At 58.8% G+C, this 230,686-nt stretch carries 204 protein-coding genes, 2 tRNA genes and 2 pseudogenes (1 of these 208 running past the window's edge); 147 read left to right on the forward strand and 61 right to left on the reverse strand.

Features of this window, described 5'->3' with window-relative positions:
- Window positions 1-499 carry the 3' portion of a formate/nitrite transporter family protein gene (locus ADA16_RS07730; RefSeq protein WP_048760660.1) on the forward strand. Its footprint begins 284 nt before the window's first position, so only the last 499 of its 783 coding nucleotides appear in the window; the start codon falls outside the window, past its left edge; its stop codon occupies window positions 497-499.
- Between the two features lie 32 nt (window positions 500-531).
- Here the strand turns inward: ADA16_RS07730 and ADA16_RS07735 are convergent, their stop codons facing one another.
- Window positions 532-1,248 (reverse strand): VIT1/CCC1 transporter family protein, encoded by a 717-nt coding sequence (locus ADA16_RS07735; RefSeq protein ID WP_048760662.1) that lies wholly within the window; start codon window positions 1,246-1,248, stop codon window positions 532-534.
- Window positions 1,249-1,378: 130 nt separating this feature from the next.
- A complete protein-coding gene (locus ADA16_RS07740; protein ID WP_239659397.1) occupies window positions 1,379-2,620 on the reverse strand; it encodes a multidrug effflux MFS transporter in 1,242 nt (413 codons plus the stop codon).
- A 262-nt stretch (window positions 2,621-2,882) separates the two neighbouring features.
- On the opposite strand from ADA16_RS07740, the gene rplN reads away from it, so the two are divergent.
- The 10 genes from rplN (at window position 2,883) to rplO (ending at window position 8,436) form a co-directional block, all read left to right on the forward strand.
- Complete coding sequence (gene rplN / locus ADA16_RS07745; protein ID WP_048760664.1) at window positions 2,883-3,251, forward strand: 50S ribosomal protein L14; 369 nt, start codon at window positions 2,883-2,885, stop codon at window positions 3,249-3,251.
- Window positions 3,252-3,566 carry a 50S ribosomal protein L24 gene (gene rplX / locus ADA16_RS07750; protein WP_005509963.1) on the forward strand — a complete coding sequence of 105 codons (315 nt, stop codon included), beginning with the start codon at window positions 3,252-3,254 and terminating at the stop codon, window positions 3,564-3,566.
- Window positions 3,567-3,568: 2 nt separating this feature from the next.
- Window positions 3,569-4,123: a 50S ribosomal protein L5 gene (gene rplE, locus ADA16_RS07755; protein WP_005509901.1), complete on the forward strand. Its 555-nt coding sequence runs from the start codon at window positions 3,569-3,571 to the stop codon at window positions 4,121-4,123.
- A 369-nt stretch (window positions 4,124-4,492) separates the two neighbouring features.
- Entirely contained in the window at window positions 4,493-5,389 is an 897-nt protein-coding gene (locus tag ADA16_RS07760; protein WP_048760666.1) for a GDSL-type esterase/lipase family protein, read from the forward strand.
- A gap of 401 nt (window positions 5,390-5,790) precedes the next feature.
- Window positions 5,791-6,189, forward strand: a complete 399-nt coding sequence (rpsH, locus tag ADA16_RS07765) for a 30S ribosomal protein S8 (protein WP_005509822.1) — start codon at window positions 5,791-5,793, stop codon at window positions 6,187-6,189.
- A gap of 15 nt (window positions 6,190-6,204) precedes the next feature.
- Window positions 6,205-6,741, forward strand: a complete 537-nt coding sequence (rplF, locus tag ADA16_RS07770; RefSeq protein WP_048760667.1) for a 50S ribosomal protein L6 — start codon at window positions 6,205-6,207, stop codon at window positions 6,739-6,741.
- Window positions 6,741-7,139: a 50S ribosomal protein L18 gene (rplR, locus tag ADA16_RS07775; RefSeq protein WP_048760670.1), complete on the forward strand. Its 399-nt coding sequence runs from the start codon at window positions 6,741-6,743 to the stop codon at window positions 7,137-7,139. The genes rplF and rplR overlap by 1 nt, the downstream gene beginning before the upstream one ends.
- 34 nt (window positions 7,140-7,173) lie before the next feature.
- Window positions 7,174-7,791, forward strand: a complete 618-nt coding sequence (gene rpsE, locus ADA16_RS07780) for a 30S ribosomal protein S5 (protein ID WP_005510059.1) — start codon at window positions 7,174-7,176, stop codon at window positions 7,789-7,791.
- Window positions 7,792-7,796: 5 nt separating this feature from the next.
- A complete protein-coding gene (rpmD, locus tag ADA16_RS07785) occupies window positions 7,797-7,982 on the forward strand; it encodes a 50S ribosomal protein L30 (protein WP_048760958.1) in 186 nt (61 codons plus the stop codon).
- 7 nt (window positions 7,983-7,989) lie between these two features.
- On the forward strand, window positions 7,990-8,436 hold the full coding sequence (gene rplO, locus ADA16_RS07790) for a 50S ribosomal protein L15 (protein WP_048760672.1): 447 nt from the start codon (window positions 7,990-7,992) through the stop codon (window positions 8,434-8,436).
- Window positions 8,437-8,520: 84 nt separating this feature from the next.
- On the opposite strand, the gene ADA16_RS11510 is transcribed toward rplO, so the two are convergent.
- The gene (locus tag ADA16_RS11510) at window positions 8,521-9,642 is read right to left on the reverse strand and encodes an aminotransferase class I/II-fold pyridoxal phosphate-dependent enzyme (RefSeq protein ID WP_414629657.1); all 1,122 of its coding nucleotides are present in this window, start codon (window positions 9,640-9,642) and stop codon (window positions 8,521-8,523) included.
- Window positions 9,643-9,765: 123 nt separating this feature from the next.
- Window positions 9,766-10,425: pseudogene (locus ADA16_RS11515) on the reverse strand (6-carboxyhexanoate--CoA ligase); the annotation flags it as partial.
- A gap of 349 nt (window positions 10,426-10,774) precedes the next feature.
- Here ADA16_RS11515 and secY point away from each other — a divergent pair.
- The 3 genes from secY to ADA16_RS07810 all read left to right on the forward strand — a co-directional run bounded on the left by secY (window position 10,775) and on the right by ADA16_RS07810 (window position 14,552).
- Entirely contained in the window at window positions 10,775-12,112 is a 1,338-nt protein-coding gene (gene secY / locus ADA16_RS07800; protein WP_048760674.1) for a preprotein translocase subunit SecY, read from the forward strand.
- A complete protein-coding gene (locus ADA16_RS07805) occupies window positions 12,112-12,663 on the forward strand; it encodes an adenylate kinase (protein ID WP_048760676.1) in 552 nt (183 codons plus the stop codon). The genes secY and ADA16_RS07805 overlap by 1 nt, the downstream gene beginning before the upstream one ends.
- 464 nt (window positions 12,664-13,127) lie before the next feature.
- Entirely contained in the window at window positions 13,128-14,552 is a 1,425-nt protein-coding gene (locus ADA16_RS07810) for an HNH endonuclease signature motif containing protein (protein ID WP_239659399.1), read from the forward strand.
- Between the two features lie 146 nt (window positions 14,553-14,698).
- Here the strand turns inward: ADA16_RS07810 and ADA16_RS07815 are convergent, their stop codons facing one another.
- Window positions 14,699-15,280: a hypothetical protein gene (locus ADA16_RS07815; protein ID WP_048760677.1), complete on the reverse strand. Its 582-nt coding sequence runs from the start codon at window positions 15,278-15,280 to the stop codon at window positions 14,699-14,701.
- Window positions 15,281-15,561: 281 nt separating this feature from the next.
- Here ADA16_RS07815 and map point away from each other — a divergent pair, with 281 nt between their 5' ends.
- Window positions 15,562-16,362, forward strand: coding sequence for a type I methionyl aminopeptidase (gene map, locus ADA16_RS07820; RefSeq protein WP_048760679.1), 801 nt, complete (start codon window positions 15,562-15,564; stop codon window positions 16,360-16,362).
- 40 nt (window positions 16,363-16,402) lie between these two features.
- Here the strand turns inward: map and ADA16_RS07825 are convergent, their stop codons facing one another.
- Window positions 16,403-17,797 carry a purple acid phosphatase family protein gene (locus tag ADA16_RS07825; RefSeq protein WP_048760681.1) on the reverse strand — a complete coding sequence of 465 codons (1,395 nt, stop codon included), beginning with the start codon at window positions 17,795-17,797 and terminating at the stop codon, window positions 16,403-16,405.
- A gap of 342 nt (window positions 17,798-18,139) precedes the next feature.
- Between ADA16_RS07825 and infA the strand changes: the two genes are divergently transcribed.
- The 8 genes from infA to ADA16_RS07865 all read left to right on the forward strand — a co-directional run bounded on the left by infA (window position 18,140) and on the right by ADA16_RS07865 (window position 25,054).
- Complete coding sequence (gene infA, locus ADA16_RS07830) at window positions 18,140-18,361, forward strand: translation initiation factor IF-1 (protein WP_016422077.1); 222 nt, start codon at window positions 18,140-18,142, stop codon at window positions 18,359-18,361.
- Between the two features lie 296 nt (window positions 18,362-18,657).
- Window positions 18,658-19,026: a 30S ribosomal protein S13 gene (rpsM, locus tag ADA16_RS07835; RefSeq protein ID WP_005509836.1), complete on the forward strand. Its 369-nt coding sequence runs from the start codon at window positions 18,658-18,660 to the stop codon at window positions 19,024-19,026.
- 3 nt (window positions 19,027-19,029) lie between these two features.
- Entirely contained in the window at window positions 19,030-19,434 is a 405-nt protein-coding gene (gene rpsK, locus ADA16_RS07840) for a 30S ribosomal protein S11 (RefSeq protein ID WP_016422078.1), read from the forward strand.
- Window positions 19,435-19,458: 24 nt separating this feature from the next.
- Entirely contained in the window at window positions 19,459-20,064 is a 606-nt protein-coding gene (gene rpsD / locus ADA16_RS07845) for a 30S ribosomal protein S4 (protein ID WP_005509964.1), read from the forward strand.
- A gap of 73 nt (window positions 20,065-20,137) precedes the next feature.
- Complete coding sequence (locus ADA16_RS07850) at window positions 20,138-21,163, forward strand: DNA-directed RNA polymerase subunit alpha (RefSeq protein ID WP_048760682.1); 1,026 nt, start codon at window positions 20,138-20,140, stop codon at window positions 21,161-21,163.
- Between the two features lie 37 nt (window positions 21,164-21,200).
- The gene (gene rplQ, locus ADA16_RS07855) at window positions 21,201-21,671 is read left to right on the forward strand and encodes a 50S ribosomal protein L17 (protein ID WP_048760684.1); all 471 of its coding nucleotides are present in this window, start codon (window positions 21,201-21,203) and stop codon (window positions 21,669-21,671) included.
- Window positions 21,672-21,983: 312 nt separating this feature from the next.
- Window positions 21,984-22,853, forward strand: a complete 870-nt coding sequence (locus ADA16_RS07860; protein WP_048760965.1) for a tRNA pseudouridine synthase A — start codon at window positions 21,984-21,986, stop codon at window positions 22,851-22,853.
- 59 nt (window positions 22,854-22,912) lie between these two features.
- Window positions 22,913-25,054: a DUF6541 family protein gene (locus ADA16_RS07865; RefSeq protein ID WP_048760686.1), complete on the forward strand. Its 2,142-nt coding sequence runs from the start codon at window positions 22,913-22,915 to the stop codon at window positions 25,052-25,054.
- A gap of 589 nt (window positions 25,055-25,643) precedes the next feature.
- On the opposite strand, the gene ADA16_RS11020 is transcribed toward ADA16_RS07865, so the two are convergent.
- Entirely contained in the window at window positions 25,644-26,798 is a 1,155-nt protein-coding gene (locus ADA16_RS11020) for a hypothetical protein (RefSeq protein ID WP_082150683.1), read from the reverse strand.
- Between the two features lie 116 nt (window positions 26,799-26,914).
- On the opposite strand from ADA16_RS11020, the gene eccB reads away from it, so the two are divergent.
- Window positions 26,915-28,357, forward strand: a complete 1,443-nt coding sequence (gene eccB, locus ADA16_RS07875) for a type VII secretion protein EccB (RefSeq protein WP_048760689.1) — start codon at window positions 26,915-26,917, stop codon at window positions 28,355-28,357.
- On the opposite strand, the gene mycP is transcribed toward eccB, so the two are convergent.
- Both mycP and eccD read right to left on the reverse strand, forming a co-directional pair.
- Window positions 28,316-29,572, reverse strand: a complete 1,257-nt coding sequence (gene mycP, locus ADA16_RS07880; RefSeq protein WP_048760690.1) for a type VII secretion-associated serine protease mycosin — start codon at window positions 29,570-29,572, stop codon at window positions 28,316-28,318. The genes eccB and mycP overlap by 42 nt on opposite strands.
- On the reverse strand, window positions 29,569-30,960 hold the full coding sequence (gene eccD, locus ADA16_RS07885; protein WP_048760692.1) for a type VII secretion integral membrane protein EccD: 1,392 nt from the start codon (window positions 30,958-30,960) through the stop codon (window positions 29,569-29,571). Before eccD ends, mycP begins: the two co-directional genes overlap by 4 nt.
- 234 nt (window positions 30,961-31,194) lie before the next feature.
- Here eccD and eccCa point away from each other — a divergent pair, with 234 nt between their 5' ends.
- The 17 genes from eccCa to ADA16_RS07970 all read left to right on the forward strand — a co-directional run bounded on the left by eccCa (window position 31,195) and on the right by ADA16_RS07970 (window position 51,926).
- The gene (gene eccCa, locus ADA16_RS07890) at window positions 31,195-35,010 is read left to right on the forward strand and encodes a type VII secretion protein EccCa (protein WP_152680745.1); all 3,816 of its coding nucleotides are present in this window, start codon (window positions 31,195-31,197) and stop codon (window positions 35,008-35,010) included.
- A gap of 11 nt (window positions 35,011-35,021) precedes the next feature.
- Window positions 35,022-36,407 carry a type VII secretion-associated protein gene (locus ADA16_RS07895; protein WP_048760695.1) on the forward strand — a complete coding sequence of 462 codons (1,386 nt, stop codon included), beginning with the start codon at window positions 35,022-35,024 and terminating at the stop codon, window positions 36,405-36,407.
- Window positions 36,408-36,612: 205 nt separating this feature from the next.
- Window positions 36,613-36,939 (forward strand): WXG100 family type VII secretion target, encoded by a 327-nt coding sequence (locus ADA16_RS07900; RefSeq protein WP_005510029.1) that lies wholly within the window; start codon window positions 36,613-36,615, stop codon window positions 36,937-36,939.
- Between the two features lie 73 nt (window positions 36,940-37,012).
- The gene (locus ADA16_RS07905) at window positions 37,013-37,300 is read left to right on the forward strand and encodes a WXG100 family type VII secretion target (RefSeq protein WP_048760697.1); all 288 of its coding nucleotides are present in this window, start codon (window positions 37,013-37,015) and stop codon (window positions 37,298-37,300) included.
- Window positions 37,301-37,610: 310 nt separating this feature from the next.
- Complete coding sequence (gene rplM / locus ADA16_RS07910) at window positions 37,611-38,054, forward strand: 50S ribosomal protein L13 (protein WP_048760967.1); 444 nt, start codon at window positions 37,611-37,613, stop codon at window positions 38,052-38,054.
- Window positions 38,051-38,611, forward strand: coding sequence for a 30S ribosomal protein S9 (gene rpsI / locus ADA16_RS07915; protein WP_053084307.1), 561 nt, complete (start codon window positions 38,051-38,053; stop codon window positions 38,609-38,611). Before rplM ends, rpsI begins: the two co-directional genes overlap by 4 nt.
- A gap of 196 nt (window positions 38,612-38,807) precedes the next feature.
- Window positions 38,808-40,730, forward strand: a complete 1,923-nt coding sequence (locus tag ADA16_RS07920; protein WP_048760699.1) for an acyltransferase family protein — start codon at window positions 38,808-38,810, stop codon at window positions 40,728-40,730.
- 42 nt (window positions 40,731-40,772) lie between these two features.
- A complete protein-coding gene (locus tag ADA16_RS07925) occupies window positions 40,773-42,461 on the forward strand; it encodes a VanW family protein (RefSeq protein WP_048760700.1) in 1,689 nt (562 codons plus the stop codon).
- 111 nt (window positions 42,462-42,572) lie between these two features.
- Window positions 42,573-43,916 carry a phosphoglucosamine mutase gene (gene glmM / locus ADA16_RS07930; protein WP_048760701.1) on the forward strand — a complete coding sequence of 448 codons (1,344 nt, stop codon included), beginning with the start codon at window positions 42,573-42,575 and terminating at the stop codon, window positions 43,914-43,916.
- 16 nt (window positions 43,917-43,932) lie between these two features.
- Window positions 43,933-44,589: an isopentenyl-diphosphate Delta-isomerase gene (gene idi / locus ADA16_RS07935; protein ID WP_048760704.1), complete on the forward strand. Its 657-nt coding sequence runs from the start codon at window positions 43,933-43,935 to the stop codon at window positions 44,587-44,589.
- Window positions 44,590-44,593: 4 nt separating this feature from the next.
- Window positions 44,594-45,619: a mevalonate kinase gene (mvk, locus tag ADA16_RS07940; RefSeq protein ID WP_239659400.1), complete on the forward strand. Its 1,026-nt coding sequence runs from the start codon at window positions 44,594-44,596 to the stop codon at window positions 45,617-45,619.
- Window positions 45,616-46,593 (forward strand): diphosphomevalonate decarboxylase, encoded by a 978-nt coding sequence (mvaD, locus tag ADA16_RS07945; RefSeq protein ID WP_048760707.1) that lies wholly within the window; start codon window positions 45,616-45,618, stop codon window positions 46,591-46,593. The genes mvk and mvaD overlap by 4 nt, the downstream gene beginning before the upstream one ends.
- 12 nt (window positions 46,594-46,605) lie before the next feature.
- Complete coding sequence (locus ADA16_RS07950; protein ID WP_048760709.1) at window positions 46,606-47,691, forward strand: phosphomevalonate kinase; 1,086 nt, start codon at window positions 46,606-46,608, stop codon at window positions 47,689-47,691.
- Window positions 47,692-47,784: 93 nt separating this feature from the next.
- Window positions 47,785-48,840, forward strand: a complete 1,056-nt coding sequence (locus ADA16_RS07955) for a hydroxymethylglutaryl-CoA reductase (protein ID WP_048760711.1) — start codon at window positions 47,785-47,787, stop codon at window positions 48,838-48,840.
- 208 nt (window positions 48,841-49,048) lie between these two features.
- Window positions 49,049-50,239, forward strand: a complete 1,191-nt coding sequence (locus ADA16_RS07960) for a hydroxymethylglutaryl-CoA synthase (protein ID WP_048760713.1) — start codon at window positions 49,049-49,051, stop codon at window positions 50,237-50,239.
- A gap of 98 nt (window positions 50,240-50,337) precedes the next feature.
- Window positions 50,338-50,688, forward strand: a complete 351-nt coding sequence (locus ADA16_RS07965) for a hypothetical protein (protein WP_239659401.1) — start codon at window positions 50,338-50,340, stop codon at window positions 50,686-50,688.
- Window positions 50,688-51,926, forward strand: coding sequence for a hypothetical protein (locus tag ADA16_RS07970; RefSeq protein ID WP_048760714.1), 1,239 nt, complete (start codon window positions 50,688-50,690; stop codon window positions 51,924-51,926). Before ADA16_RS07965 ends, ADA16_RS07970 begins: the two co-directional genes overlap by 1 nt.
- A gap of 296 nt (window positions 51,927-52,222) precedes the next feature.
- On the opposite strand, the gene ADA16_RS07980 is transcribed toward ADA16_RS07970, so the two are convergent.
- Window positions 52,223-53,074: a dienelactone hydrolase family protein gene (locus tag ADA16_RS07980; protein ID WP_239659402.1), complete on the reverse strand. Its 852-nt coding sequence runs from the start codon at window positions 53,072-53,074 to the stop codon at window positions 52,223-52,225.
- A gap of 111 nt (window positions 53,075-53,185) precedes the next feature.
- On the opposite strand from ADA16_RS07980, the gene glmS reads away from it, so the two are divergent.
- Entirely contained in the window at window positions 53,186-55,060 is a 1,875-nt protein-coding gene (glmS, locus tag ADA16_RS07985) for a glutamine--fructose-6-phosphate transaminase (isomerizing) (protein WP_048760720.1), read from the forward strand.
- On the opposite strand, the gene ADA16_RS07990 is transcribed toward glmS, so the two are convergent.
- Together ADA16_RS07990 and ADA16_RS07995 are read right to left on the reverse strand one after the other, a co-directional pair.
- Window positions 55,043-56,395 carry an HNH endonuclease signature motif containing protein gene (locus ADA16_RS07990; protein WP_048760723.1) on the reverse strand — a complete coding sequence of 451 codons (1,353 nt, stop codon included), beginning with the start codon at window positions 56,393-56,395 and terminating at the stop codon, window positions 55,043-55,045. The genes glmS and ADA16_RS07990 overlap by 18 nt on opposite strands.
- A 217-nt stretch (window positions 56,396-56,612) precedes the next feature.
- Complete coding sequence (locus ADA16_RS07995; protein WP_048760724.1) at window positions 56,613-57,701, reverse strand: esterase/lipase family protein; 1,089 nt, start codon at window positions 57,699-57,701, stop codon at window positions 56,613-56,615.
- Window positions 57,702-57,725: 24 nt separating this feature from the next.
- Here ADA16_RS07995 and ADA16_RS08000 point away from each other — a divergent pair, with 24 nt between their 5' ends.
- The 11 genes from ADA16_RS08000 (at window position 57,726) to groL (ending at window position 69,351) form a co-directional block, all read left to right on the forward strand.
- Complete coding sequence (locus ADA16_RS08000; RefSeq protein WP_048760726.1) at window positions 57,726-59,396, forward strand: NAD(P)H-hydrate dehydratase; 1,671 nt, start codon at window positions 57,726-57,728, stop codon at window positions 59,394-59,396.
- Window positions 59,393-61,006 (forward strand): bifunctional alanine racemase/tRNA (adenosine(37)-N6)-threonylcarbamoyltransferase complex ATPase subunit type 1 TsaE, encoded by a 1,614-nt coding sequence (locus tag ADA16_RS08005; RefSeq protein WP_048760727.1) that lies wholly within the window; start codon window positions 59,393-59,395, stop codon window positions 61,004-61,006. Before ADA16_RS08000 ends, ADA16_RS08005 begins: the two co-directional genes overlap by 4 nt.
- Before the next feature lie 30 nt (window positions 61,007-61,036).
- A complete protein-coding gene (gene tsaB / locus ADA16_RS08010) occupies window positions 61,037-61,696 on the forward strand; it encodes a tRNA (adenosine(37)-N6)-threonylcarbamoyltransferase complex dimerization subunit type 1 TsaB (protein WP_048760729.1) in 660 nt (219 codons plus the stop codon).
- Window positions 61,693-62,181, forward strand: a complete 489-nt coding sequence (gene rimI, locus ADA16_RS08015) for a ribosomal protein S18-alanine N-acetyltransferase (RefSeq protein ID WP_048760730.1) — start codon at window positions 61,693-61,695, stop codon at window positions 62,179-62,181. The genes tsaB and rimI overlap by 4 nt, the downstream gene beginning before the upstream one ends.
- 38 nt (window positions 62,182-62,219) lie before the next feature.
- Complete coding sequence (locus ADA16_RS08020) at window positions 62,220-63,956, forward strand: pyruvate dehydrogenase (RefSeq protein WP_048760732.1); 1,737 nt, start codon at window positions 62,220-62,222, stop codon at window positions 63,954-63,956.
- A gap of 55 nt (window positions 63,957-64,011) precedes the next feature.
- Window positions 64,012-64,440: a hypothetical protein gene (locus tag ADA16_RS08025; RefSeq protein WP_048760734.1), complete on the forward strand. Its 429-nt coding sequence runs from the start codon at window positions 64,012-64,014 to the stop codon at window positions 64,438-64,440.
- Window positions 64,441-64,498: 58 nt separating this feature from the next.
- Window positions 64,499-65,584 (forward strand): tRNA (adenosine(37)-N6)-threonylcarbamoyltransferase complex transferase subunit TsaD, encoded by a 1,086-nt coding sequence (gene tsaD / locus ADA16_RS08030; protein WP_048760975.1) that lies wholly within the window; start codon window positions 64,499-64,501, stop codon window positions 65,582-65,584.
- On the forward strand, window positions 65,581-66,273 hold the full coding sequence (locus tag ADA16_RS08035) for a hypothetical protein (RefSeq protein ID WP_048760736.1): 693 nt from the start codon (window positions 65,581-65,583) through the stop codon (window positions 66,271-66,273). The genes tsaD and ADA16_RS08035 overlap by 4 nt, the downstream gene beginning before the upstream one ends.
- Window positions 66,274-66,347: 74 nt before the next feature.
- Window positions 66,348-67,271 carry a hypothetical protein gene (locus ADA16_RS11410; RefSeq protein WP_239659403.1) on the forward strand — a complete coding sequence of 308 codons (924 nt, stop codon included), beginning with the start codon at window positions 66,348-66,350 and terminating at the stop codon, window positions 67,269-67,271.
- Between the two features lie 156 nt (window positions 67,272-67,427).
- Window positions 67,428-67,727 carry a co-chaperone GroES gene (groES, locus tag ADA16_RS08050; RefSeq protein ID WP_005510054.1) on the forward strand — a complete coding sequence of 100 codons (300 nt, stop codon included), beginning with the start codon at window positions 67,428-67,430 and terminating at the stop codon, window positions 67,725-67,727.
- 19 nt (window positions 67,728-67,746) lie between these two features.
- The gene (gene groL / locus ADA16_RS08055) at window positions 67,747-69,351 is read left to right on the forward strand and encodes a chaperonin GroEL (RefSeq protein WP_048760737.1); all 1,605 of its coding nucleotides are present in this window, start codon (window positions 67,747-67,749) and stop codon (window positions 69,349-69,351) included.
- Window positions 69,352-69,470: 119 nt separating this feature from the next.
- Here groL and ADA16_RS08060 read toward each other — a convergent pair whose 3' ends face one another.
- Window positions 69,471-69,794 carry a WhiB family transcriptional regulator gene (locus tag ADA16_RS08060; RefSeq protein WP_016422117.1) on the reverse strand — a complete coding sequence of 108 codons (324 nt, stop codon included), beginning with the start codon at window positions 69,792-69,794 and terminating at the stop codon, window positions 69,471-69,473.
- 137 nt (window positions 69,795-69,931) lie between these two features.
- A complete protein-coding gene (locus ADA16_RS08065) occupies window positions 69,932-70,300 on the reverse strand; it encodes a DUF5319 domain-containing protein (RefSeq protein ID WP_048760980.1) in 369 nt (122 codons plus the stop codon).
- Window positions 70,301-70,563: 263 nt separating this feature from the next.
- On the opposite strand from ADA16_RS08065, the gene guaB reads away from it, so the two are divergent.
- The 4 genes from guaB (at window position 70,564) to guaA (ending at window position 76,748) form a co-directional block, all read left to right on the forward strand.
- Window positions 70,564-72,093, forward strand: coding sequence for an IMP dehydrogenase (gene guaB, locus ADA16_RS08070; RefSeq protein WP_048760988.1), 1,530 nt, complete (start codon window positions 70,564-70,566; stop codon window positions 72,091-72,093).
- A gap of 50 nt (window positions 72,094-72,143) precedes the next feature.
- Complete coding sequence (locus ADA16_RS08075; RefSeq protein ID WP_048760740.1) at window positions 72,144-73,292, forward strand: GuaB3 family IMP dehydrogenase-related protein; 1,149 nt, start codon at window positions 72,144-72,146, stop codon at window positions 73,290-73,292.
- A gap of 119 nt (window positions 73,293-73,411) precedes the next feature.
- Window positions 73,412-75,160 carry an FAD-dependent oxidoreductase gene (locus tag ADA16_RS08080; protein WP_048760741.1) on the forward strand — a complete coding sequence of 583 codons (1,749 nt, stop codon included), beginning with the start codon at window positions 73,412-73,414 and terminating at the stop codon, window positions 75,158-75,160.
- A gap of 13 nt (window positions 75,161-75,173) precedes the next feature.
- The gene (guaA, locus tag ADA16_RS08085; RefSeq protein WP_048760743.1) at window positions 75,174-76,748 is read left to right on the forward strand and encodes a glutamine-hydrolyzing GMP synthase; all 1,575 of its coding nucleotides are present in this window, start codon (window positions 75,174-75,176) and stop codon (window positions 76,746-76,748) included.
- A 4-nt stretch (window positions 76,749-76,752) separates the two neighbouring features.
- On the opposite strand, the gene ADA16_RS08090 is transcribed toward guaA, so the two are convergent.
- Window positions 76,753-77,514, reverse strand: a complete 762-nt coding sequence (locus ADA16_RS08090; protein ID WP_048760745.1) for a hypothetical protein — start codon at window positions 77,512-77,514, stop codon at window positions 76,753-76,755.
- A 65-nt stretch (window positions 77,515-77,579) separates the two neighbouring features.
- Here ADA16_RS08090 and ADA16_RS08095 point away from each other — a divergent pair, with 65 nt between their 5' ends.
- The 3 genes from ADA16_RS08095 to ADA16_RS08105 all read left to right on the forward strand — a co-directional run bounded on the left by ADA16_RS08095 (window position 77,580) and on the right by ADA16_RS08105 (window position 80,439).
- Window positions 77,580-77,885: an antibiotic biosynthesis monooxygenase family protein gene (locus ADA16_RS08095; protein ID WP_048760991.1), complete on the forward strand. Its 306-nt coding sequence runs from the start codon at window positions 77,580-77,582 to the stop codon at window positions 77,883-77,885.
- Window positions 77,886-78,079: 194 nt separating this feature from the next.
- Window positions 78,080-78,775, forward strand: coding sequence for a hypothetical protein (locus tag ADA16_RS08100; protein WP_048760747.1), 696 nt, complete (start codon window positions 78,080-78,082; stop codon window positions 78,773-78,775).
- Complete coding sequence (locus tag ADA16_RS08105) at window positions 78,775-80,439, forward strand: Y-family DNA polymerase (RefSeq protein ID WP_048760749.1); 1,665 nt, start codon at window positions 78,775-78,777, stop codon at window positions 80,437-80,439. The genes ADA16_RS08100 and ADA16_RS08105 overlap by 1 nt, the downstream gene beginning before the upstream one ends.
- Window positions 80,440-80,478: 39 nt before the next feature.
- Here ADA16_RS08105 and ADA16_RS08110 read toward each other — a convergent pair whose 3' ends face one another.
- The gene (locus ADA16_RS08110) at window positions 80,479-81,159 is read right to left on the reverse strand and encodes an AMIN-like domain-containing (lipo)protein (RefSeq protein ID WP_048760751.1); all 681 of its coding nucleotides are present in this window, start codon (window positions 81,157-81,159) and stop codon (window positions 80,479-80,481) included.
- 163 nt (window positions 81,160-81,322) lie between these two features.
- Between ADA16_RS08110 and ADA16_RS08115 the strand changes: the two genes are divergently transcribed.
- A complete protein-coding gene (locus tag ADA16_RS08115) occupies window positions 81,323-82,234 on the forward strand; it encodes a sucrase ferredoxin (RefSeq protein ID WP_048760752.1) in 912 nt (303 codons plus the stop codon).
- Window positions 82,235-82,258: 24 nt separating this feature from the next.
- Here the strand turns inward: ADA16_RS08115 and ADA16_RS08120 are convergent, their stop codons facing one another.
- From ADA16_RS08120 to ADA16_RS08130, 3 genes are all read right to left on the reverse strand, one after another.
- Window positions 82,259-82,891: a methionine ABC transporter permease gene (locus ADA16_RS08120; protein WP_239659413.1), complete on the reverse strand. Its 633-nt coding sequence runs from the start codon at window positions 82,889-82,891 to the stop codon at window positions 82,259-82,261.
- A 65-nt stretch (window positions 82,892-82,956) separates the two neighbouring features.
- Window positions 82,957-84,006 carry a methionine ABC transporter ATP-binding protein gene (locus tag ADA16_RS08125; protein ID WP_048760759.1) on the reverse strand — a complete coding sequence of 350 codons (1,050 nt, stop codon included), beginning with the start codon at window positions 84,004-84,006 and terminating at the stop codon, window positions 82,957-82,959.
- Window positions 84,007-84,070: 64 nt separating this feature from the next.
- Window positions 84,071-84,937, reverse strand: coding sequence for a MetQ/NlpA family ABC transporter substrate-binding protein (locus ADA16_RS08130; protein ID WP_048760761.1), 867 nt, complete (start codon window positions 84,935-84,937; stop codon window positions 84,071-84,073).
- A gap of 247 nt (window positions 84,938-85,184) precedes the next feature.
- On the opposite strand from ADA16_RS08130, the gene ADA16_RS08135 reads away from it, so the two are divergent.
- The 5 genes from ADA16_RS08135 (at window position 85,185) to ADA16_RS08155 (ending at window position 92,313) form a co-directional block, all read left to right on the forward strand.
- On the forward strand, window positions 85,185-88,424 hold the full coding sequence (locus tag ADA16_RS08135) for an error-prone DNA polymerase (RefSeq protein ID WP_048760762.1): 3,240 nt from the start codon (window positions 85,185-85,187) through the stop codon (window positions 88,422-88,424).
- Between the two features lie 18 nt (window positions 88,425-88,442).
- Complete coding sequence (locus ADA16_RS08140) at window positions 88,443-90,407, forward strand: alpha/beta hydrolase family protein (RefSeq protein WP_048760763.1); 1,965 nt, start codon at window positions 88,443-88,445, stop codon at window positions 90,405-90,407.
- 107 nt (window positions 90,408-90,514) lie between these two features.
- Window positions 90,515-90,997, forward strand: coding sequence for a tRNA (cytidine(34)-2'-O)-methyltransferase (locus tag ADA16_RS08145; protein WP_048760994.1), 483 nt, complete (start codon window positions 90,515-90,517; stop codon window positions 90,995-90,997).
- A gap of 69 nt (window positions 90,998-91,066) precedes the next feature.
- Window positions 91,067-91,924: a bifunctional methylenetetrahydrofolate dehydrogenase/methenyltetrahydrofolate cyclohydrolase gene (locus ADA16_RS08150; protein WP_048760764.1), complete on the forward strand. Its 858-nt coding sequence runs from the start codon at window positions 91,067-91,069 to the stop codon at window positions 91,922-91,924.
- Window positions 91,925-91,944: 20 nt separating this feature from the next.
- The gene (locus tag ADA16_RS08155) at window positions 91,945-92,313 is read left to right on the forward strand and encodes a DUF3017 domain-containing protein (RefSeq protein ID WP_048760766.1); all 369 of its coding nucleotides are present in this window, start codon (window positions 91,945-91,947) and stop codon (window positions 92,311-92,313) included.
- Between the two features lie 6 nt (window positions 92,314-92,319).
- Here the strand turns inward: ADA16_RS08155 and metX are convergent, their stop codons facing one another.
- From metX to ADA16_RS08175, 4 genes are all read right to left on the reverse strand, one after another.
- Window positions 92,320-93,456 (reverse strand): homoserine O-acetyltransferase MetX, encoded by a 1,137-nt coding sequence (gene metX, locus ADA16_RS08160; protein WP_048760768.1) that lies wholly within the window; start codon window positions 93,454-93,456, stop codon window positions 92,320-92,322.
- 45 nt (window positions 93,457-93,501) lie between these two features.
- The gene (locus ADA16_RS08165; protein WP_048760769.1) at window positions 93,502-94,824 is read right to left on the reverse strand and encodes an O-acetylhomoserine/O-acetylserine sulfhydrylase; all 1,323 of its coding nucleotides are present in this window, start codon (window positions 94,822-94,824) and stop codon (window positions 93,502-93,504) included.
- Between the two features lie 393 nt (window positions 94,825-95,217).
- The gene (locus tag ADA16_RS08170; protein ID WP_048760771.1) at window positions 95,218-97,440 is read right to left on the reverse strand and encodes an NADP-dependent isocitrate dehydrogenase; all 2,223 of its coding nucleotides are present in this window, start codon (window positions 97,438-97,440) and stop codon (window positions 95,218-95,220) included.
- A 273-nt stretch (window positions 97,441-97,713) separates the two neighbouring features.
- A complete protein-coding gene (locus ADA16_RS08175; protein ID WP_048760772.1) occupies window positions 97,714-98,769 on the reverse strand; it encodes a hypothetical protein in 1,056 nt (351 codons plus the stop codon).
- A 396-nt stretch (window positions 98,770-99,165) separates the two neighbouring features.
- Here ADA16_RS08175 and ADA16_RS08180 point away from each other — a divergent pair, with 396 nt between their 5' ends.
- A complete protein-coding gene (locus ADA16_RS08180) occupies window positions 99,166-100,473 on the forward strand; it encodes an MFS transporter (RefSeq protein ID WP_053084308.1) in 1,308 nt (435 codons plus the stop codon).
- Between the two features lie 43 nt (window positions 100,474-100,516).
- Window positions 100,517-101,473: an exodeoxyribonuclease III gene (locus tag ADA16_RS08185; protein WP_048760773.1), complete on the forward strand. Its 957-nt coding sequence runs from the start codon at window positions 100,517-100,519 to the stop codon at window positions 101,471-101,473.
- A 25-nt stretch (window positions 101,474-101,498) separates the two neighbouring features.
- On the opposite strand, the gene ADA16_RS08190 is transcribed toward ADA16_RS08185, so the two are convergent.
- On the reverse strand, window positions 101,499-104,186 hold the full coding sequence (locus tag ADA16_RS08190) for a DUF6541 family protein (protein WP_048760775.1): 2,688 nt from the start codon (window positions 104,184-104,186) through the stop codon (window positions 101,499-101,501).
- Window positions 104,187-104,412: 226 nt separating this feature from the next.
- On the opposite strand from ADA16_RS08190, the gene ADA16_RS08195 reads away from it, so the two are divergent.
- The 3 genes from ADA16_RS08195 to ADA16_RS08205 all read left to right on the forward strand — a co-directional run bounded on the left by ADA16_RS08195 (window position 104,413) and on the right by ADA16_RS08205 (window position 107,096).
- Window positions 104,413-104,808: a hypothetical protein gene (locus tag ADA16_RS08195; protein WP_152680747.1), complete on the forward strand. Its 396-nt coding sequence runs from the start codon at window positions 104,413-104,415 to the stop codon at window positions 104,806-104,808.
- A gap of 144 nt (window positions 104,809-104,952) precedes the next feature.
- On the forward strand, window positions 104,953-106,008 hold the full coding sequence (trpS, locus tag ADA16_RS08200) for a tryptophan--tRNA ligase (protein WP_048760778.1): 1,056 nt from the start codon (window positions 104,953-104,955) through the stop codon (window positions 106,006-106,008).
- 62 nt (window positions 106,009-106,070) lie between these two features.
- On the forward strand, window positions 106,071-107,096 hold the full coding sequence (locus ADA16_RS08205; RefSeq protein WP_048760780.1) for a YhjD/YihY/BrkB family envelope integrity protein: 1,026 nt from the start codon (window positions 106,071-106,073) through the stop codon (window positions 107,094-107,096).
- On the opposite strand, the gene ADA16_RS08210 is transcribed toward ADA16_RS08205, so the two are convergent.
- Window positions 107,097-108,347: a D-alanyl-D-alanine carboxypeptidase family protein gene (locus ADA16_RS08210; protein ID WP_193387496.1), complete on the reverse strand. Its 1,251-nt coding sequence runs from the start codon at window positions 108,345-108,347 to the stop codon at window positions 107,097-107,099.
- Between the two features lie 156 nt (window positions 108,348-108,503).
- Between ADA16_RS08210 and ADA16_RS08215 the strand changes: the two genes are divergently transcribed.
- Complete coding sequence (locus ADA16_RS08215; RefSeq protein WP_048760782.1) at window positions 108,504-109,733, forward strand: adenosine deaminase; 1,230 nt, start codon at window positions 108,504-108,506, stop codon at window positions 109,731-109,733.
- Window positions 109,734-109,767: 34 nt separating this feature from the next.
- Here the strand turns inward: ADA16_RS08215 and ADA16_RS08220 are convergent, their stop codons facing one another.
- From ADA16_RS08220 to ADA16_RS08230, 3 genes are all read right to left on the reverse strand, one after another.
- On the reverse strand, window positions 109,768-111,009 hold the full coding sequence (locus tag ADA16_RS08220; protein WP_048760783.1) for a hypothetical protein: 1,242 nt from the start codon (window positions 111,007-111,009) through the stop codon (window positions 109,768-109,770).
- Window positions 111,010-111,141: 132 nt separating this feature from the next.
- Window positions 111,142-112,173: a C40 family peptidase gene (locus ADA16_RS08225; protein ID WP_048760785.1), complete on the reverse strand. Its 1,032-nt coding sequence runs from the start codon at window positions 112,171-112,173 to the stop codon at window positions 111,142-111,144.
- On the reverse strand, window positions 112,173-112,577 hold the full coding sequence (locus ADA16_RS08230) for a hypothetical protein (protein WP_161797593.1): 405 nt from the start codon (window positions 112,575-112,577) through the stop codon (window positions 112,173-112,175). Before ADA16_RS08230 ends, ADA16_RS08225 begins: the two co-directional genes overlap by 1 nt.
- Window positions 112,578-112,840: 263 nt before the next feature.
- Between ADA16_RS08230 and upp the strand changes: the two genes are divergently transcribed.
- Complete coding sequence (gene upp / locus ADA16_RS08235; RefSeq protein ID WP_048760788.1) at window positions 112,841-113,476, forward strand: uracil phosphoribosyltransferase; 636 nt, start codon at window positions 112,841-112,843, stop codon at window positions 113,474-113,476.
- Window positions 113,477-113,485: 9 nt separating this feature from the next.
- Here the strand turns inward: upp and ADA16_RS11150 are convergent, their stop codons facing one another.
- Window positions 113,486-114,178 (reverse strand): hypothetical protein, encoded by a 693-nt coding sequence (locus tag ADA16_RS11150; RefSeq protein ID WP_152680748.1) that lies wholly within the window; start codon window positions 114,176-114,178, stop codon window positions 113,486-113,488.
- Window positions 114,179-114,374: 196 nt separating this feature from the next.
- Here ADA16_RS11150 and ADA16_RS08245 point away from each other — a divergent pair, with 196 nt between their 5' ends.
- Both ADA16_RS08245 and ADA16_RS08250 read left to right on the forward strand, forming a co-directional pair.
- Window positions 114,375-115,601, forward strand: a complete 1,227-nt coding sequence (locus ADA16_RS08245; RefSeq protein WP_048760792.1) for a M20 family metallopeptidase — start codon at window positions 114,375-114,377, stop codon at window positions 115,599-115,601.
- A 74-nt stretch (window positions 115,602-115,675) separates the two neighbouring features.
- On the forward strand, window positions 115,676-117,085 hold the full coding sequence (locus ADA16_RS08250) for an NAD(P)H-quinone dehydrogenase (RefSeq protein ID WP_048760794.1): 1,410 nt from the start codon (window positions 115,676-115,678) through the stop codon (window positions 117,083-117,085).
- Between the two features lie 100 nt (window positions 117,086-117,185).
- Here the strand turns inward: ADA16_RS08250 and ADA16_RS08255 are convergent, their stop codons facing one another.
- The 4 genes from ADA16_RS08255 to ADA16_RS08270 form a co-directional block, all read right to left on the reverse strand.
- Entirely contained in the window at window positions 117,186-117,464 is a 279-nt protein-coding gene (locus ADA16_RS08255) for a mycoredoxin (protein WP_048760796.1), read from the reverse strand.
- 123 nt (window positions 117,465-117,587) lie between these two features.
- On the reverse strand, window positions 117,588-118,118 hold the full coding sequence (locus ADA16_RS08260) for a dihydrofolate reductase (protein WP_048760798.1): 531 nt from the start codon (window positions 118,116-118,118) through the stop codon (window positions 117,588-117,590).
- 23 nt (window positions 118,119-118,141) lie between these two features.
- Window positions 118,142-118,978: a thymidylate synthase gene (locus tag ADA16_RS08265; RefSeq protein ID WP_048760800.1), complete on the reverse strand. Its 837-nt coding sequence runs from the start codon at window positions 118,976-118,978 to the stop codon at window positions 118,142-118,144.
- A 16-nt stretch (window positions 118,979-118,994) separates the two neighbouring features.
- Entirely contained in the window at window positions 118,995-119,750 is a 756-nt protein-coding gene (locus tag ADA16_RS08270) for a 3'(2'),5'-bisphosphate nucleotidase CysQ (RefSeq protein WP_048760801.1), read from the reverse strand.
- Between the two features lie 157 nt (window positions 119,751-119,907).
- On the opposite strand from ADA16_RS08270, the gene ADA16_RS08275 reads away from it, so the two are divergent.
- Entirely contained in the window at window positions 119,908-120,321 is a 414-nt protein-coding gene (locus ADA16_RS08275; protein ID WP_048760802.1) for a YccF domain-containing protein, read from the forward strand.
- 83 nt (window positions 120,322-120,404) lie between these two features.
- On the opposite strand, the gene pgi is transcribed toward ADA16_RS08275, so the two are convergent.
- Window positions 120,405-122,042: a glucose-6-phosphate isomerase gene (gene pgi, locus ADA16_RS08280; RefSeq protein ID WP_048760804.1), complete on the reverse strand. Its 1,638-nt coding sequence runs from the start codon at window positions 122,040-122,042 to the stop codon at window positions 120,405-120,407.
- 202 nt (window positions 122,043-122,244) lie between these two features.
- Here pgi and ADA16_RS08285 point away from each other — a divergent pair, with 202 nt between their 5' ends.
- Window positions 122,245-123,726, forward strand: coding sequence for an NAD-dependent succinate-semialdehyde dehydrogenase (locus ADA16_RS08285; protein WP_048760805.1), 1,482 nt, complete (start codon window positions 122,245-122,247; stop codon window positions 123,724-123,726).
- 22 nt (window positions 123,727-123,748) lie between these two features.
- On the opposite strand, the gene ADA16_RS08290 is transcribed toward ADA16_RS08285, so the two are convergent.
- On the reverse strand, window positions 123,749-124,123 hold the full coding sequence (locus ADA16_RS08290; protein WP_048760807.1) for a chorismate mutase: 375 nt from the start codon (window positions 124,121-124,123) through the stop codon (window positions 123,749-123,751).
- A gap of 86 nt (window positions 124,124-124,209) precedes the next feature.
- Between ADA16_RS08290 and ADA16_RS08295 the strand changes: the two genes are divergently transcribed.
- Window positions 124,210-126,891 carry a UvrD-helicase domain-containing protein gene (locus ADA16_RS08295; protein WP_414629658.1) on the forward strand — a complete coding sequence of 894 codons (2,682 nt, stop codon included), beginning with the start codon at window positions 124,210-124,212 and terminating at the stop codon, window positions 126,889-126,891.
- Window positions 126,892-126,963: 72 nt separating this feature from the next.
- On the opposite strand, the gene ADA16_RS08300 is transcribed toward ADA16_RS08295, so the two are convergent.
- On the reverse strand, window positions 126,964-127,455 hold the full coding sequence (locus tag ADA16_RS08300) for a hotdog fold domain-containing protein (protein ID WP_048760811.1): 492 nt from the start codon (window positions 127,453-127,455) through the stop codon (window positions 126,964-126,966).
- Between the two features lie 162 nt (window positions 127,456-127,617).
- Window positions 127,618-128,325 carry a M23 family metallopeptidase gene (locus ADA16_RS08305; RefSeq protein WP_048760812.1) on the reverse strand — a complete coding sequence of 236 codons (708 nt, stop codon included), beginning with the start codon at window positions 128,323-128,325 and terminating at the stop codon, window positions 127,618-127,620.
- A gap of 533 nt (window positions 128,326-128,858) precedes the next feature.
- On the opposite strand from ADA16_RS08305, the gene ADA16_RS08310 reads away from it, so the two are divergent.
- From ADA16_RS08310 to ADA16_RS08375, 14 genes are all read left to right on the forward strand, one after another.
- On the forward strand, window positions 128,859-130,670 hold the full coding sequence (locus ADA16_RS08310; RefSeq protein ID WP_048761000.1) for a DUF6350 family protein: 1,812 nt from the start codon (window positions 128,859-128,861) through the stop codon (window positions 130,668-130,670).
- A 57-nt stretch (window positions 130,671-130,727) separates the two neighbouring features.
- Complete coding sequence (gene purN, locus ADA16_RS08315) at window positions 130,728-131,381, forward strand: phosphoribosylglycinamide formyltransferase (RefSeq protein ID WP_048760815.1); 654 nt, start codon at window positions 130,728-130,730, stop codon at window positions 131,379-131,381.
- Window positions 131,378-132,925, forward strand: a complete 1,548-nt coding sequence (purH, locus tag ADA16_RS08320) for a bifunctional phosphoribosylaminoimidazolecarboxamide formyltransferase/IMP cyclohydrolase (RefSeq protein WP_048760816.1) — start codon at window positions 131,378-131,380, stop codon at window positions 132,923-132,925. The genes purN and purH overlap by 4 nt, the downstream gene beginning before the upstream one ends.
- 202 nt (window positions 132,926-133,127) lie before the next feature.
- Entirely contained in the window at window positions 133,128-133,721 is a 594-nt protein-coding gene (locus ADA16_RS08325) for a TetR/AcrR family transcriptional regulator (protein WP_048760819.1), read from the forward strand.
- Between the two features lie 307 nt (window positions 133,722-134,028).
- Window positions 134,029-135,609, forward strand: a complete 1,581-nt coding sequence (locus ADA16_RS08330; RefSeq protein WP_048760821.1) for a carboxyl transferase domain-containing protein — start codon at window positions 134,029-134,031, stop codon at window positions 135,607-135,609.
- Between the two features lie 55 nt (window positions 135,610-135,664).
- Window positions 135,665-137,758 carry an acetyl-CoA carboxylase biotin carboxylase subunit gene (locus tag ADA16_RS08335; RefSeq protein WP_048760822.1) on the forward strand — a complete coding sequence of 698 codons (2,094 nt, stop codon included), beginning with the start codon at window positions 135,665-135,667 and terminating at the stop codon, window positions 137,756-137,758.
- A gap of 124 nt (window positions 137,759-137,882) precedes the next feature.
- Window positions 137,883-139,052: an acyl-CoA dehydrogenase family protein gene (locus tag ADA16_RS08340; RefSeq protein WP_048760824.1), complete on the forward strand. Its 1,170-nt coding sequence runs from the start codon at window positions 137,883-137,885 to the stop codon at window positions 139,050-139,052.
- A 2-nt stretch (window positions 139,053-139,054) separates the two neighbouring features.
- On the forward strand, window positions 139,055-139,597 hold the full coding sequence (locus ADA16_RS08345) for a MaoC family dehydratase (protein WP_048760826.1): 543 nt from the start codon (window positions 139,055-139,057) through the stop codon (window positions 139,595-139,597).
- A 6-nt stretch (window positions 139,598-139,603) separates the two neighbouring features.
- A complete protein-coding gene (locus ADA16_RS08350) occupies window positions 139,604-140,482 on the forward strand; it encodes an HpcH/HpaI aldolase/citrate lyase family protein (protein WP_048761002.1) in 879 nt (292 codons plus the stop codon).
- A gap of 106 nt (window positions 140,483-140,588) precedes the next feature.
- Window positions 140,589-142,343: an AMP-binding protein gene (locus ADA16_RS08355; protein WP_048760828.1), complete on the forward strand. Its 1,755-nt coding sequence runs from the start codon at window positions 140,589-140,591 to the stop codon at window positions 142,341-142,343.
- A 4-nt stretch (window positions 142,344-142,347) separates the two neighbouring features.
- Complete coding sequence (locus tag ADA16_RS08360) at window positions 142,348-143,100, forward strand: CoA transferase subunit A (RefSeq protein ID WP_048760830.1); 753 nt, start codon at window positions 142,348-142,350, stop codon at window positions 143,098-143,100.
- Complete coding sequence (locus ADA16_RS08365) at window positions 143,101-143,769, forward strand: CoA transferase subunit B (RefSeq protein ID WP_048760832.1); 669 nt, start codon at window positions 143,101-143,103, stop codon at window positions 143,767-143,769. It begins immediately after the preceding gene.
- 69 nt (window positions 143,770-143,838) lie between these two features.
- Window positions 143,839-145,047 carry an acetyl-CoA C-acetyltransferase gene (locus tag ADA16_RS08370; protein WP_048760834.1) on the forward strand — a complete coding sequence of 403 codons (1,209 nt, stop codon included), beginning with the start codon at window positions 143,839-143,841 and terminating at the stop codon, window positions 145,045-145,047.
- Between the two features lie 132 nt (window positions 145,048-145,179).
- Complete coding sequence (locus ADA16_RS08375; protein WP_048760836.1) at window positions 145,180-146,043, forward strand: HpcH/HpaI aldolase/citrate lyase family protein; 864 nt, start codon at window positions 145,180-145,182, stop codon at window positions 146,041-146,043.
- On the opposite strand, the gene hypD is transcribed toward ADA16_RS08375, so the two are convergent.
- Both hypD and ADA16_RS08385 read right to left on the reverse strand, forming a co-directional pair.
- Window positions 146,044-147,195 carry a hydrogenase formation protein HypD gene (gene hypD / locus ADA16_RS08380; protein ID WP_048760838.1) on the reverse strand — a complete coding sequence of 384 codons (1,152 nt, stop codon included), beginning with the start codon at window positions 147,193-147,195 and terminating at the stop codon, window positions 146,044-146,046.
- 15 nt (window positions 147,196-147,210) lie between these two features.
- Window positions 147,211-147,480 carry a HypC/HybG/HupF family hydrogenase formation chaperone gene (locus ADA16_RS08385; protein WP_048761003.1) on the reverse strand — a complete coding sequence of 90 codons (270 nt, stop codon included), beginning with the start codon at window positions 147,478-147,480 and terminating at the stop codon, window positions 147,211-147,213.
- Window positions 147,481-147,604: 124 nt separating this feature from the next.
- On the opposite strand from ADA16_RS08385, the gene hypE reads away from it, so the two are divergent.
- Window positions 147,605-148,747, forward strand: coding sequence for a hydrogenase expression/formation protein HypE (hypE, locus tag ADA16_RS08390; RefSeq protein WP_048760840.1), 1,143 nt, complete (start codon window positions 147,605-147,607; stop codon window positions 148,745-148,747).
- 9 nt (window positions 148,748-148,756) lie between these two features.
- Here the strand turns inward: hypE and hypF are convergent, their stop codons facing one another.
- Window positions 148,757-151,147: a carbamoyltransferase HypF gene (hypF, locus tag ADA16_RS08395; RefSeq protein WP_048760842.1), complete on the reverse strand. Its 2,391-nt coding sequence runs from the start codon at window positions 151,145-151,147 to the stop codon at window positions 148,757-148,759.
- Window positions 151,148-151,224: 77 nt separating this feature from the next.
- Here hypF and ADA16_RS08400 point away from each other — a divergent pair, with 77 nt between their 5' ends.
- The 6 genes from ADA16_RS08400 to ADA16_RS08425 all read left to right on the forward strand — a co-directional run bounded on the left by ADA16_RS08400 (window position 151,225) and on the right by ADA16_RS08425 (window position 157,558).
- A complete protein-coding gene (locus ADA16_RS08400) occupies window positions 151,225-151,542 on the forward strand; it encodes a hydrogenase maturation nickel metallochaperone HypA (RefSeq protein WP_048761004.1) in 318 nt (105 codons plus the stop codon).
- Between the two features lie 16 nt (window positions 151,543-151,558).
- Window positions 151,559-152,368 carry a hydrogenase nickel incorporation protein HypB gene (gene hypB / locus ADA16_RS08405; RefSeq protein ID WP_048760844.1) on the forward strand — a complete coding sequence of 270 codons (810 nt, stop codon included), beginning with the start codon at window positions 151,559-151,561 and terminating at the stop codon, window positions 152,366-152,368.
- A gap of 265 nt (window positions 152,369-152,633) precedes the next feature.
- Window positions 152,634-153,872 carry a hydrogenase small subunit gene (locus ADA16_RS08410; RefSeq protein WP_048760845.1) on the forward strand — a complete coding sequence of 413 codons (1,239 nt, stop codon included), beginning with the start codon at window positions 152,634-152,636 and terminating at the stop codon, window positions 153,870-153,872.
- An 11-nt stretch (window positions 153,873-153,883) separates the two neighbouring features.
- Window positions 153,884-155,632, forward strand: a complete 1,749-nt coding sequence (locus ADA16_RS08415) for a nickel-dependent hydrogenase large subunit (protein WP_048760847.1) — start codon at window positions 153,884-153,886, stop codon at window positions 155,630-155,632.
- Window positions 155,629-156,912: a Ni/Fe-hydrogenase, b-type cytochrome subunit gene (cybH, locus tag ADA16_RS08420; protein WP_239659404.1), complete on the forward strand. Its 1,284-nt coding sequence runs from the start codon at window positions 155,629-155,631 to the stop codon at window positions 156,910-156,912. The genes ADA16_RS08415 and cybH overlap by 4 nt, the downstream gene beginning before the upstream one ends.
- Window positions 156,913-156,973: 61 nt before the next feature.
- Window positions 156,974-157,558, forward strand: a complete 585-nt coding sequence (locus ADA16_RS08425; RefSeq protein WP_048761007.1) for a hydrogenase maturation protease — start codon at window positions 156,974-156,976, stop codon at window positions 157,556-157,558.
- Here ADA16_RS08425 and ADA16_RS08430 read toward each other — a convergent pair.
- Entirely contained in the window at window positions 157,555-157,914 is a 360-nt protein-coding gene (locus ADA16_RS08430) for a hydrogenase maturation nickel metallochaperone HypA (RefSeq protein ID WP_193387497.1), read from the reverse strand. The genes ADA16_RS08425 and ADA16_RS08430 overlap by 4 nt on opposite strands.
- 41 nt (window positions 157,915-157,955) lie before the next feature.
- On the opposite strand from ADA16_RS08430, the gene ADA16_RS08435 reads away from it, so the two are divergent.
- Together ADA16_RS08435 and ADA16_RS08440 are read left to right on the forward strand one after the other, a co-directional pair.
- Window positions 157,956-159,311, forward strand: a complete 1,356-nt coding sequence (locus tag ADA16_RS08435; protein WP_048760849.1) for a nickel-dependent hydrogenase large subunit — start codon at window positions 157,956-157,958, stop codon at window positions 159,309-159,311.
- A 4-nt stretch (window positions 159,312-159,315) separates the two neighbouring features.
- Window positions 159,316-159,576: a HypC/HybG/HupF family hydrogenase formation chaperone gene (locus ADA16_RS08440; RefSeq protein ID WP_048760851.1), complete on the forward strand. Its 261-nt coding sequence runs from the start codon at window positions 159,316-159,318 to the stop codon at window positions 159,574-159,576.
- Here ADA16_RS08440 and ADA16_RS08445 read toward each other — a convergent pair.
- A complete protein-coding gene (locus ADA16_RS08445) occupies window positions 159,573-161,159 on the reverse strand; it encodes an LCP family protein (RefSeq protein ID WP_048760853.1) in 1,587 nt (528 codons plus the stop codon). The genes ADA16_RS08440 and ADA16_RS08445 overlap by 4 nt on opposite strands.
- Before the next feature lie 215 nt (window positions 161,160-161,374).
- Here ADA16_RS08445 and rfbD point away from each other — a divergent pair, with 215 nt between their 5' ends.
- The 4 genes from rfbD (at window position 161,375) to ADA16_RS08465 (ending at window position 165,172) form a co-directional block, all read left to right on the forward strand.
- Window positions 161,375-162,349 carry a dTDP-4-dehydrorhamnose reductase gene (gene rfbD, locus ADA16_RS08450; RefSeq protein ID WP_048760855.1) on the forward strand — a complete coding sequence of 325 codons (975 nt, stop codon included), beginning with the start codon at window positions 161,375-161,377 and terminating at the stop codon, window positions 162,347-162,349.
- 11 nt (window positions 162,350-162,360) lie between these two features.
- Complete coding sequence (locus tag ADA16_RS08455; protein WP_048760856.1) at window positions 162,361-163,284, forward strand: glycosyltransferase family 2 protein; 924 nt, start codon at window positions 162,361-162,363, stop codon at window positions 163,282-163,284.
- A gap of 41 nt (window positions 163,285-163,325) precedes the next feature.
- Window positions 163,326-164,483 carry a sugar phosphate nucleotidyltransferase gene (locus tag ADA16_RS08460; protein WP_082150685.1) on the forward strand — a complete coding sequence of 386 codons (1,158 nt, stop codon included), beginning with the start codon at window positions 163,326-163,328 and terminating at the stop codon, window positions 164,481-164,483.
- Window positions 164,484-164,803: 320 nt separating this feature from the next.
- Window positions 164,804-165,172, forward strand: a complete 369-nt coding sequence (locus ADA16_RS08465) for a WhiB family transcriptional regulator (protein ID WP_048760858.1) — start codon at window positions 164,804-164,806, stop codon at window positions 165,170-165,172.
- A 368-nt stretch (window positions 165,173-165,540) separates the two neighbouring features.
- Here the strand turns inward: ADA16_RS08465 and ADA16_RS08470 are convergent, their stop codons facing one another.
- On the reverse strand, window positions 165,541-166,023 hold the full coding sequence (locus tag ADA16_RS08470) for a metallopeptidase family protein (protein WP_048760860.1): 483 nt from the start codon (window positions 166,021-166,023) through the stop codon (window positions 165,541-165,543).
- Window positions 166,024-166,191: 168 nt separating this feature from the next.
- Here ADA16_RS08470 and ADA16_RS08475 point away from each other — a divergent pair, with 168 nt between their 5' ends.
- The 4 genes from ADA16_RS08475 to manA all read left to right on the forward strand — a co-directional run bounded on the left by ADA16_RS08475 (window position 166,192) and on the right by manA (window position 170,440).
- Window positions 166,192-166,599, forward strand: coding sequence for a DUF3499 domain-containing protein (locus ADA16_RS08475; RefSeq protein ID WP_005509890.1), 408 nt, complete (start codon window positions 166,192-166,194; stop codon window positions 166,597-166,599).
- 116 nt (window positions 166,600-166,715) lie between these two features.
- Complete coding sequence (locus ADA16_RS08480) at window positions 166,716-168,095, forward strand: phosphomannomutase/phosphoglucomutase (RefSeq protein WP_082150686.1); 1,380 nt, start codon at window positions 166,716-166,718, stop codon at window positions 168,093-168,095.
- Between the two features lie 38 nt (window positions 168,096-168,133).
- Window positions 168,134-169,150 (forward strand): hypothetical protein, encoded by a 1,017-nt coding sequence (locus ADA16_RS08485; RefSeq protein WP_048760862.1) that lies wholly within the window; start codon window positions 168,134-168,136, stop codon window positions 169,148-169,150.
- A gap of 87 nt (window positions 169,151-169,237) precedes the next feature.
- The gene (manA, locus tag ADA16_RS08490; protein ID WP_048760864.1) at window positions 169,238-170,440 is read left to right on the forward strand and encodes a mannose-6-phosphate isomerase, class I; all 1,203 of its coding nucleotides are present in this window, start codon (window positions 169,238-169,240) and stop codon (window positions 170,438-170,440) included.
- Here the strand turns inward: manA and ADA16_RS08495 are convergent.
- Window positions 170,437-171,186, reverse strand: coding sequence for a hypothetical protein (locus ADA16_RS08495; protein ID WP_152680749.1), 750 nt, complete (start codon window positions 171,184-171,186; stop codon window positions 170,437-170,439). The genes manA and ADA16_RS08495 overlap by 4 nt on opposite strands.
- 360 nt (window positions 171,187-171,546) lie before the next feature.
- Here ADA16_RS08495 and ADA16_RS08500 point away from each other — a divergent pair, with 360 nt between their 5' ends.
- The 9 genes from ADA16_RS08500 (at window position 171,547) to secA (ending at window position 182,927) form a co-directional block, all read left to right on the forward strand.
- Window positions 171,547-171,921: a DUF4259 domain-containing protein gene (locus ADA16_RS08500; RefSeq protein WP_048760867.1), complete on the forward strand. Its 375-nt coding sequence runs from the start codon at window positions 171,547-171,549 to the stop codon at window positions 171,919-171,921.
- Window positions 171,922-171,988: 67 nt separating this feature from the next.
- Window positions 171,989-173,443 (forward strand): adenosylhomocysteinase, encoded by a 1,455-nt coding sequence (gene ahcY / locus ADA16_RS08505; RefSeq protein ID WP_048760869.1) that lies wholly within the window; start codon window positions 171,989-171,991, stop codon window positions 173,441-173,443.
- Window positions 173,444-173,548: 105 nt separating this feature from the next.
- Window positions 173,549-174,178, forward strand: coding sequence for a dTMP kinase (locus ADA16_RS08510; RefSeq protein ID WP_048760870.1), 630 nt, complete (start codon window positions 173,549-173,551; stop codon window positions 174,176-174,178).
- Window positions 174,179-174,232: 54 nt separating this feature from the next.
- The gene (mtrA, locus tag ADA16_RS08515) at window positions 174,233-174,907 is read left to right on the forward strand and encodes an MtrAB system response regulator MtrA (RefSeq protein ID WP_048760872.1); all 675 of its coding nucleotides are present in this window, start codon (window positions 174,233-174,235) and stop codon (window positions 174,905-174,907) included.
- 78 nt (window positions 174,908-174,985) lie between these two features.
- On the forward strand, window positions 174,986-176,659 hold the full coding sequence (gene mtrB / locus ADA16_RS08520; protein WP_048760874.1) for an MtrAB system histidine kinase MtrB: 1,674 nt from the start codon (window positions 174,986-174,988) through the stop codon (window positions 176,657-176,659).
- A complete protein-coding gene (locus ADA16_RS08525; protein WP_048760875.1) occupies window positions 176,660-178,489 on the forward strand; it encodes an LpqB family beta-propeller domain-containing protein in 1,830 nt (609 codons plus the stop codon).
- Window positions 178,490-178,843: 354 nt separating this feature from the next.
- Entirely contained in the window at window positions 178,844-179,242 is a 399-nt protein-coding gene (locus ADA16_RS11155) for a ComF family protein (RefSeq protein WP_152680750.1), read from the forward strand.
- A 161-nt stretch (window positions 179,243-179,403) separates the two neighbouring features.
- Entirely contained in the window at window positions 179,404-180,063 is a 660-nt protein-coding gene (gene hpf / locus ADA16_RS08535) for a ribosome hibernation-promoting factor, HPF/YfiA family (RefSeq protein ID WP_048760878.1), read from the forward strand.
- Between the two features lie 161 nt (window positions 180,064-180,224).
- Window positions 180,225-182,927, forward strand: coding sequence for a preprotein translocase subunit SecA (gene secA / locus ADA16_RS08540; RefSeq protein ID WP_048760880.1), 2,703 nt, complete (start codon window positions 180,225-180,227; stop codon window positions 182,925-182,927).
- 3 nt (window positions 182,928-182,930) lie between these two features.
- Here the strand turns inward: secA and ADA16_RS08545 are convergent, their stop codons facing one another.
- On the reverse strand, window positions 182,931-183,620 hold the full coding sequence (locus tag ADA16_RS08545; RefSeq protein WP_048760882.1) for a hypothetical protein: 690 nt from the start codon (window positions 183,618-183,620) through the stop codon (window positions 182,931-182,933).
- Window positions 183,621-183,932: 312 nt separating this feature from the next.
- Between ADA16_RS08545 and ADA16_RS08550 the strand changes: the two genes are divergently transcribed.
- From ADA16_RS08550 to ADA16_RS08565, 4 genes are all read left to right on the forward strand, one after another.
- On the forward strand, window positions 183,933-184,343 hold the full coding sequence (locus ADA16_RS08550) for an HAD-IA family hydrolase (protein ID WP_048760884.1): 411 nt from the start codon (window positions 183,933-183,935) through the stop codon (window positions 184,341-184,343).
- Window positions 184,343-184,834 (forward strand): DUF6912 family protein, encoded by a 492-nt coding sequence (locus tag ADA16_RS08555; protein ID WP_048760886.1) that lies wholly within the window; start codon window positions 184,343-184,345, stop codon window positions 184,832-184,834. The genes ADA16_RS08550 and ADA16_RS08555 overlap by 1 nt, the downstream gene beginning before the upstream one ends.
- 882 nt (window positions 184,835-185,716) lie before the next feature.
- The gene (locus ADA16_RS08560; protein ID WP_048760888.1) at window positions 185,717-186,781 is read left to right on the forward strand and encodes a flavin reductase family protein; all 1,065 of its coding nucleotides are present in this window, start codon (window positions 185,717-185,719) and stop codon (window positions 186,779-186,781) included.
- 68 nt (window positions 186,782-186,849) lie between these two features.
- Window positions 186,850-188,190, forward strand: coding sequence for a fatty acid desaturase family protein (locus ADA16_RS08565; RefSeq protein WP_048760889.1), 1,341 nt, complete (start codon window positions 186,850-186,852; stop codon window positions 188,188-188,190).
- Here ADA16_RS08565 and ADA16_RS08570 read toward each other — a convergent pair.
- Genes ADA16_RS08570 through aroA form a run of 3 tightly spaced genes read right to left on the reverse strand, consistent with a single transcriptional unit; the run spans window position 188,187 to window position 192,086 of the window.
- Entirely contained in the window at window positions 188,187-189,572 is a 1,386-nt protein-coding gene (locus ADA16_RS08570) for a chloride channel protein (protein ID WP_048760891.1), read from the reverse strand. The two genes, ADA16_RS08565 and ADA16_RS08570, sit on opposite strands and share 4 nt — an antisense overlap.
- Entirely contained in the window at window positions 189,559-190,605 is a 1,047-nt protein-coding gene (gene rsgA, locus ADA16_RS08575; protein ID WP_048760893.1) for a ribosome small subunit-dependent GTPase A, read from the reverse strand. The genes ADA16_RS08570 and rsgA overlap by 14 nt, the downstream gene beginning before the upstream one ends.
- A 2-nt stretch (window positions 190,606-190,607) precedes the next feature.
- Window positions 190,608-192,086, reverse strand: a complete 1,479-nt coding sequence (aroA, locus tag ADA16_RS08580) for a 3-phosphoshikimate 1-carboxyvinyltransferase (RefSeq protein ID WP_082150687.1) — start codon at window positions 192,084-192,086, stop codon at window positions 190,608-190,610.
- Window positions 192,087-192,156: 70 nt separating this feature from the next.
- Here aroA and ADA16_RS08585 point away from each other — a divergent pair, with 70 nt between their 5' ends.
- Window positions 192,157-192,852, forward strand: a complete 696-nt coding sequence (locus ADA16_RS08585; protein ID WP_048760894.1) for an SOS response-associated peptidase — start codon at window positions 192,157-192,159, stop codon at window positions 192,850-192,852.
- Between the two features lie 87 nt (window positions 192,853-192,939).
- On the opposite strand, the gene ybaK is transcribed toward ADA16_RS08585, so the two are convergent.
- Window positions 192,940-193,452, reverse strand: coding sequence for a Cys-tRNA(Pro) deacylase (gene ybaK, locus ADA16_RS08590; protein WP_048760895.1), 513 nt, complete (start codon window positions 193,450-193,452; stop codon window positions 192,940-192,942).
- A 98-nt stretch (window positions 193,453-193,550) separates the two neighbouring features.
- Between ybaK and ADA16_RS08595 the strand changes: the two genes are divergently transcribed.
- Both ADA16_RS08595 and rsrA read left to right on the forward strand, forming a co-directional pair.
- Window positions 193,551-194,180 carry a sigma-70 family RNA polymerase sigma factor gene (locus ADA16_RS08595; protein ID WP_048760897.1) on the forward strand — a complete coding sequence of 210 codons (630 nt, stop codon included), beginning with the start codon at window positions 193,551-193,553 and terminating at the stop codon, window positions 194,178-194,180.
- Window positions 194,177-194,485, forward strand: a complete 309-nt coding sequence (gene rsrA, locus ADA16_RS08600; protein WP_048760898.1) for a mycothiol system anti-sigma-R factor — start codon at window positions 194,177-194,179, stop codon at window positions 194,483-194,485. The genes ADA16_RS08595 and rsrA overlap by 4 nt, the downstream gene beginning before the upstream one ends.
- A gap of 122 nt (window positions 194,486-194,607) precedes the next feature.
- Here rsrA and ADA16_RS08605 read toward each other — a convergent pair.
- From ADA16_RS08605 to ADA16_RS08615, 4 genes are all read right to left on the reverse strand, one after another.
- Window positions 194,608-194,680, reverse strand: a tRNA-Ala gene (locus ADA16_RS08605).
- Between the two features lie 377 nt (window positions 194,681-195,057).
- Window positions 195,058-195,132: a 50S ribosomal protein bL37 gene (locus ADA16_RS11520; protein ID WP_014300525.1), complete on the reverse strand. Its 75-nt coding sequence runs from the start codon at window positions 195,130-195,132 to the stop codon at window positions 195,058-195,060.
- Between the two features lie 89 nt (window positions 195,133-195,221).
- Window positions 195,222-195,491, reverse strand: a complete 270-nt coding sequence (locus tag ADA16_RS08610; protein WP_005511107.1) for a WhiB family transcriptional regulator — start codon at window positions 195,489-195,491, stop codon at window positions 195,222-195,224.
- 485 nt (window positions 195,492-195,976) lie between these two features.
- Window positions 195,977-197,083, reverse strand: a complete 1,107-nt coding sequence (locus ADA16_RS08615) for a diacylglycerol/lipid kinase family protein (protein ID WP_239659406.1) — start codon at window positions 197,081-197,083, stop codon at window positions 195,977-195,979.
- A 100-nt stretch (window positions 197,084-197,183) separates the two neighbouring features.
- On the opposite strand from ADA16_RS08615, the gene ADA16_RS08620 reads away from it, so the two are divergent.
- Window positions 197,184-197,642: a hypothetical protein gene (locus tag ADA16_RS08620; protein WP_239659407.1), complete on the forward strand. Its 459-nt coding sequence runs from the start codon at window positions 197,184-197,186 to the stop codon at window positions 197,640-197,642.
- On the opposite strand, the gene ADA16_RS08625 is transcribed toward ADA16_RS08620, so the two are convergent.
- Window positions 197,639-198,970, reverse strand: a complete 1,332-nt coding sequence (locus tag ADA16_RS08625; protein ID WP_048760905.1) for a PQQ-binding-like beta-propeller repeat protein — start codon at window positions 198,968-198,970, stop codon at window positions 197,639-197,641. The two genes, ADA16_RS08620 and ADA16_RS08625, sit on opposite strands and share 4 nt — an antisense overlap.
- A gap of 65 nt (window positions 198,971-199,035) precedes the next feature.
- On the reverse strand, window positions 199,036-200,400 hold the full coding sequence (locus ADA16_RS08630) for a DEAD/DEAH box helicase (protein ID WP_048760907.1): 1,365 nt from the start codon (window positions 200,398-200,400) through the stop codon (window positions 199,036-199,038).
- A gap of 94 nt (window positions 200,401-200,494) precedes the next feature.
- Between ADA16_RS08630 and ADA16_RS08635 the strand changes: the two genes are divergently transcribed.
- The 8 genes and pseudogenes from ADA16_RS08635 to ADA16_RS08665 all read left to right on the forward strand — a co-directional run bounded on the left by ADA16_RS08635 (window position 200,495) and on the right by ADA16_RS08665 (window position 212,809).
- Window positions 200,495-200,719, forward strand: a complete 225-nt coding sequence (locus tag ADA16_RS08635) for a DUF3107 domain-containing protein (protein WP_239659408.1) — start codon at window positions 200,495-200,497, stop codon at window positions 200,717-200,719.
- Window positions 200,719-201,627 (forward strand): DUF3152 domain-containing protein, encoded by a 909-nt coding sequence (locus tag ADA16_RS08640; protein ID WP_048760909.1) that lies wholly within the window; start codon window positions 200,719-200,721, stop codon window positions 201,625-201,627. The genes ADA16_RS08635 and ADA16_RS08640 overlap by 1 nt, the downstream gene beginning before the upstream one ends.
- 9 nt (window positions 201,628-201,636) lie before the next feature.
- Entirely contained in the window at window positions 201,637-202,488 is an 852-nt protein-coding gene (locus ADA16_RS08645; protein WP_048760910.1) for a TIGR02569 family protein, read from the forward strand.
- A gap of 117 nt (window positions 202,489-202,605) precedes the next feature.
- A pseudogene (locus tag ADA16_RS11525) lies at window positions 202,606-204,771 on the forward strand (UvrD-helicase domain-containing protein); the annotation flags it as partial.
- A gap of 417 nt (window positions 204,772-205,188) precedes the next feature.
- Window positions 205,189-205,941 carry a RecB family exonuclease gene (locus ADA16_RS11530; protein WP_414629659.1) on the forward strand — a complete coding sequence of 251 codons (753 nt, stop codon included), beginning with the start codon at window positions 205,189-205,191 and terminating at the stop codon, window positions 205,939-205,941.
- Between the two features lie 2 nt (window positions 205,942-205,943).
- Window positions 205,944-209,438, forward strand: coding sequence for an ATP-dependent helicase (locus tag ADA16_RS08655; protein WP_048760915.1), 3,495 nt, complete (start codon window positions 205,944-205,946; stop codon window positions 209,436-209,438).
- Between the two features lie 115 nt (window positions 209,439-209,553).
- On the forward strand, window positions 209,554-210,621 hold the full coding sequence (locus ADA16_RS08660) for a potassium channel family protein (RefSeq protein WP_048760916.1): 1,068 nt from the start codon (window positions 209,554-209,556) through the stop codon (window positions 210,619-210,621).
- A gap of 64 nt (window positions 210,622-210,685) precedes the next feature.
- Window positions 210,686-212,809: an ATP-dependent DNA helicase UvrD2 gene (locus ADA16_RS08665; RefSeq protein ID WP_161797596.1), complete on the forward strand. Its 2,124-nt coding sequence runs from the start codon at window positions 210,686-210,688 to the stop codon at window positions 212,807-212,809.
- Window positions 212,810-212,835: 26 nt separating this feature from the next.
- Here ADA16_RS08665 and ADA16_RS08670 read toward each other — a convergent pair whose 3' ends face one another.
- Window positions 212,836-213,771: a TOMM precursor leader peptide-binding protein gene (locus ADA16_RS08670; protein WP_239659410.1), complete on the reverse strand. Its 936-nt coding sequence runs from the start codon at window positions 213,769-213,771 to the stop codon at window positions 212,836-212,838.
- Between the two features lie 68 nt (window positions 213,772-213,839).
- Between ADA16_RS08670 and ADA16_RS08675 the strand changes: the two genes are divergently transcribed.
- Window positions 213,840-214,370, forward strand: a complete 531-nt coding sequence (locus ADA16_RS08675; protein WP_048760919.1) for a YgjP-like metallopeptidase domain-containing protein — start codon at window positions 213,840-213,842, stop codon at window positions 214,368-214,370.
- A gap of 4 nt (window positions 214,371-214,374) precedes the next feature.
- Here ADA16_RS08675 and ADA16_RS08680 read toward each other — a convergent pair whose 3' ends face one another.
- The gene (locus tag ADA16_RS08680) at window positions 214,375-215,910 is read right to left on the reverse strand and encodes a zinc-dependent metalloprotease (protein WP_048760921.1); all 1,536 of its coding nucleotides are present in this window, start codon (window positions 215,908-215,910) and stop codon (window positions 214,375-214,377) included.
- A gap of 162 nt (window positions 215,911-216,072) precedes the next feature.
- Here ADA16_RS08680 and ADA16_RS08685 point away from each other — a divergent pair, with 162 nt between their 5' ends.
- Window positions 216,073-217,146, forward strand: coding sequence for a YlbL family protein (locus tag ADA16_RS08685; RefSeq protein WP_048760923.1), 1,074 nt, complete (start codon window positions 216,073-216,075; stop codon window positions 217,144-217,146).
- 38 nt (window positions 217,147-217,184) lie between these two features.
- On the opposite strand, the gene ADA16_RS08690 is transcribed toward ADA16_RS08685, so the two are convergent.
- From ADA16_RS08690 to ADA16_RS08700, 3 genes are all read right to left on the reverse strand, one after another.
- The gene (locus ADA16_RS08690) at window positions 217,185-218,612 is read right to left on the reverse strand and encodes an alanine/glycine:cation symporter family protein (RefSeq protein ID WP_048760925.1); all 1,428 of its coding nucleotides are present in this window, start codon (window positions 218,610-218,612) and stop codon (window positions 217,185-217,187) included.
- 69 nt (window positions 218,613-218,681) lie between these two features.
- A complete protein-coding gene (locus tag ADA16_RS08695; RefSeq protein WP_048760926.1) occupies window positions 218,682-219,107 on the reverse strand; it encodes a fluoride efflux transporter FluC in 426 nt (141 codons plus the stop codon).
- A complete protein-coding gene (locus tag ADA16_RS08700) occupies window positions 219,104-219,523 on the reverse strand; it encodes a CrcB family protein (RefSeq protein ID WP_239659411.1) in 420 nt (139 codons plus the stop codon). Before ADA16_RS08700 ends, ADA16_RS08695 begins: the two co-directional genes overlap by 4 nt.
- 287 nt (window positions 219,524-219,810) lie before the next feature.
- Here ADA16_RS08700 and pgm point away from each other — a divergent pair, with 287 nt between their 5' ends.
- The 11 genes from pgm to ADA16_RS11190 all read left to right on the forward strand — a co-directional run bounded on the left by pgm (window position 219,811) and on the right by ADA16_RS11190 (window position 229,501).
- Entirely contained in the window at window positions 219,811-221,466 is a 1,656-nt protein-coding gene (gene pgm / locus ADA16_RS08705; protein WP_048760929.1) for a phosphoglucomutase (alpha-D-glucose-1,6-bisphosphate-dependent), read from the forward strand.
- A 54-nt stretch (window positions 221,467-221,520) separates the two neighbouring features.
- Window positions 221,521-221,961, forward strand: a complete 441-nt coding sequence (locus tag ADA16_RS08710) for a MauE/DoxX family redox-associated membrane protein (RefSeq protein WP_048760930.1) — start codon at window positions 221,521-221,523, stop codon at window positions 221,959-221,961.
- 121 nt (window positions 221,962-222,082) lie between these two features.
- The gene (locus ADA16_RS08715; protein WP_048760932.1) at window positions 222,083-222,814 is read left to right on the forward strand and encodes a DsbA family protein; all 732 of its coding nucleotides are present in this window, start codon (window positions 222,083-222,085) and stop codon (window positions 222,812-222,814) included.
- A gap of 177 nt (window positions 222,815-222,991) precedes the next feature.
- Window positions 222,992-223,067, forward strand: a tRNA-Ala gene (locus tag ADA16_RS08720).
- A 179-nt stretch (window positions 223,068-223,246) separates the two neighbouring features.
- Complete coding sequence (locus tag ADA16_RS08725) at window positions 223,247-224,500, forward strand: tyrosine-type recombinase/integrase (protein ID WP_048760934.1); 1,254 nt, start codon at window positions 223,247-223,249, stop codon at window positions 224,498-224,500.
- Window positions 224,501-225,144: 644 nt separating this feature from the next.
- On the forward strand, window positions 225,145-225,399 hold the full coding sequence (locus ADA16_RS08735) for a helix-turn-helix domain-containing protein (RefSeq protein WP_048760938.1): 255 nt from the start codon (window positions 225,145-225,147) through the stop codon (window positions 225,397-225,399).
- Between the two features lie 2 nt (window positions 225,400-225,401).
- A complete protein-coding gene (locus tag ADA16_RS08740) occupies window positions 225,402-225,767 on the forward strand; it encodes a hypothetical protein (RefSeq protein ID WP_048760941.1) in 366 nt (121 codons plus the stop codon).
- A gap of 3 nt (window positions 225,768-225,770) precedes the next feature.
- Complete coding sequence (locus ADA16_RS08745; protein WP_048760942.1) at window positions 225,771-226,397, forward strand: hypothetical protein; 627 nt, start codon at window positions 225,771-225,773, stop codon at window positions 226,395-226,397.
- Window positions 226,397-227,740 carry a hypothetical protein gene (locus ADA16_RS08750; protein WP_048760944.1) on the forward strand — a complete coding sequence of 448 codons (1,344 nt, stop codon included), beginning with the start codon at window positions 226,397-226,399 and terminating at the stop codon, window positions 227,738-227,740. The genes ADA16_RS08745 and ADA16_RS08750 overlap by 1 nt, the downstream gene beginning before the upstream one ends.
- A 580-nt stretch (window positions 227,741-228,320) precedes the next feature.
- Window positions 228,321-228,956, forward strand: coding sequence for a helix-turn-helix domain-containing protein (locus ADA16_RS08755; RefSeq protein WP_048760945.1), 636 nt, complete (start codon window positions 228,321-228,323; stop codon window positions 228,954-228,956).
- A gap of 374 nt (window positions 228,957-229,330) precedes the next feature.
- Window positions 229,331-229,501 carry a hypothetical protein gene (locus tag ADA16_RS11190; RefSeq protein WP_161797594.1) on the forward strand — a complete coding sequence of 57 codons (171 nt, stop codon included), beginning with the start codon at window positions 229,331-229,333 and terminating at the stop codon, window positions 229,499-229,501.
- 872 nt (window positions 229,502-230,373) lie between these two features.
- Here ADA16_RS11190 and ADA16_RS08760 read toward each other — a convergent pair.
- A complete protein-coding gene (locus tag ADA16_RS08760) occupies window positions 230,374-230,619 on the reverse strand; it encodes a hypothetical protein (RefSeq protein WP_048760947.1) in 246 nt (81 codons plus the stop codon).
- Between the last annotated feature and the right edge of the window lie 67 nt (window positions 230,620-230,686).

Below are 230,686 nucleotides of genomic sequence, written 5' to 3' on the forward strand. Positions count from 1 at the left end.
GCGCATGCCGTGGGGAGTGGCCCTTCGGATGGTGGCCGTCGCCACGTTCTACAATTTCATCGGTGCCGCGATTGTGGCGCTAGTGCTAAGTCAGAGCGCCAAACTCGGTGGGATTGATGACACACATCTGATTGCCACCTTGACCGAGGGGAAGCTGGCCAAGCCGTTCTTCGGCGCTTTCGTAGAGGCGATGGGCGCGAACTTCGTGGTCAATATGGCTGTCTTAGGCGCGCTGAAAGCCAAGGAAATCATTTCGAAGTTCGCTGTGATTCTGCCGATTATTGCAGTGTTCGTCGGGCTCGGACTTGAGCACGTGATTGCGAACTTCTCACTGTTTTCCTTGGCCTTTTTCGCCAATCCGCATCCTGCAGGATTCGATGGTCTGCACATCACCGGCAACTGGGTAGCCGTATGGCTGGGCAACTTTGTAGGCGGTGGTTTGGGAATCGGTGCGGTCTACGCCTGGTTGAACCAGACGAAGACCAGCTATGTTGATTAGCTTTTGATTCTCGCCGGAGCTTAACCGACCGTCTAACCGACGGCCTGGCCGAAGAGCAGACCGACGAAGTAGGACACAATCAAACCGAGCGCGCCACCGATAACCAGGCGTAGTGCAGCCTTGCCGGAGTGAGTGGAGCTGAGCTTAGCGCTGATGTAGCCGGTCAGAGCCAGAGTCACGATGGTGACAACGGTGACTGCGATTGCGCCAGAAGCCGGGCCGGTGAAAAGCAGTGCCGCAATCATCGGCAGGATGGCGCCGAGTAGGAATGACAGCGCTGAAGAACCAGCAGCGGCCCAAGGATTGGTCAGCTCCTCGCCGTCAATGCCCAATTCCAGCTTCAGGTGAGCTGCTAACGGGTCATTCTGAGCGATGCCGTGGGCGGCATCTTCGGCGATCTGTTCTGGGATGCCATAGCCAGAGAGAATCCCCACGAGCTCTTTATGCTCTTCATCTGGAAAGTCCTTAAGCTCTGCCTTTTCTTTGGCAATCAGCGCTCGTTCAGTATCGCGCTGGGTTGAAACCGAGACGTATTCACCCAGAGCCATCGAGATAGCGCCCGCGATAACGGCCGCAGCACCAGCAGTCAGAATGGCCTCGCGAGAGGAACCTGCTGCAATCACGCTGAGCAAGATCAGAGCAGTGGAGACGATACCGTCGTTGGCTCCGAGGACACCAGCGCGAAGCCAGTTGAGTTTCGAAGTTTCGGAGGCCTTGTGTGGCTCATGCGGATGTGCGTGCGTGGTCATGGCAGGCCCTTTCTCCTATGTCAGCCTCACGCCTACAGGTGGTACGAGGCATCACCATCGATTTAATGCCGATTCGGGCATAGTCTCAAACGTTGTAGTGAAGTAGGGGGCACTCTCGTGTGTGTAGCTCCTACGTCAGTCGGTGAGGCTTTCCACGGAGGCTCTCGCGTGTCAATGTCAAGACCGCAAACAGTGCGATAAGCGCACAGGTCAACATTGAAATCGCCATCGACAGCGGTAGATTGGCACCAAGTCCCACCAACGGGGAGACCGTAGCGGCGGCAAGGAATTGCGCGAAGCCCATGAGTCCAGAACCCGCACCAATTCCGATATCGCGGACCTCCTCAATTCCAAGTGCAGTCGCATTGGCGAAAATCAGTGCCATCATCGGCACGGTAATAAACAGCAGCAGCCAGGTAATAAAAAAGGTAATTCCGACGAGAGCGTTAAAAATCAGGCCTATCGACGTCATGAGCATGACCGTAAGACCAATCAAGATGCCATTTCGGGGATTAAACCGGTTGATCATCTTGCCGTTGAGTATCGACACCATTGTCAGCATGGCTGCATTAGATGCGAACACAAGAGAGAACTGAGTAGGTGTCAGCCCCAGTAGGTCCTGGAAAATAAAGGGCGAAGCCGCGATGTAGGAGAACATTACTGCGAATCCACCGGCGAAAGCCAACATGTACCCGACATATACGGGACGCCGCAGAAGTCGGCCGATATTTGGCAGCAAATTCCGAAGTGCGCCTGTGGAGCGCTTCTCGGGAGGTAAAGTTTCCGGCACCATAAAAACCACAATCGCAACCATTACGACGTTGACGGCCGCGAGAAACCAGAACACACTACGCCAGCCAAGGGCAGGGCCGAGAACGCCGCCTACAAGGGGAGCGACTGCCGGGGCGATAGAAGAAATGCCCATCAGTGTGGAGAAAGCCTTCGCAGATGCCTTGCCGGTCAAGAGATCGGGAACCACAGAACGAGCCAGGACGATAGTCGAGCCGCCCGCTAACCCCTGAAACAGACGCATTGCAATCAGGGTGCCAATATTCGGCGCCACGGCGCAGAGGATTGACGAGCTTAAGAAGACCAAAGTCGCAATGAGGAGTAGCTTCTTGCGGCCCAAACTATCGGAGAGAGCCCCGATGACAAGCTGCCCAGAGGCCATGCCGATCATGAAGGTGGTCAGCGTGAGCTGAACCATTGACTCGGTCGTGGAGAACTCACTTGCGATTTCCACGAAGGATGCCAGATATGTGTCGGCTCCAAACGGGCCGGCGGCAGATAACAATGCCAAACCGGCAAGAAGTGATACCGGTAGTGTTTGTGCCAGCTGTGGCTGAGTGTTCTCGGAATGTTGATTTGTCACTGTTTTAGTATAGGGTCGCTGCTGAAGGCATAAATCGAGGGATTTTGTTGTCCCGCAGGAACGTGCCATAATACACAGGTTGCGCGAAGTGGCTGCGTGCTGCCCTCAAAGGCTTAGGGCCGTAGGTGGTGCGAGGTCAAAGCGACATGAAAGATGCCTCTAGCAGGTACTTTCGTCGTAAAGCGTAAACGCAAGACATAAAGACCGCGTGCGTTTAGGACGGAAATCTGACGCACAATGCAACCAGGTCAGGAGAAACGCAGTGATTCAGAAGGAATCCCGTCTGCGCGTTGCCGACAACACTGGTGCACGTGAAATCCAGTGCATCCGCGTTCTCGGCGGCTCGACCCGACGCTTCGCTGGCATTGGCGACACCATCGTCGCTACTGTCAAGGAAGCTGCTCCGGGCGGAAACGTCAAGGCAGGCGAAATCGTTAAGGCAGTTATCGTCCGTGCGAAGAAGGAGACCCGTCGTCCGGACGGTTCCTACATCTCGTTCGACGAGAATGCAGCTGTCATCATCAAGGCCGACGGCGAGCCGAAGGGCACCCGTATTTTCGGCCCGGTCGCGCGTGAGCTGCGTGACAAGAAGTTCATGAAGATTGTCTCGCTCGCACCGGAGGTGATTTAAGTGAAGATCCGTAAGGGCGATACCGTGCTGGTTATCTCCGGTCCGGACAAGGGTGCTCAGGGCAAGGTCATCGAGGCCTACCCGAAGCGCGACAAGGTCCTGGTCGAGGGCGTTAACCGTATCAAGAAGCACGTTGCAAACTCCGCTGCGGAACGCGGCGCATCCTCGGGTGGCATTGTCACTCAGGAGGCTCCGATTCACGTGTCGAACGTCATGCTGGTCGACGAAGATGGTACCCCGACTCGCGTCGGCTACCGCTTCGATGAGGACGGCAAGAAGGTTCGCATCTCCCGCCGTACCGGGAAGGACATCTAAGCATGAGCGAAAACTACACCCCTCGTCTGAAGGCCCGTTACCGCGATGAAATTCGTGGCAAGATGCAGGAAGAGTTCTCCTACGAGAACGTCATGCAGATTCCGGGCGTCACCAAGGTCGTCGTCAACATGGGCGTCGGTGCTGCTGCTCAGGACAAGAAGCAGATCAACGGTGCAATCAACGACCTGACTCTGATCACCGGTCAGAAGCCGGAGACCCGTCGTGCCCGCAAGTCGATCGCTAACTTCAAGCTGCGTGAAGGCGACGCCATCGGCGCTCGCGTCACCCTGCGTGGTGACCGCATGTGGGAGTTCCTGGACCGCCTGCTGACCGTGGCTCTGCCACGAATCCGCGACTTCCGCGGCCTGTCTGATCAGCAGTTCGATGGTCACGGTAACTACACCTTCGGCCTTTCCGAGCAGACCATGTTCTACGAGATCGACGTTGACAAGATCGACCGCCCGCGCGGTATGGACATCACCGTCGTGACCACCGCTACTAACAATGAGGAAGGCCGCGCGCTGCTGCGCGAACTGGGCTTCCCGTTCAAGAAGTAGTCTCTACTTCTAAGGTAGCTTTTGCCTGAAGCCCTGGATGCCTCTTGGTATCCGGGGCTTTTTGCTGTTTTGTTAACTGTTTATGCGCTGGGGCAGTGCGGTCTACGTGAAAGCTACCAGTGTTGCAGGTGTGAAAAGTGACCCTTTTTGGGGGTTGAAAATTAGTAAAGTCGCAAACTTTCTCAGCTGAAAGTTAGACGTTCGTGATGATTTCGTTGTAAACTCCCATTCGTCATAGTGACGGCCGCCAAAAATGCATCGTGGTCGTTATCAATTTGGGCAAGACTTAAGAACTTCAGCACCGCAGTGGTTGAACCAGTGACTACATACGGGGCTGGGCTTAAATCAAAACGCAAAGGGATTAACTACATGAAGAACTTCTCCGTGGCCGTCCGCTCGGCTGCTATCGCAACTGTTGCGGCTCTGGGTCTGAGCTTGGGTGCAGGAGCTGCCAGCGCACAGCCGGCAATGCCAGAACTGCCGAACATTCCGATCCCGGGTATCGGCGACACCGGCCCGAAGGGCGTCAAGCAGATTGTCACCTTCGGTGACTCCTTTACCGCTAATGCTGGTAAGGGTGGCCCGCGTGGCCTGGCTCCGGGGCAGAACTTACTGGTCGCTAACTGTGCTACCGACATGGAAAACTGGCCGAAGATCGCAGCTTCGAAGCTGAACAAGTCCCTGGGCGACTGGTCCTGTAACGGCCTTGGTGGCGCCCCGGGCCAGCTTCTGGCATACCTCGAGGTTGCTATCCAGTACGGCGACATCGGACCGGGCACTGAGAAGGTTGTCCTGATGTACGGCGGTATGGACTGGGTTCAGTGGGTTGACGTCGCAGGTGAGCTCGTCGCAAAGCCGGACCCCAAGGCTCCTTCGCTGTTCAAGCAGACGCTGCGTCAGTTCAGCGACCGCGTCCACCAGGTTGCACCGGGCGCTCAGGTCGTCCTGGCTTCCTACCCTGAGTACGCTACGAATGACCAGCTGTGCTTGGTGAACACCTCGAACCAGACCTTCCCGATTCCGGCGCCGGGTGCCAGCGAGATTCAGGGCGCTTTCCGTGACAGCATTCGTTCTGCATCTCAGCACGTAGGCGCTGGCTTCATTGATGTCTACGAGGCAACCCTCGGCCACGGCACCTGTAACCCGAATAAGGACGAGCGTTTCGTCGTCGGTTTCGCGGACCCGGCTATGGGCCCGATGACCAACCACCCGACGGTGGCTGGTGAGAAGGCAATGGGCAATATCATTGCCGACCAGCTCTACTAATTTCATCCTGCCGGCACTACGTCGGCTGGGGAATTAAGCGCCACCGTTAATTGGTTATGCTTTCGCCGCGAGCGGACTAACGTCCGGCCGCGGCGTTTTTGCATTTCGGCAGGGGTTTGTTAGTATCACCAGGTCTGCCCTCTATATGAGGTGCGACAGTAAATGTAAGAACTTTGCTGTAGGCCCCTCGCCTCGCATCGTCTCTGGCGTCACTTGGGTGGCGAGCTGACTCGGCTACTGAACCGAGTTGGCGAACAGTAGCCCTTAAATCGCCGGAATCACGATATTGGCAATAGCTCCAACCCAAGCTTTCGCCGTGTGACAGTTGCTGTTTCCACGGTCATCGGAGCTGGCCACGAGGTGAGAAGGAACCGCAGCGAGAAAGGATACGGTCACTAATCATGACCATGACTGACCCAATCGCCGACATGCTGTCGCGCGTGCGCAACGCTAACAACGCGTACCACGACTCTGTCTCGATGCCGTCGTCCAAGCTGAAGGCCAACATCGCCGAGATCCTCAAGTCTGAGGGTTACATCGCGGACTACGCTGTCGAGGACGCCAAGGTTGGCAAGACCCTGACCCTGAACCTGAAGTACGGTCCGTCCCGCGAGCGTTCCATCGCTGGCGTGCGTCGCGTCTCCAAGCCGGGTCTGCGCGTTTACGCAAAGTCCACTAATCTGCCAAAGGTCCTCGGTGGCCTGGGCGTGGCTATCATCTCCACGTCTCAGGGCCTGCTGACTGACCGTCAGGCTTACGAGAAGAAGGTTGGCGGGGAAGTCCTCGCTTACGTCTGGTAAAGGGGGAACTACACAATGTCTCGTATTGGTAAGAACCCTGTCGTTGTCCCGGCAAACGTTACTGCTGAGGTCAACGGCCAGGACGTTTCCGTCAAGGGCCCGAAGGGCGAGCTGTCTGTCTCTATCCCGGCTCCGATCACCGTTGAGCTGAAGGACAATGAGATTGTTGTCAACCGTCCGGATGACCACCGCAAGAACCGCTCCCTGCACGGCCTGTCCCGTTCGCTGATCAACAACATGGTTGTCGGTGTTACCGAGGGCTACACCATCAAGATGGAAATCTTCGGTGTCGGTTACCGTGTCGCCAAGAAGGGCAAGGACCTCGAGTTCTCCCTGGGCTACTCGCACCCAGTCCTGATCGAAGCACCGGAAGGTATCACCTTCGACGTCGACGGCACTACCAAGCTGTCGATCACAGGTATTGATAAGCAGAAGGTCGGACAGCTCGCAGCTAACATCCGTCGTCTGCGTAAGGATGATCCTTACAAGGGCAAGGGTATTCGTTACGATGGCGAGCAGATCCGTCGCAAGATCGGAAAGACGGGTAAGTAATGAGCAACACCAACGAAAAGCGCCTCCCGGTAGGCAAGGACATCTCGACTCGTCGTCGTGTCGCCCGTGCCCGCCGTCACGCACGCCTGCGCAAGAACGTCCGCGGCACCTCCGAGGCACCGCGCCTCGTCGTACACCGCTCTTCCCGCCACATCACCGCTCAGGTTATCGACGACTCCATCGGTCGTACCCTGGCTGCTGCTTCCACTCTGGACGCAGATTTCCGCGGCTTCGAGGGCGACAAGAAGGCCAAGAGCGCCAAGGTCGGCGAGTTGATTGCTGCTCGCGCCAAGGATGCTGGCATCGAGAAGGTCGTTTTCGACCGCGGTGGTTACCAGTACCACGGCCGCGTTGCTGCTCTGGCCGAGGCTGCCCGTGAAGGTGGTCTGAAGTTCTAATGCGCACTTACAAGTCCAACGGAAGGAATGCGTGATGTCGGAACGCGATAAGCGCGAAGGCGGACGTAACTCCGCTGACAACAAGAACAACAACCGTCGTGGTGGCCGCGGTAACGACCGTCGCCAGCAGGACGAGCGTTCGCAGTACATCGAGCGCGTAGTAACTATCAACCGAGTTTCCAAGGTCGTCAAGGGTGGTCGTCGCTTCAGCTTCACCGCTCTGGTCATCGTCGGTGACGGCGAGGGCATGGTCGGCGTCGGCTACGGCAAGGCCAAGGAAGTACCGGCAGCTATTCAGAAGGGTGCTGAAGAGGCTCGCAAGAACTTCTTCCGCGTCCCGATGATTGCCGGCACCATCACCCACCCGGTTCAGGGTGAGACCGCTGCTGGCATCGTGCTGCTGCGCCCGGCTGCCCCGGGTACCGGTCTCATCGCCGGCGGCGCTGTCCGCCCGGTGCTCGAGTGCGCCGGTGTTCAGGATGTTCTGTCCAAGTCGCTGGGTACCAACAACTCCATCAACGTTGTTCACGCAACCGTTGATGCCCTCAAGCAGCTGGTTCGCCCCGAAGAGGTCGCCGCACGTCGTGGCAAGTCCCTCGAAGAGGTAACTCCGGCACGTATGCTGCGCGCACGCGCAGGTCAGGGAGCGTGATTTCCATGGCACTGAAGATTACCCAGGTCCGTGGTACCGCTGGTACCAAGCAGAACCAGAAGGATTCGCTGCGCACTCTCGGCCTGAAGCGCATCAACGATTCCGCCGTTCGCCCGGATACTCCGGCTGTGCGCGGTCTCGTGAACGCTGTGCGTCACCTGGTCGAGGTCGAAGAAGTAGCGGGGGAGTAGGTAAACCATGAGCGAACCAATTAAGCTCCACGACTTGGCCCCGGCTCCGGGTGCCAAGAAGAACAAGACTCGCGTCGGCCGTGGTGAGGCTTCCAAGGGTAAGACCGCTGGTCGCGGCACCAAGGGCACCAAGGCCCGCAAGCAGGTTCCGGCAGCATTCGAGGGTGGCCAGATGCCACTTCACATGCGTCTGCCGAAGTTGAAGGGCTTCAAGAACCCGGCGAAGGTCACCTTCCAGGTGGTCAACGTTTCGGATCTGGAGCGTCTGTTCCCGAACGGTGGCGACGTCACCATCGCCGACCTGGTTGCAAAGGGCGCTGTCCGCGCTAACCAGCCGGTGAAGGTCCTCGGCGACGGCGACATCAACGTCTCCGTCAACGTCACCGCAACCAAGTTCTCGGGCTCCGCAAAGTCCAAGATTGAGGCTGCAGGCGGCTCTGTCACTGAGGCCTAAAGCATTCAAGCTTTAGCAAAAGGGCTCCTAACCCATGTGGTTAGGAGTCCTTTGGCTATTTACGGGGCGGGGCATACCGGTGGCCTAGATCAGGCTGGTGCTCCGCAGAGCCCGCTCCAATTGATCGATGTCAGTGTCCGTATGGCGCGCGGTAATGGTCAAGCGCAACATTGCCTCGCCACGGGGAACCGTGGGATAGCGAATCGCAGGAATAAACACGCCCAGCTCCCGCAACTGCTCTGAAGCCGCCATCGCGGCGTCCTCGTCACCAACAGCCAGGGGGATGATCGCCGAAGCTGGTTCGGCATGCGCTCCCACCAGGGCTCGTACGCGCGCGATATTACGGCGTAAACGCTTGACGACGTCCCCAGCCTCCAGTTGTTTCAACGCTGTGCGGATAGCTGCGACGGAACCGGGGTTCATGGACGTTGAGTACACAAAACTGCGGGCTTGATTGCGTAGCAGTTCGCCAACTGGTGCCGAGCAGAGAACGAATCCTCCTTCGACGCCAAGAGCCTTGCTCGCGGTGCCGACCACAATGTCCGGATGAACGCTGAGGTGCGCTGCGGTGCCGCGGCCGTGTTCTCCGATAACGCCGATGCCGTGGGCGTCGTCAAGCATCAGCCATGTGTTGTGACGGCGACAGGTGCGTTCGAGTGCATGCGCATCGATGACTTCGCCTGACATCGAGAAGACAGCATCGGAGATAACAAGCTTGTGGCGCGCGTTAGATGTTGCGAGGAGACGGTCGAGTGCACGGTAGTCGGCGTGTGGAAAGACTGTGACGTTTGCTCGAGCATTGCGGCAACCGTCGATGATGGAAGCATGGTTGGCGGCGTCGGAGAAGATTTCAACGTCGGCGGTGGCGATCGCAGCGATGGTCGAGTGGTTAGCCTGATAGCCAGTCGCAAAGAGAACGGCATCGTCGAAACCGAAGAACTGCGCGAGTTCATCCTCAAGTGCGCTGTGGATGCTGGTTCCGGTGGTCAGACGAGAGCCGCCGGACCCGGTGCCGAAATGTTCGATGGCCTCTGTGGCTGCTGAGATGAGTTCGGGGTGTGTCGAAAGGCCGAGGTAGTCCGAGGAAGAAAACAACAGGTAGTCGGTGCCGTCAATTCGGCTGTGGGGCAATTGTGCGGTCTCGAAAGTGCGCAGTGTGCGGGCGAGTCCTTCAGCGGCCCAAGCCGAATTCCGGTGAGCGGCGATTGTAGAGAGATCGCTGCTGGTGCGGTCCTCGCCCGTGGTAGGGCTATCGGTGAGAACGTCGGAGGCACCGGTAGTGGTCGTCGAGGAACTCGAGTTGGGCGGGAGCTCGACGTAGACAGGTGCGTTTTCCAAGTAATTGATTAGTTCGGGGACGTCTGTGCCGGGCTCAACGATGAAAATGCGAGTGCCTAGAGTGCTGCCGTGGCTCTTGATATTGGGGATGCGGTGGAAGATTCCGTCTAGCGCGAGGTATCCGCGAGTGTAAAAGGGGTCGTCGGAGAGGCAGATCTCTGCGATGATGCCCGAGGCACTGTGAACCTTAGATGCGAGGATAAGGGCCTCGTGAAAATGGTCCTTGGCACAGTCCTTGCTGGGGTGCGAGACGGCATCAAATGTCGAGACCCGTACCCCGCGGACGGGGTTAGGGTCGAGGCGCTCACCGGAGGAGGCATCGATAAGAGCGGCGCCGCGGAGGCCGGTGAGTGAATAGGCCAATTCGACGGCGGTATCGGCTGCCTCGATGCCTGCTGCGTGCAGGAGTCGACCGATTAGATCGCGTGCATCCGCAGGGCAGGAGCTCGACTCTAGGAAAGGAGTCAACGCGGGCACGGTGCAAATGGTCGACTCTTCAATATTGTCCACCGTGATGTGAATTGTGTCGGCGCGACCCTTGTCGTGGTGAAGTGCACGGCTAGTCATTGCAGAGGCTAACTGGGGTAGTTCGGCGGCCGGTGCAAGACGCTCAGCGCCAGAAATATGGAAACCATCGGCGCTGGAACGCATGCGGATGCTGTAGGTGCTCACAGAGAAAAACTTTAACACTGTTCAAGTTTCTTGTGAGATAGCTGAGTTTGGCTCGGCCGGGGTGTCGTGGCCTCAAGGGGATGGGGCGCTGGGATCGTCGTAAAGCGAAAAGAGGCGATGGGGTGGAGCGCTGCAGTAACGGTGATATAGAGGCGTATTGCGACGATGTGGAGAAACGCTGGTAGACTCACTACGTCAAATACTGTCAATTTAAGGTTTGAGGAATACGTCATCCCCGCTGCTTAACTAAAACGGGAGACTGCTGGCTGATGAGCGGGTGAGTCTTTCGGGAAAAGCGTGGGAAAGCGGATTCCTTGACCTCGGGAGGATGCACGTGGCTTCCGGTCTCATTGCGGCGTTGCGCGATCCCGATTTGCGTAAGAAGATCTTCTTCACTCTGACGATGATCATTCTGTACCGAATCGGCTCACAGATTCCGACCCCTGGTATCGACTACCAGTTGGTCAACGCGCAGCTCGAGCAGATTTCGAAAGATCAGTCCAGCGTTTACTCGCTGATCAACCTGTTCTCAGGTGGCGCTCTGCTGCAGATGGCGATTTTCGGCATCGGCATTATGCCGTACATTACGGCCTCGATTATCGTCCAGCTGCTCACGGTGGTGATTCCACACTTCGAGCAGTTGAAGAAGGAAGGACAGTCAGGTCAGACGAAGATGACCCAGTACACCCGCTACCTCACAGTGGCGTTGGCGTTGCTGCAGTCTGCCGGCATTGTGGCTATGGCAGACCGTGGTGCCCTGCTGGGTGGCTCGCAGTCACTACTGGTTAAGGATGCAGGTGTCTTTGACCTCGTGGTGATGGTTGTCGTGATGACCGCCGGTGCGGTGCTGGTCATGTGGATGGGTGAGCTCATTACTGACCGAGGTGTCGGCAACGGTATGTCGCTGCTGATTTTCGCCGGTATCGCCGCTGGTATGCCAGCGCAGGGAGCGAATATTCTGCGCTCCACTACCGGTGTCGTCTTCGCGACCGTAATTGTTGCGGTCCTGGTTCTCATCATCGGCGTTATTTTCATCGAGCAGGGACAGCGCCGCATTCCGGTGCAGTACGCAAAGCGCATGGTGGGGCGTCGCCAGTATGGTGGCTCTTCCACCTACTTGCCGCTGAAGGTTAACCAGGCCGGCGTTATTCCGGTCATCTTTGCGTCCTCGCTGATTTACGTTCCGGTTCTGATTACCCAGATTATTCAGTCCGGTCAGTCGAATCCGAACATGGACAACTGGTGGCAGCGCAATGTCATTCAGTACCTGCTGGCACCGTCCAGTTGGCAGTACATCGTGCTGTTCTTCCTGATGATTATCTTCTTCTCCTTCTTCTACACCTCCGTGCAGTACGACCCGCACGAGCAGGCGGAGAACATGAAGAAGTACGGCGGATTCATTCCGGGCTTCCGCCCGGGACGTCCAACTGCTGAATACCTCTCGTACGTCCTGATTCGCCTGCTGACCGTCGGTTCGCTGTACCTGGCGCTGATTGCTGTTCTGCCAAATGTCGCGCTTGATATGGGGCTTGGCGACGCAAACGCTGGTACAGGCGGTATGTTTGGAGGTACAGCCCTGCTGATTCTGGTCAGTGTTGCGCTGACGACGGTCAAGCAGGTTGAAAGCCAAATGATGCAACGTAACTACGAAGGGTTCTTGAAGTAATGCGACTCGTACTTGTAGGTCCTCCCGGTGCAGGCAAGGGCACCCAGGCAGCTATCCTCTCGGAAAAGCTCGGTGTCCCGCACATCTCCACCGGCGACCTGTTTCGCGCAAACATCGGTGAAGGCACTCCGCTCGGCATTGAGGCGAAGTCTTACATCGACGCCGGCAATCTTGTTCCGGACGACGTAACTGTGCGTATGGTCGAGTCTCGCCTGAATGAGGACGACGCTGCCAAGGGCTTCCTGCTGGATGGCTTCCCGCGCACGGTTGGTCAGGCAGAGGAGCTAAAGCGTCTGCTGTCCAACCTCGGTACCGAGTTGGACGCTGTCGTGCAGTTCGACGTTTCTGAGGACGTCGTAGTCGAGCGCATGCTGGCTCGTGGTCGCGCAGATGACACTGAAGAAGTAATCCGCAACCGCATGCACGTGTACACCAATGAGACCGCTCCGTTGCTGGATTACTACTCGGATAAGATCGTTAAGATTGCCGCTGAGGGGTCCGTTGAGGAGATTAACGAGCGCACGATGGCTGAGCTGGAGAAGCTGAACTAATCTCCTGGCGCACCGCTAATTGGCGCTCTGGCATCTTTCCGTTGGTCGGGCCGATGGGTTTGGCCACTTGTAGATGGTTTATTGAAGCCGTTCTCTCGAACCGTTGAGGTTTGGAGGGCGGCTTTTGTGTTGAGTGGGCTCGGGAGGGGGAGGGGGGCTGCCTAGTTGGCTTGAATGGTGTGGAGCTAAAAGGGAAAAGAAATACGAAGAAGGGTATTGACGTACTCGAATGGGTGTGCGATATTTGTATGTAGTAGGGGATAGTTAGGGAAGTAAAAGCGAAAGCGATTTCTAGGGGATTCGAGGGGAGGGGAATGATGCGACCTAATCAACCGCAAGGTCAGGAGCCGTCAAGGGGGCTGAGTCAAGCACTGTCGGTGTCGCAGATATTAGACTTGATAACTCAATTCGAAGCTCTGTCTCGGTTAGTTGTGGAGAGCTTCGGTGATTTATCGCCAGTTCATATGCGAGATGCCTATGCGTTGATTGAGAGGGCTCGGAAGCGCCTAGCCATAGTTGACGCGGAGTACTTGGCGGCGCTTGCGCCGGAGATACCTTCATCGAATCACCGGAAAGTTGCTTGGCTGGCGGAAGAGTCTCATATTTCCCGTGCGGAGGCTCGTCAGCGAATTAGTTGTTTAGGGCGGCTCCGGAAGGAAGCGGAGCCTTTTTCGTCGAAAAGTGACGATGAAAGAATGCCTGCTCTGCGGGACAAGGTATCCGAAGGGGTCGTAGGGGCGGATGCGGTTCAAAAGATTGATAAAGCTGTCAAAGGTCTCCCGAAATCAGAACATGCGCGGGTGACACAGGCCTTGGATGAGCATGCCAGTGAGGTTGTGACGCAGGTGCGTGTCGACGACTTGGGTGCGCTGTCACATCGACTGCGCGCGATGTTGGGATTGGATGATCCATATACGGATGAGGACAGACAGCGGCTGCGGGGAGTGAAGGTCGGACCACAACGAGCCGACGGTATGAGTCGGTTGACGGGGCTGATTACGCCGCACTTCGCGGCGATGCTGAAGAGGTTGCAGGCTGACTACGGGCGGCCGGGTGGACTCCTGGAGGAAGCCGCTAAGGATGAGCGCGCTCCAGAGCAGCGGTTTCATGATGCACTTGAGGCTGCGGTCGATGCCGGTTTTGGGATAGGTGCGACCTTAAAGCCGGTGCGGGGCACCACGTCGGTTGTCACTGTGGCCCATATTTCGGATATCGCGAAAATAGCGGGCGTAAAGCTGCAAGGCACGGATGGTTGGAAGTTGCCGGGGGCAGGGAAAGCAATCAGCGATGGTGGCGTGCGAATGTCAATCGCTGAGGCGATAGAGAAGGTTGCGGCCGGAAATTCATTCTTGCAGGTTTTGGGAGACAAGGGGCAGAGTCTGTTTCTTGGCCGATCGCAGAGACTAGGGACGATGGCCCAGTACCTTGCGCTGTGCGGCGAGGAAGGCGGATCTTCCGCGCCGGGCAAAGCTACGCCACCGGCTATGTGCGATATGCATCATATTGAGTCCTGGGCGAGGGGCGGGGCAACGGACATTTCAAATCTGACATTCGTTGACCCCGGTACGCATCGAAAGATTGATGACAAGCGGTCGAATGACAAATCCTGGTGGACGTTGCGCCCGGATGAGTGTGAAGGGGAGCCTGTCGAAACGGAACGGGTGGTGTGGATTGAGCCAGGAAAAGACCGAAAGACGAATGGTTCATCGGAAGAGAAAAACAGGAACTCGAATCAAGATTCAAACGCTTTTGATAACCCAGGACGTTGGTTGCGGCGAATACTTCGGCAAAAAGGGACGAAGCGTAAGCAAGACGATACGGATGACGCTGACTCCGGCGGTGCGGGCGGGTGCGGTGCGGATGCGGATGACGAACGGGCCGGGCGATAACGAGGCGTAGGGGTAACGCTGGCGGGAGGTGAAGACTCTTTTGGGGTGAGTACAGCAGAAGTGCTCCGGCCGTAGCGAAATCAGAGCGTTACGGCAGCGGAGAGTTGATGCTGGGTGAGTTCCCTGGATTGAACTGCAGGTTAGGGCTACTGGAAGTCCTGAATGATTTCATCGATAAGCGGTTGTGCGGCATCGGCATCAATATTCGCGAAAACAAACTCCTGGTAGATGCGGTTATCCTCGTCGATGACCATAACGAAAGGGGAGCCCTTGTTGACGCCGCTAAATGCGTGCTTGCCGGGTAGCTCGTATGGAACGTAGTTCTCGACGGACTCAGCCTTTTCATTAATCCGGCTGACAGTGGCCGGGTCCTCGGCCGTACTGAGCATCGCAGTGCCGCTGTCGCCAACAGCCATCACACAGGTGAAGCCATGTACGCTCTCACTGCCAAAAATGATGGGTTTAGAGTCATCCGATTCGACGCAGCTACCAACCGCTTCCTTAACTGCATCAGGAGTGAAATTCTGGATTGACTCAGGCAGCGCAGAGGTGCCCATGAAACCCGCGGCGCTCCCAGTGGTGCCCGACGATTCTTCGGAGGGAGCAGCGGGCGGAGCAGTCGGTGCTGACGGCGGTTCGGGATTGCTTGAGCATGCGCTAACCAGGAAAAGTGAGCTGGCAGCAATAACAGCGCCCGCAGTTTTTGCGGACTTCAACAGTGAATGCATGCCAGTTATCGTAAGGCAGCTCTTGTTAGCGTGTAAACTACGTCAAAATTCAAGCAAGCTAAAGCGAACTGGAGCAAGCTGAAGCGAACTGGAACGAATTGATCGTGGCGTAGCTGTCACCAATGAGCATTTGTAAAGATTCCCATGCAGCGCCACATGGAGAAACATGAATCCCCGCGCTGTTTTTTTGGGGAGGGGGGGGGGAGCGCTGCTCGCTCAGATTGTGTGGCGCGGTTAGCCGGTGGCCCCCTATCCAAGGCAGAGTAGACTCAACCAACGTGATGAGTTTTCGACGACGCCGCAAAGTAGTTCCCGCCCGCACCGAGGGGGAGTTGGACGCAATGCAAGCGGCCGGCGAGATTGTCGGCCGTGCATTGCTGGCCTGCCGAGATGCTGCAAAACCAGGTGTGACCACGGCAGATCTCAATGAGATTGCCCATCAGGTCATTACCGATGCTGGTGCAACGCCATCTTTCCTTGGTTATGAAGGTTTCCCGGCGTCTGTCTGTGCATCCGTGAATGAAGTTGTCGTTCATGGCATTCCGTCCTCGTCCACAGTTCTATCCGAAGGCGACCTGGTCTCGATTGACTGTGGTGCAATTCTGGAGGGGTGGCACGGCGATTCGGCACTGACTTTCGGTGTCGGAAAGCTGAGTGAAGATGTCGAAAAACTAAACATTGCGACGTCGGAGGTCCTTGCCGAAGGCATTAAAGCAATGGTGCCGGGTGCTCGCCTCACCGACATTTCGTACGCGTTAGAAATGGCTACACGAGAGGCTGAACTGCGCCACGATATTGAGCTCGGCATCGTCGATGGATACGGCGGGCATGGCATCGGGCGCGAGATGCACATGGATCCCTTCCTCCCCAACGAAGGCAAAGCAGGCAAGGGCCCCCGCATCGTCGAAGGCTCCGTGTTGGCCATCGAACCGATGCTCATTCTCGGCGGCGAGTGGGGTAGCGATGAGCTTGACGACGGCTGGACGGTCGTCAGCGCTGATCGAATGCCGGCGTCCCATTGGGAGCACACAGTTGCCGCCACGGCGGACGGCCCCCGAATTTTGACTCCTCGGTATGAATAGCCAGTGCGTCGTCAAGCGTTTTCAGTGTGCTTGACGGCCACTAGATGTTGTCGCGAACCTGCTTAGACTCACCACACTTGTCGATGGTGAAAGAGTCCATTGTCCGGCCAGCGGCATTAATGCTGGTCGAGGTGTAGTTGTCGGCACCCTCGTGTGTAATGACGGAGTCGACAGTCATGGTGCAGCCCTGAACCGAAGTCTTGGCGTAGGTGGCAGTCTCCTTAGCCCAGACCTTGCGGTTTGCGCCGTTGTTATCCCAGGCGGCATTTTCTGGTTCAGCTTCGTAGAACTTTGAACCAGCCGAGGAAACCATGTAGACAGGGCCGGTGTTTTCGCCGTCGACTTCATTGTCGAAGCGGTGTCCTCGAGCGTATGCGTGGTCATGGCCGTTCAAGACCAAGTCGACATTGTGCTTTTCCAGGATGTCGCCGAAGTACCGCAAGTTTGTGGTGGTAATCCGCTTAGTTGTGGCGTTGTATACCGGCTGGTGGAACATCACTACAGACCACTGGTTTGGATTGGAAGAAAGCGCCTCGTCCAGGAACCGTGCCTGCTGTGAAAGGAAAAGGTTGTTCGAGGTCAACGCGATGAATCGAACGCCCTGGTAGTCCGCGTAATAGGTGCTCTCCGGCAGGATAGCGGGACCGTTGGTCGGGTGAGTGTAGTGGTTTTGGAAGTTCTTTGCGAGCGGATCACCTTTGAGTTCGTGGTTGCCGAGGGCGGTCAACATGGGCATCGTGCGTGCGGTAGGTCCCTGCGCTTCGAACCACTGATTCCACTGTTCATCGTCATCGGCATCATTAATTTGATCGCCAGTATGTACCGCCAATGCGGCATTCGGAACAGCGTTGTATGCCGCCTGTGCGGAAATCTTCGCTTCTTCGGTCAGACCATTTTGGGCATCGCCAAAGTAGATAAAGTCGAAATCCTGAGGGGCGGCAGCTGCGGTGCGGAAAGTGTCCCAAGGTCCGGAAGCGCCGTTGGCCGTGATAATTCGGTATTCATATTCGGTCGCAGGAGTAAGGTCGGCGAGCTCCGCGAACTGGTGGACGCGATTTGTCCTCCCTGTCTCAGTAGTGGTTGCAGTACGAACCTGGTCAGTGCCAGTTGGGCGGTACTCAACGGTAGCGTCGGCAGTATCTGCGCGGAAGGTGACGTTCATGCCGGTTGAAGCATCCTCAGTGGGAGAGAGGATAACGCGATCAGCAACGCCTGGGATGGCGTTGGTGAGAATGTCGGAACCGTTAACCGCGCCAATAGTCTGATCTCCTACCTCTGCTGCTGCAGGGGCGGCCACTGCTGGATTGATAAGACTGGACAGTGAAAGTGCGGCCACCGCAAAGCCCGCAACGGAGCGGTGCTTGAACAGAGACTTAGTAGCAGAATTATTGGCGGAGTTATAGCCGCGGACACTCAAAGGCATGATTTTGGACATGTCACTAATTTGATATCTATCAATGTCCGAGTAGTTAACTCGAGGTAAAAGCCACGCGAAAAATCAGAACAGAGGTCAGAATATCGCCACTTGGGACGCGATGACTTCTGCCCGCGTGGCGTGAATCCGCCTGCCGTCGCCTGCCGTCGCCTGCCGGCAATGCCGTAGTGGTGCTATTTGGTAAATACGCAGGTCGCGTGTAAAGTTGGGCGATGGTGTAGGCGCAGTGTCGCTGCAGTGATGATTATCCCTGCGCGGAACTGCTAAAACACCAGGCAGAGTAGAGATTTCCCAACTGGTGCCGGGGCTGTCCCGGGTATCCGCCAGAGAGACGTGGAGGACATGGCTAAAAAGGAAGGCGCAATTGAGGTTGAGGGCCGCGTCGTCGAGCCCTTGCCGAACGCGATGTTCCGAGTGGAGCTGGACAACGGGCACAAGGTGCTCGCCCATATTAGTGGCAAGATGCGCCAGCACTACATCCGTATTCTCCCGGAAGATCGAGTCGTAGTGGAGCTTTCTCCGTACGATCTCGAGCGTGGGCGAATCGTCTACCGCTACAAGTAAATCGACTTGACCACTGTTGTTAGTGGTTATGAGCTCATTTACTAACTAGACAGAAACTCCACCGTCCTAGCTGCTTCTGGTGACGGCCGCGTGATGCTGAGACCTGCTGTCTCAGCAGTTCGGCGCGGCGGTTCTTTATGAAAGCTTTTCCGCAGAAGTAAGCGAGACTACCTCCGGCAACGGTGGCTGGAGCCTTTCTATAACACCTGTGCGACTCGGCATCCGACCGAGTAAGCCGGGTCTGGGAAGGATGGCAGTGGAGTAAACCACCGCATCAACCGGAAGGAATTTGCCGTATGGCACGCCTTGCTGGAGTTGACCTGCCACGCAACAAGCGTATGGAGGTCGCTCTTACCTACATTTATGGCATCGGCCCCGCCCGTGCCAATGAGCTGCTGGAGAAGACCGGCATCTCTCCGGATCTGCGCACCGACGCTCTCACCGATGAGCAGGTTGCTGCGCTGCGTGACGTGATTGAAGCTACCTGGAAGGTCGAGGGTGACCTCCGCCGTCAGGTTCAGGCTGATATCCGCCGCAAGATTGAGATTGGTTCCTACCAGGGTCTGCGCCACCGTCGTGGTCTGCCGGTCCGTGGTCAGCGCACCAAGACCAACGCTCGTACGCGTAAGGGTCCGAAGAAGACGATCGCCGGAAAGAAGAAGTAAAACATGGCAGCTCCGAAGTCCGCACGCGGCCGTCGTACCGGCCGTCGCGTTGTAAAGAAGAACGTGGCTCAGGGCCACGCATACATCAAGTCCACCTTCAACAACACCATCGTGTCCATCACGGACCCGAAGGGCGCTGTTATCTCGTGGGCCTCCTCTGGTCACGTCGGTTTCAAGGGCTCTCGTAAGTCCACTCCGTTCGCTGCTCAGATGGCCGCCGAGAACGCTGCTCGTAAGGCTATGGAACACGGTATGAAGAAGGTCGACGTTTTCGTTAAGGGCCCGGGTTCGGGCCGCGAAACCGCCATCCGTTCCCTCCAGGCCGCTGGCCTTGAGGTGTCCTCGATCTCGGATGTGACCCCTCAGCCGCACAACGGCTGCCGTCCGCCGAAGCGTCGTCGCGTCTAGGAATAGGGTAAGGAGAGAACAGAAATGGCCCGTTATACCGGTCCCGCAACCCGTAAGTCCCGTCGTCTCCGCGTCGACCTCGTCGGTGGCGACATGAACTTTGAGCGTCGTCCCTACCCTCCGGGGCAGGCTGGTCGCGCTCGCATCAAGGAGTCGGAGTACCTGCTCCAGCTCCAGGAGAAGCAGAAGGCACGTTTCACCTACGGCGTGATGGAGAAGCAGTTCCGTCGCTACTACGCCGAGGCTCACCGTCGTCCGGGCAAGACTGGCGATAACCTCGTCGTCCTGCTGGAGTCGCGTCTCGACAACGTTGTCTACCGCGCTGGTCTGGCTCGCACCCGCCGCCAGGCTCGTCAGCTGGTTTCCCACGGCCACTTCACCGTTAACGGTAAGAAGATTAACGTGCCGTCCTTCCAGGTAAGCCAGTACGACATCATCGACGTGCGACCGAAGTCGCAGAAGATGATTTGGTTCGAAGAGGCACAGGAAAACCTGGTCGACGCTGTCGTCCCGGCATGGCTTCAGGTTGTTCCTGAGTCCCTGCGCATCCTCGTGCACCAGACCCCGGAACGCGCACAGATCGACATTCCGCTTCAGGAACAGCTGATCGTCGAGTTCTACTCGAAGTAATAACTAACTTCGCTTGCATCCATTCATTCCCTATGGCGTCATATAGCGGTCGCCACCTGGAGGATTTTCGAAAATGCTCATTTCCCAGCGCCCAACGCTGACTGAGGACTACATTGATTCCTCTCGCTCCCGGTTCGTCATCGAGCCGCTGGAGCCGGGTTTCGGTTACACCCTCGGTAACTCCCTTCGTCGTACGCTGCTGTCGTCCATCCCGGGCGCTGCAGTTACCAGCATCCGCATCGACGGTGTGCTGCACGAGTTCACCACCATCCCGGGCGTGAAGGAAGATGTCTCCGACATCATCCTGAACATCAAGGGTCTGGTGCTCTCGAGCGAGTTCGATGAGCCGGCTACCGTCTACCTGCGTCGCGAAGGTGCAGGTGCGGTTACCGCAGCTGACATTGAGTGCCCGGCTGGTGTGGAGGTCTACAACCCGGATCACCACATCGCTACCCTCAATGACTCCGGTCGCCTGGATATTGAGATGATCGTTGAACGTGGTCGCGGCTACGTGCCGGCGACCCCGAACTCCGGTGGCGAAATTGGCCGCATTCCGATGGACCAGATTTACTCGCCAGTTCTGAAGGTCAGCTACAAGGTGGAGGCTACTCGTGTTGAGCAGCGTACCGACTTTGACAAGCTGATTATCGATGTCGAGACCAAGAACTCGATCACCGCTCGCGACGCAATGGCGTCTGCAGGTAAGACCCTGGTCGAGCTGTTCGGTCTGGCGCGTGAGCTGAATGAGTCCGCTGAAGGTATCGAGATTGGCCCGAGCCCGCGCGAGGCTGAGGATGTCGCTGCGTACCAGACTCCGATTGAGGATCTGGACTTCTCTATGCGCTCCTACAACTGCCTCAAGCGCGAGGAGATCCACACCGTCGGCGAGCTCGCTGCTCGTACCGAGTCGGATCTGCTGGATATCCGCAACTTCGGTGACAAGTCCATCAATGAGGTCAAGGAGAAGCTCGCTGAGCTTGGCCTCGCTCTGAAGGATTCCCCGAACAACTTCGACCCGGCTGCTGTCGCTGATTTGGACGCTGCCTCGGGTGATGACGCTGACTGGACTGATGGCGCAAGCGCTGGCTACGACGAGTAGTTCACCGACGCGACTTCATTAAAACGAGGAGATACCTATGCCTACCCCTAAGCAGGGTTCCCGTCTCGGCGGCTCCGCTTCGCACCAGAAGAAGATTCTGGCTAACCTTGCGAAGCAGCTCATCGAGCACGGCAAGATTAAGACCACCGACACCAAGGCCAAGCTGCTGCGTCCGTACGTTGAGAAGCTGATTACTAAGGCAAAGAGCGGCACTCTCGCAGACCGCCGCAACGTTGCCAAGCTGCTTAACGACAACTACGCAGTTCAGAAGCTGTTTGACGAGATCGCTCCGCAGTTCGCCAATCGCGACGGCGGCTACACCCGCATCATTAAGCTGGGTAACCGCAAGGGCGACAACGCTCCGATCTCTTTGATCGCCCTGGTTGAGGAAGAGACTGCAACTGCTGAGGCTACCCGCGCAACTCGCGCTGCTGCTTCCAAGCAGGCTGAAGAGGCAAAGGCCGAAGAGGCTGAGGCTGCTGAGGCTGAGGCTGCAGAGGAGAACTAGTTTCCCTCGCCGATGGTCTCTGGCCGTCACAGCTTTAACCCCCGCTGAGCAGTTCATATTTGAACGCTCAGCGGGGGTTCTTTGTGCTTTACGACGGCCACCGCGCCCCGAGTTTAGTTCTGTTTTCGGTCGCGATAATCGATACGGTGGCGATATCGAGCGCTGCATGGACGACCTGCTAGGCAATCTGTCGATTTTCTAATCCGCGGTCCCCGCTACAATCTGTTAAGCGTGACATCACTTACTCCAACGATTCCGGAAACTCCGTGCGAATCTGCCGACTATGCCGATACCGTTAGCACAGCAACTGACCTGGCTCGGCTACGCTTTGACATCGCTTATGACGGGACAGATTTCCACGGGTGGGCTGCCCAACGCAATAAGCCCACTGGAGAGCCAGTGCGGACCGTGCAGGCGACGTTGGAATCAACCCTGGAGAAGGTGTTGCGCACACCGGTGCAGCTGACTGTGGCCGGTCGCACAGACGCTGGTGTGCACGCCTCCGGGCAGGTGGCTCACGCGGATGTGCCGGTCTCCTGTTTGGATACTCGTTCCATCGCAGGGGACCCGGGTAACTTGGTCCGTCGTGTAGCGCGGCTATTGCCCGCGGATGTGACGCTTCGCGGCGCTTCGTTTGCGCCCCCAGGGTTTGATGCCCGCTTTTCCGCGTTACGTCGACATTATGTTTATCGTGTTAGCAGCAGTATCAGTGGTCCACTGCCTACTCGAGCGCGCGATACTGCCCACTGGCGGCGATCTGTGGATATTGAACGCATACAGGTGGCGGCCGATGCTCTGCTGGGGCTCAATGACTTTGCCGCTTTTTGCCGGCACAAGCCGCATGCGACAACCACTAGGGATTTGCAGCGTTTCCAGTGGTTCGACGTTTCCACACGGGAAGAACCCGAGTTGTACGAGGCCCATGTGACTGCCGACGCCTTCTGTTGGTCTATGGTGCGCTCACTGGTTGGAGCGTGCCTTAGCGTCGGTGAGGGGCGACGTGCGGTCGGATTTACTGAACAGTTGCTGGCCGAAGAGAAGCGTTCTCCACTGGTTCCCGTGGCAGAGGCACGTGGGCTCAGCTTGGTAGGTGTTGATTACCCCGAGGATGCTGACCTGGCGGCGAGGGCGGAGCAGACTCGCGAACGTCGCGATGCCCGGCCAGATCTGAACGAGGCTTAAATGTACGAGCTGTCAGTAGTATTTTCTGAAGAAAGCGACCGTAGGAGGAGTGTTCGGTAGTGGTGTGGGCAATTGTTAGCTTGGTTGCGCTGCTCGTAATCCCCGGCGCTGTTGTGGTGCGAGCCAGCGGTGTTCGCACCCCGTGGGCGCTGGCTCTCGGTCCAGCGGTGACGTTTGGTATCGCAGGCACCGCGGGTTGGGTGCTCGGTGCTTTAGACGTGCGCTTTACCTTGGTCAGTGCATCTATCTGCTGGGCGGTCGTAGCGCTTCTTGCGCTGTGCTGGAGCGGTGGCAGTGCGTTGCTTCGTCGACGGCGCGGTGGCGCTAATCACTCGGTGTCGGCTGAGTCGCAGCCGGCCGCAGATAGGCGATGGAGGGAGCTGGGCTATGGGCTAATGGCCAGTATTGGCATCATCATCGCTGCGGTCGTTCTCGCGTGGACCGCTATTAGTCGGGTCGCGCCTATGCCTCAGGGGATGGCGACTATTCAGCAGGGCTGGGACACGCTCTGGCATGCCAGTGTGCTCCGTTCGATTACGGAAGACGGCGTGGCCTCAGCCACCAGGATGGGCGAGATTCAAAATGTGGAAACTCAGGCGGTCTCTTACTATCCCGCCGCATGGCATGCGTTTGGTGCGCTATGGATATTGATTGTCCGTCTGCCGATTACCGAGGCGGTCAATTATCTCGGCATTATCATTCCAGCGGTGACTATACCGACGGCCGCTGCAGCTTTGACCTGGCGAATTGTTGATCGCCGAAAGCTATCGACCGCAGTTGCCGCGGGGATTGCGTCGCTTGTTTCGGCAGCACTTCCGGTATTGATGCCCGTCGGGGTCTTTGTGGGTGCCTGGCCGTACCAGGTAGCCATCGCGCTAGCGATTACCGTCTTCGCCTTTGTCACGTCGCTCCCACACGCGCCGCAGCGCATTTTGAGCGCCACTCTCGCGATAATCGGTATCGGGGAGCTCCATCCGGCATCGGTGCCGACGGTCGTTATGATCGGTGCAATCTGGTGGCTGTGCTATCGCCTGCCGCGTCCCGTACATCCTGAACTGGGTGCGGTTCGCGCCAAGCTTTACGACGTCGCGGCGATTGCAGCCGCCTTTGTGCCAGCAGTGGCAGTTCTTTTACCACAGTGGCTTACGGGAACTTCTCAGACCGAGGATGTGCGTGCCGTCAGTGCTGAGGTGGAAGACCTTAATCGTTTTGATGCGTGGTATCGAGGCGCGACAATGCTGACTCGCCATACCGAGGAGTTTCGGCCGTTTTGGCCAATCATCATCCTCGGATTTATCGGGATGGCATTTTTGGTCTTCTCGGACTTTTCGCGCCGACGTGTGTGGGTCGTACCGGCATGGTTTGTTTCGGTGTTGATGACCACCCACGCACTCAATCATTTTGGTGGTGTGCCGGGGGATATTCTTGCGCTGTATACGAATCTCCACTATTCCACGCCTCACCGGTTGGTGATGGTCACCGCGTACCTGTTTTCCGCGTTTGCGGGCATCGCAGTCGCGTGGACCTGTGCGTGGGCAGCCCGTATTAGTGAGGCCAAGGTGCCTTCAACAGGACAGGTTCTGGGGTTGAGCTTAGCGACGGCGAGCTCTGCTGTGCTTGTGGTCTACGGAGTGGCGTCTAATGCTAGCGCTGCGGATTTCTCATACAAGACTCCTCGGGAATGGCAAATCATTTCCAGTGCTGATTTGAAGGCATTTGACTGGTTGGCTGAGCAGCCGGAGGCACATAAGTACCGCACCTTTACCAATCCGCCAGAGGGGTCAGGCTGGATGTACCCCCGCAATGACTTGCCGGTAGTGTTCCCGCACTATGACTGGCCAGTGGCGAATAAATGGTCAGCCACCTCGATGTTGTATTGGCACGCTGATTACCTCGGATTTGCAGATCCCGATCGGTCGGATGGCGTAAACGATGTCGACCGAGCAGCCCGAAAGCTCAACGTTGGATTCATCTATTTATCACCCCCGGGTATTTGGGACGCCAAGGAGGATTTAGAATTCCCTGAGGAAGAAATGTGGCGAGCTCCAGGAGTAACCCCTGTTTATCGAGATCGGGAGGTAACTATCTTCGCGTTCAATGATGTGATTTCGCCACAACGCATCGATGAGATGCGCGCTAGTTCTCCGGAAGTAATTCCTCCCTCGGCTACTAGGGGATGGAGCGATGGTCGGGTAGGTTAGGACACCATGCGGACGAATAAATTTATGGCAACTATTGCAGCCGGTGCGATGATGATTCTCGCGCTGGCCGGATGTGGAGACGACGAACCAGCTAAGCCGGAGGTCTCGGACCGCTCCATCAGTTCTTCCGCCAAGACTAAATCCTCGACTTCACCGAAGCCGACGGAGGAGTCGACAAAATCGACGGAATCAGAGACTCCGACGGAAACCCCTGAGATTGCCCAGGTCAATGATGCGGACTACACGCCCGCTGACGGCCCGAATACTCGACTCTTTCAGCTGGAGGACGGCACGACGCGCTGTTTCCTCAACGATTTGAGCGGTGATGCCTACTTGGCTTGCCAGGTGAATCTTGCCAATCCTCCGATGGTCGATGACGGCACAGGAAATGAGGTTCCAGCCAATGCTGTGTCCTGGAACCCTGGTGGTGTGACCTACGAGGTCCTTACCTTCCCGCCGACAGGTGAGATGAAGACGCTGCCAGCGAATTCTCAGTTGAACGCATTTGGATATAGCTGCTCGGCCTACGGCCCGTCGACTCTGGAATGCTCGGGACCAGCGGGCAATGCCACTATCGACAACGGCAATGTCACCGGTGCCGAGATGCCGAAGGATGAGGTGCCTCTTGGAGCAGGCGGTCAGCCTGGTGACCAAGAAAATGGCGCTCCAGATGACCCAACGGATCCGGGTGAGTCCGGCGATCCCCAGGCTCCAGGTGGCCTGCCAGATTTCGGCGGGCTGATTCCGGGCTTGAACCGTTAGTTACCCGCATAGCCAGTGGCTGCAATTCATCGGTGGTTCGAGCGGTAGAGAGTGTCCAGGTGAATTCGCCCATCACCAGTCGAGGGCACGGCGTCAGCGCTTTCGAAGCCACTGCCATGGCGGAACTCACACGGCTGACCTCGATGATTCGCGCAATCCCAGTGCGCAACTCAGGCTCGTGCTCTTCGACAACAACCAGGTCGACGGTGTCATCGCCAGCTCGGGTCAGAAGTACTGCGCCTAGCTCGAGAGCCACGGCAAAGAACTGTGGTCGGGACGTACGAATGCCGACTCGATACCCCAGCGAGAGCATTCCAATGAGCAATTCGCAAATGTCCTGAGTGCCGCAGTCAACCTCTAGCCGAGGCAGGCTTGCGGGGCACATCGTGATGGTTTGGCCACTGGCTCCGACACCAATGGCCTGCGCCGGGCCATTGGTGATAGCAATGTTTCGCTGCCGGCTAAACCACAGGTGTGGTTTGCGACCCAGCGCAGCCACATGATGAGAACGCCCGGTGCGGCGCAGCTGAACTATCCCCGCAGCACTCGCGGTCAGAGCACACTCCTGATTCGTCAACCGCCGTGCGCGAATACCTTGAATCCCTAGCCGGTGGATGAGGAAGTGCAACGCTTTGGCAGTGGAAACTTCCGTCGGAATAGTTGCCACCAGATGTGTCCAGGGCTCAGGGGTTGTGCCGGAGCGCTCGGCCGCCCGGAAGTAGCGGTGCGCATGCTCTCCGCGGATTTCAGGCGCAACGTGATAGAAGCACAAGGCGTCTAAGGTCACTGGGCTGTCGTCGGCAAGCGAGACGATATCGGCAGAGCTCAGCTGGCTGCGCAGACCGGGAGTGAGGCGAAGCCCGATGAGTTTTCCGTGCTCGGTGCGCCGCAGACGGTCGCGAAGGCTGCGGCCGCGCACAGGGACATGCGCACTCGCGGTAATGATGATTGCTGCGATGAGCAGCCACAATGACAATGGCATGTGAAAAATTCCCCCAATATGTTCCCCACTAAAATTCCCCTGGTCGCACACTAGCGTGAACTGGCTTACTCTGCAGAGTAGAAAATTATTTGGGGGAATAGTTTTGGGGGAAACTCATGCCACGTACGCCGACTACGCCTAGCCAGGTCAGCGGTCATAGGTTCTTGATTCGCCGGATTGAACACGCGCTCGTGCGTGCAGATTCGCGAATGTTGCACGATCCTCTACGCACGCGAACGCGAGCACTGTTTATCGGCTGTGCGCTGGTGGTTTTACTGGCTGCCGGAACTGCGGTGCTGTCGTTGGTGCGGCCGCAGGGCGGTTCTAGCTCCAATGAACAGCTGATTGTCGTGTCGGGGTCGGAGGGCCTGCATGTACGTGTCAATGGTCGTTTGCATCCAGTCGCGAACCTCGCATCGGCGCGGTTAATTTTGGGCAATCCTGCTGAGCCGAAGCGGGTGCGCAGTAGCGAGCTCGACAAAGAGGACATCAGTTTTGCTGTTGGGATTGAGGGGGCACCTGCAGTTCCGACCGCGTCGGCAGGCTCGGTGCGTTCGGGGTCTGCAAAGAAGGGCAACGCAGGGGTGCCGGAGTTGGCGCTGTCGGTGTGCGATCGGACGGTTCAGGATCTCGGGCAGCCGTGGATTGTTGCAGAGTCACTTGCGCGTCTTGAAGAAGTACACACGGAGCCGCAGCATCTTACCCGGTCCCACTCAGACAGTGCTGTTGTAGCCGATGGCCAAAACCTTTGGCTGATTACGCAGGGCTATCGTTCGCGGTTGGATACCAACCATCCGGAGCATGCCACTGTCTCTCGAGCTCTGGGGCTGGAGCGCGCAGCCGTCCGGCCTGTCAGCCCCGCGTTGCTTCGGGCGATTCCGGAGGTTCCGATTCTGGCCGCGCCGGCCATCCCGGACCACGGCGCACCCACCCATTTCGCCGCGCCTTTCGACACCGTTGGCAACGTAGTTGAGGTCGGGCAGCGGCGCGTCATTGTGCTTGCCGACGGTGCCGCGACTCTCTCGACGGTGCTAGGAGAACTATTAGCCGCGCATAGTCCAGTTCTGCAGGCCAGTGAGGGGCAGCTAGCGGCAGTTCCCGTTGCGAATGCGCCAGTAGTACTAGGCCTTCCTGAAGAGCCGCTGGAGTTTACCGATGCCGGTGGCTGGTTGTGTGCTGGGCGAATAGCGGGACAGCCGCACGCGCACGTGCAGTGGTCCCAGCATGCTCCGGAGGGGAGGCACGTGGATTATCCGCACGCTGACGGTCCGGGTGTGGCCGTCGACGGTTTCGTGGATGCCCGCAGCCGTGAGCGCAGCTCGATTGCAGTAAGCGTAAATGGGGCTGTGCACATCATTTCGCCGGAGGGAATGCGCTTTGCTGTGCACGATCGCACATCGTTGGCTGCCCTCGGTTTTAATGCGTCAGCCAATGCCGATAATGGTGGCACACGGCCAGTGGACTGGGAAGTTCTGACTGCGTTGCGCGGTGGCCCTGAGCTGAGCAAGCAGGCGGCACTAGGGCCGCTGTCCGGGGCGGGAGAGCAACCAGGCGCCTAGCCCCAAGACGCAAATCAGGAGCAAACCGGTCGCCCGCAGTGGCGCATTGCGCTGCTGCGAAGAAAGCGCATCCGGGGGAGCCGGTGCGGCAGCGGGGTTGGCGTCGTGCTGAGCAGCGGTGTCCACAGTGGTCCAAATCAGTGCGTCATAAGGCGCGATGATGCCGCGCCCAAGGCCGAGTCCGGAACTGATCGGACTCGCGGAATTAAAGATGATATCGCGAACCTGGGCCGGGGAAAGCTCTGGATTTCGTGCCAGCAGCAGGGCAGCCGTTCCCGACACGGCTGGCGTGGCAAAACTGGTGCCAGCAATTTGCTGGGCACGGGTGTTCTCCCCGGACCCGAACACATGGCGGTCGATGAGACCGGCAGGGGTGCGCGGATCGGGACCGAGTATGGGGCCACCGGGAGCGGAGACATTGACCCACTGTCCTGTAATCGCGTACTCCGAGGGTTGTGCTTGGCCGGCGTCATCGAACTGTACCGCTGACACTGCAATGACCTCTGGCAGGACTGCGGGCCATGCCACCGATCCGTCCTGACAGCTGTCGCCTTTATTGCCCGCCGCTGCGACCACTACTGCGCCAGAGACTTCCGCGCGTGCGACGCTCTCGGCAACATCCGTGGCACCTAGGGGCATCACGCCAGCCGGTGCACAAGATGTCAGCGAAATATTGATGACCCTTGCACCTTCCGCGACGGCCTTGTCGATAGCTTGTGCCAGCGATTCCAAATTGCCTTCGCCATCGGCCGTTTGTCTTATCGACAACACTCGCGCGTCGGGCGCCAATCCCGCGAAACCATCGGCCCCAGGTCGACCCGCAATAATGCCGGCCACTAGAGTTCCATGACCGTCGCAGTCTACAAAGCCGCTGGTGCCGTCGACAAAATCACCGCCGTCGAGGACCTCGCCCAGGCGCTCATTGGGTGAGACCCCGGTGTCGATTACAGCCACTGTAATCCCCACGCCCGTCGTCAGTTGCCATGCTTGGCGAAACCGAAGCACTTTTTCAATCACTGTCGGTTCGTGCAGCGCGCTTTCCGACGACAACGTCGTGGCCACGCAATCTTGACTGCCCTGGGCAGCCGCTATCGGTGCGATTCCCGGCGGTGCGACTGAGGCGGCCGCCGTCAACGTGGAGATGAGCAGTGTGGAAAGTGCGGTCGTGGCGGTGATGCGAGTTTTTATGGTGTTCCTGGAAAGTGGATTTTTCACTGGAAGAACCCACTTACGAACTCGGGGAATTCAGCAATGATGGCCGCAATCGGCAGAATGACGGCGATGCTGCAGGCTTCGGTTAGCTCAGCAATGCGGCGTGTCGTAGGTGAGATGCGTGACGCAGGAAATGCGGCTAAGACGGTGGCTGCAAGCATGGGGACGACAATGCCTGCGGAGACTGGCCAATTGCCCTCGAACCACTGTTGTAAGGCGACGGCCACAGCAACGTTAAGGCCAGCTAAAGCGGTGCTGGTGGAAGCTACTTTCCGAGCTTGGCCACGGGAGTGGATGGCACAAAAGACGATGACAGCAACGGCCATGACCAGGGGCCACCACCTGCTCGCACTGCCTCCAGAGAAAAGTACCACCAGTGTGAAGATACTGAGACTTCCGGTGCTGCCACAGATGATGCCGTCGAGAAGCCAACCCGCCCGCTTAGGTGCGTTGTGGGATATTTCAGGAGATTCGCTGTCGTCAAAGCTTTCGCCGGCGGCAGGGACTTTTGGTACGCGAATACCGGTAGTTTTAATCGCGATGGAAGGCGCCAGCAGCATCAGGATGACTGCACTGGCAGCGGTGAGTGCTCCTGATTGAACAGGGTTGTGGGAAAGCGCGACAGCCGTAGCGTAAATACCGTAGGTCACTGCAGTACTGAGGCTGCCGGCGCCCAGGGTAGCAGTGATGCGGTTATTGCCGTCATCGCGATTGAGGATGAGAAATATCAAACCGGTAATGCCAAACGCAACGGTGATTGCGGCAGTCGGTGGCCAGTCGGTGAGAGTGTGATGCAGTCCGAGACCGACAAAGCAGAGCCCCGAAGTGACGGCCAGTACGAGAACTTGCAGCTCTAAAACCATGACAATCGCTGGGCGTGCACTACGCATCAGGGCCAGACGCAGTCCGCCGGCGACGGCCAGCAGCGCGATGAAGCTGATTGCCGCGGCCAGCGTGGAATCGGTACTGCTCAAGCTCAGTGAGGCAGCCGCGATTGAAGCTGTGGCCACGAGGGCGGCAGTACAGCCGACGATGAGATCAGCCGTGCCAATGCCATCGGTATAGGTGGTGTCGGTAATGGCATCGGCGGCATCGAAGAGTCGAGGTTTGGGTACAGGTCCTGGATCGTTGATAACCACGAGACGCTCACCTGGTGAAATACCGGCTTCGTTCAGAGTGTCGTCGGCAAGCAAAATCGTGCCGGTGGCGGTTCGTAGCTGCCACTGCGCCAGCGGGAAGTCGGCAACTTCAATATCGAAAATCTGCAGGATATCCGGTATGAGTGCGGCGATAGAGACATTGGTCGGTAGTGCAAGGTCTGCGTGTGCTCGATTGGTATCTTCGGGCATGTGTGCGGCGTCAATGCGCACGCGAATGAGTTCCCCCAGCATGTATTTCCCCCCATGAATTGTGCATGCTTTAGTCCCTCTAGAGTGTCGTACAACTCGCTAGAGCGCTACTCGGAGTAGTAACTGCGCGTGCCCCCGCTTACCGGGCTCAGCCATGTGCCGCGCGAGTCCGCGCTGCGTGAATCCGGGGCGTGTTTTAAGCTGTGTGCACACCGATTGGTCGGGGGATTGGCCGTCGAGTGAACACAAGGGGCGAAAAATAGCGGGGGGATTTTTGTGACTAGTGCACAGGCGGAGATTTCGGCTACTCGAAAAGCGGGTCCGCAACCAATGACGGGCACAATCGCGCCGGATGCACCACCGGAAGCGCCGGAGCCACAGCCGGTGCCGCTGATGCGTGCACTCATGCCGTTGATCATGGTTGTGGCAGTGGTTGGCATGGTGGTGCTGATGTTTGTCTCTGGAATGGGACGAAACCCGATGTCTTTTATGTTTCCGCTGATGATGGTGTTTTCCACCGTGGGCATGATGGTGTCGGGCGGGTCAGGAAATAAGGACATGGCCCCCGCACGCAAGGACTATCAGAGGCACTTGTCCAGCATTCGTCGGGCCGTGGCGAAAGCAGCGACGATGCAGCGTGAATCGGCGCAGTTTATCCACCCTCTACCTGGAACATTGTGGCAGCTGGGGGCGATGGGGCGGGCGTGTGAGCGTCGAAAGGGGGACTCGGATTTTTTGCAGCTGCGCATCGGGGTGGCAACGCAGCAGCCCGCAACGCCTGTGACACCGCCGGCAATTCCGGCGCCCGAGAAGTTGGATCCGGTGTCCGCAGTAGCACTGCGGGAAGTGATTCGATCGGCCCGTCAGGTTGGGGAAGTGCCCTTTGCCATAGACGTGTCGGCCTTTGACATCATCGCGCTCACCGGAGATGCTGCAGCGCAGGGGCTGGCACGAGCGATGGTTGCCCAAGCCGCGGCACTGCATCATTCGGAGGATTGCTTAATCGCAGTTGTTGGAGACGGGTGGGATTGGCTGAAATGGGTGCCACACCACGCACACCCCGCCATTACTGATACCTGTGGCCCGGCGCGGTTACGAGCGGCGACCTGCGCAGAACTGGTCGAGTTGTTCACAGCTATAGACACGCTGCCAGCTGCGGTGATCATTGTGTTGACGGATTCGAACGGGCAGCTCGATGCCACTGAATTGGCACCGGTTTTTGACTCGGCGGGAGCGGAGACATCGATAGTTCTGCTGTCCGTCGTCGAGGCGCAGTCAATGCTGTGGGAGGCAGCCGTTCACCATGGCATCGCGCTGGTCGTCTCCGATACTGCGGTGCATGCGGAAACTGCGTCCGGGAGGGAGGAGATTGGCGTGCCAGATCAGCTGAGTCCGGCAGAAGCGGAGGTGCTCGGACGGAGCTTGGCGCGTTTTGAAAAACCGACAAGTGCAGATGATTCTGTTACGACCTCGGAAGATCCGGTCATGGAGGAGCTCGGGCTGTACCCTCCGCCGACAACTCTGCGCTACCGACCGCGCGCTGGCAGTGCCCGTCTGCGCATTCCCGTTGGGGCTGATGACGACGGCGCACCGGTGTACCTAGATTTCAAGGAGAGCGCTGAGGGCGGTATGGGACCCCACGGTCTGTGCGTCGGTGCCACAGGATCGGGTAAGTCGGAATTCCTCCGAACGACTGTGGTCGGGCTCGCCGCCACACACAGTCCGGATCAGTTGAACTTTGTGTTGGTGGACTTCAAAGGCGGTGCGACGTTTCTAGGACTAGATGAACTGCCGCATGTCTCGGCAGTGATTACCAACTTGGAACAGGAGCTTATCCTGGTCAATCGCATGGAAGCCGCCTTGCGTGGCGAGATGACCCGGCGTCAAGAGCAGCTGCGCGCTGCGGGGAATTTCGCCGGTGTCAGCGATTATGAGGAAGCCCGGCGCGCCGGGCAGATTGACGCACCGCCCATGCCTGCGCTGCTAATCGTGGTGGATGAGTTTTCGGAGTTGCTCTCCGCACGTCCGGAATTCGCGGAGCTCTTCGTTGCGATTGGGCGGTTGGGACGCAGTTTGCATATGCATTTGCTGTTGGCCAGTCAGCGTTTGGAGGAAGGTCGTTTACGCGGACTGGAAAGCCATCTTTCCTACCGCATTGGATTGAAGACCTTCTCTGTTGCGGAGTCTCGCAGTGTGCTGGGGGTGCCTGACGCCTATCATCTGCCGGCTATCCCGGGCATTGGGTATATCAAATCTGCTGCTGCCGAGCCGGTGCGGTTTCGGTCAGCTTATGTTTCCGGCCCGGTGGTTAGCCCGCAGCCTGATGACGGTGCGACGGGTGCGGCCGGGCAGGGGCTGCAGGGCCAAGTCGCATTTGTTGCTGAATTTACCGCCGAGAATTGGGCGCGGGAGGCTTTCGGTGCGTCGTCAAGCGATGGTGTAACGGCGAATCCGCCTGAGCAGAAGTCGGAGCAGACGGTGCTTGGTGCTGTGGTGGCTGCGGTGTCGCACGTCCCCACACGCGCCCATCGGGTGTGGCTACCGCCTCTTCCGGAAGCCATTGAGCTTCAGTGCGACGAGCAGTCGCCGCGGCAGCGGTTGACCGGTGTGATTGGGCTGGTGGACAAGCCGCTTTATCAGCGTCAGGATCCACTGCGGATTGACCTGCGCACGACCGGTGGGCATGTGGCAATTGTTGGGGCGCCCCGGTCGGGTAAGACTACTGCCACACGCACGGCGGTTCTCGCGCTTGCCGACGGTATCAGCGCCCGTGACCTGCATTTTTATATCGTTGATTGCGGTGCGGGAGGCTTGAGCGACCTGGCTGAGTTGCCCCACGTGGCGTCGGTTGCGCACCGCGGGGACGAGGAGCTTATTCGCCGTACGATTGGTTTTTTGCGGCGTGAAGTAAGCCGTCGTGAACAGCTCTTTCGTGCTAACGGATGGCTCTCGCCGGAAGCAGCGCGGGCGGCGGGACAGGCCGATTCGGTGTTGGTCATCGACGGCTGGGCTGCGTTCAAGACGGAGTTTCCTGTGCTGAGCGACGATGTGCAGGCTCTGATTGCAGATGGATTGGCAGTGGGGGTTCATGTCCTGCTCACTACCTATCGCTGGACCGACATGCGGCCCGCCGTTCGTGACCTGATCGGTACGCGGATTGAGCTGCGGCAGGCGGAGTCGATGGATTCGATGATTGACCGTAAGGCGGCGGAGCTGGTGCCGGAGAGCCCAGGACGTGGAGTCTCACCGGGCGGGTTCGCGATGTTGGTAGCTCTTACCGGTGCCACGGACACCAAGCGGATTGCGGAGGCGGTGCCGCACGGTGAGCATGCACCAAGGCTCCAGTTGCTGCCACGGCGGATTGATATTGCGCGTTTGCCGCGACCGGCGGCTGCGACGAGGGGAGCAATCGCAGTGGGGCTCGAGGAAGCTGGTCTGGGGGCGGTGATATTCCATCCAGAAAAGGACCGCCACTTGCTGATATTCGGTTCGGCGGGCAGCGGCAGAACTGGGGCGTTGCGGGGCATCATTCATCAGCTGGGTTACTCGCAGTCGGACTCGAAATTCGTCGTAATTGACTATCGCCGTGGGTTAATGGAAGCCGTGCCCGAAGAGCGGCTGGCTGGCTATGCGGGCTCGGCTGCTGCGGCGACGCCTATGCTGGCAGAGCTCGCGGAGGTGCTGAAAGCCCGTCTTCCACAACCGGACATCACTCCGGCGCAGCTGAAGGCCCGCAATTGGTGGAGTGGCCCAACCATCAATGTCATCGTCGATGACTACGATCTGGTGGCCGGATCTCGGGGTAACCCCTTGCTGCCGTTGGCAGAAGTCATCGCTCATGCCGCCGACATCGGATTCAATATCTTTCTTGCCCGTCGAATCAGCGGGGCGTTGCGTTCCCTTCACGACCCGGTCATGGGTGCAGTTAAGGACCAGGGTGCCAGCGTCTTTGTCATGGACGGCACCCGCGATGACGGCCCCATCCTCGGCGTAAAACCCTGCGAACAGCCGCCTGGTCGTGGCTATTGGGTGGCGCACGGCCAGAGTCCGCAGATAGTGCAGTTGGGTTGGCTGGATACCGCGGGTGAGTAGGAGGACAGCTGATGATCCGAGTCGAAACCCCTGACATCACGCAGATTCCGACGATGCGCCACGGTACCTGGCACCTGTGGGGACTCGCGGCACCTGCCGACACCGCAGAACTGGAGGTGCATGGTTCTAGACCGCTCCTTGAGAGCATGCAAACAGTCATTGTGCCCAGCTATTGGGGTGCGACGCGTCAGTGCCGACTGGCCTCCGCACTGCTGGCCGCTGAACTTAATCCGTACATTCTTACGCTTGCCGACGCCGTGGTGGAACTCGATGAGGCAACTGTGTCTCATAGCGTGTTGGTGGAGGTAGAGGAAACGCGTGTCTGCGTCACTCGTCTGAGTGGCAACCGCATCGACAGCCGGTTGACGCACTTGATCGGGGCGAACGACGGTGCACCGTTGGTGGAAACGGTTATTGCGCTGGCTTATCAGCTGACCATGTATCCGGATGTGCCCCTGGGAATGCCCGATGATGTGGAAGTTACTGGTGGGAGAGGAATCACCGAGTATCCGCCCCGCTGGCAGGCGGATATTGAGTTCATTGTTGGGGAAGTTCCACCCGGATTAGTTAAACCGCGGAGAGCTCTACTAGCCGATCGACTGCGGGATCGTGGATTCTTAGTCTTCGACTGTCCAGCCACGCGGCTCGGGGAACGTGTCAATCGCGTCGGGGTGGAAGAAATCGGCGATGCTGGGCCCGGTGAAGATGAGCAATTGGAGGTTTGTGCGGGACCATCTGAAAACAGGTCAGCAACCAGTTCAGTGTCGGATCAAAGCGCATTTGCGTCGGTAGCTGCTATCAGCGTGCTGACGGTGGTGGTTCTGATTATTGGGATTGCTGCATGGCTGATAAGTGACGGCCTAGTCAAGGAAAACGAGGAGAGACAGAATCAGCACGAGATGTCACACGCACAGCCTCCCTCTGTAACGACGTCTCCTGTAACTACACCTCCACCCGCGTCGAAACCGGTTCCCGATTCTGCACCAACAGTCACGCTGGCCAATGCGGGCGTGGAAGTCCGGTTTCCCGGCAGTTGGGAGCTTGACCCGGCAAGTCCGTTGGACCGTATGACCGCAGTGGATGGTGGAGATATGCGCGTCTTGGCGCTCGCTAACCCCCTTTCGCAGGACATGACGCTCGAACATATAGCCGCCGCGTTGAGCAGCTCCGCTGCCGCTGATGAGACAAAGTCCGCGCCGGAGCGCAGACAAGTACTGGGCGCCGACGTTGTGGTCGTAGAGGAGCGTCTGCCGTCTGGAAATTCAATAGTGCTCTGGCATCACAAAGTGGTGGACGGAACTCAGATCAGTGTGGGATGCCAGTTCAGAGGGAAAACTATTGCACCGGAGCGGCCGGTATGTGACCAGGCGGTAGTAAGTGCTAGGCCGGTGCCGTAGTGCGCAAGTGCAGGCGTAGAGAAGATGACTGGAGCAAGGGTGGGGGTAGGAAGGGGTAAAAGGTGGAAAACCAAAATGGAACCGAATCGGGGTTTTTCGCGCCAAACAATATGACGGGTTTTTAACGCGGGAAGCTGGCTGGCTCGCGCGGGGAGGTAAAAATGCCGTCGTTAAGCAGTCACTCAACATGAAAAAGGGGGAAACAGTGGCAAACCTATTTGCAGCCGAATCAGATCAAATGACCACTACCGCAGGGGATGTCGATGGCGTCAACTCGGAGGTGCAGGGCGAACTGGGTCGCATTCGAGGTGTCGTGGACGGTCTGGCGGGGGAATGGAAGGGTCAGGCCAAGGACAGCTTCGATGATCTGATGCTTCGTTGGGATGACGCAGCGATGCGTCTGTCCAATGCGCTGACGGATATCGCGGACAATATCCGCGCGAATTCCAGCAGCTTCGATGCGGGCGAGGACGAGGGGGCGTCGTCGTTCAAGCAGGTGGCAGCAGCGGGTGCGTCGTTGCTGAACCTCTAAACGTTTTGTCGAATCGCACAACCACAACACTGAATCACACAACACACATCACCTTTTGGGGAAGGGGTTCTTAATGCAACCAATTAGGTACAGCTTCGGCGGCATCGACGGTGCTGCGGATGACATTCGTTCCACCTCTGGCACCATCAATGGTCTGCTCGGGGATTTGAAGAAGCGCATCGCGCCAATGGTCTCTACGTGGGAGGGCGAATCTTCGGAGTCCTACCAGGAGGCTCAGCGTGAATGGGACACCGCGGCAGAGGAGCTCAATATGATTCTCACGACTATCGCGGATACCGTCAGCGCGGGCAGTCAGCGAATGGCGGATATTAACCGCCGCGCGGCAGCTAGCTGGGGATAGTTTGGATCCTGATTGAGTCACTTTTAATTGAGCTATTTACCCGGGGGGGGAGGACACTGCTCAATTGGGGTTCTCAATTAGGTATCTGACTTTGCAGCACTCTTGGTAGCCACACTCGCAAAAAGGCCAGTCTCAGTATTGCGCAGCTGAGACTGGCTTTGGCGTTTTTGTTCTAGCGCAATCTCAAGGTAAAGTAGCCGAATTGTGTGCGCACACTTCGATGTTGCCTCGGGTCTCCACCGGCCGCCGGGGAATAACAACAGTGTGCACGGTGGCTGGCAAATCTACACGGACCCTAAAAGGAGTCATGTTGTCTACTTTCCATCCGAAGGACGGTGACATCGAGCGCAAGTGGTACGTCATCGACGCTACCGACGTTGTTCTCGGCCGTCTGGCTACTCACGCCGCAGATCTGCTGCGCGGTAAGGGCAAGGCTTACTTCGCCCCTAACGTTGACTGCGGTGACCACGTCATCATCATCAATGCCGATAAGGTGCACGTCTCCTCTAACAAGCGGGAACGTGAGATGCGCTACCGCCACTCGGGCTTCCCGGGCGGCCTGAAGACGATGACCCTGGGTCGTTCCCTCGAGGTTCACCCGGAGCGCGTTATCACTGAGGCTATTGAAGGCATGATGCCGCACAACAAGCTTTCGCGTGCGTCCATCAAGAAGCTGCACGTCTTCGCCGGTTCCGAGCACCCGTTCGCCGGTCAGAAGCCTGAAAACTACGAGATCAAGGCGGTGGCACAGTGACCAACCCACAGGACGTCAACGAGAACCAGAACGTAGAGGCCACCGAGGCTTCCTACGATGATGTTCAGGCTGCCGCTGCTGCTGCCACCGAAGAGTTCACCTCTTCCATCGGCGACGCAGTTGCTACCGAGACTGAGGCTGAGGCCGCTCCGACTGCACCGCTGACCCTGGATCGTCCGATTCAGACCGTCGGTCGTCGTAAGCGCGCTGTTGCCCGCGTCGTTCTGACTGCCGGCTCCGGCAAGATTGTCTGCAACGGTCGCGAGCTCGAGGACTACTTCCCGAACAAGCTGCACCAGCAGGAAATCAAGGACCCGCTGGTCCTGGTTGAGCGTGACAGCCAGTTCGACATCAAGGCCAACATCAACGGTGGTGGCCCGTCCGGTCAGGCCGGTGCTCTGCGCCTGGCTATCGCTCGTGCTCTGAACGAGTTCAACCCGGAGGAGCGCAGCGTTCTCAAGAAGGCTGGCTTCCTCACCCGCGATGCTCGTGCTGTCGAGCGCAAGAAGGCTGGTCTGCACAAGGCCCGTCGCGCACCGCAGTACTCCAAGCGTTAAGCTTTACTGCCTCGAAAAGCACCTCAGTTTGCGTATTGCACGCAACCGAGGTGCTTTTTTCGTTAGATTCCGCCGTGGCCAGCCATAGCTGCATTTTTGGGACAAGCCCCGTACGTTAGACTTTTATTCGTTAAAAACCGCCACGAGAATCTCTTTTTCGCGGTGCGATTGAAGTGCGATGGAAGAAGGAAACCGTATGGCGGTGAGTACCACAGCCACCAAGACCTCCGACGCGAAGAGCTCCTCTAGTTCGTCATCGGTGGCGAAGCATCCCTTCCGCATTCGACGCGTGCCCGGCATTGATGGGCTACGCGGTCTGGCCGTTGCCACAGTGGTGATTTACCACTACTTCGACAATGTGCTGCCCGGTGGGTACATCGGTGTGGATATCTTTTTCGTGCTCTCCGGGTTTCTTATCACCTCGTTGTTGGTGCGCGAACACGCGGTCAATGGGCGCATCGATTTGAAGGATTTCTGGCTCCGTCGTCTGCGTCGTATTGCCCCGGCGGCGATGTTCGTGTTGTTTATTTCGATCGCCGTCGCGGGTCTGGTCGGCGGGGACCCCGCAGTCGGCTTGTCGACGCAGTTTCTCGGCACGGTCTTTTTCGTCAATAACTGGACACAGATCGCGGGCTCTCAGTCTTATTTCGCCGACTCTGGTGTCCAGCTGTTAGCCCACTACTGGTCGCTGTCAGTGGAAGAGCAGTTCTACTTGCTCTGGCCGTTGATCTTCGTGGCTCTTCTCGCCCTGAAGCTGGCATCCCGCAAGCTTGCAGCAGTGGCTGGTATCGGGGCAGTTGCCTCTTTCGTGTGGATGGTGTCGCTCTACGATCCGAAGGTCGACCCCACACGGGTCTACTACGGCACCGATACTCACGCCTTTGGCCTCCTGTTTGGCGCGGCTCTCGCGTTGTGGTTGACGTCGACGTCGTCACGCGCGGAGGCGGATTCTTGGCCACGCACAGAACCCCTGATGCGGGACTTCTTCGGCAGTGCCGCCCAGGCTTTCGTGGTCGCCTCGCTGCCACTGATTTTCCTGTCGTTGGTTTTGTTGACGATGTCGGATACCGCGTCGGTGACCTATCGCGGTGGGTTGGTGTTCGCCTCGCTGCTGTCAGTGGCGATTCTTTACCTTGTCGTTCGTGGCGTCTCCCCGGTGCGTCAGATTTTCGAGTTCAAGCCACTGTGCTGGCTGGGTAAGATTTCGTTCTCGCTGTACCTGTGGCACTGGCCGGTCATCGTGCTTATCCGTGAACTGCTGGAGCGCAATGAGGCGATGCAGTATGAAAAACTCGCTGCCTTCGCAGGCATCCCGCTGTCGCTGCTTTTGGCGAACTGGTCGTACAAGAATGTGGAATCCCCAATTCGCCGGATGGGCTACCGCCGTTGGATGTCGCAGTTTTCGGGCACGCAGTACGCCGGTTCCTGGAAGCCGCGCGTTGCAGCGGCTCTTGCGTTGGTCGTAGTGGTTAGCGCAGTAGTAGGAATGGCCACGGCACCGAAGATGACGCGGTTGGAGGCGCAACTGCAGGAGGCGGCAGAGCGTCGTGCGAAAGCGCAGAAGGCGGAGGAGGCCGAGTTGGCCAAGCGGGTCATGCCGCGTGGTGACCAGATCACCGCTATTGGCGACTCCGTGATGCTTGCCTCAGCATCCGCGCTGGAGGACAAGCTGCCGGGCATCTACATCGATGCGGCCGTTTCCCGCGGTTATCCGGCCGCGCCGAGCATCATCGCCAGTATGAAGGCGGCGGGCACGCTCGATCCATACGTCGTGTTGGGGCTTGGCATCAACCAGTCCGCTGCGGCATCGGATGAACACCTGTTGGATGAGATTCTCGACTCGCTCGGTGACGATCGCATTATTGTCCTTATTAATCCTTACGGTGACCGCGTGTGGATGCCGCAGTCGGAGAAGGAGGTGCTCGACGCGGCAAAGAAGCGCGACAACGTCTATGTGGCCGACTGGTGTCATGGTGTTCGCGATGACCAATCTAAGTTGCGCGCCGACCTTATCCACCCGACACCTGATGGCGCTGAGGTCTACGCCAACGCGGTGGTCGATGCTTTCCAGCAGTATGCGAAGAACAAGAAACGCATTCCGGACATCTGCGGAATCTAATAAAAACTAATAAGTAGTCTTTCCACGGTAAAGTAAGTGGCTGTGGCCAAACACAAGTCTCCCTCCAGTCGCCGCGGATCGAAGATTTTCCTCGGCATAGTCCTCGGTATCTTCGTGCTCTTCGGCGTGTTTTACGCTGTCGATTACGTGCTGAACAAGGATCATGTCCCGCGTGGGTCTACCGTTGCGGGAATCGACATCAGCACGCTGAGCGCGAACCACGCCGAGGCCAAGCTCGAAGATCAGCTTGGCGACCTCTCCGCCCACCCGGTGGCGTTGCGTGCCGGCGAACGCACGGCGGAGGTTCTGCCCGAGGATGCGGGACTGAGCATCGACTGGGAGAAGACGGTCGCCCAAGCTGGCAAGCAGACGGCCAACCCAATCACCTGGGTGCGCAGTTTCTTTACTACGCGCGAGCTGGATTTGGTCAGCGATATCGATAGCTCCAAGTTCGAGCCTCAGGTCGACCGTCTCGTTGGCGAGCTCACTATTGCGCCCGTCGATGGTGAGGTCAAGCTTGTCGACGGGCGCGTGGAAACGACCCCACCGGTCATCGGCCAGGATGTCGACCGCAACGCGGTCAGCGAGGATTTGACCGCTAAGTGGCTGGCGCCGGAGGGCATCGATGTGGAGACGACTACGCACGATCCGGCTATCGGAGAGGATCAGGTTCGCGAGGCGGCTGAGGGAGAGGCCGCTGACGCGGTATCGGGCCCCATTGTCGCCAAGGGCCGCGATGGCAACGATGGCGTGATTTCTCCGGAGCGCATGGCGGAGGTCATCAGCTTTGTGCCACGCGACGGCGCGCTGGTCGCCGATATCAATGTTGATCGCGCACGCGAGATTCTCGAGGAGGGGCTGTCTGCTTCCGAGGTCGATAAACGCAATGCGTCGATACGCTTCAACGGTGGTTCGCGTGAAGTAGTCCCCTCGGTTGATGGCGTAGCCGTGAAGTGGGAAGAAACCATGAAGGACTTCGCCGAGCGTGTGACTTCGACGGATAAGCGCGAGTTCGATGCTGTCTACGAGGACCAGCCCGCCACCTACACCACTGAGCAAGCGGAAGGCGCCACCTTCGATGACGTCATTGGTGAGTTCACCACCGGTGGCTTCAGCTCGGCATCGGGCACAAACATTGCACTGGTGGCGCAGATGGTCAACGGCGCATTCGTGGCGCCGGGCGATACCTTTAGCCTGAATGGCTACACGGGGCCGCGCGGTACTGCGCAGGGCTTTGTCGAGTCGGGCATCATCCTCAACGGCCGCGCTGATAACGCGGTTGGCGGTGGCATTAGCCAGTTCGCCACCACTTTGTACAATGCTTCATACTTCGCGGGCATGGAGGATGTCGCGCACACTCCGCACAGTTACTACATTTCGCGTTACCCGGCCGGCCGTGAGGCGACGGTGTACGAGGGGGCGATTGACCTGGCGTTCAAGAACAGCTCCGATACCCCGATTCTCATCGAGGCCGTTGCCACAGGTTCTGACGTCACTGTGCGTATCAAGGGCGTGAAGAAGGTCGACGTCGAGTCCATCAATGGTGGCCGTTGGGCATACACGCAACCGCAGCGCATGCAGGTAAGTGGCAGTTCCTGCCAGCCGTCGTCGGGTGCGCAGGGCTTTACCACTTCTGACACACGCGTAATCCGGGACCTCTCTGGCGCGGAAATCTCGCGTGAGACTCAGACTACGGTTTATGACCCGCAGCCAATTGTGTCCTGTGGCTAGTCTGGATTCGCCTGCGCGACCGGCTAAAGTAATACAGCATTGACAATGCAATAGTCCGCGATACCAAAATCACCAAAACCCCTAAAAATCCCAAGGAGTGGTCTAGCAACAATGGCACGTCTTTTCGGAACAGATGGCGTCCGCGGTTTGGCGAATAAGACTCTGACCGCACCGTTGGCAATGCAGCTGGGTGCTGCTGCGGCCACTGTGCTGACCAGCGGCACGAATCCCTCGGGGCGTCGTCCCCTGGCCATTGTCGGCCGCGACCCGCGTGTTTCCGGTGAAATGCTCGCCGCAGCGCTGTCCGCCGGCATGGCTTCCCAGGGTGTCGACGTTTTGCGGGTCGGCGTGCTGCCCACTCCGGCTGTCGCTTTCCTCACTGACGACTACGGCGCCGACATGGGTGTGATGATTTCGGCTTCTCACAACCCGATGCCGGACAACGGCATCAAGTTCTTCGCTGCTGGCGGCACCAAGCTTGACGACGCGGTGGAGAAGGAAATCGAACACGCTCTCCACAATCTGCCGGAGACCGGACCCACGGGCACCGGAGTCGGTCGTGTCATCGAGGAGGCTCCAGACGGGCTCGACCGCTACCTGTTCCACCTCTCCCGTGCTGTCAGCACCAAGCTCGACGGCATTCGCGTCGTGGTGGATTGTGCAAATGGTGCGGCTTCGCAGGCAGCCCCCATGGCGTACGCGGCCGCCGGTGCCGACGTTGTCGCTATCCACGACAAGCCGAACTCTTACAACATCAACGACAACTGCGGTTCCACCCACATTGAGGTTCTGCGCGCGGCAGTGCTGGAGCACGGCGCGGATCTGGGGCTGGCTCACGATGGCGATGCCGACCGCTGCCTGGCTGTGGACTCGCAGGGCAAAATCGTCGATGGTGACCAAATCATGGCTATTTTGGCCGTCGCCATGAAGGAAGAGGGCCTGCTGCACCACAACACGCTGGTGGCCACGGTGATGAGTAACCTCGGCCTCAAGCTGGCGATGGAGGAAAACGATATCGCCCTGCGCACCACCAAGGTCGGCGACCGCTACGTGCTGGCAGATTTGAACGCTGGCGGTTACTCGCTCGGCGGTGAGCAGTCGGGGCACGTGGTCATTCCGGATCACGCTACCACTGGTGACGGCACCCTCACTGGCCTGTACCTCATGGCTCGGATGGCGCGAACCGGGAAGTCACTGGCTGAGCTGGCTTCCGTAATGAAGGTGTTGCCGCAGACTCTTATCAACGTACCGGTGTCGAACAAGGCCGCAATCCTGGAGTCTGATGAGGTCAAGGCCGCCATTGAGGCAGCCGAGGAGAAGCTGGGTTCCACCGGTCGCGTGCTGCTGCGCCCGTCCGGCACCGAGGAGCTCTTCCGCGTAATGGTAGAGGCCGCCGATGCGGAATCGGCGCGCAAGATTGCCGGGGAGTTAGCTGCTGTCGTGGCCGCAGTCTAGAGTCAGGAGTGTGGAAATGAATGACGCGCCAGAGGACATTAAAGCCCGTTTTGCCCCGGGTGAAGCCGACATCCAGGTAGAGGTTGTCGATCGTGATGGCCGGGTACTCGGTACCGTCGGCAAGCTTGAAGCACACGTTCCGCCGGGAATTTTGCACCGCGCCTTTTCCCTTTTCCTTTTCGATGAGCAGGGGCGCATGCTGCTGCAGCGCCGTGCGGAGTCGAAGTATCACTCGCCACTGCTGTTGACGAATGCGACCTGCTCGCACCCGCTGCCGGGGGAGCCGGTGGCTGATGCCGTTGAGCGTCGCGCGAAGGAAGAGCTCGGTGCGGATGTCTCCCACTTGGAGGAGATTGGCATCGTCATTTACCAGGTCATTGATGATCGTTCGGGTCTGGCGGAGTACGAGTACAACCACGTGTACGCCGGTATCGTCGATCCCAAGTCGGTGGACATCAACCCAGATGAAGTCGATGAAGTGGTGTACGTGACACCGCAAGAGTTGGCCGAGCGTCGTGCCAACGAGCCGATGACCGAGTGGTTCAATCACGTCTGGGGCGTCGGTGCGGAGAAGTTCTCCAAGTACGGCTTTGACATTGCGGGTGTGCCGGGCATCCATGGACCCGCGGAGGCGCAGGCTGCCGCACAGTCGGTTTCGGAAAGGGATGTGTAGCTTCGTGACCAGCGTAGAAAACGCCAGCGTCGACGACTTCGGCCTCGACAAATCCGAGGAATTGGAGACCGGAGAGTTCTATGCCCTGGCCAACGAGCAGGGTGCCGCATTCGGTGAAGGGCATGCCAAGTCGATTCTGTTGGGCGAGCATTCTGTCGTCTATGGCAAGCCGGCTATTGCGCTGCCGGTGACATCGCTGCGCACGATGGCGTGGATTGACCGCGTGGAGGATTCTCCCGTGCTGTTTTCCATGGATGGCGAGGTCATTGACATCGACGAGCTGCCGGAGCGCTTTTCCTCCATCGCCGCTGCACTCCGCGCTGGCCTGCGCACCTTCGATATTCCCGAACGCGACCTGCTGGTTCGTCTCCGCTCGGGTATCCCGCCGGCCGCGGGGTTGGGCGGTTCTGCCGCGGTGGCACATGCGCTTATCGACGCCGTGCGTGACCTCGCCGGCGGCACTTTGACCGAGCGCCAGCGCTTTGACCTGGTGCAGGAAGCTGAGCGTCTGGCGCACGGTAACCCCTCAGGCCTGGATGCCACGGTTGCTCGTGCCTCGCGTCCGGTCTATTTCAAGCAGGGCGATTTCCGTCCGCTGAAGGTGACCAAGAAGATGTGGCTGGTGCTAGGTGACACCGGTGTGCGCGGCTCGACGTCGCTGGCCGTTGCTCGCGTGCGTGGTTTCGTCGATTCGCACCGAGTCCACGGCCAGGAATTGTTGGATCACTTGGGGCAGTTGACCGATGCCGCGGTGCACAACCTGGCCAAGGGCGATTTTGTCCGTCTGGGACATCGCATGGACTCGGCGCAGGAAGCGCTAGAGGAACTAGGTGTTGGGCATGAGTCCATCACTGATCTCGTCACCGCCGCACGTCTGGCGGGTGCCCACGGTGCGAAGCTCACTGGTGCCGGTTGCGGTGGCTGTGTGATGGCGCTGGCAGAGTCTGCCGATCACGCGGAACTGATTAGCCATGCCATGATGGGCGCCAATGCCGTTGCTACTTGGACTGTGGAGGTAAATCCCTCGTGACCACGACCGCTACCGCCGTCGCTCATCCCAACATCGCCCTGATTAAGTACTGGGGCAAGCGCGATGAGGCCGTGCAGCTGCCAGCCACAGGTTCGCTGTCCCTGACGCTGGGCATCGCTCCGACGACGACCACGGTGTCGCTTATCGACGACCCCAGCGTCACCGCCGACTCGGGCACCCTGAACGGCCAGGAGATGGTGGGCAAGGATCTCGCCCGCGTCCAGAAGTTTTTGGATTTAGTTCGCGAACGTGCGGGCAGCTCTGCCTTTGCTGAGGTGACCAGCACCAATGAGATTCCGACCGGTGCTGGCCTGGCTTCGTCCGCGTCGGGTTTTGGCGCTCTCGCGCTGGCCGCGGCGAAGGCCTATGGCCTGGATTACACCCCGGAACAGCTCTCAGCTCTGGCTCGCCGCGGCTCCGGCTCGGCCTGTCGTTCCATTTTCGGTGGCCTCGTCGAGTGGCTGCCCGGCGATGATGATGCTTCCAGCCACGCAGTAGCCCTGCCGGATTCCGGCCTGGACCTCTCGCTGGTCGTGGCAGTTCTGGCTCCTGGCCGCAAGAAGATCGACAGCCGTGCTGCCATGCGGCGCACCGTCCAGACGTCACCGTTCTTCCCGGCGTGGGTGGAGCAGGTGCCCCGCGATATCGAGGACATGAAGGCCGCTATTTCTGCTGCGGACTTCACTGCAGTCGGCGAGCTTGCCGAGGCCAACGCCATGCGCATGCACGCCACCATGTTGGGGGCTCTTCCTCCGGTGCGTTACTGGAACCCGGATTCGGTGGCGGCTCTCGATCTCGTCGCTACGCTGCGTGACGAGGGCACCGAGTGCTACGCCACCATGGATGCCGGCCCGAACGTGAAGGTGCTGTGCCGAAGTGGCGATGCCGAGACTATCGCCCAGCGTTTCCGCGCAGAGTTCGAAGACATCGATGTGCTGGTCTCCAGTTCTGGCCCGGGCGCATACTTGGTGTAGCTGGGGGAGTAGTTGAGCAACACTAAAGGCGAACCTATCGAAAGCGAGTCCATCGGCCGCGGCTGCGGCAAGCTGTATCTCACTGGCGAATATGCGGTGATGGATGTCGAGGGACTGGCCGTCATCGCAGGTGTCGACCGCTATGTGACGGTTCGGTGCCGCGATGCCGAACCATCGCAGTCAGTCTCTCGCGTGTACTCCAGCTATTACGGCCTGCAGGGGCGCGTCATTGACGTGGATGCGCCAGATGACATCGCTACCCATACGATTTCGCTGGTCTATCGCATTGCCGCGGCCACCCCAGAGAGCCCCATCAATATCGTTATCGAATCGGACCTCGATGACTCCGCCAGCGGTGCGAAGTATGGCCTGGGATCCTCTGGGGCTGTCGCTGTGGCTGTGACTCGCGCACTAGGGGCACACCTTGGTCTGGAGCTCGATTCGCTGCGGGTCTACAAGATTGCGATGGTGGCCACGCTCTTGGCCGGTGCGGCGGGCTCCGGCGGCGATATCGCGTGCTCCGCGCACGGAGGGGCGGTACTCTACCGCCGCCCGAATCCGACAGCGCTCGCAGAACTCGTGGCGGCCGATCCTGTCGCCGCCGTGGCGGCACCGTGGCCGAATCTTCGCATTGATGCCCGCGCCGACCTCGGGGGGCTACAACTGTTGGTCGGCTGGACGGGCAGTCCGGTGAAGACGGACTCGCAGTTGAAGAAGGCCGGTGGCGCAGACCGTGATTTTGTGCGCGGGGTCTCGTCGATAAGCGAAAAGCTCTGGCAGGCGCTTGCCGACGGAGACCGCACCGCGGCGTTTGCCTGCCTGCGCGAGAATCGGGCGCTGCTGCAGGCCTACGAGCGCGAGCGTGCGGTGTGCATCGAGACGGAGAAGCTGAAAGCGCTCGCCGACATCGCCGATGCCGCGGGCGCTGCGGGTAAGAGCAGTGGCTCCGGCGGTGGCGACTGTGGAATTGCGCTGGTGGGAGCCTCAAATGGTGCCGATGCTGAGAGTTCGACCCGAGAGACTGCCACAGACATCACCGCGCGCTGGCGCTCCGCTGGTATCCAGCCGTTGCCGCTGAAGTTGGCAGCCCAACTTTGACCACAATTTTTTGACCGTAGAATTTAAGACAGCTGGAAATTACACAAGCTGGGAACCGAAGCTGCATGCAGCTAGAAAGGGTCGGTTAGGACAATGGCTGAAAAGAGCTCGCACGACCTGGAATATGCACACGTACCACTGAGCTGGATTGGCCCGGTGCGCATTAGTGGCAACGTCATGAATGACGAGGTGAAGATTCCGCTGGCTACCTACGAGACCCCGCTGTGGCCGTCCTGTGGTCGCGGTGCGAAGGTCTCCCGCATGATTGAAGGTGGTATTACCTGCACCTTCGTCGGCGAGAAGATGACTCGCTCGGTAATTTTCACTCTTGACTCGGCAGCTGACGCCGTCGTTGCGCGCGACAACATCCTGTCTCGTTATGACGAGCTGAAGAAAGTCGTGGAGTCCTCCTCGCGTTTTGCCAAGCTGGTGGATATTCACTTCCAGATTGCATCGCGTCTGCTCTTTGTCCGCTTTGGCTTCTTCTCCGGCGACGCTTCCGGCCACAACATGGCCACGCTGGCGTCTGAGCGTCTGATGTCCTACCTGATGGAGCAGATGCCGGAGCTGGGCTACGGCTCCATCTCGGGCAACTATTGCACCGATAAGAAGACCTCCGCTGTAAACGGCATTCTCGGCCGCGGTAAATACGTGATTGCCGAGGCCATCATTCCGGAGCCGGTAGTGCGCGAGCGTCTGCGCACCACCGCTAAGCGCCTGGCCGAGCTCAACGAGCGCAAGAATCTCGTCGGCTCCATCATGGCCGGTTCGCTGCGCAGCGGTAATGCTCACTATGCCAATATGCTGCTGGGCTTTTACCTCGCCACCGGCCAGGACGCCGCGAATATCGTGGAAGGCTCGCAGGGGCTGACGCAGGTAGAGGCGCTTGACGACGGCTCCGTGCGCTTTAGCTGCACCCTGCCACATTTGATCGTCGGTTCCGTGGGCAACGGCAAGGGCTTGGACTTCGTGGAGAAGAATCTCACCGCCCTTGGTTGCAAGGAGGACCGTGAGCCAGGCGAGAATGCCCGTCGTCTAGCAGCGTGCTGCGCGGCGATTGTCTGGTGTGGCGAGCTTTCCCTGCTCGCGGCGCAGACGAATCCGGGTGAGCTGATGGAGGCGCACGTTTCTATTGAGCGTGCGAAGTAGCGGTTTGCGAATAGTTGTTCACGACAATTCGCAAAACCTAAGACAAATCTCAGGTAAACGCGCTAGATTTCTGTAGTAGGCAATTACCATTTTGTGGGCAAAATATCCCGTGGTCTGATGACTGCTCTGATGGTCGTTCTGATGACATGGGATGTTTCGTCGCCCGATATTTCTTAAAAACTGTAGAGGTAGTGAAGGCACGGTTTTGATGACAACAAGCAATGTGACCCCGATCGGTATTGATGACATCGCCTTTGCGACGGGTTCGTACTGCATTGACCTCGCCGATATTGCGCCCCGACTCGGTGCGGAACCGGCAAAGTACCACAAGGGCCTGGGGCAGGAACGCTCCAGCGTGGTTGCCTCTGACGAAGACCCGGTGACGATGGCCGCGGCGGCGGTGAAGAAGATTGTGGACCGCCACGGTATCGACGGCGTACGCACCATCATGTTCGCCACGGAGACCGGTATCGACCAGTCAAAGGCCGCTGCCGTCTACGTGCATGAGATGGTCGGTCTTGACCCGCACACGCGCTCGGTTGAGCTGAAGCAGGCCTGCTATTCCGGTACTGCGGCGCTGCAGTTCGCGTGCGCTCTGGTGGCGCGCAATCCGGAGGAGAAGGTCATCGTTGTCGCCTCCGACATTGCCCGCTATGACTTGGACTCCGCTGCGGAGCCGACTCAGGGCGCTGGCGCTGTGGCCATGCTGGTGACTGCCAACCCGCGCATCCTGGCTATCGATGCGGCCTCTGGTGTTTTCACTCGCGAGGTCATGGACTTCTGGCGTCCGAACCACCGCAGCCAGGCGTTGGTGGAGGGCAAGCTCTCTATTAGCGCCTACATCGATGCTGTGCAGGGCGCTTACGAGGACTACCGTGCCCGTGGCGGTGTGGACTTCAGCGAGATTGACTACTTCAGCTACCACCAGCCGTTTACCAAGATGGCCTACAAGGCACACCGCCAGCTTTCGGCCAATAACGGTGTGGAGCTCACCGCAGAGGACGAGGTCCGCCAACTCGGTCCAACCACCGGGTACAACCGCATCATCGGTAACTCCTACACAGCATCGGCCTATTTCGGTCTGCTATCGCTGTTGGATACCGAGAAGGACCTGGCTGGTAAGAAGGTCGCCGTTGTGTCCTATGGCTCCGGCTCTGTCGCTGAGTTTCTCACCGGCAATGTGGTCGAGGGCTACGAGTCCCAGCTGCGTGTTGAGGACAACGCCCGAGAACTGGATGACCGCGTAAAGCTCGATGACCCGACCTACTACCGCCACGCTCAAGTGACACATGAAGATCCGGGTGAGTACTCCAACCTGGGAGACGATGCTCTGATCGGCACCGGTCCATTCAGCTTCACCGGTGTTGAGGGGTGCAAGCGCATCTACCGCGCTCGTTAGCCGGGGGCACCCGCGCTGGTGCCTCAATGGAACCGAATCCCCTTTTTTCGCGCCTAACAGTAATGAGAACTGTTTTTCGCGGGGGAAGGGGATTTTTCGTGTCCGCAGATATTTTTGGAGGCAGTCGCGGCGGGTTCAGTAGCGGCGGGTTGCTGCATTTTTCGGAAGATGCAGTGACAGCGGCAGCCCGAGAGATTGAGCAGCGCGGCCGTGACGGTCATGAGCGGTGGGGAAACGCTCCCGATATCTCCGCGGCCGAATGTGGCCAGGGCTTTGCCACGCAGGGGTTTCGTCTGCAGCAGGCGGCAGCGCGGTTACGTGAGCACGGGCAGTCGATGTACGCGGGACTTGGCAATCATGCCCCGGCAGTGCGGGAGCAGTGGCGTGTCTTTGCAGGCTGTGACAGTGACGAGAGTACCAATCTCGGCGGAATCGAGGTGGTGAGCTGATGCCATGGGTAGCTCGAATCATTCCGATATTGGTGCGTGTTATCGGTCGCGGAGGGCGTATTGGCGCCAAGCGCGGGGTCGGTGGCATCGGTAAAAATCTGCCCAAAGTCTTAGAAAAGGCTCGGCGTGCCGACGGCTGGAAAGGAAGTGCTCTGTCCAAGTTCTCGGACACCGTAGGGTTGATAGCCTCCGCGATGACCATTGCTATGGCTTTCGATTGGGGCGGTTTGAAAGGCGATGCCGCTGATGCAGCCAAGGAACGCTGCGATAAAGCTGCGCAGGACTGCGCGACGCAGGATGAGCATTCTGCCGATGGTGCGGAGAGCGTCGGCGAGTGCAGCAAGAAAGTCGACGAAGTTCTCGAAGATTGCGAAAAGCAGGCCGAAGACATGGCCGAGCAAACCGACGGAATCCTCTCTCAGTGCGAAGCGCTTGTCGACGATCCGGAGGTCGGCCCCGAAGCTGCAAACGTGGCTCAGCAGGTGTGTAACAGTCTCGTCGATTCCACCAGTCAGCTTTACGATGCGCGAAATACCTGTATTGAACAGTGTCTTGACCAAGCAGCGGGTGACACCGAGTCTGCGGTGGTCGCCACCCCGCCTCAGCCTCCTGCCATCACTGCCAGTTCGGGTGCTACCTCGGCGGCCTGTGCAGAGGCGGCTGAGTCTGTGAGTGGCGAAGAAGCTACTGTGACCGCTGGCAACGGCGCTATCGCTGGAGGAATTGGGGTTGTTGCCAACGTTGATATTGGGATTGAGGCAGGCGTTGATGTCGGGATATCCGCTGGAGGTGCCATTGGTGCTATAGGTGCGGCCAGTATCGCCGGAATTGCGGGGGCTGTGGGCGTTGCAGGCAGTGTCGCATCCTCACTGCTCAACTTAGACATGTGCACGGAGACGGAAGAGCCAGTGTGCGAACCAGAACCAGAACCCGAACCTGAACCGGAGGACTGCAAGCCAGAACCCGAACCAGAACCAGAACCAGAACCCGAACCAGAAAATGTTCCTGAGCCACCTCCTCCGGCTGAGAAACTAAAGCACTTGGGAATCGAGCTGCCACAGGAACCGCAGCCAGAACCACAACAGCCAGAACTACAAGTAGAGCCACAGCCCGAACCAGCTCAGGATTCGGCAGCGCCTGTGCAGGAATCCGCCTCAGCTGGGCCAGAGACCCCTGAGCCACCAAAGGCTCAGGAACTAGTAGGCGCTGTCAATTCGCCAACGGCAGGTGAGTGGTAGTGAGGAGTAACCATGCCGCGAAATATGACCGGATTGGACAGGCTTATTACGACACCGCCGCAGTGACCAGGCAGGAGTTTGACACCGCGATACAGAGGGCACAGAAAGAATTGCAGGGTTTGGAAGAGCGTCGTAAAGCGCGCGAAACTAAGGAGAGGGAGGTAGCAACGTGCGTCGAGAAGCGAGAAAAAACCACCCGCCCGAAGGGGACCGTTGCGCGGTTGTTCGGGCGAGCGGGGAAGGGAACGCCCTCGGTGAAGGCGATTAGGGGCGTGTCCTGAGGCGTGGCTTAGTGACTACTTGCCGGGAATCAGTGAGTGCTCCGGGTTTTCCGGCAGCTCCTTGATTAGCCACTCCATGTCGCGGTTAGTCGTGCCCTTGATAGTGGTGGTCGGATCTGCGAAATCCGAGTACTTCTTGTCGCCGCCGACTGTGGCCAGCAGGAAGCCCGTGAGGGCTGCGCGTGCAACCTCCTGGTACTTCACCTTGGAGGACGAGAAGCCCGCTAGACGACGGAGAAGCGTCGTCTCCGAGAAGCCGCCCTGGTCGGCCTTGTCGACTTCGCGGTAGACGACATCGCCCTTCCACTGAACTGCCAAGCGAGCCGGGTTACCGCGATCGAGCCACTGATCTTCACCGGGAGCCAGGATGAGCCCCGGAGCCGAGACATTGGTGGCAGCGGCGGTGGAGGAAGGTGCAGTGGTTGCGGGGAAGACGCAGCCAACTCCGGAAATGAGGTCGTGACCGGCAGCGGCGAGGACGGCTACGCCAGCGCCCATGCCGTGACCGGCAACGCCGAGCTTCTTCGGGTGGACGACGACTTTGCCCTCACCAAGGCGGACACCAGCGAGAATCTGGAGCGCTGTTTCCAAATCATTGGCGAGACCACGGTGATTTGCCACGATGCCATTTTCCGTATCCGGAGCAGCGACCGCGATGCCCCACGAAGCTAGGTGACGCAGCGTGGCGTGGTACTCCTCAATCGGTGTACGCCAATCGTGTGCGAAGGCGATACCGGGGATGCCATTGCCCTCGGCAGGCGTGTAGACCTTTCCCGGCAGGCCGGTAAAGGCGAGGTCACCGACCATGACGCGGTGCGGTCCACGCTTGGAAAGATTAGATGTCAGAGTCTTCAAGTTGTCAGCCACAGTGAATAGCTTATCTATAAGGTGCATACCTTTGCTGAAAAAGTGTCAGGATGAGCGAGAATGTCTATTTCGTTATGACGATTATCTGCTTTGCGGGTTATTCTGTAGGGCATGTGTGGAATCGTTGGATATGTGGGCCATCAGCCCGCCCTGGATATTGCTGTCGATGCACTACGACGCATGGAATACCGCGGCTATGACTCTGCTGGTGTTGCCATTGTCGACAATCAGGGGCATATCACTGTAGAGAAGAAGGCCGGTAAGCTCGCCAACCTCGAGGCAGCCCTCGACACGAAGGGGCGCGACAAAATCACCGGAACCACCGGAATTGGGCACACCCGTTGGGCTACCCACGGGCGCCCGATTGATGAGAACGCCCACCCACACCAGTCGTTTGACGGCAAAGTGGCTATCGTTCACAACGGCATCATCGAGAACTTTGCTCCGCTGCGCCAGGAGCTGGAGGATGCCGGCATTGAGCTGAAGTCCGAAACCGACTCCGAGGTCGCCGCGCACATGCTGGCCCGCGCCATGGACGGTTCAGACGGCGGATCTACCGCTGGCGATTTCGAGGCCTCCGCGCTGGCCGTGCTCAACCGCCTTGAGGGTGCGTTCACGCTGCTGTTTACTCACGCAGATCACCCGGATCGCATCATCGCAGCTCGTCGTTCCACTCCGCTGATTATTGGTGTGGGCGAAAACGAAATGTTCCTCGGCTCTGACGTTGCGGCTTTCATCGCGCACACCCGCGAGGCCGTGGAGCTGGGTCAGGACAACGTCGTCATTATCACCGCAGATGACTACCGCATTCTGGATTTCGCCGGCAACGAGCAGCAGGGCCGCCCATTCACCATCGACTGGGATCTCGCCGCAGCCGAAAAGGGCGGCTACGACTCCTTCATGATGAAGGAAATCCACGAGCAGGCCGCCGCTGTTCGCGATACGTTGGCCGGTCACCTCGTTGATGGCCGTATTGTTCTCGATGAGTCCCGTCTGAGCGACCAGGATTTGCGTGACATAGAGAAGGTCTTCGTCGTCGCCTGTGGTACCGCATACCACTCCGGCCTGTTGGCCAAGTACGCCATTGAGCACTGGGTTCGTATCCCGGTCGAGATCGAGGTCGCGTCCGAGTTCCGCTACCGCGATCCGGTGCTGGACCGCCAGACGCTGGTGGTCGCCATTTCGCAGTCGGGTGAGACCGCCGACACCCTCGAGGCTGTGCGCCATGCAAAGAGCCAGGGCGCTCGCGTGCTGGCTGTGTGTAATACCAACGGTGCGCAGATTCCGCGTGAGTCCGACGCTGTGCTCTACACGCACGCTGGCCCGGAGATTGGTGTTGCTGCAACTAAGTCCTTCCTGGCGCAGGTAGCTGCAAACTACTTGGTTGGATTGGCTCTTGCACAGGCACGCGGCACTAAGTACCCGGATGAGGTCACCCGTGAGTTTGAAGAGCTGGAGACCATCCCAGCACTGATTGACAAGGTCGTCGCCAAGGGCGATGAGTTCATCGACATGGCCAAGGAAATCGGTGCTATTCCGACGATGCTCTTCCTCGGCCGACACGTTGGCTTCCCAGTCGCACTTGAGGGCGCGCTGAAGCTCAAGGAGCTCGCCTACATTCACGCAGAGGGGTTCCCGGCAGGTGAACTCAAGCATGGCCCGATTGCCCTCATTGAGGACAATCTTCCGGTCGTCGTCGTAGTGCCGTCGCCGAAGGGGCGCGCCGTGCTGCACTCCAAGATTGTCTCCAACATCCAGGAGATTCGTGCTCGTGGCGCCAAGACCATCGTGATTGCCGAAGAAGGGGATCAGTCGGTGGTTCCGTTTGCGAACTACCTGATTGAGATTCCGGAGACGTCCACGCTGCTCCAGCCGTTGTTGTCCACGATTCCGCTGCAGTTCCTCGCAGCTGAGATTGCCCGCCAGTGCGGTAACGAGGACATCGATAAGCCGCGCAACCTGGCTAAGTCAGTCACCGTCGAGTAGTTCGTCCTGCTTTCGTCGGTACTGTTCAATTTCCGCATCGAGTTCTTCATCCGTGAGGGACTCGATGCGTTTTGCTTCTTCCTCGGATAGCTCCCAGACCTCATCGGATACGTGGAAAAATGACAACATCCAATCGAGGTTGCGTTTCTGAATCGTCTTCATCTTCCGCGTCACGCGCTGAGGAAAAGTTTGCTTGCCGACGTTCTTTAGCGGCCCAACCGGAACGCTAGTCGCGGTGTCCCCATCACGGGAAGTCCACACTTCCGTTCCGTCGGGGTATCTGTCGATGTCCCAGCCCTCGTGTGTTTTTAGGTTGTGGTGTCGGCGGCAGAGACAGTGCAGATTCTCCGTGTCGGTTGGCCCGCCCTGCTCGGGATTGTCGTGGTTGTACGGCTGAATATGGTCCAGGTCGCACTTGGTGGCGGGGACATCGCAGCCGGGGAAGCGGCAGATGCCATCGCGACCGCGTACGCGAGCCACCTGGCTCTCGGTGGGGCGGTAGCCGTCGACCTTGCTGTCGGCGGAGATACGGATGTGAGTTGCGCGGGCAAGCCATTCTTCGGTTGCCACCTCGCTCAACCAACCGACACCGTCGATCCATGCTGGCCCACCGCCGACCTCGCGGTAGACATTGATGACAATTTCGGCATTGGTCGAATTCTGCGCCAGCTGTAGTAGCGCTTCCGCCTGCGTGCACTGTTCACCGCGATTGACTGCGGTGTTGCGAATCCCCTGGATCCTGGCCATGAGCTCGGTCGCGCGGTCGTTTTCAAGAATTGCTGTGACCTTTTTGTGCTTGCCATCGCCCGTGTCTGCGAGTGCGACTGCTTCGCCCTCTGGAACCCGTTGGGTGCCGTCGTTGCGGGCGCAGTCGTTGTACTCAGAAACCAAGTCGCCGATTTGGCGAGACAGCGTGTAGACACCGATCATCGCTTGTCGAGGTCGAGTCGGAGTGAGTATTTCCAAAAGATGCGGCTCCACAGTGTCGAACTGGTCTGGCGATAGCCCGGCAACACCATTGGCAATGGCGCGGAGATGGGCAAGCGAGAAACAGAAGGTGGATTCAATGAGAGCCCGGATTTTTGGCAAGCGTTCGAACATAAGTGCAATTTCGCACAGTGTAGAGCACTTGCCGCGGCTAAGGCCAGTTCGAATGCTTACGCGGGCGAGATGGTGATTGACGTCGACCTCGTCACCGGGAGCGCAGATATCGATGAGCTGAAGATCCGCAGCGTTGATGGCACGAGCCGCGGTGCTGATGGGATCGTCGGGTTGTTGGTTAGCCCATGAGGGCTTTTGACCTGGTTCTGGAAGTTCTGTGGGCGGCGATGACATTGGTTATCCCCCTGATTACTACGTGTCCGCCGGAGAATTGAAGATTGAGTGCTGTGAAGGGGAGAGGCGGGGGAAGACTGTTTCAATCAACCCCGTAAATCCTGCACACCCGACAAAGAACTTGTACCTACAAATTTTCCCTACAACTTAATCGTACGCCTGTTTGAAGAGTAGTCAATAGAGTTTTAGAAATATGTTCTAAAAATCTCGTGCTGAACTAGGTCCGCCCCCTCCGTCCGACCCTCCTCGGCAGAGCGCCGTACATAGGCAGGACTCGCTGTCGCAGATGCTGCGGGGTTTGTTTGTTGACCGTCGAGTTCGGGGCGTCATCAGCCTCCGTGACACCGTCCCCAGTGCAGTCCAGCTCGTCCAGGAAATCGTGAATTCGCTCGAGCGTATTGGGGGAGTAGAGCAGTGCAAGGTGGTCGGACCAGTCGCCACCACCGGTGGCGTTGTTGACGTTCGTAATGAGGTGCCCCTCTTGTTCTGGCAAAAAGGCGCCGGTCCACGGGCGAACAACAGTGTCGAAAGGAGTGCCAATGTTCAGGTAGTGCGGGCCACGTCGGGTAATGCCACGCGCTGCGCGGTTCAGAGTCGCAATATAGTCAGAGTCCAGCAGCTGTTGAACGCAGGCGCGGCCGACAAGGCGGTCGACGAGCTTGTGTAGCGGTAATCCATATCGCTCCAGCACACTGAGTGTCCGGCGCATGCCCCACGCAGTAGTGCCGCGATGGTTTCCCGCAAGCGAGATGACTGCCCGCACGGGGCTGTTGTCGGAGGCGAACTGCTCGGCGTCTTCTTCGTTGAGGCCATGGTTGAGGGCGTCGTCGTAAAGCGAATCGATGCTCGCGTTGGCGTAACTGCGACAGTGCAGTCCGCCCTGGGAATGGCCGATGAGGTCGATGCGGGGTAGGGAGAGTTGGGCTCGGAAGCGGTCGAGAAGGTCGGTGACTTCGGCGAGCGCATCGCTCAAATCGGTGGTGGCTTTGACGCTGTGCAGACGGCTGACCAGCGCGCCGGGGTCTGAGCCGTAATCGAGTGAGAACACAGGTCGGCTCCTGGCGAGGAACGGTCCCAGCATGGCGAAGGAGTTGAACGAGTTCATCCAGGTGCCGTGAACCAGGACAATCGGCGTGCGACCGCCGTAGTTGTCCAGGTCGGGAGTGACTTTGCCGTCGAGGATTTCGCGGACGTCCTGCACACCGTGGGGGAGCCATTCGGGATGACGCAGCGAACGAAGGTATGCCTGCGGAAAGGCGCGCAGTAGAGGGCCGAAAACTCGAGTGCTCGGGGAGTAGTCATCCATAGGGGCTAATCGTAGGCTGGGTTTATGACGTACTGCTACACAGCTGCCGAAATTCGCGCCGCGGAACAGCCCTATCTGGACGCACAAACGCGTGACGACGAACTCATGCGCCACGCAGCCGCCGCTGTGTCGGAGGTGGCGGAGCGGATGCTCGCTAAGGTGTCGCCGGAGCCTGGTCGCGGTCGTGTGCTGCTGTTGGTTGGGTCGGGAGGCAATGGTGGCGATGCACTCTATGCGGGGCGTGACTTGTCCTCGGAGGGGCACGGCGTGGATGCGGTGCTGCTGGGCTCGAAGCCCCATGAACGGGCGCTGAAAGCTTTTGAGCTCGCTGGCGGGCGGGTGCTGCCGTTGGGGCGTGACCGGGAGACGGATTTATCGAAGATTCTGTGGTCGATAAGTGAAGACTACGCACTGATTATCGACGGAATTGTGGGGCTCGGTGGTCATGGTGCACTGCGCGAAGAGGCTGCGTGGCTGGTGCGCGAGGCAAACATAGGTGAGGTGCCTATTCTCTCGGTCGACGTGCCGAGTGGTGTGGAAGCCGATACCGGACGCACTTTTGATCCGCCCTCCCAGACCATCAATCCCGACCTCGACCTGGAAGAAGGCCAGGATCCGTACCTGCCATCCCACGTCGAGGCCACGACAACGGTGACCTTCGGCGGACTGCGCTACGCGCATGCGCTGTCAGAAGCCTGTGGTGAGGTCGAATTACACGAAATTGCGCTCGATGCCTTCTCCCTCGAACTTCCAGGACTGGGGCAGACGCTCTATGAAAACGGTCACTACAATGCCGTCCACCACCAGACTCCGACCGTAGAGTTTTACGAAGCCCTAGGCGGGAGCTTTCCGGCACCTTTTGGCGCGAAGACTCAGCTCGAACCCGGTGCTAATGACCACAAGTACTCCACCGGAGTTACAGGTATCGCCGCCGGTAGTGAGGCGTATCCGGGCGCTGGTCAGCTGTGTGCCTCCGCTGCCGTGCACGCGACGAGCCCCGCGGTCATCTATGTCGGCGACGCGGCCGCACGTAATCGCATCACCGCGGCCTTGCCGACGGTCATTGCGCAGTCGGACTCGGTGGATCGCAAAGACGTGCGCGTCGATGCCTGGGTTGCCGGCCCTGGTCGGGGCACTGATGAGCGCGCGGCCGAGGAACTGCGCGACATTCTGGCCACCGACAAACCAGTGGTCATCGACGCTGACGCCCTGACGCTGCTGTCGAAGCATGAGGATATCCGACAGCTCGTCCACGAGCGCGGCCAGGAGCGCAACCTGCGCACTGTCCTCACGCCGCACGCCGGCGAATTTGAGCGTCTTACCGGGCACGAGGTCACTAACGCCATCGCAGATGCCCGTGAACTTGCCGAGCAGTTCTTCTGCGAAGTGTTGCTCAAGGGACGTCGCACCGTGATTGCCAATCCGAAAACGCAGCGCACAGTTGTGATTGACGCGGGTAGCTCCTGGGCAGCCACTCCGGGCTCCGGGGATGTACTGTCCGGGCTCATCGGTGCATGGGTAGCGCGTAGCGAAACTCTCTATCTACCAGCGATTATTCACGCTCGCGCCGCATTTTTGGCCGCACAGACAGAGTTCGGACCAGCCCCCTGCAGCGCCCAGGACATCGCTGAATCCATCCGAGATGCCACCGCATGGTTCACCAACGAAGGCAGCAGTGGCAAAATACGGCTATGACTTCCTCGGCACCAGCCATCCTCACCCATACCGTTAATCTCGACGCAATCACCCACAATGTGAAGACCGTCAAGGCCATCGCAGGGGTGGCGGAACTCATGGCCGTCGTCAAGGCGGACGGCTACTCGCAGGGTGCGCTGCAGACCGCGCAGGCCGCGCTGGCAGGCGGGGCAACGCAGCTCGGCGTTGCAACAATCGACGAGGCGCTCTCCCTCCGCGAGGAACTCCGCGCCACGCTTGACGACGGCCACACCATCCCCATCCTCGCCTGGATCTGGGACGCGGCAGCCACCTCGTTGGTGCAGCGTGCTGTGGCTGCAAATATTGACCTCGGTCTGCCGTCGATGGCGCATGCGCTGGCCGTGGCCAATGCCGGGCGGGCGCTGTCGGTGACACCACGAGTGACTGTAATGGTCGATACGGGCTTGGGCCGCTCAGGATTCTCCATGGCCAATGGAGACTTTGAGAATGCGGTCGATCAGCTGGTCGAGCTGCACAAGACCGGTGCGCTGAACATCACCGGTGCCTTCACGCACTTTGCGTGCGCGGATGAGCCGGGCAACGAAAGCGTCGATAAGCAAGCGCAAAACTTCCGTGCGGCGATTACTGCACTGCGCGAGGCGGGGTTGGACGAGATGATAAACCATGCGGCGAATTCGCCGGCATCGTTGTCGCGCCCTGACCTGGCATTCGACATGGTGCGCCCCGGGCTGGCAATTTATGGTGGCGAGCCGATTGTGGGTGTCACCCATGGATTGCGCCCAGCGATGCGGTGGGAAGCGTCGGTCATATTGGTCAAGAAGCTGCCGGCGGGGCAGTCGGTGTCCTACGGCCAAACGTGGACTGCTGACCGAGACACCACCATCGGCATCGTGCCCTGTGGCTATGCCGACGGCATGATGCGTTCGGCATCTGGGCGTTTCGAAGTCAACATCAATGGCACGCGCTATCCGCAGGTAGGACGCGTGTGCATGGATCAGTTCGTCGTCGACCTTGGGCCCGACACCGATGTCGAGGCCGGCGACACTGCGGTCATCGTCGGTGATCCTACACTGGGGGAGCCCGGTCTCGATGATCTGGCGGAAGCCTCCGGCACCATTAACTACGAAATCCTCACCGCGCCGAAGGGACGCAGCGAGCGAAAGTGGGTGCGCAGCCGCATCGCGCCAACCGCAGAGGACATGCGTGACCTCGGCGAGGAGATTGGCCGGGAGTTAGCCGCCGGGGATCTGGTGATTCTCGATGGCCCACTCGGCGCGGGTAAGACCACCCTCACGCAGGGCATTGCCTGCGGTATGAACGTGCGCGGACGTGTGACTTCGCCGACGTTCACCATCGCCCGCGAGCACCGCCCGCTCACAAATGACGGTGTCACCCTCATCCACGTCGACGCCTATCGACTCTTCGGTGAAGAGGGCCCCGGTTCCCCCGGCGATGCCTTTGACTCGCTGGACTCACTCGATCTGGACACCGACCTCGAGGACAGCGTCGTGGTCGCCGAGTGGGGAATGGGGCTCGCCGAGGTGCTCTCCGAGCGCTATCTGCAGGTGAGCATCGATCGTTCGCGTGACGACGATACCCGCGTCGTCACCTGGAAGTGGAGCAAGTAGCTTCAAGTCGGTTCAAGTAGGTTACTGAGTATGAACATTTTGGCCGTTGATACATCGACTCCACAGGTCACCGCGGGTATTGTCCGCGATGGTGAAACCGTGGCCGAGCAGCTGCACCTGGATGCCCGCGCGCACAACGAGGTGTTGGTGCCGCTGATTCAGCAGTGCCTCACTGACAGCGGGATGGCCGCAACCGAGCTGGACGCCGTTGTTGTCGGCTGCGGGCCGGGGCCATTTACGGGCCTGCGCGTTGGTATGGCCACCGCCGCCTCCTTCGCCGATGCTCTGGGGATTCCCTGTTACGGCATCTGCAGCCTGGATGCGCTCGCTAGTGGTGCGGGTAGTGCCCGTGATGAACTGGTCGTCACCGATGCTCGCCGCCGTGAGGTGTACTTCGCCGCCTATCGCGATGGTCAGCGAGTTTTCGGTCCGGCAGTGGCCAAGCCAGCCGACGTCATGGAGCTGCTCAAGGAAGAAGTCGCAGCAGAAGTCGTCAGCTTCGTACCGAGCCACGCCCGCGGCAGCCTCAATCACATTGAGCAAATTGCCGGGCTCGAGGTCGCTGCCGAACAGGTTTTTCCCACTCCTGCAGCCATGGTTGAAGTGGTCGACTTTGACTCCGCGCCGGGCCCGCTAGTGCCGCTGTACCTGCGCCGTCCGGATGCCGTTGTCCCGAAGGCTATGAGATGAGCGTCGTCAAGCTTGTGCGTCTCGGGCCTCCTGCTGCGAAGGCGTGTACTGCGATTGAGGCGGAGCTTTTCGCCGGCGATGATCCTTGGCCGGAGACAGCGTTTATGGCGGAGCTGGCCGCGCCGAACAATTTCTACGTCGGGTTGATTGCGGAGACAGATCAGGCAAACGGGGGCGAGGAGCTGTGCGGGTATGCGGGAATTACCAAGCTGGGGCCTGCGGGTGCCGCCGAGTACGAGATTCACACCATCGGCGTGGGGCAGAAGTGGCAGCGTCGAGGTCTTGGGGCGCAGCTGATGGACGCGTTGATGGCAGCGGTGGCGGAGGATCCGGGACCGGTGTTTTTGGAAGTGCGCACGGATAACGAACCCGCGATTGCCATGTATCGACGTTATGGCTTCGAAAATATGGGGCTGCGAAAGAACTATTATCCGGGCTCTGGGGCGGACGCTTACACAATGTGCCGGCCTGTGCCCGCCGGCTAAATGTTGACGTAGCGACTATTCTGCGTTAGACCGGTCACATGGCTAAAACCTTTGCAAAGCAGCTCGTAGAAACCCTAGAGAATCAAGGTGTCAAGCGAATCTTCGGCCTCGTCGGAGATAGTTTGAACCCCATTGTCGACGCGGTGCGTGAGTCCTCCATTGAGTGGGTGCACGTCCGCAACGAGGAGGCTGCGGCCTTCGCTGCCGGTGCCGAGTCCCTGGTAACTGGCGAATTAGCAGTGTGTGCGGCCTCTTGCGGTCCGGGTAACACTCACCTTATTCAGGGCCTCTATGACTCCCACCGCAACGGCGCAAAGGTGCTGGCGTTGGCTTCGCACATTCCATCCCGCCAGATTGGTTCCCAGTTCTTCCAGGAGACCCATCCGGAATTCATCTTCAACGAGTGCTCCGGTTACTGCGAGATGGTGAACTCGGCTGAGCAGGGTAGCGTCGTTTTGCATCACGCCATTCAGTCGACCATGACTGGCCACGGTGTTTCCGTGCTGGTTCTGCCGGGCGACATTACTACGCACGAGGTGGAAAATGACGAGTTCGTCAGTTCCACCATCAGCAGCGGTCGCCCAGTCGTCTTCCCTGACGCCGGCCAGGCCGCCGCGCTTGCCGACGCAATCAATGAGGCTAAAACCGTCACGCTCTTCTGCGGTGCAGGTGTGAAGGATGCCCGCGAACAGGTGCTCAAGCTCGCGGAGAAGATTAAGTCGCCGGTGGGGCATGCGCTGGGTGGCAAGATGTACATCCAGTACGACAACCCCTATGACGTCGGCATGTCCGGCCTGCTGGGCTACGGCGCCTGCCACGATGCCTCTAACGATGCTGATTTGTTGATTCTGCTCGGTACTGACTTCCCGTACAACGACTTCCTGCCGACTAAGAACGTCGCCCAGGTCGATATCGATGGTCGCGCCATCGGTCGTCGTACCACGGTGAAGTACCCAGTCGTCGGCGATGTGGCCGCAACGATCGAAACCATCCTGCCGTACCTGGATGAAAAGACCGACCGCTCCTTCCTGGACAAGCAGCTGCGGAACCACGAGCGCCTGCTCAGCCACGTCATCGAGGCATACACCCATGACGTTGAGAACATGCGCCCGATTCACCCGGAGTATGTGGCCGACCTGATTGATAAGTACGCCGATGACGATGCCGTCTTCATCGTCGACACCGGCATGGGCAATGTCTGGGCTGCACGCTATGTCACGCCGAATGGCAGGCGAGAGCAGATTGGTTCCTTCCGTCACGGCACTATGGCCAATGCACTGTCGCAGGCCATTGGTGTGCAGGCTGCTGACCGGGACCGTCAGGTCATCACTTTCAACGGTGACGGTGGACTGTCGATGCTGCTCGGTGAGCTCATCACCGTGCAACAGGAGCAGCTGCCCATCAAGATGTTTGTGTTTAACAACTCCTCGCTCGGCATGGTCAAGCTGGAAATGCTGGTCCAGGGTCTGCCAGAGCACCAGACCGACCACGGGGCAGTCGACTACGCGGGAGTCGCGGAGTCGCTGGGTATCAAGGCCATCCGCATTGAAGATCCGGCCGATGCACCCCGCTTGATTCAGGAGGCGCTGGCCTACGACGGTCCGGTACTGGTGGACATGGTCACCGACCCGAACGCTCTGTCCATTCCGGCGAATATCACCTGGGACATGCTGATGGGATTCTCCAAGGCCGCTACGCGCACCGTCTTCGGTGGTGGCGTTGGCCAGATGATCAACATGGCACGGTCGAACCTGCGTAACATTCCGCGTCCGTAGCGGGGGTATCGCCCTCGAGATGCGGGAGCGGGTTCGGTGCGGTACCACTGTGTCCATGATTAAAGGTTTTCTGGTGAACCCTGACCTGACGCATCGCATCATCGAATTCGAGCTGGATGCCGCCGCTACCTTCCTCGGTGGCGTTTCCACCGACCGGGTTTCTGTGGTGTTCCAGGAAGATGGCACCGATTACGCCGCTTTGTACAACCCGACGGCCAAGGCTGAGGGCGCTGAACCGAACCCGGTCGCGTCCCTCGGCCGCAATGAGGCAGCCACGGGTAACTCCGCTTTCTTCACCGACCCGACCACCGCTATCTGTGGAACGGTTGTCTTCGTCGATGCCGAGGGCGAGGACATTGGGGACGAGGAGATCGAACGCATCAAGCACGGCATGCGTGCCGTTCGTCACTACCGCGATGACTACCCGGAGGAATACGCCCTCTGGCGTGTCGCTGTGAGGAACCTCGGTCGCCTCGAGATTTAAGCTCGGTCGTTGGTAAGCGACCCGGTGCTGCGCTAGTACCATTACTGCTATGACCGAGTTGACCCTGCTGGCAATCGAGAGTTCCTGCGATGAGACTGGCGCCGCAGTGATGCGCGTGCGCTACGACGACACTGGCACCGGCGCCGGCACCCCTGCCATTCCCGAGGTGGAAGTGCTTGCCGACGTCGTCGCATCCTCCATGGAACAGCACGCCCGTTTTGGCGGTGTGGTTCCCGAGATTGCCTCTCGCGCTCATTTGGAAGCCCTGCAGCCAGTGGTTTCCGAGGCTCGCGCGCAAGCAGCTGCCAAGCTCGGTATCGATACTTTTATCCCAGATGCCGTCGCTGCCACCGTGGGGCCTGGTCTCGCCGGTGCGCTGCTGGTTGGTTCGGCAGGCGCGAAGGCTTATGCCGCCGCCTGGGGTGTGCCTTTCTACGGCATCAACCACCTGGGCGGCCATGTTGCTGTCGGAGCTCTCGATGGCGCGGATTTGTCCAATGCAGTGGCGCTGCTAGTTTCCGGCGGTCACACGCAGCTGCTGCGCGTGCAGGGGGTTGGCTGCCCGATGGAGGAGCTCGGGTCGACGCTTGACGACGCTGCCGGAGAAGCCTACGACAAGGTTTCTAGGTTGCTCGGGTTGGGTTATCCGGGCGGTCCGATTATCGATAAGTTGGCCAAGCAGGGAAACCGCAAGGCCATCGCTTTTCCACGCGCCATGATGCGCCAGCAGGATGCGCGCCATGACTTCTCCTTCTCCGGGCTCAAGACCGCCGTGGCCCGCTACGTTGAAGCCGCGGAGAAGGAAGGACGTGAGTACTCGGTCGAAGACGTCTGTGCTTCCTTCCAGGAAGCGGTCTGCGATGTGTTGACGAAGAAGGCCGTTCGCGCCGCTCAGGATGTGGGCGCCACCACTCTGCTGCTCGGTGGCGGTGTAGCTGCGAACTCGAGGCTGCGTGAGCTCGCAGCGGCGCGGGCCACATCGGCGGGAATCACTCTGCACGTACCACCGATTAAGCTGTGTACTGATAACGGTGTCATGATTGGCGCAGCTGCTGCCTACTTAATTGCGGCGGGAGCTAAGCCCTCTGGTTACGCCTGTCCGACCGACCCATCCATGCCAGTGGAAGAGCCTGTAGTGCAATGAGCGGTAATTTCAATCAGTGGGAACTGAACCCTGAGCAGCCCGAGCAATCGAACCAGTCCGAGTGGGCGGAGACACAGCAGTTCGCGCCAGTATCTGGCGGTAGTGGTGGCAGCACTCGCGGTGGCCTGGTCTGGGCACTTGTTGCAGTCGTGGCAATCGTGCTGGTCGCCGTGCTGGGTTACTTGGCGTGGGGAGTAAAAACCGAGCGGATCAGTTTGCCCGTGGTAGAGGTGGCGCAAGAGTCGTCGTCAAGCGTGGAGCAAACGCCTGCGGAGATAACGTCGACGAAAACAGTTACCCAGACGCAGACTGAAACGCAGGTTCAGCAGGAACCGGTGTGGCGGGAAAACTCCGGCTTTATTTCTTCGGTTGAGACTTCTCGGGGAACCATTGTGCCGGCGAGCCTGGCGTGTGACGGTCATTATGTGGTGATTGTCCAGTCCGTGATAGGCGGCAACAATTCGACAACGCGGCAGGAATTGGCACGTGCGCTTGAGCAGGACTCGGACCTTCGGTACGCCACGCCTGGGCTGTGTCCGTCATTGAGGCCTTCCTATGAGGACAAGGACGTTTACGCTGTCTACTTCGATGCTGGTAGCGCGGAAGAAGCTTGCTCGTTGAAGCGCCAGTGGGGCGGAAACGTGCGCGCAATGAAAAATGAGACTGATTACCACTCAGACCCGTGTTAAATTCCGTTAATTGACTATGACTTGTTTCTCTGTCGTCGATTGCAGAACAACTACAGGAAAGCGCTTGCCCAAAAATGAGTAAAGACTACAGCGAGTGGGAGCTTCAGCCATCCGATAATTCGCAAGATCAGACTGAGCTGTTTGCACCACAGTCGCAAGCACCGCAAGGTGAAGATCAGCGCGGTCGTGGTCGGGGAGTGTTATGGGCGATGGTCACGCTGCTGCTTGTTTTGATTGTCGCTGTAGCGGCGGTGCTTTACCTAGTTGTGAGGGGTCGAGGTGAACAGTGGCTTGGTGCAGGCGCCAAGGATGAAGCAGCGCCGAAGCGTACTGTTACCGCGACTGCGACGGAGACCGTGAAGGTGAAGTCGCCGGAGAAGACCAAGAAGGAACGCTGTGCGGCATCGGCTTTCGTCAATGATGCAAGTCGATTCGTTGTTCATTTTTGTGATGGCCAGTGGGCTGTGACTGGGGTTGAAGGCACCGGTGGATTCGGCGCGTGGCGCTGGGACGGTTCGGGATGGGCTGAATACGAGCGCCACGGGACACAATCGCCCAGTGACTACGCTTGCTTCGACATGGACCGGCTGAAGCGAGAAGGCGCCCCGGTTGGTTTCCAGAATGCGGTGACAGCATGCGAGGGGTCAGAGACCACGACGTCGACAAAGACGACGACCAAGAAGAAGGAAACCACGAGTACGGCTAGCTCTGAGTATCCGATTAGTGGGGATTGCGAGACATCGGCGTTCCCGACTACGGAGGAGAACTTTACGGTCGTCGCCTGTGACGGATGGTGGGCACTGGGTGGACGCGCAAACAGTGGTGGACTGGTGGTTTACCAATGGGACGAAGGTGCCTGGCAAAGGAGGGAGCCAGACAGTCGTTACACAACCGGCTCGGGCGGTCCCTGCTTTAGCGATGAATACATCGAAGAACACGGAATGACGGTTACGGTGTTCGATCGGATGGCTTGCAACCCCGACAAGCTGACTAACTAGCATTAGCGCTCACTATTGTTGAGTGTTAGCACTTGCAGGGGTAGAGTGCTAACGAAGGTTGTTTGACACACAGTTGTTCACCCGCGACGACGGCTGTGCACGGCAGACCAACCGGCACAAGAACATCACATCACCGCATGTATGGAGGAATTCATCGTGGCGAACGTCAACATCAAGCCGCTGGAGGACCGCGTCCTCGTCCAGATCAACGAAGCAGAGACCACCACGGCTTCCGGCCTGGTTATCCCGGACTCCGCTAAGGAGAAGCCGCAGGAGGCCACCGTTATTGCAGTTGGTCCGGGTCGCTGGGCCGATGACGATGACCGCATTCCTATGGACGTCAAGGAGGGTGACATCGTCATCTTCTCCAAGTACGGCGGCACTGAGCTGAAGTACCAGGGCGAGGAGTACCTGCTGCTGTCGCAGCGCGACATCCTGGCTGTTATCGAGAACTAAAGGGAGGACGTACCCACACATGGCGAAGCTTATTGCTTTTAACGAAGAGGCTCGCGAAGGCCTCAAGCGCGGTGTGGACACGCTTGCCGACGCAGTCAAGGTCACGCTTGGCCCGAAGGGTCGCAACGTTGTCCTGGACAAGGCTTTCGGTGGTCCGCTGGTCACCAATGACGGTGTGACCATCGCCCGCGACATCGACGTTGAGGATCCGTTCGAGAACCTCGGCGCTCAGTTGGTTAAGTCTGTTGCGGTCAAGACCAATGACGTTGCCGGTGACGGCACTACTACCGCAACGCTGCTGGCACAGGCGCTGGTCCACGAGGGTCTGCGCAATGTTGCAGCTGGCGCAAACCCGGTTTCCCTGAACCGCGGTATCCACGCTGCATCTGATAAGGCTGTTGAACTGCTGAAGCAGCGTGCCACCCCGGTGAGCAGCTCTGCTGCCATCGCACAGGTGGCAACCGTTTCCTCGCGTGACACTGAAATCGGTGACCTGGTTGCAGGTGCTATGGACAAGGTTGGCAAGGACGGCGTCGTCTCTGTTGAAGAGTCGCAGTCGATTGCCACTGAGCTGTCCGTGACTGAGGGCGTGTCCTTTAATAAGGGCTTCCTGTCGCCGTACTTCATCACCGACGTTGAGGCTCAGCAGGCAATTCTCGACGGTGCACAGGTCCTGCTGGTCCGCGAGAAGATTTCCTCCCTGCCAGAGTTCCTGCCGATTTTGGAGAAGATTGCCGAGTCCGGCAAGCCGACTCTGATTATGGCTGAGGATATCGAGGGCGAGGCTCTGTCCGCGCTGGTCATCAACGCTATGCGCAAGACCTTGAAGGTTGCCGCAGTGAAGGCACCGTACTTCGGTGACCGTCGTAAGGCATTCATGGATGACCTGGCAGTTGTCACTGGTGCGACCGTCGTTACGGCTGACACCGGCATGCAGCTCAAGGACGTTGGACTTGAGGTGCTGGGTAATGCGCGCCGCATCACCATTACCAAGGATGAGACCGTCCTGGTTGACGGTGCTAGCACCGCTGAGGCTGTGGAAGAGCGTCGTAACCAGATTCGTGCCGAGATTGAACGCACCGACTCTGACTGGGACCGCGAGAAGCTGGAAGAGCGTCTGGCGAAGCTCTCTGGCGGCGTGGCTGTCATTAAGGTTGGCGCTGCTACCGAGACCGAGGTCAACGAGCGCAAGCTGCGCGTCGAGGATGCCATCAACGCTGCTCGTGCAGCAGCCCAGGAAGGCGTTATCGCCGGTGGCGGTTCCGTGCTGGTGCAGATTTCCCGTGAACTCGAGGCATTTGCCGACGAGTTTGAGGGAGACGAGGCAGTCGGTGTTCGCGCAGTTGCCAAGGCTCTGACCCGTCCGGCTTTCTGGATTGCAGAGAACGCTGGTAAGGATGGCGCAGTCGTCGTCTACCACATCGGCGAGCAGGAGAATGGCAACGGCTACAACGCTGCTACCGACACCTACGAGAACCTGATTGAGTCCGGTGTCATCGACCCGGTCAAGGTCACTCACTCCGCAGTCGTCAACGCAACCTCCGTGGCACGCATGCTGCTGACTACCGAGGCTTCCGTTGTGGACAAGCCGGAAGAGGAGCCGGAGCACGATCACGCTCACTAATCGCTAATGAGCTAGTGCACTAGTTGCTAGTACGCGAAATGCTCCCTGCCTTTCAATCGAAGGGTGGGGAGCACTTTTGTTTCTATGTAAGTTAGCTGGAGGCCGAAAGAGCAGAGAACCTACATGGCAGTGACCAGAACGCGTTCAAGTTCGCGCTCGCGTGCAGCCGGCTTAGCTCGAAGGATCTCATTTCGCTCAGACTCGCTGAGACCACCCCACACGCCGTATGGTTCACCAACCTTGAGTGCGTGACTACGGCACTGCATGAGAACGGGGCAAGAACGGCAGATAGCCTTCGCGCGGGCTTCGCGGAGGCTGCGTGCGCGTCCGCGCTCGCCTTCCGGGTGGAAGAAAGTTGCGGAGTCCTGCCCGCGGCAAGAGCCGTGCAGCTGCCAATCCCACAAATCTGCATTGGGCCCGGGCAAGTGGTCGATGTACGTCATCGGATTTGATGTCTCCTTCACTGAGCTTTCTTGAAGCAGTGAGCTCAAGTGTGGAGGCCAACAATGAACGGTTGGTAAACCCCAGGAGGCTAACCGGGATACTGTGCAAACAATTCCGTCAAACTCTTATCAAATTTTTAGAAACGACCAGGTCGGCGCGAACGCAGACCGTCGACAAAGCCTGCGCAGTATTCCCATGGGGCGTAGCGGGTTCGGTCCGGGTCGAACTGCGGCTCGTGGACTGGGGACTCCTGGCCTGACAGAAGCATCAAGTAGTGATTTTCCAGTACATCCCAGTTATAAAAGTGCTCGTCACCGCAGTCCTCACACAGCATGCACACGCCAAGCAGTCCCTCTGGACTCAGTGCAGTACGAAATAGGCGAACGGCGGAAAGGTCTTCAAGAACTTCCCGACGTTCCTGGTCTGTCAACGGCGCGAAAGGCTCATCCGGCTCGAGGAAGCTTGCCGGGTCATTGGGATCTCCTTCGAACGGATCCCGCGGCATGGATGAGAAAAAGTTGTGGTTCACAATCACTACCGTAACAGCTCTGTACGGCAATCCCGACGATTGGCAATGCACTTAGTTGGGGTTTAGTTCACCTTGGTATAACCCTCAGCTAGCTTTTGGCTAACCCTTGTCGGGCACCTGTCGCTCCGCCTAATTGTCGCGTTTCATCACTTAGGGACTACCCTGTATATAACGTTTGGCAACCACGAAGCGATAGCGCCCCTGGCCGGATGTCGGCAAGGGTGGAGCAGGAGGAGTCCATGACCAACCCCACGGGAATTAGCCTCGGCGGAGACAATCCCAACAAGATTCCACTAGTCGGCCTTACATTCGATGATGTCCTGCTGCTGCCGGACGCTTCGGACGTTATCCCCTCCGCTGTTGATACCTCTACGCAGCTGACTCGTGAACTGCGTCTGAACATTCCAATCGTGTCCGCCGCTATGGACACCGTCACCGAAGCTCGCATGGCCGTCGCCATGGCCCGCCAGGGCGGCATGGGCATTTTGCACCGCAACCTGTCCATTGAGGACCAGGCTCAGCAGGTTGAGATTGTGAAGCGCTCTGAGGCCGGCATGGTATCCGACCCGGTGACCTGCTCCCCGGAAGACACCATCGCTGACGTGGACGCCAAGTGCGCTCGCTACCGCATCTCCGGTCTGCCGGTTGTGGACAAGGACGGCAAGCTAGTCGGTATCTGCACCAACCGCGACATGCGCTTCGAGGCAGATTTGAACCGCAAGGTCTCCGAGATTATGACCCCGATGCCACTTGTCGTGGCGGAACAGGGTGTGTCCGGCGATGCGGCTCTGAACCTGCTGCGCGCCCACAAGGTCGAGAAGCTGCCAATCGTCGATGGTGAAGGTCGTCTGACTGGCCTGATTACTGTTAAGGACTTCGTCAAGAAGGATCAGTACCCGAACGCTTCTAAGGATGGCTCTGGTCGACTGCTGGTCGGTGCTGGTATCGGTACCGGTGAGGATTCCTGGAAGCGTGCACACGCACTGGCTGATGCTGGAGTTGACGTGCTTGTGGTGGACACCGCTCACGCTCACAACACCGGCGTGCTTGAGATGGTCTCCCGCGTTAAGAAGGAATTCGGCGAGAACATCCAGATTATCGGCGGCAACCTGGCGACCCGTGGTGCTGCACAGGCGATGATTGACGCTGGTGCGGATGCCATCAAGGTCGGTATCGGCCCGGGCTCGATTTGTACCACCCGCGTTGTCGCAGGTGTCGGCGCGCCACAGATCACCGCCATCATGGAAGCTTCCGTCGCCGCTAAGAAGGCCGGCGTTCCGATTATCGCCGACGGCGGTATGCAGTTCTCCGGCGATATCGCCAAGGCTCTGGCCGCCGGCGCATCCTCCGTCATGCTCGGCTCGATGTTGGCCGGCACCGCTGAGGCGCCAGGTGAGGTGACCTTCGTCAACGGCAAGCAGTACAAGATGTATCGCGGCATGGGCTCGCTGGGCGCCATGCAGGGCCGTGGCCTGACCGGCGAGAAGCGCTCCTACTCTAAGGACCGCTACTTCCAGGCTGATGTCAAGAGCGAAGAGAAGCTGGTTCCAGAGGGCATCGAGGGCCGTGTTCCGTTCCGCGGCAGCATCGACTCCATTGTTCACCAGCTGGTCGGTGGCCTGCGCGCCGCTATGGGCTACACCGGTTCTGCAACCGTCGAACAGCTGCACGACGCACAGTTCGTCCAGATTACCGCTGCCGGTCTGCGCGAGTCGCACCCGCACGATATCCAGATGACTGTCGAAGCGCCGAACTACTACCAGCGCTAGACTGACTTAGTCGAGTTAAATTCCACGGAAAGGGCATGTGAGGCAAGCTCATGCGCGACATCGTTGAAATCGGTATTGGCCGCGAGGCACGCCGGACCTACGAGTTGGACGATATTGCACTCGTTCCGACTCGTCGTACCCGGTCATCCAAGGACGTCGATACCTCCTGGCGAATTGATGCCTATGATTTCGAACTACCGATGATGATGCATCCGACGGATGCCATCGCCAGCCCGGAATCCGTCGCTGAATTTGCTCGTCTGGGTGGTTTGGCGGTTCTCAATGCCGAGGGCATTTGGGCTCGCCACACCGATGCGCAGGACAAGATTGCCGAGTTGGTGGAGCTGGCAAAGAACGCCACCACCAAGCTCGACTCCGAGGCAGTGAATCGCAAGCTGCAGGAACTGCACTCTGCTCCGATTGACACCGATCTGCTGGTCGAGCGCATCAAGGAGATTCGTGCAACCGGTGCGATTACTGCAGTTCGTGTCTCCCCGCAGCACGCCCGTGAGCTGGCTCCGCTGGCTATCAAGGCTGGCATCGACTTGTTGGTTATCCAGGGCACACTGATTTCTGCAGAGCATGTCACTGCTCAGGGTGAGCCGCTGAACCTCAAGGACTTCATCGGCAGCCTGGATGTCCCAGTTATCGTCGGCGGTGTCGTCGACTACCAGACTGCGCTGCACATGATGCGCACCGGTGCCGCTGGTGTGATTGTCGGTACGGGCTTTACGACGTCCCCGGGTGCGCTCGGCATCGACGTACCAATGGCCACCGCTATTGCCGATGCCGCAGCTGCTCGTAAGGACTACCTCGATGAGACCGAGGGGCGCTACGTCCACATCATTGCTGATGGTGGCATCGATACCGCCGGGGACATTGCTAAGGCAATCGCTTGTGGCGCAGATGCTGTGGCGCTGTCCAGCGTGCTGGCAACCGTCAATGAAGCTCCGGGGCAGGGCTACGCCTGGCCGTCTGTCGCGGCACACCCGAAGTACCCGCGCGGTGCCGTGTGGCAGGTCGTCGAAGATGAGAGGGAACTGGTCAGCCTGGAAGAGGCTTTGTTTGGGCCGTCCGCCTCGCCGTTCGGTGATCGCAATCTCGCCGGCGGCCTGCGCCGCGCAATGGCCAAGTGCGGTTTTACCGACCTGAAGTCCTTCCACCGCGTTGAGCTATCGGTACGTCCAAAGGGTTTTTAGTTAAAGTAATCGGATAGTTTTTTCGTGAAACTACCTTACTGAAAAGCCACCTCCGCTTAGGGTTAGGAACATATGTTCCGCGCATTAGCGTTACGCCCTTAGCGAAGGTGGCTTTTCCCATGAGTAAACAACCCGATTTCGATGTTGTAATCGTCGGTTCCGGTTTCGGTGGTTCCGTTTCTGCCTTGCGGTTGACTGAAAAAGGCTACCGAGTGGCAGTTCTTGAAGCTGGTCGACGATTCGAAGATAAAGACTTTGCCAAAAACAGCTGGCGGCTTCACAAGTACCTGTGGGCGCCGAAGCTGGGTCTCTTTGGTGTCCAGCGTGTGCACATGTTGAAAGACGTCATGATTCTCGCTGGTGCGGGCGTCGGTGGTGGTTCCCTCAACTACGCCAATACTCTGTATAAGCCGGGCACCGAGTACTTCCAGCACCGTCAGTGGGCGCACATCACTGACTGGGAATCGGAACTCACTCCGCACTACGACAATGCGTCTCGCATGCTGGGTGTAGTCACCAACCCATCCAACACGCCTGCCGACGTCGTCATGCGTGAGGTAGCCGAAGATATGGGTGTGGGCCATACATTCCGCTCGACTCCCGTGGGTGTGTTCTTCGGTGCCAAGACTGGTGGTCAGGGTGCACCGGGGCAAACAGTTTCCGATCCTTACTTCGGTGGGGTTGGCCCGGACCGCACTGCATGTACGGAATGCGGTGAGTGCATGACTGGTTGCCGCCACAATGCCAAGAACACCCTGGTCAAAAACTACCTCTACTTGGCGGAGAAGTTTGGTGCGCAGGTCTTTGACCGCACTACCGTTACCGGGCTGCACCCTCAGGCTGATGGTTCCTGGGTTATTGACACTGAGCGTACTGGCCGTTGGGTAGCTAAGGGTAAGCAGCAGTTTAAGGCTAAGCGCGTCATTCTCGCCGCCGGTGCTTGGGGAACCCAGAATCTGCTGCACCGGCAGCAGGCCGATGGGCACTTGCCACTGATGCCGAAGACTTTGGGCAAGCTGACGCGCACCAACTCTGAGGCTATTTTGGGTGCGATGGGCACGAAGGTCGACCCGGAAAATGACTTCTCCAATGGTGTCGCTATTACTTCGTCGTTCTTCCCAGATGAGGACACCCATATCGAGCCAGTGCGCTACGGCAAGGGCTCTAATGCCATCGCAATGCTGCAGATGATTATGACCGAAGGAGATCGTCGGACTCCGCGTTGGCTACAGGCGGTGGGGACCGTCGCAAAGCACCCTAACTACTTGGCGCAGCTCGTGAATCTGCGAAAGTGGTCGCAGCGCACCGTGATTTCCTTGGTGATGCAGAATCGCGACAACTCGATTACCACGTACCTGCAAAAGATCGGGCCGGTGCGTTTCCTGATGAGTAAGCAGGGCGAGGGCGAGCCGAATCCGACGTGGATTCCGTCTGGTAACGAAGCTACGCAACGTGCGGCGGACAAGCTCAATGTGCGTGGTCGGAATGGTCGTGTGCTGTCTGGTGGCACTATCGGTGAGTTGGCAAATATCCCTTTGACTGCCCACTTCATTGGTGGCGCGACGATTTCGGATTCGCCGGAAAACGGCGTAGTCGACCCGTACCTGCGCGTGTGGGGCTACCCGACGCTCTCGATTCACGACGGTTCGGCAATGGCTGCCAACCCGGGTGTAAACCCATCGCTGTCGATTTCCGCGAATGCGGAACGTGCAACATCGCTGTGGCCGAATAAAGGCGAGGAAGATCAGCGTCCGGCTCAGGGGGAGCCCTATGCGCGTCTGGAGCCAATCGCTCCGGTGAGCCCGGCTGTGCCGACAGACGCTCCGGCCGCACTGAACCTGGGTATGCCTGCGATCCGTAAGTCTTGATAAGCTTTAGGGCGTGTCTGAACAGGTGACTAAGCCCGTCCTCGTCGTGGACTTCGGTGCGCAGTATGCGCAGCTCATCGCGCGACGTGTGCGTGAGGCAAAAATTTATTCCGAAGTGGTCTCGCATGATGCGACGACTGAAGAAATTAAGGCCAAGAACCCGGCCGCGCTGGTGCTGTCCGGCGGTCCGTCCAGTGCCTACGCCGAAGGCGCTCCGAAGCTCAACCCAGAGTGGCTTGAGCTGGGCATTCCGGTGTTCGGCATTTGCTACGGTTTCCAGGCTATGACTGAGGCTCTCGGTGGCACCATTGCTGCTACCGGTGACCGTGAGTACGGTCGCACGCAGCTGAACATCGTCGACGGTGGCGGTGTTGCTCATGCTGGTGTGCCGGAGACGCACGAGGTGTGGATGAGCCACGGTGACGCGGTGTCTAAGGCGCCGGAGGGCTTCACCGTTACGGCTTCCACCAAGGGGGCTCCGGTGGCGGCTTTCGAGTGCTTGGACAAGCGCATGGCCGGTGTGCAGTACCACCCGGAGGTCAACCACTCGCCGTACGGCCAGAAGGTATTGGAGCAGTTCCTGTACAAAGTTGCTGGCCTCGAGCCGGACTGGACTGCCGCTAATATCGCGGAAGAGCTCATTGAGCAGGTTCGTAACCAGGTCGGTGAGACCGGCCGCGCAATCTGCGGTTTGTCCGGCGGTGTTGACTCCGCAGTTGCTGCCGCGCTTGTACAGCGCGCTATTGGTGACCGCCTGACCTGCGTCTTCGTCGACCACGGGCTGCTGCGCCAGGGGGAGCGCGAGCAGGTTGAGAAGGATTTCGTTGCCGCAACTGGTGCGAAGCTGATCACCGTCGACGATTCCAAGATCTTCCTGGATGCCCTGGCGGGGATCACTGATCCGGAGACCAAGCGCAAGACCATCGGCCGTGAGTTCATCCGTTCCTTCGAGCGCGCTGTTGCACAGGCGCTGGAAGGCGCTCCGGAGGGGGAGACCGTGGACTTCCTGGTTCAGGGCACTCTGTACCCGGATGTGGTCGAGTCTGGCGGCGGTTCTGGCACCGCCAACATTAAGAGTCACCACAATGTCGGTGGTCTGCCGGATGACGTCGAGTTCACCCTCGTTGAGCCGCTGCGTCTGCTGTTCAAGGACGAGGTTCGTGCGGTCGGCCGCGAGCTGGGGCTGCCGGAGGAAATCGTTGCTCGCCAGCCGTTCCCGGGTCCGGGTCTCGGCATCCGCATCATCGGCGCTGTTGATGAACAGCGTCTGGACACCCTTCGTCGCGCCGACGCTATTGCGCGCGAGGAAATGACGGCCGCAGGTATGGACGAGGTTGTCTGGCAGTGCCCGGTCGTCCTGCTTGCCGACGTCCGCTCGGTCGGTGTTCAGGGCGATGGCCGTACTTATGGCCACCCAATCGTGCTGCGTCCGGTTTCCTCTGAGGACGCGATGACCGCTGACTGGACTCGCGTTCCCTACGATACGCTGGAGAAAATCTCCACTCGTATCACCAACGAAGTACCAGAGGTCAACCGAGTGGTTCTGGATGTGACTTCCAAGCCGCCGGGAACCATTGAGTGGGAGTAAGCCACTAGTTGGCAAGGGCCGTGTCTGTGAGTTGTGCAAACTCGCGGGCACGGCCTTTTTCCGTCAGGGCCGAATTGTTCTTGGCGATGGTGATGCGCCTATCGGCCACGAGCGTGTGGAGGGCTGCGCTCACGTCATCGTCGTCAAGCATGGCGAAATACGGGAGCTGGTCGGTGAAGAAGACGTAGCTGTCGCGTAGACGTGCGGTGGCGAGAACAGCGAGGATGCGGGCCTCTGGTGAGTCGGCAGGATAGGGGCAGTGCTGGGCGAAGTTGTCGGGAAGTTGTGCGGCCAGCGGGAGGAACCCGAATTGCCGCGGCAGGATTGCGCAGGTAGCGGTGATGGCGGCCAGAACTAGGGTCACTATGCAGGCGACCGGTGTAGAGGAGATGCGTTCGGCGACGGCAGCAATAATCCATGCGCCGGGGAACATCAGCAGCACGCTGACACTGCTATTCCAAGAGATGTCGTTTGGTGACTCGCGCATCGGCTCGGTGAAATAGGACGGCCGAGTTTCTTTGGTGGATGTTTTTGCCTGGTGCGCGAAAAGAGTGGCGCCGATGAGCACCAGTAAAAGCGCTATCATAATCCACCAGCCAATGGAGCCGATGATGTGGGCTTTAAGCAGCGCGAGCAGTGCGATCACTGCGGTGGTGACGCCAATTGCTGTCCCCAGCCGCACGGGGCTATTGATAAATTTTGTCGTGCGTTGGGCCGCGTCTTGGTAAGAACCTGAAGAGGGTTGGTGTTGGCAGCGTTCAGTCATAGTTCTTCACTGTAGTAGTGGAAGAACTATAGATTGTTGAATGCTGTGTGGCTAGTGTTATGGATATGAGCATTGTAAAAATTAACGCTATTACGGTTCCTGAGGGCGCAGGAGAAGAGCTCGAACGTCGCTTTTCCGCTAACTCTTCAAAGATGACCGATGTGCCGGGTTTCATTGGTTTTCAGCTGCTGCGTCCAACTGCGGGGGAGAGCCGTTACTTCGTCTTTACCGAGTGGGAGAGCGAGGAGGCATATCAGAGCTGGCGTGGTGGTCATGCTTTCAAGGCCTCGCACGAGGGCGAAAAGCGCAAGCCGGTATCGTCGTCGGCTGATCTGCTCGAGTTCGATGTAGTCCTGGATGTGAAGGCCTAAGTAGTACGCAATGTAGTGCTCGGCTGAGTTTGAGAGCGTCGCGCGGTGATGTGCGGCGCTTTTCTTCGCACATTAATATCGAACGTACGTGCTATTTAGGGTAGTGTTTAATCCGCTCGTTGGGAAAGAATATTCGAGCAAGGTTCATAGTGGGTATGGCAGTAAGACGATAGCGGGATGAGGTGGAACAGGAAATGACAACGGCGGTCAATATTGCTGCAGGGCAGTCTAAGGAACAGACTATTGCCGCATTGCGGCAGGCGATGGCAGTCCAGTCTGGCGGGGCTGTAACGGGTGAAACCTTTGGGCTCGGTGAGGCTCTGCCGGTGCCGGTGGCGTTGGAAAAAACATTGGCGGGAGCAGTGCGAAAAGGGGCCGTCAGTGTCATTGGACAGCCCGGTGTAGTGTTGGCGGGCCTAATCGCGGAAGCTACGAAGACAGGTCATGTTGCTTTAGTGGGGCTCTCCGAGCAGGGGTTGCTCTCCGTTGTGGAGTTGGGTGGGAAGTTATCGAACATCATCTGCGTGCCAGATCCTGGGATGCGGCCACTTGAGGTAATTGGGCTGTTGGCGGACGGCGTTGACTTGGTGGTGGCTTCGTTGGCACGCACTCCGGTGCCGTCGCAGGCCCGCCCGCTGCAGGCGCGACTGCGCACGAGCGGTTGTGCTCTGGTCTTTGTCGGGCAGCAGTGGCCGGGGGCGGAGTCAACGATTTCCAGCTCTGTTGCTGATGTTGCAGGACTTGGTGCTGGGCATGGCCGGATTCGGGCAGTGGATTACCAAGTCAGTATGTCGGGGACAAGGTTTCCGCGACGGCAGTGCCGTTGGCGGGTGGGCGAACAGGTGGAGCGGAACAACGTGGTGGCCTTTCCCACGCGGAGGAGGTCCTAATGGCCGAGGCGGAATTGAATCGTGTGGTGGCGCTGTGGCTTCCTGATTGGCCAGTGCAGGCAGCGCATCTAGCGTCTGAGACGTCGCAGGCCAACCCACTCACCCCAGTGGCGATTGTGGGCGATAGCGGAGTGGCTGCTTGTTCGCCGAGTGCGCGCCGTGCCGGGGTGCGGCGCGGGCAGAGTCGTCGTCATGCGGAAGCGTTGTGTCCGGAGCTGGAGATTGTGGAAGAAAGCGCAGTGCGCGACGCTGCGGAATTCGAGCCAGTGCTGCAGCGATTGGAGGCGGTGGCAGCCGGGGTCGAAGCTCTACGTCCAGGCTTGGCGGTCGTGGCAGCTCGAGGGGTGATGCGCTATTACGGGGGTCAGGATGTGGCCTTGGAAAAGTTGCTCGATGCAGCGGCAGTGCCGGGCGTTGACTGTCGTTTGGGGCTCGCGGACGATATTGTGACGGCTATTTTGGCAGCGCGTCGGGGAGTACTGGTGGCTCCAGGGGTGAACGAGGGCAAAAGATTTCGCCAGGGAGTCTCTCTGGTGGAGCTGAGGGCGGAAAGCGCACTGGAGATGCCCGCAGAGCTTGCGAAGTCGTGGCAGGAACTTGGCCTGCGCACATTGGGAGATGTCGCTGCATTGCCAAAACGGGACATAGCCAACAGGTTCGGGACGCAGGGGGCTAAATGGCATGATTTGGCCTGTCACGGAGAAGTGCGGTTGGTGGCGCCACGGTCCCTACCGCCGGGATTGGTGGCGAGCTACCAGTCTTGGGAGAGTCCACTCCGGCGAGTGGATGAGGCCTCATTTGTGGCGCGCTTTCTCGCTGGACAGCTGCATGAACAGCTTTTTAACCATGGGTATTCGTGTTATCGCTTGGCGGTGGTGGCGCATTTTAGTGACGGCTCAGAGACGCGGAGAGTGTGGCGCTGCACTGAGCCACTGGCGGAACAGACTACGGCTGACAGAGTTCGGTGGCAGCTCGATGGCTGGCTGAATAACAGGAATCGGCAGCAGGCACGAGGCGGCGATGGCACTGTTGATGGCACTGTTGAAGGCACCGAGGAAATTGATGGAGCTGACGGCCGTGGAATCATAGAGCTGCAGTTAGAGCCACTGGACGTAGTTGCCGCCGGTACTGTAAAGCAGGATTTGTGGCATGGCAGCGACGATGCACGAGCCAAAGCGCGCCGGGCTGCCGAACGCGTGCAGGGGTTGTTGGGGTCAGAGGCAGTACAGCAACCAATCATGCAAGGCGGGCGTGGCCCAGGCGAGAGAGTGGGGTTTGTCGCTTTCGGGGAGAATCCCAAAACCACAAAAACCGTGGATGTTGATCAGTCATGGCCGGGAGCTGTTCTTACACCCAACCCGACAATTACTCCCGCAGCCGCAAATGCAGAGGTGGAGGTGTTCGATGCCAGTGGGCAGTCCGTGGGCGTGACTGGGCGAGCAACCATGACCGCAGAGCCGGTTCTGGTACGGCATGGAATGAAAACATACCGCGTGTCATCGTGGGCAGGGCCATGGCCCATCGATGAGCGCTGGTGGGTGCCCGATGAGGCCCGCCGGGCGGCAAGAATGCAGGTTCGCGCGGTAGCGCATGACGGCACCATCGCCGCCTGGTTGCTCATAGGGCATGCCGGCGCATGGAGAATCGAGGGAGCCTACGCGTAGAGGCGCGGCAGGCGCCGGTGGCGCGGGTGGGCAAACCGGTTACTTCGACTGGAAGTCAATAACCAGGCGGTTCGGATTGTTCAGCGAGAAAACCTTGAACGGAGTCTTATCGCCCTTGAGGCCGACGACGTACTGAGTTTGCCCCTCGAAGGTTCCGGCACCGACGACTTCCTTGATAACGGAAGTCGATGTCGGCTTGACCGGGCCAGAAGGGAAGTCCTCCACCTGGAAATCAAAGGGATAGCCCATGCCCCGCAAGTCGATTACCAGCTTGGCCGCACCGTCGACAGAAATTGGCTTGCCGGAGCCCTGTTGGGTCGGCACATCCTCATAGCGGACGAAGTATCCCGGAGTGCCCTCACCCGTGAGCTCAAAGACAATGCGGTCGTAGCCATCATGAGAACCGACACGGACATCTTCAATACCCAAGTAAGCGCCATCGGAAGGAGCAGCTTCTGCGGAGGAGCTGTTGAAATCGCCCTCCGGAGCAGCATCGTCATCCATGGTGGTTTGCGCCACGGTGGACGAGCTAGTGGAGCTGCTAGAGCTGCTCGACAAATCGGAGGTGCCAGCGGTTGAGTCAGTTTTCATAGACAGTGCAGCAGCCGAGTCTGAGGAGGAGTCAGAGGAGCAGGCACCGAGAGCTAGGCCCAATGCGAGGCACAGGGATGCCGCGATACGGGTACGGGTGCGCGAAACATCCAGCGATTTCGTATTCATACGTCTGACGGTATGTGCGCAATTACGGAATTTCAACAAGCTGAACTGTAAAAGCCGAGGTCAAAAGTATTTGTTGTCAAAGTGTTGCACAATAGTAATAAAACAGGGGTGAACGCTGCGACCTGAGCCACAATCGTAGAGGCGCTCAATTACGCTTAGGCGTATGAGCCAGGCCAAATTTGATACCACCTGTTCCGCTCAGATGACTGAGCCGCTTCCCGGTACCGCGAAGATCGGAAAGCTCTTTATTGCGTTGGAGCACCAACTCGGTTGGTCGCACGATATTTTTGACGGCGGTGTGTGGGGGAAAGATATTACCGGTCAGGTAGAGGCCTGGTTGGCTGAACGCGGTGGCGCGCTGCAACTGATTCGCAAACCAGGCCGAATCGGGCAGCAACCGTGTGACGGTGTCAATGTCTATATTGCGCACTGCGAGTCAATCGATGGTTCTGGGGTTTTTCTCGAGCACCGCACGGTTGCCGATGTTGAAGATCTGATGACTCTGGATATCCGCCTTGGCCAACCCACCGAGGGAGCCACTCGTCTCGACCATCCACTGTTTCTCATCTGTACGCACGGTAAGCGTGACCGCTGCTGTGCGATTAAAGGTCGCCCGCTCGCTGCGGCGATGCACAACCTCTATCCGGAGATGGTGTGGGAAACTTCGCATTCTAAGGGGCACCGCTTCGCGCCGGCGAGCGTGCTTCTGCCATGGAATTACAGCTTTGGGCGGATAAGTGCGGTGGACGCCAAGGGGGTCATCGAAGACGCTAAACGGGGCATCGTGCATGCAGAGGGCTGCCGCGGCCGTGGTATCTACACCCCGCAGGGGCAGGCAGCCGAGTTGGCTGTGCGTCGTCAAGCAGATGCGTGGGGCGTAGACGATGTCGCTCGCGTTGACGTCGACGGCGCGACTGCAGTCGTCGCGCTTTACGACGATCCCAGCGACCGCGACCAGGTCGTGGAATATGAAGTGACCCTGGAGAAAATCACCACGGAAGGCGTTGTGTCTTCCTGCGGTGATGCTCCAGGGTCAAAGAAGGGCTGGGCTGCGGTCGAGATAACCCGCCGTTAGCTAGTGACTAGCTAATGTGCGCGGCTACCTGCGCATAATCTTCTTGGATAGCCAGTTGCCGAAGATCTGCGCCAACTGAACGATGAAGATGATGACCAGGGTTGTTACCAGGGTGACGTTCCAGTCGAAGGCCTGATAGCCGTAGGTGATTGCGAAGTTACCCAGTCCGCCACCGCCGATGTAGCCGGCCATGGCCGACATGTCGACCACGGCGATGAAGGCGAAGGTGTAGCCAAGTACCAGTGGGCCCAGGGCTTCCGGCACGACGACCGTGCGAATGATGCGCCACGGACTTGCGCCCATTGCTCGAGCGGCCTCAATCACACCGGGGTCGATGGACATCAGGTTCTGCTCCACCAGGCGGGCAATGGCGAAGGTGGCGGCAATCGACATGACGAACACGGCGGCTTCGGTGCCAATCGTGGTGCCGACCACGCTCTTTGTCAGTGGGCCGATGGCCGTAACCAAGATGATGAACGGGATTGGGCGGACAAAGTTAATCAGGACATTGAGGACCTGGTAAACAAACTTGTTGCGCAGCACACCGCCATCGCGGGTGGTGTAGAGCAGCACGCCGATTGCCAGACCTGCGACACCGCCAATCAGCATGGCGACACAGACCATGTAGAGCGTCTGGCCGAATGCCTCGCCCAGCATCGGACCGAGGCTATCCCAGTTGGTGTCCTTGCCACTCACCGATGGCAGAGAGTTTAAGAGACCGATCATGATGCAAGCTCCTCTACCTGTGTCAGTTCGGAAATAGCAGCAATGGCGGCATCGAAATTAGGGGAATCCGAGGAGGAATCACCTGGCAGCGGAGTCAACCGCAAAGTGAGGCGGCCATACGACTTCGCCTGCACATTGGCGACCGCACCGTGCGCCACCGAGGCGGCGACACCGTGGGCACTAGTGGCCTGTGCCAGGGCACCGAGGTCAACACCGTCATTGATAGTGATGGTGACTAGGCGAGCCGCTGCGCTCTCGGCAGACTGATTCACCGAATCGCGCTCACGGCCAACCGGAACATCGCGCAGGGCGGTGGTGGCGAAGCGGCGGCCAACCTCAGTCTTGGGATTGGCAAAGACCCCGTGGACCGTACCAGTTTCGACGATGTGCCCATTTTCCATGATGGCCATGCGGTCAGCGATACCGCGCACAACCGACATGTCATGGGTAATCAGCACGATAGTGACACCCATTTCGCGATTGATGCGACGCAGCAGATCCAGGACACCGGAAGTAGTTTCCGGGTCGAGTGCCGAGGTGGCTTCGTCGGCAAGCAAGAGCGTCGGTTCGGTGGCGAGCGCACGGGCGATGCCGACACGCTGCTTCTGTCCACCCGAGAGCTGCTCTGGGAAGGACTCCGCCTTGTCGCCGAGGCCGACGAACTCCAGCAGCTCCTGGGCACGAGCGCGCCGCTTGGCCTTCGGCATACCGGCCAGTTCCAGCGGGTATTCAACGTTGCGAATCGCATTGCGCGAATGGAAGAGGTTGAAGTGCTGGAAAATCATGCCGATATTGCGGCGCAAACCCCGTAGCTGGCGCTCGGAGATACCGACAATGTCGGTGTCATCGAGCAAAACCTGCCCTGATGTTGGTTTTTCCAGGCCGTTAATCATGCGGATGAGTGTTGATTTGCCGGCGCCGGAATAACCGATGACGCCGAGGATTTCGCCCGGTTCAACGATTAGGTTGATGTCGGCGAGCGCGGTGACGTCGCCGAATTGCTTGTTCAGCTCGCGGAATTCGAGCTTCGTTCCCTTGTTGGTCACGAATGAATCAGTGCCCCTTGGTCTGTGTTCCCTGGTGTTGGGCGGTGCTTAAGTGGCAGTGGCTTTAGTTCTGCTCGCGCTGCTGCTCTTCGACGCGATCCAGAATCTCTTGCAGCTCCTTAGCCGAACGGTCAACCGGAACCGAGGTGCCCTTGGAGTCCTCAGCGACTGCGTCCTGGACCTCCTCGGAGTGCCAGATCTTGGAGAGCTCCGCGTACTTCGGGTTGTCAGCGTTTTCCGCCTTGGTGACAAAGATGTTGATGTACGGCTCTGCCTCTGTGGAGTTCGGGTCATCCTGGAAGATGGCGGTGTTCGGGTCGATACCGGCACGGTCCAAGAAGGAGTTATTGATAATGGCCGGCTTGCCCTCGCCGTAAGCGGCCGGAGTCTGAGCGGCATCCACCGGCAGAACCTTGACCGTGGAAGCTTCCTTGTCGATGTCGGCCGGAGACGGAGTCAGCAGGTCATCCTGCTTGAGCTTCAACAGGCCAGCCTGAACCAGCACGTTAATCGCGCGCCCCTGGTTGGACGGGTCGTTCGGGATGACGACCTCGGTGCCCTTCTCCAGCTCATCAACCGACTTGTGGTCCTTCCAGAACAGTGCCAGCGGGACAATCTCGCTCGAGCCAATCGGGGTCAGGTCCGACTTGGCGCCGACGTTGTACTCAGCCAGGAACTTGATGTGCTGGAAGAGGTTGACGTCAAGCTGCCCCTCATCGAGTGCGCGGTTCGGAGTCTGGTAGTCGGAGAAGTTCTGAACATCCAGTTCAATACCCTGCTCAGAGGCCTTCTGCTCGAATACGGTCCAGGCCTTCTTGCCGGCATCCGTGGTGCCGATGCGAATGGCATCATCCGAGTTGCCGCAGGCAGTAAGGCCGGTTGCGGCGAATGCAACAGTAAGAACACCGGCGGAAAAACGCTTGAGGTTCATTGAGGGGTCTCCTTGCTTAATGGGGGTTGTTAGCTGAAGTTTTAATACAGAACTAGACCAAGCTGTCTTTAATTCTGGGGTTAAGGCTAGCACTTGCCCAGGTAGTGCTGAAAATTTAATTTCAGCTTAAACAGTCGAGTGTGGCTGGGATGTGGCTTACGGATGTGGTTCGGGGGTGATGCTTAACGCACGTGGTAATCGAAAATGTGTTTGAATGCGGTCCGTGGGGTGGGTTAAAGTTCATGACATGGAAAACATCTCGGACGGACAGTTGGGGCAGTCCGGTCGGCCACTGAGTTGGTCGCGGATCGAGCGTATTCTATCGGGTAAATTTTCGGGAAAACTACAGCCTAATGGCAGCTTCAACGGCTGGCGGGGACAGCTGTCAGATTCCATCGTTGGGGCTTTTGAAGCTCCGGAAAGCGGCGCTGGTGGCAGAGGTGGCATGTCATTTACGCCTGCGGATATTAAGGCGGAATTGCACTGTCGTTCGAGTTATTCTTTCCTCCATGGAGCATCGGACCCGGAAGAATTGGTGTCTGAAGCTGCGCGTTTGGGGTTAAACGTGCTGGGGCTGGCAGATCGCGATGGTTTCTACGGAATTGCTCGTTTTGCCGAGGCTGCAGCGGAGGCCGGTATCGCCACAATCATCGGCGCGGAGCTGGGCCTTCCGCAGCGTCCCCTCACGGTGCTGGGGCGTGGGCCGGAGGGCTATCGGCGCCTGAGCCACACGCTGTGTGATGCGCATATGTCGGCAGGGGAGAAGTCCGTCGTCCGCTATCCTCCACTGCCAAAGTTGGGGGAGGCCGCAGGTGGTTTCTGGCAGGTGCTTGCCGACGTTAACTGGGTCGGCGACCTGGAAGAACTTATTGCGGCTTTCGGTGCGGAGAATGTGGCACTCGAACACCGTGTGAGCCCCACAGCGCAGGCAGCCGATGATTCGGAGGCTATTTCGGCCGCAGCTGCAAAGTATGGTCTGCGGGAAGTTGTTTCCTCGGCTGCGACGGCAGCCTCACCTGTGGCAAGCCGGTTGGCTGGGGCGAAGCAGGCCCTTGCTGTGCGGGAGGACTTAGACGGGTTTGAGTCGCGGTTGGAGCCCGCAGGCGGAGCTTGGTTGCGTTCGTGGGGTGAGCTATCGGCGGCAACACGGCATCTGGGGGCGCAGGTGCTGCAGGCAACACAGGACATTGCAGGTGAGTGTGCTTTTACACTTGATCTCATTGCGCCTGAGTTGCCTCGCTGGGAGGTGCCTGCAGGACACGATGAGGATTCGTGGCTGCGGGAGATTGCCCGTGCGGGGGCACGACGGCGCTATGGTCCGGTCGATGGAGCGAGGGATGGCTCCGTGCAAGCGCGGGCGTGGGCACAGTTAGAGAAGGAACTGACTGTGATTCGAGAGCTGGGTTTCCCGGGCTACTTCCTCATCGTGCACGACATCTGTGAGTTCTGTCGCCGCGCGGGAATTCTGGCGCAGGGGCGCGGTTCGGCCGCTAACTCGGTGGTGTGTTTTGCGCTGGGGATCACCAATGTTGACCCCATTAGTGCCGGGTTGTTGTTCGAGAGGTTTCTATCGCCAGAGAGAGACGGGCCGCCGGATATCGATGTAGATATTGAGTCCGGCCGTAGGGAAGAGGTCATTCAGTACGTTTATGAAAAATATGGTCGTGACAACGCCGCGCAGGTAGCCAACGTTATTACCTACCGGCGGCGCGGTGCGTTGCGCGATGCGGCGCGGGCTCTGGGATACTCGCCGGGCGTTATCGATGCGTGGGTCGGAGACCGGGAAGCGTGTCCGCCGGAGCCGGTGCAGCAACTGGCGGAGCAGCTTCGTGGGCAGCCTCGTCACTTAGGAATTCACTCTGGTGGCATGGTGATTTGTGATCGGCCAATTGCGGATGTCGTGCCAGTGGAATGGGCACGCATGGAAGGCCGCTCGGTAGTGCAGTGGGACAAAGATGACTGCGCTGCAGCGGGGCTGGTGAAGTTCGACCTGCTTGGCCTCGGAATGCTGGAAGCCATCCACCATTGCATTGACTTGGTCTATGAGCAGCATGGGCGCCGAGTGAACCTGTGGGAAATAGATGTCGCTGAGCCGGAAGTCTACGAGATGCTGGCACGCGCGGACGCGGTGGGCGTGTTCCAGGTGGAATCGCGTGCCCAGCTAGCCACCTTGCCCAGGCTGAAGCCGAGGGAGTTCTTTGACCTGGTGGTGGAGGTGGCGCTCATTCGCCCAGGTCCGATCCAGGGCGGGAGCGTGCACCCCTACATTCGCCGTCGCAATGGGCTCGAGCCGGTCACCTATGAGCACCCGGTGCTGGAGAAGTCGCTCGGGAAAACACTGGGCATTCCGCTATTTCAAGAGCAGCTGATGCAAATGGCCGTCGATGCGGCAGGGTTCAGCGGGGCAGAGGCGGATTCGCTGCGCCGCGCCATGGGGTCGAAGCGCTCGATAGTCAAAATGGAGGCGCTCCATGCCCGCTTTCTGGCTGGGCTGCAGCGCACCAGCGGAATCGGCGCGGATATCGGGGAACAACTGTGGAACAAGATAGTGGCCTTTGCCGCCTACGGTTTCCCTGAATCGCACGCGCAGTCGTTTGCCTCCTTGGTGTATTTCTCGGCCTGGTTTAAGTACCACTATCCGGCGGAGTTCTGTGTAGCGTTGCTCCGTGCTCAGCCCATGGGGTTTTACTCTCCGCAGTCGTTGATTGCCGATGCCCGTCGGCATGGTATCGGCTGCGATGGTCCGGATATCGCGGTTTCAGGTGTGGAAGCCAGCGTCATCGATGGGCGCATTCGCTTAGGGCTCGGTGCCATCTCCGGTGTGGGCAATGACGTGGCGGAGCGCATTGTCGCAGCGCGCCCATTTGTCGACGCAGCAGATGTCGCCCGCAGAGCTCGGCTGGGTGTTGGACGCATGGAAGCACTGGCACGCGCAGGGGCACTTGGGTCGCTGGGGATTGACCGTCGTCAAGCACTGTGGGCGGCGGGCGTGGCGGCAACGGAAAGTGAGGGCATGCTGCCGGGGCTCACGCTTGCCGACGCACCTGCGTTGCCCGGCATGACGGAGTTTGAGCTGGCAGCCGCTGATTTGATGGCAACGGGCGTGACCCCAGGGCAGTACCCGGTGGCCGCGTTGCGGGCAGACCTGCAGGAACGTGGAGTGGTGCCTGCGGCGGAACTGAAAGCAGTGCCTGACGGAACACGGGTGGAGGTGGCGGGAGTCGTGACGCATAGACAACGTCCAGGGACCGCTGGTGGAGTGACATTTTTGGGCATGGAAGACGAAACTGGGCTGGTGAATGTGCTGTGCACGCCGGGGTTGTGGAATCGATTTCGACCGGTAGCGGTGAATTCGCGGGCGATGGTGGTGCGCGGTATCGCGCAGACAGCCTCTGGTGCGGTGACAATCGTGGCCGATCGTCTGGTGGATATGTCCGAGGCGTTGGGGCGGCCGGTGGTGGCAGGTCGAAGTAGAGATTTTCGCTGACTACTAGAATGGATTGTCATGCGCCAGACCTATGAATCCTCGTTAGCACCGGATGGGAGTGCGATTGCCTTCATTGTCCGCGATAGCGGCTACCCGCATGCAGTACAGCAGGAGATTACTCCGGAGGGGCTAGGGCAGGAGCGCCCTGTGAAACTGCCGGTGGAAGGCCCGGTCACCAGGGTGCTGCACTCCCCGGATGGAAAGTGGATTGCCTGCGAGGTCTCTCCGTACGGTACGGAACGTTTACAGACCTGGCTGGTATCCACCGACCCGGAGGTCGACGGTGCCCGCCCCCTGCGCATGGATGCGGATATGCGGGCCACACTGGTGGAATGGGATAACGATCTGCTCGCGATGAACGCGGTCGATGCCCAGGGCATTAACTATGCGCGTTTGGTCAACCCGACGAACTCAAAGTATGAGGTCATTGATAGGCGCACCGATAGCCAACTGGTGGCGGCTGAAGGCGGGTTTGGCCTCGTGCGGGTGGGGCCGCGTGGCCACCGTGAACTACTGCTAGTCGGGCCGGGGCAGCAGTGGCAGCCGCTGTTGCCGTCTGATCCTGGCTCCACCACGGATGCCGGTGTCTTATTGGCACATCCGGGGCAGGAGAAGCTGACCGCATTTGTGCTCTCGGATCATGGCGCGGAACAGCGTCGCATCCTGCGCCTGGGTATTACTCCTGATAGCGGTACCAGCACCGCTGAGCTGCGCACTGCGGAATCGGCCGCAGCGGAGATTTTGGATATGAAGGTCGGCATCGAAGTCGATGTCGAGGAGTTTATTGGTAATCCGGATCAGGACGTCGAAGAATTCGTCATCAGCGAGGATTCCTCCACTGCGGCTGTGCTGTGGAATAGCGGCGGGGTCAGCACGCTCGAGGTACTAACTCTTGGCCTCCACCCGCAGACCGACGATATACGGGTGATGGTGCGCCGTAATGTGGAATTGCCGGGCATGGTTGCCCGTGAGCTGTCAATTTCCGGTGACGGTGAGCTGATTTCCCTGACCGTAGAAGGGCCAGGGCTCGCGCCGACGGTGGAGATTCTGCGCAATATCGGTGGCGTCATTGAGCCATTGGATATGGAACGCACCGAACGAATTTTGGCTCTGGAAGAGAAAAACCTGGAGACCATGCCAGCGCCAGAGCTGGTCTACTTCGTCTCCCGCGATGGGCTGGAGCTCTCCGGCTGGCTCTATCTTCCGGAGTCGGTGCGCAATAGCTCTAATGACGGTTCCGGAAACGCGCTACCGCCGGCTTTCATCCACATCCACGGCGGTCCAGAACTGCAGGCAAAACCCATCCACCACGATGTTCTCGCCAGCATTGTGGAGGCGGGTTTCGTGGTGTTCACTCCTAACGTGCGCGGTTCCTCCGGGTCCGGTAGGTCATTCGAGCATGCGGGCGACCGCTATGGGCGCTTCGCCGCTATTGCGGATATCGCAGCGGCGCGTTCCTTCCTCGTCGATGCCGGGTTGGCGGATCCAGAGCGCATAGCGCTGGGTGGTCGATCCTACGGTGGCTTCATGTCGCTGTTGGCCTCGGCGTGGTACCCGAATCAGTTTGCTGCCATCGTCGATGCCTGCGGAATGACAAGTTTTGAAACTTACTACCAATCCACCGAACCCTGGTTGGCGCAGGCTGCCTTCCCTAGATACGGCTACCCGTACCAGGATGCTGAGCTGCTACGCGACATCTCGCCACTGCACCGCGCGGAGGAAATGAAGGCTCCAACCCTGTTCATCCACGGTGAGTGGGATACCAACGTGCCCCCGCGCGAGTCCGGTCAGATGCGCAACGCCATGGACGCCTATGGTGTGCCCACTGATTTCCTGGTGGTTGAGGGAGAGGGGCATAAGTTCTCGAAGCCGAGGAGCCGGGCACTCATCGGTGACACGATCATCGCGTTTTTCTCCGAGCATGGCGTGTGTGATGCAGTGCCCGGTACGACAGTGACAGCAGCAACCAATAACGAGCAGTAGTAGAAGAAGCAGTGGAAAAAGAACTGACGGAAGAAACGAATAGCGATACCCCTGGGACAACCGATTCCGGGACCACCAACGCCGGGGCAACCGATTCCACAGACTGGATTAAGAGCCACACCTGTCACGTGCTTTTTGACCGGCCTGTCATCCCACCGAACACAGGAAACGCCATCCGCATGTGTGCGGGTTCTGGAGCCATGCTGCACTTGGCCAAGCCACTGGGATTCAACTTCGATGACAAGAATCTGCGTCGCGCCGGGCTGGATTACCATGACCTGGCCGATGTGCGTATTCACGATTCCATCGATCAAGCGTTGGAGACCTTTGCCAGCCAAGGGTGCCGCATCTTTGCCTTTACCGCACACGCTGACACTTGGCACACAGACATCGAGTACACCAACACTGATGTGCTGCTCTTCGGCCCAGAGCCAACCGGATTGGAACAGTCAGTGCTTGATGATCCGCGAATAACACAATTAGTCCGAATTCCCATGCTGCCTGCTCGTCGCAGCATGAATCTTTCCAACGCTGCCGCTGTGGCTACCTATGAGGTCTGGCGTCAGCAGGGCTTTGTGGGTGGCAAGTAGGGCCAGAACCCAAGGGCGGTTAAGAGACGGTTCTGGGTATTATCCGCTTCTGTGCCTAAGATAAATGCCATGGCAGCGACAAAGCTTGATGGCAAACTCTACCGAGACGAAATCTTTGAAGACCTGGAAAAGCGCGTTGAGCGCTTGAAGGAAGCCAGCCACACTCCGGGCCTGGCCACCGTGCTGGTCGGCGATGATCCAGGCAGCCACTCTTACGTCAAGATGAAGCATCGTGACTGTGAGCAGATTGGTATCGCCTCTATCCGCCGTGACCTCCCAGCTGACACCACGCAAGAAGAGCTCGAGGCAGTAATCACCGAACTGAACGAAAGCCCGGAGTGCACTGGCTACATTGTTCAGTTGCCACTGCCGAAGCACTTGGATGAAAACCGTATTCTGGGGCTCATTGATCCGGACAAGGATGCCGATGGCCTCCACCCGGTAAATCTGGGCAAGTTGGTCCTCAATGAGCCAGCACCGCTGCCGTGCACCCCGAACGGCTGCATTCACCTACTTCGTCGCTTCGGTGTCGAGCTCAATGGCGCAAAGGTCGTCGTCATCGGCCGCGGTGTCACCGTCGGTCGCCCAATCGGCCTGATGCTCACCCGCCGCAGCGAGAACTCCACCGTGACGCTGTGTCACACCGGCACCAAGGACTTGGCCGCTGAAACCCGTCAGGCGGATGTCATCATCGCAGCCGCCGGCGTCGCGCACATGCTCACTGCAGACATGGTCAAGCCGGGCGCTGCGGTACTCGACGTGGGAGTTTCGCGTGTCGACGGCAAGCTGGCCGGTGACGTTGCTGATGACGTCTGGGACATTGCCGGTTACGTATCCCCAAACCCAGGTGGTGTCGGCCCACTGACTCGCGCTTTCCTCGTACGCAATGTCGTCGAGCGCGCTGAAAAGCTCGCTGGCCTGGCCTAGCCAGCCAGGAGGAAGAAGTCATGTCGAAAAGGGAAATTGCGCAGCGTGCCCGGCGGGAAGATCTGCCGGATCCAATGCTGAACCCGCATAGCCCGAAGACCCCGCCGCCGGGGGCATCGTGGCCAATGTGGGTGCAGTACACGATTTATGGCGCGCTCTTTTTCGGCATGTCTGCCTTCGTCGTGTTCCTGGGGCTGGAGCGATGGCGACGCGCCACATTCATGCTGGGAATCACAATGATGCTGCTCGGCGTGGCTAGGCAGTACCTGCCGGACAGCATTCTAGGCGTGTTCTCTGTACGATCCCGGGCCTTTGACCTATGGTTTTGCTCCATAGTCGGGATGGGGATTGTATTCCTCGCAGTCAGCGTGGATGCGCTGGGAAGCTAGCTGACATTAGCTGACATCGCGAGCGAGGAAATCACGCACAATCGAATCCACCCGCTCGAACTCCGTTAAGAATCCGTCGTGGCCCACGGCGGATTCAATCTTTTCTAGCCCCATGCAATTGCCCAGATTGCGGGCGAGGTGCTCCTGCTGGTGGAAGGGGTAGAGAATATCCGTGTCCACACCGGCAATCATGGTTGGCACGGTCGATGAGTGCAGCGCTTCATTGAGACCACCGCGACCACGGCCAATATTGTGCCGATTCAGGGTATCGGTGAGCACGACATATGACCCGGCGTCGAAACGCTGAGCAAGCTTTTTCGCTTGGTGATCCAAGTAGCTTTCTACCTGGAAGCGGTCTTCCGTGCGCATCGGGCCCAGCGGATTCTCACCAGGCTGTGCTGCCGCGCCGAAGCGATCATCCATCTCCAGCTCGCCACGGTACGTCAAATGCGCGACCCTGCGTGCAAAACCCAGGCCTCGGGTCGGGGTCACGCCGCGGTCGTAGTAATCGCCACCATGCCAATTGGGGTCGGACTCAATGAACTGAATCTGCGCAGACTGAATACCTATCTGCCAAGCAGACGCACGTGCGCCGACACACATCACCAATGCCTTGCCGACGAAATCAGGGAGCATCAGTGACCACTCAAGCGCGCGAGCCCCACCCAGGGAACCGCCAATGACAGCTTCGAGACGGGAAATTCCCAGCGCCTGTAGCGCCAGGTGCTCCACCGTCACCGTGTCGCGCACGGAGAGCGCGGGGAAGCGAGAGCCCCAGGGCTTGCCGTCGTCCGGATGTGGGCTGGAGGGGCCAGTTGTACCTCGACAGCCACCGATGACATTGGTGCAGATGATGCAGTACTCGTCGGTATCCAGTGCGCGGGCGGAGCCAATCATTCCATTCCACCAACCCGCAGTCGGATGATACTCATCCGAGGGGCCGGAAGCGTGGGCATCACCGGTCAAAGCGTGCTCGAGGAGGATGACATTCGAGCAGTCGTCGTTAAGCCGGCCCCAACGTTCGAACTCGACGGTGACGTCGGGAATGATCGCGCCAGCCTCGGTTGTGACATCGCCGATAAAGACATGCCCCGGCTCGCCCTCGGGTGGGAGGGCGGCCGGGGTAGATGGGGAAAAGCTCATGCCTTATAGACTACTTAGTCCGCAATGCGTCTGTGTACAAACGGTCTAGGCGAGTGCTGCGAAGCCGCCCTCGAGGTCAGCGATGATGTCATCGATGTTCTCAATACCGACGGAGAGGCGCACGGTGGCCTGGGAAATACCGGCGCGAGTCAGACCCTCCTCATCGGACTGGGAGTGAGTGGTGGTGGCCGGGTGGACAACCAGCGAGCGGACATCACCGATGTTGGCGACGTTGGAGTGCAGCTTCAGAGCGTCAATGAACTTCCAAGCCTTGGCGGTGTCGGCATCCTTCAAGTCGAAGGAGAGCACGCCGCTGGCGCCGGAGAGGCCCAGCTTGGTCAGGGTTTCGTGCCACGGGGAGCTCGGCAGGCCAGCGTAGTTGACCTTGGCGACCAGCGGGTGGTTCTCGAGGAACTCAGCGACAGCCTTGGCGTTCTCATTGTGGCGCTCGATGCGCAGAGACAAGGTGTCGAGGCCCTGCGCCAGAACCCACGCGTTGAACGGAGCCGGAGTAGCACCAGTGTCGCGGAGAATGCCAGCGCGAGCACGCAGCGCGAAGGCCGGGGCGCCCAGGTCGACGAACTTAAGACCGTGGTAAGCCTCGTCGGCCTCGGTGAAGTTCGGGAAGATGGAGCGGCCGTTGCGGGTCTGAGTCCAGTCGAACTTGCCGCCGTCGACGATGACACCGCCGAGGGAGGAACCGTTACCGGTCAGGAACTTGGTGGTGGAGGAAACCACGACGTCGGCACCGTGCTCGAGTGGGCGCAGCAGAGCAGGGGTCGGGACAGTGTTGTCGACGATCAGCGGAACGTTGTTGCGGTGTGCAACCTCAGAGATTGCTGGGATATCCAGGATGTCGATCTGCGGGTTGGCAATGGACTCGCCGTAGAAACCGACGGTGTTGTCCTGAACTGCTGCCTGCCAGGACTCCGGATCATCCGGGTTCTCGACGAAAGTGCAGTCGATACCCAGGCGCGGCAGGGTGACCTTGAACAGGGTCTCAGTACCACCGTAGAGGCGCGGCGAAACGACGAAGTGGTCGCCCGCACGAGCCAGGGTGAGAACAGCAGCGGTCTCAGCTGCCTGGCCGGAGGCGAACAGTACGGCTGCGACGCCACCCTCAAGGCTGGCGATGCGCTGCTCGACAGCATCCACAGTCGGGTTGGTCAGGCGGGAGTAAATCGGGCCTGCATCCGAGAGATTGAAGCGGTTGGCAGCGTGCTCAGCGGAATTAAACACGTAGGAGGAGGTGTTGTAAATCGGCAGGTTACGCGCGGAGGTCTGTGCGTCCGGTGCGAAGCCGGCGTGAATAGCGCGAGTGGACAGGCCCCAGTCAGCGGCGTTGCTGTTGTCGTACTTGGTGGTCATTTCAGATACTTCCTTGCGGTTTTTGAGGTTGTTCAAAACGTTGCTTACAAACAATAGTGAACCAAGCTGTCTATTGCAAAATTTTGGAAAAACCCAAGGTAAGGGGGTGTGTGTAGCTGTGTCGAGAGTGCTATAGCCCGCTTAGTACGGATTGGGTTGGTTGGTTGTGTGGTGTGATTAGTTGCGTGGGCGGGCCAAGCTGGGGCTGTGTATGAACGAACAGTCCGGAAACCGTCAGGGATGGGATGGAGGTCAGGGCACAGAAAAAGCCCCACGCATCATGTGCATCAAATGCAACATGAGCGAGGGGCTATCGCCTGAAATCACCGGCCAGCTAGTTCGGCCAGGACTGGCCAGGACTGGCCAGGACCAGCCAGCGGCAAGCAGCTAGTCCTACTTCTTCAGACCGTCGATGATCTCGTTGAACTCAGCGGACGGACGCATAACCGCGGAGGTTTTCTCATCGTCCGGCAGGAAGTAGCCACCCAGGTCAGCCGGGGAACCCTGGGCATCAATCAGGGTCTTGGTGATGGACTCTTCCTTCTCTGTGAGAGCCTTGGCAACTGGTGCGAAAACTTCCTTCAGCTCGGAGTTCTCGTCCTGCTTGGCCAGCTCCTGTGCCCAGTAGAGAGCCAGGTAGAAGTGGGAGCCGCGGTTGTCAATCTCGCCAGCCTTGCGGGACGGCGACTTGCCCTCGTCGAGTAGGGTAGCGGTTGCCTTGTCCAGGGCCTCAGCCAGAACACGCGGACGTGGGTCGTCGTCATCTTCAGCGGCGTAGCGCAGGGACTCGGCCAATGCCAGGAACTCACCCAGGGAATCCCAGCGCAGGTGGTTTTCTTCCTGAACCTGCTGGACGTGCTTCGGGGCGGAACCGCCTGCACCGGTCTCGAACAGACCGCCACCGGCCATCAGCGGCACGACCGACAGCATCTTAGCGGAGGTGCCCAGCTCCATAATCGGGAACAGGTCGGTGAGGTAGTCACGCAGCACGTTGCCGGTCACGGAGATGGTGTTCTCGCCGCGGCGGATGCGCTCGAGGGAGAACTTGGTAGCGGACACTGGATCCATGATGCGAATGTCCAGGCCTTCGGTGTCGTGATCTGCCAGGTACTCGTTGACCTTGCTGATCAGGTTGTTGTCGTGCGCGCGCTGCGGGTCGAGCCAGAACACTGCCGGGTCGCCAGTGATACGAGCGCGGTTAACGGCCAGCTTCACCCAGTCGCGGATTGGAGCGTCCTTGGTCTGGCAGGAGCGCCAGATGTCACCCTCGGCGACGTGGTGCTCAATCAGAACCTCGCCAGCGGAGTTGATGACCTGCAGGACACCGTCAACCGGAACCTGGAAAGTCTTATCGTGGGAGCCGTACTCCTCAGCCTTCTGAGCCATCAGGCCGACGTTCGGGACCGAGCCCATGGTTGCTGGGTCGAAAGCGCCATTGGCGCGGCAGTCCTCGATAACAGCCTGGTAGACGCCAGCGTAGGAGGAGTCCGGGATAACTGCGAGAGTGTCGCACTCGTCGCCATCCGGGCCCCAGCCCTTACCGCCGTTGCGGATCAGCGCCGGCATGGAGGCGTCAACGATGACGTCGGACGGAACGTGAAGGTTGGTGATGCCCTTGTCGGAGTTCACCATGTAGAGGGCCGGGCCGTCCTTCAGGTCCTTTTCAATTGCGGACTTGACGGCTGCAGCGGTTGCGCCGTCCAGCTTGTGCAGGCCGTCGAGGATGGCAGCGATGCCGTAGTCCGGAGTCAGGTTGGCAGCAGCCAGTTTGGACTCGAACTTCGGGAAAACAGATGGCAGGAAGGCCTTGACGACCTCACCGAAAATCAGCGGGTCAGAGACCTTCATCATGGTGGCCTTCAGGTGCACGGAGAACAGGATGTTCTCGCGCTTTGCGCGACGAATCTGAGCGCGGAGGAAGTTGTCCAGAATGTGGACGTTCATTCCGGTGCCATCAATAATCTCGCCCTTGAGGACCGGCATGTCCTTCTTCAGGGTGATGATCTGGCCGTCGTTGGACTCGAGCTGGTAGGTCAGCTTGTCATCTTCCGCCATGACCACGGACTTCTCGTTGTGGCGGAAGTCGTTGGAGGCCATGGTGGCAACGTTGGTCTTGGAGTCTGCAGACCAAGCGCCCATGCGGTGGGGGTGCTTGCGGGCGTAGTTCTTCACCGGCTCCGGAGCGCGGCGGTCGGAGTTGCCCTCACGCAGAACCGGGTTAACAGCAGAGCCCTTGACCTTGTCGAACTTGGCGCGGTCAGCAGTCTCCTCTTCGCCTTCTGGCTGCGACTTGTACTTCGGAATGTCGTAGCCCTTTTCCTGCAGCTCTGCGACAGCACGCTTAATCTGCGGGACGGATGCAGAGATGTTCGGCAGCTTGATGATGTTGGCGTCTGGCTCCTTGACCAGCTCGCCTAGGGCCGCCAGTGCATCCTCTACCTTCTGCTCGTCCGAAAGGCGTTCCGGGAACTGAGCCAGAATGCGGCCTGTGAGGGAGATATCGCGGGTTTCAACATTGACACCAGCCTGGCTTGCAAATGCCTCCACGATGGGCTTCAGCGAGTAGCTTGCCAGCAGAGGGGCTTCGTCAGTACGGGTCCAAATAATTGTCGCCATAATTCATGTCTCCTATCTGTTTTGTTCCACGATAACCCAGTTTTGATTCTTGGGTCGGGCAGGGGCATAGCGTAAAAGCAGTGATAGTGATATGAATAACGCGATTATGTGAGACAAGTCACGAAATGTTCAATTATTTGGCGCTTGTTTGTCGCTTATTCGTCGCTTTCCATTCTATTTTCGCTTTACGACGGTCCCCGCGCCCAGGCCTCTTAAATAAAAAAACCGCGCTGGGTGTCGTGCACACCGGCGCGGTTGTTCAGGGCAGCCTCGTTAGTTCTGCGGATTGTTCGGAGAATTATTCTGACCGAACTGGAAGCCCTGGTTGTTCTGGGCCTGGGGGTACTGCGGAGTGAAACCCTGTGAAGGAGCTGGCTGGGTAGTCTTGACCAAGGCCTGTCCGCGGAACCATGCGCGCATGTCCTTGAGGAACATAAGAACGCAAGCGGCGATTAGCATGGCACCTGCAAGGAAGAGGACGACGTCAACCCATGAGTTCAAGAACATGATGGGGACGATAGTCATAGTCAACGCCAGCGGTGCCACGGTGACGCAGAAAAAGATTGGTGTCGTTGAGTCTTCACCGCGGAGGATGGAGTGAATCCAGTATGCGGTCAAGGTAACAAGCATCATTCCAAGCATTAGAAGGATTGGAACAAGAATGAGGGCGGCAGCAGCGCCCAACATGTAGCCGATGTCGTCCCAAGAATCGCCCAACGATGACTCTAGGCTGTCGAGATCGTTGGCGCCCTGGATGCCGAGCTTGATTGCGTACAGAACTGTGATGATGCCAATCAGAGTTGAAAAACCGACCAAGCCGGTGGTGATTCGAGGGATAAGTGGCATACGCTGCCACATGTTCTGCAGTGTGGCATTTGCGGGTAGTGGCGGTACATCTATGGTCGCCGTGGTGGTTACCGTTGCAGGGCCGGTCTGAGTTGGGGCGGACCACTGTGCTTGTTGGGCCTGAGACTGGGACTGCTGTGCTTGAGACTGCTGTGCCTGTGGTTGCTGGGAGTGCGCTTGCTGGGCTTGCGGCTGAAACGAGGGCTCCTGCGCAGCAGATGCCGGGCGACTTGCCAGCTCGCGCAGCGTCGCAATGGAGATGGTCGCGTTTTCATCGGCCAGCAAGGCGTCGTATTCGCGGCGACGCCCCTCATCACCAAGCACCTGGAGAGCGGTGAACTTCTCCTGGAACTCGCCGGAGTACTCTGCGACACCAGCGTCACGCAGCTCCGAGAGTTGACCAGAAAGCTTTGAGTGGAGTTCCTCGGTGCTGGCTGCACTATCCAGCTTCAGAGACTCGTAGAGGTTATAGCGGTCGGCCATAGGGGATCAAAATCCTATCCGTATTGCAGTTCAAAATATTCTTTAAAACAATTTACCGGGTAGGTAGTGAATCGGCATCGAAGACCCCCGAAAGCTCGGTAGTAGAAACTCGGTGGTGGTCGGAAGGATTGGGGTGCCCCGGCGAATAATTCCTCGTACAGAAAGTATTAAGAGGACTGAGTGAGTTCCTGCCGCTAATGGCCGTCGATGTAATTCCGCACACAATTACCCAGGAAGAGGCGGTTTAAAATGGTGAAATTTTTGTGTTGGGGAGTAGAGTCTCATTTTTCCCTTGCAGCTTCCCTCTCGATTTTCGCCATATCGTCTCAGAGGTGAAAAGCCGAGGGCTCTAAGAATCAACCAACTGGCGTAGATAGAGAAAAGGAGACGGTCGCAATGACGTCGTCAAGCGAAGTAGTAACACACAACGACGACAATGTGCGTGTACGTCGTGTGGGAACGCTCAGCTCGCGTCGTCGTCCTGTCCCGGTGCAGGACGATATCTCTGATGTACGCCGAATCTTGGTGATTGTGGCGCTGTCGGTGGGCGCATTTGGCATCGGAGTTACCGAATTTGTGGCCATGGGACTGCTGCCGTACATCGCTGACGCCTTTGGACGCGATGAGGATGCCGCAGGGCGCATGATTTCGATGTACGCGCTCGGCGTCGTCGTGGGCGCGCCTCTGATTACAGTGCTGACCGGTTCCATCCCGCGCAGGCGCATGCTACTGCTGTTGATGGCTGCATTCACTGTGGGCAATGGTGCCACGGTGTGGGCGGGCACCCTGGGCTCCTTTGAAGCCGTGATGGTCTCCCGCTTCATCGCCGGTCTGCCGCACGGTGCGTACTTCTCGGTAGCGGGTCTGGTGGCGGCCTCCCTGGCGAAGCCGGGGCAACGCGGCAAAATGGTAGCGCTATCAGGCGTGGGGCTATCTGTGGCGACGGTGATTGGCGTGCCGGCCGCGCAGGTGCTGGGGCAGATTTACGGTTGGCGCAGTGCCTTCGCATTTGTCGCGGTCATCGGCCTGATTGCGCTGGTTTCGCTGTGGTTCGCCGTGCCGCACATGAACCGTATGCCCAAGACGCGCCCGATGGATGAGCTCTCGGCGCTGGTGACACCGCAGGTGCTGTTGACCGTCGCGATCGGCACTGTCGGCTTCGGCGGTATGTTCGCGGTCTACACCTACATCACCTGGACCATGACTCGCGAAGCAGGCATGAGCGAAAACCACATCTGGGTTGTGCTGATGGCCTACGGCATCGGCATGGTGGTCGGCACCTACATCGGTGGTTGGCTCTCCGACCGCATCGGGGAGTGGGGCATCATGGTGGCGCTGGTGCTGATGGTGATTATGCTCAGTGCTTTCTACTTCACCTCACAGAATGCTGTGCTGGGCACGGTTAACTTCCTCCTTATCGGTCTGTTGGGATCGGTATTGGTGCCGAATCTGCAGACTCGGCTGATGGATGTCGCCGGTCGCGCACAGACGCTGGCGGCAGCTCTCAACCAGGCCGCACTGAACATGGCCAACGCATTCGGAGCCGCGCTCGGTGGTTGGGTCATCGCTTCCGGTTATGGCTACCGCGCACCGGCCTTGGGTGGCGCGACGTTGGCGCTGTTGGCTATCTTCATCGCTCTGCCGACGATTGTGCTCTACCGCCGCTCACAGGCGAAGAAGGCCGAACGCGTTGAACTGCGCTAGGGAGCTGCAAGGCGCGGTGCACGCATAGGTAACGTATGAGGGCATGAGCCTTACAATCGCGACGATCAATGTCAACGGCATTCGCGCCGCCGTCAAGGAGCGCAGTGAGACCAACTTGGGATTGCTGGAGTGGTTGAAGCACACCACTTCCGATGTCGTTTTGCTGCAGGAAGTCCGCGCCACCGACGACCAGGCACGCAAGGCCCTCGCGCCCGCTTTCGATGCCGGATGGCACTGGGTTGGCGCTGAAAACCTGGGCGCCAAGGGGCGCGCCGGCGTGGGCATTCTCTCCCGCTTTCCGCTTAACGACGTCCAGGTGGGCATCGGCTCGGATGAGTTCGAAGAATCCGGTCGGTTTATCAGTGGTGTTGCCCCGGCCGCGGCTACCGGCCTGGATGCGGATGTCCAGATTGCCAGCCTTTACCTGCCCTCTGGTGCTGCGCTCAGTGAGAAGCAGGATGAGAAGTACCGCTTCCTCGATGCCTTCTCCGACTACTTGGCTGACCTGGGGGCCAAGGGGCGCGATGGTCACCATGCAGTTATCGGTGGCGACTGGAACATCTGCCACCGCGAACAGGACTTGAAGAACTGGAAGACCAACCGCCGTAAGAGCGGTTTCCTGCCACAGGAGCGCGCCTGGATGGATTCGGTCTTCGGCTGCTGGCCGGATGAAAACCCACAGGATTCACAGGTTCAGGCCACAGAAAAAGAGATGGAATCCGGTGCCTTCTCCGATGGTTCTGTGTGGGAGGCCCCGGAGCTCAATGCCAATCCGGTGTGGTTCGATGTCACTCGCCGTCTGCACCCTGAGGCCGACGGCCCCTGGTCCTGGTGGACCTACCGCGGTAAGGCGTTCGATACCGATGCCGGTTGGCGCATCGATTACCAGGCGGCTACCGAACCAATGCTCAGGCGTGCCGTCAGCTCGGTTGTGGACAAGCCTGCCGCCTACGATCTTCGCTGGACGGACCACGCGCCGGTGATCGTGGAGTACGCCTAAACTCGGCACGCACCTAGGCCGCGGACTAGTGTGCTCCGGCGCCAGCGAGCTCGGGAATCAACTCCGGCTCAGGAGCCGCTACGAGATGGCGGTTCTGCCGCAGCATGGAGGCGATGCCGTCGACGATGGCGTCGGCCCATTTGTCCTGCATAGCGGGGTCGGCCAAATCTTCAGTGAGTTTGGCGGCACCCACCGCGCCCAGCGATAGCGCAACCGTCGGCGCATGCGGCCGCGAACTCTGGTTCACCGCCACTGCCGGTGCCAGGCCGGTGCGAAACTCCGTAGGCACTCCGTTTGTGCTGTAACTACTGTGCGGATTGAAACCACGGAACACCATTCCGTCACGCACGCCTGCCGCTAACTGCCAATCAGCAGGGGCATCGTCGTCAGGTTCGAGAGACTCCACAACAGCCGAGACCGAAAAACCACGATCGCCGATATTATCCCTGGAAAGGGTCTGGCCCTCTGACGAGCGACCGACGATTACGGTGGCTGCGCTCCTCGTGCCGTCGGCAAGCGAATGTGCCCCGACGATTGCGCCGCGCTGACGGAGCTTGTCGCTGGCGCGTTGTACGATGCTGTCGATGTGAGCGGAGGTGTCCTCACTCAAACGCAGCGTGCGAGGCAGGTCGGCGTTAATGGCTTCGATGGCCTCGCGGCGGGAGTCGACGGTGATTCGTGCGCCGGCGAGCGGATCGACAGCCTCGTCGGGCGAAGGGATAATCGGCTGACGTGCTGGCATCCACAGTGGATTCGGGCTCGCCGGGCGGTGCGGAGAACTGTTGACAACAGCGTGCAGCTCTTCGGGCAAGAACATCTTGTTGACCGCGAAGATCATCACTGAGCCGTCGTGATACACAGGTGTGAGCCCAGGCGCGTGCCATGCCCACGAACGCATAGACAGCGCCTCCGTGCCATCCTTACTTACGCCCGGCGGAGAACTAATGATGTAGTGCACGCCCAACTTTTGCGCCATGGCATCGAATTCCCGATGTGAACCGAGCAAATCCACGTTCGTCGGTAGTTTCTTGCTCGCCTCGGCATTCTTGTCGGGGAAGGAGAAATGACGGAACAGCGTCGGCAGCCCAGCGATGGCGTACATCCACGCAGAACCGTCACGACGGTCGTTGAGAATATGCCCCTCAAATGCATGTGGCTGCTCGGACAGCCAATCAATGGCTTCCATGTCCGCAGCGGTCACAAACGTATTACCGAAACTTGCGCGAATTGCATCGCGCTGAGCAGGTCCGCTCATCCATGTTGCAGGCACAATCGCCAGCGCCGCCACGATTCCGGTCGCTAACGCGGGGTTCCACGGTTTGACCGGCTGATTTCGCTTTGCGACGATCCACTGCGCCGCAGCCATAATTGCGACAACGGCAGCCGCCACTGCGTAGCCGACCAGCACTGCTCGCAAAATTCCCATAACCGCCTGGATGCGGTACGGCATGTCATAGAAGAAAGTGCCGACAAACTTCAGATAGGTGCCGGACGGCTCCGCCCAACGGGACTGCGCGCTATCGGAAACCACGAAGAGTAGCCCAAAAACCAGTGCCGGCCACGGCGCCCATGGGCTTCCCGGCAGGCGAGATAGAAGCGACACCACCAGGCCGATAAGCACAAGAACCAGAACGGCTCGGGAAAAGATGGGCTCGTCAGCGTAGCGGGAAAACCCGATAAGAGTCCGCCACAGCGATTCGGAGCGGGAAATTTCAATTTGGCCGGTAAAGCCCGCAACGGATTCACCTTGCCCACTCGCGGACAGCGCCACCGGGAGAGTCATCACCAGCGTGAGCGTCCCGATGATGAGTGTGCGCACTAAGCCGCTGACACTCGGCTGGGTGATCATCCACAATCCGACGAACAGGGCGGCAGCAATTGCGCCGGCCGGATGGGTGATAAACGTGCCGACCAGGGCAAGCGTAGCGGGGACAATATAGCCCCGCATGGTCAAAGCCACAGCGATGGGGAAAGTGGCCACCGCGAGCAAGTACGGCATGGAGGATGTGCGCCACAGCGCCACCCAAATCTCCGGAAGCATCAGCGTGGCGACGGCAGCTGCGGGACCAGCGTAGGCCGCCCACTTGGGGCCAACTGCGGTGCGGGCTAGCACCGCAGTTGCTGCGGGCAGAAGCAGCGCCGGGGCCAGGAGCGCAAACACGTTTGCATCGAGGAAGACCGAGCCGGGCAGTAGCCCCGCCACGGCATGCCAGCCGGTGGGGTAGAACATTTCGGCTCCGGTTTCCTGATTCATCAGTTCGCCGGCCGCGGTGGGCGAGGCTATGGCCTGTTCGTCGATGAACCGGAGGAAGTTGGTGTGCCAGAGCATGTCCCAGGCTTCGCGGATAGCGCCGGGGCCACCGGGGACGTCGTTAAGCATGAGCATTGCGCGCATCGAGCCGACCACCGTAACCCCGGCGACAATCATCGAGGTGACCGCGCCGGAGTCGAAGCTGTCTTCGGGCGTTGCGCGGGGGATGAACCTGCGCACCAGATATCCAATGGCACAGAACCATGCCCACATGCCGGTCACGAAGAGCCAGGTGTAATCCAGTCCGAGCGCGTAGGACAACCATGCGGAAAAACTGGTCACGCCCAGCATTAGTGGCCCGGCTGATGCTAGCGCGAGAGTGGGGCGTAGCCCACTGATCCAACCGAGAACTGTTCCCGGAACCAGCAGGATAAAGACGGTAACCGCAATGGCTGCGAGCATAGGACTCCTGACGGGTAACAGCATTGAATTAGTTCAATAATACCTGTGGGTCTGTTCGGCACATGGGACGCAAGCGCCTAAGATTTAAAGAAGGGCTGATGGGACTTCAGCTGCTGCAAAGCTCGGGCGCGAATTTGCGCAGGACTTAAAGCGAGCTCGGAGTGGACCCGGAAAGGAGAGGGCATCCCTAGTGAAAAACGGCGAGAGCGATAATAAGCGGCACCAAATGGCCGATTTGGAAGCCATCGCACGGAGTCTGCAGAACGATCCGGGCACCGCTGTCAATGTCCCAGTAGTCGTGACCTCCGGTGTCATCGTTGCCTTCATCGTGCTGTCGTTTGTCTACTCGTGGCCGCTGTGGATTTCCCTCGGACTCATTGTTCTGTTGGGTGGTGTGATGGTCGTGTCCTACACCCGCAGGCCACCCGTGGCGCCACTGGAATTAACTCAAGCGGAACGCGAGCGTGTTCGCCGTGTCCTCACCGAGCACGGTATCCGCCCGGCTGTCACCCTGGTGCGCGCACTGTATCCAGAGGAATCACCGGCCGCTGCGGCGCGGACCGTCAAATTGTTGTCCGAGCGAGTGCTTGCGGAGCAAGATCGCGAGGATCGTCGGGGCTAGCACTTGGCAGTCGGCTTTATAGCGGTCGGCGTCAGTTTAAGGACCAGACGTCATTGACCGACGTTCTTGCAAAAGCCTGCGGTGTTGTTGAAACAGGTACGCAGTCGACTCTCCACTGAGAACCTCGCGCTAGACTTATTGGTTATGAGTGAAAGCAAGGGTCCTGAAGCAACTAATCCTGCACCGAGTGTTCGTAAGCAGCGCGTCCTGTCCGGCATTCAGCCGACCGCAGATTCCTACCACCTGGGCAACTACCTGGGAGCACTGAAGAACTGGATTAATCTGCAGGATGACTTCGACGCTTACTACTTCATTCCTGACCTGCACGCCATCACTGTCGAGCAGAATCCGAAGGAGCTGCGTCAGCGCACTATCGCCGGTGCCGCACAGCTGATTGCACTTGGTATCGATCCGGAGAAGTCGGTGCTGTTCGTGCAGTCGCATGTTCCCGAGCACGCGGAGCTCGGATGGGTGTTGACCTGCTTGACTGGTTTTGGTGAAGCCAGCCGCATGACGCAGTTTAAGGACAAGTCCTCCCGCCAGGGCGCCGAACACACCTCTGCAGGTTTGTTCGCCTACCCGATGTTGATGGCAGCCGACATCCTGCTCTACCGTCCGCAGCTGGTACCGGTGGGAGAAGATCAGCGCCAGCACCTCGAGCTGACACGTAACCTGGCACAGCGCTTCAATTCTCGCTACAAGAAGACCTTCGTGGTGCCGGATCCGCACATTATGGAAGGATCCGCAAAGATCTACGACCTGCAGGATCCGACCTCGAAGATGAGTAAGTCGGGTGCAAACCCGAAGGGCATTATTAACCTGTTGGACGACCCGAAGGTCTCCGCCAAGCGCATTCGCTCGGCCGTTACCGACAATGACGGCGAAATTCGCTTCGACCGCGAGAACAAGCCGGGCGTTTCCAACCTGCTGGTCATTCAGTCGGCGCTGACTGACAAGCCCGTCGACGAGCTCGTTGCCGGTTACGAAGGTGCAGGCTACGGCCAACTGAAGGCTGACACCGCCGATGCACTGGAGGCATTCACCACGCCACTGCGTGCACGCTATGAAGAACTCATGGCCGACCGCGGTGAGTTGGAGCGCATCCTGGCCAACGGTGCTGACCGCGCCCGTGAAGTTGCCGCCAAGACCCTTGCAGATGTCTACGAGCGCGTCGGATTCCTGAAGGCTGCCAACCGCTAATTCCGTCATAGACTCTGCACTTCAGTCTCCCTACTGAAAGCTGGCACGTTAAGGTAGAGGACATGGCAACCTCTACTCAAAAAGATCCGAAGAGAACGGACCGCTATGGCATCGAGCGTGTACACGCCGATGAGCCGAGCGCAATCGACCGCTTCCGCGAAAAGTGGGAGTGGTTCGATCACGTTATGCGGATGCAGGAGCGCTACTCCGAGCAGGGCGGTAACTTTTTTGCTGCCGCTGTCACGTACTTCTCCGTGCTGTCAATTTTTCCCCTAATCATGACGGCATTTGCCATCCTCGCCCTTGTTTTGCGAGGTAATGAGCAGCTGCTCGAGCAAATTCAGTCCGCTATTACCGACTCCATCGATGGGTCGATGGGCGACACCATCAACGCAATCATCGAGGGCGCGATTGATCAGGCTGGTGGCGTCTTCACGGTCGGTTTCATTGCCACCCTGTGGTCGGGTCTGGGTTGGATGAGTAATCTCTCCAACGCAGTGACACAGCTGTGGAAGCGCCCGCTGGGCGCTAGCAACTTCGTGGTAGGCAAGGTTCGAGACCTGCTGCGTCTGCTGGGCATGCTGGTGATGATTCTGCTGACCTTCGCTGTCACCGCGGCCGGCTCTTCCGGACTGACGCAGTCCCTGCTGGACAAGGTTGGTCTGGGGCATGTCCCGGGAATCACAATCATCGCTGGATTGATTGCCATCGCCATTGGTCTTGTAGCCAACTGGCTGCTGTTCTTCTGGATGCTCGCTTTTCTACCGCGCGGCGGTGCCCCATTCCGGTCGGCAGCAAAGGGCGCGATTATTGGCGCTATTGGTCTTGAGGTTGTCAAGCAGCTCGGTAGCGTTTTCTTCTCCAACGCGCTGTCGAACCCGGCCGGTGCAGTCTTCGGTCCGGTCATTGGTCTGATGGTCGTGTTCTACCTCATCTGGCGCATCACCATGTACGCCACTGCCTGGACCGCAACGACCGAAGAGGCGCTTGCCAACGAGGAGCTGGATGCACCTGCTCCCGCTGTCATTAATGTCCGTGCGGAAGCGGCCAACCCGTCCGGATTGAACCGGCTGCTCGGTTCGAAATAACTAGCCGCGTTTGCGCTTGCCGGAGCGGTAGGTGACTATCGCAACAAGTGCGATAACACCTACGATGGCGGCGCTGACAGTAATTTTCAGCCCGGTTCCTGCTGACTCACCGTCGAGGATATCGGGCAATTTTTCTGCCAACTGATTCTCAGCCGCGCTCGCTTCGAGGACACCGACAGAGCTGTCCTGCGGGGCCGCGAAGCCTGCGTCGAGAAGCGATGCCGCCTGCTCCCAGGCCCGCGGTGAATCCTCGACAGTGGCATCGAGGACGATCACGCCAAGACGACGACCGTCGCGCTCGGCCACCCCGGCGAAGGTGTGACGGGCATCGTCGGTAAAACCGGTCTTGCCACCGAGTGCGCCGGGGTAGTCCTGGGCAATCAGCTGATTGTCATTGGCAATTTCGAAGTCATCAACCTCGAGTTCCTTGTCGCCCGGGATGGTGGCCAGATGAGTGGCCGAGAGTTTGCGATAGGTCGAATTGTTGAACGCATGCTGGAAAAACAGTGACATGTCGTATGCCGACGTCATTTGCCCCGGAGCATCGAGACCAGTGGGGTTGACCACTCGTGTATCCGTCGCACCTAGCTTCTTCGCCAGAGTATTGACCTTCTCAGTGGCCTTAGCCATGCCGCCGAGTTCGCGGGCCAGAGCGTGTCCGGTGTCGTTGCCGGAGTTGAGCAACAGACCAGTCAGCAGAGTTTCTACCGAGTAGTTCACGCCCTCGACGATGCCAACGCGGGAGCCCTCCATGTTCGCGTCCTCGAAGGTCGCCGTGACACGGTCATCGAGCTTCAAATCCTCGAGTGCCTCCATCGCGAGCAGCACCTTAATAATCGAGGCGGGACGGTAACGACCGTGCGGGTCCTTGGCCGCAATGACGTCGCCGGATTTCAGATCGAATACGGTCCACGCGGAGGCGGAGAGATCCTTCGGAACGTCAAACCCCTTACCGCTGACAATGCCGCAAGCGGACATCTTGCTACCTCCAGCCGGCTTTTTGGGAACCGGAAGTGGAGCAGGAGATGTCTTGCCGGGGGCTGGAACCTCGGAGGAATCCACCGGTGCTGGCGGGAGGGTTTTGTACGGGCAGCCCTCTGTGTCACGGATGCCAGGGGCGGGGCCGACAACCGGGGGCTCGTCGGTAAGCGAAGGGCTCTGCGCCATAGCGGTGGGAGCGGTGCTCGGCAGCAGCAGAGTACTGGTGGCGAGCAGCGCGACGGTAGTTGAGAAGCGGCGAGAGGTAAACATTATGAAATAAGGGTAGTAAAACGTCACCCGAAATGATGCATTTCTCGTGTGTGAATGGGGGAAATCGGGGGAGAGGGTGCCTTTAGACAGAGCAGAATTGTATTTTCCCGACAGTGAAGTAGAAGCGGAGGGCGCAATACCGATAGTCTGGCCATTATGACTAATTCTTCGCACAGTGATGCTCAGTCTCTGGACACACAGTCTTCGGCATCGAATCTCGATGAAATGCGTAAGGTTGTCGCCAGCCTGCCCAAGGTACTGCTTCATGATCACCTCGATGGTGGTCTGCGCCCGCAGACCGTTATCGACCTGGCCGCGGACTGCGGTTACACCGATCAGCTGCCGACCACCGATGCGGATGAGCTGGAGCAGTGGTTTATTGACACCGGCAACTCCGGATCGTTGCCGAGCTACCTGACTGCCTTCGCGCACACCTGTGCTGTCATGCAGACCGCTGAGTCGCTGACGCGTGTGGCTCGTGAGGCCGTCGAAGATCTGGCTGCCGACAATGTCGTCTACGCTGAGCTGCGTCTGGCTCCGGAAAACCATCTGGAAAAGGGCCTGGATATGCAGGCTGTTGTTGATGCGCTGGTCGAGGGCCTGGCACAGGGTGAAGCTCACGCTGCCGCCGAGGGAAGGCACATCACCGCGCGTCTGCTCATCTGCGCGATGCGCCAGAATGACAACTCGAAGGAAGTCGCACAGCTGGTTATCGACAACTACGGGAAGAACTCCGACGGCTACGTTGTCGGTTTCGACATCGCGGGTCCGGAAAACGGCTTCCCGCCGGCCAACCATGCTGAGGCTTTTACCATGCTGCGGGAAAACCTCATTCCAGTGACCATTCACGCAGGTGAAGACGCTGGTGTCGATTCGTTGCAGGACGCTGTCGTACAGGGTGCACACCGTCTCGGCCACGGTGTGCGCATCTATGAGGACTTCGGCGCTTCTCTCGAGGGCATCGAGTGCCAGGAGGTTGCCTCCGCTATCCGTGACCGCCAGATTCCACTGGAAATCTGCCCGACCTCCAACGTCCAGACCGGCGTCTGTGACAGCGTTGCGGATCACCCGTTCTCGCTTCTCGACGACATGAGTTTTGCCTGCACCGTGAACACGGATAACCGCTTGATTGGTGCGACTTCCATGACCAGGGAGTGCATGGAGCTGGTGGAGAACTTCGGGTACGGCTACAGCGAGTTGTTCGAACTGACCTCCAACGCGCTCAACAACGCATTCGTGGACCTGCCGACCCGCGAGCACATCATGGACACCATTATTTATCCCGCTTACCTGCAGCTCATCGACAACGATGACGAGGACCTCGAAACTGATGTCAACGGTACGGGTTTCGGTGCCGACGATGAGTTGAACCTGACGCTGGACTAGCCAGCGCCGGCCAACTTTAACCGAGCAGAGAAGGTTAGATCTTGGTCGTAAACCGAGCGGCCAAGCCCTTCTCCAGCTGCCGCCAGCCCTCGGCCTCATCGTCGTAAGGCGGAACCGGCTCAGACATCTCCCCGGTATCCAGCAGGAAGTTCAGCAGCCACTGCAGCTGCTGGTTGCCCGCCAGAACCTCGTTCACAGCATCGTCGCCAGCCCAGTCAGCGGCGTCTGCGAGTAGCTCGTATGCGCGGGCAAGCTGGGCTGTGTCCACGGCGTTCGGCCCCTTCTCAATATCCTCGGCCAGACCGGTGAACGAGTACTCATTGTCCTCGTGCACTACGGCCTCCAGCTCGCCTGCGTTGGCGGCAGTGATGATTTCATCCCAGGTTGTCAGAGAAGACATGTCGTGATGCTTGTGCTCCAGCAGCCAACGCACCATTGTGCGGGGCTGTGAGAACGTGTGAATCTCACCGGCGCTACCCAGGAATAGCGGGCGGCGACCCATGTAACAGCGCAGCGTGTAGAGTGTGCGGCCAGCAATGGAGATTTTAATTGGGTCGATGCCGGCGCTCGCCCACACTGTCTGATCGTACGGATCGCCGGTGGTCTCCTCTGCGTCCTTCTTTTCCTCTTCGCGCTTCTTCTCTGCTGCTTCACGACGCTCACGCTCCGCAGCCTCCGCTTCCTTCAATGCGGCAGCAGCAGTGGTTTCAGACTCTTCATCGATGCTTGGAGTATTTGCGCCGATGGCATCGGTAGCGTCAATGCAATTGTCCCAGTTGGTCAGGATAACGTTGCCGATAGCAGACCACTGAGCCGCGCCGCTGCCCTGGAAGTGATCAGCACCATTTTGCGTGGCAGCCAGGACAGAGTGCGAGGCGAACATCTGGTTAATCGGAGTGAGATCCGCAATCGCACCAATCGAGCGAGTGATGGAAAGAATGCGATCTGCCCGTGAAACATGGTCGTAGTCGGCTCGACCGGCCAGGATTTCCGGCAGTCCAATCAGGTCATAGCGGTGGCGTGGCGCAGCGATGGCAGCTCCCGGCAGCTGCTGGCTGAAGTTGCGCCAACCGGGGTGCTGCTTGAAGTCGTGATGAGCGTCCGACTGCAGGAAAGCCAGGAGCTTGGCCGCAGATGAGAACAAATAGATGTCATCGCCGCGACCGAGCAGAGCCTGCCACTCGGAGCCACCCTCACGCCAGCTCGGAGCCCACAACGTGTAAAAGGTGCCCGAAGTCAGCTCGAGTTCGATAGGAACGATGCCTTTCCTGGCCATAGTTTTCGTCGCAGCCCTTCTGCTTGTCGGTGATTATTAGAACTTTAGAATTGTCATACCTGCAGCGCCCCCACGGGTGGCAAGTTTGCGTATTCCCATCTTAGAAGTTTTGCGACACAGATACCCACCGCACTATCCGGTCGGGCGGTAGAAACCCTTAAACGGCATGCCGATGTTGGTCGTACGCACGGGGTTGACCTGTACCGGATCGCCTGCTTCGACCATTTTGCCGTCGCCGATAACCATGGCGACATGGCCGTTCCACACTGCAAGATCACCGGGCAGCAGCTCATCCTGGCTCACCTGCCTGCCGACGGCCTGCGCTTCCGCCGTGCGGGGAATGTCGACACCAGCTTGCCCATAAGCCCAGTGCGTCAAGCCTGAGCAATCGAGCGCCTGCCCCGGAGTGTTCCCGCCCCAACCATAGGGCGTTCCGACAGCGCTGAGCGCAGCCTTCACCGCAGCCTGGGCTTCTGGGGTTGGCGCGCCAGCGCCCGCATCCGCAGCTACCGGTGCGCCGCCCGAATCAGAAGTATCAGCAGCGTCGGTAACGGTAGTCGATTCTGGGGTGTTCGCAGACGGAGAAGCGAGCGCGGCTTGAGTGGTAGCTGGGGCCTCCAACTGCGTCGGACGTGGTGGGGTAGGGGTGTCCACCGCAGCGCTTGCCTGCTGCATCAGTGACTGCACCAGAGGTCGCAGTTCTTGCTCAAGTTTCATTAGCCGCGCAATGGCCTGTGAGATTGCGGAACTGGCTGCTGAGACCAGGCTGGCGCCGGTCGCGGCGAGCCCTGCGGGCCCCGTAGCAGTCGCAGTCAACGAACCCATGGCGGAAGTGACAAAGTCCATGGCAATTCGGGCCAAATCAGTGGCCGCGGACAGCACTGCGGCCAGGCCCTTGGCAATGTCTCCGTCAATGGTTCCGGCGCGAGTTTCCAAATCCGCTGCCGCGTTTGCAGCCCGTTTGAGACTCGTCCCCGCGGCGCCTGCGCCGGAACTAGCACCGTCGACCCAGTTGCGTTCAACGGAATCTGCAACTGAGCGCCAGGCGGTACTCGCGGCGGGGATTGCGGCCCCAGCAAGTCCTGCCAGCGCGGGTGCGATGGCGGGACTTAGCTGTTGCGCAATTGTGCTGGGGACCTCCGTAAGCAGATTGGTGGGAAGCATCACGCACCACCGATCCCGCGAGTTGCAACGGCTCCCATTCTCGGTGAGATGGACTGCAACGCATGCGCGCCGGCATCTTCAGCAGTGGATACCGCAGAGACAAGATCGCTCAGTGCACGAGCAGCGCTGGTGCCGTATTCATTCAGCTCAGTTACATGCTCATGTTGGCGCTGTAGAGCCGTGGCTGCCGCATGACAGAAGGGGCCGACAAACGGGACGTCGCCAAGCGATTGTAGTGCGCCGACGTCCAGGTTAGCGCCGTTGGCCTGCTGCGACAATGCGTTAAGGTGCGCCGCGTTGGCGGAAATGAGCTCTGGCACCAGCGTAAAAATCGAGCCATTCCCGCTGGTGACCGGAGATAGAAACGATGGGCTGGGGGTGTTGTGTGGTGATGGACGGAGCAAGATCGACGGCCTCTCTGGGAAATTCGCGTTTGGTCAAAGACGCAGCGCTGCGGCAGAACGGCTAGCGGAGCGTGAACGACGGCTGAGATAGTAAGTGGAGTTAGTGGTAAGCGGACCTTCATGAATGGGGCGTATTAAAAAGCCCTCGTATTGTTAGGCGCGAAAAAGGCCGATTCGGTTCCATCTTTTTATGGCAATCGGTTAAGAAATTTGGGATAGCGGCACCAGAGCTGCAAAAAGCAAAGCAATGTATTTTGGAAGGCATGGAGATTACCGTTGTCAACCATCCCTTGGCACAGTCACGTTTGACCATCCTGCGCGACGCGCGCACCGATAACGCGGGCTTCCGCGCGGCATTGGCCGACCTGGGTGTAATGCTCATTTACGAGGCAAGCAGGGAGCTGCCCGTCGATAACTTCGATGTTCAGACCCCAATTACCACTGCGCCGGGTTACCGTCTACAGGATCCGCCGATTATTGTTCCCGTCATTCGCGCGGGACTCGGCATGATTGACCCGTCGCTGTCGATGATTCCGGATGCGCAGGTGGGCTTTATTGGCCTGGCGCGTGATGAGGAAACCCATCAACCAGTGCCGTACCTCGAGGCGCTGCCGGAGGATCTGTCCGGGCGCACCGTCTTCCTGGTCGACCCAATGCTGGCAACCGGTGGTTCACTGCTGCATGCCCTGAAGTTGCTGGTGGACCGTGGCGCGGACAACATCACGGCCGTGTGCATCATTTCTGCACAGCAGGGCGTCGATGCCTTGAAGGAGTCCGGTTTCCCAGTGCGCCTAGTCACTACCGTGGTGGACCCGGATCTCAACGAGGATGCTTATATCGTGCCGGGGCTGGGAGATGCGGGCGACCGCCTCTACGGTCCCCGCAACATCGACTTGTAGATTGCTCTTTTAAGCAGTGCCCCAGGCCTCGGCGGCGTACTTCTTGATGACCACATTGTCCTTGGTCACAAGAACTCCGTCGGGGGACATCTGGTACTTGTACGAGCCGTTGCGTGCAACAACGCGGTCGCCCTCATCGACGATGATGTCCATCGACCCGGAACCCTGCGGCGTATCCGAGCGGTAGTACTTCTCGCCCGAGCGTGTCTCACAAGCGGCGGCCTTAATTCCCTGCTCAGCAGCGACAACGGCAAAGGCGCGGTCGCCACTGTCGCAGCGGGCGGAGCTGCCTACAAAGCCCAGTCCATCCAGGTCGGAGCGTCCAGTGCCGAAGTCCTGTCCCTCCGGAACTGATGTCGGCTCGGAGCTTGTCGTCGTGGCTGATGAAGAAGTGGTGCTCGGCGTAGACGACGAGGACGATGTCGACGTACTCGACGTGCTTGACGTGCTTGACGACGACTCGGAGGACTTCGTTGTAGTCGTTGTTGTGGTGGTCGTCTTGCTCGTAGAAGTCGAACTCGTCGAGGGGGACGGTGTCGAACTGGGCGACGTCGGCTGCGAGGAGGAGGGGACCTCCGGGCGCTTGGGCTCATCACTATTGTTCAGCGACAGCCCGATGGCGATGCCGATGACGACCACGAGTGCGGTGGCCACGATGATGATGGGGATGCTGAGAGACTTAGGTGTGCCATTGCCGGACATGCCTATTATCATCGCAGACTTCCTCAAAATGTGAAACATCTGAGAACTAAAGAAGCCAAAGTGAAAGAAGTAGCTTTTGTTTATGCATGCTGCTGGCGCTGACGTTCAAACGCTCATCGGCCACTGTTGTCGCTGGCGCAGTCGTCGGTAGGCCTCTTGTTACGGCCTGTCGGTGGAGTGCTTACACTTGAGAGTTGTGATTGAGGAGTTTATTAAGCACTGGTGGGCCGAGCACGCGAACGAGATTCTCGAGTGGCGGCGGCATCTTCATGCGCACCCGGAGCTATCTCATATGGAGCACGCCACCACTGCCTTCGTGGAGGAGAAGCTGCGTGCAGCGGGGCTGAAACCAGTGCTGTTTCCCAACACCGGTCTGATGGTCGACATCGGTGAAGACGAACTCGCCGGTAGCGAAGCCGGAGGTGAGCTCCCGGGACGTCTCGCTTTCCGCGGTGACATAGACGCGCTTCCAATTACAGAGACCACAGGGCTGGAGTTTGCTAGCACCAACGACGGCGTCATGCATGCCTGCGGGCATGATTTCCACACCACGATTACGCTCGCGACGGCGCTGGCTATGGCCGAATACCATGAAAAGCACACGTTGCCGACGCCGCTGAGATTCATTTTCCAGCCCGCTGAGGAAGTCATGGTTGGCGGTGCACCTGAGGTCATCGCTGCTGGTGCGCTCAAAGGCGTCGAGCGGATCTTTGCCGTCCACTGCGAGCCGAAGCTGCGCGTCGGTCACGTCGGCGTGCGTACGGGTGCCATCACCTCTGCGGCCGACACGCTGGAGATTCAGGTTCATGGCCCGGGCGGGCATACCTCCCGTCCGCAGATGACAGCCGATGTTGTCTATGCGTTGGGTAAATTGATTGTCGATTTGCCGGGGCTGCTGTCCCGACGTGTCGACCCGCGCACTGGTACCGTGCTCACGTTTGGCTCTGTCCACTCCGGGTATGCGCACAATGCGATTCCATCGGAAGGTAGCGTCAGCGGCACGCTCCGCACCGCCGACATCAAAACCTGGCGCGCCATCGATCCACTCGTACGCGAACTGATTGAACAGGTTCTCGCCCCGACTGGTGCCGACTGCACCATCAATTACGAGCGCGGCGTGCCGCCCGTGCTTAACGACGAATACTGCACCGCACTGATTGCGGAAGCGGTGCGACAAGTGGATGAGAATGCTGTCATCCAGGCTCCGCAGTCGTCCGGTGGCGAGGACTTCGGTTGGTATCTTGAGCATGTTCCTGGTGCGATGGCTCGTTTGGGCTGCTGGTCCGGGCGTGGGGACAAGCATGATCTGCACCGAGATGACCTGATCGTGGACGAGCGCTGCCTGGGCGTTGGTGTGAAACTCTTCGCAGGCATCGTCGCACGCTATGAAGACGGCGCGCAGCCAACCCTGACTGTCCGTTAGACTATGGGGCAAAGCGGGGAAAATGCCTCCCGCGGTAGTTACATTGTGATATTCACGGCAACTTTGGAGGATTTGTGGCACAGAGGATCGTAATCATTGGCGGCGGCCCAGCCGGCTACGAGGCAGCCCTGGTTGGCGCCAAGTACGGTGCTGAAGTCACTGTGGTTGAGGATGCCGGTATGGGCGGTTCTTCCGTCCTGTGGGATTGCGTTCCCTCTAAGGCCTTCATCGCGGCGACGGGCGTTCGTACCGATATGCGCCGCGCGGACGAGATGGGTCTGCGTCCGGACTTCTCCCAGCGCAAGATTGACTTCACTGCGGTCAACGAGCGTGTTAAGCGCCTGGCACAGCAGCAGTCCGACGATGTTCGCGCGCAGATGGAGCGCGAGGGCATCAAGATGCTGCAGGGTCGCGGTCGTCTCGATGACCACGACTCGGGCCGTGTAACTCACTACGTCACCGTCGATTTGCTCGAGGGTGGCGAGGTCACTCTTGAAGCCGACCTGGTGCTGGTCTGTACCGGTGCGTCCCCGCGCATTCTCCCGGGCGCTATCCCCGATGGTGACCGTATTTTGACCTGGCGTCAGGTCTACGAACTGGACGAGCTGCCGGAGCACCTCATTGTGGTCGGTTCCGGTGTTACCGGTGCTGAGTTCGTATCCTCGTTCACCGAGCTGGGTGTGAAGGTCACCATGGTCGCGTCGCGTGACCGCATCCTGCCGCACGAGGATGCCGATGCTGCAGATGCCCTGGAGGAGGTCCTGCTGGAGCGCGGTGTGGACGTTGTTAAGAACGCCCGCTGTGATCTTGTCGAACGCACTGAGGACGGCGGCGTTCGCGTCGTCACTTCCGACGGCCGTGAGGTCTTCGGCTCGCACGCGCTGATGACCGTCGGTTCGATTCCGAACACCGCTGATATGGGACTGGACGCCAGCGGTGTGGAGATGACCCCGTCCGGCCATATTCACGTTGACCGTGTCTCCCGTACCAACGTGCCGGGTATCTACGCTGCCGGTGACTGCACCGACCTGTTCCCGCTGGCTTCCGTTGCAGCTATGCAGGGCCGTATTGCGATGTACCACGCTCTCGGTGAAGGCGTATCTCCGATTCGCCTGCGCACTGTTTCCTCGGCAGTGTTCACCCGCCCGGAGATTGCGACTGTCGGTGTCTCCCAGGCTCAGATCGAGTCCGGTGAGGTTTCCGCTCGTGTAGAGGTCTTCCCACTGGCGGGTAACCCGCGTGCGAAGATGCGCTCGCTGCGCCACGGCTTCGTCAAGCTGTTCTGTCGTAAGAACTCCGGCATGATTATCGGTGGTGTAGTGGTCGCTCCGACCGCCTCCGAGTTGATTCTGCCAATCGCAGTTTGTGTCTCCAACCAGCTCACGGTTGATGACCTGGCAAGCTCTTTCTCCGTCTACCCGTCGCTATCTGGCTCCCTCACTGAGGCGGCTCGTCAGTTGATGGCACACGACGATCTGGAGTAATGCTGGCAGCGCGACTAGTAGCATGACCGGTCGCGCGTGAACATAAAAAGCCGAGCCCCGAAAGTGAGGCTCGGCTTTTTTTAATTGCTTAGCTTCTTAATTACTTGTCGGAGAGCTCAGCGTACTTAGCGGTGACTTCCTCAACCGACGGATTCGTGGCGTGCTTGCCATCTGAGTACAGCACAGTTGGAACAACGCGGTTGCCGTCATTGACGGACTCAACCCACTTCGAAAGGTCCTCGTGCTTTTCTACGTCCCAAGCTTCAAACGGAGTGCCGTTATCCTTCAGGCCAGCGATAAGATTCTGGCAGAAAGGACACCAGGACGCAGCGTAAATGGTCACGTGTTCGGTGGTCTTTGGAGTCTTTACATCAGTCATATCCAGTTCAACACGCAGCCCAGGGGCGATATTCCAGTGCGAAGTATTTCGCCGCTCGTTCAATCCGCCACCTGAGGGACGCCAGAGCCCCTTCCGAGGAAACTGCCAGCACTGCTAGGAAAGCTAATCCTCTAGCCGCCGCCACGTGCAGAAGCGGTAGCGCAGGCCGGTCGTTGATGTCTGCCACGGGCCATCCTCAACGCGGACCCAGTCATAGAGGTCGGGAGCCATGACCGGCACTGGGACACTGACATCAGTATCAATGTCGGTGACCACGCATTCGTCGGCAAGCGAAAGCGCATCGCGATAGACACGTCCGCCTCCGATGATCCATGCCGCGGGCTCGTCGGCGACGGCAGCGAGTGCGGCTTCGAGGTTGGATGCGGATTCGGCGCCGGGGAAATCGGAAGTGGAACGCGAAAGGACGATGTTGCGGCGGCCGGGGAGCGGACGGAACTTGGGGTTCAGTGAGTCCCACGTGCGACGCCCCATGATGACCGGTGCGCCCATCGTGGTTGTTTTGAAATGCTGAAGATCCTCGGGCAAATGCCAGGGCATAGTGGCGCCGTCACCGATAATGCCGGTGCGGGACTGCGCCCAAATCATTCCTACAAAAGCGGGCCTTGCGCTGGTGGAAGCGGTGGACTCGTTCATGTCGACACTCACCTTTCGCTGATTTAGACAGCCACCTGCCCGCGAATCAAAGGATGCGGGTCGTAGCCGATGACCTCAATGTCCTCGTAAGCGTAGTCGAAAATGCTGTCAGCCTTCCGTAGCTTCAGCGTGGGGTAGGGGCGCGGCTCACGAGAAACCTGCAGCTCGCACTGCTCAATGTGGTTGTCGTAAATGTGGCAATCGCCGCCAGTCCAGATGAACTCGCCGACATCCAAACCTGCTTGCTGCGCCATCATGTGGGTCAACAGCGCATAGGACGCGATGTTAAACGGTACGCCCAGGAACATGTCCGCACTGCGCTGGTAGAGCTGGCAGCTGAGCTTGCCGTCGGCGACGTAGAGCTGAAAGAGCAGGTGGCACGGAGGCAGCGCCATATTGGAGATTTCGGAGACATTCCAGGCGCTGACAATGTTACGGCGGCTATCCGGGTTGGACTTCAACGTCTCCAGCGCCTGCGCAATTTGGTCGATGTGGTGCCCGTCCGGAGTTGGCCAGGAGCGCCACTGTACGCCATAGACCGGGCCGAGGTCGCCATTGTCGTCTGCCCACTCGTCCCAAATCGTCACCCCGTGATCCTGTAGCCAGTGGACATTCGAGTCGCCGCGGAGGAACCACAACAGCTCGTACACGATGGACTTCAGGTGCACCTTTTTGGTGGTGATCAGCGGGAAGCCCTCGCTCAGATCAAAGCGCAGTTGGCGGCCGAACACCGAGCGAGTACCCGTGCCAGTGCGGTCTGATTTGGCGGCTCCGTCAGCGAGAATTTCGCGCAGCAAATCCTCGTACGGGGTCTTAATGCCCTGATGAGCGTGTGTCGTAGTGTCAGTGGAGTCGGTCATAGCCGCCCTATTTTACCTATTCTTGCTCTTGATCCTTGAATTCCTTCACAGCTGCGAGGATTTCCTCCGACAGGTCCGGTCGGCAGAACAGCATATCCGGCAGGAACGTGTCAACGTTGTTGTAGGTCGGCTCAGAGCCGTCGAGGCGGCTGACATGCAAACCGGCGGACTTAGCGACACCAACCGGCGCTGCCGAGTCCCACTCGTACTGGCCACCGTCGTGAATGTAAGCGTCGTAGTCACCGAGCAGTACGTGCATTGCCTTCGCACCAGCGGAGCCCATCTCTACCAGCTCCATGTCCAGCTTTTCGGCGACGTACTTTGCCACAGCCGGTGGGCGAGTACGCGAAACGACAATCTTGCCCGCGCGCGGCCCCTGCACGGCCTTAGCCTCGCCGGTGTGGAAAACCTGACCGTGATCAGGCAGACCAACAGCAGCGTGGGTCGGCTGGCCGTCTTCTACCAGCGCGACATGAACTGCCCAGTCCTGACGGCCCGAAGCAAACTCTCGAGTGCCATCGAGTGGGTCAATGATCCACACGCGCTTTGAGTCCAAGCGCTCACGGTTATCCGCGGCTTCTTCCGACAGCAGCCCGTCATCCGGACGGTGCTGTTCCAGCACACGGGCAATCCACTCCTGCGCCAGTGCGTCGCCGGCATCTCCCAGAATGCGACCACGCAGCAGGCCTACGTTACGGACACCTTTGAGAATTTCACTGGCGCCCACGGCAAGTCGATAGGCAAGAACATCATCTTCAATGTAGGCAGACATGTCTTAGATACTATTAGCTTTTTCCCGACCCCGCTTTGCGACGAGATGCCGCGACTTATTCTCACCGCAACCAGGTGGCCCCATTGTCGTAGCTCCTGACCTTGCGCAGGCGTTAGTTGAGCCCTGCTAGTTCCAGTTGCCGACTACACTTGGTGGCATGAAGACCTTGCTGAATATCATTTGGCTGTTGTTCGGTGGCCTGTGGCTTGCCCTGGGTTACATTTTCTTCGGCGTTCTTGCCTGTATTTTGATTGTTACCATTCCCGCTGGTGTCGCCTCTTTCCGCATGGCTTCTTATGCACTGTGGCCGTTTGGACGCTCCGTGGTGGAGCGTTCCGGTCGGGGCGCGGTCGGTGCCGTTAGCGCCGGTGTGATGAATGTAATCTGGTTCCTCATCGCTGGCCTGTGGCTGGCCATCGGGCATATCGTGACTGCGGCGGCACAGGCTGTCACCATCGTTGGTATTCCGCTGGCTGTGGCCAACGTCAAGATGATTCCGGTGACGTGCTTCCCATTCGGCAAGGAGATTGTCAAGGGCTACCGCGCTGACGGCTACGCGGTGAAGGTTTAGTGTGATACGAATAACAAAAGTCCGCCCCGGCGATACGCCGGGGCGGACTTTTTAGTTGACTCTGGCCAATTGCCTAGGAGGTACTAGCGCTTGTCGCGGTACCAGGTCAGCAGCGCATCGGTGGAGGCATCGCCCGAATCCGGTGCAACTTCACCGGTAACAGCAGGTAGTAGGTCGCCAGCCTGCTGCTTGCCCAGCTCCACGCCCCACTGGTCGAAGGAATTCAGGCCCCAGACAATGCCCTCGACAAAGGTGATGTGCTCGTAGAGTGCAATCAGTGCACCCACAGCGTCCGGGGTCAGTTCCTCAGCCATGATGGTCGTGGTCGGGCGGTTGCCCGGCATGACCTTGTGCTCCACGAGTTCCTCAGCAATGCCCTCTGCGCGGATTTCATCCGCGGTTTTACCGAAGGCCAGCACCTTGGTCTGTGCGAAGAAGTTACTCATCAGCAGGTCGTGCATGGAACCTTCGCCGGATGCCGTCGGCAGATCCTGGCGCGGGCGGGCAAAGCCGATGAAGTCAGCTGGGACCAGGCGGGTGCCCTGGTGGAGGAGCTGGAAGAAAGCGTGCTGGCCGTTGGTCCCCGGCTCGCCCCAGAAGATTTCTCCGGTGTTGTAGTCCACCCTCTTGCCGTCGACACGCACGGATTTACCGTTCGATTCCATGGTGAGCTGCTGAAGATACGCCGGGAAGCGGGAGAGGTCCTCGGAGTAAGGCAGCACGGCATGCGACTGGGCGTCGAGGAAGTTGGAGTACCAGACATTCAGCATGCCCATGAGCACCGGCACGTTCTGCTCCAACGGGGCGTTGAGGAAGTGCTCATCCATTGCGCGGAAGCCCTGCAGGAAGCGCATGAAATCCATCGGGCCGACGACGGCCATGATGGACAGGCCGATGGCGGAGTCGACGGAGTAGCGGCCGCCGACCCAGTCCCAGAAGCCGAACATGTTCTCAGTGTCGATGCCGAATTCGGCGACCTTTTCGGCGTTGGTGGAAACGGCAACAAAGTGCTTGGCGACGGCTTCTTCGCTACCCAGCTGCTGGATAAGCCAGCGGCGAGCTGCGTGAGCGTTGGAGAGAGTCTCCTGAGTAGTGAAAGTCTTGGAAGCGACGATGAACAGTGTCGACTCCGGATCGACCTCATCCAGAACCGCCTGCAAATCAGACGGGTCAACGTTGGAGACGAAGCGGGCATCAATGCCGGCGGTGGCGTAGGTGCGCAGCGCCTTGGTTACCATTGCCGGGCCCAAGTCGGAGCCACCGATACCGATGTTGACCACGGTCTTAATGGTGTGGCCTGTGTAGCCCAGCCATTCTCCGCTGCGTAGGCTGCGGGCGAAGTCGCGCATGCGGCCGAGAACCTCGTGCACGTCGGCCGCGACATCCTGATCGTCAACGACGAGGTTTTCCTCGGCCGGTAGGCGCAGTGCGGTGTGCAGTACGGAGCGGTTTTCGGTGGAGTTGATCTTGTCACCGCGGAACATCTTTTCGCGTGCTTCCTCGATACCAGCGGCGCGAGCAAGTTCAACCAGCTCGGCAAAACCATCGAGGCACATCAAGTTCTTGGAGAGGTCAACGTGGAGAGTGCCAGCATCGAAAGTCAGCTTCTCAGCGCGGCCTTCTTCATTTGCGAAGAGCTCACGCAGCGAGGTGCCGCGGACGTTGTCCACGCGCTTAGCCAGCTGAGCCCACTGCTCGGTTCCAGTGATATCTACAGTCATTCCTGCTCCCAGGTGATTTTTGACGAAATGCACTTTATACATCCCCAGACTAGTTACGTTTCGGCGCTCTCGCCGGGCGGCAGGATTCGACCAGGCGTGACCGCAATCTGCCAGCAACTCGATTCCGCTGTGCTTATGCGTCGCCCATCCGCCACCTACGAGCCCCTAGCCCGCGTCAGCAAAGGCACCTACCCTGGAAAATATGACCGATTTCACTCCTGATTACGACAACATCCTCAAAGATGTCCCCACCGGTCTGCTTATCGGTGGCCAGTTCCGCCCCGCGACGAATGGCGAGACCTTCGACGTAATTAACCCCGCCACCGACAAGACGCTGGTCAAGGTCGCTTCTGCCACCGAGGAAGACGCCAAGCAGGCGCTTGACGACGCCGTCGCCGCCCAAGCGGAGTGGAAGGCAACCCCGCCCCGCAAGCGCAGCGAAATCCTTTACCGAGCCTTTGAACTTATCCGTCGAGATAAGGACAAGCTGACCCAGTTGCAGTCCCTGGAGATGGGTCGTGCACTACCGGATTCCAAGGGCGAAGTCAGCTACGGTGGCGAGTTCTTCCGTTGGTTCGCCGAGGAAGCCGTGCGTATCTCCGGCGATTACCGGATCTCTCCGAGCGGCACTTCGCGCGTCGCGGTTATTAACCAGCCGGTCGGTCCGGTTTTGGCCATTACACCGTGGAATTTCCCGCTGGCGATGGGCACGCGCAAGATTGCCCCGGCACTCGCCGCCGGTTGCCCGATTATCATTAAGCCCGCTTCCAAGACTCCGCTGACCATGCTCTACCTGGGCAAACTTCTTATCGAGGCCGGAGTTCCCGCAGGTGTCGTTTCCGTGTTGCCGACGGGGCACTCATCCAATGTCTCAGCGCTGCTTTCCGATGACCGCCTGCGCAAGTTCACTTTCACCGGTTCTACCGAAGTTGGCCAGATGCTTGCAGCGAAGGCTGCGGAGACCTCGATGAAGGTTTCCCTTGAGCTCGGCGGGAATGCTCCGTTTGTCATTCTCTCCGATGGCGATGTCGATAAGGCTGTGCAGGCAGTCAGCGACGGCAAGCTCCGCAATGGCGGCCAGGTGTGTATCGCGCCGAACCGCTTTATTGTTCATGAATCCAAGAAGGATGCGTTCGTCGAGGGCGTCGTCAAGCGTTTTGCGGAACTGAAGTTGGGCGAGGGTACCGATCCTGCCACGGATCTTGGCCCACTGGCGCTGCGCGATCAGCAGGAAAAGGTTCGTGATCTGGTTGAAGATGCGGTCAAGCGTGGTGCGAAGGTTGAGTGTGGCGGCAAGATTCCGGATCTCGGAGGCGTGCTTTCCGACGGCTACTTCTTCGAACCCACAGTTCTGACCGATGTGCCCGAGGACGCGGATATTGTCCGCGAAGAGATTTTCGGTCCGGTGGTTGCAGTGACAACCTTCACGGACGATGAGCACGCGATTGAGCAGGCAAATGACACGATTTTTGGTCTGGCTGCGTATGTGTTCAGTGAGAACCTGACTAAGGCGCTCGGTGCGGCGGAGGCATTGGAGTCCGGCATGGTTGCGGTCAATAAGGGCTCGCTGTCGGACCCGTCGGCGCCGTTCGGTGGTGTCAAGCAGTCCGGTCTTGGCCGTGAGGGTGGCTTCACCGGTATCAATGAGTTCCTTGAGGAAAAGCTAATCTCTCTGGAAGGCTAGCTGAACCGTAGCTGGCTGGGGATTAGCCCAGGCGGCCGCGCCCCATGCGCAGCAGCGCCGACGCGATTGCCGGGCCCTCTGGGCCAAGTGCGTCGCGGAACTCGTTGATGATTTGCACCTCTCGGCCGTGCACGAGCCGCGTGCCACCAGATCCCAGGCGGGTCTTGCCGACGGCCTTACTGATTGCGGTGCGGCGTTGAATGGCATCGATGATTAGCCCGTCAAGGCGATTGATTTCCTTGCGGTACTGTTCAATCTCCGCGGAGCTCAATGGGTCATCTGTGCCGGTGGGGGTGCGGACTTCAAAGGGGGATACCGCCGCAGCCTGGTGGCTGCGCTCAGCGCCGTCGGTGTTGTCGGTGTGTGCGGTGGGAGTGTCCGCCGGGTTTTCGCTCATAGTTCTTATTGTGCCAAAGGATTCGAACAGTCCAATCCGGGGGGGGCTCGGCTACTGTAGTAGCCATCATGGGAAATGAAACTGGAATGCTGTTCGGGTCCTTCAACGCTGACGATGGTCGTCCTGACGATGGGCATGGTGGTTCGAACCACGGTGAGCCGGGCGGTGCTACGCCTGGCCGTGGCGCGTTCGGCAACTTCGCCGGCGCTGGTAGCAATAGCGCGCCGAGTGGCGCCGCCAACTTTAGCGGCGGTTTTGGGGGCGGTTTCGAGCCCAGTTTTGATCCCGAATCGCTGCTGGAGGGGCTGAATCCACAGCAGCGCCAAGCGGTGGAGCACATTGGTTCACCACTGTTGATTGTGGCTGGTGCAGGTTCGGGAAAGACGGCTGTGCTGACGCGCAGAATCGCTTACCTGATCGGTGCGCGTGGAGTGCTGCCCAGCCAAATTTTGGCTATCACCTTTACCAATAAGGCCGCAGCTGAGATGCGTGAGCGTGTGGCGGGTCTGGTCGGTGACCAGGCGCGGCGTATGTGGGTGTCTACGTTCCACTCCATGTGTGTGCGCATCCTGCGCATGCAGCACGCGCTGGTGCCGGGCCTTAATTCCAATTTCTCCATTTATGATTCGGATGACTCCCGACGTTTGCTGTCCATGATTGCCAAGGACATGGACTTAGATACCAAGAAGTTCACGGGGCGCGTGCTTTCGTCACGTATCTCTAACCTCAAGAATGAATTGATTGACCCGGAGAAGGCCATCGCGGACGCGTCGACGACGCGCAATCCTTTTGATGACGTTGTTGCACGGGTTTACCTGGAGTATCAGACCAGGCTGCGGGCGGCTAATGCCGTGGATTTTGATGACCTGATTGGTGAGGTTGTTCGGATCTTCACCAAGCACCCACAGGTTGCGGAGTACTACCGCCGCCGCTTCCGGCATGTGTTGGTAGACGAGTACCAGGACACTAACCACGCGCAGTATGCTCTGGTCTCGGCGCTCGTCGGCAAGCCTGGTGGAGATGTGCCTCCGAGCGAGCTGTGTGTGGTGGGCGATTCAGACCAGTCCATTTATGCCTTCCGTGGTGCGACAATTCGCAATATCGAGGAGTTTGAGAAGGACTATCCGGAAGCTACGTCGATTCTGCTCGAGCAGAACTATCGCTCGACGCAGACGATTCTGTCGGCGGCCAATGCGTTGATTGCGCGCAATGAGAATCGCCGGGAGAAGAAGCTGTGGACCGACCTCGGTGAGGGCGGCAAGATTAAGGGCTACGTGGCGGACAATGAGCACGATGAGGCCCGGTTTATTGCCAACGAGATTGAGCAATTGGTTGATTACGGGCCGTACTCATACTCGGATGTGGCGATTTTCTACCGCACCAATAATTCTTCCCGTGCGCTAGAGGATGTCTTCATTCGTATGGGTGTGCCGTACACGGTGGTTGGTGGCACCAGGTTCTATGAGCGCAAGGAAGTACGCGATATCGTCGCTTACCTGCGGGTGATTGAGAACTTCGACGATGACGTTTCGTTGCGTCGCATTATCAATACGCCACGGCGCGGGATTGGTGACCGTGCGGTAGCGCATGTGTCGCTCTATGCCGAGGATGAGCGGTGCTCGTTTGGCACGGCGCTACGTGCAGTAGCTGAGGGCAAGGTGCCGGCGGTGGCGGCGCGGAGCCGAAATGCGATGGTGGCATTCGTCGAGATGATTGATGGCCTTGCGGCGGACATGGCATCCGGCGACCTGGCCGACATTGGTGACTTGGTCAGTGCGATTATTGATCGCAGTGGGTACAAGTCGGAGCTCGAACGCTCCAATGATCCGCAGGATGCTACCCGCCTGGACAACCTCAATGAGCTCGTTAGCGTTGCGCGGGAATTCTCCGCGGAGGCACGGATGATGTCGTCGGTGGATATTAGCGCTGATGTAAATGAAGACGTTGGTGCTGGAGCCGAAAGCGGAACTGATAGCAGTGGCGAGTCCGAGGTGGAATCTGGGATTGCCACGGATCTCGCGCGTGATTTCACGGCCGACTTCGACAACGATGGAGAAGCGGAGCCGGGAAGTCTGCAGGCATTCCTCGAGCGAGTTTCTCTGGTCGCGGATGCGGACCAGATTCCGGATGATGACACCGGTGTAGTCACACTGATGACGCTACATACGGCCAAGGGGCTGGAGTTTCCGGTGGTATTTCTCATTGGCTGGGAAGACGGGCTGTTCCCGCACCTGCGCGCGCTGGGAGACCCGAAGGAGCTGGCCGAAGAAAGGCGCCTGGCCTATGTCGGGATCACTCGTGCCCGCAAGCAGCTGTATCTCACGCGCGCAGTGACACGGTCCTCGTGGGGCTCGCCACAGAACAATCCGCCCTCACGTTTCCTGGGTGAAGTCCCAAGCGATTTAATCGACTGGCTGCGTGAGGCTCCGGCTCGCAGTTGGGGCACCGGTTCTGGTGGTTATGGTTCTGGTGGCTACGGCGCAGGCAGCGCGTTTGGTCGTGGCCGTGGTTCCTCGTCTGGCTTTGGCTCCAGCTCGGGTTTCGGCTCGGGCTTGGGCGGCTCTGCCAGCTCTGGTGCGTCATCCCGGAAGAAGAATCAGGTCTTGCACCTAGAACCCGGGGACAAGGTTGTTCACGACAAGTACGGCTTAGGCACTGTGCTGGAGGTCCAGGGGGTCGCGCCCCGGGCAACCGCGATGATTGACTTTGGATCCGCAGGTAAGGTCCGCATGATGCTTATCGGCGGCGTGCCCATGGAGAAGTTGTAAAAACTATAGATGCGCGGGGGCTAGCTGGAGGGAGGTTCCGCCCCCACTCGCTAGTAATTAGCCCGCTTGTCGCTATTTCGGCTTCTTCGCTGTCACCCAGCAGTTGATAGTGGCATCTTGCACCTCGGTGCCATTGGCATCGGTCAACACGATGTGGACGGGGAGATCCACACCACCGGTCTCTGGGGTGATGGTGGAGAAGTCCGGCAACTCAGCCTTGGCCACGGCCGTCAGGCCGCCAACCGAGATACGCTTGTAGTTTGTCGTCATGCCCTTTGGCACCCAGCGGTGCGTCGTCGGCACACTGGCCTCACAGAGCATGCCCATCGCGAATTCAGCGAGGTTACACGCTGCAATCGCATGCACGGACTTAATGTGATTGCGCACGCCCCACCAGGCGGGCATGTGCGCTACCGCCAGTCCAGGCTGCATAGTCTCTAGCCTGGGGCAAATTGTGCGGAAATATGGCGCCGTCAATGCGGCGGTTAAAGAAAATAAACGCTTGCCGACGACCGGAGTCGCAGCCAACTTCTTCCACATGCGGAATGTTTGAGTTTCGCCCATGTGCCAAGAGTAAATCCCCAGTACCGGCGGTGATGCCGGTTTCTGGAAAATTGCTGAGAAGAGACTCTCACTCGCGGATGCACAGAGTGTCCGGCACATAAGCACAAAGCGCAGGGCTGGCTTAGAGTGGCCAGGCCGGTTCTCACCTGCGCCGATACCTGATTAGTTCAGGCTCAGACCACGCTGGATGAACCAGGTCACCGGGTCGACCGGGGTGGTGCCATCCGGGTGGATTTCGAAGTGGAGGTGAGTACCTGTAGAGAAGCCGCGGTTACCCATACCGGCGATGACCTGGCCAGCTCGGACAGCTTCGCCGACAGCGACGTAGATGGACTCAATGTGGCCGTAGACGGAAACTGAGCCGTCGTCATGGCGAACGCGAATCCACTGGCCGTAGCCCTGAGCCGGGCCTGCATCGATAACAGTGCCATCCATGACCGACATGATTGGGGTGTTGGTCACGTTGGCCAGGTCGACACCGTAGTGGAAGCTTCCCCAGCGTGGACCGAACGGTGAGGTCAGCAGCCCCACGGTCGGGATGGAGAGCTTAGGAGCACGAGCAGCTTGATCGCGAGCAACGCGCTCCTGGTTGTACTGCAACGCCGTAGCGAGGTGGTCGCTGAGGTTAGTGCTCGGATTGAAGGAGCTGGAGGCCAGCACCATCGGAGCATTGTTCTTCGGCTGAGCAGCGCGGGTCTGAGTCGAAGCTGAGTTCTCCGGAGCCTTATTCTCGGTCTCGGCTGCGTGGGCGACCGCGTTGGAAGAAGCGATCGTCGATGCGGACAGCGCGACCAGTGCTGCGCGAGAAGTTGCGGAAACCTCTACCTTGCGGTGCTTTCCGCCTCCGCGACGAGCATTGAAAAACGTCACTTCAATCTCCCTGCCAACGAAACTCTTTGTAACCCAACTGTTATCTAACTTCTGCGATAATAACGGTTCGATATAGGGCAAGCAACTCATATTTAGAGAACTTGTTCACCAATTTGTCAGTTTCAGTTCAATAGAGCCGTGCTGTAACTGTGGGGCTGTTGTCGTGTATCACGGATCCGGTGAAGCGCAATCGGTGTGTTGCCAGGGGATTTATGACGGATGCCCCTTAATCGAGGGGGCGGGTAGGGAGATTGGCAAGTAGTTTCCGGGTGAACTAAGGGTGTGGTAGCGGGGGTGACAAAAGGTAACCCATCGACGTTGACAAATGGAAACCAACGGCGAAGCCACTTTGGGGGGGGGGGCAGCGGAGGAGATCGGACTCAACGGATACCGTCCGTCCTGGGATCCGTACCTTCAAATTAGACTCTGCAATGCCTAAACAAAGAGGCGTTGTATGTATGGCACTATATGGCCATGGCTGTGACGCACCCTTGCGTGGCACCCTATCTATATAGGTGGGCAATCAGCTGTCAATGATTAGACGCGGGAAGGACGATGTCACTGTGAAAGGCGCGGATTCGCGGAGAGGTTCCTCCGGTAGCGATCGAAATCGGCGAAGCCGCACCGGTGCCGGTGGCAGCGGCGGGGGTTCCCGTAGCGTCCGCAGCGAGCACAGTGAGCGCACTGCCCGCGCATGGCAGAACACGCAGGCCGGTCAGACTGGCGGTGCGCGCAGCGTCGGTGCCGACAGCAACCGAGGCACCACGACGAAGATGAAAGCGGGGGGCTCCGGAACGTCGTCACGCAAGGGGCGCCCCTCGGGGTTCCGTCGTTTCATTAACTCTCCCCGTGCGCGCCGGTTTGGGCTGTCTGTTGCCGGCTCTTACGGCGTCGTGATGCTGCTCATTATCTCGGTGGCGCTGATTGGTGTCATCGTGAGTGGTGCCGGCATGTCGCCGCTTCCAGCGAGTATCGCGTCGCTGTGGATGATGTTCAACCTTGCCCCGTTCCGCTTTAACGGCACGACGCTGGGGCTCACGCCGGCGCTACCCGCAGTGCTGATGGTGGCATTCATCGCTTGGCGGGTGCGCCGCGAGGTCGCTGACCGCATCAGCATCAAGGACGTGCGGGCGTTGGTCGGCTCGTATCTGGGCACGCCCATTGTTCTCACCATCATCGCGTGGCTCATGCTTTACGACGCGTCGAAGGTGTTTCCCCGCGTTCAGACCCCCAGTTTCGGTCTCGCGATTGCTGCTGCGCTGCTCGTAAATCTCGTGGCCTTGGTGCTGGGGATGGGGCAGCGGTTGCTGCGTGCACTGCTGCTACGTCGGAAGTTGCCAGAATGGTTGCTCGGGTCTGCGCGACTGGCGGTCAGCTACGTGGCATGGCTGTGGCTGGTCGGCGTTGCGGTAACGCTGATTTCGCTGATCTGGCATCGAGAGTTGTTGGCAGCGACATTTGCGATTACGGATACGACCGGCGAAAGCATTGCGGTCAGTGGGCTCTCGCTGCTTTACCTGCCGAATGTGGCCTTCGGTGCCGTCGGTGTGCTGGTAGGTGGAAAATCGACCTTCGGGCCTGCGGAGGCTGGGCTATTCGCAGTGCACCCGGCTCAGCTGCCACCGCTGCCGATTCTGGCTGCCATGCCTCAGTCGCTGGCGCACTGGGCTTTCGGGGCGTTGATTGTTCTACCGCCAGCTGTCGCAGCTTGGCGCGTCGTGACATTCCTGAAGAAATCTGCACCGAAGCAGCCCTACCTTGTCGTTGTTCTCGGCGCCGTGTGGTCGATCGTGTTCCTCATGGGGTTGGCTTGGCTGCTCGGCGGTGAGGTTGGCATCTTTGGGTGGGCTGGCGCCTCCTGGTGGCTGACCGGTTTGCTCGGTTCGATGTGGCTGGTTGTTCCGGGCGCCATCGTGGTTGTTGCGATGACCGGTGTGCCGTCAATTGGTAGGGACAAGGACGTTCCGGAAATGACCGCTGAGAAGTTCCCTCCGAAGTCTGCAGAAGATGGAGACGGTTCTGCCGAGACCGAGGAAGCTGGCGATGCTGGCAAGAGCGACGATGACTCAGATCAGTCGCAGGAGATTGTTGACGGAGAAGTCGTAGCGACCTCCGAAGACGAAGCCGAGGAAGCGGACGACGCGGAGGCTGGGGCTGAATCTGCCACAGAAGCTGAGCCTGCCACCGAAGATGAATCAAAGTCCGGCGCTGAGTCTGAACACCCTGAAGAAGCTGACGACTCTGAAGAAGATGCGGAAGGTGTCGCAGACGGAGAAGACCCGAGCGAAGTAGATACCACCGATGAGGGTGGCGACGGGGAGCCGTCGTCAAGCGAAAAGAGCTAAGCCAACTTAGGGGGAGCGGAATTTGGGGTCTCTGCCGGGCTGGGTAAGCTAAACGCCGTGACTGAAGCACAGCCCGTCGCAGAAATTTCGCACAATAATTCCTCCAGCAAGCAGCTCCGCATCGTAGTCCTGGCCTCTGGCCTGGGCTCCCTTTTGCAGTCGATGCTGGAATTGCTGGACGCTGAAAAGATTCAGATTGTCGCGGTTGGTTCGGACAAGGATTGTCCGGCGCTGGAGAGGGCTCAAAACCTCAATATCCCAACTTTTCAGGTGCCTTTCGATGCTGAGGCAAAGAAGGACCGAGAAGGCTGGGATATTCGTGTTTTAGAGGCCGTGAACAGTTTTTCGCCGGATATCGTTGTCTCGGCGGGTTTCATGCGCATTCTGGGGCCATCATTTGTGGAGGCCTACAGCAATCGCATTATTAATACGCACCCAGCGCTGCTGCCGTCCTTCCCAGGGGCGCGTGCGGTACCGGATGCACTTGACTATGGGGTGAAGGTCACCGGCACGACCGTGCATATCGTTGATAATGGAGTGGACACCGGGCCGATTCTGGCGCAACAGTCAGTGGCCGTCGAGGACGACGACACGGTGGAGACCCTGCACGAACGAATCAAGGTTGTCGAACGCCGACTCCTGGTTGATGTATTGCACTCGATTGCCGATCACGGAATTGAGCGTGACGGACGAAAGGCTTATCTGAAATGACCAACGACAACACGCAGCGTAAACCCATCAAGCGCGCTCTGATTAGCGTCTACGACAAGACTGGGCTCGAAGATCTGGCTCGCAACCTGCACGAGGCTGGCGTGGAAATCGTTTCCACTGGTTCCACAGCGGGCAAGATTGCCGCAGCCGGCGTGCCTGTGACCCCGGTCGAGGATCTCACTGGTTTCCCGGAGTGCCTCGAGGGCCGCGTGAAGACGCTGCACCCGCGTGTTCACGCCGGCATTCTGGCTGATACCCGCAAGGAAGACCACCTGGCTCAGCTGGAGGAGCTCGGTGTGGAGGCTTTCCAGCTCGTTGTCGTTAACCTGTATCCGTTCCGTGAGACCGTTGCCTCGGGCGCTTCTTACGACGAGTGCGTGGAGCAGATTGACATCGGAGGCCCGTCGATGGTTCGCGCTGCGGCGAAGAACCACCCGTCGGTCGCCATCGTCGTCGACCCGGCTCGCTACGGCGATGTCGCCACCGCCGTGAAGGAAGGCGGTTTCACCCTCGAGCAGCGCCGTGAGTTCGCTCGCGACGCATTCCTGCACACCGCTGATTACGACGCAGCTGTGTCGAACTGGTTTGTTGAGCAGCTCGGCGGCGCTGAGGGGTCCACTCCGACTCCGCTGCGCTACGGGGAGAACTCTCACCAGTCGGCAACCCTGACCCGCATCGGCACCAAGGGGCTGGCAAACGCCAAGCAGCTGAACGGCAAGGAGATGTCGTACAACAACTACCAGGATGCCGACGCCGCATGGCGTGCAGCCTGGGATCACGAGCGCCCGTGTGTGGCAATCATCAAGCACGCTAACCCGTGCGGTATCGCAGTCTCGGATGAGTCCATCGCCGCAGCTCATCGCGCAGCTCACGCATGTGACCCGATGTCCGCATTCGGTGGTGTCATCGCCGTCAACCGCGAAGTTTCCGTTGAGATGGCCGAGCAGGTCAAGGACATCTTCACCGAGGTCATTGTCGCTCCGTCCTACGAAGATGGTGCCGTTGAGGTTCTGAAGGCCAAGAAGAATCTGCGCATTCTCGTCGCCGAGCACGAAGCACCGACCACCGAGAACAAGTTCATCTCGGGCGGTCTGCTCACCCAGGACCCGGATACCTACCAGGCAGAGGGCGATAAGCCAGAGAACTGGGAGCTGGCCACCGGCGAGGCTTTGAACGCCGAAGAGCTGGCTGAGCTCGAATTCGCATGGCGCTCCGTCCGCGCTGTGAAGTCCAACGCCATTCTGCTGTCTAAGAACAACGCCACCGTCGGCGTCGGCATGGGGCAGGTCAACCGCGTGGACTCCGCAAAGCTCGCCGTTGAGCGCGCAAATACGCTTGCCGACGGTGAAAACCGTACTCAGGGTTCCTATGCCGCGTCCGATGCCTTCTTCCCATTTGCTGACGGACTGCAGGTCCTGATTGATGCTGGCGTGAAGGCGGTTGTCCAGCCGGGTGGCTCCATCCGTGATGAAGAAGTCATCGCTGCTGCCAAGGAAGCTGGCGTCACCATGTACATGACCGGTACTCGCCACTTCTTCCACTAATTCCTTACTGGTTTAAGGGGCTAACCGCCGAGGTGCTAACTGACATCTCGGCGGTTTTTCTCTACCAGGAAGTATGTGGAAATAGGGGGGCGAGGATGGGGGTCTGTCGCCGAGCCGTGGTCTATGTGAACACAGGCTGAGGGTAGGCACTGGTGAAAATTACGCAGACGCAACAGCTCGAACACGTTTAACATAAGGGTTTATGTCACGTAGAGCCGAAGCACGACGGCGTCGAGAAGCAGAGATTCTATCCGCTGCTGCTGCGATTATTGCTGACCGGGGATTCCACCAGACTCGGCTGGAGGATGTCGGCTCTGCTGTCGGCGTTTCTGGTCCAGCTCTTTACCGCTACTTCAGCGGCAAGGATGAGCTGTTGGCTCAGATCCTGATTGATATTTCTATCCGACTCGTCGATGGTGCAAGAGCAGTTCTTGATCGAGCAAAGAGCAATGATTGGGGGCCAGAGGAGACGCTTCGGGGACTCCTTGCGCATCACGTGCATTTTGCCGTAACTGAGCCCGATCGCATTCGTGTCCAGGAACGAGAAGGCGGAAATCTGGCGCCAGAGCAGAGCGCAAAAGTACGTTCCTTGCAGCGTCTTTACATGGTCTTATGGGTGGATGCGCTGCGTGAACTACAGCCCGAACTCACCTCTGATGAGGCACAGCTTAAGGTCCAGCTCACCGCTGGGTTGATTAACTCTTCCAGGCACGTGCTCAAATGGGCTGGGCCTGAGGCGACAAGGGAAAATGCCTTTGAGATGGCCCTAGCTGCTCTAGGGATTAACAACCAATAATCTTCATTCATTTTTCTGCCGTCTGGCCTTGCTGCGCTCAGCAGTGTGGGGTCAGGCGGCTTTGTTGTGCGGTGCAGGGCGCTCTCAGCCAGTTGAATTTACCCCCGAAACAGATTTCTAGGAGAAGCTTACATCTCTGTTGGAAACATGTTGTGACCTCGGTGATGGGGTTGTACCTCATGGTGCACAGGAAGTCTACGGGGGTGAAAGTGTGGTCTAGAAAACAAAATTTATTGTGAGGTGACTCGGGTCACATTAACCTTTCCATCAAGAAAGTTAATAGTCATTAACGGAAAGTATTTCGCCCATGACTCACGCCCCAGCATTGACCAACCGGCAGCGTCACGAAGAGCTCGTTGCAGAGCTCAAAGAGCTGCTCAGCACGACCGCACGCGGTGGTTCCGAACGCGCTCGTGCTCGCCATATTTCCCGAGGTAAGCTACTGCCGCGTCAGCGCATCAACCAGCTGCTCGATCCCGGCAGTCCCTTCCTTGAGGTCGCACCTTTAGCGGCCCACGAAATGTACGGCGGCAAGGTTCCGGCTGCTGGCGTCATCGCGGGCATCGGTATCATCGAAGGTCGCCGCTGCCTGGTCGTTGCCAATGATGCAACCGTCTCTGGTGGTACGTACTACCCGTTGACTGTTAAGAAGCACCTGCGCGCACAAGAGATCGCCAGTCTCAACCACCTGCCGTGCATCTACCTGGTCGACTCCGGTGGAGCCATGTTGCTCAACCAGGATGAAGTTTTCCCTGATCGCGATCATTTCGGGCGCATTTTCTACAACCAGGCCAACCTCTCCGCCCGCGGCATTGCGCAGATTGCCGCTGTGATGGGATCCTGTACCGCCGGTGGCGCATACGTGCCGGCAATGAGCGACGAAGCGGTCATTGTGAAAAACCAGGGCACCATCTTCCTGGCAGGTCCGCCGTTGGTTAAGGCTGCAACTGGCGAAGATGTCACGCCGGAAGAACTCGGCGGTGGTGAATTGCACTCCAAGACGTCTGGAGTTACCGACCACTTGGCGGTCAACGATGTCGATGCACTGCGTCGCGTTCGCGATATCGTCGCAACGCTTCCCAAAGACCCGGAAGTTCCGTGGGACACAGAACCCACCGTCGCGCCGACTCGCAACCAGACCGATCTCTACGACGTCGTCCCCGTCGATGCCAAAGTGCCTTACGACGTCCACGAGGTCATCGAAATCATCGTTGACGGTGGCCAGTACCAGGAGTTCAAGGCCGAATTCGGTACAACTTTGGTCACTGCTTTCGCCCGCATTCACGGTCACCGCGTTGGCGTTATCGCCAACAACGGCATTCTCTTTGCAGAGTCCGCTCAGAAGGGGGCACACTTCATCGAGCTGTGTGACCAGCGTGGCATCCCACTGGTTTTCCTGCAGAACACCACGGGCTTCATGGTTGGTCGCGAATACGAGGCCGGTGGTATTGCAAAGCACGGCGCCAAGATGGTCAACGCCGTGGCTACCACCCGCGTGCCCAAGTTTACCGTCGTCATCGGCGGCGCATTCGGTGCCGGCAACTACTCCATGTGTGGGCGCGCATATTCGCCGCGCTTCCTCTGGATGTGGCCGAATGCTCGCATTTCTGTCATGGGTGGTCCGCAGGCGGCGATGACGTTGTCGACGGTTCGCCGCAACCAGATTGAACGCTCAGGCGAGAACTGGTCACAGGAGGAGCAGAAGGAGTTTGAAGCACCAATCCGTGAGCAGTTTGAACGCCAGTCGCACTGCTATTACTCATCGGCTCGCCTGTGGGATGACGGTGTCATCGATCCCGCAGATACCCGCCGAATTCTTGGCATGGCTCTCGAGGTGGCAAGTGCCGCACCCCTGGATGAACAGGGCTTCGGCGTCTTCCGCATGTAGCAACCAGCTAAAAACTCTCGACACCGCATTTTCTGGAAAGGAAACGAAAGGGCACATGACAGCGCACAACACGCAGCCCCACGCAGCTGGCGGCAGCCTGAGTACCGTATTGGTCGCAAACCGAGGAGAGATTGCCTGCCGAATTATCCGAACCCTTCGCGACAATGGAATTCGCTCCGTCGCGGTCTACTCGGATGCCGATGCCGATGCCCCTCACGTCCGCATGGCGGATATGGCCATCCATATTGGTCCATCCCCGGCTCGCGAGTCCTACCTAGTCATCGACAAGATTATCGATGCCGCTCGTCGCTGCGGCGCAGATGGAATCCACCCCGGTTACGGCTTTCTCTCTGAAAACGCAGACTTCGCCACCGCCTGCGAGGAAGCGGGTATCGAATTCATTGGCCCGCCGGCCAGCGCTATTAACACCATGGGCGACAAAATCTCGGCCCGCGCCGCCGTCGAAGCCCGCGATGTTCCCACCGTGCCGGGTCTGTCGCGTCCAGGGCTTAGCGACGAGGACCTCATCGAGGCAGCCCCATCGATTGGCTTTCCAGTTCTGATTAAGCCATCGGCAGGCGGTGGCGGTAAAGGTATGCACCGCGTAGAAAACGCTGCTGACCTGCCGGCTGCGCTCGCGACAGCCCGTCGTGAAGCGGCGGGTGCCTTCGGCGATGATTCCCTGTTCATCGAGCACTTCGTCGACACCCCGCGGCATATCGAGGTGCAGATTCTCGCAGATAAACACGGCAATGTGATCCACCTGGGCGAGCGTGAGTGCTCGCTACAGCGACGTCACCAGAAGGTCATCGAGGAAGCGCCGAGCCCTCTGCTGGATGAGGAAACGCGAAGCGCAATTGGTGAAGCGGCCTGTGACGCGGCCCGTTCGGTTGGCTATGTCGGCGCGGGCACCGTGGAGTTCATTGTGCCGGCGAAGGACCCGTCGTCATTCTTCTTTATGGAGATGAACACGCGCCTGCAGGTTGAGCACCCCGTGACTGAGCAGGTCACCGGCCTAGATCTGGTGGCGCTGCAGGTTGACATTGCTTCGGGACGCCCACTGCCGGTTATCCAGGAAGACGTGACTCTCACCGGTCACTCGATTGAAGCTCGCGTTTATGCCGAAGACCCGGCAGCGGGATTCCTGCCCACTGGTGGCACGGTGACACGTGTCGTCGAGCCGAGCGGGGTGGGAATCCGGGTGGATTCCGGCATTGTCGACGGTTCTGAGGTTTCTTCCCTCTATGACCCGATGTTGATGAAGATCATCTCCCATGGCGAAAACCGTGAACAGGCACTCGAGCGGCTGGACCGAGCACTGGGAGACACCGTTGTGGCTGGTGTCGGAGTCAATGTCGATTTTTGCCGCTACCTACTAAACGTCCCCGAGGTACGTGCCGGAGATCTTGATACCGGACTGCTCGACCGCGTTGCGGAAGGCTTCGCCACCTCCGAAACGCCGGATGATGTTTACCTCGCCGCCGCGATGGACTGGCTGACTTCCCGCTTTGAACAAGCCATCGACTCGCCGTGGCTGACCCCGGATGGCTGGCGTGCCAGCACCCCTGCCGCGCAGCGTATCCGTTTCGGAACGGGGGAGGACTCGCGTTTGATCTCGATTGTGGGCACACCGGCGAGCGCCGACGTCATCGTTGGAGATGTGGTCGCAGGTCTGTCCGCCGAGGCGGAGAACGAAGATATCGACGTCCCGCAGCCGCGGAACTACAAAGTTTCGGTCTACCGCGACGGGGAACATCTGCGCATCGTCCGTGACGGAGTCGCACAGCACTTCCTGGTCGAGACCATCGACAATGCGGGTTCAGCGAACCATGAAGAGTACGTCGTCGCCGGTGCTCACGGCACGTGGGTGCTGCCTCGCACCGAGGTAGTCACCACCGGAGCCGAAGCCGATGCCGGAGGCTCGGGAGTCATCCAAGCTCCGATGCCCGGCGCGATTATCGCGTTGGCGGTTGATGAGGGAGCCCGCGTTGAAGTCGGTGATGCTTTGTTGGTCATGGAGGCCATGAAGATGGAACACACCCTCACCGCCGAAATTGCCGGTGAGGTCAGCTTTTCCGTCGCGCCGGGCGAGCAAGTCGCCGGTGACCAGCAGTTGGCCGTCATCACGGTGGCCGAAGCAGAGGACTAACGGCTCGCACAGCATTCAAAAACAGCCCGCAGCACAACACACAAAGCACAGCGCACGCACACCGCATAACCCGATTTAGACCTACTAGGTCCCACACCTACAAAAACTTCAAGGAGCACTCACCATGTCTGAAAGCACCAAGATTGCAACCGCCATCCTCGACGACGAGTACGTGGAACTGCAGAAGGTAGTTCGCGAATTCGCCAACGAAATTGTTGATCCGGTTTCCGCTGAGCATGACCGCAACCACACCTTCCCCTACGAGATTGTTGCCCAGATGGGGGAGATGGGGCTGTTTGGTCTGCCATTCCCCGAAGAAGTTGGCGGCATGGGTGGCGACTACCTGTCCTTCGGTATCGCTCTGGAGGAGCTGGCTAAGGTCGATCAGTCGGTCGCTATCACCCTGGAAGCGGGCGTTGGCCTAGGTGCCATGCCGATCTTCCACTTCGGTAATGACAAGCAGAAGCAGACCTACCTGCCGGACCTGACTGCTGGCAAGAAGCTCGCCGGTTTCGGTCTGACCGAGCCGGATGCGGGCTCCGATGCCGGTGCCACGCGCACCACCGCCCGTGAGGACGGCGACGATTTCATCATCAACGGTGCCAAGCAGTTCATCACCAACTCCGGTACCGACATCACTTCGCTGGTTACCGTCACCGCAGTGACTGGCCAGAAGGAAGATGGCAAGAAGGAGATTTCCACCATCATCGTGCCAAGCGGCACGGAGGGTTTTGTCGCGGAACCGGCTTACGACAAGGTCGGTTGGAATGCCTCCGACACCCACCCGTTGACCTTCACCGATGTCCGCGTCCCGCAGGAAAACCTGCTGGGTACCCGTGGTCGCGGCTTCGCGAACTTCCTGTCCATCCTGGCGGAGGGCCGTGTCGCAATCGCGGCACTTGCCACCGGTGCTGCGCAGGGCTGTGTCGATGAGTCGGTTCGCCACGCCAAGGAACGTCACTCCATGGGCCGTGCAATCGGTGAGTACCAGGCAGTTTCCTTCAAGATTGCTCGAATGGAAGCGCGTGCGCATGCCGCACGGATGGCGTGGTACGACGCAGCCGCAAAGATGGCCGCGGGCGCAGATTTCCGTCGTGAAGCGTACATCGCCAAGATGATCGCCTCCGAAGCCGCGATGGACAACGCCCGTGACGCGACGCAGATTTTCGGTGGATACGGGTTCATGAACGAATACCGCGTGGCACGTCACTACCGCGACTCCAAGATTCTGGAGATCGGCGAGGGCACCACCGAAGTCCAACTCATGCTAATCGCACGCGGATTGGGGCTGTAAAAATGGCTGACAACAACGCAACCGACATCACCCGCGACGTCGTCCAGCGCGGACTGTGGTTCGAAGAGTACGAGGTTGGCGCGCGTTACCTGCATCGCCCGGGGCGAACTGTCACTGAAACCGATGACGTCCTCTTCACGACGCTGACCATGAACACCCAGCCACTGCACCTGGATGCGCATTGGTCGAGCCAGCAGCCGGGATTCGGCGGCGAGCGGCTGGTCAACTCCATGTGGACACTTTCGACGGTCGTGGGACTGTCCGTCGGGCAGCTGACGCTCGGCACCATCGTCGCCAATCTCGGGTTCACCGAAGTGGCGTTTCCCGCCCCGATGTTCCACGGCGACACGCTGTACGCGGAGACCGTCTGTCGCAACAAGCGCCTGTCCAAGTCCCGCCCTAACCAGGGCATTGTCGAGCTCGAGCACATCGGCCGTAACCAGGACGGCGCCGTCGTCTGCCGCGCTGTTCGCTCCACTCTCGTCCAATGCTCACCGATTTCGCTTGACGACGGCTCCGAGAATGCAGCCTCAGCGGGGAAGTGAGTGGCCATGTCTACGCATAACTCTTGGCAGCCGCTAGGCCCTGCAATTCTGTTTGCGCCGGCTGACAGACCCGAGCGGTTTGGCAAAGCCGCTGACCGTGCCGACATGGTGATTCTTGACCTGGAGGATGGCTGTCGCACAGAAAACCGTGAGGCTGCCCGCGAGGCGATCGCATCCTGCGACCTTGATCCGGCCCGCACGATTGTGCGTGTTAATCCACCGGAGGTTGAGGACTACGCAGCGGATATTGACATGCTGCGTGGCACCGCTTTCCGCCAGGTGATGCTGCCCAAGGCTTCCTCGGCTCAGCAAGTGGATGAGTTGGTAGCGGCACTGGGGGAGAAGACCCAGGTCATTGCCCTTATTGAAACTCCGCTTGGGGTCATGCGCGCCGAAGAGCTGGCGCAGGCCGATGGTGTCGTTGCACTGTTCTGGGGCGCAGAGGACCTGGTGGCGGGATTGGCGGGAACGTCATCACGCTTTAGCGAAGCAGAGGCTGCACTCGCGCCGGGCCGTATCCATGCGGGCAGCTACCGCAGCGTAGCGGTACATACCCGCAGCCACGTTCACCTGGCGGCGGCTGCGCACGATAAGGCCAGCCTGGATTCCATTTACGTGAATATCTCCGACACCGATGGTCTAGCTGCAGAGGCAGCTGATGCCGCGGCGTTAGGATTTGCTGCCACTGTTTGCATCCACCCAGGTCAGGTCCCAACAATCCGCCAAGCGTACCGACCCAGCGACGAGGAAATCGACTGGGCGCGTCGGCTCTTGGCGGAAGCAGAAAAGAATACCGGTGCCTTCAGCTTTGATGGCCAAATGGTGGATGCGCCGCTCTTCCGCCAAGCAGAAGCCATTGCTCGCCGAGCTGCTGTAACCGGTTAGCCCCCCCCATGGTCGGTAACTGCCACCGATTTATTCCCTTTTAAACACATTTCCCTCACACGCTCCGCACGATGCGGAGTCACTCAAAAACCAAGGAGGTCTCCCCATGACCGCGACATTGAAGAACCACGCAGAACAGCGCGCTGCTGATCCTTCGAAGCTGCCGGAGGGCTTCACCACTGTGCCGGCACCGTACGGCAAGGATGTTGTTGATGGCGATGGCAACAAGATGAGCCACGTGTTCGGAGCCGGCATTGAGCAAGGTGCCGCTCCACTTCGCGATGAGACCCTCGGTGAGAACCTGCGTGCGATTGTGGAGAAATTCCCTTCCCGCGACGCCGTCGTTGACGTCTACGCGGATGTCTCCTTTACCTTTGAGCGTTTCTATAATCGGGTTCTGCGCCTGGCCAGCGCTTTCATCCGGGAGGGCTACCGTCCAGGAGACCGCATCGGCATTTGGTCCACCAACCGCTGGGAGTGGACCGTGGTGCAGTACGCCTGCCACCACATCGGCCTGGTGCTGGTCAACATCAACCCGGCTTACCGCCAGCACGAGCTGAACTACGTGCTGGAAAAGGCAGGTGTGCGTATGGTGTTTGCCGCTCGCCGCTACAAGGACTCCGATTACCGAACCATGCTGATTGAGGCCTCCAAGCAGCGCGGTGTGCGCTTGGACAAGGTCATTTACTTCGGTTCGTCCGAATGGTACGAGCACATGCACAGCGAAATCGACGACCTGAGCGAGTACACCTCCCAGCTGAAGCCGGATGATCCAATCAACATCCAGTTCACCTCGGGCACGACAGGCTTTCCCAAGGGCGCTACGCTTACGCACCGCAACCTGCTGAACAATGGATACTTCATCGGTGAGCTGTTGGGCTACACCGAGACCGACCGCATCTGTGTGCCGGTGCCGTTCTTCCACACCTTCGGCATGGTGATTGGCACCTTCGCCGCCTTCACTCACGGTGCCGCTATTGTCATCCCGGCCCCGTCGTTTAAGGCGCGTGAAACACTCAAGGCTGTGCACTCGGCCAAGGCCACCAGCCTCTACGGCGTGCCGACGATGTTCATCAATGAGCTTGAAGAAGCTCATGATCAGGAGGAATACGGATCCCCTTACGACCTGTCGCTGCTGCGCACAGGTGTGATGGCAGGTACCTCCTGCCCGTCGAAGACCATGCGTGATGTGATGGACAAACTCAATATGCGCGAGATTGCCATCTGTTACGGCATGACGGAGACCTCTCCGGTGTCCTTCCAGACCCGCGCGGATTCCCCGCTGGAAAAGCGTGTCAACACCGTCGGGCAGATCATGCCGCACCTAGAAGCTCGCATCATCTGTGAAGAAACCGGCGAGACCCTACCACGAGGTGAACAGGGCGAGGTCGTTGTCCGTGGCTACTCCGTGATGAAGGAGTACTGGGAGCACCCGGAAAAGACCGCCGAGGCCATCGACGCCGACGGCTGGATGCACACCGGCGACTTGGGTGTGCTTGACGACGAGGGCTACCTGTCCATCACCGGACGTATTAAGGACATGCTCATCCGTGGCGGTGAGAACATCTACCCGCGCGAAATTGAAGAGTTCCTGTTCACCCACCCGGCTGTCGTCGATGCGCAGGTCATCGGTGTGCCGGATGACAAGTACGGCGAAGAGATTATGGCATGGGTAATTCTGCACGACGATGTGGAAGACTTCACCGCTGACGATGTGGCGGCCTTTGCCCACGGCAAGCTGTCGCGTCACAAGATTCCGCGCTACGTCCACGTCGTCGAGGAGTTCCCGATGACCGCGTCGGGCAAGGTCCGCAAGGTCGAGATGCGTGAGATGGCTCCGCGCATCCTGGGATGGGTGTAGAGCAATGTCCAAAACAACTGATCAGACCGGCCGCGAGCTTGTCGCAGGCCTCGTCACTGATGGAATGACCCTGGCAGTGGGCGGCTTCGGTCTCTGCGGTGTGCCGTACACCCTCATCGAAGGTGTGCGTGATTCCGGAGCAAAGGACCTCACCATCGTGTCCAACAACATGGGCATCGACGGCAAGGGACTTGGCATTCTGCTGGAGAACAAGCAGGTGGCAAAGGTAGTGGCCTCCTACGTCGGCGAGAACAAGGAGTTTGCCCGCCAGTATCTCGAAGGCGAAATCGAGGTGGAGTTCACCCCTCAGGGAACTCTGGCTGAGCGGCTTCGCGCAGGTGGGGCAGGTATTCCCGCGTTTTACACCGCAACTGGCGTCGGTACGCTCGTTGCAGAGGGCAAGCCCCACGCCGACTTTGACGGACAAACCTACGTGCAAGAGCGCGGCATCGTTGCCGACATCGGCCTGGTCCACGCTTACAACGGTGATATCGACGGCAACCTCGTCTATCGCCGGACAGCGCAGAATTTCAATCCTCTGTGCGCGGCCTCGGGAAGGGTAACCGTTGCCGAGGTGGAGCACTTGTTGGGGCGCGGTGAGATTGATCCGGATCTTGTGATGACTCCGGGAGTTCATATCCAACACGTCGTCCGCGGTGACGGCCGCGAGAAGCTCATTGAAAAACGCACAACCCGGCCACGCAACACCGATTCCAGCCACGATGCCGGTGACGCGGCAGTAGGGGAGGAGATTTAAATGGCACCGACGACGACAATCTTGGACAAGGGCTGGAGCCGTGACGAAATGGCACAGCAGGCCGCCGAAGAACTGCGCGATGGCGACTACGTGAATCTGGGAATCGGCATTCCGACGCTGGTAGCAAACCATATTCCTGAAGGCGTGCGAGTCTTGCTACAGAGCGAAAACGGCATCTTGGGCATGGGGGCTTTCCCGTATGAGGGCGACGAGGACGCCGACCTCATCAACGCGGGCAAACAGACGGTGACGTTGGTGCCGGGCGCGGCAATCTTCGACTCCGCTACCAGCTTCGGCATGATTCGCGGTGGTGCCGTGAAGATGGCTGTGCTGGGCGCGATGGAGGTCAGTCAGTGCGGTGATCTGGCCAACTGGATGATTCCGGGAAAGATGGTCAAGGGCATGGGCGGCGCGATGGATTTGGTTGCAGGTACCCCTCGAGTGGTGGTTTTGACCGACCATGTTTCCAAAGATGGCAAACCAAAATTGGTAAAAGCCTGCGAACTGCCCCTCACAGGTGCGAAAGTAGTGAAAAGGATTATTAGCAACCTGGGAAGCTTCGATGTCGCTGATGATCACCTGGTGCTGCGCAGGCTGGCACCCGGGGTGACGCTGGCTGATATCGAGGCCAACACCGAAGCCGCATACGTGGTTGACCTCGAAAATTAAATACATCAAAGTATGCAGCACTCGCAGTCAGTCCACGCTCATCAGATTTTTACTTAGGAGAATCCATCAATGAGTAACCTTCCAGCTCCCAGCCCGAATGATGTCGTTATCCTCGCTGGTGCCCGCACCCCGCAGGGCAAGCTGCTCGGCCAGCTGGCACCGCTGACTTCCGTCGACCTGGGTGCGCATGCGGTCAAGCACGCTATCGAGCGCTCCGGTGTGGCTCCGGAAGAGGTTCAGCACATCGTTCTTGGACAGGTGATTCTCGCAGGTGCTGGCCAAAACCCGGCTCGTCAGGTCGCCATCAAGGCAGGTCTGCCGTGGAATACGACCGCCGAGATTGTCAACAAGGTCTGCCTTTCCGGCCTGAATGCTGTCATTCACGCTGCTCGCATGATTCGTCTCGGTGACGCAGACGTCGTCGTCGCAGGCGGTCAGGAGTCCATGACGCATGCCCCACACGTCGCTCGCGGTGTTCGCAAGGGCAAGTCCTTCGGCGCGCTGAAGTTGGAGGACACCCTGGAGCGCGACGGTCTGGTCGACTCCTTCGATGGTGTGTCCATGGGTACGCTTACCGACGGTCCGAACAGCGACCTCGGCATTAGCCGCGAGCAGCAGGACGAAGTTGCGGCCGCTTCTCACCAGCGTGCAGCCAAGGCGCAGGAAGACGGAATTTTCGCGCAGGAAATCGCTCCAATCGAGATTCCGCAGCGCAAGGGTGACCCGGTAGGTGTCGACACCGACCAGGGCATTCGCCCGGAGACCACTGTGGAGACCCTGGCCAAGCTGCGCCCGGTCTTCCTGAAGGAAAACGGCACCATCACTGCCGGTAACTCCTCACCAATCTCCGACGGTGCCGCAGCAGTCGTGCTGGCATCGCGTGCCTACGCGGAGAAGCACGGCCTGGACTACCTTGCAGTTGTGGGCAAGGCCGGTCAGACCGCAGGTCCGGATAACTCCCTGCACGCGCAGCCGTCGGACTCCCTGAAGGAAGCCCTGCGTCGCGCTGAGTGGGAGACGCAGGAGCTCGACTTCATCGAGATCAACGAGGCTTTTGGTGCAGTGGCCGTCAAGTCTCTACGCGAGCTGGACTACCCGCTGGAGAAGACCAACATCCACGGTGGCGCGATTGCTCTCGGCCACCCAATCGGCTGCTCCGGTGCCCGCCTGACTCTGACCGCTGCGATGGAGCTGAACCGTCGCGGTTCGGGTCGCGCTGGTGTGTCGCTCTGTGGTGGCGGCGGCCAGGGTGACGCGCTGCTGCTGTACCGCGACTAATCGCACAGGGTAGAAATTCAGCAAACCCGCGTGGTGGTTTCCACTTTATGGAGCCCACAACGCGGGCTTTGTTATCTCCGGGGTAGCCCCTGTATGAAGGTGATTCGGGGGTTTTCAATTAGGTTAGGAACTATGACAGGCTTTAGCTCCCTCGACGGTGAACAGACCTTCCCTTGGCTTCCCTCTGGCCCGGCGCTACTCTTCGCCCCGGCTGACCGCCCCGATCGCTTCCAGAAAGCCGCCGAACGATCCGACATGGTCATTATTGACCTGGAGGACGGTGCCGCCGTTGACAATCATGAGCAGGCACGTGAGAACATCATCAACAATCCGCTCGACCCGGAGACGACCATTCTTCGGATTACCGGCCCCGGAACCCCGACCTTCGCAGAAGACGTCGCCTTTGCCCGCGCATGTGACTACGACATCGTCATGGTGCCCAAGATTCGGGAGTCCATCCCCGCAGAGCTCGAGGGGCTGAAAATCATTGCGATGATTGAAACTCCGCAGGCAGTGATTAATATTCAGCAGATTGCTACGCACCCGGACGTCGTGGGTCTATTCTGGGGCGCTGAAGACCTCACCGCTGAACTCGGTGGGGTGTCCTCGCGCCAGAGCGTGGATGAAAACCCCCGTCGCCACTACCGCGATCCGCAGCGACTAGCTCGTGCGCTCGTTCAAGTCCATGCTGCTGCGGCTGGTATCGCAGCCATTGATGCCGTACATACTGACTTCCGCGATGAGCGCGGCCAGTACCTGGAGGCTCTCGATGCCGTGGGCTGTGGTTTCTTGGCTACGGCCTGCATCCACCCGGCGATGGTGCCGCCGGTGCGCAAGGCTTATAAGCCGTCGGAGGCAACGCTCGCCCGCGCCCGGAAGATTGTCGATCTCGCAGGCACGCACACCGGCGCCTTCCAGCTCGATGGCGAGATGATTGACGCGCCCGTCGTAAAGCAGGCGGTAGCATCGCTCGCGCGTGCGGGAATTACGGAGTAACTAGCGGCGGGATTTCGCCAGGTTCTCGGTGACCTTCCGGTCGATGCGGCCGAAGTTGTAGTACGCCGCGCACGCGCCTTCGGGGGAGACCATGCAGGTGCCGATGGGGGTCGCCGGGGTGCAAGCAGTGCCGAAGACCGCGCACTGCCAGGGCTTGATATGGCCGGTGAGCACAGAGCCGCATTCGCAGGTCACGGGGTCTGGGATACGGCGACCCGGCACTTGGAAACGGCGCTCGGCGTCGAATGCCGCGTATTCTTCAGAAATGCCAAGACCGGAGTTGTCGATCCAGCCGAGGCCGCGCCACTCGAAGGTGTCTCGGAGGGAAAAGACGCGATCCATAAGCTTCTGGGCAGTGGTGTTGCCGGAAGAGCGCACGACGCGTGCGTACTGGTTGTCCACGCGCGACTTGCCAGCAGCAACGTCGCCGCTGACGAATTGGTCCAGCAGCATGACGACAGCCTGGAGTACATCCAATGGCTCAAAACCGGTGACCGCCACTGGCAGATTGAACTCGCGCGGCAGGAACTCGAAAGCGTTAGTACCGGTGGTAGTGGCCACGTGACCTGGGCCGATGAAACCATCGACCTTGGTTTCGCCGCCGTTGACGATGGCGCGTAGTGGCGGCTCGATGAGTACGTGATTGGAAAACACGGAGAAGTTTTCCACTCCCTGACGGCGTGCCGCCTCGATAGTCACGGCCGTCGACGGGGCGGTGGTCTCAAACCCGACGGCGAAGAAAACAACCTGCTTATCGGGGTTGTCGGTGGCAATCTTCAGGGCGTCGAGAGGCGAATAGACAAAACGCACATCAGCGCCGCGCGCACGAGCCTGCATCAGGGAAGTCTCGGACCCCGGCACGCGCATCATGTCACCGAAGGTGGTGAAAATGACGTCTTCCTGCTGTGCCAGCCAAATGGCATCGTCGACACGGCCCATAGGGATGACGCAGACGGGGCAGCCGGGCCCGTGGATGAGTTCAATGTTTTCCGGCAGGAGGTTCTCCAAGCCGTAGCGGTAAATGGTGTGCGTGTGCCCGCCACAGACTTCCATCAGTGCGATGGGCTTATCCAGCTTGGTGGCCTCGCGTTCAATACGCGCGAGCAGCTTCCTCGCAGCGGCGGGATCGCGGAATTCGTCAACGTATTTCATGATTCCTTAGCGCCCTCAGTTGATCTGTGACGAAGAGAAGGACTCCAGCTCATCCTCGTAAGTGTCGCCGCCGAGTTGTTTGATTTGCTGGAGTGAGAGTTTGGCCTCTTCCTCGTCAATCTTGCTCATGGCGAAACCGACATGCACGAGAACCCAATCACCGGCGGTGAGGTTGTCGTCAACAAGTAAATCGGTGGAAATCATGCGTGCGACGCCACCAATTTCCACTGTTGCACGGGCAGCATCGTGGACTTCAGTGATGACGGCGGGGACACCAAGACACATACGCTTCTCCTCGTTTGCAATACTTTTCGAGACTACCATCAGGGGCAGCGAGCCTCGTTTTTCGAAGGACGAGTGGCGCAAGCAGTTTTGTCCGTCAGCAGCTGTGAGGTTAGGGATAGTGAGCATGCAGCCGAAGAATCGTCTGAATACCAACGAAGCCAAGGTAAATACCAATATTGGTCGCGTTCGGGCACGTCCGTTCAGGCTTCTCGACGATTACATCACCCTGCAACACGGCTCCGGAGGAAAGGCATCCGCCGCTCTGGTTGAACAAGTGTTTTTCGACGCCTATGGCAATGAAATTCTGGGACAGGGTGGCGACTCCGGGCTCTTTTCCGCTGATGCCGTTGTCGAAGCTGCGGCAGCTTCTGCACATGGTGGGGCGCGGTTGGCCATGTCTACTGACTCCTATGTGGTCAATCCCATCGAGTTCCCGGGCGGTAATATCGGCGATTTGGCCGTCAACGGCACGATCAACGATCTGGCGGTAGCCGGGGCTAAGCCGCTGGCGCTGACCGCATCGTTCATCCTGGAAGAGGGACTGGAGATTGCGACTCTGCGCCGCATTGTGGCGAGTATGCGCGCCGCCGCCGATGCCGCAGGGGTGAGTATCGTCGCCGGCGATACCAAGGTTGTGCCGAAGGGCGCCGGTGACCAGGTCTACATCACCACGGCCGGGGTGGGTGTGGTCCGCGGCGACTACGCTGGGGCCGCCACGGAAGGTTCGGTCTACGCAAACATCAAGTCCGGAGACCGCATCCTTGTCTCCGGTCCGATTGCCGATCATGGCATGGCGGTTATGCTCGCCCGTGGCGACCTGGCTCTGGCGGCACCTATCGAGTCCGATACCCGCGCCGTCAATGGGCTGGTCGAAGCTCTGCTGGAAGCTGCGCCCGGCACCCGCTGGATGCGCGATGCCACCCGCGGCGGCCTCGGTACCGTCGCCAACGAGCTCGCCCGTGGCACAAATCTCGGCGTCGTGCTTGACGACGAATCCATTGCGGTTCGTGAAATGACCCGTGGGGCCTGTGACATGCTCGGCATCGACTCCCTCTACGTCGCCAATGAAGGCACCTTCGTCGCCGTTGTCCCCGCTGAGCAATCCGAGGCAGCGCTCAGTGCGCTCCACGCAGCCGGGGCTTCCGAGGCTCGTGATATCGGCTCCATCGAGGACGAGCCCGCCGCTTCCGTGGTGCTGGTCACCGGATTCGGTGGCACCCGCATGGTGGACATGTTGGTCGGCGACCCGCTGCCGCGCATCTGCTAGCTGTGCTTGCTAGGCGCCCTTGCCGGTTGCCGCCAACAGGCGCCCGGCCATTGCTTGGCCGAGGCTCAATCCACCATCGCCCGGCGGCACGATCTGATGCTGCAGCAAAGTAAAGCCTTCAGCTGCAACTTCGCGACGCAGCAACTCCATCAACAGCGCATTATTCGCACAGCCCCCGCTGACACCGACAACATCGGTACCAGCTTCCGCCGCTGCCTGCACCAATCGCTTGCCGACGACACGTGCGACCCCACTGTGAAACGCAAATGCGGCCTGCTCGGTATCCGGCAATGCTAGCGCTTCTCGGATGACATCTTTGAGGCGATCCGCCGTTGCCGCTGATTGCGCCACACTGAGCGTTTCCGCATGTGACTTCACGTAGCGAGTGGCCGCTGCCTCCAGCTCCATGGCCGCTTGCGCCTCATAGCTGATGGCCGCCCCACCTCGCCAGCGAGGAAGCAGCAGAGCTGCGGTGGCATCGAAGATACGGCCGAGAGAAGAAGTCGGCACTGTGCCGATTCCCGTGGACAATTGACTGGTCACTAGGGCTACCTCTTGCTCGTTGGGGAGATTGCGCAAGAGGTGATCGTCGTCAAGCGCCCACGCGTAAGTGAGGCCGAGGGCAAGCCGCCACGGATGAGTCACAGCACGGTCCCCGCCGACCAGCGGGAAAGAGGGGCAGTGCCAGGAGCGTTCCCAGTCTGCGGAACTACGGCTGAGCGTGAGGACCTCACCGCCCCAAATGGTGTCATCGGTGCCGTAGCCGGTGCCGTCGAGGGTAGCGACGACTGCGCGACCTGCGTTGGGGGAGAAGAGGCGGTGTTCGGCGAGTAAGGAAAGAGCGTGTGCGAAGTGATGCTGAACCGCGAGGAGCTCGATGTCGTGCTCGGTAGCGAAGCGCTCAGCGAAGGCAGTGGTGGCGTAGCCCGGGTGAAGGTCGCAGACGATGAGGTCCGGAGCTGTGTCTCTTATGGAAAGAAGCTGGTCAACTGCCCTCTGGTAGGCCTTCTGGCTGGCCCACGAGCCCATGTCGCCAATGTGAGCGGAGACGTGGACGAGATCGCCCTGCGCGAGAGCGAAGGTGTTCTTCAACTCACCTCCGGTCGCGAAAATGGTGGGCTGAGATGTGCCGAGGTCGCTGGTGCAGAAGCCGCTACTTGCACTGGCCGGAGAGCTGGAGGGCGTGACCGGAACCGGGATGGGAGCGAAGCCACGGGACCGGCGCAACGGGGCGGTGCCGATGAAAACGGAATCCTCGACCGGCACATGGATGTCGCGATTGTGGAGGATGAAGGCATCGGCGATGTGGCCAAGTTTCTTCAGAGCGTCGGCATTGTCGGTACACACGGGCTCACCGCTGATGTTGCCGCTGGTGACCACGAGTGGGCGATCACACAGCAGCAGGTGAATGCCCGAGTAGGGCACCATGATGCCGAAGCTGTCGAGGCCAGGGGCGATGAGGTCTGAAAGTGAGCTCGATTGCTGTTTCGGTGCAATCACAATCGGCGCCTCCGGGGAGTCGAGGAAGCGCCGCTCCTGCTCGGTTAACTCAACTAGCTGGGCAGCGGCGTCAACATTCGGAGCCATCACCGCCAACGGTTTGTCAGGACGATGCTTGCGCGTCCGCAATTTCTCGCAGGCAGCATCATTGGTGGCATCACAGACCAGGTGAAAACCGCCAATACCTTTGACGGCGAGCAGGGCGCCGTCGTCAAGTAGTGTGCGTGCGCGGCGAAAGAGCGCGAGAACCTCGTCGCGAGAGGTAGCGGTGGTGGTGCCACCTGCATCGTGCCAGCTCAGGTGTGGGCCGCAGTCGAAGCAGCTGATTGGCTGGGCGTGATAGCGGCGGTCGGTGGGGTCGGTGTATTCGCGCTCGCACGGGGCGCACATCGGGAATGCCGCCATGGTGGTGCGCGGCCGGTCGTAGGGCAGTTCGGTGATGATGGATAGGCGCGGCCCGCAGTTGGTGCAGGAAATGAAAGGGTAGAGGTAGCGCGGGTTAGTGGGGTCGAAGAACTCGCGGCGACAGTCGGGGCACAGTGCAGTGTCCGGCGGAAGCAGTGCACGGCCGGAGTCGTTGTGGCGCGAGGGGACGATGACGAATTCGCGCTCATGGCCGAGCACCGCGACCGGCTCGGCGGAGTGATTGATGATGCGGGCAAGCGCGGGCAGTTCGGTGAACAGTCGCTTGCGAAAGTCATCGAGGGCGCCCCTCATGCCTTCCACCTCGATGAACACCCCTTGCTCATCATTGCCGCAGAAGCCGACGAGACCCGCGCGCCGGGCGATGGTGGCAACAAAAGGGCGGAATCCGACACCCTGGACAATGCCTTCGATGCGCCAGCGAATGCGCTGAATGCTCGAATCCAACGCTGCCTCAGTCGCGCCTGCCTTTCCCATGCGTTCAACTCTACGTAAGCGGCCCTGTGCTAGTTCCCGCTGCTACTTTGGAGATTGTGCACGAAGTAGCGTTGAGCATGCAGTTGGCGAAGGTTGTCACGAGGGCAGCCGAGGGGCGGAATGTACGCACAGTGCACCTGCGGATAGGCGCTCTTCGGCAGGTTGTTCCAGAAACCCTGTCATATGCGTGGGATTTCGTCAGTCGCGATACCGGTTTGGGGGAGGCGAAGTTAGACATCGACTGGATACCTGCCGTTGTCGAATGCGCGCACGGGCACCGCGAACAGGTGGGGCCACTCGACGGTTTGCTGTGCCCCACGTGTGGAAAGCCAGGGCGCGTAATCTCGGGGGAAGAGTTCACAATCGTCGACATCGACGTCGACGCGCACAAGTAGGAAAGACGGTTTAATCATGGGACGTTTCCACCGGCACGATGGCGATGACGCACACCACCATCACCACGACCATGACCATCACCACGGTCACAGCCATGACCACGTTCATCTCGCTGACCCAAATGACACCAGCCACGGCGACCACTCGGGCTACGAAACCGGTGTTGAGCGCGTGACCATCCTCGAGGACATCTTCACCGAAAACGACCACCGCGCGGAGCACAATCGCGAGCTGCTTGCTGAGCATGGTGTTGAAGCCATCAATCTGATGAGCTCCCCGGGATCGGGCAAGACTGCTCTATTGGAGAAGACTCTGGCGGCTGCGCAGGGCAAGCTGCGCGTCGGCATTATCGAAGGTGATATTGAGACGGCTCTCGACGCCGACCGCCTGGAGGGCTACGGGGCACAGATTTCGCTGCTCAACACGGGCAACGGATTCGGTGGCGAATGTCATTTGGACGCCCCGATGGTCTCCCGGGCGCTCGAGGGGCTGGATTTGTCCACGCTCGACTTGGTGATGATTGAAAATGTGGGAAATCTCGTCTGCCCAGCTGAATTCGAGGTCGGTGAGACCCGCAAGGCAATGGTCTACTCTATTACCGAGGGCGAGGATAAGCCGGTCAAGTATCCGGTGATGTTCCGTTCCGTGCAGGTAGTGGTTATCAACAAGATGGATCTTGCCCCGTATCTCGACTTCGACATGGAGCTCTTCCGCGCCAATCTGGAAAAGGTCAATCCAGGGGTGAAGGTAATCGAGGTCTCCGCTAAGACCGGGGAGGGCATCGACGAATGGCTCCGCTGGGTTAACCCTGCGCTGGTTGATTAAGCACGCAGGGGCCGTCGTGAAGCGAGGACAGCCCAGCATGCTTGACGACGGCCCCGATACCTCTCGTTTCGCTCTGCCTTATTTCGGAGAACTACATTTACGCAACATTTATCTTGCATATTAAATTGTTATAACTGCACCGCAGCACCGTTATTCAGGTTCTTATTAGGTCGCTATACTTGGTCATGTATAGGCAATGGGCCTTAGTACTTGTACACCTCGAAACCAATAACCCTAATAACTAAGCAGAAGGCGCAGCGAAGAAATGATTAGTGGCGCAAATTGGCAGGAAGGGACCCTCGGCGACAACCTCGCTAGAGCTGGTGTCTCACGGCGCAGTTTCATGAAGTTTTGTGGCACCATGGCGGCAATTTTCGCCGCCGGAACCCCTAATGTCGGTGAGGCCGCGGCGCAGTCGCTGACTCCCTCGGCGGAGGAAATCGCAGACAAGCTCTCGGCTGTAAAGAAGCCGAAGGTGGCATGGCTGCAATTGCAGGAATGCACTGGATGCATGGAATCCGTATTGCGTTCCGGAGGCACTACGGCTGAAGACGTGGTGCTGAACTTGGTTTCGATGGACTACAACGAACTGCTCATGGCGCCGTCCGGGCACGCGGCCGAAAAGGCTTTGGATGACATGAATGCTGAGGACCACATTCTGGTGGTCAATGGCTCAATCCCGACCGGCGAGAACGGTGCGTACTGCACCATCGGCGGTAAGTCGGCAGAACAGGTGCTGCTCGAGGCTGCTGAGAAGGCCACGGCAATCCTGGCCGTTGGCGCCTGTGCCGTGTGGGGTTCTGTACAGGCAGCTAAGCCGAACCCTACCGACGCTAAGGGCGTCGACGAGATTATCAAGGACAAACCGGTGATTAACGTCTCTGGTTGCCCGCCAATTGGTGAGGTCATCACGGCCACCCTGACGTACGTGCTCACTTATGGCAAGACTCCAGAGGTTGACGCCGAAGGGCGTCCAAAGTTTGCCTACGACCAGCGTATTCACGACTCCTGCCCGCGCCGCGCGCACTACGATGCCGGCCAGTTCGTGAAAACCTTCGACGACGAAGGCGCCCGCAACGGCTGGTGCCTCTACGAAGTCGGCTGTAAGGGGCCGTCCACGTTTAGCCCCTGCCCGATTGTGCAGTGGAACCTGAAGTCCGGTTGGCCAATTGGTGCTGGTCACCCATGTATTGGCTGTACTGAGAAGGACTTCTTCGACCAGTTCACCCCGTTCTACGACAAGCTGCCGGGCATCCCGGGTATTGGTGTGGAGTCCAGCGTGAACAAGGTTGGCGTTGGGCTGCTGGCTGCCACCGCCGCGGGTACCGCAGTCCACGGCGGACTCACCCTGGTCAAGGAACTGAAGATTAGGCGCTCCAACGGTGAAGAAAAGGTGCTGGCCGCGTTCGGTGGTGTGGAAGGCAAGGAGCCCCCGATGGTCGACCTTCCTCCGAACTCGCCTGACGCACAGGGCGAAACAGCATCCGATTCGAAGGACAACTAAGGGCATAGGACATGGCTACGGAAAAAGTTGTAATCGACCCAATCACCCGAATCGAGGGACACCTTCGCATTGAGCTGGAGCGCGAGGGAGACAAAATTAAGACCGCATGGAGCGAGACCACTCAGTTCCGCGGCATCGAGACCATTGTGAAAGACCGCGATCCCCGCGATGTCTGGGCGTTCGTCGGCCGTATCTGTGGTGTGTGCACTGGTACTCACTCGGTGGCATCCATTGCCGCAGTCGAAGATGCCATCGCTTCGACCCCGCCACCGCAGGCACGTCGTATTCGCGATTTGGTGATTGGCTCGCAGGAGGTTCACGACCACGTCGTGCACTTCTACCACCTGCACGGTCTGGATTGGATTGACGTCACAAAGGCTCTCGAAGCCGACCCGAAGAAGACCGTTGAGTTTGCGCAGTCTATTGGCTCGACGTGGAAGGGCAATACCGAAGAGACTTTCGCCCGGGTCAAGGAGACCGTGCAGGGCATTGTGGACTCCGGCCAGCTGTCGATCTTCACCGGCGGCTACTGGGGGCATGAGGACTACCGCCTGCCACCCGAGGCCAACCTGATGGCAGTGTCGCACTACCTCGACGCATTGGCTTTCCAGCGCTCTATCATTCGGATTAACACCGTCTTCGGCGGTAAGAATCCGCACCCGAACTTCCTGGTCGGCGGTATGGCTTGCTCCATCGACCCGGAGCGTTCGGAGACGGTCAACCAAGTCGGCATTGATCAGATCAAGTCCTGGATCGACGAGATTGTGGAGTTCGTCAATGACTGCTTCTACCCAGATGCAGTCGCCATCATGAGCGTTTACAAGGACTACTTCGACATCGGTCGCTCCTCCGACAGCTTCCTGGCGGTAGGCATGGCCGGCGCGACTTACTCCGGCGACCCGGCCAAGTCCCGTGTCCAGACCGTGCATCCAAACATCAAGCCCGGTGTCATTCTCGACGGTGACTACACCAAGCTCCACCCATTCCAGCCGGAGAAGATCGAGGAATTCATCAACTCCGCCTGGTACACGCAGGAAGTCGGCGATGATGTCGGCCTCAAGCCGTACGACGGCGAAACCACTGTGAACTACACCGGCCCGAAGCCGCCGTACGAGTGGCTGTCGGACAATGAAAAGTACACCTGGTCGAAGGCGCCGCGTTACGACGGTCGCGCTGTTCAAGTCGGCCCGGTTGCGCGCGTGCTGCTGGCGTACCTGCAGAAAGAACCGGAGACAGTCCGTCTCGTCGATGAGGTCATGGATAAGCTCGACCTGCGCATTGAGCAGATGAACTCCACTGCGGGACGCACCTACGCACGCGCTGTGGAGTCTGTGACCACCGCCAATTACTTGGCAGACCACATCTTCCCGGAGTTCGTTGAGGCCCTGAAGAACGGCGACATCGATGTCTTCGATAACAGTCGTTGGGAGCCAACCTCCTGGCCGGAGAAGTGCCAAGGCGTAGGCTTCATCGAGGTCGCTCGTGGCATGCTCAGCCATTGGGTCAAGATTGAAAATGGCAAGGTGACCAATTACCAGGCCGTGGTTCCTACCACGTGGCTGGCCGGTGGCCGCGACCCGAAGGGGCAGCTTGGTCCATACGAGCATGCGCTGGCCGGAGACGGCACGCATCCGCTGGTTGATCCTGAGCAGCCGCTCGAACCACTTCGCACAATTCATTCCTTCGATCCATGTATGGCCTGCGCGGTCCACGTTTTGGATCCGTCCGGTCAGGAAATGTTTAAGGTGACGACGGCATGACATCCGATGGCATGACCCCCTCCGTGAGTGAAAACCCGGAACTGCGGCTAAAAGACTCCAAGGGCAACCCTTTGGTGATTGCGGTTATTGACGCCCACACTAGCCACTGGTTGTCGCCATCTGAGGTCATTCAGGCCGCAGCGATTGTTCCGGATGAGTCCCGCGATCCTGTCGACCTTGCGCTGAAGGTCAGCTTGCGTCGGCGTCGCGACGACCTTTTCCATCTCGATGGCACCCCACTGATGAAATTGACCCCGGATTCGTACGATCCGGCAACACCGGATCGCCGTTACTCCATCGCTAAGGTGCACGGTCTCAATATCGCCAATCAAACGGTCGATGTGGCAATCATGCGTGGTGAACTGGACTCAGTCGTAGAGGCATCCACGATGTCCCGCGAGGAAGGTGTTCTACTTCGTCGTAACGCGAACATGCACCATGGCCGCGGTCATCGCAGCATGGGTGTCGCACTTGCTCCCATTGACAAAGACGGAAATATCATCGGAGACTTCATCTTCGAAGGTTTCGTGGCAATGGGTCTGCGGAAACTTGACGAGGCCATTGCAGAGAATAAAAAGGGCTCCGGTTCGTGGGTCGAGGTTCACCTGTGGGGATGGGCGCTGCGCGTTCAACACTGGTTGAACCTGGCGCTGATGCTGGTGATGACCTTTACCGGTTGGTACATCATGCAGCCCTATCTGACCGAGCGCACCTATGACGGCACGGCCGCGGGTTTTGCGATGGGGTATGTGCGTTTCGCGCACTTCTTAGCCGGATTCCTCTGGATTGCAGTGGGGTTGTGGCGCGTCATCCTGCTGTTTGTGACCCACGACCGACAAACACGATGGCGCGCACTGTGGCCGATTTATAACAAGCAGGATGTTAAAGACCTCTGGCACACGATGCAGTACTACCTATTCCTGCGCAAAGAAGGTCCGTTCTACTTCGCACACAATCCTCTGCAACAGCTGGCGTACACCGGCATCTATGTGATGTGTTTCATTCAGATGCTCACAGGCCTGTCGCTGTACGCGATGATGGATCAGTCCAACTGGTTCTTCCAGCTGTTGGCAATGCCCACGCACTGGATTGGCATCGGCTACTTCCGCCTGATTCACACAATCATCATGTACCTGATTTGGCTCTTTGCCATCGTTCACGTCTACCTGGTCATCCGCTCTGATGCGGTGCACAACCACGGTGGCCTGTCCTCGATGATTGGTGGCTCGGTCTGGCTACCGCGCGGCACGCAGCCGGTTGACTCTCCGCGCATTGGATAGGAGCGCATTGGGTAAAGAGGAAACATTCGACGCTAGTATTGCCGCCGATGCTGACACCCCGTTGGTGACGGTTCTTGGCATCGGCAACCCCGTCATGGGTGACGATGGCATCGGTCTCGAACTGCTGCGCCGGCTCGCACCCGAACTGGAATCTGCAGGCATGGGGCAGATTACGCAGGTCGGTGATTCCGCGCATCTGGTCTGGTCGCCCTCTAACCTCGATGATCCTGCAAACACTACCGGACGCGGGGACGAATGGACGGGTGCAGTCGCCTACATCGATGGCGGTACCTGTGGCATGGAGTTGCTGCCCATCGTGCAGGAGGCCAAGAACTTATTGTTGCTCGACGCTCTCGCTGGTCCGGGGGATCCCGGTACCGTCGTCAAGCTCGTCGGTGACCAGATTCCTCGATTGTTAGCGGCTAAGCTGTCCGCGCACCAGGTCGGTTTGCTGGATTTGCTCACCGCAGCGCGACTGTTGGGAAAAGAACCCGAGCGAGTTGGCGTGGTGGGAGTGGTTTACGAGTCCGCGGATATGGTGGTGGGGCTCAGCGACACGGCACTTGGCGGCATTGAGGAGGCGACTGAGGTTGCGCGCGAGCTCATCGACAGCTGGCTTGCTGACGAACGAGACAGCGAAGCCTAATTCCTGCCCTCAGCTTCGACCTCGATGCTGGAGATTTCAAACTCGCGACCCTGCCGTAGGTCAGCAGTCGGTGTGCCGCAGACCGGGCAGGTCAGAGCGTAAAATTCATCGATTTCATGCTCGGCCTCGCAGGTGGGGCAGTAGACCGTCGAGACAATGAGTTCGGCGTCTAACTCGGCGCCCTCACACTGTGTCGAGGCACTGGCCACGGGCCATGCGGCGATGAGGGAATCGTAGACGACCCCGGAGCGGTCGCCCACACGCATTGACACCTTTGTCACAGTTCGTCCCGGGCAGACCTCGGCAATCTTTCCCACCACGCTGGTCAACAATCCAAGCTCATGCACAGATACCATTATGGCGAAGTACTCAGCGCGAAGGAGGCGTAAGACGGACCATGTCATCCGAATCCGTCCCGGTTACCCAGCACATCCAACTCGATGAGCTCGTCGATCCATTCGAAGCACGGCTGGATGTCTACCGCGATGACTACGGTGCCATCACACAGGTGTCCTTCGACCTCTCGGGACTGCCGCGTATCGACGGGATGCTCGTGGGCAAACGGGCGTTGGATGTGCCAGATATCACCAAGCGGCTGTGTGGCCTGTGCCCGGTTGTGCATCATCTTGCAGGCGTGCGGGCGGTAGAGGACCTCTACGGGATCTCCGACATTCCTCGAACCGCACAGTTGATTCGAGAGCTGCTGGCGGCCGGGTCGACCTTGGATAATCTAGCGACCAAATTTGTGGCCGTCGACCGCGAGGGAGCGCGGGAAATGAAGCGTGCCGGCAAGGCCCTTATGCGTGCAGCAGGGGCGCCGTCGCACTTCCCGGATGTCGCCGTGCCGGGAGGTGTACGTGCAGCAGTGGACAGGGCGCTGGTTTCTGAGGCAGAAAGCGCTCTCGAAGCGCTGGCTGAGACCGCGGTAATCAAGGAAGTGGAGCTTTCTTCCACGCCCGATTCTCCTGATGCCTGGACGGATACCTTTGACGGACTCGATGTCGTAGTTGTCGACGCCAACGGCGAGCTTGCTCCGCTGGGAGATCACCTTGCGGTTGCAAGGCATGACACCGATACTGCGGTGCAGATTTTCCCGGCTGCTGATTGGCTTACGCGCGTTCGTGAAACCCGTCCGGGCGCTGCTTCTCCCAGACCGGTGTTTGATGCCGCAGACGAACCAGGCGTGGATGATTGTGAAAGCCAGCGGGCAGATTTCTACCGAGTGGGGCCGGTCTCCAGGCAGGTTGTCGTCGATAAGCGTGGGGTGAGCCCACGTGATGCACAACGTCGGCTGCTTGCTGACACCGTGGCGTGGGCGAGTCGGGTGCTTGTCGACGAGGACCTGCTCGGCGACCATGTGTATGACCCGAATGCCTCGATGGCGATTGAGAATGCCGACTTCGAAGGACAGCGCAGCGGTGTCGGGCTGATTGATGGGCCGCGCGGGTTGTTGGTGCATCGCTATATGGCAGGGGCGGATGGCGTCATCACGGATTGTCAGATTATGACTCCAACTGCACAGAATGAACTCTGGTTGACGCGTATGCTCACCGAGGAGCTGTGCGGTGACGGAAAGACCGCGGGGGTCGAGGAGTCCATCTGGGCGGCTGATCCGTGCTTGCCATGTAGTTCGGCACCCGCGGGAGTGATGACATTCAAGATGCAGGAACATGCCGGTGCGGCTGCGGAGAATATGCCACCGAATAGCGGCGGTTCGGCGGAGACCCCGACCGTGGCAGAGAGGACGAAGTAACACGATGTGTCTTGGAATTCCTGCCCGAGTTTTAGCAATCGTAGATGGTCCGCTGCCGATGGCGACGGTGGATATGGCGGGGCAGAAGCGGCAATGCTCGGCCATGTATGTCCCCGAGCTGGCCGTGGATGATTGGGTGTTCGTCCAGAACGGGTTCATCATGAATGTGCTGGACGAACAGGAGGCCAAGGAGTCCTTAGCCGCAATTGAGGAATATAATCTCATCGAACATGTCGCTGAGGTCTCCCCGAAGGGACGGGCCTAGTTCACGCAGGTCACGCCGGCGGCATCGATGGTGGGGCGGTCGTCCTGCGGAACTTCGCCACCCTCCTGGCCGATGATATCGCCATTGGAACCATCCTCGACTTCAGGTGCAGGTTCACCACCATCGCCCGGATCAGTGGCCATCCCCTCAGGGTTTAATCCTGGGCCGGCGTAGTCACCGGCAATCGTCACTGAGATGTGGTGCGGATCGAGGTACGGATCATGGACAATTGGCACGCCACCGAGTGCTTCAGAAATGGCCTGCGCTGCCGGATCCTCCGGGTCAGCAGCATTGATTTGGCTGGAGGCAACGCCGGCGAACTCAGCGTTTCCGACCTCTCCCTGGGTGTAGCCCTTCTCCGTTAAGACACCAGAGACACTGCTGGCCAAACCTTCAATACCCGTGGCGTTGTAAACACTGACTGTGGTTTCAGCTGCGTTGCGGTCAGCCTTCTTTTCGCCTTCTTCCTTCGCCGGAGCTTCCTCTTCCTTGGTGCCCAGCAGAGTCTCGAAGTACTGGTGAACCTGGCCCTTATCGATAGTGACCACCGACTCGCCGTAGTCGCCGACACCGTCAATCGAGGTCACCGGGATAGTTTCAAACTTCACATTGCCACCAGTGAGGCCCTGCATCTGGGTAGCAAAACCGGTGACATTCCAGTTGTCGTCGAGCACCACCGAGCGCTGGACAGCGTTGCCCAGCTCGGCCAGTTTCGCGGGATTGGACAGTGTGCCAGCACCGAGCAGCTTATTGGTGAAGGAGGCCATGAAGACCTGCTGGCGAGTAATACGGTCGAGGTCACCGCGGGGCAGGCCGTGGCGCTGGCGGACGAATGACAGCGCGTCGGCGCCCATCAACGTCTGTGAGCCCGCCGGAAAGTCTGCACCCGAGAACTCGTCGTAGACAGCCTCATTCAGGCACACATCGACACCACCGATGGCGTCGGTGAGCAGGACAAAGCCGAGCAGACCAACTTCTGCGTAGTGGTCAACAGTGACACCGCTTAAGTCGCTGATGGTTTCAATCAGAGCTCTACGTCCGGCCTCGGTTGAGCGACGCTCAATCTCTTCTGGCGAGGCCCCACTGCCCGCGAGTTCCTCTTCCACCAGCTGCTTCGTGTTGCCGTAGACGCCATTAATTTTTGTGTTGCCCAGGCGATTGGTGTGGACATAGGTATCGCGCGGAATGGAAATAGCCGTCGCTGAAGAGCCATCGGCAGGAACACGAATCACAATAATCGTGTCTGTATTCGTGGCTTCTTCGTCGCCGGCACGCAGAAGTTCAACTTCTTCTGGGGTCAGCGGGTTTCCCTGGGCATCGGCGCGGGAGTCTGAACCGACGAGCAGAATATCGGTTGCACCGTCCTTCTCACTGCCCAGACCGAAGTCGCCACCTGAACCCAAATTGTCGGTGGTCCTACCGACTGTCCACCAACCAACTGCGGAAATAACCAGAATAATGGCCGAGAGCAGCACAAGTGTATTGCGCAGCATCGGCGGCCAAGCTTGGGCTGTACTCTCTGCAGAGGACGGTGGCGCTTGAATATCGCGTGCGTGACGCGCGCGTGGCGTGTGGCTGCTCAAACCGGGGCTCCTCTAACCGTCTGTAAAAATATAATTCGTGCTGCGTGTCTGCGTGGGCGTTCCACACCTCGTGGAGGGGCAGTCAGCAGCTGCGGAAACTACATAAACCTTAACCGTCCAACCGTGTGCGGTGGCACCTCAACACAGTGTCAATCCGTGTCCGGTTGCATCTCAACACAGTGTCAATCGTATCTACGATAGTGATAAAGAAGAATATGTCTGAAACCTCAGTCTCGCATTTCGCCACTAACGAACGAACCTGCTGCAACTCACAGCGTCCCATTGTCGCCATTGTTGGCGCTGCTGGACAGCTGGGCACTGCGCTTCAGCGTGACGCTTTCACCGCTGATATTGAGGTGCGCGCGCTCACTCGGGCACAGTTGGACATCGCTGACTCGGACGCCGTGGAGTCGACGCCTTTGCTTGACGACGTCGATGTCATCATAAACGCGGCAGCGGCGACCGATGTCGATGGCGCAGAATCCAACCCCGGTTCAGCCCACCTGGTCAATGCACTCGGACCGAAGTACTTGGCGGCTCGAGCGAAAAAGGAAGATGCGTATCTTATTCAGGTCTCCACTGACTATGTCTTCGGCGATGTAGCAATCAATGAGATGACGGAGCAACGCCGGGCGCTGCGAGTCGATGATTTCACTGCGCCACAGACTATGTACGGCCGCACCAAGTTAGTGGGGGAGAACAATGTGCGCGATTCGGGTGCTCGGTTCGCTATTCTGCGCACGGCGTGGGTCTGGTCGGGACCTACACAGCCGGAGGCCAAGGACTTTGTCTCCACGATGATGCGTCTGGCGGAGACGGCAACTGATGACAAAGGCAATCCGGCAGTTATTAAGGTCGTTGACGATCAGCATGGTAACCCCACCTTCGTCGGTGACCTTGCCGGAGCCATCTGGGAGTTGACCGAACGCGTATTGTCCGAACCGAGCAGCGCACCGACCGGCACCTTCCATGTCACGGGCAGTGGCGAGGCGACATGGTTCGAGGTGGCTCGCGAAGTGTTTCGGCTCACCGGCCATAATCCACAGCGCGTGGTGGCTTGCGCAAGCAGCGAGTTCCCGCGTCCAGCCCCGCGTCCAGCCTGGTCTGTGTTGGATGGTTCCGCGTGGAGTGAGGCAGGTCTAAAGCCACTTCCGGAGTGGCAGGACACTTTGCGTTCAGTCCTGGCCTAGGGTCTAGATTTGTGAACGTAACCTCGAATTCTCCGCAACCCTCGCAGCTTCCGCTCGGCGTGGTCACCGTGACCTTTTCGCCCGGCGAGCACCTGAGCAAGCTGGTGGATTCGCTGGGCCCCGCCGCCAGCGCCTCCACGCGTCTAATCATGGCCGATAACGGCTCGACGGACGGTTCTGTGGAAAAGGAAGAAGCTCGGGCCAAGAAGACTGGAGCAGAAGTTCAGCTTCTGCGCACCGGTGGCAACATTGGCTATGGTGCGGCCGCAAACCGTGGCATTGCGGAGCTGGGGCGGGCTCGCCGTGCTGGTGAAATTAATCCGGACTACGTCATGCTGGTCAACCCTGACGTGGTCTTTGTACCTGGCGCAATCGATGCCCTGTTGGAATGCGCGCAGCGCAATCCCAGAGCCGGAGCAATTGGTCCGCTGATTCGCGAGGCGGATGGCAGCGTGTACCCGTCGGCACGCGCGGTTCCTAAATTGGTCAGTGGTATCGGGCATGCGCTGCTAGCTGATATTTGGCCGACTAATCCGTTCTCGCGTCGCTACCGGGACGACGCAGATATGGATCGTGAGCGTCCGGCGGGATGGTTGTCGGGGGCATGTCTGCTGCTGCGGTGGGATGCGTTCGACCAAATCGATGGCTTTGATACCCGCTACTTCATGTATATGGAGGACGTGGACTTGGGCGACCGTCTGGGCAAGGCGGGGTGGAGCAATATCTTCTGTCCCCGAGCAGAGATTCGTCACGCGCAGGGCCATTCGGCCAGTAAGCACCCAGAAATCACCGTAAAAGCGCATCACGAGTCGGCATATCGCTTCATGTCAGATCGCCTGCCGGGGCCGGCACTGGCCCCTGTACGGTTGGCGCTGCGTTTAGGGCTATTCCTGCGTGGCAAAGCCATAATCGCTGTCAAGAAGCGTAGGAATTAATTAGCTGTTGGAACAATCCATCGAAGAAAGTTACCGATTTCATGACTACCGAAGTTCGTCCGAGTGCTGGGCACGGCTCCGCTTTCCAGCCGGGAACGGATGCTGCACAGCAGGCGGGAGCCAAGTTGGCTGAACAGACTGACGCTGTCATTCTGGTCGGCGGACAAGGTACGCGTCTGCGGCCACTCACTGTGAATACGCCGAAGCCGATGCTGCCCACAGCAGGACATCCGTTCCTGGAGCATTTGCTGGGTCGCATTCGTGCTGCCGGCATGAAGCATGTGGTGTTGGGCACATCCTACCGAGCTGAAGTATTTGAAGAGCACTTCGGCGACGGCTCGGATTTGGGTCTAGAGATTGAATATGTTTTTGAGTCTGAGCCACTTGGTACCGGTGGTGGTATCCGTAACGTCTTGGACAAACTGCGCTATGACACCGCGATGATTTTCAATGGCGATGTCCTCGGCGGTACCGACTTGTGCGCGGTGCTGGGGACTCATGCGGAAAAGGATGCCGACGTCACGATGCACCTCGTGCGGGTGCCGGATCCGCGCGCGTTCGGGTGTGTGCCAACCGATGAGGACGGCCGTGTCCTGGAGTTCCTGGAGAAGACCCAGGATCCGCCGACCGATCAGATTAACGCCGGCATCTACGTGTTCCGTCGCGAGATCATCGAGTCCATCCCGGCTGGTCGCCCTATCAGTGTTGAGCGTGAGATCTTCCCAGCGCTGCTCGACCGCGGTATGAACGTCTACGGTCACGTTGATTATGCCTACTGGCGCGACATGGGTACTCCGGGTGACTTCGTCCGCGGTTCCTCCGACCTGGTCCGTGGTATCGCTCCATCTCCACTTCTGGAGGGTCAGCACGGTGAGGCGCTTGTCGACGAATCCGCGTCGATTGGTGGCGGTGCTCTCCTCTACGGTGGCTCTGTTGTCGGCCGTGGCGCGGAGATTGGTGCGGGTGCCCGGATTGATCAGTCAGTGATTTTCGACGGCGCACGCATTGGTGCCGGTGCTGTTATCGAGCGCTCTGTGATTGCCGATGGTGCCGATATTGGCCCGCGGACCGTCATTAGTGATGCCATCATCGGCGAAGGTGCGGTCATCGGTGCCCGCTGTGAATTGGTCAACGGTATTCGCGTCTGGCCGGGTGTCCAGATTCCTGATCGAGGAGTGCGTTTTTCGACGGATGTCTAGTCTGCAGCCCTCGGCGTGTCAGACTTTTGCCGACAATATCTGATCCGAGGCACGGAAACGATGTCAAAGGTGCTGGTGAGGGACGTGTGGCTAATGTGATTGAGTTCGGGCGGCGGGTTTAGAGTCAGACGCCCATCCTTCAACCTGAACTTAATCCCCAACGCGGGGGGAGGGGCTTCAGGGGTAATGAAAAGTATTGAGGCAAATTCTCTATTCGGCTTGACCGATGGTGGGTTACACGTGTGTAATCACAAATGTGTGTTTCGCACACTGAGCCCAATTTAAAGACCCGCAGCAACAACCATCAGGAGGCCCTCGGCATGGAAAAGTCCAGCATGTTTGATGGCAGCTCTGCTGTGGATAGTGAGACGAATGCGGGTGACATCGCCGTGAACGATAGCTCCTCTGAAAACCAGCCACGGCCGTTGGCAGAGTGGGCAGACGACCTTTCAGGGTTGTTTGAAGCCGTCGATCAGGACTGGCAGGAGCAAGCGCTGTGCGCCCAGACTGATCCGGAAGCTTTCTTCCCTGAGAAGGGGGGATCCACCCGTGAGGCAAAGCGTATTTGCCGTGCTTGTGGTGTGCGGGATGAATGCCTGGAGTTCGCTCTCGAGCACGATGAGCGCTTCGGTATTTGGGGCGGTCTCTCCGAGCGTGAGCGTCGTCGCTTGAAGCATCAGATTGGCTAGAATCGCGCGGCTAGTTTTTGTGTGCACGCAATGCCACAGTCTCCCTTGGGGTAAACCCCTGGGGGATTTTTCATTGAACGATTTTTTTGCTCTCTAGGGTTAAAAGACGAAAGTATGTCCGCTCAGCATGTCGCTGGGTGGGCCCTTTTGCCACTTAGTTCTCAATCCGAGTTACTGACTGCGTTTATGACAAAAATCGCCCGAAAAATGGTCTGAAAGTGTCATAAACTCGCACAGTTTCACATTTGCAGCCCGTATTCGCGTGTGCAGCCCGAAATTTATGGGGTCTGACCAGTTACTATCTTGAGAATCACACACACATTTTTCTATTAACCCGGTCTCTAGGGCGCTCCCTAGAAGAAAGCTCTCTACAGGAAGTTTTCGTCGAAATTCGGGTCAACCTGAGTCGGGTCAACGCCTAGATATACCGCCACCAGGCGAGTCAAGACATAGCGCAGCATCCGGTCCAGCTCTAAACGCCCCGACACGCGGCGCTCAATGGGGCGACGGAATACCACCACGCACGGGCGCGTGGGGTTGCCTACGCGGTCGATGCCAGCGGGGATAAGTCGCCCCAGCGGTACAGGCCCGTCAGCGACAATCTCTTCTGGGAAGTACATGTCCGGCCGCAGTTGCATGCGAGGAATCGTGTCGATGGCAATGTCCAGGTGTGACAGCTGCCGGGACCAGCGCTGATCCAACGGGGCATAGGCATCGATAACCGCCTGGTCAAAAGCTTCTGAACGGCTCTTCCAGCGAGGGACTTCCGGCGGCAACAGAGGTCCCCGAGGTCCACGACCGCGTCGCAGTGAGCGTCGCAATGAGCGCGGAGTATAGGCCGATGAATTCATATCTGTTGAGCTTAATCGGTCGGCCTTGCAACGTGGGCGAGGTCAGCTTTCGGCCATGTCACAGATTTGCCGATTGAGGCTGAGGCGCGGGGATCGTCGACAAGCAAAAACGCCCGGAGGGGGAGAAAAACTATCGAAACTTAAAGTTAGGGTCTAGACTTTGATGCCGTGAGTGTTTTTAGACGTTGTTGCCGGCCCGGCTGTGGCAAACCTGCCGTAGCTACGTTGACGTATGCCTACGCGGAGTCGACGGCTGTGGTGGGACCGCTCGCCGCCGCGTCCGAACCGCATAGCTGGGATCTTTGCGAAAAGCACGCGCGTTCCATTACCGCACCGCTGGGTTGGGAGCTCGTGCGTTACGACGTTCCAACGCCGGCCCAGGACGATGATGATTTGACCGCACTGGCTGAAGCCGTGCGTGAAGCTGGCCGCAATGCGACTGGCCTGGTGCTGCGAGATGAAGTCGACAACCGTCCGCAGACCTACAAGATTGATTCCAGTCGCCACCCGTCGACGCGGAAGTCCGCACGTGGTCACCTGCACGTAGTTCGCGATCCGGAGGATTCGGACGACTAGTAGGTTGGCTGCCGTGCCCCAGCTAATGCCGTCTTGCCACGGCACTTCTTTGTGAGAGCCTCTCTGGGGCTAGTATCATTTTCTCCAAAACTGATACTTACCCAGAGAGGTTTTTCGTGGTCACTTACAATCGTTCCGACTTGGATGCCGTCATCAAGGCCTATGACGTGCGCGGTGTTGTCGGTGAAGGTATCGACGCGGACCTAGTCGGATTCATCGGTGCCGCGTTTGGCCACATCATGCGTGCAGAGGGCGCAACGCGTGCCGTAGTTGGCCACGATATGCGTGAGTCCTCGCCAGAGTTGGCGGCTAGTTTCGCCGATGGTGCGGCGGCGCAAGGCCTCAATGTCACCCTGCTCGGTCTGACCTCTACGGACGAGCTGTACTTCGCCTCCGGAGTCAAGGAATGCCCAGGTGCGATGTTCACCGCCAGCCACAACCCAGCTGAATACAACGGCATCAAGATGTGCCGTTCGCTGGCTCGCCCAATCGGGCAGGAGACAGGGCTTGCTCAGATTAAGGATCTGCTTGTCGACGGAATCCCGGAGTACACCGGCACTCCGGGCGAAATTGATCACGAGGATGTCCTGGCGGATTACGCGAAGTTCCTCCACGGGCTGGTTGACATCCGCTCTGGCCGTCGCTTGAAGGTCGCGGTCGACGCCGGTAACGGTATGGGAGGACTGACCGTCCCGGCAGTTCTCGGTGAAGACATGGACGTTGCCGACCTCTACTTTGAACTCGACGGCAACTTCCCGAATCATGAGGCCAATCCGTTGGAGCCCGCCAACCTGGTTGATCTGCAGAAGTTCACGGTTGAACAGGGAGCGGACATCGGTATCGCCTTCGATGGCGACGCTGACCGCTGCTTTGTCGTCGATGAGAAGGGTAATCCGGTCAGCCCATCGGCCATCTGTGCGCTGGTGGCTACGCGCTACCTGGAGCAGAACCCGGGCGCGACTATCATCCATAACCTGATTACCTCGCACGTCGTGCCGGAGATGATTGTGGAAAACGGCGGCACCCCGGTTCGTACCCGTGTGGGGCACTCTTTCATCAAGGCGCAAATGGCTGAGCACAGCGCTGTCTTTGGTGGTGAGCACTCGGCACACTACTACTTCAAGGAGTTCTTCAATGCGGACTCCGGCATGCTGGCCGCCATGCATGTCCTGGCCGCACTGGCCGAGCAGGACAAGCCGCTGAGTGAATTCATGGCCGAATACAACCGCTACGAGGCCTCCGGTGAGATTAATTCTCGCCTGGGCAGCGCCGAGGAGCAGCAGGCCAAGCAGAAGGAAATCGAGGCCGCATTCGCTGACCGCACCGAGTCCTCGGACTGGATGGATGGCCTGACCATTGAGCTGGCGGACTCCAAGGCGTGGTTCAACGTCCGAGCTTCCAACACCGAGCCGCTGCTGCGTCTGAACGTTGAGGCACCGACGCGCGCTGAGGTTGACGCTCTTGTCGACGAAGTTCTAGGCATCATCCGCGGTTAATCAGCCCCAAGCGCCAATTTTCAGGCATGCTTGGGAGTATGACCTCGTCATTCGACTCTCCCCATAATCCGCGCCAAGAAGCCCTGTTCTACCGTGTGGCTACGGCTGGCGCGGGTCTTCGAGCTGCTGCCTCCGCAACTCGCGGGGGAGCATTTGCTCAGCTTCCACTGCCGCGCAGCACGGTCATCCTCGTGGGAAATCGTAGGGCGCAGCTCGCAGCCGAATCCGTGAGCGCGCTTGCCGACGACATCCGCTGCCCGGTCGTAATTGCCCAGCAGTTGCCCAGTTTTGTCGGTGCCCTGGACCTGGTCATTGTCTGTGACGACAACCCCGGTAGTCCACTCGGTGCAGCTTTGGCTGAAGCTGATAGGAGAGGGGCTGCCACAGTCGTGGTGGATCCCGGTGAAGGCCCACTACGTGCCGCCGGTGGACACAGTACGGTTGTGGTTCCGCGCCCTGCGATGACGGAGTCCGCGTCTTTTACTGGTTATGTCGGTGCCATTGCTAGTGCACTTACCGAATGCGGTGCCACCGCTCTGGCTCCGGCCGGGGTAGTTGAAGAAGTCGCTGATGCTGTGGATACCGATATTGCCGCCTGCGCTCCGCAGCGAGATGAAACAGTTAACCCCGCGCGGCAGGTCGCGCAGTGGTTGGCAGGCCGCCGAATGCTCGCAGTGTCGACAACTCCGGCGCTGGCGCCGGTAGCGGAACTGGCATCGTTACAGATGCTAGAGGCAGGAGTGGTCTCGGCAGCGTCGTCGATAAGCGAATTGTCTCTCAGCGTGGGTGCGTTGCTCGGTGCGGAACCCCAGGCAAGCCGGGATATTTTCTACGACCCGTTCCTCGATGGTGAGGATGAGGGGGTGACAGTGCTACCGTTGGGGACGATTGTTTTAGCTACGCCGAACAATGTGAGCCACTACCGGGACCACTATGGCGAGGCGGGATGGGCTCGCGTAGAGTGCCCTGCACTCGATGCGGAGACTCATCATCCACTGGTTGAAGTATGCGTTACTGCAGCCAGAGTCGGTGCGATTGCGGCGTTTTCCGCGTAATCGCCGGGTGTCCACCGAAGGCTTTTGGGTATTCGGTGAGATTGGCGTGCTTGCGCCAGTAGTGACTATTAGAGGAGTGATACGGGCATGGAGCTGTTGGACCCCGTGCTGCAGTCGTACCCCTGGGGTTCTCGTACGCATTTGGCGAGAATCACCGGTGCGGACGCTCCCACGTCGAAGCCCTGGGCGGAACTGTGGTTTGGTGCGCACGCACTGGCATCGGCCACGGTGGCTGGCACGCCACTGGATGAGCTCATTGCACAGGATCCGACGGCTGCGCTCGGACACGCAATTGAGACCGACAACGGCAAGCTGCCGTTCCTGCTGAAGCTACTCGCAGCCGATGAGCCGCTGTCGCTGCAGGCACACCCTACCTTGGCAGAAGCCCAGGAGGGGTTTGCGCGCGAAAACGCGGAGGGCATTCCGGCGACCGCACACTTCCGCAATTACCGGGACAACAACCATAAGCCGGAACTCATCGTCGCCTTGACCACCTTCGACGCGCTGGCCGGATTCCGCCCGGTGGAGCGCACGAAGGAGCTGCTCGATGAACTAGCGGTACCGGAGCTCGACCACTATATGGGACTGCTCGATGCCGCCGATGACGAGAGCGCTCTGCGGGCACTGTTTACTACGTGGTTGACGTTGCCTCAGGATGTCCTCGATGAGTTGGTCGCGGCTGTGGCTGCCAAGTGCGCGGATTACAGCGGCGACGATGAAGAGTTCTCCCGAATAGCCGAGACCACGTGCGAACTCGCTCGAAAGTATCCGGGAGACCCCGGTGTGCTGGGTTCGATGCTGCTCAACCGCCTGCGCCTGCAGCCGGGTGAGGCGATTTACCTCGGCGCGGGGCAGTTGCATGCATACCTCAATGGCATGGGCGTGGAAATCATGGCGAACTCCGACAATGTACTGCGCGGAGGTCTGACCTCGAAGCATGTCGATGTCGTGGAGCTATTGCGCGTGCTGTCTTTCCGTCCGCTGCCGAATCCGGTGATGCAGTCGCGTCTGAACGATGCCGGATGGAACGAATATGACGCGCCGGTGCGCGAGTTCCGGCTTCGCTCACGGAAGCTGGCGCCGGATGAAAATGCCCGCCTTGACGAAGAATCCGCCACGGTTGTGCTGTCTACAGAGGGAACGGTGACGTTGCGCCACGACGACTCCGTGGTCGAGGTTCCCAGTGGTCATGCAGCCTGGGTCCCGGCTGTCGATGCAGTCGAAATTGAGATGACCGCGAGCCAGGACGGGGCAACCGTCTTTGTCGCGACCGTCCCTCGGGTAGGTTAGTTCTCGTCGGTGTTACTGATTCTTTCCAGTACACCGGAGTCATTTGGTTCCTCCGGGGCTGGGGAAATCTTGCGATTGCTGATCTCATTGCTGCCGGGGGTGGCCTTTTCCTTCGAGGACGCCTGGTCCTTCGAAGGGGTCGGTTCATTCGTAGGCACCTTCTGAGAAATCTCGGGTGGAGCTAAAGCCTCCGTACCCGACTGAGGCTTCGCCTCCGCTGATGGCGGCTTTGGCTCACCCGCTGCGCTACCGCCGCCTTGCGGAAGGCCATCCTTCGGCTTTTCCGCATTATCCTCCGGCAGCAGAGGCACCGGCTTGCTGGGCTTCGGAGAAGACACGCGATCAGATTCGGCCTCTGTGGTCTCGGTGGTCGCCGTGGTCGTTGAAGGCATTGATGCCGTCGAGGTCGGAGTTGTCGGATTCGAGCTAGGAGACGGCGGCGGGATATAGGCCTGCGGCGGCAGGTACGGATCCTCGACGGTCCCGGTGCTCGGCGGCGTAGTCGAACGAGGTGACGGATTGCCAGTCGACTCAGTCAGAGAGGAATCTGAATCCGAATCGGTGCTCTGCTGCAGCTCGGCATCACTAGGTACTGGCGGCAGTGGAGCAGAAGTCTCCATTTTCGACGGAGAGCCGACTTTTTCCGGATTTTCCCCCTCCGCAGCACTGCTATCGGAGCAGCTAACGAGCATAGCGCTTAAGGGAAGGGCAGCGAGCAAGAGAGCTCCTAAGGCCTTCTTCGCCATGGTAGGTACTCCTTTCGTGTCATGCGTGAGGTCTCCCTGTAACGAAAAAGATAACAGTTGCATTACGGGGTCTGGGAACTAACTTAACACGCTCGTTATCGTCTATCTAGAGTGAAAAATGTGGTGAAAGGCCTGAATCTGTCGCAGGCACTGTAAAAGTGACGAAAAGTCGGGTAGAAATTCGGTGAGGCCACATGCGGTTTTGCGGCTATCGGTATTTGGAGACGGCAGCTAGTAAATTGCCTGGTAAATCGCCAGCAAAATCCCGTAGGCCCGTCGAAAAGCGCTCTTAGGAAAGCGCTCGTCGGAAAGCAAAACAGGCAACTGGTTCGAAGCGCGAAAGGAGCGTGGCCACCTATCATGTCCGTCTGGGATACTGAGATTTTTGGTAGTGATTCGGTCATTGAACTCTTCGATGAGGTTCAGGATCTCGACTCGCAGGATCGCGTTGGTGCATTGATTGATGCCGGTCGCATCGGGCTGGATTCCGAGGACAGCGATGAGAAAGCATGCGCACTTGCCGCTGCTGTGATTATCGCAATTTGGAATGGTGCGCCATTTAGCGGTGGCGACATTGTGGAGGAATACAGCTTCATTCGAGAGGGAATCTCGGAGACGCACGGCAGCGAGGAAGATGCGTTGGCAATCGCATCCGAGGTATTCGATAGTCGTCTGGGGGAACTCAGTGAGTCTGATCAGGCGGCGCTGGAAAACTGCGTTGAAGCGGTAGAGTAATTCTCGCGTCCCCCGTAGTGATTCTTTAAGAAGAATCTCAAGTCATAGAATCTAGAGAAAGCGTTATATGTCCTCGAAGAACATTGATTTCAAGGTTGCAGACCTCTCCCTGGCGGAGGCCGGTCGTCACCAGATTCGTCTGGCCGAGCACGAGATGCCAGGCCTGATGGCACTGCGCGAAGAGTACGCAGAGCAGCAGCCGTTGGCCGGTGCTCGTATTTCCGGCTCCATTCACATGACGGTTCAAACTGCAGTGCTCATCGAGACCCTGACGGCGCTGGGCGCACAGGTTCGTTGGGCTTCGTGCAACATCTTCTCTACCCAAGATGAGGCCGCTGCGGCTGTCGTCGTCGGGCAGAACGGCACTCCGGAGGACCCGCAGGGTGTTCCAGTTTTCGCTTGGAAGGGCGAGACGCTGGAAGAGTACTGGTGGTGCCTCGATCGCATCTTCGACTGGGGCGATGAAGATGCCAACATGATTCTGGACGATGGCGGTGACGCCACCATGGCTGTCATCAAGGGCATGGAATTCGAGGATGCCGGCCTGGTTCCGCCTGCCGACGAGTCGGACTCGGACGAGTTTATTGCTTTCAAGGACATGCTCCGCGCCAGCCTGGAAAAAGACTCGGGCCGTTGGCATCGAATTGCAAAGTCGGTCAAGGGCGTCACAGAGGAGACCACCACTGGTGTCCACCGCCTCTACCACTTCGCGGAGCAGGGCGTGCTGCCGTTCCCGGCTATGAACGTCAACGATGCGGTCACCAAGTCCAAGTTCGATAACAAGTACGGAACCCGCCACAGCCTTCTGGACGGCATCAACCGCGGTACCGACATGCTGGTCGGCGGCAAGAACGTCTTGGTCTGTGGCTACGGCGACGTGGGTAAGGGATGTGCAGAGGCATTTGCTGGCCAGGGTGCCCGCGTTCAGGTCACCGAGGCCGACCCAATTAACGCGCTGCAGGCACTGATGGACGGTTTCGATGTCGTCACTACTGAAAGCGTTATTGCTGATGTCGATATTGTCATCACCGCCACGGGCAACAAGGATGTCATCACTTTCGAGCACATGCAGCAGATGAAGAACCACGCGCTGCTGGGCAACATCGGCCACTTCGACAACGAGATTGACATGCACAGCTTGCATCACCGTGATGATGTCCGCCGGGTGGAGATCAAGCCGCAGGTCACCGAGTACATTTTCCCGCATGCTGACGGCGAGGAGCGCTCCCTCATCGTGCTTTCCGAGGGGCGCCTGCTCAACCTGGGCAACGCCACCGGACACCCATCCTTCGTGATGTCGAACTCGTTCGCCGATCAGACAATCGCTCAGATTGAGCTCTACTGCAACGGCGATAAGTACGACAACTCTGTCCACCGTCTGCCGAAGGTCCTGGATGAGAAGGTTGCTCGCATTCACGTCGAGGCACTTGGCGGCGAACTCACCCGACTGTCCAAGGAACAGGCCGAATACATCGGTGTTGATGTCGAGGGGCCGTACAAGCCGGAGCACTACCGCTACTAGGTTTTAGCCACTACTAGGTCGAAGCTAATGGCTGTGCTGCTGGGCCGAACCTCGCCCAGCAGCACAGCCATATCTGTCCATATCCGTGTGTGCGAGGAGAAAAATTTGATTATCGCAGTCGAAGGAATCGACGGCGCTGGCAAGAACACGCTTGTCACAGCTGTTACCAATCAGCTCCGAAGCCAGGGGCACTCGGTTAGCTCAATGACCTTTCCGGCATACCGACAGACCATCTTCGCCGATTTCGCCGATCAAGCCTTGCACGGGCAGCTCGGCGACACCGCAGACTCCGCCTGGGCAATGGCACTTCTGTTCGCCCTGGACCGCAAAGATCGTCGTCAAGCGATTATTGATGCAACGCGCGAGAACGATGTTTTGATTATCGACCGCTACGTCGCGTCCAACGCGGCTTACTCCCTGGCGCGCACACAGGATCCGGCGATTGTCGAGTGGATTGAGAAGACCGAATTCGGAGATTTTCAGCTTCCGCTTCCCGACGTGCAGGTCTGCCTGGCCACGTCGGTGGGGGTGGCGGCCGACCGCGCACGTAAGCGGGAGGCTACAGATGTGCAGCGTACTCGGGACGTCTATGAAAAGGACTCGAGCCTGCAGGAGCGCACGCTGGCGACATACCAGAAGTTTGCGGAAGACTCGTGGCAGTCACCATGGCTGATGCTCACGGGCGACGACGGGGCAGATCGTCTTGTGGAATGGATTAGTGCCCGCTTGCGCTAGGTAGCCGGGCTGGAAAATACAGAACCAGATAGTTTTACGTTTAGAATGAGACGCATGAGCTCAAAAATCCTGGTTGTTGATGATGATCCGGCCATCGCCGAAATGCTCACGATGGTGATGGAACGCGAGGGCTTCGACACTGTAGTAGTCGACGATGGTCTCGAGGCCGTCAAGGCAGCAGAACGGGAGAATCCAGATTTGATTCTGCTGGATCTCATGCTGCCCGGCATGGGCGGTGTCGATGTTTGCCGCAATGTCCGAGAGACATCGGCGGTGCCGATTATCATGCTGACTGCGAAGACCGACACAGTCGATGTGGTCCTCGGCCTGGAATCCGGCGCGGATGATTATGTCACGAAACCCTTTAAGCCCAAGGAGCTGGTGGCTCGCGTGCGCGCTCGACTGCGTCGCCAGGAGGACAGCCCGGGTGAGACCCTCGAGATCGGCGACCTGACGATCGATGTGCCCGGTCATGCAGTGTTCCGCGATGGCAAGGAAATTTCCCTGACTCCTTTGGAGTTTGACCTATTGCACGCTCTTGCGTCCCGTCCGAAGCAGGTCTTTTCCCGTGATGAATTGTTGGAAAAAGTCTGGGGTTACCAGCACACCGCGGATACTCGTCTAGTCAACGTTCACGTTCAGCGTCTGCGTTCGAAGATTGAGCTGGATCCGGAAAACCCTCAGATTGTGCTGACCGTTCGTGGTGTCGGGTACAAGACGGGCGACTAATTAAGGGCAGTCAGCTTTAGTGGGAGCCGATTCTTGCGTCGATTAATAACTACGCTTCGAAACTTCACCAATAGGGGAGTGACCTGGGCGATTACGCTCTGGCGCACGTCCATCCAAGCTCGCATTCTGACCTCTGTGGTGGTGCTGAGTGCAATGGTGATTGCGGTACTGGGTTTCGCGCTGGCGACTATTGTTACCCAGCGGCTTATGGATGCAAAGGTCACCGCTGCCGACGAGGAAATTGACCGTGCTCGTGCGGTGGTGGAGCAGGCAATTGAGAACTCATCGTCCAACGAGTTGCAAGCTCTGCTCAACGTGGGGCGAGATGCCCTTGTGAACCAAGCGGCCGGTTCCGGTGCTGCACCACTGACAAGTTATGAACCGCTGCTCGTGGCGCCGAAGCCACGTGGCACGGTGTTGGCTTCGTCGCCGATTAAGGCCGATGTCCCGGAGCGATTGCATGAAGTTGTCCGGCAAGGGCAGATTGCGTATCAGGTACGCCAAGTCACTGATAATCGCGGGGACACGTACTCGGCGCTCATTATCGGGACTCCCACTTCTACCTCGGTCGATGGGCTCGAACTCTATCTGGTCACCTCCATGGCAGCAGAGGAATCCACTATTAAGTTGGTCCGTGGTCTGCTCGCCGGTGCGACTGTGGTCATTCTGGCGCTTCTCGGCGGTATTACTTGGTTCTTCTCCAACCAGGTGACGACACCAGTGCGTTCCGCCGCCCAGATCGCCCAACGCTTTGCCGACGGTCACTTGCGTGAGCGCATGGTCGTGCAGGGTGAAGATGACATGGCGCGATTGGCTATGAGCTTTAACAAGATGGCCGAATCACTGTCGACGCAGATTAGACAGCTAGAGGAATACGGCAGTCTGCAGCGACAGTTCACCTCCGATGTTTCGCATGAGTTGAGGACACCTCTGACTACAGTGCGTATGGCTGCCGATCTCATTGCTGACGGTGCTGAAGACCTCGACCCGGCGACTCGTCGCGCAGCCGAGCTGATGAATGAAGAGCTCGAACGCTTTGAGATGCTTCTCAATGATCTGCTTGAGATTTCGCGTCACGATGCCGGCGTTGCTGACCTGTCTGCAGAAAAGGTCGATGTTCGCCGCTGTGTGGATGCCGCCTATCAGCAGGTCACGGTTGTGGCAAAGGACACCGGTACTCCCATCCGCTTCCACCTGCCCGATGAACCGGTAATGGCAACGGTCGACTCGCGGCGTATCGAGCGCGTGCTACGCAACCTTATGGCCAACGCTGTTGACCACAGTGAGGGCAATCCGGTGGATGTTACCGTGCGGGCGAGCGACTCCGCCGTCTCGTTTACCGTCATCGACCACGGTGTGGGGCTCAAGCCGGAGCAGCAGGAACTGGTGTTCAACCGTTTCTGGCGTGCTGACCCCTCGCGTGTGCGACGCACCGGCGGTACCGGACTTGGTTTGGCTATCGCGCGTGAGGACGCACAATTGCATGGCGGAGAGCTGGAAGCCTTCGGTGTGTCGACGGTCGGTAGCTGTTTCCGACTGACCGTGCCGCTGGAGCCCGACGCGAGCTTCGGTGAGCATCCGCTCGGACTCGAAGTCCCACCGCTGCCCGATCAGATTCCGCACCAGCAGGAAATCGGCACCCTGGCATTGGAACCGGGGGCGAGCGCAGAGCAATCAAAAGGCCAAGGTCGGGGTGAGGGGCAGAGTACTAGCGATAACGCACCACAATCAGGACGAGAGGAGGATAGGTAAATGATGACGCAGCAACAATCGAAGGCTTACCGCTTCGTGCGTAAGGCAGTGGCGCTGAGCTCAGTAGTCATTTTGGGTACTGCCGCAGGATGTACAAACATTCCGCGGAACACCAACCCACAGGTGCTGCGTCCGTTTGAACCGCCTCAAGTTCGTATTGACGTTCCGCAGCCCCGTCCGAACGTCAATGCGGACATTGTCTTGCGCGACTTTTTCGCCGCTGCCGCGCATCCAGTTGATGATTTTCAGGCTATGCGTGCCTTCATGACTCCCGAGCTGGCGGCCAGCTGGAAACCCCATGAGACCGCCCGCATCCTCGACGGCGTCAACCTCATCGCCCAGCGGGATGAGGGAGAATCGCGACAGACATTCGTTGCCCGAGGCACCAGCGTTGGTCAATTCGGTACTGATGGTGCCTACGAGCCGCAGTCCGGTGACTATGAGGAAACCGTGGAGATGAAGCTTGGTGCCGACCGACAGTGGCGCATTTCCTCGCTGCCCGACGGTGTTGTCATGGAGCGCCAGGCATTTCTGGAGAACAATGTGCCGCGCAACGTCTTCTTCCTCGATCCGGCGGGTAATCATTTGGTCACGGATCGTCGTTGGCTCTACCGTGGCATCACTGATGGTGCGACCAATCTGCTGACAAAGCTAAAAAACGGCCCATCAGCACCTCTGCGCCCGGGCGTCACCACGGTGCTCAAGCCCAATGCCTCAATTGCAGTGGAAGCTGGGCCTGTGTCTAACGCCGACGGTCGTAGGGTCGAAATCACCGGATTGGGTGATGTTTCCGAGGAATTGCGTGTCATGCTCGCGGCGCAGATTATCTGGACTCTTGACTCAGCAGATTTCCGCGGTCCGTGGATTCTCATGGCCGACGGCGAACCATTAGTTGCCAGCCACGAGGAACCGTGGACGAAGGACACCGACGCAATCCAGCTCTACGACCCGAATCACCTACCCGCTGATAACGCACCTCTGCGGACGGTCGACCGCAGTGGTATCTACGAGCTCACTGACGGCCACGCCACACCTGTGGGGCGTGGCTGGACCGCCAGCGGTAGCACTGCGGTGTTTTCCGCGGCCGTGGGGATCAATCCCAATGGTAACGAGCTTATCGCCGCAGTATTCCGCTCAGCTCAGGAGGGGCGTGCCGGTTCGTATGACCTCGGTGAGTCCACATTGATGCTCGGCGGAGTACAGGATCAGCCGGCTGCTGTGCTGACCGCCGAGAGTCTGACCCGCCCGACGTGGTCGCCAGACGCGGAGGCTGTGTGGACAGTGAAGGACGGTGCAACCGTTGTGCGTCTGGTTCGACAGTCGACGTCATCCCGGATCCAGGTGGAGGAAGTTGATACCTCTGAGCTCAGTCATCTCCTCGACGGCGGACGCTCGGGTGCCGGCATCTCCGAATTCCGTGTCGATTCCTCCGGCACACAGGTGGCGATGATTATCAGCGGCGAGGTCTACATCGCCACCATCGAAAGGCATGACGACAGCCCCTGGAAACTGACGTATCCGCGCGCTCTGCCGCTACCTGAAACCGTTTCCCCGGTGTCTCTGACGTGGTCGCCGAACCAGACGGTCACAGTGGGTGGTTATAACGGAGACACTCCGATGTGGAGTGCCTTCCCGGACGGTGCAACCAGTTCCGTTCTGCCGAAGCTCAATCTGACACCACCGATTCCAGTGGTCACCGCTACCTCGTCGAAGCGCTACGCATTGGATGCCACCGGTGTCATGGAGCTGATTTCCAGTGAGGGACAGCAGCAGTTCTGGCGCCAAGTTCCGGGCGCACGCGGGCGAATGGCTCCGGTGTCTGTGGAATAAGAGCAGGTCGGGGAGAAGAAGTTGCTAGCACGGGGGAAGCCATCACAGAGGGTACTGCGCGTGCTTTACGACGTCACCCGCGATGCAATCGGTCTCGTGGTACCGGAGACCTGTCCAGTGTGTGGCTGTTCCGGACCTCTGTGCCGTGGCTGCAGGGAAGACCTTCAACAACCTCCGGTGCGGTTTTCGCCGCGGGCCGCGTTACGCGCTGCAGCGTGGGCCTGCGGTCCGTACTCCGGCGCAAGAAGGCATCTCATTTTGTCGGCCAAGGAGCGAGGGAGTGGTGAAGCCAGGCGAATCATGGGGGCAGTATTCGCCGCAGCGGTGCGAAAGCTAGCCTCTGACGGCAATATAATGCCCCCGGAAATTACCCCCATCATTTTGATTCCCGCGCCGACAAGATTGTCATCCCGTCGGCAAAGGGGTGGAGATCCGGTAACAATTGCCTGCGACTTTGCCTGCAGTCAACTCCCCGCCAGTTCGGTATTGCCCCTGGTGTGCATTGATGAGCACACGCGGGATTCCGCGGAGCTTGGGGCCTCTCAGCGTCGGCGAAATCTTTCTGGCCACATTGTGCCGCTGACGCATTTCCATCGTGGAATTAGTAATAAGCTGCGAAAACAGTGCGCTAAGTCGACGGTAATCCTGGTTGATGATGTGGCCACCACCGGTGCCACTGTAGCGGAAACAGAGTTGGTAGCGGCGTCATTGGGCATTCGAATCGACATGGTGTTGGTGCTCGCACGGGCATAGTCGCGGGGGCGTCGTCGGCAAGCGAAAATTAACCGAGGGGTACGTGGCATTGGTTACCCCCGGAACTGTATCCTTGGGGTGCAGAAAGACTCGTCACCGTAGACGCCGTGAGTAATCCCGCTCGCGGAAGGGCGGTGGCCATACCGGGAGGTAGGTAGCAAGTGTCCACACCTGCTGACAACAACGAGGTACTCAGCCCGAACGCTCAGGTGACCATCACCGGGCGCAATGTTGAGGTTCCAGAGCACTTCGCAGATCGTGTTAAGGCGAAGCTGGCGAAGATTGAGCGCCTCGACCCGACTTTGACCTTCTTCCACGTGGAGCTCCAGCACGAGCCGAATCCGCGCCGTGCAGACCGCTCTGACCGTATTCAGATTACCGCTACCGGCAAGGGTCACCTGGCTCGTGCGGAAGCGAAGGAAGATAGCTTCTACGCTGCACTGGAGTCTGCTCTGGGCAAGATGGAGCGTTCCCTGCGTAAGGTGAAGGCTCGCCGCAAGATTAGCCGCTCCGGCCACCGTGCTCCGATGTCCGTCGGTGAGGCGACCGCTGCGCTGGTCGCAGAGGCTGAGGCGGCAACTCCGGAAAAGGCCGATCCGTACGAGGATCTGGTTGAGGACGTACGTCCGGGGCAAGTTGTGCGTACTAAGCAGCACTCTGCAACCCCGATGACGGTGGAAGATGCTCTGTCTGAGATGGAGCTCGTCGGCCACGACTTCTACCTCTTCGTTAACGAGGCAACCTCTCGTCCGTCCGTGGTCTACCGTCGTCACGCATACGACTACGGTCTGATTGAGCTGGCAGACGAAGACGAGAAGTAAGTCTTCGTCGAAAAGAGCATTCAATACCGCGTAGAGCTGTGTATTGGTAAGTGATTGCTCACATGAACCCGTCTTCTCTTAGAAGGGAAGGCGGGTTCGTCGTATAATTAACCGTTGCACATTAAAGTTCGACGTGAATCGGCCGGAAAGGTCCCAATTTAGTGTTTTCGCTCAGCAAGTTGCTCCGCATTGGTGAAGGCCGCGCTGTCAAGAGGCTTGGCAATATTGCAGATCAGGTCATCGCCAAGGAAGACGAGTACGCAGCTCTTTCAGACGATGAACTCCGTGCCAAGACCGAGGAGTTTAAGAAGCAGCTGGCTGACGGTGCAGATGTAGACGATTTGCTGCTGGATGCTTTCGCCACGGCGCGCGAGGCATCGTGGCGCGTGCTGGGACAGAAGCACTACCGCGTCCAGGTTATGGGCGGTGCGGCACTGCACTTCGGCAACGTTGCCGAGATGGGTACTGGTGAAGGCAAAACCCTGACCTGTGTGCTGCCCGCATACCTCAATGCGCTGGCAGGCAAGGGTGTTCATGTTGTCACGGTTAATGACTACCTGGCTAAGCGTGACGCGGAGTGGATGGGCCGAGTCCACCGCTTCCTGGGGCTTGAGACCTCCGTGATTCTCTCTGAGCTGAGTCCGGATCAGCGCCGGAAGGCCTACGCTGCTGACATCACCTACGGTACGAACAACGAGTTCGGCTTTGACTACCTGCGTGACAACATGGCGCATTCTCTCGACGACTTGGTGCAGCGTGACCACCACTACGCCATCGTCGATGAGGTTGACTCGATTCTGATTGACGAGGCTCGTACCCCGTTGATCATTTCCGGTCCGGCGGATGGTGATCCGCACTGGTACCTGGCGTTCTCCAAGATTGTTCCGCGCATGAAGCGCGACATCCACTACGAAGTCGATGAGCGTAAGCGCACCATCGGTATTCGTGAGGAGGGCGTTGAATTCGTTGAGGATCAGCTGGGTATCGCCAACTTGTACGCTCCGGAAAATTCCTCGCTGGTCAGCTACCTGAACAATGCCCTGAAGGCCAAGGAGCTGTTCACCCGCGACAAGGACTACATCATCCGTAACGGCGAGATTCTCATTGTCGATGAGTTCACCGGTCGTGTGTTGGCAGGCCGTCGCTATAACGAGGGCATGCACCAGGCAATTGAGGCCAAGGAAGGGGTGGAGATTAAAAACGAGAACCAGACGCTGGCAACCGTTACGCTCCAGAACTACTTCCGCCTCTACGACAAGCTGTCCGGTATGACCGGTACGGCTGAGACTGAAGCGGCCGAGCTGCACCAGATTTACAAGCTGAACGTCATGTCGATTCCTCCGAATCGTCCCAAGCAGCGTGAGGATCTGCCTGACCTGATCTACAAGACGCAGGAGGCAAAGTTTGCCGCTGTTGTCGAAGACATCCGTGAATGCCATGACAAGGGCCAGCCAGTTCTGGTTGGTACGACTTCGGTCGAGAAGTCCGAGTACCTTTCCAAGCTCCTGCAGCGCGAAGGTATTCCACACTCCGTGCTGAATGCTAAGCACCACGAGAAGGAAGCTGAGATTGTCGCTGTGGCGGGTCGTCTCGGCGGTGTTACCGTGGCAACCAACATGGCCGGGCGTGGTACTGACATCGTGCTGGGCGGTAACCCGGATATCATCGCTGACCTGAACTTGCGCTCTCGTGGCCTGGATCCAGTGGAGACTCCGGAAGAGTACGAAGAGGCGTGGGACGCTGAGATTGAGCGTGCTCGCCAGCAGTCGAAGGAAGAAGCTGACAAGGTGCGTGAGGCCGGTGGCCTCTACGTTCTAGGTACCGAGCGCCATGAGTCACGCCGTATTGACAACCAGCTGCGTGGACGTACCGGCCGTCAGGGAGACCCGGGTGTCACCCGCTTCTACCTGTCCATGCGCGACGACCTAATGGTTCGTTTCAACGGCCAGCGCATGGAAGCACTGATGAATACTCTGAACGTCCCGGATGACGTTCCTATCGACTCCAAGGTTGTTTCCAACTCCATCAAGAGCGTTCAGGCTCAGGTGGAAAGCCAGAACTTCGAAATCCGTAAGAATGTGCTGAAGTACGACGAGGTTATGAACCAGCAGCGTAAGGTCATCTACGCTGAGCGCCGTCGCATCCTCGAAGGTGAGGATTTGAAGACACAGGTCCGTGACATGCAGGACGACGTCGTCGATGCGTATGTCAACGGCGCCACCGCTGACGGCTATGTGGAGGACTGGGACCTCGACGAACTGTGGAATGCTCTTGAGCAGCTCTACGGTCCGACGTTTACCGCGCAAGAGCTCATTGATGGCTCCGATTTCGGTACCCCGGGTGACCTCTCGGCCGATGAGTTGTCCAAGGCTCTGCACACGGACATCTCAGCCAGCTACGATCAGCTCGAGGATGCGGTCTCTGCAATTGGCGGTGAAGACCAGATGCGCAACATTGAGCGCTTCACCATCCTGAACGTCATGGACCAGAAGTGGCGCGAGCACCTCTACGAGATGGATTACCTCAAGGAGGGCATCGGTTTGCGCGCCATGGCCCAGGCTGACCCGCTGGTGGAGTACCAGCGTGAGGGCTACGACATGTTCACCGCGATGATGGACGGTATCAAGGAAGAATCGGTTCGTCAGCTGTTCCTGATCCGCAAGCAGGTTATGCCCGCAGCGGAAAACACCGAGGGTCAGGAAGACCAGGCTCCATCTCTGCCGACGGAAACTGCTGAACAGAATCAGCAGATGACCTACTCCGGCCCCAGTGAGGACGGCAGTGCAGAGCAGCAGCGCGTGGATCAGGAACCTGAGGGCAACCGAGCTCAGCGTCGGAAGGCGGCTCGCAAGCGCCGTCGCTAAGCATTAAAGCACACGAAACGCGGTCATGATCCATGGCCGCGTTTTTGCCGTTCCACGGCGGAACGTGCCAGTGAACGCGCGAGCTCGCGAACCTACGCGGCAGCTGCCCAGGAATTCCACCTTCTTGCCGTCCGCGGAAGCGCTGGCGTGGAAGGATTGCAACGCGATGCCCTTGAGATTGGCATTTTTTGACAGCGTGAGTATTGCGGCGTGAATAATTGGGTCGATGTTGATGCGGCGCAAATCGTTGACTCGTCTGCGGCCTGCGATGATGTCAAAGACGCGGCGAGTGGTCGTGCCGAGTTCCTGTCTCAGCTGGTGCTCACAGTGCTGGACGACGTGTGGTGCTCGTGGCGGCTGTGACGAAGTCGGTCGCATGGACGATTCGTCCGGATTTGCTGAGGGCATCGGTACATTCGGCGCGCTTGTTGTAGCAGGTGTGGCTACTGCAGCCGGTAAGGCCGTCATGGCAGCGGTGCCGACCGTAACGGGGCTTCCGGTATAGGCCGGTTTCACCTTTGTGGCTTGAGAAGCGGCGGCATTGGCTGACTGGTCAAGTTGAATTGTGTGGAGAAGCGAAAAACCTGTTGCTGGTTCGATGAATTCCCCGCCGGTGTATCGGCGCTCAGCGGCGTGCGACAGCGCGTAAGTCGTTGCTGCCTGCGTTGCTGGTACGTGAGACGTTGGTGCCATGGATTAATCCCCCTAAAACTCCCCATTGGCAAGTTCCCCCTTGCTGAAGACCATTGTCCTACAAGTGCTTTAAGTGTGCAGCTTGTGGAAGACAATTTACGACCAGGAGGGGGCGATTTGGCAAAGATGCGACCGCGGAGTGTGCTTGGTGCCCTGCAGTCTATGATGTGTCCCGTTTTCATCCCGCATCCGTCCCGGAAAAACCTGCGAATCATCGCTATCCGGGCACTCCTTGTAATCGTCGTAACAGGCGTAAAACCCACTGACCAGCAAGAACAGCAAACCCCCAGGTCATGCGATAAACTACAGGCCATGCGCGGAATGATTATCGATTACTGTGGTGTCCTTGACGGCACGGATGAGGACCAGGCACGTTGGCGTAATTTGCTGGTAGAGGCGCGTGCAAATGGAGTTGGCCTGGCAGTCCTGTCGAATGACCCGGGCGGCCCGTCGGCGGATCCGATTCGCAAGCTCGAAGATGAGGGCTTGGTAGACGCAGTTGTGCTCTCTGGTGAAATTGGCCATGAGAAGCCTTCAGCAGAGGCTTTTAACGCAGCTGCCGCAACTATTGAACTGCCGGCACGGGACTGCGTGTTGGTGGATGACTCGATTGAGAACATCCACGCTGCAGTCTCTAACGGTATGGTGGGGGTCTTCTACCAGCAGTTCGACCGTGCAGTGGTCGAGATTTCCGGTCTGCTGGGACTCGAGGGCGAGTTTTAATGCGCGTCTATATCCCAGCGACTTTTTCCATGCTTGAGGCGCTGAAGGAGAACGAGCTCATCCACGCCCGCGGTGGTTGGGGCTTCGCCGTCACCGAGGCATTGCGAGATTTCTTTACTGAGGGCGATGACGAGGAACTGGCGGACATTGCCTTTGATGAGGCTGCGCGTGCGTCACTCCGCCTGCTCGATGCTACAGAGGGGAAGTTCCCGCACCGCCGTGTAGTCATTTCTGTCGATGTTGAGGCTGAGCCACAGTCCGACATGGGGGATGCCGTGGTCAAGGTCGGTGGTCCGATTTCGCTTGCCGACGTCGCAGCGCTCCACATTGATGTGGAAGAGGCGGAAAACAAGGTTGAGGCAGCAATTGATGCAGTCGATAAGGCGGATCTCGGTGACGAGGACGCGGAGTTGACCGTTGGTGATGCGCTGGAGATTCCGCTGGCGTGGTACGACGTAGCTGAGCTTGGCATGGTGGTGGAGCTGCTGTAAAACACCGGGTAACCGGGTGTGTAGCGTCGTAGAGAAGAGGTTTTTCGAGGTTAATAGACAAAACGTGTGTCCGGTCGACGTGTCGCCGGATGGTGCCTTTTGCTACTTAGCCCTCAATGCGAGTTAATGACCGCGTTTATGTCAGCGGCGGCGGGCCAATGCAAGTTAGTGACCTCGCTTATAGCAAAAATGGCCCGAAAAATAGCTTGAAAGTGCTATAAAGTTGGGCAGTTTCACATGTGCAGCCCGTAGTCACATGTGCAGCTCATATTCACATGTGCAGCCCGTATTTTTGTTATTTCATGGGTCCTTTTTGGAGCCCTAGGCTGTGTTGGTATTCGATTGGGATAGGGCTGGCGTTCGCCTACTCTGCCGCGATGGGCATCGGCGATGCATTTGGGCAGGGCGTGGCCCCCGTCTTCCAAGCTGTTGGTTGTTGATTTCCATCGCTTCGGTTCCAGCACACCCTATGCGGCTAGTACATGCGGGTGCCATTCCAATGGATTGAACTGAAAACGGGCTTGAAAGATCCAAGCACCTATTCGAGCGCGATTTATGCGACCTGATCTGACTAAGTGCCTTGAATCAGACACGCTTTTACTACTTCACCCTCCAAAAGTGGTTTTGCTGCGGGGGTATGCGGCCACCAATTATTTTGTTCGGCTAATTTCCATGTCAAAGGGGTTTTGTACAGGCAAACGGGGGTAATGACAATTTCGCTATTTATGTCAAAGTCATTTGTTTCCCTTGACCAATAACTTACCGCTCCGTAGTCTACGTCTAAGTAACCTACGGGTTCGTAACAATGGTTCGAGTGGGGCATGCCCGCAGATAAACAGGGTTATTTCTCGTTCGTCCATAACAGTCAGGAGGGGATAGGAAATGGGAATCAAGACCAAAGTCTCCCGCGTATTCAAGCATTTATCGACGCCACTTTTGCCCGATGACTACACGCACTTGATTAACCCGCTGTGGTCGAGCCGCGAGTTGCGGGGCCAGATTGAGGCAATCAATCCCACATCTCCTACTTCGGCAGAGTTGGTAATTCGGCCAGGATGGGGGATGCCAACGGACTTCAAGTCCGGCCAGTTCATCGGACTTGGCGTAGAGGTGAACGGAAAATTCCTGTGGCGTTCCTACTCGCTGACGAATGCACCGCGGCCTCATGACGGCCTGCTGACTATCAACATTCGTGCTCTCAACGACGGCTACGTGTCTAAGCACCTCGTGGCCAATGTAAAGCCGGGCACGGTCGTCCGCCTAGCTGCGCCAGCCGGAGATTTCTACCTCCCGGAGCCGCTTCCAGCGCGCATCGCGTTTGTTACCGCGGGTTCTGGCGTAACCCCGGTGATGTCCATGCTGCGCGATCTTGTCGCCCGTAACGCCGCAGTGGAAGTTGAGCACATTCATTCCTACCGCGGTGAGGAAGAAGCTGTGTTTGTCAGTGAACTGCGCGAGCTCGAACGGCGCAGTGCTAGCAAGCAGATGAAGTATCGCCTACATACACGCAATACGGAAACACAGCCTCGGATTGACGCTGCAGCGGTTACCGACACTATCGCGGACTTTGGGTCGCTGGCGTCGTCGGCAAGCGCCTATGCCTGTGGGCCTGTTGAACTGCTGAAGAACCTTGAGCCGGAGTTCCCCGGACTGCGGACCGAACGATTCACCGTCGATCGCACAGCGGCGGAGGAAGTCGGTGGCACAGTGAGTTTCGGCAGCCGTGGCGACGTCGACGTAGATGGGGCAACCACCATTCTGGAAGCAGCTGATAGCGTTGGGGTGGACCTGCCGTATGGCTGTCGGATGGGAATTTGTGCGACGTGCGTGCAGCAACTTTCCGACGGCGCGGCGCGGGACATCCGCACGGGCGCGACATTTGTAGCGGGGGAGCGGGTGCGTACGTGTGTCTGCGCGCCAGCGGGGCACGCGAGCATCGAGCTGTAAGTTCACCCATACCCACTAAAACCTGTATCAACCAGGAGAAACGACCTCAAGGAGTTTGGATTCTTCCCATGGCTATTTCCGATATCGCATCGTATGTGCACTTAAGTGAAGAGGACGTCGCAGAGATTGGGCGCCGGTTTGCGGAAATTGAAAAGCAACACCGCGATTCGCTGGGGCAGAAGGATGCTCGATACATCCGCACGCTTATCCGTATCCAGCGCACCCTTGAGGTGACCGGCCGAGGTCTGCTGATGGTTCCGACCGCAGGTATGGCATTGAATAAATTGGGGATGCTGCCTAAGTCGTGGAAGAACACCGCGCACTGGGGTTTCAAATGGGCGGGTGCCTCCGCGCTGGGGCTGGCAAAGATTTTGGAAAACCTCGAAATCGGTCATAACACCATGCACGGTCAGTGGGACTGGATGAATGACCCTGAGATTCACTCGGCCACCTGGGAGTGGGACAATTCCTGCCCATCCAGCGGATGGAAGCACTCACACAACTTTGTCCACCATAAGTACACCAACGTGCTCGGTATGGACAACGATGTGGGATACGGCATTCTGCGGGTGACTCGTGACCGCCGTTGGAAGCCATCGACGCTGCTGCAGCCGGTGTCGAACGTGGTGTTGGCCAGCCTTTTTCAATGGGCAGTGGCCTTCTACGACGTTGAGCTCGGGCGCGTGTTCGCAGGTAAGAAAACTTGGGAAGAGGCCCGACCGCAGCTCATGGAGGTTGTGAATAAGTCGGGGCGCCAAGTGCTCAAGGACTATGTTCTTTTCCCAGCGATGGCGGGCTCGCGTTACCGCGAAGTAGCGTTTGCGAACATGATGGCCAATCTCGCCCGCAACCTGTGGGCCTACGCGGTCATCTTCTGCGGCCACTTCCCGGATGACGCCGAAACCTTCACCAAAGAGCAGTACAACACCGAGGACAAGAGCGAGTGGTACCTGCGCCAAATGCTGGGCTCGGCGAACTTCCACGGCGGGCTGGCACTGTCGGTGCTCTCGGGAAACCTGAACTACCAAATTGAGCACCATCTCTACCCAGACATGCCCTCCAATAGGCTCGCGCAGATTTCGAAGCAGGTCCAGCAGATCTGCCGGGACTACGACCTGCCATACAATACGGGGTCGTTCCCGAAGCAGTTTTTCCAGGTCCAGCGCACGCTGCTGAAGTTGTCGCTACCGGATCGCTTCCTGGTCGCTGACCCGGACAACGCCCCGGAGGTGCGTTCGGAGGCCGCATTCAGGAAGAATCCGCAGGTTGAAGCGGCGCTCAAGTCCGGTTCCAGGCAACGCAAGGGCTTAGCGACGGGGCTGCGAATGCTCCGCCGACTTCGTCCCGGTGTCCGCGATATTGTCCGAGCCTACACCGGCCGCTCGACGCACTCTGCCGCGCGTGGTTAGCCGTCGGCCCGCTTGCGAATAGCCGTCGCTACCGCAGGCTTACGGTTCCACGGCATTGATTGTTTGTGGGGGAGTTGCAGCCAGGCGCGAATGACGCTCACGGTCAGCGTTGCGGTTGCCCCAGCGAGGAAGAGTGCCAGGTACGCAGAGGAATTCTGGCCGGTGAACTCCACGGTCACAATCAGTGCGAACAGTGGAGCTGCCATGGATGCAGACAGGAAAGCCGCCGCGCCGAGAATTGCAAAGTCGCTCAGCGGAATTGAGGGCATCAATGGTTGTACGAAGCAGCCGATGATGAAACCGCTGAGCGCGCCAAGGGCAAAGCCGGGGGTCAACAGACCACCGACGGCACCCGAACGAAAAGTAACTAGAACCGCGACAGTTTTCGCGATCAGCAGCATGACCGCAAACCCCAGCAGTGGGCGATCCATGAGAACTGTGGTCGCAGCGATGCGGCCGTTGCCCAATACTTCTGGAATCCATAGCGAGATCACACCAACTAGCGTGAACGCGAGGGGGACGGCCCAGGCAGAATGCCAGCCGGTCGGTGCTTTGTCCGACACTCGTGAGCTGACAATGCGAAATGCATAGCCCAGGGCACCGCAGATAACACCGAGGAGCAGCGCCGCTCCGAGGTTGCCCCAGCCGTCCGAAAGATTAATTGGGCTATAGAGCGGGCTACTGCCGACCACAATGCCCGAAGTCACCGTGGCAATGGCCGAGCACGCCAGCACCACCATCACCGCGGTAATACTCAGCGAGCCCAGCAGAATCTCCAATGAGAAAATCGCTCCAGCCAGCGGGATGTGATAAATCGCGCCCAGACCGGCACCAGCCGCTGCTGCGACCAGAATACGGCGGTGTAGCGGATCGATGCGCAGTCGATGTGACATCTGTGAAGCCACCATCGCACCGAGCTCGCGCGGGGCATTCTCACGTCCCATGGATGCACCTGCGGCCACGGTCGCCATTTGCAAAAACACATTGACAAGAGTTGACCACACGGGCATGAGACGGCCGTGCATGCCCGCTTCAACGCTTTCAATGGGCTTGGCTTTTGTGCGCAGCGCGGCCCACATCGGTCCTGCAATCAGTCCCGCCAGCACAATTCCGACAAAGCGCTGTAAACCAGTCGTTCCATCGGTCACGACCGCTACGTCACCCTCGTGCTGCCCGTAGACCGCGTACTCGATGCCGTGCATAGTCAGCGCGAGGCCGGCTGCTCCGAGCCCCGTCGCAAGTCCCACGATTAGCGTGTAGACGCATAGTCGAATCCAACTGCCGGGAGCTGGGTAGAGGCCGGAACTGTCCTTCGCAGACTCAGCATTTGCCGAGGCTTCAGAGGGCGTCTCCGCAGAATCGGTGTGGCTAGTCTCTTTCAATGTCCAGCTCCCAGTCCTCGTTGTCGCCGATGGCATTCAACAGGCGACGCACAGCCATCGCTCGACGCTGCTGAACTCCCTCCAGCTTGTCGAGGGTACACTCCGGATCCGCAGGCGGCCCCAAATGCGTGCAGCCACGCGGGCACTCGTCCGTCGCCGCCTGGATATCTGGAAATGCCGCCAGCAGCGTCTCTGGCGTCACATGAGCCAGCCCAAAGGAACGAATGCCTGGAGTGTCAATAATCCACGATGCCGCATCGTCAGCGCTTTCCGACGGCAACACCAGCGCCACCGACTGCGTGGAGGTATGGCGGCCCTTACCCACGCCACTGACTTCTCCGGTCTCCCGGTTGGCTTCGGGAACAATCCGGTTGACGAGGGTGGATTTACCCACACCGGAATGCCCAACCAAAGCGGTGACGCGTCCTGGAACATCGATGAGCTCTAGCAGGGGAGCCAGGTCATCATTGATACCGCAGACAACGACATCCACTCCCAGCGCGGAGAACTCCCCGGCAAACTCCTGCGGATCGGCAAGATCCGACTTAGTCAGGCAGAGCACCGGGCGGACACCGCCGGCATAGGCAGCCACCAACGCGCGTTCCACAAAACCGGTGCGGGGCTCAGGATCGGCGACAGCACACACAATGAGCAGCAGGCTGGCATTGGCGACGACAATGCGCTCATACGGGTCGTTGTCATCGGCGGTGCGACGCAAAACCGTGCTGCGCTCCGCCAGCTTGACGATTCGGGCCAGTGTTCCCTCACGGCCGCTGACATCGCCCACGACACCGACGCGGTCACCGACAACGATATTGGTGCGGCCGAGCTCGCGGGCGCGCATGCATGTCACCGCAACATTGGGGTTCCCATCGAGGACTACCCCCCAACGACCACGGTCTTTGGTCACCACCATGCCCCAGCGAGCGTCGGCGTGGCTGGGGCGATCCTTCGTCCGTGGTCGCGACCCTCTACCGGGTCGGATACGTACATCGGACTCGTCCCACTGCCGTCCACGCCTGCGTGCCGCCACTATTATTTCCCTGCCTCGGTCTCGTCCCCCATGCCATCGAGTCGAGCTTCGACGGATTTTTCCAACGAGCGTGGGCTGGGGGAGGCCAGGCCGAGCATCTCCAGCCAGCGCAGGTCGAAGCCAGGCATGGTCTTAGCGGTGGTACTGATATTTTCGACTTCCACGCCCTCCGTGCGCAGGCCAACAATGGCACCGGCAGTGGCCATGCGGTGGTCGGCGTAGCTGTGCCAGAGGCCACCGTGGAGCGGAACGGGGTCAATCGCAATGCCGTCGTCAAGCTCGGTGGCGCGACCGCCGAGACGGTTGATTTCCGTGGTGAGCGCGGCGAGACGGTTGGTTTCGTGCCCGCGCAGGTGTGCGATGCCCGTCAGCTCGGTGTGGGTGGTAGCCAGGGCGGCGATGGCGGCGACCGTTGGGGTCAGCTCGCCAATCTCGGACATGTCCATCGTGACACCTCGCAGCTCCGAGGGGTTCGGGCCTACGACGGTAAGGCTGGTACGGCCACCCTCGTGACGGTTGAACGTCACGGTAGCGCCCATGTCGGTGAGGATGTCGCGAATGCGGTCGCCTGGCTGCGTGGTGTGCTCCGGCCAGTCGGGCACGGTCACGCTGCCACCCGTGACAGCCGCGGCGGCCAAGAAGGCGGCGGCGTTGGATAGATCGGGCTCGACCTGCCAGGTGCGACCCATCATTTCGGTGGGGTGAATGGTGAACGTCGTGCGCGACCCCTCAGGAGTATCGGTCGTGGTCTCGTCGACCTGCACACCGGCCTCGCGGAGCATGTCCAGTGTCATGTCGATGTGCGGGCGGGAAGGAATCTCACCAGTCGGGCGCAGCACCAGGCCACGGCCATAGCGCGGAGCCGACAGCAGCAGACCCGAGACGAACTGGCTCGAAGCCGAAGCATCAATTTCCACCTCGCCGCCGATATCCGGCAGGTCCTGCTCCTGGACCGAGTCACCCAGGCGATTGCCCTGGTTCGGCCCCTGCGGATTGACCGTGAAAGGAAGGCCATCGCCAGCGATGTTTACGCCAAGGCTGCGCAGCGCATCCAGCACGGCCGACATCGGACGAGCCTTGGCCTCTACGTCACCTTCGAAGAACACCGAGCCCTGCGCAAGAGCAGCGATAGGCGGCACAAAGCGCATAACCGTACCTGCGAGACCACATTCCACAACACCCCCGCGGAGGATGCGCGGAGTGACGTGCAGCGTGTGATTCGGGGCACCCGAGTATGTCGAGTCGGCACTGATGTCAGTTCCCAGGGCCTGCAGTGCGCGAATCATAAGATCGGTATCGCGAGAGCGCAGAGCACCATGGATAACCGATGGTGTCGAGGACAGTGCCGCAAGGACCAGGGCACGGTTCGTAATCGACTTCGAGCCGGCAATCTGCACCGTGGCGCTAAAGGGCTGTTGACCGGATTCGGCACCGTCGACACTTACGGTAGGGGCGGACCAATTCTGATTTTGGGAACACACATAACCAATTATGGAACACTTCCACTCCAGACCTCGACTAGAGGGGGAGTTACCGGCACAATCAGTTGGTATGTGTGGTCGTTTCGTCAATTTCACCGTCGCCGAAAAGTTGCTCAGTATCACCGCTGACATCCCCGGTTTGGCGCCCGTGCGTGGCGACGGCCCGTTGCCCACCGCTCGCTACAACATCGGCCCGACCATGCCGATTGTTGCGCTTGCCCGCGAGCATCCCGGTCGCACAGGTACCATTGCCGCCACTGTGCGCTGGGGCTTGATTCCGCAGTGGGCCCGCGAAATTCCAACGACACCTTTCTTTAATGCCCGCGCGGAAACCTGGCAGTCCAAGCCGACTTTCCGGGACGGCCTGCCCTGTGCAATCCCCATGAATGGTTGGTACGAGTGGAAGGATCGCCAACCCTACTTCGTCAGCTTCGGCGAGGACGCGCCACTATTCACCGTCGCGGGTTTGTGGGCACGCTGGGGCGATATCGTCTCGGCCACGATTCTCACCACCGATGCTGTGGGACAGCTCGGGAATCTGCATCATCGTATGCCTCGCGTGCTTGCCGACGACGAAGTCAGCGACTGGCTGGATTTCTCGGCCTGGGCAGCAGACGGAGATGTCGGTATGACCCGTGCGGAGGTGGTGGACAAGCTGTCCATCCGGCCAGTAAATCGCGCCGTCGGTAACGTTGCGAATGAAGGTGCGCAGTTGCTGGATGTGGCCGACGGTGCAGAACCCGACCAGGACGAGGAGCTGTTTTAGAGTTGGTCTAGGGCTGTTTTAGTGATGCTTTAGGGCTGGTCTAGGACTGGGGTCTAGCGGGAGGAGGTTGCTGGAGTAGCCGCGGGGCTATCGGGCGATGTCGGCGACCGTGGCGTCGCAAAGCGAAATCAGATCGGTGGGGGACAGTTCGATGTCCCACCCGCGGCGACCACCGGAGACGAACACAGTGTCAGCGAGAGTGGCTGTCTCATCAATGACGGTGGGGAGCTTGCGGCGACCACCGAGTGGGGAGATGCCGCCGGGGACGTAGCCGGTGGTGAGTGACGCGTCATGCGGGTCAGCCATCGTGGCCTTGGAAGCGCCGAGAGCTGCGGCGGCGGCCTTGAGGTTGAGCATTCCGGTGGCGGGGACGACGGCAATTGCTAGCCCAGTGCGTTTGCCGGATAGCTCAATGATGAGAGTTTTAAAGATGCGTTCGGGCTCGATGCCGAGGTGCTCGAGTAGCCAGGAGGCGGCCTCTTCGCCGAAGTTGTCGCTGCCGTGGGGGAACTGGTGGACGTGGAAATCGATTCCGGCGTTCTGGCAGACGGCGATGGCTGGGGTGGCGGCCGCGGGTTTTTTAGCGGACTTCTTCGACATGGTTTCCATCGTTGCACACTGGCTTTGTCACGCTACGAATCGCCTGGCTACGTGGGGTCTGGCTGAGTCCGGTGTGAGGATGTTTTAGGATAGGTAGCATGTCAGGTGATCAGACAGGAACATCGGCCGTCCGGACTGATGAGTCGGATGAAGAGCTTGCGCAGCGCTTTGAGCGTGATGCCATGCCGCTTTTGGACCAACTCTATGGAGCGGCGCTGCGGATGACACGCAACCCCGCCGATGCCGAAGACCTGGTGCAGGAGACCTATATCAAGGCTTTTCAGGGCTTCCGCTCTTATAAGCCGGGCACGAATCTAAAGGCGTGGCTCTACCGTATTTTGACGAATGCGTACATCAATAACTATCGCAAGGCGCAGCGCCGTCCTGCTGAGTATGCCACCGATGACATCACGGATTCGCAGATTGCGGAAACCGCATCGCACACTTCAGTTGGGCTTCGCTCTGCTGAGATAGAAGCGCTGGAGAAGCTTCCTGACGAGGAAATTCGGGACGCTTTAATGAGTCTTAAAGAGGACTACCGGATGGTGGTCTACTACGCCGATGTCGAAGGATTGCCCTACAAGGAAATCGCCGAAATCATGGGCACTCCCATCGGAACTGTCATGAGTCGGCTCCACCGTGGAAGAAAACAGCTCCGAGACGCGTTGCATAACGTAGCTGTGGAACGTGGATTCTTGAAAGAAGAGAAGGGAGATTCTCCGCGATGAGCCGAGAGTCGAGCCAAGATATGGAGCAGATGCCAGAGCGTGGACACGCCTGTGAAGATGCTTTCTGTCAGGACGTCCACTCGCGCCTACATGCATTTTTGGATGGCGAGTGCGATCCGGAGGAGCGCCGCTTTCTCGAGGAGCACATTCACAAATGTCCGCAGTGCTTGGAAGAATTCGGTTCCGAGCAGGCTATCCGACGGCTGCTGCGCCGGTGCTGTCAGCAACCTGCCCCTGAGGACCTCCGCCAGCGCATCACTACTCGGATTCGCGTGTCCTATACGCGGGTGGAATACCGCAGGTAGTTGCTGGCGGCTAGCTATTGGCGCATATTCTTTTGATGCGTAATGCGAAGATGCGTAATGCGAAATACGGAAAATCCCAGGTCACGGTGATGTGGCCTGGGATATTTTTGTGGAGCTATTTGTGGAGCTAAGGGGAATCGAACCCCTGACCTTCGCATTGCGAACGCGACGCTCTACCAACTGAGCTATAGCCCCATTGCTTTTGAGTAACCTGACTTGAGCTGTTGTAAAAGCTCTATTTTTAGACGCTACTCCGATGGGGTTTGGGCACCAAACCCGCTGGTAAGGATTCCGCGGAGGGGTGATCCTGAAAAGCGAAGATGAGGTACTGAAGAGGTATAAAGAGGTATAGAAAGTGACCTAGTTTATGGCAAAAATTTGCGGGTGAATTCAATTCACGTGCCATAAACCTAGTCAGTTTCAGATCTGCTACCCGTTGAGGTATCCGTTGGAGGCATAAAAACTCCACCCCACTGAATCGGCGCGGTACCGACGCGGTGGGGTGGAGTAAGGTGTCCTAGCCAGTGATAGCTAAGACTGCTGCAACTAAGGGCAACTTAGCTGTTCATAACTTAGCTGTTCGGACGCTTGCCGTGGTTAGCCTTGTTCTTACGGCGGTCCTTGCGCTTACGGCCACGCTTGCTCATAGCTGGGCTCTCTTTCTATCGGATTAAACAGGTATCAACCGGTATAGATTACATGGTAACCGCGTAACCCTATTAATTAGACCGGGGTATTAGACTGCGGTGCTGGTGCGAGTGCGGCGAGTGCGACCGCGGTTACGACGGCGCTTCAGTGCACGACGCTCATCCTCGCTCATGCCGCCCCAAACGCCGGCATCCTGGCCGGTCTCAAGTGCCCAGGCCAAACACTGGGCAGTAACAGGGCAGCGGTTGCAAACGACCTTGGCCTTTGCAATCTGTGCGAGAGCCGGGCCGGAGTTACCGACCGGGAAGAACAGCTCCGGATCCTCTTCACGACAAACGGCCTTGTGACGCCAATCCATGACATACTCCTAAAACATTGCGAGCCCCGGGTGAGGGCTGGGTTAAATTTCCTTGCGGGAAGGCAGCTCCGGAAATGGATTTCGCCAGACGCGACGAATCGCCGAATCTCAACGAGGGGTGGGGTTCATTCCCGGGTGCCCAGGGGTATTAGGCGTCTTGGGAGACCTACCTGTTTCGTCGCCCATGCGAGTTGGAAAGGTAGTGGGTTCTCACCAAAGAGTTCGCGCCTAAAAAGGCGAGACTTGCATGCTTGCACATTTAATGAACTGCATGCCTGTCTCGCTGACGATTTACATGTTTTCACGACTGGGTCGGTTCGTAAAGAGCAAAATGAATAAAAGTGCCAAACCTCACAGAAAAGTGAAGTTTTGGTTAAAACGCCAGGTCAAAACTAGCCTCTTGTGGGGGTGATTTTAGTTTTGGTAATTGCAGTAGTAAGGGTGTATGGCGCATTTTTGTTGGCCTGTCAGTAATCAATCGCAGTTTAAGTATGTGTTGCTTCCATCTTTTGATTAGTGCTGAACAGTCGGCGGGTGCGATCTATGACCCTTTTGGTTGCCACAATGAGCAAACGTTCGTCTACAGGACGAGTAGCGACCTTCTGGGTGAACTGTGCCTCAGTGTGATCGTCGGCACGCGCCACGAAATTGATAGCACCCTGCTGAACTCGGATGTTGAGGCAGTCGCGCTGATCGATATATTCGCCGTCCAGCTGGAGGCGAAGTGGAGTCGTAGCGGTGAGCTGGATTTCTTGGGCGTTGTCGATGCGTCGTTCGCGGTCCGCTACGTGGAAGGGAGAACGCAGACGGGTGAAGAAACCAGCCAAATTGGCAGCGGCTACGAGTCCCGTCACGCCCTTTAAAGAAGTGAAGCCATAAAAGCCCAGGCCCTTGCGTAGAGAAACAGTGGGGTTGGTGACGATGGGTAGGTCGCCGAGGAATGTCCATGGATTGGAATTGGACACCACGGCCATTGCGAGATCGCGGCCGAACTTCTTGCCGTCGACAGTTGCGGTGATTTGTGGTGGATTGGCGCGCAACTCGTTCCATGCGGTGAAAACTGCCGGCAAATAGCGGATGGCTTTGGCGCGGGTGCCGTTTTGTCGGAGTTGTTCCATGGTGGCAATGACTTCAGCATCGATGCCGATACCGGCATTGACAACGAAACACCGATCCGCTGCATGCCCAACGCTGATAGTGCTGTGGGTTCGGGAGCGTAGCAGGCCTGCGATATACCACGCGGCGTCGACGGGGTCGCGAGGAATCCCCAGCGCTCCTGCCAATACATTGGCGCTGCCGGTGGGGATCGCTGCGATGGCAGGCAGTTCAGTAGCGGGCAGCGCCGAGAAGGGGTTGGAGTTCATGAGTCCGTTGACAATCTCATTAATGGTTCCGTCGCCGCCGAGAGAAATAATGACGTCGTAATCGCGGACCGTTATTCCCGCCACCATATCCGCGGCATGGCCGGGGTAAGCAGTGAACATGGACGTCAAGTGAATCCCCTCGACCGAGCGAAGCGCCCGCACAATGCCGGGCATGCGTCGAGCAGTGTTACTGGTCGAGTTCGGATTGGAGATTAGCAACGCGCGCACAGGCACCAAGATTAGTGCATGAGCAGACTTGCGATGGGTGCATTAGCCGACTTGCCTCCGAGGTGTATTCATCAGTTCGCGCCGGGCTAACATGTAGGACGTGAGTAACCAGAAAAACAGCAGCAATGCGCCCAAATCACGTACTACCGATCAGCTTGCGGCGGCCGAAGGGCCGATGGCCGCGCCTCAGGTTGTTATGGTCGGCGCGTGGATCGGTGTCGCCGAATGCGTCCTCGGCCTGGGCTACGGAGTCTTCCTTTTGATTCGTGATTTGATGGGCTACCGCGATGAGGCAGCAGTCATTTCCGGCTGGGGTACCGCGCTGTGGTTCCTTCTGATTTTCGGTGCAGTCCTTGCAGGCGCGATTATGTTGCTGCGCGGTGCCCGTTGGGGACGCGGACCGATTATTATGCTCAACCTCTGCTTGCTGGGTGTGGCCTATTACATGTTCCGCTCGAGCGCGTTTCTGCTTGCCCTGCCAACAGCGACAGCTTCAATTGTGGCGCTGGCCTGTATGTTTAGCCCGAAAGCGATTGACTGGGCTGCACGCTCGTTTTAAATCTCGATGGCGAACGCGTCCACAGACTGACCGCGCTGAACCAGTAGCGTGTCACCGACAACCGCGAGTTGCACAGGTGATTCTGGATTATTCGCCCTATCTAGATGAGTGGACTTCGCAGCTGTAGGCACCGGTAGTGTGTCGATAATTTCAAGGGTTGTGGCATTCAATACCGCGATTCCGTCGCCGACTGGCATAAAAATATGTTCACCCCACGGAGCTGGGGTGCCGGTGGCCTCGGGAAACTCGAACGTCGGCGTCAGGGTACTCGGTCGGAAGCCAAGTAAACCCCGTGGCGACCACCACGTCATGTGATGGGGAAGGTCTGTTGTAAAAGGCACACGCGGTGCATCGTCGGCGGAGTTAGCTTCAGTCGGTGCCGAACGCAGGCTGGTCTCGTTCAGCGCCAGTTTAGTTAGCATCGTGCCGTCCATACGAAAAACGCGGATGCGATTATCTGACAGCACCGCCGCAGTGTCTTGACCAATCGAGATCAGCGACATATCTGCAGTCACTGGGCCAAGGTCAATATCGCTCTTGACCTCCGGTTTCCGGGATTCTTCCGGGTTCGCCTCCTGCATGACCAGGCGTCCGTGACCATCGCAGTTGTTTACGACCGCCAGCAGCTCCACGCGGGTGAGCGCACTGATAATCGAGCACTCTGGATGTGGCTGCATCTCCGGTTCCGGAGATGCTGGAACCTTGCCGTACTCGACTACTCGTACCAGGTCAGAGCGCCACAGTTCTAGGAGGCCAGAGTCATAGACACCCGCGTATGTATTCGACCGCACGGCGGCAGGGCTGTCAGCCGCAATTGATTTACGGGTCGCGACATACTGGCCCGAGTCCGGCTTCAGTGCAACAGTCTCACCGCAGCCGGCTGCTCCACGAAAAGTCGCGAAAACCTGGCCATCACTGCCCGAGAGCGCACACAGCGGAATATTTCGCCGATAGTGCCAGCGCTCCGTGCCGTCGTTAAGCGAGATTGCGCGCACGCCCTTGTCTTCGGCGACAATGAGTGACGTGTCCATCACCAGTGGTGTCGGAGAGACGGTGTGTGCGCCTGTGCTTGCCGACGATTCGGTGGACCACACCGGACGGAGAGTATGTGGCATTGCCTCTGGATCATTGGCAGCAGGAGCCTGCGTTGCGGAGCTGGCAGGAGCCGTCGTTTCACTGCGGTCGACCTTGCGAGCCGGGGAAACGGCCCATGTCCAACCGATGACTAGAACTACGGCGATGATGAGAATTGCCGATGCGATTCGATTGCGACGCAGTCGAGTCTCTGCAGCGGTGGTCTCAGCGTTGGCTTTTGGTGACTGCGGCACAGTTGGAATGTCCTGTCGACGAATGGTCGTGGGGGAGGGAGAGGCGAATTGGCGTGCGCAGCAGCCTAGCTGCGACGATGTGAACTGGCTCGGCCGCCCCGCCTTGAACCTCGCCCCTGTCCACGGTTGCGGTCACGGGACTGCGAACGGTCGTTTCGCGGGCCTCTGCCTCCACGCCCTCGAGGCGGTCGGGAGCCCAACACTGGGCGAGCTGGGCCGACCTTCTCGTCTACGCCATCGGGAATATCAAGAGCTTCGGCGAGCTCGGGGGAGGTGGAAAACCACGTCGGAATCTCAGCCATACCCAGGTCGAGGGCATCTGAAATGGCCTTCCACTTTGCGGTTTCATCCCAGCCGACGAGCGTAACGGCTACACCGCTGTGTCCCGCGCGGCCGGTGCGACCGATGCGGTGGACATATGTCATTTCATCATCGGGCACCTGGTGGTTGATGACGTGGGTGACATCGTCGATGTCGATTCCGCGAGCTGCGACATCGGTTGCGACCAGTACATCGACATCGCCATTGCGGAACGCCGTCAGCGAGCGCTCACGTGCGGGCTGACCCATGTCGCCGTGGACAGCGGTGACCAAGAATCCTCGCTCGCCGAGCTGTTCTGCAACAGAGGCTGCGCCACGTTTCGTGCGAGCGAAAATAATGGTGCGACCACGACCGTTGGCTTGCAGGATGCGGGCGATGACAGAGACCTTATCCATCTGGTGCGATTGGAAAACAATCTGTTTAGTGGTCTCGTGGACGGTGGCCTCTTCCTCGCCTGATTCAGCGCGGATGTGGACCGGGCGATTCATAAAGGTACGCGCGAGAGTCAGAATTGGACCCGGCATCGTTGCGGAGAAAAGCATGGTCTGACGTTCATCAGGCACCGCGGCCAGAATCTTCTCGATGTCCGGTAGGAAGCCCAAGTCGAGCATCTCGTCGGCCTCGTCGAGAACCAAGATTTTTACGCCTGACAGCTCCAGGTTATTGCGCTGGTAAAGGTCGATGAGGCGGCCGGGTGTGCCGACGATAATGTCCACACCGTGGTCAAGCTGTTCGATCTGTTCCTCATAGGGGCGGCCACCGTAAATGGTGCAGACACGGAGATTGGTTGAGTGTGCAGCGCGTGCTAAGTCCTCACCGACTTGCACGCACAGCTCACGGGTGGGGACGATGATAATTGCGCGGGCAGAGCCGTCCGGCTCGGGGATGCGGGCGTCATCAAAGACGCGGTCAATGAGGGGGACACCAAAGCCAAGGGTTTTTCCCATGCCAGTACGGGCTTGGCCGATGATGTCGGTGCCGTCGAGTGCCAGGGGCAGGGTCAGTTCCTGGATAGCAAAAGTGCGGGTAATACCTTCGTCGGCGAGTGCGTCGCAGATTTCCGCGGCGACCCCCAATTCGACGAATGTCGGGGACTGGGACTCTGCCACGGCGACTCCTTTACTGTTTGTAACCTCACGTGACACGACGGCTTAATCGGTCTCTCTAATCCTAGCCGCTTTGGGAATGGTTATGATGTCACCTATGGACATCACTATTGGATTCGCAGACAATACGCGCGAGTTGAACATTGAAAACGTCGCAGGTGGTGAGGAGGTCAAGGCTACGATCTCCCAGAAGCTGGCTGCTGGCGAAGGCGTGATTGAGCTCAGCGACGGCGCTGGTCACGACTACCTGATTAACGCTGACAAGGTCGCCTACGTCCGGACCGGTAATAACGCAGACCGTAAGGTCGGCTTCTTCGCCTAATGACGCAAGAACCCTTTCTCGTACGCATTGCAAGGAGTTGGGGGTGGCGAGCCTATGCCATCCCCGTACTTGTGGTGCTCACTGTCATCATTCTCTTTGACATCTTCACTGCTGAAGATGATCCTTTTGACTCTGGCAATGGCACCGTCGCCTCGCAGAATGGCAACGGTCGCTCTGGTCCAGTACCCGGCGAGGGCTATGGGGATGACTACGAGGGAGGGCAGTTGCCACCTGGCCCAGCCTATGCCACGGAATCCTCGGGCAATTTTAAAGACGTCACCGTGGCGCATCCCCGTGTTGGGGAGGGGCGCCGCAATGCGGTCAGATATTCCGTGGAAATTGAAGACAACATCGATGTTCCGTCGATTGGTGGCGAGCGTGCCTTTGCAGAGACGGTGAACTCGATTCTGGTCGATCCACGTGGCTGGACGGCCAATCCAGATTTTTCTTTTGAAGCGGTACCTCGTGACCAGAATCCGACGATTGTCGTGCAGCTTTCCGCCACTGGAACCGCGCACCAGCTGTGCGGAAACACTTTGGGGATGGAGACCTCCTGTTTCCTGTCTGGGCGGCGGGAAGGTGAGCCTGGGCGAGTGATTGTCAGTATCGCCCGGTGGGTTCGGGGTGCCCTGCCTTTTGAAGGTGACCTGGGATTATATCGCCAGTACCTCATTAATCACGAGGTTGGTCACGGACTTGGCTATGCGGTTCACGAACCCTGCCCGAGGGACGGCGGTATCGCGCCAATCATGATGCAGCAGACCCTGAGCGTGTCGAACGATGAACTGCACGAAATCGACAGCAATGAGGTCTATCAGGCCGATGGCAAGACGTGTTCCGTCAACGGCTGGCCGTACCCGTTTGGGGCGGATGATGATACGGCCGCACCGACTCAGAAAGCGAGGTAGTAGCCGATTATGATTGCCACTCCTCCCGACCGTGTTTTAGAGGCCTTTGGCGCCGAGGGGGAGCCGCATCGTGCCGGGCGAGCTTGGGACAATGGCTGGGTCTACGACGATTCCATTGTTCTGTCCCCGGTACATAACTCGGCGCAGGCGCTGTGGTCTGCAAAGGTTCGCGGCGCGCTTGATGTCGATGGCGTTCGAGTGGCGAAATCCGTGCGTACCAGTGATGGCCGCTTGGTCATTGCCGGTTGGCAGGCACGTCATTTCATCCCCGGTGAATTCGCGCCACGTGCCGATGAAACCATTGTCGCCGCTGGCCGCGTGGAAGAGTCGCTCGCCAGTATTGAGCGGCCACAGTTCCTTCTAGATAAAGAGCCCGATTACTTCGTCATGTGTGATCGTGCAGCCTGGGCCTCTGACCCAATTGGAATCCTCGAGCAGCTTCTCGACCCGGATAGCGTCCCCCGCGCCGACTGTGCCGAGGCTCTCACCATCTCCGGTGACCTGCTCCAGCTACGGGCAGAGATGGTTGTGCCAACAGAGCTCCTGCAGGTCTGTCATGCTGACCTCGTCGGCACGCTGCTTTACGACGGCACGGCCGCCCCGGTTCTTACCGATATCGTGCCAGCGTGGCATGTCCGTGGTTGGACAGCTGCCTTGGCGGCAGTGGATAGTCTGTCCATGACGGGTGCTGATGAGGAGCTCCTGCGACGCTTCGATCACCTGCCGGATTTTGGTCAGCTACTCGTGCGTGCGATGTGTTATCGACTTTTTGTCCACGCCATTAGTCCGGAATCGCAGCCGGGTGCGTATCGTGGCCTGTTCCGTGCAGCTTCACTAGTGCGCGCGTTTGTGTCTAAGTAGCACCGGTATTAGTTAAGGGAAGCCTGGGGGCGGGGGTATTTTTCTCCCTATTTCGAATGGTTGTGCGAATAGTGGTCCGGGGATTGTGCCACAATGGTGCACATGAACGTAGATGGAATGCCGAAGGTTCGGTTCGTACAGGAGGAACCTCCTCGTCGTCGGCAGTGGTCCGGCACTGCTGTAGAGGCTCTTTTCCCTTCACATAACCAGGCGCTCGTGGTGGGGGATAAGCTTGTAAACCAGCCTGTCGTACGCGTTTTTGGGGGGCCAGGGACGGGCAAAAGCTCACTGCTGGTAGATCTCGCGGTGGACTATATTAGGGCGGGCATTCCGACGGACAACATTTTGGTGGTGTCGCAGTCGAAGGAGGCTGCTGCGGCATTGAGGCGGGATATTGACCGGCGCTTTGTGGCTGAACTAGGACAAGAAGGTTCGGTCGCAGCAGGCCAAGGCGGCATGGTGCGCGCCGTGCACTCGCTTGCGTTTGCAGTAGTACGTGATGCTGCCGTTAGTCGTGGAGAGCCTGAACCATCGCTGACCACTGGTGCACGCCAGGATGCTGTCGTGCGACAGCTTTTAGCCGGGCATGCGGAAGATGGTGGTGTGTATTGGCCAGAACGGTTGCGGCCGGCTCTTCCATTAGTTGGTTTTTCCCGTGCGGTTCGTGACTTTCTGCTGCGTGCAGCTGAACGTGGCATTGATGCTCCGCGGCTTCAACAGCTGGGCGTCGACTATGGCATTGATTCGTGGTGCGCGGCTGGCAAGTTTATGGCGGAGTATCAGCAGACTATGCGGTTGGCATGGGAGCCCAGCCTGAACGCGGCAGAAATTGTGTCAGCGGCATTGACTGAGCTGGATGCAGATGCGCAAGCACTGGCTCGGTGGGGAAAATCGGTGGTGCTGGTCGATGATGCTGAACACTTATCGCCGGAGGCTGCGCGTCTTGTGGATCGGTTCGTGACGCAGGCGTCGGTGGCCGTCATTACTGGTGATGAAGATCAGTCGGTATTTCACTTCCGTGGTGCTAATAGTGAGTATCTTCGGGCTACTGGTGAGACCGAGCACAAGGCAATCCACTTGCAGCAGTCTTACCGCTGTAATGCTGCTATCGCGGGCTTAGTCAACGCAGTGTCTCAGCGCTTGCCTAAGGCCCCTTCCTATCGTGGCATTGTTGGCTCAGCTGGGGAACACGAAGCTGGTGAATCTGGTATTGGAAACAACAGCGAAGCCGTCGCAGGGGGAAACTCTTACGCTGCTAAAAGTGCCGTAAGAGTTGCTATTCACCCTTCTGAGCGTGCCCAGCGGGCCACAGTCGCGGACTATCTCCGGCGCCTTCATATTGACGAGGGGGTGGCATGGAAGGATATGGCGGTCATCGTCCGGTCGGGTGCGGGGGAATCCTCTCTGTTCCGTGCATTGTCGCGTGCGGGTGTGCCTGTACAGATTGACCCGACGGATATCGTGCTAAGTCATCAGCGATTGGTGCGGGCTTTGATGGTGGCGTTGCGGGCAACCACGAACCAGCTCGACGACGTGGAGTGGGATGAGTTTCTCTCCGGCCCACTGGTCAACATGGATCCGATTGTCAAGGAGCGTCTGCTGCGTGGAATCCGAAAGGCCGATTTGTTTGGCGCGGCGGCGATGACTCAGCTCATCGGAATTTTGAAAGCAGATGGGCTCACAACTGAGCAGCTGGAGCTGATGGAGTCTCTGTCGCAGCGCGAACGTCAGGCGCTGCAGGTGCCACTGGATCTGTTGAGCGCAGCGCGCACAGCATTGCGTGACGGTGTGGAAGCGACGTTGTGGGCAATTTGGCAGTCCACTGGCTTGGCAGACCATCTGGTGGCGGCATCGCTTCGCGGCGGTACAGGCGGAGCTTCGGCTGACCGCGATTTGGATGCTGTGATGGCCCTGTTCGACTTTGCCGGTGACCGTGTTGAACTGAATCCAAAGCTGACGGTTGATGGTTTTATCGCTTCTGTGGAAGAGCAGGAGCTGCCCATCGGCGCGCGTGACCGTAGTGGGGTAGAACGCGATGCCGTGCGCATTCTCTCAGCGCACGCGGCTCTGGGTAGGCAGTGGAAAGCAGTAGCAGTTGTCGGAGTCCAGGAAGGACAGTGGCCTAGCCTCGGTGTGACTGGCTCGGTGATGAGGCAGAACGAGTTCATCGGTCTGGTCGACCACGGAATTGAACCGCGAGATTACATCAATTCCATGGCGGATGCTCTGGCAGAGGAACGTCGCTTGCTGCACGTTGCGGTATCGCGCGCGAGTGACAGAGTACTGCTGACCGCAGTGGATTCTCCCGATGATGTTGGAGTTCCCAGTCCATTTATTATCGAGCTCGTTGAGAAGCTCGGTATTTCGACGACGGAACCGGTGAAGCAGTCGGAGAACTCTTTCGCTGCGAAGGATGCCGGGGCTGCGGCGGAAGAAGCAAACGTTGACAGTCCGGATGTGGCAGAAGCAGAAAATCGCATGTGGGCCGGCGAAGGCCTGCCACGGGTTCTCTCTGTGGAGTCACTCCTGGCAGAACTGCGTGCAGCTGCTGTTGACGATGCAGAGACGGAGACGCGACGCCGGCAAGCTGCGCGCCAACTCGCGCGATTGGCGCAGGTTGGCGTTGCTGGTGCGCATCCAAACACTTGGTGGGGACTTCGTAAACCGTCGACTTCGGAACCGGTAAATGACAAGAAGCCGATGAAAATCAACCCTTCCAAGGTGGAAGCAACCTTGAGCTGCCCACTGAAGGCCATGTTGGATAAATCAGCGCCGACATCGGCCATGTATTTGGGCTCTCTACTGCATCTGGCAGTAGAAGCTGTATCGAAGGGAGTGACTGTGCCTGAGGCGCAGTCTGAAATCCGGCGTGTTTTTGGTGATCTGTCCGATGATCCGGAGTGGCGTAAGCGCACGGAGGAAGAGACCTGGTTGACAGCACTGGAGGATTGGCAGCGGTGGATTGGGACTAAGAAGGATATTGGAACCGAGGTTCCGGTAGATGTCGCCATTAATGATGACATTGTGATTGTCGGACGAATCGACCGGTTGATTGAAGACGCTGATGGTGCGGTTCAAATCGTGGATATTAAAACCGGTAAGACAGCACCACCCGCTAAAGAAGTAGAAGAGCACGCACAGTTAGCTACATATCAGCTGGCGTTGTCGAAGGGGAAGCTCATTGAACGCGGAGATGGTCTTGCCGTGGACAACGGCGAAGGCATCGAACAATCTGGGGCATACCTGGTATTTCCGCGAAAATCCCACAATAAGACCATCATCACTAGCCGAGAACAGTCCAAGCTCACGGAGGACAAGTTGGCTGGTTGGGAACGGCGCGTGGAGCAGGTAGCACATGCGACTTCTGGCCCGCGTGCGTTGGCGCTCGCTGGTGATCATTGCAAGTTCTGCACACTTTCGAAGGCGTGCCCGGCAGCAGAAGGGAATCGGTAGTCATGTCGGAGGAACGAACCATTATTGATCCCGTCACCCTGTCGGAGATGATGGGGCAAGACTTTCCGCCTACACCGCAACAAGCAGCGGTCGTTGGTGCGCCTATGGAACCGATGCTCGTTGTTGCTGGTGCCGGTGCTGGCAAGACAGCGACGATGGCTGCGCGAGTTGTGTGGTTGGTCGCCAATGGCTTTATCCGACCTGAAGAAGTGCTGGGTTTGACCTTCACCAGAAAGGCAGCGCGCGAGCTCGGCGTCCGTATCCGGCAGCAGCTCAATGCGCTCGCTTCCTCTGCTGCATTTCGTGCACAAGCTTCACCAGAGGTACTCGCAAGCCTGGAGGTCATTGCCCCGACCACGCTTACTTACGATGCTTATGCCTCTGAAGTCGTGAGCAATTATGGTCTTTTGCTGCCTACTGAGCCGGGCGTAACCATTATGGATGGCGCGACGCAGTGGCAGTTGGCCTGGGAAGTCGCTCGCGATGTGAAAGCAATCGATGTCGATATTGCGCCATCGACGCTGGCCGGTCGCATTATTAATCTGGGAGCGAACATCGACTCGAACCTGTCTTCGCCGCAGGCGATTCGCGAGGAAACCCAGGCATTCATCAGCAATATTGAGCAGACCCCGAAGAAGGGTAAAGGCGATGGACTCATTGGCGCATTACAGGCCATCGTTGATAAGCAGCGGGAGAGATTGGAAATTCTGCCGCTGGTAGAGCAGGTTCGAGCTCGGTGCAATGACGAAAACGTCGCTACCTTCGGTATGCAGATGGCCCGCGCGGCTCGGCTCGCCACTGACTTCGCAGAAGTCGGGGAAGAGGAGCGGCGCCGCTTTAAGGTCATCATGCTCGACGAGTACCAGGACACATCGCATACACAGCGACTGTTCCTGCGTGCACTGTTCTCCGGTGGTTGTGTCACCGCTGTCGGTGATCCGATGCAGGCAATTTATGGCTGGCGAGGAGCAACTGCCGAAAACCTCGTGCAGTTTGTCAATGACTTTCCGCGGTCGGATGGGCAGCCGGCGGAGAAAAAGCAACTGACCATTTCTTGGCGAAACCCGCAGTCAGTGCTGCAGCTTGCAAACGAAGTTTCCGACCGTGCATTCGCGGGGCAGGCACGTACAGTGGAGGCACTGGATGCCGGTCCAAAAGCAGGTCAGGGCGAGGTGCAGCTGGCTTTCACCGCGACAGGTGAAGAAGAAGTTGCCTACATCGCAGACTGCATGGAGGCACAACTACGCGAATGTGAAGCGGCTGGCAACAAACTCGACGCCGCCATCCTGGTTCGAACAAATGCTGAATCGGCAGTTTATTTAGATGCACTGTCTGAGCGGGGTGTCCCCGCAATTATTGTGGGGCTCGCTGGACTGCTGCACTTGCCCGAGGTCATGGATATCACCTCGGTGATGAAGATATTGGTCGACCCCGGTTCGGACCAGGACGCTCTGCGCCTGTTGCTCAGCCCGCAGTTCAATTTGGGTGCCGCAGATGTGGAAGCACTGCGTACTCGTGTAGACCAGCTGGCAATGGCAGGGAAGGACGAGTTGGCCCGAAAGAAGGACAATTCTGAAGAGACTTCAGACTCCTCACCGCTGTCCCTGCTTGCTCGCCAGTATGATCAACTCCTGGAGAATGCCGAAGCAGCAACGTCTGCGGTGGGGTTGGGGCACGCCATCGCTGACCCGGACATTCGCTTTAAAGACGGCACGCCGTTGGCACGCGGCAGTGTTAAAGAAAACGGTCCGTTGGTCAGCAGTGAGTCGCTAAGCTACACAGATGAAGCAATAGTGCGCATCGCACAGTTGGGCGCAAGCCTACGAAAACTACGTCGGTTCTCGTTGAATAAGCCTCTGCCGGAGTTGGTCGAAGATATAGCCACTGAGTTTGGAATTCGCGTAGAAGCAGCGGCCGGACAGTATGGTTCCGCTACCGCGATCACCAGGCCGACGACCGCACATCTGGATAGGTTTGTCGATATCGCTGCGACGTATTCTCAAAATGTCTCGGACGATGTGACGGGGTTTTTGAACTATCTGGAATTCGCTGTCGAACACGATGATGGCTTGGAACGGGCACCCATGAGCATGCCGGAAAACTGTGTCCAAATCATGACTATGCACAAGTCAAAGGGTTTGGAGTGGGACACGGTTGCTGTGCCGGGAATCACCACCAGTAAGTTTGACAAAATCCAGCTATCGTCGTGGCTCAGTAATTCGGTCCAGCTTCCTCCGGGCGCAATTACCCAAGTGGATCCGCTGGCGGGTAGCGCCGAAACTACAGAGGAAACTATGCAGATCGCAGTGGGCGATTGGTCACCCGTCGCTGACTTTGTCGATAGTGCTGCCCCCGAACTCGATATTTCAGGCGCGGGCAACCAGACCGAGCTCAACAAGGAGATTGAAGCCTACAAGGCGGAGCTACGAGAAGTAGAAAGGGAAGAACAACAGCGTCTCTTCTACGTTGCCATGACTCGGGCTGCGAAGAAACTCATTGTCACTGCAAGTAGGTGGCCTGATCCGAGTTTGAAGAACCCCACCGATGCGTCGGCGGATTTCGCGGCCATCGCCACGAAGTTCAGTGACTTTGTGGTGTCGTGGACAGATGGAGAGGACCCTGAGGTAGCGGACACTGAGATTGATCTCGACTGTGACACTGCGGTTGATGGGGTGGTCTGGCCCGTCGATACCCTGGGGAACCGCCGGGATAGCGTGCAGCGAGCAGCTGAAAGCGTCATGCGTTACATAGAAGAAGACCAGGATGAGCGACCTATTGCAGGTGACCTGTCTGAGGTATGGGAAACGGAAACGACAATTCTGGTGGATGAAATCCGTCGAGCTAAAGCCGCGGAGATTCATCTGCCAATGCCGACAAGCATGTCCACTAGTGAGTACCAAGCGATGATTGCGGATCCGGTCGCGTTTGCTCGTCGAAAAGCGCGCCCGGTGCCCTTTAAACCAAACCGATTCGCACGCCGAGGTACGGCATTCCACGCATGGTTGGAGAATCGCTTCGGTGCACACAGTCTGCTGGACGATGAGGATCTCTTCGGAGATCAGCTGGATGACTTCCTCGGCGCAGAGCAGGGCGCGTCAGAACGCGAACTGGAAAACTTGAAGGAGAACTTCGAAGCATCCGAGTGGGCTGATCGCACACCAGCCTATGTGGAGGTGCCGTTTGAAATTGCCATCGGGCAGCGGCGGGTCGTCGGTCGAATCGACGCGGTGTTTAAGGACAACGGGAAGTGGAGCGTCATTGACTGGAAAACAGGCCAGATGCCCCGCGGAAAGGACAGGGAAGTAGCGGCTCTGCAGTTGGCGATTTACCGCCTGGCGTGGTCGGATAGGCTGCGTGAAATGGGAATGGAGACCGCACCTGAAGACATTGAAGCGGGATTCTTCTACGTATCGGCAGGACGGACGCTAATCCCAGATGAAGCGCTACTGCCAAGCAGGATAGAGTTAGACAGGAAAATGCGCGAGCTGATTGGATAATCATCTACGTATGTAGCTGCCGTGTGGCCGTGGCCAGTTATCCGGGTGAAAGCAGCAGTTTGTACGCGCCATTTTTCACCGGGAAGAGTATTCATGAAAGGCAGGCGAGGAGCGGTTGCGTAAACCAATTCGGAAATCCTCGGGATACGAGACCGGGCTTAATGATCTTCCCGGACATGCTCTGCTGGGAGTCATTGGTCTGCCTGAGACTGCGCCGAAGAATCCTTGGCGGCTAATTACACGTCGTTTGAACTACGCCGTGATTTTGCTGCTGATTGCATCTGTTGTGGTCTACTACGACCGCAACGGTTATACGGAGCCCCTCACCTTCATCGACGCGGTGTATTACTCGGCTGTCAGTCTGTCGACGACGGGCTACGGTGACATCACGCCGGTGACGCAGAGAGCCCGACTTCTCAACATTTTGATTATTACACCACTGCGTGTGGCCTTCCTGGCTCTCTTGGTCGGTACTACTCTGACCGTTTTGACCCAAGAATCCCGGAAAACCCTGAAAATTCAGCGCTGGAGGAGACAGTTGCGCAACCACACCGTCGTTATCGGATACGGCACCAAGGGTCGTTCTGCCATTGCAGCTCTTCTCGCGGACGGCGTCGATCCGGCAGAAATCGTTGTCATTGATACGGACAAGGAAGCACTCGATCACGCTTCGAATCAGGGCTTGGCGACGGTGCATGGGTCGGCCACTAAATCCGATGTGCTGAAGTTAGCCGGCATTCAGCGTGCCCGCTCAGTAGTCGTTGCACCGAACAAGGATGACACAGCGGTGTTGGTCACGTTGTCTGTCCGTGAGCTGGCACCGGGTGCCTCCATCGTGGCTTCAGTGCGTGAATCAGAAAACCGCCACTTGTTGACGCAGTCTGGTGCAGACCAGGTGGTTATTTCTTCTGAAACCGCCGGCCGAATGCTGGGTCTGGCCACGGTCACTCCTTCGGTGGTGGAGATGATGGAAGACCTCCTGAGCCCGGACGAAGGGTTCTCCGTCGCAGAGAGGCTGGTCACCGAAGAGGAAATCGGTGCCAGCCCACGTCACCTCGCGGATATTGCACTCGGCGTGGTGCGCTCGGGTGAGCTGTACCGAATTGACTCACCGGAGTGTGAGTCGGTGGAGCCAGGCGACCGCCTGCTGTATGTCCGACGTGTCTACAGCAACGACGAATAGTACTCGACTAGTTGAAAATGGGGTCTAACAACTTTTGACTTACTCAGAGGCGGATGTGAACGAGCTGGAATATCTAGCTGGGCTGGATCCAGATCAGCGCGAGGCAGCCACGGCCCCGATGGGACCGGTGTGTATTCTCGCCGGAGCCGGAACAGGTAAGACCCGAACAATTACTCATCGCATCAAGTACCTCATTGACCAGGGGTTTGTGCAGCCGCAGAAGGTATTAGCGGTGACGTTTACCTCGCGCGCAGCAGGGGAGATGCGCGACCGCCTGGCAAAGATGGGAACGCCTGGCGTCCAGGCGCGTACTTTCCACTCGGCAGCACTTCGTCAGCTGCGCTACTTCTGGCCTCAAGTAGCAGGTGATATGCCCTGGCAGCTGTTGGATGACAAGAAATTCCGTGTTGTCGCCCAAGCAGTACGTCGGGTGGGTTTGGACACCTCCAAGGAAACAATCCGCGATGTCATGGGTGAAATTGAGTGGGCGAAGGCCACACTGGCCGGCGCGGATCAGTACCAAGTCGCGCTGCGGGAGCATGGGCGCACGGCGCCTCTGCCCGCGGAGAAGATTGTCGATTGCTACCGCGCTTACGAGGACATCAAGACTACTCCTGACGGGCTATTGCTTGACTTCGACGACCTGCTCATTCACACTGCCGGTGCGATGGAAAACTCTCGGGCGGTGGCGGAGGAATTCCGCAACCAGTACCGGTGCTTTGTCGTCGATGAGTATCAGGACGTCACCCCTTTACAGCAGCGTGTTCTCAACGCTTGGCTGGGTGATCGCGACAACCTCACTGTTGTCGGGGATGCCAACCAGACGATTTACTCTTTCACAGGTGCGACTCCGCACTATTTGATGAACTTTTCTCGGGACTACCCGGATGCCACTGTGGTTCGCCTGCAGCGGGATTACCGATCGACTCCACAGATTGTCGAGCTGGCTAACAATGTGATCGGCCGTGCGCAGGGGCGTATCGCAGGCTCACGACTGAAGCTGGTTGGGCAGCGTGAAGACGGGCCGGAGCCAAGTTTCAATCAGTATGACGATGAACCGATGGAGGCTCGTGCCACCGCGCGCAGCATCAAGCGACTTATCGACTCAGGCACTCTGGCCTCAGAGATTGCCGTTTTGTACCGCATCAACGCACAGTCCGCAGTTTTTGAGCAGGCTCTATCCGAGGTGGGAGTCGCCTACCAGGTTCGTGGCGGGGACGGTTTCTACCAGCGTCCCGAGATCCGCGATGCCATTGCAGCACTTGTGCGAGTCTCCCGTTCCTCGCGGACTGTTCCGACATTGCAGGGCGCGGACCTGTTGGATCTGGTCAAGCAGGTTTTCGCCGGCCTTGGCATGACCGACCAGGAGCCGGAAGGCGCTGGTGCCAGGGAACGCTGGCAGTCGCTACGCGCTCTATTTGACCTGTGCAAGGACATCGTTCATGCAAACGCTGAGGTCAATATCCAGGCGCTCCTCGGCCAATTGCACACCCGTCAGCAAGCCAAGCATCCGCCGACGTTGGATGGTGTGACGCTGGCTAGTCTGCACGCAGCCAAGGGTTTGGAGTGGGACGCGGTGTTCCTCGTTGGGCTTACCGACGGTTCGCTGCCCATCCAACATGCGCTGAATAAATTCGACCAATCGCCTGCGCAGGGGGCGGAAGCTATCGAAGAAGAGCGCCGTCTGTTCTATGTTGGCATTACTCGAGCCCGCGAGCACCTGGAGCTGTCCTGGTCATTGTCGCGTACAGAAGGCGGCCGCAGGTCGCGTCGCCGCACACGATTCCTCGATGAGCTGGATATTGAGGTCTCGGACTACTCGGCTGCGGCACAGCAGAGCTCAAGGAGCACTAGATCCCGCAGTAAGCGCCAACGGTCCAAACAGTGCAAGGGCTGCACCAAGCCATTGCTTACTGATGCGGAGCGGATCTCAGGGCGGTGTGAAGAATGCCCAGTCAGTGCAGACCCGGCACTACTGGAGGCATTGCGCGCGTGGCGTCTGGAAATGTCGAGAGAAATGTCCGTCCCCGCATTCGTGATTTTCTCCGACGCGACCCTCTTGGCGATTGGTGAGCAGCAACCGACTACCCCGGAGGAACTTCTGCAGATTCCAGGGATTGGGGAAGCGAAGCTCAACCACTTCGGCGAAGGCATCTTGGGAATCGTCAATTCCTTCGTAGCTTCTTAAGCCGATTCTCCTCAAAAAACTTCGAATTACATAAACTCCATCTGCGAGTTGCCATGGCCACACACCGGACACTGCGGGTGAGGCGCGATCGTAGTGCGAGTGATATCGAGGCTTTCCAGATCTATGCGCACTTCCGTTGCACATAGATCCGATATATCTGGTCGCCGCAGCTGACCAACCAAAAGTGGCACCGCTGTGTTGAGCCATTCCGGCGCGGCTACGGGCGTAAAAGTGCGAAGCTGTAGCGCAATCAGCGCTCGGACGGGGTCGCGGTCTCGTCGATAAGCCTCGAAACACATTGCACATGGCCCCTGGCCTTGGTGAACAAGCGGGCCAAGGATCAGCGCCCCATCGCGGAAATGCGTGTGTAGATGCTCAATTCCACGATGAAACAGAGCGCGAACCAAGGGCATGCTCGGTACCTCCATGCCCGTGACTACCGCGAGTCCGATATCCTCCGGGGTCGATTGACTTATTTTCAGCGTGGCATTGCGAGTCGGCGACATTGCCTTCGTCCAACTACCACAGCCCGTGCGACGAAGTTCCTTCAAAAGTCCGGTACGCAAACTATCCCGGCCTATCAGCGTAATTCTTCGCCGTGTCGGTGTTTTTTGCACCAGTGCGGCGCGGTGCAGATCGGAGATAAGTGTTGCAATGAACTGCGGTGGTAGCTTGCCGCCGCTGTCAGCAAAGGCATCACCCAGGGCGGAACCTCTATGAGCTGCAAGCAGCGCGGAAAAGACAGGACCCGGCGGAGTGCCGTCGGAAAGCGGCAGAATCATACTGCGCTCGGGCTCTACACCGAACTGAATCCGCGCGCCCGGACGCATGACAATTGGTATCTCCGGTCGCAGGGCGTAAGTCGCTGCAGGTGTTGTATGCGTTGGCTCCGCACGTGCATCCGAATCGATTGCTTCCGCTGTACCGTCCCGCCCCCGAGACCGATCCCTGTATTCCCCCATAAAAATATCTTTTACCCTGGGGCCAACTTTTACGCAATAGCAGGGCAGAGCATATACGCTTAAAAAGCATGAGCACCAAGCGACCTGAGTACGGCCCGGATGTTGAGGTTCGGCGCTCGAAGCGCCGCCGCCGTACAGTGTCCGCCCGCGCGGAGGGAAACCGGATCATTGTCATGATCCCGGACGACCTCAGTGCTGCTTCGGAAAAACAGCAGGTCGACGAAATTGTCGCACGGGTGCGGAAAAAAGTCGGTAGCAACTTGGACAATTCCGAGCTTGAGCGACGCGCACGCCTGCTCTCTCGCACGGTGCTGGAAGATCGCCCGCGGTTAGAGTCGATCAAGTGGGTCAAGAACATGTCGCGCAGGTGGGCGTCAGTCACCGGCGGTGTCGATAGTCCGGGCCGCATTCGTATTTCGCACAGGCTTGCCGACGTCCCGGGATACGTCCTCGACGATGTCATTGTGCACGAATTGGTGCACACATTCGTCGACGGCGGTCATACCGAAGAGTTCTGGTACTGGGCGGCAAAAGCCCCGTACCACGAACGGGCACGGGGCTATTTAGAGGCGTATCAGCGCTGGGGAACCCAGAGCTAACGCGCTACTTGTCGTCGTCTGCGTCGCTACCCCCGGCGTTGTTGTCGTCCGCGGAGTCGCCAGAACTGTCCTCATCTACGTCGCTGTCATTGCCTTCAGCGGCACGCTTTTCGGCTTCCTTCCGCAGCTGCTCTTCAAGCTCTGCGATCGGGTCGAAGTCATCGCTTTCCGAGCCACCAAGAACCGAGTCAATAAAGGCCGCGGGTTCATCCAAATCCTCTGCCACAGGCAGGAAGTCCGGGTGATCCCAGACCTTGTCACGTCGCTCGATGCCCACAGCGGTAGTCAGGCGGTGCCACAAGTTGATTGCCTCACGCACCTTGGGAGAGCCGAGGTCAATGCCGGTTGCCTTCTCTAGCGCCTGCTCAGCGCCTTCGGTGGCGCGACGACGACGCCAGGCCTCATCCAACTGCGCGGCACCCGGTAGGCGCTCACCAAGAGCATCAGTGACAACCAGGTCCACCCAGCCCTCGACCAGTGCGAGCAGCGTCTGGAAACGAGTGCGAGCATTCTCGTTACGAGAACGAATCTTCGGGCTCAGATCCATATTCTGCAGCTCGCTCATAGCTTCCTGGATACGCTGTGGATCCTGCAGGTTCTCAATATCCAGACCACGGGCGGCCTCTTCAATCGCGGAGTAGTCGACGACGATGCCGGCGGCGTACTCCTCAACAGAGGAAATCATGCGTTCAACCAGCCATGGCACGCGGTCGAAGAGTCGCTGGTGTGCAGCTTCTCGGGCAGTGGCGTAAATAAACAAATCGCGCGCTGGTACCTCGAGTTCCTCCGCCAGCCCGACGAGGTGAGTTGGTAGCAGCACTGCCGCGCCAGTGGTGTGTAGTGGCAGCCCGAGGTCAGAGCCAGTCAGGCTCGTCTGTGCCAAATCAGCCAGTGCGTTGCCCAGCTGAGTGCCGAAACTCATCGAGTTCATTTGGCGCATGATGCCCAGCATCGGACCCATCATCTCGCGGGCTTCCTCTGGAACGCCTTCGAGGGAGGCATCACTCATCCGGCTGGCGACAGGGTCGACCAGACGAGTCCATGTCGGCTTAGTGTTATCCAACCACTGCAGGCTGTTCCACGCTTCTACGCGGTTTGCGCCAGCGGGCAGGGAAGTGGCGTCATCCAACCACAGCTCAGCCAGCCGCAGGGAGTCAGTCAAAGCCTCGCGAGCGGAGTCCTTCACCGGAGCCGGGTTACCAAGACGGGTCCGCGCAACGCGCTCCGCTGCGTCGTAATTGACTGGCCCAGAGTTGGCCTCCTGGAACCGCTGTCCCATACCGGAGAACATCTCGCCGAACTGGTTGAGGATATCGCCCAAGTTCGGCTGATCTCCCTTGCCCGAGCCGCCGCTGCCGGGCTGCCCGGGACCGCCGAAGCCGAAGCCACCGGCACCGCCCATGCCACCGAAGGGAAAACCGAAGAAACCGAAAGGACCGCCCTGGCCGCCCTGACCGCCCTGGCCGGAGTCGTTGTTGCCAGCGTCGTCGCGGTCGTCGTCATTGTCGTTCGGACCAAAGCCAAATCCGTTAGAACTCATGCTCCCACCGTACCGGGCAATGACCCGCGTGCGTACTTAAAAGCACCTCTTTATTGGCAACTTCGCGCCCAGCGAACAAGACAGCGAACATGAAACGGGCAATCGCGGACAAGATTCATTAGGTGTCCAAGAGACAGGTGGTGAGAATGTAGGGTGTTATCTGTGAATCGTCGTACCCAAACTCTTGTTGCGGGCGCTGTGCCTATCGCCGCGTTGGCAACTGTGCTTTCGCTGCCCACGCTGACAGTGCCCTATGCCGCACAGGGGCCTGGCCCGGTCTTCGATGTCCTCGGCGATGTCGAGGGGAAGAGCATTATCTCGGTCAGTGGCAGTGCTGCGGACTCCGAGCGCTCCAAGGGCACGCTGGATATGACCACCGTTGCAGTTCGACATAATTTGACATTGCCGCAGGTCATCGGCCTGTGGTTTGATCGTGACAACGACATCGTCCCTATTGAGGCAGTTTTCCCTCCTGGCCAGAGCCAGGATGAAGTGGAAGAGGAAAACAAGGCCGCATTCACCGAATCGGAGGCCAACGCCACCTCTGCTGCGTTGGCACATCTGGGCTTGCCTATGGAAGTCACCGTCGCGTACACAGTGCCGGACAGCCCCGTCGATGGTCGACTGCATGAAGACGATGTGATCCTCGCAGTGAATGGGGTGGCAGTGAACAGACCCGAGCAAGTCAAGGCGATTATTGCCGGACGCAAGCCGGGCGATCCCGTCACGCTGAAGGTCAAGCCTGTGGCCGTCGATAAGCAGAAGGCAGCCAAAGGAAAGGACTCTGATCCCAAGAGAGCCGTCGATATTTCGGTGACGCTGGCGGAAAACCCGCATCAGAAGAATGCGGCGCTGCTCGGCGTTGGGATGGGGTCACAATCCGCGGATGACACCAAGGTTGAGTACCAGCTCAGTGGCATTGGAGGTCCGTCGGCGGGTCTCATGATGACGCTCGGAGTGATCGACAAGCTGAGCCCGGGCGACCTGACCGAAGGACACCGCCTCGCCGGTACCGGCACGATTGATGCTGCCGGAAATGTGGGTGAAATCGGTGGTATTACACACAAAATCTCGGCCGCCCGAGATGAGGGCGCCGAGATGTTCTTCGTACCGGAGGGCAATTGCACAGAGGCTGTAACTGCCGATCGAGGCGATATGAAGTTGGTCAAGGTCTCCGTGCTTGACGACGCGCTTGCGGCAATCGAAAAGCCGGAGACCGCGCAGACCTGCTCGTAGTTTTGCCGTAGACCCTACGGAGCAGCTGGCAGTTTCAGCTAATTCTTGCTGAAGGCCTCGAAGTTCTGCTGAGACTGCCATTTATCAATCTCCGCAGCGGTCGCGCGCAGCTGCGGGTCGAATTCGAGGTAGGCCTTTGTCTCGCGGGCGATGAGTCCGGACAGGACGATTAGACCGATGAGGTTCGGCAGCGCCATCAGACCGTTGAGGGCCGAGGCGACGGACCAGACGGTTTCCAGCTGAGTAACAGCACCGACGAAGACTACACAGGTGAAGACCGCACGGTAGAGGCCGGTACCGCGGCGTCCGACCAGGGACTCGAACGCGCGCTCACCATAGTAGGACCAGCCCAGCATGGTGGAAAACGCGAAGAAGACAACCGACAGCGTGACGATAGTGCCACCCCAGTGGCCAGGCAGACCACGGGAAAATGCCTCAGCAGTCAGCGCGCCAGTGTCGATGTTGCCATCCTGCCAAACACCGGTGCTGATGATAACCAGGCCGGTGAAGGAAACGACGATGATGGTGTCGATGAAGGTCTGAGTCATGGAAACCAGCCCCTGTCGAACTGGGTGAGTGGTCGATGCGGCGGCAGCGGCGATAGCACCGGAACCCAGGCCCGACTCGTTGGAGAACAGACCGCGGGCAACACCCATCTGTAGGGCGAGAATCAGCGTGGAGCCTGCAAATCCACCAACGGCCGCGGTGCCGGTGAAAGCATCGGTGAAGATGAGCTTGAAGGTCTCTGGCAGCGCCGAGACATTGGCGACGAGCACCCACACGGCCGCACCGATGTAGAGCACAATCATCATCGGCACAAAGCTGGCGGTGATGCGGCCAATCGACTTAATGCCACCCATCAGAGCCGCGCCTACCAGGATGAACATAATCATGCCGGTGAGCGTCGGATCGATGTCGAAGCTGTTCTCCAAGTTGGAGGCCACGGCATTGCCCTGGGTCAGGTTGCCGATACCAAACGCTGCCAGCGCCGCGAAGACGGCGAACAGAACGCCCAATGTCTTACCAAAACCGTTCGGGATGGCCTTGCGGAGGTAGTACTGCGGACCGCCGGACTGTTCGCCAGCTGCATCGACCTGGCGGTACTTCACGCCCAGGAATGCTTCGGAGTATTTTGATGCCATACCTAGCAGGCCGGTCACCCACATCCAGAACAGGGCACCCGGGCCACCCAGACCGATAGCGGTAGCGACACCGACAATATTGCCGACGCCGACAGTTGCCGCGAGCGCCGTCGCAAGCGCCTGGTAGTTGGTGATATCCCCCTCGGCGTCGTCGTCGCTACGGTCGATGAGTCCGAGGCGCAGTGCCGGGCCGAGCTTGGCCAGGTGAATTGCGCCCAGACGAATGGTCAAGATGATTCCGGTGCCAATCAGCGCGGGGATCAGGAGGTACGGACTCCAAATGAAACTATCCGCCGCTGAGGCAAAATCGCTGAAGCTTTCCATGGTGTGGAACTTTACTGATGGAATGCCTAGATACAGCCATCAAACTTTCAGAATTCCATCATCGCGCCACTAATTCGCCACAAGTGGGGGTAAACACATTCCGACGAAAGCAAAGATTGTTCCGCCAATCAGTGTGAGAGCGACGTACCCGCATGCCCTCCAAAAGTGTTGATTTTTAAGGCGCACAATCTCTCCGGCAAGCGTCGACCAAGTCGACAGACCACCGGCGAAGCCAATCATCACCGTCGCATAGGCCAGGGCAGGGGTTATGCCGTCGCTTGTCGACGTTCCCCGCGACCACACCACAGCAGCGGCACCGGCGACCAAACAAGCGAGCATATTCGCGGTCCACGTTCCGGGCAGCTTAGAATCAGCCCACTTCACCGCAAGTTCGGCCAGTGCATAGCGCAGCGCTCCACCTACTGCGGCACCAACTGCGACAGCGAGGATGGCAGAGACCGCTGAGGAAAAGGAGCTGAGGAGGTCGCCGGTCATTCCGCAACCTCCCGCGCACACTTGGTTCCCAACCAGTAGGCGAGAGGACAACACAGCAGGTGAATAAGCCCAACACTGATAAGAAGAGCGACTGACGTGTCGGCCTGTGCCAACAGGAGAATGACAAAGGCGGAGAAGGTGGTGAAGCCGCCACAAAAGCCGGTGCCGAAGAAAGCGGCGAGCCGGGGATTAGCAAACGCGATACTGCTGACCAGACCGAAGAGAAGGCAGCCCAGTAAGTTGATGACAGTCGTCGAGATTGCGCTAATTCCCGAGCCAACGATTGCATCGATCGCCGCTCCGAACAGAAAGCGACATATTGCGCCAACAGCGGCACCGCCGGCCACGGCCAGAGCTGTCAGAACCTGCGCTCGTCCTGCTGATGGCAGCTTCGGAGCAACAGATTCCTCATTCACAGGGCAAACGCTAGCACAGCGGCTAAAGGGGAGACAGGAGACAGGTGCCGGCAGCCCGGAATCCTCTCGAGAAGGTGCTCCCGTCGGCACGCGCCAATCTATCTGATGCACCCTATTGCAGGGGCGAGTTTGCATTACCGAGTGGTTCTGGCCATGCGCGTTGGCCCTAAAACGGGGACACTGGGAAGAGGAAGCGCATCTAAGTTCGGTTTCCTTGTCTCGGCCGGTTGGTCGGCAATGAAATCGGCGGTTGCGCAGTTCGCTGATTTAGCAGGAGGATACCCACAATGGCTCATGAGCGCGCCGGGCAATTGGCCCAGCCATCCGACCTTATCGATGTCGCGGAACTGGTCACTGCCTACTACACAAAGCACCCGGACCCAACTAACCCTGACCAGAAGGTCGTCTTCGGTACTTCCGGGCACCGCGGTTCCTCCCTCGACGGCGCTTTCAACGAAGACCACATTCACGCCACCACCCAGGCCATCGTGGATTACCGCAAGGGCCAGGGCATTGAAGGGCCGCTCTACGTCGGCCGCGATACCCACGGCCTGTCCGAGCCGGCAATGATTTCCGCCCTCGAGGTGCTCACCGCCAACGGCATTACCGTGATGGTTGATGCTCAGGATCGCTACACGCCGACCCCGGCCGTCAGCCACGCAATTCTGACCTACAACCGCGATGTGGAGGGCGGTCCGACGGGCAATAGCTCCGCGCGTGCCGACGGTATCGTGATTACTCCCTCCCACAATCCGCCACGGGATGGTGGTTTTAAGTACAATCCACCGACCGGCGGCCCGGCGGATGCGGATGCGACGGACTGGATCGCAGCTCGCGCCAATGAATACCTGGCGAAGGGCTTGGATGAGGTTAAGCGCCAGCTGGTGGATAAGGCCGGAGACCTCGTCGTTAAGCATGATTACCTCAACGCATACGTGTCGGATCTGCCGAATGTTGTCAACCTCGATGCCATCCGTGATGTCGGCGTGCGTATCGGTGCTGACCCAATGGGTGGCGCGTCGGTGGATTACTGGGGCGCAATTGGCGAGACGCACAACCTGGACCTGACTGTGGTCAATCCGCTGGTTGATGCGACCTGGCGTTTTATGACTCTGGATACCGACGGCAAGATTCGTATGGACTGCTCCTCGCCGAATGCGATGGCATCCTTGATTGGTAACCGCGACAAGTTCGACATCTCCACCGGCAACGATGCGGACTCGGACCGCCACGGAATTGTGACTCCGGATGCGGGTCTGATGAACCCGAACCACTACCTGGCCGTCGCCATTGATTACCTCTTTACGCACCGCCCGGGCTGGTCGCAGGAGACCGCGGTCGGTAAGACGCTGGTGTCCTCGTCGATGATTGATCGGGTTGTCGCTAACCTGGGCCGCAAGCTTGTGGAGGTTCCAGTCGGCTTCAAGTGGTTCGTCCCGGGTCTGCTCGGTGGCACCATCGGTTTCGGTGGTGAAGAATCCGCTGGTGCATCGTTCCTGCGTCACGACGGCACGGTGTGGTCTACCGACAAGGACGGCATCATCCTGGACCTCTTGGCCAGCGAGATTACGGCTGTGACCGAGAAGACTCCATCGCAGCTCTACGCAGAGCTCGCCGATAAGTACGGTGCCCCGGCTTACGCCCGCACCGATGCGGACGCAACCCGTGAGCAGAAGGCAATTCTGAAGAAGCTCTCGCCGGAGCAGGTCAAGGCCGACACCCTGGCAGGGGAGACCATCGCAGCCAAGCTGACCGAAGCACCGGGGAACGGCGCTGCGATTGGTGGCCTCAAGGTTGTTACGGAAAACGCTTGGTTCGCGGCACGTCCGTCGGGTACTGAAGATAAGTACAAGATCTACGCGGAGTCCTTCAAGGGCGCGGACCACCTGGCCCAGGTTCAGGCTGAGGCACAGGACGTGGTCTCCGCAGTTCTGAACGGGTAATTGATAGCCGTTGGGCTAGCTGTAAACAGTTAGCCTGTACTAACATTTCTGTGTATGAAGAACTTCGTAGGCGTGGTGGCACGATTCGGCCTGGCTGCAGTTTGGTTGTACTCAGGCCTTATCAAACTGCTGAACCCGCTGGAATCTCGTCAAGCAGTGCAAGCTTATGAGCTGCTGCCGAGTGAATTGGTGCCGACCGTGGCGGTTGCGCTACCCGCTTTCGAAGTCATCCTCGGGCTCCTACTGGTATTGGGACTGTTCCTGCGCCCGGTAGCAGTGCTGTCGGGGTTGCTCTTACTGGCGTTCATCGCCGGTATTATTTCGGCGTGGGCACGCGGCCTGCAGATTGACTGCGGTTGCTTTGGCGGTGGTGGCTACGACGAGAACGCTGATGCGGTTTCATATCTAAAGTCAATCGCCCGAGATATCGGTTTTCTGGCCTTGGCTGTATTTGTGTACGTGTGGCCGTGGAAGAAGTTGGCCATTTACGCCTAGCCAGCTGCCCAGAGAATGAAGCCCTGGGGGATGGGACTAGGCGATGGGGGCCTAGCAAACATTTCCGTTTTCTCAGGCGCAATTGTGTCGTTGGCAAGAAATCACCGCTATCGTAAGCGGTGTGAGTCAGAAGATTAAGAATCCAAATGAAAAGAGCAGTGGCTTCGTCGTTGGCCTGATTGCTCTTCTTGCTGTCGTTGCCCTTGTTATTGGCGGAGTTATTTACATCGGCCGATCGCAGCCGATTGAGGGGCTGCCAGATGAGGACGTCGACTTCTCCGTCGCACTCGACGGTGATGTCGTCCGACTGAGCAAGGATGGCGCCGAAGGAGCTAAAACGGCCACAATTTTTGAGGACTTCTCGTGCCACTACTGTGCGCAGATGAGCGAAGAGGGCCACGATGATGAGCTCAAGGCGCTAAACGACGGCAAGCTTGTCGCTGAATACCGCATCCTGAACTTCCTGGATGGCCAGGAGAAGGAGCAGCGTGACGGCCACTCCACTCGCGCCTTCGCGGTTGCCCGCAAGATTGCTGAGACCGGTGATGCTCGCGCATACTGGAACTTCCATACAATGATGATGGCCGACCAGCAGAACTCCGTCACGTGGGACAATGATGAGCTGGCTGACCGTCTGGAACAGCTGGGTGTTGCTGACGAAATTGTCGGCGAAGTCCGCTCCGGCATCGACACCACCGAGGCAAAGGCAAGCGCAAACGTTAACTTCGACGACCTTGAGAAGCGCCTGGGCAAGGTTTCCTCGCCGCACGTCTTTGTCGATGGCAAGGATATCTTGGAAAACATTTCCGGTGATGGCGGACTGGGACAGTGGGTCAAGGTGGCTCTGCGCTAATTTCCGCGCACGCCCGCACGATTCATCTTCAGTTCATGTTTGACAGATTCGCTCCAGGTCACGCAACGGATGTGTAAAAAACGTGTTCTACATGCGGATTTGGTGATACATGACAGTGCCATGTAGCCTTTGAGGAGTCCACAGCGGAGGGGTAAAAGCCACTTCGATGTTGATTCTGGGGCTATGGCGCAGCTGGTAGCGCATCACACTGGCAGTGTGGGGGTCACGGGTTCGAGTCCCGTTAGCTCCACCAGTATGAAATCCCTCGGTCGAAATGACCGGGGGTTTTCTTGTATCTACCCTGGTAGCGACTGGTTTCAGTCTACATGATTAATGTCCTGTTGTGGACTCGGATAGACTGGAATCTGGCACAAATCTGGCATATCTGGCACAAATCTGGCACGCCCGACATGACCACCACAGGCGGAAACAATGGCATTCGGCAGTATCCGAAAACTCAAGTCTGGAAGATTCCAGGCTCGCTACACCTACCGGGGGCAGGAGTGTAAGGCCCCAGACACTTTCAAAACCCGCGGCCTTGCTCAAGGCTGGCTCAATGAAGAAGAAAAGCTAATCAGTTTCAATGAGTGGACACCACCAGAGCAGCGCGCGGCGGAAGAGCAGCTAGCGCAGGAGCGCCACGCCCTTACCGTGGAAGCATGGCTAGATCAGTATCATGACGGCCTTACGGTCCGCGCGTCCACGCTGCAGATCTACCGGCGTACCGTCCGCAACCGCATTACTGACCCGCGGCCACCTGGTGACGTGGATCCCGACATCACCCGGCTTGCCGGTATTCCCCTTGTAGAACTGACTAAAGCCGATGTGTACGCGTGGTGGGACGGTATCACCCGCGCTTATGACACCCCGGAAACTAACCACAAGGCCTATGTGCGGCTTAAAGCGGCGTGTGACGAAGCTCAGCGACGTGAGTTGATAGACCGTAGCCCTGTAGAGATTGCGGCGGCTAAACGGCGTAGAGAGCGGGAATTACCGTATCTGCCCACCACGGAAGAGCTGCATACCGTGGTGTCTGCAATGAAACCGCGGTACAAGCTGTTGACCGTGCTGTGTCTGTTCCATGGCCTGCGTATCGGTGAAGCAATCGCCCTGGAAGTAGACGATGTTATTTCTGATACCCCCGTGCCGTATGCCCCTCGGTACTCAATTCGGGTTAGGCAGAATGCCCAGCGGATTACACCGGACGGCGGTAGCACGTACATGCTGGTGCAAAAGCCTAAGAGCCAGGCGGGTAACAGGGAGGTCCCTTTTATGCCGTCAATGGTGCCGTTGTTGTGGGAGCACCTGGCTAAGCATGTAGCCCCGGACCCGGTGGACCTTAATCTGGCTGATGAGCTCGGCGGCGGCACACGCCCGGCGCGATTGCTCACCACCACCGGGGCGGGCGAAATTGTTATGGATACGTCCTACAGGTCGGTGCTGGATCGTACTACTAAGCGGGCGGGTGTGTCTGGGCGGATTAAACCGCATTCGGGGCGGCGCTGGTTGGTGACCCGGCTTGCGGAAGAGGGAGCGCATGTTAAAGAGATTGGCCGCATTCTCGGTGATGATGATTTGAGTGTGATTATGGGCATTTACATGCAGGTTCGGGCTGAGCGGACAACGGAGCTTATGGACGTGGTGGACGTGTCGGTTACAGCGGCGCGTCGGGCAGGACAGGAGTAGAGGGCATGGCAAGCCGTTTTGTCCCGTATGAGGGGTTTGAATTTGAGAGCAGCCCAGTAGACAAGCGCTGTAAACGAGAAGCTGAACTAAAGTTTCGGGAATTGCTGGCAGAGAAAGAGTTACTTAACGCGATTGCTGACGCTTTTTCTGGGAGCGGGCGCAATGCCCAGCTGCGGAAAGTGGCGAGAGTTGTTTACAGGTGCAAGCATGGGTGTTTCTTAGGGGCGGTTGTTCCATATAACGGCGATAACTTTATGTTGACTAGGCAATACGTGCACGTAGTTATAGGCGGTGTTGAGTTTTCTACAGGCTCCCGAAGTCTGGCTGAGACTGCAAGGCAGGGCTATTCATTGCAGCGGGGTGGGGGTACGTATCGGCGTACTAAGGCGGGGATTGACGCAACTCGACTGAGCACATGCGCATCGTCCGATATCTTCCGATTGAACTGTAGGCACGTTGAATATATGCCAGCCTATGAAGACGTTTTGCAGGATATTGAACGGAAACGAAAAGCTTCCAACAAGGAAGTTAAGGTAACGAAAGGGTAGCTAGTGGTATGCTAGACCTGTACTAATCGCACCGAGCTTAGGCAAGCAAACCCCGTGTTGGTGGTCGGGAAGTCCTTAGTAGGAGCTTGCCAAATTATGAATGGTGTAGCGAAGAACGCCACCACGAAAACCACCACCGCAGCCGCTCGCAGTAAGCAGCTTAAGCCCCGGCTTATGGGCAGCGTAAAAGACGCTGCAGAGCGCTGGGCAATCAGTGAGAAAACTATCCGGCGCATGATTAACGCCGGGGAACTGACTGGCTACTACCCGACACCCCGCACCCTGCGTGTGGACATGCTCGAGCTGGATACCCTCATGGAGTCCCGCGCCACCCGCAAGGTGGTGGCGTAACAATGACTACCAACTACACCCCAGCCGATTCACTGGCCTACCTCAAGGAAAACGGGCTAATCGACGCGGCCATAGAAGCGCTGTACACACTCGCAGACGATATGAGCGCGTCCGAACAGGCAGACCTTGCGATAAGCGTTCTGGAGACTTTGCAGAAGATCCTTGCGTATGAGGTTCGGGTGCACCAGCTTGATACCGCCACGCACTACAGCAATGACGTGCCGTTGACTGTCATCGAGCTAGAGCCGTATGAAGAGGTCGATACCGACGGCGTGCGGCATACAGGAGTACGCCCGTTCACCATCTGTATGCACCCTAGTGGTGTGGTACCCCACCCGGCTATCGACAACGGCGGGGAGGTGGCGTAAGGCATGGCTGAAAAGAATATCCCCGCACCGGGCCAGCACGGGGACAATCAAGCAAGTTTCTACCGCCATACTAACCCAGTGGGGCAGGGTGTGCCCAGCGTGTGGGAAACTTTTGCGGTACAAACACTTGCCTATCTTGTCTCCAGTACGGCGGAAACAGTGCAGTACGCTATCGCCCGGCGTGGCTTAACCGTGCAGGCGTTCCCTCGGTTGTATCAACCGGCGTTTGAGGTGCTGCTAGGTGGTGTCCTGGAGCTGCTGGAGTCGGGCCGGGGCCAGGAGGCTGTGAACATTGTGCAGTTTGGGCAGCGCCTGCATGAGCGGCAGGGCCCGGTAAGTGTTCAGGTTATGCGCAGGATTACCGGAAGCGATTGCTACAGCGACGGCAAGGCACTGTGTTTCGCTGAGCTTGGGCTGATTAATGTTGCGGCCTGCCTGTTGGTTGAACAGTCGGGTTTTGCGGCCCTGGTGCAAGCCCAGGCGGGTATCCAGCGGTGCTTAGATGGAGCAACGTTGGTCGGTACAGGTGAAGTAGTGGACCGTGTTCTGTATGCACAGAACGCGGGGCAGCGGGCCCTTATCAACGGGCAGCAGGTCCGGGCTTACTCTCCAGTCCAGGGGGTGGCCTAATGGCTGGAATGACTGCAAGCGACGTGAAGCAGACAATGCAGCGCGCGGAAGCAACCGCGGCTAGGGTCGGCGCGGATATTCCGCTGGACTCGGTACTAACCGCACAAGAGTGGACGCAGCTACATAGGGACGTATTCGACGGCTCAGACGCGCTCGAGCACCTACAGGATTACGCCCGCGCTCACTACGTGCCACCGATCGCATTCCTACTTGTGACGCTGACCAGGATTGCGGCGGCAAGCCACCCTATTACCGTTAACGCTGGGCTGGGCCCCACACCACTGAACGCCTATCTTGTGCTGGTTGGTGATTCCGGTATGGGCAAGGACACGGTAATCAATCGGTCTACTAAGGCCTACCCACTGGTCCGCACCAGTTTCCCCGCGGGGCTGGAAGAGCGGCCGCTAGGCTCGGGTGAATCACTGGTATCCGCGTTTATGCCACCCGCGCCGGACAAAGATGACCCGGCCCCTAAACCTAACCCCCGGGTGCTGTTCACGGAGACGGAAATCAGCAACGCCGAAACATTGATGAAGCGCGACGGTGCCACGCTTAGGCAAAACCTGCTGAAGCTCTACAGCGGCAGCACGGTCGGCAATGCGACGAAAAACAGTGTGGACACCATAGCCGGGGGCACGTATTCCACCGGGCTGATTATCGGAGCCCAACGGGGCAGGGTAGGGGCGCTGCTGGATAACCCCGATGATGGATTGCCCCACCGGTTCATGTGGACGGAGCTGCTAGATCCGAACGTGCCTAGCCAGTTGCCTAAGGTTGGGCCAGAGTTGGACGCGGTGCAATTCCCTAAGGCGGGGACGGTAATCCGCGCGTGCGATAAGGCCAGTAGGCAGGTGAAGCAGCGCAGCAGGTTGCGGCTCACTAAAGGCTATACAGGCGGGCTTGACTCGCACCTATTGTTAACTCGGGTGCGTATCGCTGCACTGCTGGCCGTGTTTAGAGGGCATGCGGAAGAGCGCGGCTTTACCGATGATGATTGGCGGCGTGCGGGCGCGCTCATAGCGTACTCAAAGAAAGTACGTGAGTCCTGTAACGAACGCCTGCAGGCCTCAGCCGTGGTCAAGCAGATGACACGTGAAGAAGCAGAGTATGCAGCACGTAGGAAGCGCATTCACCAATTGGTCTACGAGGCGTTAAAGGGTAGTGAGCAGGTGCGTGTAAGTGAGATTACTAATCCTCAGCGCAGGTGGCGTAAAGACGCGGAAGACATGCTAGCGGAACTGGTACACGCTAAAGCTATTCGCTACGTCGATAAGCAGTGTTGGATTATCGGCAAGGGCGAAACATGGCAGGACTTTGTGAGTTCACTTAACACCCCGTCCTAAGTGACCTAACCGACCTAACCCCAGGTAGGCGGTGGTTTCCAGCGTCCTAACCACCGTCCTAACCCGTCCTAACCTAGGACACGAAGATAGGACACCATAGGACACCACATAGGACACCAAAAAACGCCCTGACCAGCACATAGGACACTTAGGACACTTAGGACAGGGGGTAAGAAAAAGGGCGTCCTAGCCTAAAGGGAGCAGCCCGGCGCGCCGGGCGGTCCTGTGGTGAAAGACCCCTGGGGGCTATCCCCTCCGTGAAGCTGGTCCCGGCCCCCGGTGGCGTAGGCGTGAGAGTCGGTTACAGGTCTGGGGTTTCACAGCCCCAGGGGATAACCCCCCGGCCCCGGGGCATGTGTCGCCCGGTAGGCAATGGCGCTGGGGCTGCGCCTGACCGTGGGATTCCAGGCCCAGGGGGTGACCCCCTCCCCAGCCTGCCTTGTCGACCGGAGGGCATTGCTGCGCTGTTCGTGTACGGGTTTGACCGTTTTGGCACTTTTCCGGTGAGTAGCGGCAGATAGCAGTGTGAGACGGTTCAGCACCACACGAAAACGTTTGCGAAGTGAACTAGTATGAAAACATGATGGTTCACATCGCAAATACACCTGAACAACAGGCCATTGAAACCCGACTCGTCACAGCCTTAACCACTATTGCGCGCCTGGCAGAAAACCTTAATGACCTTATCGGCGGTCATGGCCGCGTGGCGCGGTTCGGGGAAATCAGGCGGCGTAATCCACGCTCAACACCACCGTGCAATCTGTCTTGGCTGCAGTTGTCGATAGAGCTGCAGGACCTACTCAAGTGCGGTGTGCTGCAGGCGCGTGCTGACGGCATTACAGGCGTTCCACGCGATCGCAGCGGTGAAGCACTTGCTTGGTGGCTAGCAGGCCACAGCAACCAACTAGCAGCGCAGCAATGGGTTACCTCGGCCCCGTGGTGGTCCTTGCGTTCAGGCAGCAACGGCGTGAGTTGGCTCGATGAAGTAGAGCTGTACGCCGATACCCTGCAGGGCGCTATCAACCCACCTGAAAAACACCCACCGGCAGGCAGCACGGTAGAGGTTGCAACCTGGTGCGGCGTGTCTGCTACCTCGGTCCGCAATTGGCGGCGCGCTGGAAAACTGCAAGGATTCTGGAGCGGCAAGAAATGGGTCTACAGGACTAGCGACGTGCTGAGGGTGAAAGAAGAAATGGCGGCGCGCCGGGCAGGGTAGTCGGTGCTAGATAAGCCGGGCGTGTGATGCAGCCCGTGCCCGGTTCGCGTGCCCTTGAGATGTGCGGCCCCGGAAATCTTAGGGCGGTGGCTCGCCCGCGACTCTCTCGGTTCACTGTGCTTGCTTGTCTCTCTCTCCTTTTGTTTTGCGGTGCTAATTAGCGGGTGGGGAGGTATCCCTGGCGGTGTCCATGGCGCTAAAGGGCACTGCGTTGTTGCGGTACCTCCCCCGGTGGCCGGTGGTGTCGAACAAGCCCAAAAACAGGGTCCGGGTCGCTGCTACTCGGTGGCGGTTGCTGCTGGTGGCAGGCTGTTTTAAGGGTGTGGTGTGCCATAAACTATTGGTGTCAAAACGTAAAGGGAATATGGGGTGATGTGGTGAAGCAGGACGCTAGTAGGTGGCAGGCACAGTTTGATGAGCTCACGGCGCTGATCCGGTCGCTGGAAGCAATGGAGCCGGTACCTGCGAAAGAGGTTGTGGCGGCGTATGCGCAGCGGGCGCGTGTGATTGAGGAATTGGAGAAATCTCCATTTGGCAGGCGGTAGCGGCAGGGGTGAATGTCACACCAGTGTGAAATCCGGCGGCCCCGACAGGTGTAACAAATGTGACACGTGAAGCCGTGTGCACTAGAGGTTTTTTGAATCTTTCAAGATTCGGTGCTGGTGATGAGGTGGTGACAATGTCATCACGTGCAGCCGTGAATGTTAAGGATTTTAAAACTTTCAAGATTCGGTGCTGATGGCAGTGACCCAATCGCCTGTTGTTTACAAGTTGTAAATATCTCGGTGAGACCCGGGAGCCTTGGGCATAATCCTGGATTCTGGATTACAGGGTTACGCGGTGAGCGCGTGCACGGTCAATAATGACCGGGGAGGAAATACCAATTTGGAAAATTCCCGGATTCGGTAATAACACGGAATTCCGTGCTACCGACTTACGGCAGGGTGGGCAAATTGCCCACCCTGGATAGTCCTTTATGCGTGGGGCTTACTCCTAGTTGTTTCAAACAACTCTGAATAACTGTTTAGTTCCCGTGCGCGGGGGGGGCTTACGTACGGAGCTGTCAATTCGGAAGATTTTCCGCAATAGATTCCGTGCGCGCGTGGGGCTTACAGGAGGTGTCGCAAATGAGACACCTGCCCCGGTTAGTTTCCGTGCGCGCGTGGGGCTTACCGACTGTCCAATTTGGACAGCCGCCCATCTGCCATAGTTTCCGTGCACTCGTGGGGCTTACCCTCGTTGACCTACGCAAAAACCCCTGTTCACAAATCGATTCTAAGCGGTTAAACGCGGGTGGCAGGTACCCTAACACCCCTTAATCGCTTACAGAGCGTTCTACAGCACCGGCCCAACCTGCGATTATGTAAAAACCGGGTGATTCTTACACTTAGCATGGCCGGGCCGGTCGCTTAATGACTTAGCTGTTGTTGGTATCGCCCGGCGTGGCTCGGTGCGCGTCACGGGCAGCTTCAAGAGCCATTTGAACTTCCTTGTGTGTGTCACGGCCTGCAATGCGGCTAAGTGTGTCGGTGAGGGTGTTCACATGCTCAATGGTGAGCGGCGTGCCGTCGTTGATCTCGTCGGCTAACGGGAGCTCGGGGCAAACAATGCTTGCGGTGAGTTCCTGTAGTTCTCGGAGTGCGTGGGCGGTGTAGGTGGACATAGTGGTTTTCCGTTCTTTTGGTCTAGTGGTTGGTAGCGTGTGGGCTGTATGTGTGTTCGGTGTAGAC

This window comes from Corynebacterium vitaeruminis, from assembly GCF_001054325.1.
GTDB classification, from domain to species: Bacteria; Actinomycetota; Actinomycetes; order Mycobacteriales; family Mycobacteriaceae; genus Corynebacterium; species Corynebacterium vitaeruminis_A.

Bases quoted from the DNA above. Each gene is read 5' to 3' on its own strand.
- ADA16_RS08595 (WP_048760897.1), top strand. From the start codon at position 193,551: ATGTCAGGTGATCAGACAGGAACATCGGCCGTCCGGACTGATGAGTCG.
- ADA16_RS07905 (WP_048760697.1), top strand. From the start codon at position 37,013: ATGCAACCAATTAGGTACAGCTTCGGCGGCATCGACGGTGCTGCGGAT.
- tsaB (WP_048760729.1), top strand. From the start codon at position 61,037: ATGAACATTTTGGCCGTTGATACATCGACTCCACAGGTCACCGCGGGT.
- ADA16_RS08355 (WP_048760828.1), top strand. From the start codon at position 140,589: ATGACCGCGACATTGAAGAACCACGCAGAACAGCGCGCTGCTGATCCT.
- ADA16_RS07895 (WP_048760695.1), top strand. From the start codon at position 35,022: ATGATCCGAGTCGAAACCCCTGACATCACGCAGATTCCGACGATGCGC.
- ADA16_RS08110 (WP_048760751.1), bottom strand. From the start codon at position 81,159: ATGAATACGAAATCGCTGGATGTTTCGCGCACCCGTACCCGTATCGCG.
- ADA16_RS08325 (WP_048760819.1), top strand. From the start codon at position 133,128: ATGTCACGTAGAGCCGAAGCACGACGGCGTCGAGAAGCAGAGATTCTA.
- ADA16_RS07735 (WP_048760662.1), bottom strand. From the start codon at position 1,248: ATGACCACGCACGCACATCCGCATGAGCCACACAAGGCCTCCGAAACT.
- ADA16_RS08025 (WP_048760734.1), top strand. From the start codon at position 64,012: ATGATTAAAGGTTTTCTGGTGAACCCTGACCTGACGCATCGCATCATC.
- ybaK (WP_048760895.1), bottom strand. From the start codon at position 193,452: ATGTCGAAGAAGTCCGCTAAAAAACCCGCGGCCGCCACCCCAGCCATC.
- hypE (WP_048760840.1), top strand. From the start codon at position 147,605: ATGCAGCCGAAGAATCGTCTGAATACCAACGAAGCCAAGGTAAATACC.
- ADA16_RS08100 (WP_048760747.1), top strand. From the start codon at position 78,080: ATGACAACGGCGGTCAATATTGCTGCAGGGCAGTCTAAGGAACAGACT.
- ADA16_RS08370 (WP_048760834.1), top strand. From the start codon at position 143,839: ATGAGTAACCTTCCAGCTCCCAGCCCGAATGATGTCGTTATCCTCGCT.
- ADA16_RS08680 (WP_048760921.1), bottom strand. From the start codon at position 215,910: ATGAGTTCTAACGGATTTGGCTTTGGTCCGAACGACAATGACGACGAC.
- eccD (WP_048760692.1), bottom strand. From the start codon at position 30,960: ATGCTGGGGGAACTCATTCGCGTGCGCATTGACGCCGCACACATGCCC.
- ADA16_RS08525 (WP_048760875.1), top strand. From the start codon at position 176,660: ATGATGACGCAGCAACAATCGAAGGCTTACCGCTTCGTGCGTAAGGCA.
- ADA16_RS07995 (WP_048760724.1), bottom strand. From the start codon at position 57,701: ATGGATGACTACTCCCCGAGCACTCGAGTTTTCGGCCCTCTACTGCGC.
- ADA16_RS08645 (WP_048760910.1), top strand. From the start codon at position 201,637: ATGATTGCCACTCCTCCCGACCGTGTTTTAGAGGCCTTTGGCGCCGAG.
- ADA16_RS08750 (WP_048760944.1), top strand. From the start codon at position 226,397: ATGGCTGGAATGACTGCAAGCGACGTGAAGCAGACAATGCAGCGCGCG.
- mtrA (WP_048760872.1), top strand. From the start codon at position 174,233: ATGAGCTCAAAAATCCTGGTTGTTGATGATGATCCGGCCATCGCCGAA.
- infA (WP_016422077.1), top strand. From the start codon at position 18,140: ATGGCTAAAAAGGAAGGCGCAATTGAGGTTGAGGGCCGCGTCGTCGAG.
- rplQ (WP_048760684.1), top strand. From the start codon at position 21,201: ATGCCTACCCCTAAGCAGGGTTCCCGTCTCGGCGGCTCCGCTTCGCAC.
- ADA16_RS08640 (WP_048760909.1), top strand. From the start codon at position 200,719: ATGACGCAAGAACCCTTTCTCGTACGCATTGCAAGGAGTTGGGGGTGG.
- ADA16_RS08365 (WP_048760832.1), top strand. From the start codon at position 143,101: ATGGCACCGACGACGACAATCTTGGACAAGGGCTGGAGCCGTGACGAA.
- ADA16_RS08310 (WP_048761000.1), top strand. From the start codon at position 128,859: ATGATTAGACGCGGGAAGGACGATGTCACTGTGAAAGGCGCGGATTCG.
- ADA16_RS08740 (WP_048760941.1), top strand. From the start codon at position 225,402: ATGACTACCAACTACACCCCAGCCGATTCACTGGCCTACCTCAAGGAA.
- ADA16_RS08670 (WP_239659410.1), bottom strand. From the start codon at position 213,771: ATGGGGGAATACAGGGATCGGTCTCGGGGGCGGGACGGTACAGCGGAA.
- ADA16_RS08555 (WP_048760886.1), top strand. From the start codon at position 184,343: ATGCGCGTCTATATCCCAGCGACTTTTTCCATGCTTGAGGCGCTGAAG.
- hypD (WP_048760838.1), bottom strand. From the start codon at position 147,195: ATGAAATACGTTGACGAATTCCGCGATCCCGCCGCTGCGAGGAAGCTG.
- upp (WP_048760788.1), top strand. From the start codon at position 112,841: ATGGAGATTACCGTTGTCAACCATCCCTTGGCACAGTCACGTTTGACC.
- guaB (WP_048760988.1), top strand. From the start codon at position 70,564: ATGACCAACCCCACGGGAATTAGCCTCGGCGGAGACAATCCCAACAAG.
- ADA16_RS08565 (WP_048760889.1), top strand. From the start codon at position 186,850: ATGGCTATTTCCGATATCGCATCGTATGTGCACTTAAGTGAAGAGGAC.
- ADA16_RS07810 (WP_239659399.1), top strand. From the start codon at position 13,128: ATGCGAGATGCCTATGCGTTGATTGAGAGGGCTCGGAAGCGCCTAGCC.
- ADA16_RS08115 (WP_048760752.1), top strand. From the start codon at position 81,323: ATGAGCCAGGCCAAATTTGATACCACCTGTTCCGCTCAGATGACTGAG.
- ADA16_RS08290 (WP_048760807.1), bottom strand. From the start codon at position 124,123: ATGAGCGAAAACCCGGCGGACACTCCCACCGCACACACCGACAACACC.
- ADA16_RS08735 (WP_048760938.1), top strand. From the start codon at position 225,145: ATGAATGGTGTAGCGAAGAACGCCACCACGAAAACCACCACCGCAGCC.
- ADA16_RS08075 (WP_048760740.1), top strand. From the start codon at position 72,144: ATGCGCGACATCGTTGAAATCGGTATTGGCCGCGAGGCACGCCGGACC.
- ADA16_RS08185 (WP_048760773.1), top strand. From the start codon at position 100,517: ATGAGCCTTACAATCGCGACGATCAATGTCAACGGCATTCGCGCCGCC.
- rfbD (WP_048760855.1), top strand. From the start codon at position 161,375: ATGTCTGAAACCTCAGTCTCGCATTTCGCCACTAACGAACGAACCTGC.
- ADA16_RS08755 (WP_048760945.1), top strand. From the start codon at position 228,321: ATGATGGTTCACATCGCAAATACACCTGAACAACAGGCCATTGAAACC.
- trpS (WP_048760778.1), top strand. From the start codon at position 104,953: ATGAGTGAAAGCAAGGGTCCTGAAGCAACTAATCCTGCACCGAGTGTT.
- ADA16_RS08375 (WP_048760836.1), top strand. From the start codon at position 145,180: ATGACAGGCTTTAGCTCCCTCGACGGTGAACAGACCTTCCCTTGGCTT.
- hypF (WP_048760842.1), bottom strand. From the start codon at position 151,147: ATGGGAAAGGCAGGCGCGACTGAGGCAGCGTTGGATTCGAGCATTCAG.
- ADA16_RS11410 (WP_239659403.1), top strand. From the start codon at position 66,348: ATGAGTAAAGACTACAGCGAGTGGGAGCTTCAGCCATCCGATAATTCG.
- rplF (WP_048760667.1), top strand. From the start codon at position 6,205: ATGTCTCGTATTGGTAAGAACCCTGTCGTTGTCCCGGCAAACGTTACT.
- ADA16_RS08080 (WP_048760741.1), top strand. From the start codon at position 73,412: ATGAGTAAACAACCCGATTTCGATGTTGTAATCGTCGGTTCCGGTTTC.
- ADA16_RS08465 (WP_048760858.1), top strand. From the start codon at position 164,804: ATGGAAAAGTCCAGCATGTTTGATGGCAGCTCTGCTGTGGATAGTGAG.
- ADA16_RS08415 (WP_048760847.1), top strand. From the start codon at position 153,884: ATGGCTACGGAAAAAGTTGTAATCGACCCAATCACCCGAATCGAGGGA.
- ADA16_RS08260 (WP_048760798.1), bottom strand. From the start codon at position 118,118: ATGAACGAGTCCACCGCTTCCACCAGCGCAAGGCCCGCTTTTGTAGGA.
- ADA16_RS07815 (WP_048760677.1), bottom strand. From the start codon at position 15,280: ATGCATTCACTGTTGAAGTCCGCAAAAACTGCGGGCGCTGTTATTGCT.
- ADA16_RS08385 (WP_048761003.1), bottom strand. From the start codon at position 147,480: ATGTGTCTTGGTGTCCCCGCCGTCATCACTGAAGTCCACGATGCTGCC.
- rplO (WP_048760672.1), top strand. From the start codon at position 7,990: ATGAGCGAACCAATTAAGCTCCACGACTTGGCCCCGGCTCCGGGTGCC.
- ADA16_RS08610 (WP_005511107.1), bottom strand. From the start codon at position 195,491: ATGGATTGGCGTCACAAGGCCGTTTGTCGTGAAGAGGATCCGGAGCTG.
- ADA16_RS08205 (WP_048760780.1), top strand. From the start codon at position 106,071: ATGGCAACCTCTACTCAAAAAGATCCGAAGAGAACGGACCGCTATGGC.
- eccB (WP_048760689.1), top strand. From the start codon at position 26,915: ATGCCACGTACGCCGACTACGCCTAGCCAGGTCAGCGGTCATAGGTTC.
- ADA16_RS07850 (WP_048760682.1), top strand. From the start codon at position 20,138: ATGCTCATTTCCCAGCGCCCAACGCTGACTGAGGACTACATTGATTCC.
- pgm (WP_048760929.1), top strand. From the start codon at position 219,811: ATGGCTCATGAGCGCGCCGGGCAATTGGCCCAGCCATCCGACCTTATC.
- ADA16_RS08210 (WP_193387496.1), bottom strand. From the start codon at position 108,347: ATGTTTACCTCTCGCCGCTTCTCAACTACCGTCGCGCTGCTCGCCACC.
- ADA16_RS08500 (WP_048760867.1), top strand. From the start codon at position 171,547: ATGTCCGTCTGGGATACTGAGATTTTTGGTAGTGATTCGGTCATTGAA.
- ADA16_RS08635 (WP_239659408.1), top strand. From the start codon at position 200,495: ATGGACATCACTATTGGATTCGCAGACAATACGCGCGAGTTGAACATT.
- ADA16_RS08345 (WP_048760826.1), top strand. From the start codon at position 139,055: ATGGCTGACAACAACGCAACCGACATCACCCGCGACGTCGTCCAGCGC.
- ADA16_RS08270 (WP_048760801.1), bottom strand. From the start codon at position 119,750: ATGTCTGCCTACATTGAAGATGATGTTCTTGCCTATCGACTTGCCGTG.
- ADA16_RS08725 (WP_048760934.1), top strand. From the start codon at position 223,247: ATGGCATTCGGCAGTATCCGAAAACTCAAGTCTGGAAGATTCCAGGCT.
- groL (WP_048760737.1), top strand. From the start codon at position 67,747: ATGGCGAAGCTTATTGCTTTTAACGAAGAGGCTCGCGAAGGCCTCAAG.
- ADA16_RS07760 (WP_048760666.1), top strand. From the start codon at position 4,493: ATGAAGAACTTCTCCGTGGCCGTCCGCTCGGCTGCTATCGCAACTGTT.
- metX (WP_048760768.1), bottom strand. From the start codon at position 93,456: ATGAGCTTTTCCCCATCTACCCCGGCCGCCCTCCCACCCGAGGGCGAG.
- cybH (WP_239659404.1), top strand. From the start codon at position 155,629: ATGACATCCGATGGCATGACCCCCTCCGTGAGTGAAAACCCGGAACTG.
- ADA16_RS08330 (WP_048760821.1), top strand. From the start codon at position 134,029: ATGACTCACGCCCCAGCATTGACCAACCGGCAGCGTCACGAAGAGCTC.
- ADA16_RS08170 (WP_048760771.1), bottom strand. From the start codon at position 97,440: ATGGCGACAATTATTTGGACCCGTACTGACGAAGCCCCTCTGCTGGCA.
- ADA16_RS08285 (WP_048760805.1), top strand. From the start codon at position 122,245: ATGACCGATTTCACTCCTGATTACGACAACATCCTCAAAGATGTCCCC.
- ADA16_RS08165 (WP_048760769.1), bottom strand. From the start codon at position 94,824: ATGACCACCAAGTACGACAACAGCAACGCCGCTGACTGGGGCCTGTCC.
- ADA16_RS08710 (WP_048760930.1), top strand. From the start codon at position 221,521: ATGAAGAACTTCGTAGGCGTGGTGGCACGATTCGGCCTGGCTGCAGTT.
- ADA16_RS08255 (WP_048760796.1), bottom strand. From the start codon at position 117,464: ATGACTGATGTAAAGACTCCAAAGACCACCGAACACGTGACCATTTAC.
- rpsM (WP_005509836.1), top strand. From the start codon at position 18,658: ATGGCACGCCTTGCTGGAGTTGACCTGCCACGCAACAAGCGTATGGAG.
- ADA16_RS08300 (WP_048760811.1), bottom strand. From the start codon at position 127,455: ATGGGCGAAACTCAAACATTCCGCATGTGGAAGAAGTTGGCTGCGACT.
- ADA16_RS08220 (WP_048760783.1), bottom strand. From the start codon at position 111,009: ATGGCCAGGAAAGGCATCGTTCCTATCGAACTCGAGCTGACTTCGGGC.
- ADA16_RS07990 (WP_048760723.1), bottom strand. From the start codon at position 56,395: ATGTCATCGCCGCCCACAGAACTTCCAGAACCAGGTCAAAAGCCCTCA.
- rpmD (WP_048760958.1), top strand. From the start codon at position 7,797: ATGGCACTGAAGATTACCCAGGTCCGTGGTACCGCTGGTACCAAGCAG.
- ADA16_RS08745 (WP_048760942.1), top strand. From the start codon at position 225,771: ATGGCTGAAAAGAATATCCCCGCACCGGGCCAGCACGGGGACAATCAA.
- secY (WP_048760674.1), top strand. From the start codon at position 10,775: ATGCACGTGGCTTCCGGTCTCATTGCGGCGTTGCGCGATCCCGATTTG.
- ADA16_RS08180 (WP_053084308.1), top strand. From the start codon at position 99,166: ATGACGTCGTCAAGCGAAGTAGTAACACACAACGACGACAATGTGCGT.
- ADA16_RS07960 (WP_048760713.1), top strand. From the start codon at position 49,049: ATGACAACAAGCAATGTGACCCCGATCGGTATTGATGACATCGCCTTT.
- rpsH (WP_005509822.1), top strand. From the start codon at position 5,791: ATGACCATGACTGACCCAATCGCCGACATGCTGTCGCGCGTGCGCAAC.
- glmS (WP_048760720.1), top strand. From the start codon at position 53,186: ATGTGTGGAATCGTTGGATATGTGGGCCATCAGCCCGCCCTGGATATT.
- ADA16_RS08440 (WP_048760851.1), top strand. From the start codon at position 159,316: ATGTGTCTTGGAATTCCTGCCCGAGTTTTAGCAATCGTAGATGGTCCG.
- rplE (WP_005509901.1), top strand. From the start codon at position 3,569: ATGAGCGAAAACTACACCCCTCGTCTGAAGGCCCGTTACCGCGATGAA.
- ADA16_RS08435 (WP_048760849.1), top strand. From the start codon at position 157,956: ATGTCATCCGAATCCGTCCCGGTTACCCAGCACATCCAACTCGATGAG.
- ADA16_RS08585 (WP_048760894.1), top strand. From the start codon at position 192,157: ATGTGTGGTCGTTTCGTCAATTTCACCGTCGCCGAAAAGTTGCTCAGT.
- ADA16_RS08340 (WP_048760824.1), top strand. From the start codon at position 137,883: ATGTCTGAAAGCACCAAGATTGCAACCGCCATCCTCGACGACGAGTAC.
- rpsD (WP_005509964.1), top strand. From the start codon at position 19,459: ATGGCCCGTTATACCGGTCCCGCAACCCGTAAGTCCCGTCGTCTCCGC.
- ADA16_RS08485 (WP_048760862.1), top strand. From the start codon at position 168,134: ATGACCTCGTCATTCGACTCTCCCCATAATCCGCGCCAAGAAGCCCTG.
- ADA16_RS08155 (WP_048760766.1), top strand. From the start codon at position 91,945: ATGTCGAAAAGGGAAATTGCGCAGCGTGCCCGGCGGGAAGATCTGCCG.
- ADA16_RS08495 (WP_152680749.1), bottom strand. From the start codon at position 171,186: ATGGCGAAGAAGGCCTTAGGAGCTCTCTTGCTCGCTGCCCTTCCCTTA.
- ADA16_RS08225 (WP_048760785.1), bottom strand. From the start codon at position 112,173: ATGCTTCCCACCAATCTGCTTACGGAGGTCCCCAGCACAATTGCGCAA.
- ADA16_RS08105 (WP_048760749.1), top strand. From the start codon at position 78,775: ATGGCCGAGGCGGAATTGAATCGTGTGGTGGCGCTGTGGCTTCCTGAT.
- ADA16_RS08410 (WP_048760845.1), top strand. From the start codon at position 152,634: ATGATTAGTGGCGCAAATTGGCAGGAAGGGACCCTCGGCGACAACCTC.
- ADA16_RS11150 (WP_152680748.1), bottom strand. From the start codon at position 114,178: ATGTCCGGCAATGGCACACCTAAGTCTCTCAGCATCCCCATCATCATC.
- ADA16_RS08295 (WP_414629658.1), top strand. From the start codon at position 124,210: ATGCTGTTCGGGTCCTTCAACGCTGACGATGGTCGTCCTGACGATGGG.
- ADA16_RS08400 (WP_048761004.1), top strand. From the start codon at position 151,225: ATGCAGTTGGCGAAGGTTGTCACGAGGGCAGCCGAGGGGCGGAATGTA.
- ADA16_RS08190 (WP_048760775.1), bottom strand. From the start codon at position 104,186: ATGCTCGCAGCCATTGCGGTTACCGTCTTTATCCTGCTGGTTCCGGGA.
- map (WP_048760679.1), top strand. From the start codon at position 15,562: ATGAGTTTTCGACGACGCCGCAAAGTAGTTCCCGCCCGCACCGAGGGG.
- ADA16_RS07970 (WP_048760714.1), top strand. From the start codon at position 50,688: ATGCCATGGGTAGCTCGAATCATTCCGATATTGGTGCGTGTTATCGGT.
- hypB (WP_048760844.1), top strand. From the start codon at position 151,559: ATGGGACGTTTCCACCGGCACGATGGCGATGACGCACACCACCATCAC.
- ADA16_RS08150 (WP_048760764.1), top strand. From the start codon at position 91,067: ATGGCAGCGACAAAGCTTGATGGCAAACTCTACCGAGACGAAATCTTT.
- ADA16_RS11530 (WP_414629659.1), top strand. From the start codon at position 205,189: ATGAAAATCAACCCTTCCAAGGTGGAAGCAACCTTGAGCTGCCCACTG.
- ADA16_RS08195 (WP_152680747.1), top strand. From the start codon at position 104,413: ATGGCCGATTTGGAAGCCATCGCACGGAGTCTGCAGAACGATCCGGGC.
- ADA16_RS08020 (WP_048760732.1), top strand. From the start codon at position 62,220: ATGGCTAAAACCTTTGCAAAGCAGCTCGTAGAAACCCTAGAGAATCAA.
- rpsE (WP_005510059.1), top strand. From the start codon at position 7,174: ATGTCGGAACGCGATAAGCGCGAAGGCGGACGTAACTCCGCTGACAAC.
- ADA16_RS08275 (WP_048760802.1), top strand. From the start codon at position 119,908: ATGAAGACCTTGCTGAATATCATTTGGCTGTTGTTCGGTGGCCTGTGG.
- ADA16_RS08120 (WP_239659413.1), bottom strand. From the start codon at position 82,891: ATGCTGGGCGAGGCATTCGGCCAGACGCTCTACATGGTCTGTGTCGCC.
- ADA16_RS07955 (WP_048760711.1), top strand. From the start codon at position 47,785: ATGGCTGAAAAGAGCTCGCACGACCTGGAATATGCACACGTACCACTG.
- ADA16_RS08675 (WP_048760919.1), top strand. From the start codon at position 213,840: ATGAGCACCAAGCGACCTGAGTACGGCCCGGATGTTGAGGTTCGGCGC.
- glmM (WP_048760701.1), top strand. From the start codon at position 42,573: ATGGCACGTCTTTTCGGAACAGATGGCGTCCGCGGTTTGGCGAATAAG.
- rpsK (WP_016422078.1), top strand. From the start codon at position 19,030: ATGGCAGCTCCGAAGTCCGCACGCGGCCGTCGTACCGGCCGTCGCGTT.
- ADA16_RS08360 (WP_048760830.1), top strand. From the start codon at position 142,348: ATGTCCAAAACAACTGATCAGACCGGCCGCGAGCTTGTCGCAGGCCTC.
- purH (WP_048760816.1), top strand. From the start codon at position 131,378: ATGACCAACGACAACACGCAGCGTAAACCCATCAAGCGCGCTCTGATT.
- ADA16_RS08060 (WP_016422117.1), bottom strand. From the start codon at position 69,794: ATGACGTACATCGACCACTTGCCCGGGCCCAATGCAGATTTGTGGGAT.
- ADA16_RS08335 (WP_048760822.1), top strand. From the start codon at position 135,665: ATGACAGCGCACAACACGCAGCCCCACGCAGCTGGCGGCAGCCTGAGT.
- manA (WP_048760864.1), top strand. From the start codon at position 169,238: ATGGAGCTGTTGGACCCCGTGCTGCAGTCGTACCCCTGGGGTTCTCGT.
- ADA16_RS08430 (WP_193387497.1), bottom strand. From the start codon at position 157,914: ATGGTATCTGTGCATGAGCTTGGATTGTTGACCAGCGTGGTGGGAAAG.
- ADA16_RS08005 (WP_048760727.1), top strand. From the start codon at position 59,393: ATGACTTCCTCGGCACCAGCCATCCTCACCCATACCGTTAATCTCGAC.
- ADA16_RS08175 (WP_048760772.1), bottom strand. From the start codon at position 98,769: ATGGCCGACCGCTATAACCTCTACGAGTCTCTGAAGCTGGATAGTGCA.
- ADA16_RS08560 (WP_048760888.1), top strand. From the start codon at position 185,717: ATGGGAATCAAGACCAAAGTCTCCCGCGTATTCAAGCATTTATCGACG.
- idi (WP_048760704.1), top strand. From the start codon at position 43,933: ATGAATGACGCGCCAGAGGACATTAAAGCCCGTTTTGCCCCGGGTGAA.
- ADA16_RS08695 (WP_048760926.1), bottom strand. From the start codon at position 219,107: ATGACCGGCGACCTCCTCAGCTCCTTTTCCTCAGCGGTCTCTGCCATC.
- pgi (WP_048760804.1), bottom strand. From the start codon at position 122,042: ATGACTGTAGATATCACTGGAACCGAGCAGTGGGCTCAGCTGGCTAAG.
- ADA16_RS07920 (WP_048760699.1), top strand. From the start codon at position 38,808: ATGGCGGTGAGTACCACAGCCACCAAGACCTCCGACGCGAAGAGCTCC.
- rplR (WP_048760670.1), top strand. From the start codon at position 6,741: ATGAGCAACACCAACGAAAAGCGCCTCCCGGTAGGCAAGGACATCTCG.
- ADA16_RS08215 (WP_048760782.1), top strand. From the start codon at position 108,504: ATGACTAATTCTTCGCACAGTGATGCTCAGTCTCTGGACACACAGTCT.
- ADA16_RS08130 (WP_048760761.1), bottom strand. From the start codon at position 84,937: ATGAACCTCAAGCGTTTTTCCGCCGGTGTTCTTACTGTTGCATTCGCC.
- rimI (WP_048760730.1), top strand. From the start codon at position 61,693: ATGAGCGTCGTCAAGCTTGTGCGTCTCGGGCCTCCTGCTGCGAAGGCG.
- ADA16_RS08545 (WP_048760882.1), bottom strand. From the start codon at position 183,620: ATGGCACCAACGTCTCACGTACCAGCAACGCAGGCAGCAACGACTTAC.
- ADA16_RS08470 (WP_048760860.1), bottom strand. From the start codon at position 166,023: ATGAATTCATCGGCCTATACTCCGCGCTCATTGCGACGCTCACTGCGA.
- ADA16_RS11020 (WP_082150683.1), bottom strand. From the start codon at position 26,798: ATGCCATTGTCATTGTGGCTGCTCATCGCAGCAATCATCATTACCGCG.
- ADA16_RS08550 (WP_048760884.1), top strand. From the start codon at position 183,933: ATGCGCGGAATGATTATCGATTACTGTGGTGTCCTTGACGGCACGGAT.
- ADA16_RS07805 (WP_048760676.1), top strand. From the start codon at position 12,112: ATGCGACTCGTACTTGTAGGTCCTCCCGGTGCAGGCAAGGGCACCCAG.
- ADA16_RS08760 (WP_048760947.1), bottom strand. From the start codon at position 230,619: ATGTCCACCTACACCGCCCACGCACTCCGAGAACTACAGGAACTCACC.
- ADA16_RS08350 (WP_048761002.1), top strand. From the start codon at position 139,604: ATGTCTACGCATAACTCTTGGCAGCCGCTAGGCCCTGCAATTCTGTTT.
- ADA16_RS08460 (WP_082150685.1), top strand. From the start codon at position 163,326: ATGACTACCGAAGTTCGTCCGAGTGCTGGGCACGGCTCCGCTTTCCAG.
- ADA16_RS08265 (WP_048760800.1), bottom strand. From the start codon at position 118,978: ATGACCGACTCCACTGACACTACGACACACGCTCATCAGGGCATTAAG.
- ADA16_RS08690 (WP_048760925.1), bottom strand. From the start codon at position 218,612: ATGGAAAGCTTCAGCGATTTTGCCTCAGCGGCGGATAGTTTCATTTGG.
- ADA16_RS08090 (WP_048760745.1), bottom strand. From the start codon at position 77,514: ATGACTGAACGCTGCCAACACCAACCCTCTTCAGGTTCTTACCAAGAC.
- ADA16_RS08135 (WP_048760762.1), top strand. From the start codon at position 85,185: ATGGAAAACATCTCGGACGGACAGTTGGGGCAGTCCGGTCGGCCACTG.
- rsrA (WP_048760898.1), top strand. From the start codon at position 194,177: ATGAGCCGAGAGTCGAGCCAAGATATGGAGCAGATGCCAGAGCGTGGA.
- ADA16_RS08035 (WP_048760736.1), top strand. From the start codon at position 65,581: ATGAGCGGTAATTTCAATCAGTGGGAACTGAACCCTGAGCAGCCCGAG.
- ADA16_RS08655 (WP_048760915.1), top strand. From the start codon at position 205,944: ATGTCGGAGGAACGAACCATTATTGATCCCGTCACCCTGTCGGAGATG.
- ahcY (WP_048760869.1), top strand. From the start codon at position 171,989: ATGTCCTCGAAGAACATTGATTTCAAGGTTGCAGACCTCTCCCTGGCG.
- ADA16_RS08140 (WP_048760763.1), top strand. From the start codon at position 88,443: ATGCGCCAGACCTATGAATCCTCGTTAGCACCGGATGGGAGTGCGATT.
- ADA16_RS08065 (WP_048760980.1), bottom strand. From the start codon at position 70,300: ATGCCGCGGGATCCGTTCGAAGGAGATCCCAATGACCCGGCAAGCTTC.
- ADA16_RS11155 (WP_152680750.1), top strand. From the start codon at position 178,844: ATGCCCCCGGAAATTACCCCCATCATTTTGATTCCCGCGCCGACAAGA.
- ADA16_RS08000 (WP_048760726.1), top strand. From the start codon at position 57,726: ATGACGTACTGCTACACAGCTGCCGAAATTCGCGCCGCGGAACAGCCC.
- ADA16_RS07825 (WP_048760681.1), bottom strand. From the start codon at position 17,797: ATGTCCAAAATCATGCCTTTGAGTGTCCGCGGCTATAACTCCGCCAAT.
- ADA16_RS08095 (WP_048760991.1), top strand. From the start codon at position 77,580: ATGAGCATTGTAAAAATTAACGCTATTACGGTTCCTGAGGGCGCAGGA.